This is a genomic window from Phaeodactylibacter sp., assembly GCF_022763345.1.
Taxonomy (GTDB): Bacteria; Bacteroidota; Bacteroidia; order Chitinophagales; family Saprospiraceae; genus Phaeodactylibacter.
The window spans coordinates 1-230686 of the sequence record NZ_JALEGS010000049.1; the positions used below are offsets into that span (position 1 = coordinate 1).

Here is a 230686-nt window from a genome sequence, read left to right on the forward strand (position 1 = left end):
AAAATGCGCGTTTGGCGGGTCAAATAAGTATTTTTCCATGACGTCACTGTTCACAAGGCTTTGGTTATCAGCCGAAGTGCACCTCCAAACATACACTGAGGCATTCGGTATCTTTTTTTTGGGTCAAATAGTACGTAGTGTTGCCTTTCTTCGTGATCCGTGATTTTAGGTAATACGTTTTCCCTTTTGTGGTTTTGAATGTGAATGGCATGTTATTTTTATTCATTACGGCAATAGCTGAAGTTAAAGAATTGTGGAGCAATATAGTGGGAAAAAAGCTATTCTGACTTTGTATAATGCCTAATCTGCCGGGCTCAAACTTGCTTTTGCACTGCTTGAGTAAATTTTTGGGGTGTTGTTTGCAAATATGTACCTTGCCCAAATGAACAGCCACAAACCCACAAAAACCTACCAGGTAAGAATAGTCCCTACTCCACCCAATCACTTCCCCAACTGGCAACCCGCCACCATCCTCCGCGACTTTTCTTCTCCCTGGCTGGAAGTTGAAGAGACGGGTGTCAATTTCCGCGCTCTCCACGATGGCGTGCATCTCTATTTCCGGTTTGATGTACAGGAATCCAATATTCTGATCTACGAAAAAGACCACACTAAGTTCGACGTCCTCAATTCCGAGCGGGTGGAGATTTTCTTTCGGCAGGATCCGGAATTAAAGCGGTACTACGGACTGGAGATGGACCCGCTCGGCAGGGTCTACGATTACCAGTCGAGCTACTACCGCCAATCGGATAAAACCTGGGGCTGGCCGGAAGGGCATCTGCAACTGGAAACGGGGCGTACGCCCTCTGGTTACTGGCTGCAGGGGCGGATCAGCTTTGAGTCTCTGCGCAACTTGCACCTGATTCAGGATGGCGGTTACCTGCAAGCGGGTTTATACCGGGGGCGCTGCCTCGACATCACTGGAGATAAAGCCACTTTTAACTGGATCACCTGGGTGGACCCTCAAACCGGGCAGCCGGATTTTCATGTCCCTTCATCATTTGGATGTCTGCAATTGGCATAAGCCAGGCAATGGAAGGTGCCGCCCGGTGCCCAGCCCAAAGGCAAACTTTATATGTTAGAGGTGAATTGGGAAGAAGCGGCACAAGCCTATACCTTCAGTGAACAATAATCAGGAATTTGACAGGCGGGTGATAGCATCCCGAATACGGGAAGCCGATTGGTAATCTTCCCGTTTCACCGCCTGCTGCAATAAGGCTTCTAACTCAGGCAATGTATAGTCCTCAAGCTTACCTTTGATCCAAGCGGTATTGGGCGTTAGGCGATTGGATAGCATACCATGGTCGTCCATGATATTGCCAGCTACTTTTACCGGACAAGAAAGCCGAAGCGCCAGGGCGATGGCATCAGAAGGGCGGGCATCCTGCTCGAAAGTATTGCCATCGGGCTTTCTGAAAGTGAGCAGTGCGCAAAAAGCCTCGCCTTCCATACGGTTAATCTTTGCTTCCCGCAATTGGAGCCCTGCCGATTGGAGTACTCCGGCAAAGAGGTCATGAGTGGCCGGGCGCGATAGTTCCCGGCTTTGTACCGCCAGGGCAATGGCCTGTGCTTCGGCATGCCCCAGCTTGATGGGTAACCGCCGAAAGCCATCCACTTCTTCCAGTACCAGCACAAAAGCCTTTGATTGATCGGGCGCATCCGTAAGCGCCGCCACTTCAACCGGGATGTAATCCATAGGTTAGCAGATTAGGGCGGTTTGAAAAAGGCCTACCGGGCAAGCTGATTGATGACGATGCGGTGATTGCCAGTATCGGCTGCAACCATAGTCTGCCCTTCGATACTCACCTGAAAAGGCCAGTAGAGGCTCTCCTCGGTCGTCCAGATGGTATCTTTATTTTCGCTTCCTGTGGTAAAGTTTTTCTGCCCGATCAGGTTGTCGGCCGGGGTATTATGTTCGGAAGGCAGCTGCTCAAACCACAGGATGCGGCTGTTGCCGGTATCGGCCACCCATAGACCATCTTTATAAAAGCAGGAGTCATAGCACCAGTTCAGGGTATTGGCCTGTGGGAACCAGCCGTACTGGTTTTGGCCGTTTCCGTCAAAGGAAGCCTGCCCAATGATGACATCTGCTTTGCTGCTAAATGCCTGCTTCCAGTCCTGCCAGAGTAGTACCCGGTAATACTGCGTATCGGTAATGGCCAGGGCACCATCAGGGCTGACTTTCACCGAGTAAGGCCAGATGGGGTCATTGTGGTCGTAGTCGCGCTCCTCGAAGGAAGGCTTGCCCAGCACTTTGTCCGCAGCGGCATAGTTGGAAGCGGGAATGGCCTCGAAAAACAATACCCGCCGGTTGCCTGTATCGGCAATCCACAGGTGCTGCCCATCTGAAAATACGCCGTAGGGCCAGTGCAGGGACTGAGCGGTAGGGTGGTGGCTAATCCCGGCTACATTAGCCTCATTACTTTCAAAATCGGGCTGTCCGATGACCACGTCTGCGGGTTGGCCGTCCTTTTCCGGCAATTGGTGCCAGACCAGAACGCGGTGGTTCCAGGCATCGGCTACGATCAGCCGTTGGCCATCCGACCAGATGCCGGAAGGGTAGAACAGGGTGGATGCTGAAGTGCCACCACCTGCGTTCCGGCCAGTTTCGGCTTTGGCGGGCTGTCCCAGTACCACATCCGGATCCTGAAATTCCTGCCCGGGCAGTTGGTGCCAGATGAACAGGCGGTTCTGGGCGGTATCAGCAACAAAAAGCCGGTTTTGACTCAGGAATACGCCTCTTGGAGCAAGCAGAGGGCTGCCTTCTGCGCCTTTAAAAACCCGGGTGTCCTGAAGAAGCTCGGGGCGTAATTGTTCCTGTGTGGAAGTCGGTGTCATCGTTCTTTAGTTGTTGAGCTCCTTGCGGCGGCGCTCCAGGTTATCAATTTTAACCCGGATAACGGCAGCGATCGACCGGGCTTTTTGTTTGGCTTCTTCGGCTTTGGGGCCTTCGAAGTGGGTGTTGACCGTAGCCTGGAAATGCTCCAGCCAGCGTTCGAAGTGGCGGGCTTTAAGGGGCTTTTCCATGTGCAGCGCTAAGTGCTTCTGCAAGGTGCCACCCTGATAGATACCGGTTTGGAAGAGGACCGTTTCCCAAAAATCACAAATCAGTGGCAAATGCTCGGCCAGGTGTACGTTGGCGGCTTCCAGAAAAAAAGGGCGCAGCAGGCGGTCCTCCAACATTCGTTTGTAGAAGTCGTCCACTAGCATCTCAATATCATTGCGGTTGTTAATATCTTTCTTCATCAGCAAATCCGTGGTAGTTGCTCTCCGGTGAGCATGTTCACTACGCGCTTGCCACCAATGCTGCTGGTAAGCACGGTCTTGCGGGGATGGTCCGTTGTGACTTCCCCGATGATGGCGGCATTCTCGCAATATGGCTGCTCCCGCATCATAGCCAGGGCTTCATCCGCGTTTTCAGCAGCCACTACGGCAATAAAGAGCCCTTCGTTAGCTACGTAGAGCGGGTCGAGCCCAAGCATTTCGCAGGCACCAGCCACCTGCGGGTCAATGGGCAGTTGGCGCTGTTGCAAATTCACGCCCAGCCCGGTGTCCCGGGCAATCTCCGTAAGTACAGTAGCCACACCGCCCCGGGTAGGGTCGCGCAGGAGATGGATGTCGGGGCCAAAGGTGTCGAGCAGCGCCCTGACGGCGTGGTTCAGGTTGCAGGAGTCGCTTTCGATCGTGGTTTCGAACTTCAGCCCTTCCCGTACGGACATGATGGCCATGCCGTGGGTGGCCAACTGCCCGCTCACGATGATTTGGTCGCCGGGCTGTACCCGGTTGACGTCGATTTGTGCTCTGGGGTGCAAACGGCCAACGCCGGTGGTATTGATGAAGACCTTGTCGCCCTTGCCTTTTTCCACCACTTTGGTATCGCCGGTGACGACTTGCACGCCCGCTAGTTCACAGGCGACCTTTACCCCGACCAGCACTTCCCAAAACTGCTTAACCGGCAGCCCTTCCTCCAGGATGAAGCTCAGGGACAGGTACTCGGGCAGCGCCCCGCACATGGCGAGGTCATTCACGGTACCATTCACCGCCAGCTCACCGATATTCCCACCCGGAAAAAAGATAGGGGAAATGACGAAGCTGTCGGTGGTGAAGGCCGTAGGGCCGCTGAGGTTCAGGGTCGCTCCATCATGGCGCTTGTCCAGAATGTCATTCTTCAGTACTTCAAATACACCGCTGTCCAGGAGCCGGTTGGTTAGCAATCCACCACTGCCGTGCCCGAGTGTAATTACCTCAAAGTCGAGTTTGGGCATTGGGCATTGCAGCTGCATGCGGCGTTTTTGGTCAGTTATTGCCATAGTTTAGTGGGGGTTAGGGTTGTACGGTTTCGAGTTCTTCCAGCATGCCAGAAAAGTGATAATAGGCGGCGCAGGCGCCTTCTGAGCTGACCATAGGGGCACCCAGTGGGGTCTCCGGTTTACAGGCTTTGCCAAAATTGGGGCATTCGAATGGTTTTTTGATGCCCTTCATGACTTCGCCGGCGATGCAGCTGTCACTTTCCGGTGCTTCCGGGATGTTGACATCAAACTTCAGGCGGGCATCATACGCTGCGTATTTGGCCTTGAGCTCGTACCCGCTGCCAGGGATTACTCCAATGCCCCGCCACATCCGGTCTGTAATATCGAAGACCTCTTCCAGTGTTTTGATGGCGTGGGGGTTGCCTTCCGGGCGGACCATACGGGCGTACTGATTTTCCAGTTTGTGCTCACCGGTTTCGAGCTGTTTTACGGTCATTAGGATGCCTTGCAGCAAATCCACCGGTTCGAAACCCGTTACCACAATGGGGACTTTGTATTTGTCCACCAGCGGATAGTATTCATTGATGCCCATGATGGTGCAAACGTGGCCGGCAGCGAGAAAGCCCTCAATTTGGGTGGCTTCATCATCCATCACGGCTTCGATGGCGGGCGGGACAAGTACGTGCGAAGTGAGAATAGAGTAGTTTTTCAGCCCGTAACGGTCGGCATGTATGACAGATAGTGCATTGGCCGGCGCGGTAGTTTCAAAGCCCACGGCAAAGAAGACCACTTCCCGGTCCGGGTTATCTTTGGCGATATTTACCGCTTCTAGGGGGGAGTACAGGATGCGGATGTCTGCACCATTGGCTTTGGCTTCCAGCAGGCTCTTTTCAGAACCTGGGACCCGCAGCATATCACCGAAAGAGCAAAGGATGACGTTTTTTTCTTCAGCCAGGTAGACCGCCTTGTCGATCAGGTTAAGCGGGGTGACGCAGACCGGGCAGCCGGGGCCATGCACCATACGCACCTCATCGGGCAGCATATCTAGGATGCCATTTTTGACCAGGCTGTGGGTTTGTCCGCCACAGACTTCCATGATGGTCCACGGGCGGGTGACGGTTTTCCTGATTTCGTCGAGGTATTGGCGGGCCACTTCGGGGTCCCGGTATTCACTGAGAAACTTCATAGCGGGTTATTTTTTAGGAATCAGAAAATGGGGGCATCAGTGGCTGTCAACTATACTCTTTCTGGTCGGGCAGGAAGCCGTGAATGTTCAGTTCTTCTGCCACTTCTCCCATTTGTTCCAGGTATTTAAAGGTTTGCCTGGCCTCGGCTTCGTCGACCACGCTAATGGCTACGCCCACATGCACCAGCACATAGTCGTCTACCTTGGCATGAGGCACCATTTCCAGGCTCGCTTCTTTAATGATGCCACCAAAGGACACCTTGGCGACCTGGACGAGCCCGTCGTATTTGGATTCTATTGTTGTTATTTTTCCGGGGATTGCTAAGCACATGGTTGAGTGTTTTTAAGGAGTGAAGTATGTGGTGCAGCTTTACGCTGACCAATCAGGTAGCAGATCAGCTGCCCGAAGGCGATATTTTCGTCGTTTGGGGAAAGGCGTTCGTGAAAGTAAGCGGTATAGCCCTGTGGTAGTGCATCGGTCAGCAAATCGATCAGCAGCCCGTTTTGGAAGACACCGCCTGAGCAGGCAATATGCTGTACGCTAAGGGTAGTAGCTGCAGTAACGGCGATTTGTGCCAGCGTATGGTGGAAGCGGGCCGCAATCAGGCCTTTAGGTGTACCTTGTTTCTGCTCTGCCAGGATTTGAGCCATTACAGGCTTCACCGGAAGGGGAGTGCCCGCTTGCCAGTGAAAATCGTAGGGTTCGGGAAGCCTTTCATGAGCAATATGTTGCCGGGCGAGTTGTTCCAGTAAGGTAGCTGCTTCTCCCTCGTAGGTTTGGTGGCTGGCGAGCCCAAGTAGGGCAGCTACCGCATCGAAGAGCCGCCCCACACTTGACGTTTGCAGCCCGGCATGGCGGTCCAGCATACGGTTGTAGAGGCTCCATTCTGTATCCGAAAATAAGGGTTGGAGGCAGGCTGCTGCACCCGGTAGCCCAAAGGTGGCGGACAGGGCGGAAACCCGGGGCTCTTTTGGCATTTTGTCGCCCAGTATGGCACTGAAGTAATCGAAATGGGTGACCCGTTCAAACTGATAGTCCTGGTAGAGAAAACATTCCCCGCCCCAGATTTGCTGGTCATCGCCCAGTCCGGTACCGTCCCAGATCAGCCCGAGTACAGGTTCTTCCTGATCCCACAGGTGATGCTCGCCCAGAATGGCGCCAAAGTGGGCCTTGTGGTGTTGCACCAATTGTAGCGGAATATCCTCGGACGCACTGAGCTCTTGTGCAAAATGGGTGGAAGGGTATTCAGGATGAGCGTCGGCGAGAATGATTTCAGGGCAGGCTGCCAGGGTTTGGGTCAGGTGGGCATAAGTCGCCTGATAATGTTGTTGGGTTTCGTATTGCTCCAGGTCGCCCAGGTACTGACTTAGAAAGGTCTTTTGCCGATGCAGCAGCCCAAAGGTGCTTTTGAGCATAGCACCTGTAGCCAGGATGGTCTGACTAGGCCAGGGGATGTCCGTTTCCAGGTAGGAAGGGGCGAGCCCGCGGGAGCGCCGCATCCAAATTGGGCGATTTTGGTGTGGGGTGAAGGCCAGTACGCTATCGTCCTGTGGCGTGGCGATCGGCCGGTTGTTCAGCAGGATTTGATCGGCAATTTCGGAAAGGGAATGCAGTGCGGTTTCATCCTGATAGACAATTGGGGTATTACTGATATTGCCACTTGTAGCGACTACCGGTTGGCCATATTCGGCCAGCAGCAGCTCATAGAGTGGGGTGTAAGGTAGCATGACGCCGATCTGCCCCAATCCGGGTGCGATATCGTCTATGGCCAGCTGGGCTTTGGCGGTTTCTTTAAAAGGCAGCAGTACAATTGGGGAGACTGCCCCTGTGAGGGCCTGAGCAGCTGCCGGGCTTACCTGTGCCATCTGTTCCAACTGGCTGAGATTGGGGAAAAGCAGGGCGAAAGGCTTGGTGGGCCGCTGTTTTCGGGCGCGGAGTTGTTGTACCGCTTTAGCGTTTCCGGCATCACAGGTAAGCAGGTAGCCTCCAATACCTTTGATGGCGACCGTCTGCCCATCTGCCCAGGCCTGGGTGACTGCGTTTATGATTTCCGTTTGGGACAAGTCTCGTGGTGCTCCGTTAGCCCAGAGGGTTAAAGCTACGCCACATTCGGCGCAGGAATTGGTTTGAGAATAGTAGCGCCGGTCGGCAGGATCATCGTACTCCTGCTGGCAAGTGGGGCACATCTGAAAGGTAGCCATTCCGGTATTAGCCCGGTCGTAGGGCACCGATTTTATGATGGAATAGCGGGGGCCGCAGTTAATGCAGGTCGTGAAAGCATAGCCTGAGCGCCGGTTCCTGTCATCATGAATATCGGTCCGGCAATCTGCACAAAGCGCGACATCGGGCGTAAGCAGCAGGTCGGGCTCACCTTCGCTTTGGCTGTGCATAATCTGAAAGCTGGCGAAGGGCTCCGGGGCAATCACATGGTATTGTAAACTAAGGATGCGGGCCAGGGGCGGTGCCTGATGCTTCACCTGCCTGCAAAAATCACGAATGCCTGTTTCATCCGTATTCAACCGGATGTGTACGCCGTCCAGGGTATTATTCACCCACCCATTTAGCCCGAACTGATGTGCCAAACGGTAAATAAAGGGGCGAAAGCCAACGCCCTGTACCTGCCCCTGAATATGGATGTGCCAGGTCTGCATTAGGAAGCGGCTAAGGAAGCGGCTTCTTTTTTCTCGGCTACCTTGTTCAGCAGCCAGTTGCACCAGGCATCTACACCAGTACCATTGATGGTGGACAGCTCCATCACATCAATGTCCGGGTTGATATCCCGCGCATCCGCTACAACATTATCTACGGAGAAAGGCAGGTACTCCAGCAGGTCTACTTTGGAGACGAGCATCAGCTCACTTGTAAGGAACATCCGCGGGTACTTCTTGGGTTTATCATCGCCCTCAGTGGTAGCGATGAGCGTCACGCGGTAATCTTCGCCAAGGTCAAAGGAGGCGGGGCAGACGAGGTTCCCAACGTTTTCTATGATCAGTAGGTCTACGCCATCGAGATTGAGGCTCTCCATAGCCTGCCAGACCATCTGTGCTTCCAGATGGCAGATGCCTCCCGTGACGATCTGCAGGGCATCCCCGCCTACGGCACGCAGCCGGTCAGCGTCACGTTCGGTTTCCAAATCGCCCACCAGGATTTTGATATTGATCTGATCGCCAAGGCGCTTGATGGTTTCCTGCAGGAGTGTGGTTTTTCCGCTGCCGGCTGAAGAGGTGATATTGAGCAGGAGGATATTTTGCGCCGCCATTTGCTTTCGAATACTATCGGCAACAAAATCATTGGCCTTCAGGAGGTGCATGGTCGTGTTATCACAAGTTACTGTGCCCCTTGCGGCTTTGGAGGACCGTTGGATTTTTTGCATGTCTTTTGTTTGCTTTTGCTTGTATCCTTACAAGGTACGCATTGAGGGAGAATAAAAAAAGTAGAACTCCGGTAAATCTCTGTGTTCCTATGCCCTGGGCTTTGCAAAGCCAATTAAAATTTTGAAAACAGGAAAGAGGGTATGGCGTTTAAAGGCTTAAACCCATGGGAATTAATGGGTTTAAGCGGTTGGGCGCGATTGCTCAGTGTCGTTTGTTGAATTTTGGCCACTTTTTCTAAGCAGAGCGCACCGAGGCCGGTTCTGCAAAGTGGATGCGGTGAATAAGCAGCTCTGTACCGCTCACCACATCGCTGCTTGGGCGGCCGCAGGAGCAGGCAAATTTGTAGTCTTTCACCGGTGAGTTTTTGTCACAGACCGGGCAGTATACTTCAATAGGGACGGTTTCGATATTCAGCGTGGCCGTTTCGTACTTGCCTTCAGATTGGGTTACGGCAGCAAAAGCATTTTGCAGCAGTATAGGCTCTACGTTGGAGAGTAGCCCCACCTTGAGGTCCACTGCCTGAAGGCGGCTAAGCTCCTCCGGGCTGAACTCAGCTTCGAGGGTATTGAAAACAGTGCGTATGAGTGATATTTCGTGCATGGTCGTCCAGACATTTAAGCGTAAGCGGAACGCAGTTGCTCCAATTCTTTGAGATGGGCGGCGGCTTCCTCGCGAAGGGCATCATCGGTAGCAAGCCGGGCGGCTTCCTCTGCCTTGTCCACCATATCCTGATAGCGGGTTTCGTCGAGTTTATCTTCCTCCATCCCCAGGTGCCACTGTGCGTTGATGTAGTTGAGCAGGATCAGGCAGCGCTCTGTAGGGAATTCAGCAGCGGTGCGGATGCTCAGAGCTTCCTGATAGTAGAAAAGGGCCTTCTCAAAGTTATCTGACAGCTTCGCCTGCGGATATTTGGTCAGGGCGTTGCCGTAGTGGTTGCATACGGTAGCGTAGGCATGGGGATGGGTATCCTTTTGGTAAATGTCCAGTGCTTCGCGGAAAGCAGAAGAGGAGACCCCTGCCCAGATGCTTTTCTTTTTTACTTCGTCGGGGATATCCGCGTAGATGATGCCGAGGTGGTGCTGAATGTCGGCATAGACTTGCGGGGCTTCTTCCCGTGTGAATATCTGTACGGCTTTTTGGAAACTTTCGGCAGCCGGGCGGTAAAACTGAGGGTTGTTGGCTTGGGCCCAGGCCAGCAGGAGTATGCCTTTTCGGTAGTTGGCTTCAGCAGCCAGCAGTGGCAAATTTTCCTGCTCAAAAGCAGTCAGGGCTTTGTTGTAGCAGCCGTGGCTTTCAGACCAGTTTTCACTGAATTGTGCCACCTGTCCGGCTTCCAACAGTAGCAGCGCTTGTTCTACATTCCGGCCCTGGCTTTCATAGTGGGCCAGTACGTCGCGCATCATTTGCTGCAAGGCCGCCAGCTGATCCTGAGGGTAGGGTGGGGTCAGGTGTTGAGTCCATATTTGGCAACGGGTGCGCTGCAGCTCCATCCGTGCATCTGCTGAAATATCGGAGTGGAGGGCAATATTTACCACCCGGTCTGCATCTTCGTGAGCCCCGCTGTCGAGCAGCAAAAGGGCAAAATGCTGGGCGGTGAAGGCCCTGTACTCTTCATTAGGGGCGCACTGAAGGGCTTCCAGGTAAAAGTACTTGGCTTTATTGAGGTTTGGCGTGTCGAGTGCCGAGCTGTAGTGCAGCACAATGGCCTGATTGTGCATGAGCCGGTACTCTTCAAAGGGAGAGTAGGAGGAGGGGATCTCCTCCGGGGCTACTTCAATGCCCTGCTGCAGGCGGTTGAGGATATCAAGCTCCAGGTACAGGCTGTGGTTGCCTGCGCTGAGCAATCCCTGACAGCGCTCGAAGTTGTTGAGGCGGGCGTAAAGCAATCCCAAAAAGTTGGGCCCGTCCAGGTCTATGGCTTCTGGCAATAAATAGGGCGGATAAATATTATGCCAATCGATACCGGTATAGATTTCACCCTTACGGATCATCAGGCTATGCGCATTGGCTGCCGGGCGTTCTTCAAGGAGGTCTGCCAGGCGGACGAGCTCTTCCAGGCGGTCTTCTTGTTGGAGAAAGCTCCGGAGCTGCTCGTGGATATCAGTTGGTGCATATACGGAAAGCATCCCATTCAGATTTTAGTGTGCCGCGGGCGTCTTTTCGGATGCCACGCTGCAGGATTTTTGCGTAAGTCAGTGCTTTTTGTTCGGAGTAGTACACATCAATTTTGCGGGTAATGAACCGCATGGCGTTGTGTACATCCACGAAAACCATCGAAAGGTGCCAGGCACTGTTTCTGGCTTGCAGGCAATAACGGACTTCGGTGTCCATTAGCCATGCTTCTTCGGACAGCAGGTCGAGGGGCGTATCCGGAGCGGGGCGCTCAGCCTCCTCTGCAATTGTAAGACTCGGTGTAATGAACATCAGAGGCTCACATTGAGTACCCCGAGGGCATCTTCCGCTTCGTAGGCCAGCGTCCGGTCCTCTGCTGGAATACCATTGTCAATGAGCAATTCGTGCAGCGCTATAGTCCGGTTGCCCTGAGCGTCACCGGCTTTTAGTAAATGCTGTTTCGATTTGTGCAGCTGCCGGAAGAGCTCGTTCTCCGCACCTGCAATAAGGAGGGAGCGTTTCTGCGGGTAATACACGAGGTGTACATTAAAGGTACTGCCAAATATGCGGTCTGCAATTGCTGTGGGAATGACTAAATGCGATGTGCGAAGGCTCACCGCTGCCTGTTCCTGCTGCTGCGCTGCCCGCATTTGCTGCTGTAGTGCTCTGGGCGGAATAAACATAGCTTTTATTCGTTTTGCAGTCGCTCTTTTAATAAGGCGACGACCTGGTCGGCACCTGCTTTGGCCTCATCAGACATACCTACGTTGAAGCGGGTGTCTTCTACGCTGATGAGGTAGACTTCTACTTCTTCCGGGTAATCGTCCCCAAGTATTTTGCGGGCATAGGACAAGGCCTGATTCCACTTCAACCCATGCAGAAATACCAGAGGGTCTTCTTCAATCTGCGCTTCTACTTCTGATGCTGGCAGCCGGTAAATGGTCCCGGTCGCTTCGCCGGTATTGACTACAGCGTCTATCAGGATAATGCGCTGATGGGCTTTGAGCTGAAACAGGACTTCAAAGGCGGAGGTGCCCATGTCAAAGACCTGGCACTTTTCCACGCCTTCGAGGGCTTCCTGAAGCCGCTGCGCTACGTAAACACCCACGCCATCATCTGCCCGGACAGGGTTGCCAAAGCCAAGGATCGCGGTGCTTACGGGTAAGGTTTGTACCATAGTGGAGGTTCGTTTTTCTTACAGATGGGGGGAGCCCGGACTACAATGATACAGCCCGGGCTTGCCCTGAAAGTACGTCGCTATCGGTTTTAGTTAAAATGACTTGTTGCGGGACGTCAGATGGCTTCAACCGGTGAATGATCCGGGTTGAGTTCATTTGTGTCCCATCAGGGCAAGTCTAAAGTTTGAATTTAGCGAGTTGCTTGCCAGACTTATTGTCGTGTGCATGCACGGTACAGACCAGGCAGGAGTCAAATGAACGGGCCACCAAGCCAACTTCCACCGGATCGTGGGGGTCTTCGATTTCCGTGCCTTCCAGGGCTGCTTCAATCGGGCCGGGATTGCCTTCCGAGTCATTCGGGCCGACATTCCAGGTGGTAGGAGCAATGATTTGGTAGTTCTCAATCACACCGTCCTTGATCTTGATCCAGTGTGCAAGTGCACCACGGGCGGCTTCCGTAGCCCCCCAGCCGATGCCATCTTTCTCTTCCGGTTTGATATAGAACTCATCGTCCAGGTTGACCTGGCTGAGCCAGTCGTTGATCATGGTATACAGTCGTGGTGCTTCGTGTACCCGTGCCAGGCTCCGGGTAAAGACCGAAGGCCCCATCTTTTCCATGATGTCTGCAAAGAGCGGGTCTTTGATCTGATGATCTGCATTGGCAGGGTTAGCCGCCATGATCACCCTTGCGAGTGGGCCAGCCTCGGCAGCGTGCTGCATAAAGCGGGGCGCTTTGGACCAGCTGTACTTACCGTCAAAGTCGGTATGCTCCAGAGTCGTGGAGTTGATAGAGGCATCCGGTGCAGGTTCATCGAATGGGTGGAGGGCATTGGCCTGGTTTTCATACCAGGCATGCTTCACGTGCTCTTCCACCATCTTTTGATCGGCATCGTAGTATTGCTTGCCGTCCCAGAAGCCAGCCGGGCTGATGAGGGCTGGGTTACGGCCCTCGATGGTCGGTTTGTTGTAAAGATCTTTATGGAGGTAGGTGCCCCATGCCAGGAACTTGCCTACACCCTGACCGAATTTGTCGAGCCCGAATTCAATACCGGCACGCAGGAAGAGACCGAGATCGCTGTTGCGGTGGCTTTCATTCTCTTCCAGCCACTCCATCATATCGTCCCAGCTCTGGATTTGCAGGTAGCGCTCAATTGAGCAGCCCAACCATACCGGCTCGAGCCAGTCGTTGCGGAACTGATTCATGATGGCATGTGCCCGGGTGATATCCTTTAAGGTAGGGGCGCACATCACGCCGCCCGGAACCATGTAGCTCGAGTGTGGCCATTGGCCGCCAAACAGGGCATACACTTCCACCGGGCGCCCGCTCGCAGTCACACCTTTCTGGAAGGAGGTGCCCACATAGGCAGCAAAGCGCTTGACGACTTCATCGTACAAAGGCTTATTGGCAAATTTCTTATTCGCCAGGTCGGTTGCAAAGATGGCATAAAACCAGCGCGGAATACTTTGGATGGTCTCTGTAGCCTGGCCGATGGCCCGCAGCAAAAGTGCGTTGGGCGGCAGCGTTGTTCCCCAGGCTGTATCAAGAGCAGAGGAAGCAGAGTACAAGTGGGACCCCCCGCAAATGCCACAGGCACGAGGTGTCACGATCAGGCCCGACTGCGGGTCCTTGCCTACGAGGATTTTTTCGAAACCCCGGAACATGGCTGCCTGTGTATGTGCGCGGGTGACCCGGCCGTTTTCCATATAGACTTTAACGTCCAGGTCGCCTTCTACCCGGCCGACCGGAGATATGTTGAGTTCTTTAACTTGAGTCATTTTTAGCTTACAATTTTGACAATAACTAGATTGAGGTTAGGGATGGGCGCCGCCGCTACAGCATGCCCGTCATCCGGCGTAGACATCTACTTGGAAGTCTCGAAGTGCTCCTTATTCACGCCCATCACGTTCTCGAGGGTGCCCATGACTTTCTCGAAGCCAGCCCGGCTGTAGTAAGCCAGTTTGTTGGTGCCGGCAGGGGTATCCTGTGGCAGGAAGCCGAGGTACTTCAGCGTTTTGAAGACACTACCTTTCTTGAGATCGTGGTGCGGGAAGCCCGGTTCGGTACAGCCCAGGCAAGGGTGGTTGGCCCGGGTCTTGCTCGACTGCCGGTTCCAGAGGATACGGTTGCAGCTCGCCCGGGTCATCGGCCCGCGGCAGCCTACTTCGTAAAACAGGCATCCACCGCGCTTGCCAAAGTGCCCGTCTACTTTCTGTGCGAAGCTGATGGCATTGGGGCAACCATTTTGTACGAAATCAGTGAAGAAAGTCTTAGGGCGGTGAAAGTCATCCAGGAGAACATCACCAATACGGCCGGTAGCGATAGCTACGAGAATTTGCGTGACCCAGTCCGGGTGTGCCGGACAGCCCGGGATGTTGATGACCGGTAAGCCACCTTTAGACTTGAAGTCAGGGCCCAGGTAGCCCCCTTTTGCTTCTTTATGGAACTGCATGCCCGTAGATTCGCTCGGGTTCGGTGGTACGGCAGGGATACCGCCCCAGGTGGCGCAGTCGCCAATAGCGACAACGAACTGGGCAGCGTCCGAGAGCTCCTGCACCCAGTCTTTCATGGGGCGGTCCGCAAAGTAGTTCATCTTTCCTGTTCCATCAGGGCCTTCGACTACGGAGCCTTCAAAAACGAAAATGTCGAGTTGTGTTTTGCCGGAAATACAATCATTCATCAAGTCGGTAACCTGATGACCGATTTCCAGACCTACGGTAGGGTGCCACAAAATGTTGATGCCAAAATCGACGATAAGCTCTACAACGGTGGGTTCTTCGGCGTTCAGGAAGGACATGGTGTTACCACTACATGCTCCGCCCTGCAGCCACAGGATGTTTGCCATGCTTGCTAATATTTTTGTTTGTTGTATAGTACTTCGCAGTGAATAAGGGACATCAACTGAGGCTTTGCAAACTTAGCATTGGACCAGATCGCCGGGGAAGTGGCAGGAGGTTGGTGATAAATCAGCAAGAAATTGAAGTTTGTCTCTCCACTTTTGAAGGCGAGCAATCAAAAGAACCTATGTCTATCAGTTTACTCGACAATAAAAGTATGGAAAAAATGGAATTAGAAAAAATTTTCTAATCCAATAAGGCGTAATTGACGTTATTTGTATTTTCTCTAAATAACCATAGGGCAGTCAAAAATAAAGATCGTAAGGGGACTGCAACATTTGTTCGTACTCCCGATGACCAAGTTTGGTGAACAGCGGGATGAGCAGGTTCCAGACGGCAGTTTTATAAGCTTCCAGGCCGGGCAAAACCGTTGACCGTACCATCTCTTGTGCCATGTAGTGGGTACTTGTAGCCCAAAGCTGCAGGGCGAGTCTGGTATGAAAGCCCGGGCGGGGCTCAGGGCTCATCACCCCTCTTGCGGTATTGAACTCCAGGATTTGGAGCCATTGCTGCACCTCGGTTTCGATATGTTTTTGGTATTCGGCTTGTACATCAGGGAAGGCTCGGGTCACCTCCAGGGTGTCGAGGTAAAAGAAGCGGTAGGTTTGCTGATGTTGGAATACGGCCTCCAGCAGACGGTCGATGTTGTCGAAAAGAGGGACGATACGGAATTCCCGAAGGAGTTCGATCTGTTCGGTTTCCAGCTTTTTGTAGAGTCCGAGAACGATCGCCTGCTTGTTGGGGAAATGATACGCCAGGTTGCCCACGCTTTTGCCCGCTTCGTCGGCGATGTGCTGCAGGCGGACATTGACCATACCATCGGCGTTGAAACGTTTTAGAGCCGCGGCGAGTATTTTTTCTTTGGTGGACATAGGCTAAGCACATGCATAGTTGTGGGGCAAAAATAGGCTTCCTTCGGCTAATCTTTAGTATGGGCCCTGCTTTTCATTTGGAGTAGGCCTCTCAGATAGGTTTAGCATGTTATAATAGTTTTGATTGATGTCAATAGGAATTTAATCAAAAGAGTTATGCAGTGGCAATAGAACTCTTCTTATGGATAGTGAGTATACAGCTTTCAAACTTGAGAAAAAGCATTACGGCAAAAGGTTTGAAGACCTTTACAAAGCGTGCTATGGTGTGCTGAGCAAATATGGCGAAAACCTTCGGTGGGGTGCTCTGCTAAATCGCGCTATGGCCTGCGCCAAATGCCAGGGGCCCTAAACGTGCCGTTCAAAACGCCGGTATTGTAAATCATCCCGAATCGAGGTATCCACCTGATTCGGGATGATCGTTTCACGGGGGGCTTTAATTCAACTCCATCGGCACTTCCATCAGCAGTACCCGTGCATCGCTATCGGCTGTAAGCGTCAGCTCATCCACTTCCCATACACCCAGGCCGTCTCTTTGGTGCAGGGCCTGCCCGTTGAGGGTCACATCGCCTTTGATAACGAAAGCGTAGACGCCGTTGGCTGTATCTTTAAGCTTGTAGGTGGTTTCAAAACCGGCCTCCAGCGTGCCCATATGGAACCAGGCGTTTTGGTGCACCCATACGCCATCGTCTTCCGGGTTGGGCGAGAGTACCTGTGAAAGTTGATTGTGCAGTTTGTCCGGGTCGAGCGTGATTTGATCGTAGCGTGGCGTTACATCTTTTTTATTTGGGAAGACCCAAATCTGCAGGAACTTCACAGGCTGATCAGCATTTTTGTTGTACTCGCTGTGGTAGATGCCGGTGCCTGCGCTCATCACCTGCACGTCGCCCTGCCGGATGACGGTCGTGTTGCCCATGCTGTCTTTGTGCTCCAGGTCCCCTTCCAGCGGGATAGAAATGATCTCCATATTATCGTGCGGGTGGGTACCAAAGCCACGGCCCTCGCTGACCACGTCATCGTTCAGCACGCGCAGTACCCCGAAGTTCATTCGGTCCGGGTTGTAGTAGCCGGCGAAGCTAAAAGTATGATGGGAGTTGAGCCAGCCATGATTGGCGTGGCCACGAGTATTCGCTCTGTGAATTACGGTTTTCATGATCTTCGAATGTTTGATGTACTGCAAAAATCAGGGTTATTTACACCTTATGCGATGTAGAAACCGAAGGCATACCTATAAAAAGTTCGGATTCCGATGGTTAAACACCGGATGCAGGCCAGTGTTGTCAGTATCCCTGCCTTATCATTCAGCAATGTTTGAGCGAACAGCTGCTTATGCTTCTTCGGATGCCAAAGGCTCCAGATAAAGCAGGTGGTTTCGCAGGAGTGCTTCCAGTGAATCCTCTTGCTCTATTTCTAAGGCAGATCTGAGGCGGTAGCGGGCCATTTCTACCGCTTTGACGCTCACCGACAGGATTTCCGCGATTTCCTTATTGCTCAGGCCGAGGGCAATAAGCATAGCGTACCGCAGCTGTTTGTCTGTAAGGTTCGGGATATCCCGGATCAGAGAGCGGGAAAAGTCAGGATAAAATAGCTGAAATTCTTTTTCGAACTGGGGAAGAATATCTTCTTCCATGAATATCTGATGAATTTTGCGCTCCAGGTAGTCCGGGCGTTTGTGATATCTGGTAATGGCTTCACTGACTTTAGGCTTGAGCCGGGCAGCCCAGAGGCTTTTATCCAGCACCGCTGTTTTCTGATATTCCAGCTGCTGCCGGGTTTGTTGCTGTTCCTGTGCGAGGCGTTTGTTGCGTTCCCGTATGGCTTCCTGCTTTGATTTGGACCGTTGCCTGTACTGCCAGTAGTTGAAGCCTAATAACAATATGGTTAAGATACTAAAGGCTACAGCCCAGGTGAAGTAAAGGGCTTTGCGCTCTGCCAGGTCTGCCCGCACCAAGGACAGGTTTTCCCGGGCAATAGCTTCTTCGGCACGGGTCCGGTACTCTTTTACTTCGTAAGCCACGGCTATATCCTCTGCGGCACGGTTTTGGTCATGCTCCTGTTGTTCGAGCAAAGCATTAACATGCTGCGTTTGATATTGGTAGGCGTTTTCCCATTGGCCGGTACTTTGGTAGAGTGCTGCCAGGGCTTCGTAAAACCGCGCCCGGTTGGCAGGAAAGGAGTCCTCTGGAATATAGCTAAGCCCTTCTCTGTAAAGGGCTTCTGCCTGGTCATCCTGTTTGGAAAGTTCATGATAGCGCCCCGACCAATAGAAGTGCTCAAATAAAGGCGGTATACCAAGCTCCTGATAGTGTGCGGAGACCGCATCGAGAATTGGCTTCATTTCGTGGGCCGCATTTTGCTGCGCGTACAATTCCAGTAAGTAATAATAGAGCTCTTCCTGATTAATGTCAAAGTTCATCTCATCACCCAGCAAAGTCTTCAGGTGCTGTTCAGCCAACTCCAGTTCCCCAGTCTCAAGATAAGCATAGCCAATACTACTATGCAGCAGCCTTTCCAAATAGGGATAGTCTATGTGCTCCATGGAGTCCACCAATGGCTCAAGGACCTCAAGGGCCCGTTGGTGCTGCCCCCGGATATTATGCACCACACCTATATTGTGACGGATCATTAGCCGTCTGCCGGTGGAGTGAAGAGTGGTGTCACGGATACTGTATTCGAGGGCCGTTGAAAAATGGGCAAGCGCATTACCCGGCATCTCTAGCTCAACATAACAGACGCCCATAGTTGCGAAAGTATTGGCAATAACGAAAGGACGGCCGTTCCAGTCCACTGCATCGAGGGCTTTTTGGTAATACTCCAGCGCTTCATGGTAATTGCGTTGAAATAATTCAGTATTGCCTAGCGTGGCCAAGTCTGCGGGAAGTGCTTCGGCGTTGTCCGTTAACAGACTGTCCTGCCCGATGGCAAGAAGGATGTAAGCCCGGGCGGAGTCAAACTTCCCAGTATTATTATAGTACTGCCCCATGAAATTGTAAAAGAGCTGTTTGTACTCTGGAGTCGTCAGGTGGTTGTTCCGGTAGTAATCGATCAGGCAAAGAAAATGCTCATCCTCTTCGCGCATGAGATCATAGAGCTGTATGATGAGTTTTTTGGGGGGCTGTTTGGAAATATTTTCGCCTTTCAGCCAGTTCGTACAGTCCTCAACGGCCCAAAGATTAATAGAAAGCAGCAACGCCAACAGCGTCAGATGTAGTGGGGAACTTAACGGTTTCATGTGTGCCGGGGTTTGGTAGATAGTGGGTTAAGTTTTTGTTTTACAGGGTTTTGTGCTATAGTGTAGAAGCGCTGTATCGTTAGATTAGAAAGGAAATTGTTGATATTCCAAACATACCTCCTTACCATGCGTAAAAGCTTTTCGATAGCTGTCGTACAGACAAAATATGCTATCTTTTTTGAATGAGCAAACATAAGATTTATAAGCCTGCTCAATACAGTGAAGATTTCACTCGCTGCATACCTTAAACCGAAAAAGAATTTTTGTGCATTTATCAGTACGGATGCCTGCTGTTTAAGGCAGGTATCTTTTCTAACACTATGAACTCATGTCCACAGGGCTTGTCCCTGATTTTTTTCTTCCAATCCTTTGCTTGCTTTAATCAGGCAAATAAACACATTAGCGATTGGGAGCAGATGTCTGAGTTTTAATAATAGGTTCCCCTTTGACCTAAAAACGGCGGCCCACTTCTTTTAACAGAGGTGGGTCGTTTATTTTTCCTTGCCTTGTTATAATTTTATTGTTACCTTTGCCGGGCAATTTTGCAGACCTGCCACAGAGGACTGTGATTTCGCCGATTGATTTGATTATTTTTTCACCAAACGGGCAGGATGTTTTCGCCCTCAATTTTATAGTTCGTACATGATCATCATCAACGTAAAAGAAGGAGAGTCTATTGACCGGGCGCTGAAGCGCTACAAGCGTAAGCACCGTAATGTTGGCGTAATTAAGGAATTGCGTAAGCGCAAGCAATTCACAAAGCCTTCCGTTGAGCGCCGGCACGAAGTGCTTAAGGCTCGCTACAAGCTGGAAAAGCAGAGAGACTTGGGATAATCGCAGCAGATAACTAGCTGTCTCTTTCATATCGTTTCTTCTGTTCTTCTCCGGTTTGGAAAAAGAACCGAATCCTACATATACCCTAGCATAAGAAAAGGTTTCAGGTGAAGTTGTCGCCTGAAACCCTTTCGTATTTAATAATGCTCGGACCGTTTTGAACCTACCTTACAACCTGTATGTCGCCTTCAAAAAGGACAACGATACCATCAATGAATTCCACCTTTGCATAGTAGGCATACACGCCAATCTGGGCGGGCTCTCCCCGGAAGGTGCCGTCCCATCCGAACTCTGGTGCATTAGGCGGGAAGTTTTGCCCATCGTACACCATGCCGCCCCAGCGGTTGAATATCTTTAGCTCCTGCACCCGGCGGGCTCCCGGCCCTGCATACACGGTAAAGGCATCGTTCCTGCCATCCGCATTCGGTGAAAAGGCGTTGGGGATAAACACCGGGCGGTTCTTAATCACACGCACACTAACAGAGTCAACCGCCAGGCAGCCGTTCTCATCGGTCACTGTGAGCGTGTATAAAGTGGTATTGACCGGATTGGACTCCGGGTCTTCGCAATCCGTGCAGGAGAGCGAATCGGGCGGCATCCAGCTGTAGGAAACATCGGGGTTGGACACGCTCGCATCTATTTGCCCACTATAGCCCAGCTCAATCCGGATGTCTTCTCCTGCATCCACGATGAGCTCCGGGGGCTGGGATACGCTGCCCTGAATGCTGGCCAGGCACCCATTGGCGTCCATGACTGCAAAGGTGTAATTGCCGGCAGCGAGGCTGTCAAAGGCTGGCGCTACCTGAAAGATCTGCTCGTCTGAACTGAATTCATAAGGCGGCACTCCTCCCGTACCTTCCAGTACAACGATGCCTGTCGTATCCCCAAAACAGAGAACGTCCTGAATGTCTAATATCGAAAGCTCAAGCAGTGGGGGCTGTGTGATCGTCGTATCAGCCGAAGCCACGCAGCCATTGGCATCCGTAACGGTATAACTGTAGGTGCCTTCTCCCAGCCCTCTGATGGTCGCTTCCGCCGAACCGGTACTCCACTGTATACTGTACCCTCCGGTGCCGCCTTCCGGAGTTGCTGTGATCAGGGCATCTGCTTCTCCAAAACAGCTGATACCCTGCACGTCCAAGCCAGCTACCAACAGGGGCGGATCTTCCAGTACGATGTTGAATGTGCCTTCGCACAGGTTAGCGTCAAGGGCATTGACGGTATAGGTCCCTGCACTTAAACCGTTTATAGCGTTGGTGGTCACGAAGCCATTTCCATCGTTGAAGTTGTATTGATACGGCGGTTGCCCATTGGCTATATTGATGGTGATGGCGCCATCAGAGAAGCCCGTACAGGACGGGTTGACAATTCCGGGCTGTGCGGGGTCAAGCAGGAGCTCTAGTTCTCTCACCGGAATAGTGAGTTCTGTGATGCAGTCGTTGGCATCGCGGATGACTACCTCGTAGTCGCCTACAGGCAAATCGGTTAGCGTATTGTCATTGCCGAAAGGCTGCCCTTCCCAACTGTATTCATAGGGAGGCGTGCCACCGGTCAGTTGCAGCTCAATGCCGCCATCGGTGCCTCCATTACAGGTGGGCATGGTGATGAGGGTGTCTACATCCAGCGGAGGTGGACTGTCTACAGTGTAGGTGAGTACAGAATCACAGGTAAAACTATCAGTAATTGTAACCGTATAGTCTCCCGGAGGAAGACCCGTAATCGCCACGGAGTCACTACTACCATTGCTCCAGTTGAAATCATAGGGTGGGTTACCATTGGCAACCGTAAGAAAAATAGCACCGGTACTATCATCAGGGCAGAGCACATCAGCTATCGCATCATCGATGGTAAAACTGCTCTCGCAGCACTTGACGTAGATCGTTTCCACATGCGATACAATACACCCATCACTGGTGAGCACCCGGAGCAGGACACTCTTCAGCCCCGGGCTGCTATAGGTAACCTCGTGCGGTCCCTGCCCGGTAGCTGATGCCGGGCTGGCATCTTCTCCGAAAGTCCACTCCCAGCCTGAAAGGCCGCCGATGAAGCTGGACTCGTCTACAAAAGTGATGCTGTTTTCCAGGCAGAGGGTGTCGAGCTCAGGCTCGGTCCTGAATTCTGCCTCCGGGCCCAGGAAGGTGCCTGTGCCACCAAACTCCACAGTGAAACCATTGCCGGACTGGCTAAAATTATTAACGACAAGCGCGTAGCTGACTCCTGCCTCCATTTCAATTGGGGCGACAAAATTGTCATCTCCAGGGTCGCAGCCACAGTTTTCGCTCGTATCCTCCTCTCCATCTGCCAGACCGGTCGCACCGGTACAGGGTTCCCATATATCAAAATCGGCTCCCACCACCTCACCGGAGGCCATGCACCGCAGGTCGAACTTTTCATCACAGTTGTTAATGCCATTAGGCAGTTGGTAAAGTATGAAATCAAGATCGTCTGCGGGATTAAGTGGATTGAGGGAAAAGGTAAGCGAACCAGCTTCGTCGCAAGTCCATTTGTACCACGCGGAGCCACTTTCGCTCAGCGGGCAGGAAAAAGTAGAGCAGGCCACATCGCCAATTTCGTTGGGGTTGCTGCCAACTCCGGTGACTTGTTCAACGGTGAAAGGGGATTTATCGCAGAGGATCACCCCGGTATTGCAATCGCTGGAAGGGTCGGGGATGTCATTGTAGTTATTCACACAAAGCTGGAAGGTGCCCTGATTGCCGCCCCGGGCACCGACCTGAATGTAGTAAGTCTGCCCGATTTCAAGAGGCCCGGCAAAGAGCTGCCCGCTGCCCACGCCAATGGCATCCGAGAAGCAGCCAATCTCCGTGAGCGTGCCACATTCCCCGCTGTAAACAGCAAATTGCGGATTCTGTAGCGTACCGCCATTGCTTTGGCCAGTGGCACCCGCCACACTCACATTAACAGTAGTGGCTTCGGCCACAAAGGAAAACCAGACATCATAGTTGTCTTGGTTATTCGGAAAACAGCCGGTGGTAAAACCGGAGTCATCGAAACCTGCATTGGTGTAGGCACCGCCTTCCGAGCACCAGCTGCTCACGTTGGGCAGGTTAGTGGCAGAATTGCAATCCTCGCCCTGCGCGAGCATAGACAAAGGCAGCAGCATTAAAGTAAAGCAGAACAAGCTATGTTTTCTCATTGCTCAGGTTTGTGTCATCGGGTAAGGAGGACATCCGATTGGAACTGCCTCACTGTACCATCAATAAATTGCCCTTCCATAATACAGGTATATACACCAACAGGCATGGGCTGGTTCTTCGCACGACCATCCCATTCTAAAACGGCATTTTGGCCATTTGGATTTTGCGCTTCAAAAATCAGCCCGCCCCAGCGGTCGTAAACTTGCAGGTAGAGCCACCGCTCCAGCGCAGGGCCACCCTGAGGCGCCCAGGTATCATTAATACCGTCGTTGTTGGGTGAAAAAGCGTTGGGCAGATAGGCCGGATACCTTAACAAAACAGTCAAATTTACGGAATCTCTAATACTACAGCCTTTGTCATCGGTGATTTCTATCTGGTAGGCCATGGATTGTGTGGGCTGAAGGGCTTCAGGGGTTGCACAATCGGTGGAGGACAAGAAGTCGGGCGGCGACCAAAGAATGAAGGGCTCTATTGCGTTGGTGATAGCCCGAAGCCGGGCATTATCTCCCAAAATGATGGGGCTGTCGGAGGTGAGCGTTAGGGTAAGGCGTTCGGGAGCGGGAACAGTTGCATCAGTTGTAGTAAGGCAATCGCGGCTATCGGTCACCGTGATGCCGTAGGAGCCCGCAGCAAGATTAGGGAAAGCAGGATCGCTCTGTGCAGTTGAACTGCCGATTTGATAAAAGTAGGGCGGTTGCCCCCCGATGGCCACCACGGATAGGTAACCATTTTGGTCGCCAAAACACAAAGGCCCGGCTATAGAGTCGATGGATGCGCTCAGCGGCTCAGGGTCTGTCATTTCATAGGTGGCGAGGGCAGTACACCCATTGAGATCGGTAAGGGTCAGGGTGTAATTGCCTGGCGGCAAAGCGTCCCGTTGTGGAGCATCGCTGCCATTTTCCCATGTATAGCTGTAGGGCGGTGTGCCTCCGGATGGCGCAGCCAAAAGCAGGCCATCGGCAGCCCCTGTGCAGGAAATGGTGGTGGGTTGCAGCCCGGCCTCAAGCGGGGGCGGGTCTGCCAGCTCAATGATGAATTGCCCCTCGCAGAGATTTGCGTCCAGCACATTGATGGTGTAGGTGCCGGAGGAGAGCTGGCTCAGCGCATTGGATGGCACGTAGCCGTTGCCGTCATTGAAATCAAACTGATAGGGTGGGAGCCCATTGGCGATAACCAGCGTGATTTGGCCGTCGCTCCGCCCAAAGCAGCTGGGCGGTGTAATATCGGTCACTTGCGGGTCCAGCATCAGCTGTAACTCCTGGAGGTTGATCTCGAGCGTGTCCATGCAGCCCAGGCTGTCCTGAATGGCTACGGTATAAAGCCCTGCGCTTAAATTGCTGAGCGTGTTGTTATTGCTGAAGGGCATACCTTCCCAGGCGTAGGAAAAGGGCGGGGCGCTACCGGAGACTTCGAGCGTGATGCTGCCATCCACCCCGGCATCACAACTGGGCAAACTCAGCAGTGTATCTATTTCAAAAGGCTGAGCAGGAGGGACTTCAAAGGTGCGGATAGCCTGGCATTCCGAAGTGTCAGAAAGGGTTACGCTGTACAAGCCTGTGGCAAGCCCTGTCCTGGAGTTGCTGCTGGAGCCATCTTCCCACGTGATGAAAAAGGGCGGCCCATTGGGGCTTTCAATTTCCAGCGCAATGCTTCCGTCGCTATCGCCCGGGCAGGAGGGGGGCACAGTGCTGGCGTTGACCAGGAAGTTATCAGTACAGCAAAGTACTTCTATGGGCAGGATTTCAGTGGAAGTACACCCTTGCGCCGTTGTGGCGCGCAACAGCACCAGCTGTGTGCCGGAATTGCTAAATGCCACATCGTGTGGCCCCGGGCCCGAAGCAAAGGCAGGGGTTGCACCATTGCCAAACTCCCATTGCCAGTCCACCACATTGGAGCTGCCCGGCGGGTTCAGCCCCACGAAAGTCAACAGGCTGTCCTGACAGACTTCATCGGCTTCTGCTGCGAGGCGTTCTTCCCCACCCACAAAGCTGGCCGTGCCCCCAAACTCCACTTCGAAACCGATGGTCGTCTGCGAAAAATTGTTGACCATCAGCCCATAGGTGACACCTTCCTCCATCTGGACCGCAGCCAGAAAGTTATCATCCCCCGGGCTGCAACCCGGAGCTTCAGAAACGTCAAGCGCGGTATCGTTCAGCCCGGTAGGGCCAATACAAGAGGATGCCATGCAGCGCAGCACGGTCTTTCCGGAGCAGTCGCCCGGCCCATTCGGAAATTCGTAGAGGACAAAATCGAGGTCGTCAGTCTCATTGATTGGCGTAAGCGCGAAAGTCAGGCTCCCCGACTCAGCAGCGGTCCAGACAAACCAGGTGGAGAAGGTCTCTACTGGCAGCCCGGCAATATTCAGGCATTCGGCGTCATCAGCTTCACTCGGGTCGTTGCCGCCATCGGTGACCTGCGGTATGACAAAAGGAGCCTGATTGCAGAGCACGGCGGCCTGTGGGCAATCTGAGGTAGCGGTGATTGCTCCGGAGTAGTTGTTGAGGCACAGGGAGAAATTGCCGATAGCCACCCCCTGTACTTGCAGGTAGTAGGTCTGCCCAAGTTGCAAGCCTGTTTCGATGATTTGCAGGGACAAGCCGCTGCCGGTCTGGCAAGTGACTTCCGTCAAATCTGTACAGCTGCCGGCATACAGTGCGACCTGCGGCTGGGAAAGCTGGTTGCTGAAAAAGCCACCGAGCACAGAAATACTTACGGAAGGGGCTACCGCAGTGAAGGAAAACCAAACATCACCTTCTGCTGTAAAACAGGAAGGGGATTGATCCGGGTTAGCGGAAGCTTCAACGGTAGTGAACTGCCCATCTGAAGAGCACCAGTTGACCGGCTCCTCAATGAAAAAAGCATTGGCGCACTCATCATTGGCAGGTTGTGCCAAGGCCCCTAGTAAAGGCAGAATGCACAGCCCTGTTACCAGTATAGATTTTGTCGTTTTCATAGCGTCGGATGTGATTCCCCCGAAAGTTAAGCAATAAAATCAAACCCTGCCCGATAGCCTTGGTCGGCAGCTTTCCTCAACCTTTGGTTTTTTGTACCTTCGCACTCATGGTAAAAAAGCAAATTCCAAACGCGATTACCCTGCTCAACCTGGTCTTCGGCGGGTGTGCGCTGGTCAGTGTGCTGCATGGGCAGTACGTAGCCGGGTTTGGATTTATAGTGGCTGCGGTTGCGGCCGATTATGCGGATGGGTTGGTGGCCCGTTTGCTGGGCGTGCATTCGGAGCTGGGCAAAGAGCTGGACTCCATTGCCGATACGGTTTCCTTCGGGGTAGTGCCCGGAGCCATCTACTATCAGTTGCTGCTGGTGGCCCTGGGGCAGGAAGGAGCAGATGCGCTGGTGTATGCAGCAGTGCCTGGTTTTATCCTTTCGGCTTTCTCCGGTTTGCGGCTTGCCAAGTTCAACCTCGATACCCGGCAGACGGATGGCTTTATCGGCCTTCCGACGCCATCGAGTACGATGTTTGTGACCGGGCTGATGCTGATTTATGCCCTGGACAGTTACGGCATGGGAGCGTGGGTGGTCAGTAGCCCTGCACTGCTTTACTTCCTGATCGCCTTGCAGTCCTACCTGCTGGTGAGTGAAATCCCCATGTTTGCCCTCAAATTCAAATCGCTGGCGTGGGCAGGCAATGAGATTAAGTTTATCTTTGCCGGCATTGCTTTGCTATTGCTTATCCTGACCCGGGAAGTGGCTTTCTCAGCAGTGGTAGTGCTTTATGTTCTTTTTTCTGCTTTCCAGTATTTCACTAAGTCGGAGCACTGACTTAACAGAATCGACAACTGCATGCTTCATCTCATACCCACGCCCATTGGCAACCTGGAAGACATTACCCTTCGGGCGCTCCGCCTGCTGAAAGAAGTAGACCTCATCCTGGCGGAAGATACCCGCACCTCAAAAAAACTGTTGGACCACTACGAAATCACTACGCCGCTCCGTGCCTACCACGCCCATAACGAGCATAACATTACCGAAAATCTGGTCGAACAACTCAAAGGCGGTGCCCGGATGGCGCTGATTTCTGATGCGGGCATGCCGGGTATTTCTGACCCTGGCTTCCTATTGACCCGGTCCTGTGTGCAGGAAGGCGTGAAGGTGGAATGCCTGCCCGGCGCTACCGCTTTCGTACCTGCGCTTGTGGCTTCTGGTATCCCCTGCGATAAATTTCACTTCGAAGGTTTTCTGCCTCATAAAAAAGGCCGTCAAACCCGCTTGAGTTATCTGGCAGAACTGCCGGTCACATTCGTGCTTTATGAGTCGCCTTACCGCCTGGTCAAATGCCTGGAGCAGTTGGCAGCGCACTGTGGAGCAGACCGCCTCGCTTGCGTAGCCCGCGAATTGACCAAAATGCACGAAGAAGTCAGAACGGCATCACTTGAAGAGCTGATCGCTTACTATGGTCAACAGGCTAAAGTGAAAGGTGAAATTGTGGTGGTGGTTAGCGGGCAACCTGCGTAGGGCCAACCTTTCGCTTAAGCTTCCTGCGGCGGCTCCTGTTCATCTCCCTGTGCGGATGCCGAACCCGGTGCGTCAGAAGTTGGGAGCCCATCCTGGCGGGATGGAGAAAAGGGTATGGTGGGGCGACTATCAGCAGAAGCCGGTGCATTATCTAATGGTTCATCGGACTGATAGGGCAGGCGGTCTGCCTGTTCCTGCGCTTTTCTGATGTTAGCCATGGTATTGGCTGCGACAAGCCGCATCAGGCTGGCTACCCCAATGTCCGTGTCTGTCGCATCGGGCTCCTGCTCCCCGCGAAACCAGGCTATTACAGCTTTTAAATCGCTCCACATCATACGTTCAGTATCCTTTTACTTTGAGGAAACAGCCTGGGCCGGCTATAGTTGATGTGACCTTCCGGGAAAATAGCGTCTACAAAAAGCATTCCCGGGAAGCACGCATGTTTTGCTGCCCGAAAAACAATCCGTAATTTAACACCATAATCAACAACCATAAAAAACAATATGGAAGCTAACTTAATGAACCTCCTGCAAGGCTCCCTTTCTGAGGGCATGATTGACCAACTGAGCCAGCAAATCGGAGGTGCCGATAAGCAAAAAACCGCCGCTGCGGCTTCCGGCATCGTGAATACCCTGATGGGCGCACTAGCCAAAAATGCCGAATCCACAGAAGGTGCTCAGTCACTGAACAATGCACTGGAGCGGGACCACGACGGCAGTATACTGAACGATGTCATCGGTATGCTTAGCGGACAGCAGGTGCAGGCGCAGAATCCAAGTATGCTCAATGGCTCAGGTATCCTGAAGCATGTTCTGGGCAACAAGCAGGGAGGCGCAGTACAAATGATCAGTCAGCTTAGCGGGCTGGACTCTGACAAAACCGGCAGCCTGATGACGATGCTGGCACCGGTTGTAATGGGCGCGCTGGGCAAGACCAAGCGGGAGCAGGGGCTGGATATGGCAGGTATTGCTTCGCTGCTTTCGGGTACGGTATCCGCCGAGCGGGCGAATACAAACAATCCGGCAATCGATATGGCCATGAAGTTTCTGGACAGCGATGGGGACGGAAGCGTAGTGGATGACGTAGCCAGCATCGGCATGAAAATGTTAGGCGGGCTGTTTGGCAGGAAATAAACTGTCCTTCCGTAATCTGAGCACGAAAAAAGCCATCCGGGAAACATCTCGGATGGCTTTTCTGTTGGTGCGCAAAAACTGCGGAATTTATGCGTTGCTGTTTTCTTTCTTTTTCGCTTCCTCGCGCTCAGCCGCATCCATGCCCTCTTTCAGTTCGCTTTCGAGGGAAGAGCGGGCAGTGTTGAACTCGCGGATGCCCTTTCCAATGCCACGCATCAGCTCAGGAATTTTCTTACCGCCGAAAAGCAACAGAATTGCGAAGAGTACAACCAGCATTTCCGGGCCGAAGAAGTTGAACAACAGTATAGTTTCCATAATGATACTTTTTAATTATTGCAAAATTACAGCATTATGCTGTCCTTATCAACCTGCTTTCAGTCATCTGACCGTAATAAGAGGTTTAAGTTTAGTGAAGGTAATGTATTTTTTGGCCATCCTTATTTTTTCAGGCCGATTTCGCGCAGGCGTTCGTCGAGATATTCGCCGGCTGTGATGGGCTCGTAGTGCAACGGGTTTTCGGCGGTAATACACTTCGGCAGTGCGCTCAAATCCATTTCCGACTTCGGGTGAAGGAAGAAAGGGATAGAAAGCCGGGGCAGATGCCACTCTTCGCGCGGAGGATTGACCACCCGGTGGGTAGTTGACTTCAGGTAGTTGTTGGTCAGCCGCTGTAGCATATCCCCTACGTTGATGACAATCTCGTTTTCCTCCGGCATGATAGGCAGCCACTCCTCGTCTTTGTTGAGCAGTTGAAGCCCGCCGGCAGAAGCGCCCACAAGCAGGGTGATAAGGTTGATGTCTTCGTGCTGCTCTGCCCGTATTGCGGATTCCGGCTCTTTCGTGATCGGAGGATAGTGAATAGCCCGCAGGATGCTATTGCCTTTCTCAATATGCGCTTCAAAGTAATCTTCCGGCAGTTCCAGGTGGATGGCAATGGCTTTGAGGAGCTCGCCGCCGACCTTCTCAAAAGCCCGGTAAAGCTGCAGGCCGAGTTTGGTAAAGTCCGGAATTTCGGCAACATGCACATTATCCGGGTACCGAGCTTTGCGCGGATCATCGGCAGGTACTTCCTGTCCGATTTGGAAAAATTCCTTCAGGTCGGCTACTTCCGATTGCTTGGCGTGCTCTTTGCCAAAGGAGGTGTACCCCCGCTGTCCAGCCATGCCTGCAATCTCGTACTGCTCTTTAATAGGCGTGGATAACGCAAAAAATGCATTGGAAGCCTTGTAGAAGTCGTTGATCAGTTTTTCGGGTATGCCATGGCCGGTAACGCCAACAAAGCCAATTTCGTGAAAGGCCTTGCCCAGTTCTGCTACGAAAGCTTCGCGGGCGGTGGCATCGCCCTTGGTAAACTGAGACAAGTCTACAACAGGAATTACTCTTTTGGTCATTGGTACTTATGCTTGTTTGAAAATTGCGCCGCAAAGTACCGTAATTTACTGCTTTTCAGCAAGAAATTCTTCCTAAAGCATCGTTAAACCTCTTGGTCAAGCACGTTGCCCGCCACTTGTGAGGGCCTGGGCTGGGTGTTGATGATCCCGAAGGTGCCGCAGAAAAGGGCAATGCCTGCAAAAACAAAACCATACAGGTATTCATGCTCAAGGGGGCCTTCTACCTGATGCTTGATGATATCTTCCACATAAACCATAAACCAGGCCGGCAACATGCTGATGATAAAAATACCGAAGGAAAGGGCGACTACCCTGACTTGCTTTTGAGAGAAAATCGCCGCTAACCAGCTCATCAGCAGGGCCATTAGGCTGTAGAATTGGAAATCCTGGGCAAAGATCAGCCCGCTAAGTTGTTGGGTGTCCCCGGTAATGTCAGTGCCGAAGATGATCAGGTCGCGTGGAGTTTCTCCGGAAGTATGGACTTCGATAAGTGGAGAAAACAACAAACCTAAGGTGGCAAGAAAACCGAAAATGGGCAGGATTTGGCGGTGGAGTTTCATGGGATACCGTCTTTTATTTGCGATAAAACCGGATCCGCTGTAAAATGTTGAGCTTCAATAGTTTTTTCCCTTGGCCACCAGACTTTGCCATTTAGGTGCAGTCCCCTATCTTTGCGCCCACCATCAACCATACGACCTTTGAAAAAGACGCTCGTAAATATTCTTAAGTTCCTGTTGTTTTTAGGCCTGGGCCTGGGCATCCTGTACCTGGTGTACCGTGGCCAAAATGCCGCCTACCAGGAAGAATGTGCCCTAAAAGGCATTTCGGCTGAGGATTGCAGTTTATTCCAAAAAGTAGTTACCGACTTTCAGGAGGCCAACTACTTTTGGGTGCTGATGGTCCTTATTGCCTTTATGATGAGCAACGTAAGCCGTGCGATCCGCTGGAGTATGCTCATCCGGCCAATGGGCTACACGCCGCGGTTTATTAATGCCTTTCTGACCACCGTGCTGGGGTATTTTGCCAATCTGGGCCTGCCACGTATGGGCGAGGTCGTGCGGGGGGCTTCCCTGGCTCAATATGAAAAAATCCCGCTGGAAAAAGTCATGGGGACCATAGTCGTAGACCGGATTATTGACGTCATCAGCATTCTGTTGGTCACCGGGCTGGCTTTTCTGTTGGAGTATGATACCATCTGGCAGTTCGTCAATGAGAAAGCCGATCTCGGCAAGCTGGCAAATTTGGGCAACCTGATGGCTATGGCTGCTGGTGTAGGGGCAATGGGCATGGTGGTGTTGTACCTCTTTCGCAAGCCGCTGTCCCGAACGGCGATTTACAAGAAAGTCCGTGACCTGGCGCTTGGCTTTTGGGAAGGGCTGCAGACAGTGCGTCAGCTCGACCGCCCTTGGTGGTTCCTGTTTCACAGCATCAACATCTGGTTTATGTATTACCTGATGACTTACCTTTGTTTCTTCGCCTTTGCGCCCACCGCGGGCCTGCCAGCGGTGGCAGCGCTCACCGTATTCGTCTTTGGTGGATGGGGCGTGGTCATCCCTTCGCCCGGAGGTATGGGCACCTATCACTTCCTGGCGCAAACGGCACTGGCCATGTATGGCATCAGCGGAGACGACGGGTTTTCCTGGGCGAATATTGCCTTTTTTTCCATTCAGTTGGGCTGTAATGTCCTGGTGGGTATTCTTGCTCTCGTCTTTCTGCCTATTCTCAACCGCGACTATCAGCCGGGCAGTGACCGGGAGCAGATCGTGACCGCCAATGCATAATCTATGATTGAGAATATCAAAGCGAAAATCAAAGACTGGGCAGGTGCCGCACAGCAGCGGGCCGCCTGGCAACAGCAGGGCCAAAAGGTGGTCTTTACCAATGGCTGCTTCGATCTCCTGCACTACGGGCACATCCACTACCTGGCACAGGCACGGGAATTGGGTGACGCACTGATCATCGGGCTCAATGCAGCGGATTCGGTACGGCGGCTGAAGGGCCCCAACCGGCCGATAAACGATGAAACTACCCGACTTTGGCAAATGGCCGCCCTGCAATTTGTTGACCTGGTCGTGCCTTTTGAAGAAGACACCCCGGCGGCGCTTATTGAGCTGCTGAAGCCGGATGTGCTGGTCAAGGGAGGCGATTACGCAATCAATAGCATCGTTGGTGCAGATACAGTGCTCCAAAATGGTGGCGAAGTGCGCGTTTTGCCTTATATTGAAGGTTACTCGACGACCTCCTTAGAAGAAAAAATCAGAAACCGATCCTAATGCAGATACGCGATGTCATTCAGTACCTGGAACAAATAGCTCCATCATCCTATCAGGCTGGCTACGATAATGCCGGGCTGATCACCGGCGACCAAGGCGCAGAAGTGAAAGGCGTGCTTTGTTGCCTGGACTCTACGGAAGCGATTGTGGAAGAGGCGATCGAAAAAGGCTGTAACCTGATCGTTGCTCATCACCCTATAGTATTTAAGGGATTGAAAAGCCTGACTGGCCGCAACTATGTGGAAAGGGTGGTGATACAGGCCATTAAGCACGACATTGCGATCTACGCTATTCACACCAATCTTGACAGCGTATACTATCAGGGAGTTAATACCCGGATTGCGGAAAAACTACAGCTGGAAAATACCCGCATTCTGGCTCCGGCAGCGGTGATGAAGAAGCTCAGCATTTATGTGCCTCCGGCGTATAGCGATGTGGTTCGTAAAGCCCTCTTTGCAGCCGGTGCAGGCACGCTAAACCATGAAACAGGGCTAAGTTATGCCTCGCTTGGGGTGGGCACACAAGGTGATCAAACTGGCGCTGAGGTCAAACTTGAAGTCTTCTTTGCTTCCGGTCAGCAACCGGCCGTGCTGAAGGCGCTCCGGGATAGCGTCCCGGAAGTGCAATTGCCCTATGAGCTGGGCAGCATTGATAATAAAAGTGCGCTGGTCGGCTCCGGCATGGTCGGCCAACTGGCAAAGCCAATGAAGGAAGAAGCATTCCTCAAGCACCTGAAAAAAGCAATGGACGTTAATGTCATCCGGCATACCGCATTATTGGACAAGCCCGTTAAGACGTTAGCGGTTTGTGGGGGTGCAGGCGGCTTCCTGCTGGGGGCGGCTAAGGGGCAGGGCGCGGATATTTTTATCACAGCCGACTACAAATACCACGAATTCTTCGATGCGGACGGGCAAATCATCATCGCAGATATCGGGCACTTTGAAAGTGAGCAATTTACAATACAGCTGTTGCAGGAGATTATTTCTCAGAAATTTAGTAATTTTGCCGCTTATTGCACGGAAGTCACAACGAATCCCGTTCATTACTTGTAGTATAATGCAGTACTACTTCATCTGATCACTACTAAATCGATATAAAATAATGGCAGGAGAACCCACTGTTGCGGAGAAGCTGAAAAATTTATTCGAACTCCAAACCATTGATTCCAAGATTGATGAGATTGAAATCCTGAAGGGGGAGCTGCCGATAGAGGTGAGCGACCTGGAGGATGAAATTGCAGGCTTGGAGACCCGTATCAACCGCCTGACGGACAACATCGCTGAGTTTGACTCAGAAATCTCAAAGCACCGCGCCAACATCAAGGAGGCGGAAGCATTGATTGAGCGGTACAATACGCAGCTCGATAATGTAAAGAACAACCGCGAATACGACGCCCTGATGAAGGAGCTGGAAATGCAGAACCTGGAAATCCAGCTTTCTGAAAAGAAAATCCGTGGGGTTGAAAAAGACAAGGAGCGCAAGGCAGAAACCCTTGCTGCCAATCAGGAGCGGCTCGACCGTAAAGCTAAAGATCTGGCTACCAAAAAGGTAGAGCTGGAGGAGATCATTAAGAAAACAGAAAAGGAAGAGCAGAAGCTGCGCAAGGAAGCCGAAAAGTGGCGCAAGAAAATTGAAGACCGCCTCCTGCGCGCTTATGACCGCACCCGCACCAACTACCGCAATGGCCTGGCCGTGGTGACCGTTGAGCGGAATGCCTGTGGTGGCTGCTTTAACATGATCCCGCCGCAGCTACAGCTGGAGATTGCGATGCAGAAAAAAATTATCGCCTGCGAGCACTGCAGCCGTGTTTTGGTGGATGATGTCATTGCTGCTGAAGTAACCGGGGAGACAGAGACCGCATAACCCCGGGTGTTACTAAAAGTTAAAGAAGCCCTGATAAGCCTGCATTGCGCTATCGGGGCTTCTTTCGTTTATCTTCTGCACGGCTTAAGTTTCTAATGTCTGTTATCTTTGCTCCAAACCCAATAATATGCACGCCCTCCGGTTCTCCATATTCCTATTGCTTTTCCTGTCCGCCTCCCTGAGCTGCGCAGCGGGCAAGTATTTCCATTTCACTGCGGATGCTAAAACCGCCTATGAAAAAGCTACTGACCTCCGGTTTGGAGAGGCTTATGCCTTGCTGGCCAAAGTACGCCTGCAGGAACCGGATAATCTCATTGTACACCACATTGAGAATTACATCGACTTCTTCAAGTTGTACATCAATGAAAACGAAGAGGAGTACAAGCAGCTAAAAGTGAAACGCGACCGCCGGCTCGCTACGATCGTGGAGAAGGGCAACCCCAACTCGCCTTACTACCGTTTTGTACAGGCAGACATCCGGCTGCAGTGGGCGCTGGTGCGCTTGCGCTTTGAAGACTACCTAGGCGCATTTACGGAAGTGAGTAAAGCCTATAAACTGCTTCGCGAAAATGAAGCCCTGTACCCCGACTTTATGCCCAATAAAAAAGACCTGGGTATCCTCCATGCCATGGTGGGCACCATTCCGGATAGTTACAAATGGGGCGTGAAACTGCTGGGCGGGCTGGAAGGCACGATCGAGGAAGGCCGGCGCGAAGTGGAAGCGGTGCTGAAGTACGCCGAGACCCATGACTTCGTTTTTGAAAAGGAAACAAAGGTACTCTACGCGCTGCTGTTACTGCACCTCGAAAATAAGGGCGATACCGCCTGGCAGGCTGTCAACAAAGCAGGTCTTTCGCCCCGGCAGAGCCCTTTGGAATGCTTTGTGATGGCGCATGTGGCTATGCGGACCGGGCGCAATGATCAGGCTATAGAGCTGTTGCAGCTGTATCCGAAGAGCGGCGCTTACTTCAGTTTCCCCTACCTGGACTACATGTTGGGATTGGCTAAGCTGCGCCGGCTGGATCGCGATGCTGCCCCATACTTCCAATCCTACCTGAGCGCTTACAATGGGCGGAACTTCATCAAGGAAACCTACCAGAAACTCGGCTGGCAATCGCTGATCAATGGCAACGAAGCAGGCTATAAAAGGCATATGCTCAATTGCATTGCCCACGGCTATGCGGTAGCCGGGGGCGACAAAAACGCCCAGCAGGAGGCGGAATCCGGCATCGTACCGAACCTTGACTTGCTGCGCGCCCGCCTCCTCTTTGACGGAGGGTATTTCCAAAAAGGCTATCAGTTGCTGGCCAGTCAGGCAACGGATGGCTTCAAGGGCGCTCATGAATTGGAGTATTTCTACCGCCTGGGCCGGCTGCTGCATGGCATGGACCGGTACGAGGAAGCTCTGCGGCATTATCAGCTGACCTTGGATAAGGGAGCTGACTCTCCCTGGTTTTACGCTTGCAATGCTGCCCTGCAAATGGGCATTATCTACGAAGGGCAGGGGAATCGCACCCAGGCAAGGGCGGCCTACGAGCGTTGCCTGAGCCTCAAGCCCGAAGAATACCGCGTGGGCCTTCATCAAAAGGCCAAGGCTGGCCTTTCCCGTCTGGAGCAATAGTCGCTTTTTACTGGTCGTTGAGGCTCCAGTCGTACTCGAGGTAGGAAACTTCTGCGTCTGCATTGACTTTTACCGGCGCGTACTGATTGATATACTCGATGATGGATCTGCCATTGGTTTTGAAGTCACCGCCGTACCAGGTGAAAATTTTGGATAGTTGCGCAGAATTTGGGCTTACCTTGTTTTTACCTTCATCTGCAAGAAAGGCTTCGGCTGCCTGTGTCAGTTGGGCATCGAGTTTTTCAGGCGTGTAAGCCCGGTTGTACAGTTTTGGGCAGGACCGCGCAGCACAATTGACCGCAAAATGGATACGGGGCTCCTCAAATTTTGGGCGGATGATGCCATGCTCAATGTTATTCAAGTCGTAAGTCTGCCCCTCAATTTCAATAAACTTGATATCCCAAACGGTATTCACGAACGGTATGCCGTTTTTGATGTCCTTAATACTTTCTACGGGGTAGTGGTCGGCCACCAACTTTACCGTAAAGGCATTATAGGCATTGATCCAGTATGCCAGGCGCTCGTCCCGGGACCAGTGCTCATCGTTGGGGTGGTGCTGCCGCAGTTGGTCTAAGTAGTTGTTCAGGCGTACGCTGTCTGCAATGAAGCCCTGATAATCGACCAGACCTTCAGCGGTAACGTGCTTTTGGAGGAGGCTGTCCCAGATGCGGTGGTCAATGGGCTTGGAATCAGAAGCATAGTCGCTGACTTTACAACCGCTAAGCAAGGCGGCAAATACAAATAGTAGGCAATAACGCATGGACGGGTTTTATTGTCATAACGCGTCCTTTGGCATAAAGTTAGCACCACTGCATATCGGCTCCTCTTAAATGTCCGGTCCGGGACTACTCTTCCTTCAAATCATACTCTGAAAGGATCGCTTGCCATCGGCTGCTTTCCAGTATGCTGAGCATAACGGGGTTAATCCGGTCCGGCAAAGTACTGCCTTTGGGCAGGCCGTAGCTGTAATACTGTGTATTGAAGCGGTAGGGGAGGACTTGTAGCTCAGTGCGGTTGCCGCTAAGGATTTCGTACTTCAGGATGGGCTCGTCGTACACAAACGCTTCAATGTCCCCGGCTTGCAGCGCGTCCAGGCCTGCCTGAACATTATTGTAGGGCCGGGCGGGCACGTAGTTGTCTTCCAGAAACTGAAGGCTGGCAGAAGCCTCCACAGAACCTACATCATGCTGCCGCAATTCCTTCAAGCTTTCAATGTCGCCACTCAGCTGATTCACCGTTAGGGAAGAGGCGATACTTGCGGTAAGGCCGGAAATTATAATAATGGCTGTGAACATCCATACCAGCGCGACGATCCTGCCGCCAAGTGAGCGTGGAGATTTGTCGCCATAGCCCACTGTTGTCATCGTGACGGCTGACCACCAAATCCCTTCCCACATACCCTGCCAGCCATCGGGGAATTCCTCCGGATTGGCTTTGCGCTCGAACAGCCAGGCAATAAAGCCAAAGATGAAAATGACAATAAATAACACAAAAATGGCCTTTAAGAAATTAGTAGAGAAGAATTTTTTAACGAAAGCTAAGGCGCTCTCCAGGCCGCTGCTGCTGCGTGTAGCCACGGCGGAAGAAGAAACAAAAAACGGCTGGGTGAACTCGATCCGTTCAATACGGTCACTCGTTACAGTTAAAGGATTGATAGCAATATCAAGCGTTCCGGCTTCCAGCTGGTCCAGCATTTCGCTTAGGGTAAGCTCCCGTATCTCATAGGGCTGATCGAGTTCAGCCGCTACCTGCTCCCACAGCCATGCACTAATCCCTTCAATTTGATCTGTATTTTTTTTGAACAAAAAAGGTGGCGATTCTTTTACGCCCACATATAAAGTTGACAAGCTATCTGAGTTAAGGAGGTTTTCTTGCCCATTTGTACCTGAATTAAAGATTAATGTGAATATTAAGTACGAAATAATGTGCCTAAGTGTCATTTATTTTCGATTTTTGTGCCCAAAATAAGCAATACGAGTTTCTAAGTTAATAAAAAGTAGTGTGTTTAGCGCACTGCTCGGTCTATGTTTATTCTTAATTAAACACTAGTTTTATGAATCGTACTTTACAAATGACTCGCCACTTTCTTGGGCTGGTCCTGCTGTTTGCATGCAGTAGCACCATGCTGGCACAAGCCGGTGGGAGAACCATTACTGGTACTGTAACTGATAATGAAGGCGAGCCTCTTATTGGTGCCAACGTTTACGTGAAAAAGACGGTAAAAGGTACCGTAACGGATTTCAATGGTGCCTATGAGCTGCCTATTGCCGAAGATGCAGAAATCCTGGTCTTCTCTTATGTTGGCTTTAGTACAATGGAAGTGCCGCTTGAGGCAGGCAAGGATACCTACGATGTTGTCCTGAGCTCAGAAATTGAGCTGGACGAAGTGGTCGTCACAGCTCTTGGCATTGAGCGCGAGGAGAAAGCCCTGGGCTACTCCGTGCAAAAGCTCGGCGCTGATCAGATTGCGAAGGTAAAGCCGACCAATGTCACCAACGCTCTGGCGGGTAAAGCCTCCGGTGTATATGTGACAGGTAGCTCCGCTGGCCCAACCGCTTCTTCCAACATCAATATTCGTGGTGCAGCCTCGCTGCTGGGTAATAACCAACCACTCTTTGTGGTTAACGGTATCCCTATTACCAATGACCTGTACAGTTTTGATGATGGCCTGAACGGATCGACTACCATCGACTTTGGTAATGCTGCGCAGATCGTCAACCCGGATGATATTGCCTCCATCAACGTCCTGAAAGGGCCTGCAGCTTCTGCACTTTACGGCTCACGTGCCGCCAACGGGGTAATCCTGATCGAAACCAAGACGGGGAAAGATGCTCAGGGCTGGGGTGTGGAAATCAACTCCACAACCATGGCACAGACCATCCTCAAGCTGCCCAACTACCAGAATGAATTTGGTTTTGGTGGCGGTGGCAAGTACAGCTACATCGATGGTACCAACTATATCGGCGATAAGGAATACTACGAAGCATACGGTGAAAACTGGGGCCCGCGCATGAACGGGCAGTTGATCAAGCAGTTCAACTCTGATGGGCAGCCGGCTCCGTTTACGCCCGCTGAAGACAATATCCGCAACTTCTTCCGCACGGGAGTATCGAGTATCAACAACATCGCGATCAACAACAACTCAGAGGCTGGTGATTTCCGCCTTTCGTACACAAACACCTCTAACCGTGGGATCGTGCCTAACACGAACTTGCAGCGTAATACGTTTCAGACCAGCATCGGCCGTCAGCTCTTTGACGACCGCCTCGATGTGCGCCTGAATGCCATGTACGTACGTTCTGGCTCTGATAATGTGCCGAACTCCGGTTACGATGAGTCTTCTTCCGTGATGTACGGCTGGCTCTGGTACCCGCGGCAGGTAGCTATTGACGACCTGCGCGACTACTGGGAGCCTGGCCTGGAAGGGGTCCAACAGCGTTATGTGGAGGACCTTTGGGTGAATAACCCCTGGTTCATCGCTAATGAAAATACAAACAGTTTCAGCAGCAACCGCGTAATCGGTAACCTGCAGCTGTCTTACGAGCTGAATGATAACTTTGATATCCGCCTGCGCTACGGTGCAGACGTAGTAGACGATGAGCGGGCCTACCGCCGGGCGCCTTCCACCAAGGCCACACCAGGTGAGAATGGCAGCTATCGCGAGGATGAAATCTCCTTCACAGAGACGAATGCTGAGGCGCTGATCGGTTATCATACCGACCGGGGCAATAACTCCCTCTTTGACCTGGACGTAAAAATTGGTGGTAACATCATGCGGCAGGACGCCAACTTCCTGGTGGCTAACAACCCGGAACTGAAGTTTGCAGGTACAAGCGAAAGTATTTACACCCTCGCTAACGCACGCTCTGGCGTGTTGGTAGAGTCTCAGAAGACCACTACGGGTATCAATAGCTTATTTGGTCTTGCGACGATTTCCTACGATGACTTTATCTACCTGGATGCATCGCTTCGGCAGGATTGGAACAGTACATTGGTCAATCCGGAGGTGGGTATCGACGGATCAGACTATGATTTCTTATATCCTTCCGTCTCGGTAAGTGCCGTACTGAGCGAAAAGCTCAATCTGGGTGCTAACTCTTCCCTTTCCTTCCTGAAGCTGAAAGGGGCCTATGCAGAAGTAGGTAACGGTGCGCCCCCATATTCTTTCGGCAACACCTTTACGCCACAAGCAGCCTTCGGTGCCACATCGGTATTCACAACCAACCGCACTGTAGCTGACCCGAACCTGACCAACGAACGCACACAGGCGATCGAAGTAGGTGTTGATGTACGCTTCCTGAACGATCGTTTGCGTTTGGATGCGACCTATTATAATATGCTGAGCTTCGACCAGGTGATTACCCTGCCCGTTGCAGCAACGAGTGGTTACGACTTCAGCCTCACCAACGGCGGTGAAATCCGCAACGAAGGTATTGAGCTGATGCTGAGCGCCACACCGGTGAAGCGCCGCAACTTCAGCTGGGACGTGATGCTGAACGTAGGCCACAACCGCGCTATCGTGGAAAGCCTGCCTGACATTATCACCAGCGGGCGTTACAGCATTATTGCGGATGTATTCCCCGGTGATGAGGGTGGTGCAGACCTGGAGTACGTTGCTGAAGAAGGCGAACTGCTCGGTCAGCTCTACGGCCTCGGTTTCCAGCGGGTGGAAGGCGGTCAGTATGATGGCCAGATTATCCACGAGAATGGGCTGCCTCTGCTGACAGAAGAAAAAGTGTCTGCCGGGTCTTTCCAGCCAGATGCCCGTATTGGTATCTACAATACCCTGAATTTCGGCAACATCAGCTTTGGTTTCCTCTTTGACGGCCAGGTTGGGGGTAACATCTACTCTCGTACACACGCACTGATGAACACAGGCGGTACAATTACCAACGAAGATGATCCGAACCTTGACCTGTTGACAACGGAAGGCCGTACGGTATACAGCGTAGACTATGATGCCAATGGCGATCCCATCTACACGCTTGAGCAGGAGGGTGGTATCATTGGGCCAGGTGTGAAAAACATCGGCACAGCCGAAAATCCGGAATACGTCCCTAACGACGTGGCTGTAGAGCCAGGTGGAGCCGGCTATACCGGTTACTTCTACAACTACTACGGCAACGGGTTCAACCGTGACAATATAGAAGCAGCAACTTACGATGCCACCTATGTGAAGCTCCGTGAGGTGAGCCTGTCCTACCGCATCCCATCCGGCGTGCTGGAATCTGCAGGTCTTGCCAACGCAAGCATCTCACTGGTAGGCCGCAACCTTTTGCTCTTCACCAATGTGCCATCTATCGATCCGGAGACCTACTCGATCCGGAACGGCTTGTTTGTGAACGGCTTTGAGAGTACGCAACTGCCTTCTGTAAGAAGCTTTGGTATTTCTCTTAACCTGGGCTTCTAACTCAAAAGCTTGAAACGCATTCGAGGGAGGAAGTGCTATCCTCCCTCCCTATTTTTCAAGACAAAAAAGACATTTATGAAATTTTTCAAATCTATATCACTCCTCTTAGTGCTGGCCGGTCTGTTCCTGGTTTCCTGCGAGCAATTTGACGAGTTTAACGAAAACCCGAACGAGCCCACAACGGTATCTCCTGACGTGCTCATGGCTTCGGCTATTCGGAACAGTGTAAATACAACCACTGAAGAGTCTTTCCTCCTGGGCAACAACATCGCCCAGCTAAGTGCCAAGACCCTCCGTAACGAGGTAGACGCTTACAACTGGAATGCCTTTCCTACCGTTTGGGAAGGGCTCTACGGCAGCCTGACTGATGTGTATGCTGTGGAAGAAATTGCGATTGAATCAGAGAATGCTCACCTCGAAGGTGCGGCAATCGTCCTGCGTAGCTGGATTTTCTCCGTACTGACGAACGCTTATGGCGATGTGCCTTATTTTGACGCCATCAGCGGCCTGCAGGATAACTTTACACCGGTATACGACCCACAGCCTGAAATCTACGCAGACCTGCTCAGTGAGCTGGAGCGTGCAAGCAATCTGTTGTCCTCTTCCAACGGCGGCTCTATTGCCGGCGACCTGATTTTTAATGGCGACGCTTCCAAGTGGCAGAAATTTGCGAACTCCCTGCGTTTGCAGCTGCTGATGCTGGCCAGTAATCAACTGGATAACGCGGCAGCTGATTTTGCTGCCATCGTCGACGGTAGCAATATTATGGAAAGCAATGACGACAACGCCACCCTGACGTACCTCAACGCTTTCCCGAATCAGTTCCCACTGATCCCCTTGAAAACAGGTGACTTTGATGCAGTGGCGATCAGCTCAACCCTCGTGGCCCACCTGACAGATTACGATGACCCTCGTCTGTTCCGCTACGCACGGCCGGACAACGATATGTACTCCACCGAAGGCACCTTCAATGGAGCGGATAATGGCAACAATACAGAAAACTGCAGCAAAACGGGCTCCCGCCTTGGCGCTGCCTACTATGTAGATGCTTCTCAGACAACCGCTTCAGAGCTGGGCATCGACCTGGCAAAGGGTATCCTGATGACTTACGCTGAGGTTGAATTCCTATTGGCGGAAGCAGCAGCCAAGGGTTGGATATCCGGTGATGTGGAAAGCCACTACCGCAACGGTATTGCCGCATCCATGGAGTACCATCAGGTCGATTTGTCCGCTACGCAATGGTCTTCCTTTGAAGACTTCTATGACAACTCTGGTGTCGCTTACGAAAAAGTAACAGACATCTGGGAGCAGAAGTGGGTCGCTTTGTTCTTCCACGGTTTACAGCCCTACTTTGAGCTGCGCCGGTGGTACCAAGAGAGCGGGATGAGCTGGGACGGTATCCCATTTCTCAATCCGCCCTGCGCCAACGTCAATGACGACGAACTGCCCCTTCGTTTCCTCTACCCTGGTCAGGAGATCAGCCTGAACGAAACGAACTACAACGCCGCAGTAGACCGCCTTGGCGGCTCTAACTCACAAAACGCTGCAATGTGGCTGGTGCAGTAAGCATACTCATTGCAAAGCATTGAATAAAGATGCGCGTGTGCCACCTCTGGTTAGGAGAGGTGGCACACTTGTGTTTTGGGCAAGTTTTTAATCATCCCAACCAACAGGTTTATGTCTAAGAAGTATTTTGACATCCACGCCCCGGTTTTTTATCCTTCGGCTGTTATCATCCTGATCTTCATTGGGCTGACGCTGGGGATAGGGGAGCCGATGGAAGAGATTTTTTCAAAAACCACCGCCGGGATTACCACTAATGCCGGATGGCTGCTGGTAATGGCGGTGAATATTTTCCTGGCGTTTTCCCTCTACTTCGCCTTTAGTAAAATGGGTCAGATCCGCCTCGGAGGGCCCAAGGCAAAGCCCGACTTCAGCACTTTTGCCTGGTTTGCGATGCTCTTTTCGGCGGGTATGGGCATCGGGCTGCTGTTCTTTAGTGTGGCAGAGCCGATTCTTCACTATTCCAATCCTCCGCGTGGTGCCGCCAATCCTGCTGCTGCCGCACAGGATGCTATGAAGTTTACCTTTTTGCACTATGGGCTGCATGCGTGGGCTATCTATGCAATCGTGGGTATGTCCCTCGCCTTTTTTACCTTCAATAAGAAACTGCCCCTGACGCTACGCTCGGTATTTTACCCACTGTTAGGGGACCGTATTCACGGGCCGATAGGGAACATCATTGATGTGGTGGCTGTGGTGGCTACGTTGTTTGGGCTTGCTACTTCTCTAGGGTTTGGTGTACAGCAGGTTTCAGCTGGACTTGCCCACCTTTTTGATACACCGGATACGGTTAACATGCAGGTCTTTTTGATCGCTGCAATTACCGGTGCCGCTACGATTTCTGTTGTGTTGGGGCTCGACAAGGGGGTGCGGGTGCTCAGCGAACTCAATATGCGCATGGGGTTGATTTTCCTAATCGCTATGCTTATTCTTGGGCCTACCGTCTTTCTGATGGATTCCTTTATTCAAAATACCGGCGCTTATCTGCAAGAGCTGATTTCCATTGGTGCCTGGACGGAGTCTTATGCCGGTACCACCTGGCAGCACGACTGGTCTGTTTTCTATTGGGCCTGGTGGATTTCCTGGTCGCCATTTGTAGGTATGTTTATTGCCCGGGTGTCGAAGGGGCGTACGGTACGAGAGTTTTTTCTGGGCGTACTGTTGGTGCCATCTTTGCTGACGTTCCTGTGGATGTCTGTTTTCGGAGGTTCCGCGCTCTTCCTTGAGTTGAATGGGATAGGGGATATCGCCACGGCTGTAAATGAGAATATTGCCACAGCCTTATTTGTACTGCTGGAGGAGTATCCATTGAGTTTTGTGACCTCTATTATTGGTATCTTGCTGGTGACCAGCTTTTTTGTGACTTCTTCAGACAGTGGATCACTGGTAATAGACAGTATTACTTCCGGTGGAAAACTGGACGCGCCAGTGGGGCAGCGTATTTTCTGGGCCCTTTCGGAGGGGGCGGTTGCTGCTACCCTGCTTTTGGGAGGTGGTTTAAAAGCCCTTCAGACTGCTGCGATCTCCACCGGCCTGCCCTTTACCCTATTGCTGTTTGTAATGTGTTATAGTTTATACAAAGGGCTGGTTAAGGAATTCGAAGAGATGCAGCAGCAAAAACAGCTGAAAGAGCGGGAGTCCTACCGGCAGGTCTTATCAGAACTCATTGCCAAGCGGCAGAAAAAAAATAAAGTCGAATAACCTATGGTTGCCTACAAATCAATACTGTTCGGTCTGGACCTGACCGATATGGACCAGGTCATGTTGCGCTACGCTCGTTTCCTCTGCGAAGCCCTTCCGGGAGTGGAGGAGGTCTATTTTCAGCACAACATCCGTTTTGACTATCCCGAAGAAGCGGAATCCCTTCTGGAAGAATTGGAGCGGCCGCTTTCAGAGCTCATTGGTGAGGAAATTGAAGAAAATATTGATGCCCATTTCCTTCAGCAAAATGGCGGCACGATGCCAGACGTGGATTGGGAAGTCATCGTCACAGAGGGCAGCTCCACGGCTCAGGAGATCGTGAAAACGGCCAGTGCTCAGGGGGTGGAGCTGATCGTAGTGGGCAAAAAACTATCCTATCAAGGCTCAGGGCAGGTGGCCGAAAAAGTCTTGCGGCAAGCCTCTTTGAAGTCAGACCTGCTAGCCGTACCGGAGACGGCACCACACCACATGGAGCGCATCGTTGTGCCAATTGATTTCTCTCCGTCGTCCAGGCGTGCGTTGCTTGCAGGCAAACGGATTGAAAATGCGGTTGGTGGCGTGCTCACGAGCCAGCATGTGTATACCATTCCAATGCACTATTTCCCCTTTATCCCGGTACAGGGGTTCCGGAAGTCTATGAAGGAGGAGGCAGAAGACCAGTACAAGCGGTTTCGCCGGGGGCTGCCAGAGCCGTTGCAGGGCATATCCTGCATATTTACGTATAGTGAAGACCGCACTACAGCTCAGGCGGTGTACGACTTCGCCATTCAAAAAAGCAAAGACCTCGTGGTCATTGGGTCAAAGGGGCGCAGTAATATCCCCGCCATACTGCTGGGCAGCACGGCCATACAATTACTGAACTTCGAGTTTCATATCCCGGTATTGATTGTCCGGTAAATTCAGGGGTTCAGTTTCTCGCCGCAGTATTTGCAATGGATGGCATCAAGGTCGTGCCCCTCTTGTCCACAGTAACGACAGGCTTGGGTATTGGTCCTGCCACTCTTATATTCCTTAACAAATTCGGCAGAGACGATACCGGTCGGCACGGCAATAATGGCATAACCCAGTATCATGACCACGGCGGAGATGAGCTGCCCAAGTTCTGTCCGCGGAGTGATATCGCCATAACCTACGGTGGTAAGGGTGACGACGGACCAGTAGACACCCCGGGGGATGCTGGAGAATCCTTCATTACTGCCTCCTTCGATGAGGTACATCAGTGCGCCAATGATAATCACCAGCAGGGAGACAAAAGTGAGGAAAACCGTGATCTTAGCTCGGCTTGCCCGCAGCGCCTGAATGATAATATCCCCTTCATTAATGAAGTGCGCCATTTTGAATATCCGAAAAATGCGAATCAGCCTGAAGGCACGGATGATCAGGAAATACTGGGCTGTTGGCAGAAACAGCGCCAGGTAGGACGGCAAAATTGCCAATAAGTCAATAATTCCGAAAAAGCTGGTTGCGTACTTCCTGGGGCGCAGCACGCAGTAGAGGCGAAGTAGGTACTCTATGGTGAAAAAGACGGTAAATACCCATTCAATTACGGTGAATAAGGCCGCATACTGGCGTTGGAGGGGCTCTACACTCTCCAGCATCACCGTCAGTACACTGGCGGCAATGAGGATCAGGAGGATGATATCGAACGCTTTCCCTTCGGGCGTATCTGCTTCGAAAATGACCTCATGGAGTTTGTCCCGGAATGCGGAGGATTCAGATTGCGGCATGTAGTGGTGGCATTAATGCTTGCCGTTAAATTAGGGCTAATTAAATGATTTTGAAAATGGAGCAGGCGTCATCCGGTGATAAATAAGTAGCGAAAGTTCCTTTTTTGATAAAGATCAGTCCGGATCAACTCGGTAGATTTAACAAGCAGGATGCACACGTCGCATTTGGCTGGATTGAAAAAAGGGAGAAGTGGCACTGCAACGCCCTAAAAGCGAGTAGGGAATAATTGGTGGATATAGTTTATATTTCTAAATTTATAATCTATATTTGCAGCCGTTATTTATTGTGTGAGCCCCCCTTTTTTTGAGGTTGATTCGCCACAATTTTAATTTGGTGTAACAATTAATCGAAAATAGTCGTATATTTGATAGTGCATTTGGGGCTGTTAGTACTTTAACTACTAAAACAAAATAGCCTTGTTCAAAGCCATAATTATTGAAGATGAAGCCAAAGGGCTTAACAACCTGAAGAATTTGCTGAAAGAGCATTGTCCTCAGGTGAACATCATTGGAGACGCGGGTTCGATTAGTGAAGGTGCTGCACTCCTGGAAGAAGAATCTCCGGATGTGGCATTTCTGGATATTAGTCTGCCAGACGGGCTGGTCTTCCAGCTTTTGAACCAAATCCGACCCATTGATTTTGAGGTGATATTTGTGACGGCTTATGAAGAATACGCTGTCAAGGCTTGTGAATACAGCTCCATAGGTTACATACTTAAACCTATTGACCCGGATGCACTTAAAGAGGCAGTCGCCCGCATCAATTTGCGGCAAAACTCAGAAGTAGAAAAAAGGCTGGATTTATTCAACAGCTACTACAATAATCCAAACGCTTTCACTAAGATGAGCATCTCTGCTTTGGATGGTATCTATTTTGTGAACATCGCAGATATCGTCCGTTTCGAAGCAGAAGACAACTACACTCATATTTATCTTAAAAGCGGAGAGCGCATAACAGCTTCCAAGACCATTAAGGCCTACGAAGACTTGTTGGCACCCTTCAATTTCTATCGAGTCCACAAACGCCACGTGATCAACCTGAATTTTATGCGAAAGTTCGTCAAAGGAGACGGTGGTTACCTCGTTATGGATGATGATATTCAGATAGAAGTTTCCCGCCGTCGCCGGCCAGCTTTCATGGAAAGAATGAAAAGGTTGCAAGAAGGGCTTTAAGCCTTCCCTGCCATCGCTGCTCAATAATGAGCAACAGAACAGACACCACCCAATTCAACCATTACGATTTGTACTGGTTAAGGTCCTTGTACTGTTGTATAGAATTCCCATAACATATCTACACAAAACACTTAACGATTTACAAACGCATTAGCACCTGATTTTGTCTGGTGTGAAGAGCAATCACATAGGAAAGCCGTCTATGCGAGATATAAATATATTAAGCTTGCGGCCACAATGCTTCGGTGCATTGGATTGTTTTTTTACTTTTACAGGCGCACAGGTAAGTGATAATGCTTATGTTATTAAAAGCCCGTGCAGAAAATCTAATTTACTATGGGAAGATCAAAGAAGAACCTCGATGACATTAAGAAGGAGCTAAAGTCGATCAAAAAAGAGGATATGAAAAAGATCGTCGGTGGTAAAAAGGGTAAAAAGAAAAATTGGAATAAAGGCTGTGGCGGCATAGTCCCACAGTAACTTTCAAGATATTTACCCCCCTTCTGGAAATGGCTATACCTATTCATTTAGGCATAGCCATTTTTTATATTTGTCTTCTGTTGAAATTGTTCCGAAACATTCCGAACTTACGAAAATAAACCTTTAGGCGGGCGTGCCTGCTTTTATAGGTAGCCCTTTGACAATTTACCCCTTTCGATAGCCGCTACGATTAGGTTATCGCAACCTACATTCCTTTACCATGTTTATCGAAGCCTCCGAACAACGTGTCGTTAATGTGCAGCAGCTGGAAAACAAGCTCTATCTGCAACCGGACCCCAGGCAGCGGCTGATTCTGCTGGACAAGCTGATCGCTCATTACGTGTTTTCCAATATTGAGCGTGCTGAAGAACTCCTCGAAGAGCTCTACAAAATACTCCGGGATATCGAAACGCCAGACCTGCTGCTGAATTATCATCTCTATGAGGCTACGATCAAGAACCAGATGTACGACTATGACGAGGCAGAGTTCCACTACCAGACTGCAATGGGGATGCTACAGGAAAGAGGGGCGGTTAATCAACAGACCGAAGTCTACATCGACTACGCCGGCTTGTGCATCAATAAGGCAGACATGGAGCGGGCGCACGACTACCTGACTAAAGCCGGGAAAATTCTGAAAACCTTTCCCAGTGAACGCCTGCGGGCCCGCCTGATATGCCGGGAAGGCTTTCTGCAGCTCCACTATGGCAACTACTCTAAAGCCATCGAGATGCTGCTGCAGGCTGATAAGATGATTACAATGCTTCAGTCACCACTGGATTTGAAGGATTATTATTTTCTCACGCTGATTCATTCCGGGCTGGGACAAATCTATGAAGGCAATGACGAGCCTGAAAAAAGCATCCGGGCACGCCGAAAAGTCGTGGAAATGTGCGAACAGATGGGCATTCGTACCCGCTTGTCCTGGCATTACCTTAGTGTAGGTAAAAGCTACATGGCACAGGGGGAACAGGAAAATGCTGAAGGCTTCTTCCGACTTGCTTTGGAAAATGCAGATGACGCCAGCGAAGACGCCCGTGCCAACGCGTTTGCTAACCTAGGCTTTTGCTACATGGAGCGTGATCAGTACAAAGAAGCACTGGAACTCTTCGACCTTGCTCATGAGGTCTACTCACAAAAACCGGAAAAAAACAACAAAAACTTCTCCAACGTCGCCCTATGGCGGGGAGAAATCTTCCAAAAACTGAACGACACAGAACAGTCGCTGAAGCAGCTGGAAATGGCGCTCCATTTTGCCGAAAAAACAGAAGATTACCAGCAAATTGCCAATATCTGCAAGGAACTGGCCGCCTTTCACGCCAGACATTTAGATTATAAGCTGGCCTACGAATATCAGTGTAAGCACGATGAGTACATGGAGCGCTATCATAGAGATGTGGACCAGCGTAAGCAACGCGAAGTGGAAGCCAAGTACGAGGCGGAGAAAAAACGACAGGAGACAGAGTTGCTGGAGCTGAAAGCTACCCGCCTTCAGCTCAAGGCACTCCGCGCTCAGATGAACCCTCACTTCATGTATAATGCGCTGAACTCCATTCAGAATTACATTACTTCCCACGATGTCGATTCGGCCACAAAATACCTGGCCAAGTTTGCCCAACTGATGAGGCGAAGCCTGGAGTACTCCGACCTTGAAGTGATCTCCCTGGAGGACGAAATTGAATTCCTGGAACAATACCTTGTAATTAATGAAAAACTCCGCTTCGAGCATAAACTGAGTTACGAAATCATTATTGATGAGGAAATAGAGGAGGACATCCTTTGTGTGCCCACCATGATCATTCAGCCTTACGTTGAAAATGCCATCGAACACGGGCTGCGTACACGGGAGAACGGGCTGATCAAGGTGTTCTTTTTCCTGTTTGATGAGCAAACTATATTGTGCCGGGTAGAAGACAACGGTATTGGCAGGGACAGAGCACTGCAGCTTCAGATGAATGACCCCCGCTATCAAAATCACCGCTCCCGTGGGACAAGCATTACCGAAAACCGGCTTCGAATTCTGCACACCGGCAATGTCCAAAAAGAGGAAGTCTTTGTACATACGCACGACCTCAAGGACCCTGAGACAGGAGAGGCGCTGGGTACCCGGGTAGAGATCAAGATTCCTATTCTGGAAATCAAGGTCAGCCCATCTGCTCAATCCACCACTACTTTATAAACCCCTCTACCCGTTAGATAATTTAACCCTGCCATTACCGGGCCCAAACTGACCGTACCCGGAAAGGTGCCTCCAAAGAGGTATGCAAAACCTTATCTTGCTACCAGTTTTCTCATAGTATGTTTGTTTGAACCTCCTGCACCTAACACCGGTGCAGGTTTTTTTATGCCATTTTCTATCCCAGCGGCACCTTAATCTCCTCCAGCCTTCCCGCTTTCTAATTGCCCCTCCGTTCACCTATTAGCTTTTCTTAAATTTGACCGTGTAGTTTTCTCATAGTATGTTAGTGCTCCTACATTCAGTCTCCCCTGATGTAGGAGTTTTTTTGTGGAGTGATCTGCCGGGCGCCTATCAGGTTGGTGAAAGCCTGCTCAGGTGCTATCTTGCCCGGCAGATGAACTTCGGGAAATGCATGTATTATGGCTTCTGCACCTCTGCGTACCCGATTGGCCCCAACGCCCAGCGGACTGTTGCATCCTGGCAACGGGCTGTCTTTTATTATGACCTGGGCTATTGCCCGTGCAGGAAACGGGCATATCGTACTTCGTATTGATGATCTTGATAAAGCCCGCACCCGTAAGCCCTATGTCGAAGATGTTTTCCGGACACTGGAATGGTTAGGTTTGGATTATGATGAAGGGCCCGTCGGCGTGGACCACTTTTTTTCTCATTGGTCACAACACACCAGACTGGATCATTACGAAGCCTTCCTGCAGCAGCTAAGGGACAGGGAGCAATTATTCGCCTGTATCTGTAGCCGAAAGCAGATCCGTTCGCTTAGTGTGGATGGCAGCTATCCTGGTACCTGTCTCGCAAGGAAACTGGATTTTGGCACCCCCAAAACCGCCTGGCGTATCCGGCCCCCGGCCTCCGGGCAATCGGTTGAGGTGCATCAGTGGCGCGAAGGGCAGCAAGCGGTCTCTTTGCAAGAGATAGACGCCTTTGTGGTACGCCAAAAGAATGGATTCCCGGCCTATCAGCTCGCCTCCCTTGTCGATGATGAGCACTTCCGGATCAACTTTGTCGTGCGTGGAGCCGATTTATGGGCATCGACGCTTTCCCAGTTGTACCTGGCAGGGCTGCTGGGGGCAGGCCGTTTTCAAAACGCGACCTTCTGGCACCATGAGTTGGTGAAAGGGACAGATGGGGAAAAACTCTCCAAGAGTAAAGGAGCAGGGTCTCTGCAGGCATGGCGGGAAGCCGGGGAGTCGCCAGCGGTATTGTTTCGCAAAGCTTCCACAATGCTGGGGCTGACTGAACGTGCTGAAAACCCCGAAGAATTAGTAGCGTTGCTCACAAAAGGTGCCCGCTTGCCCTAAAAGGCCTATCTTAACGGGGAACCTAAATCTCTTTATCTTATGCAAAAGTGGATACCTGTTTTATTGTGTCTGATGTTGCCAGTCAGCCTGCTACAGGCTCAGGAAACCGTCACCGGAAGTTTTGAATTTGATGGTCAGGAACGCGACTTCCGGTTGCGGATTCCGCCCTCTTCCTTTGATGGGGCGCGCCCTTTAGTTTTCAATCTTCACGGCTTTGGCTCCAATGCTTTTCAGCAGGAAGCCTATGCTCAGATGAACCCGGTGGCAGATACTGCTGGCTTTTACGTATGTTATCCCAATGGCATCAGCAATGCCTGGAATGTGGGTTGGACATTTGGGAGCACCGCTGATGACGTAGGCTTTATCAGCGCCCTGATTGATACCCTCGCGGCTCAGTACTCAATCGACCCGGAGCGGATATATGCATGCGGTATGTCCAACGGTGGCTTCATGAGCTACCGCCTTGCCTGCGAACTTAATGACCGTATAGCAGCTATTGCCTCGGTGACTGGAAGCATGGTGCCTGCCTATATCAGCGAGTGTGCGCCCGACCGCCCTGTGCCGGTTTTGGAAATCCACGGTACAGAGGATGCCACCGTCCCCTACGAAGGGCAGCCTCTCCTGGCTATTTCTATTGAGGAGCTCTTGGCTTTTTGGAATGCAAACAATGGCTGCGATGGAGATGCCGTTACAGTTGAGCTGCCCAATACGAATACCACAGACGCCTCTACTGTATCGTTTATCGAATCCGCAGGTTGCGCAGAGCGGGGCGATGTGTGGCATTTCCGCATTAATGGTGGTGGCCATACCTGGCCTGGCTCGCCTATTGCCATTGGTGTGACCAATCAGGATATCAACGGGAGTGCCGAGATCTGGCATTTCTTCTCCCGGTTTACCCTAAGTGGGCTTTCCTCTTCAGCGGACCATCCTGAACCGGTCCGTTTAGCGCTGTTCCCTAATCCAACCCGAGGGCAGGCACAGGTCGTCCTTCCCGAATCAGGCGGTGAGCTTATGGTTTTCAATGCTGCCGGACAGCCTGTCATCCGTCAGCTCATAGAAGGCCGCATCGCCACGCTCGATTTGTTTGCTTTACCCCCTGGTGCTTACTGGGTAATAGCCCGGCAGGGCGGGGCGGTCCGCATAGGTCAGTTGCTTCGGCAATAAAAAAACGAAGTGGCGGGAAAAAAAGGGGGCTTAGCGTTGTCTAACCCACGAAAGCAACCGAAAAAAGCTGCATGCTCCAAACCAATGATGGTATAGAACGCGCCAAAAGAGGCGATACCCGGGCCTTCCGGGTGCTGGTTGAGCAGCATCAGGGGCAGGTACGGGCAACTGTACGCAGTATGTTGGGCGCGGTACCGGAAGCCGATGACGTGGCACAGGAGGTATTTATCCGCCTGCATCAGGCGTTGCCGGACTTCCGGGGAGATGCAAAGCTGAGTACATATCTCAGCCGTATTGCGATCAATCTTTCCCTGAATGAGCTGAAAAAGCGTAAGCGCAAAGGGCGTTGGCTAACATTTGCCCGGTCAGATGGCCCGGAATTGCAGGTTGAAGATTCTTCAGCCCGGCCCGAGCGTCAGGATTTGCAAGATGCACTGCAGCGGGCGATGCAACAGCTCGACCCTGAGTTTCGGGCGGTAGTCACCTTGCGTCTGGTGGAGGGGTACTCCGTAAAGGAGACGGCTGATATTCTGGGGTTGCCACAGGGCACTATCGCCTCACGTTTAGCAAGAGCGCAGCAAAAACTAAGATCAATTTTAGAACCATGGCTATGAAAGACGAAGCATATTATCAGGGCTTACTTGCCCGGTCTTTCGATGAAGAACTGGTAGGTGAAGACCGGGCGGACCTGGAACAAGCCCTGCGTACTTCCTTTGAGCTGCGGCAGCAGGCAGATCAGTACCGGAAGCTGCGCGAGGCTTTCCGTTCTGTGCCAGCACCGGAAAGTAGCGCCTTCACAGATGCAGTTATGCAAAGCGTGAAGCAAGCCGCTGCTGACCGTCTGCCAGTCCGATGGTTGTACTGGGCTGCTGCCGCAAGCGTAGCAGTCATACTTCTGGCGGGGGGGAGCGTCTACTGGTCGGCGGGGAGTTTCTCCCCCGATGCCCTCGTGGGGGTGAGCGAACTGGCACCCGAAGATGCCGTCACTTTACTTCAAGCCTATTAATGGATAATCATGAGCCGATTACAGCTATTACTGATTGGGTTTTTACTACTTGCTGCCGGATTTGCAGGAGGCTGGGTCACGCACCGGAGTATGGTGGTAGATCGTATGCATGATGTGGCCCGGATGCGCAAAGCGGGTGGTTTCGAAGATTTCCTGTACCGGCGCATACAGGCTACTCCAGAGCAGCAAAAAACCCTTGACCCCATTGTGCAGCGATACGGTGTGCGGATTGACAGCATGCACCATCGTTTCGGGTCCGACCGCCGTGCGGTGATTGAGCAAATGCACGAAGAAATAAAACCCCTGCTTACTGAAGAGCAGGTAGAAAAATTAAACCGGTTCTCCCGACGTTTTGAGATGCGGGACGGCCATCCTAAAAAAAGGCGGCAGTGGGATTAAACCCCAGGGCGCCTGTATCATCAAATATCAAAATTTATTGCTATGAAAAAAGTAATGTTGAATGCCAGCTTGTTATTGCTAGCTCTGTTTTTATCCGCAGGTGCAGTATGGGCACAATCCCATGGCCATCACCGTGGTGGCAATGGCAATCCCTTCAAAGCGATTGAAGAGCTGGAAGCAGAACTACAGCTAACGCCTGAACAGGAAAAGGCGATCGAGGAATTAAAGCAAGAGACGCGTACGGCTTATAAAGAAGCCCGAAAGGCAGAGCACACCCGTAAGCAATCGATGCACCAATCACTAAAAAGTGAACTGGATGCCATCTTGACGGCAGAGCAAACAGCGCTGCTGGAAGCCCGCCATGAAGCTAAAAAAGCAGAGGCTAAAGCCATGCGGGAGGAGATGCGCGATTATCACAAACAAAATGTAGCGCCCGTCTTGCTGGAGCAGCGCAAAAAGCTGGAGGCCAAAATCAGTGATGAGGATAAAGCGGCGCTTGTCAAGATCCGTGCCGAGCGGAAAGCGTCCCGCCCGCAAAAGGATGGCGGCCAAAAAGCAGATTCCCGTCCCCATAAGGATGAACTCTCAGCGCTGGTACAAAAGTACGATGAGGAGATCAATACACTGATGGAAGAGATCAAACCTAAACGAGAGCAGTGGGAAAAGGATATGAAAACCATTGCCGAGGCAAACGCCCCGGAGCGTACAGGCAAAAAAGGCATGAGAAAGGGGAAGCAACGTTCGAATCCTGGCTTCCAGAAAGCGCGGTTCCTGCTAATGGATCCAGTAAAAGGACCGGAAATTGAGGATAATGACCGGTACTAACCCAAAAAAACCTTAATTTAGGGTGTTCCAATGCTCCCGGTCCTGATAAGTTCCGGGAGCATCTCTCTGTATAACCACAAAAGGAAAGAACGCCCATGTTAATCAAGACCTATGCCGGCGCTGTGCAAGGTGTCGATGCGCAAACCATCACCGTAGAAGTGAATGTCGGTGGTAAGGTAGCAACAGAAAAAAACTTTTACCACCTGGTAGGCCTTCCGGATAATGCAGTCCGCGAAGGTTTCTCCCGTATGGAGGCTGCTATGCAGAATATCGGGTTCAAAATGAAGCGGATCAAAACCGTTGTCAATCTGGCACCTGCTGATATCCGTAAAGAGGGCTCTGCTTACGACCTCCCCATAGCGATGGGGGTCCTGGCAGCTTCTGAACAAATCGATGGCAGTACCCTGGACCAATACATCATGATGGGGGAACTGTCGCTCGATGGCAGCCTCCGGCCTATTCGTGGGGCGCTGCCGATTGCGATTCAGGCCCGGAAGGCGGGCTTCAAAGGGTTTATCCTGCCTAAAGAGAATGCCCGTGAGGCAGCAATCGTAAATGAACTGGATGTGTATGGGGTAAGCAGCTTAAAAGAAGCCGCCGATTTTATTAATGGCGACCTCAGGATCAACCCTAAAATGGTGTTGACCCGGGATGAGTTTTTCGATCAGCAGAATATCTTCGATATTGATTTTTCTGACGTAAAGGGTCAACAAAACATTAAGCGGGCTCTGGAAATTGCTGCTGCTGGTGGGCATAATGTGATCCTGATAGGACCTCCGGGAGCGGGTAAGACCATGCTGGCGCGCCGTATGCCTACTATACTGCCGCCTCTAAACTTGCACGAGGCACTGGAAACTACAAAAATCCATTCTGTAGCTGGTGTACTGCCTCCCGATTCCGCTCTGATTGCGAACCGCCCGTTCAGGTCCCCTCATCATACCATTAGCGATGTAGCACTGGTTGGGGGCGGAAGCAACCCCATGCCCGGAGAGATTTCTCTGGCACATCACGGCGTACTGTTTCTGGATGAGTTGCCTGAGTTTAAGCGGACGGTGCTGGAAGTGCTGCGACAGCCGATGGAAGAACGCCGGGTGACCATATCCCGGGCACGTATGACGGTTGACTACCCGGCCAATTTCATGTTGGTCGCTTCTATGAACCCTTGCCCGTGCGGCTATTACAATCACCCGGATAAGGAGTGTGTCTGCGGGCCAGCTCAAATCAACCGCTATCTCAATAAAATCTCCGGCCCGCTGTTGGACCGGATCGATTTGCACGTGGAAGTGACACCGGTGTCTTACGATGAGTTGGCCAGTAAGGAAATGCCGGCCGAGTCGAGCAGCGAAATTATGGCGCGGGTCATCAAAGCAAGAGAGATTCAGGCGGAACGCTATAAAGATGCTCCCGGCGTCAATGCCAATGCACAAATGTCGGGCAGGCAGGTTCGGGAGTTCTGTGAAATTGGGCAGGCTGGCCGGATGCTGGTAAAAAAGGCTATGGAAAAACTACAACTCTCCGCCCGGGCCTATGACCGTATACTAAAGGTGGCCCGGACTGCGGCTGACTTGCATGAAAGCGAAAATATTGAAATAGAGCACCTGGCTGAGGCTATACATTTCAGAAGCCTCGACCGGGAAGGTTGGGCAGGGTAAGATGCCAACCTAAAACAATCCCCGCACTGTATGAGGATCTACACCGCCGATGTATTAAATTTTTTGCGCAAATTAACCTTGCGAAGAGCCTGGAATGCGGTGAAGGTCTGGTCTTCCTATTGGGTGACACGGTTCCTACGGCGCCCTGTACAATGGGGCTTGCCCATCACCATCTCTGTAGAGCCGACTACTGCCTGTAATTTGCGGTGCCCGGAATGCCCAAGCGGGCTCAGGTCTTTTACCCGGCCTACCGGGAACCTAAAGAAAGATTTCTTCCGGCAGATTATCACTGAGCTGGGCGATAAACTCGTCTATCTGATTTTCTATTTCCAGGGAGAACCGTATATCAATCCTGAATTTCTCAATATGGTGGAACATGCCTCAAAGCGGGGCATTTATACCATTACTTCCACCAATGGGCATTTTTTGAATAAAGCCAATGCTCAGAAAACGGTCGCCTCCGGGTTAGACCGGCTCATCATTTCTGTAGACGGCACTACACAGGAGGTATACGAAAACTACCGAAAAGCAGGCCGCCTTGAGACGGTGCTTCAGGGTGCAAGAAATGTTGTGGCAGCAAAGCGGGAAATGAAAGCCTCAAAGCCTCATATCATTTTTCAGTTTCTAGTAGTACGGCCCAATGAGCATCAGATACCGGAAATTTACCGCCTTGCGGAGGAAATAGGTATTGATGAGGTCCGTCTGAAGACCGCACAGGTTTACGACTACGAGCAAGGCAACCCACTTATCCCGCTCAACGAGCGCTACTCTCGCTACGCCCGGCAGGAAGATGGCACCTACCGGGTCAAGAATCAGTTGCTCAACCACTGCTGGAAACTCTGGCACGCCTGCGTCATCACCTGGGACGGGCTGGTCGTGCCTTGCTGCTTTGACAAAGACGCACAGCATCAGCTGGGTGACCTTAAGCGCAGTTCGTTTGCCGAGCTATGGCAGGGCAAGGCATACCAGCAATTCCGGACGCAGCTGCTACAGGGGCGTGATCAAATTGACATTTGCACCAACTGTACGGAAGGCTGCAAAGTATGGGAGAAAGCCTGATGATATTCCAGATCAAATAATGACCAATTCTTTTCCCAATCCTCCCCAATCATCTCATCAAGCCAGGGCTCTTCTGCTTTGGAGGTTGGCTTGAGCAGCGCATTGCCGATGGCGCATTCCAGGCATCGCTTGGGATTGCAATATTGTTGTTTCAGTTGCAGTAATGCCTGAGTATGATACGCAGAACTAGTCTTTACACCAAGGCGCTTCCATTCCCTGATCACTTTGTTTTGCTCTGGAGGGAGTTTTTCGAGTATATCCAACCCCTTGTCCCTGATGCGGTCATCTCCCTTCCGGGTGCCGTATAGGAAAAGCATGGGGGCAACCGTATTGATGATGACCGAACGGACAGTCTGTTCACCCAAGGCTTTGGCTTTTCGATGAGAGGCTTTATCAAAGGTGTAGTGGTCCCACCAGTAGTTAGAAAGCTTGATGGTGAAAAAGTTGTTGAGTTCCTTAAGGTCATGGGCTGCCATGGCTTTGCTGAACCACCCTGCCTGCTGATAAATCATCGTAGCCAGCTGTGCGATACGGATGGTGGGGAAATTGGCAGGGCGGAGCCGCAGGTACTTCCAGATTTGGGTAGGTATAGCCGTCAGCCCGTGCTTTTGTTTTAAAAAGCGGTACTCCTGTTGCAGCCGCCTGGGGTACTCGTCTTGGAAGGTACCTTCCAGTAGCCCCGATTGTCCAAACAGGAGGGCTTCGACCTGAAACAGGCTGTGGCGGTATTTATAGAGCAGGAGCAAAGGTGTACGTTCTGCCAGCATTTGCATGGGTTCAGCGTTGACCTTTCCGCCCATGCTGCGAGCCATAAACTGATAGAAGGTTTCCTCCCAACCCTCCTTGTTGCGTTCCAGTTGTTCCAGAATCTTGCTGGCCCGGCTCTCCAGCCGCTCGGCAGCCATGCGGTCCAGCCATAGGTTGAGGGTGAGTTCGCTCACTTGTCCGAGCGTACTAGCACAGGGTACCCATTGCTCACTTTGGATCAAACGTTGGTAATGGGCAGCCAGCCTTCTTGAAATACGCTGCTTCATTTCCAGGCAGGGGATGGGAGTGCCGTTGCCGCGTTGAATGGGTGCGTCGTCTTCATAGACAACATGCAGGATTACGTTGTCGTACGCATTGTCCGTCTGATGCCCGTGCTGTAGCCAGTCTGAGCTGCGCAGGTGCATTTCTACATTCCCTGCCCAAACGGTGTGACCGATCCGCAGCTTTGCGTTCAGGAAATCAGGTCCGGCGTGGGTGTTGAGCTGTCCAGGGTGCAGGACTTCGACGGCTTCTCCATCGGTCGTTTGAAGCGCAGTAGCATTAAAGCGGCGCATACGCCAGGCATAATGCAGGAGTTCTTCTTTCATGATTTTGGTTTTTTGGTCGTTCTTTATGCGCAATATCCGGCAAGGCAGCTGCCACTGAGGAGAACTCGTGGCGGAGATACGACCGCCATCCGGGCACCTCTGCAAAGCCCGGCGGAGGCTGTGGCCCTAAGCCTGCCCTGCTGCTTTGACAGCAGTAAAGCTAAAGCACCCTATCTTCCATACAGGCTAACACCGTCTGATTAACCAACCATTCCCTGGTGGAAGCTACTTGCCGCAAATCGGTAAAATGAATCATGAAAATCTGCCTGAAATGGCAGGAACTGCGAAATACTCGTGGAGCAATAATTACAGAAATAAGCGCATATCAAATACAAGTCCGATACAAATATAACTAATCTTGTTGTTTATTGCAATATTTGAAAACAAAAAATTTATATATCCCAAAAGGACCTTGGCCTGCGAAGGACCACGATCGTGTCCCGAAGCGTGATGAAGAAGTAAAGAAGCACCACGAATCCCGGCACGACCAGGCTCCAGTAGCCAGCCAGCCAAAACTTGAGCGGAAGAAGGAGAAGGATGCTGCCCAGCAACAACAAATACGGTTTGCGGGCGCGGTAGGCATAAGCCGCTATCAGATGAAAAGCGCTGCCGGTTTGCCAAAGCGCGAGGCCTGCCACAATTACAAGTGCCCAGAGCCACCATTTGCCTAAGACCACGATCATGGCAAGGGCAATCAAAACGGACTGTCCCACAAGGTCAAGCTTCATTCTATATTGGCTGATCATAATATCTCGTTTGTTCCTGTTTGAAACCGATGAGGTTGGAATCAAGTTTGCCTCAAGGTAAGTCTTTTTTATGAAACTTTCAATAATTAATGAAAGATGGAGTGGTTCTCACAGTCTTGTGTTGACCAAACAAAGCGCCGGCTTCAGAGATGGCAGATCTGTTTAGGTTTCAAACGTCAGAGGATTAAGTTGCTCAATTAGGAGCGAGCATATACCTCGCAGCTGGATATTGCAAAGATTTGAAGTGCTTAATATACGTATTAGTTCGTCAATGCCCACCCAAAACTGATTTTGCCGGATAGGAAAACCATAGTCTACTTCAATAAGCTGGAACTCGAATTCGTGGTTGATGAATCGCCCCCCTTCATCAGATTGAGCAAACCTGGCCAAAGGAGGAGGAAGGCTGTCGATTTCCGGGGCGTGAGTGTCCTCCGGATAAAAAAGAAAAGAAGTTGATATCGAAAAAGAAGAGGCTGTACCTTTCTCCTCTTCTACAGTAAGCAGAAATACGCGTTGCCCGGATAAGTCGCTGCAAAGCAGTATGGCTTTTCCTTTTCCCTCAGCGCTCCAAAGTGGCTGCGTCCATCTTTGTACTTCCCGGTGGTTGGTCTCAATTTGGTAGAGCCCGACTTCCTGATCGTTTTTGTTAATGCGTATCGCCTGGTCTTCCATGGAGAAGGCACTTGATTGATCAATCGGAATGAACTTGTTCCTGCAATAAACGGGTTGGCTCTTTCTTAAGTAGTACTCCAGTATTGCTGACGACTGATTTTGTTTAGGCTGCGCGCTTTGACCAGATAGAGAATCCCAATTAAAAATAGCAATAAGGGAGCGTAAATCGGTATTGAGGATGAAATCCATTTTTACTGCTTCAGCCAGGACAGACAGCGGGAGCCAAATATAGGTATCCGCTGTTTCCAGCAGGGAGCTGACAAGCGCAAAATTGTGCCACTTTGTTTTTTGGTAATAGCGTTTTCCAAGGTCAAGCTGATTGGTGGAATGAAAGCCCGTTACATAATGGTGACCGGAATAGAGATAATCCAGATAAGGGTTTTTCTTTCCGTTGTGAAGGCGGAGAAAATTTGCAGGCGTGGACTGAATGGTGGGGCCCAGTTGTATGACCCCGGTGTTTCCCGGTTCAATTCGGGCCTGGGTAAGCACATAAGGGTCCCTGCTGTTTTTCGAGGGACAGATAATAAGCCCCGTAAGAGCGCTTTGAGGCTGGAAAAGATAAAGCGTATCAGAATCGGCCTTCGCATCATTCACACCAATTACATGAAAAAAGCCTCCTGTTCTGTGCGAAAGCATTCCGTCTTTAATCAGCCACTCCTCCTGAGCGTCAAAGGAAGCCCGTTGTATACGAAAGGAGGATGTATTTAGCGTTTCTGATAAAAAAAATTGTAATTCCTCAATTGTTTTGGCAGTTCTAGGCATAGGTCTTAATCAGTTTATCGAATTGAAACTCAAGAAAACTAGGGAAATTAGTCTCTGTGAGGCGTTCAACCAGGAATAATTTTAAGATGCAGCAATAGTTATAGATATGGAAAGAGCCCTTGCCCATAGGATTGACCATGAGGACCAGGCTTCCCGGCTTTAACCAAAGCATATTGGCAAGGTCCGCCCCCCGTATGGCAACGATCCCATCAGCTTTATGGAAGGTATGAATCTGCTCAACTAGCGAATATTTTCCAGGCTCGTAGATGGTGGCGGAGATTTCCTGTTCCCGTAATAATTTCATACCCTCTTCCAGGTGCAGCATTGATCTGCGGGAATTGCCGTATCCTTTTTTTCGGGCCTGACCGTTTTCACTATAATAAGCAGGCATCTCTGAACGCTTGAGCAGTAGCATCCCCGCTGATGGCACCGTTTCCAAGTCATTAATTCTGGACAGTATCGCATCTCTGACACTAAGCAGGTCTTTTTTGAGTTGAAGGCTCTGCCGAGAGATTGCAATGCTTCGGCGCACTCTTTTCGGGAATTTTCTGGTATTGCGTATGGACAAATCCGTTACGAACCGCCGTCTCCAGACTAGGAAAAAAAAGCTTCGCCTGAGCAGAATGTCCCACCTGGGTACAATAATGACATCTTCAGCATTGGTTGCTCTGTTGTTTTCTATTCGGTATTGAATTGAAAATAAATCAGCGATCTCTTCAATCAGGTCATTCATCACCGGGCCGCAGTCCTCAAAAACGAACCTGGAGGAATATTCTGGACGGGATTTAGTAACCTTAAGGATATGATTCAGTGATGGAAGGAGATAACCCAGCATGAAATGCCAATAATGCTCCTTTGATCCGCCCTTTTCACCTTTCTGAAGGTAGGATAATTTTATTTCGTGCATAACATTAGAACCTTACATGTTACAATTGCTTAAACGGTTAAACAAGCCAAAATCGCTTACCAAATAAGTGTAAGGAGCACCAAGGCAAAAGGCGCACAGCTTTATCTTGGTGCCTTTTGTTTTCAGGAAAGGAGCCTGGATTATTTTAAGTCAAGAGACAAATATTTCAAAGGTGAAAATAAATTAAATGGTATACACCAGCAAGTCTTTGCAATAGCTTAACCGACTTTTGACTTGTGAAAGCTAAAATTTGAATATTGCGGGTTGAGGCTATGCTTGGTAGGTATTCAACGATAAATAGCAACCTCCTCGAGGTACTGATATACAGCATCAGGCACCAGGTACTGCACGGACTGCCCGGCTTTCAGGCAATTGCGGATGTAGCTGGCGGAAATCTGCATCAGTGGTGCTTCCACAATTTTAATACTTGGGTGCTGCTGCAAGTCGCCCAAGTCATGGCTGGGGCGCTGGTAAACAAAGATTTCGTGGTCACGGAGCAGCAGCTCGTAGTTTTTCCATTTGTGCAAAGTCGCCAGATTGTCACCGCCCATAATGAGCACAAATTGCCGGTTGGGGTATTTTTCTTTCAGGTAGGAGAGGGTGTCTACAGTATAGGAAGGTTGGGGTAGTCCAAACTCAACATCAGAAGCTTTTAGCTTTGGATTGTCGCCAATAGCCAGCCGAACGAGGTGCAGCCGGTCGTGGTCTCGGGCGAGCGTCTTTTTGGGCTTTAGTGGGTTGTGGGGAGAAACGACCATCCACACCTCCTCCAGGTCGGTTTGTGTGGCCATATAGTTGGCGATGATCATGTGTCCAACGTGGACCGGGTTGAAAGAGCCAAAGAAGAGCCCCACTTTTGGTATGCTCATGGTTGTAGGTTTATTCTTGCATCATTTCCCGGACCAGGCTATCGGGGAGTTGCTCCAGAATATCATTGTCGATTTGTATCTCATCCTGAGGCGCATCAACCAGCCATTGGCCATTGAGCTTTACCAGATGGTAGTCGGAAGTATAGCGCTCGTATTGATCTTCGAGTACGCACTGACATCGCAAGGTATCTCCTTCGCCCATACAGTTGACAGACAGAAATCGGGTATGGAAAAGCGTACTGTCGGGTTCTTCTTCCACAATAGCCTTCAGTTCATCCAGCCAGGCTTGTCCCGCAGGCGTGCTAAGCGCTTTCGCTTTTTCAAGCAGGTTTTTGTCTACCAAACCCTGGTATTGTTTCAAGACGGCTTCTGGATCATTGGGAGGAGGAGGGGCCTCACTGCCACAGCTCCACAGAAGTGCCGTAATGATCATCCCGAACCATAAGTTGCTGTATTTCATGTTGTGTTTGGTTGTGGGTTAGGATCGCTTCAGGCCAGGCAAATATCTGAGGCCCTGCAAAAACAAAGGCGAGCCATTGCTGAACAATAGCTCGCCTTGAGAGCATCAGGAATTTAGTTGCTCAGCATCACCGGCATGACCAGCATCAGGATTTCTTCGCCCTCGGTTTCTTCCGCAGGCACCATAATGCCAGCGCGGGTGGAAGTGGAGAGTTCAATTTTCACTTCATCACTTTCCAGTACGCCGAGCATTTCCACCAGGAATTTGGCATTAAAGCCGATTGTCAGCGGCTCACCTTCGTAGGTGCAGGCAAGTTGTTCCGTAGCTTCATTGGAAAAGTCGAGGTCCTGAGCAGAGATCGTCAGGCTGCCGTCATTGATATTCAGGATAACCTGGTTGGTTGTTTTATTGGCGTAGATGGCAATCCGCTTGAGAGAGTTTTGGAAATCCGATCGTGACAGGCTCAGTGTATTTGGATTATCTACGGGGATTACCGCGTTGTAGTCCGGGTACCGCGCATCGATAAGGCGGCAGACCAGCTGTGTGTCTCCAAACGAGAAAAAGGCATTGGCATTATTAAAGGCAATGTCAATGTCTTCATTTTCCGGAAGGCTGCCTTTGAGCAGGTTCAGGGCTTTTTTGGGAACGATGAAAGAAGTGGAAACCTCGCCACCAATTTCATTGAAAGTATACTTCACCAGTTTGTGGGCGTCTGTAGCGACCAGGATTAGTTTGTTGAAGTCGACCTGAAAGTACACGCCGGTCATAGCCGGGCGCAGCTCATCGTTGCTCGCTGCAAAAATAGTCTTGGTAATGCCGTGCGTCAGGGAGCCGCCTGGCATAGAAATTTTATCAACTGAATCCGGTTGCGGTATGCTTGGGAAATCCTGTCCGTCCTCACCCGCAAGCTTATACTTGCCATAGGCAGAGGTGATTTCAATGCCGAAGTTCTCATCGTTTACTGTGAAGGTGATCGGCTGTTGTGGAAGCGCCTTTAGGGTTTCCAGCAGGATTTTAGCAGGTACGGCCACCTTGCCATCTGCATCGGCCATCACTTCGATTTCAGTGGTGATGGACGTTTCCAGGTCGGTTGCCGCAATTTGGAGCTTGTTGTTGTCGATGGTGAAGAGAAAGTCTTCCAGGATTGGCAACACCGGGTTAGAGCCAATAGCACCACCTGCGATTTGCAGGCGCTTGAGCAATTCTGATGAGGAAACGCTAAACTTCATAGGTATATCCGCTAGGGTTTGATGATTGTTGAATCTGGAGGCTTGCCTTTTTATGTTGTACCGGAATGCTTTATTTACAGTCGGCTTGCAAGCGCTATAGCAAACAAAAGTAATTTTTTTTGCTCATTTTCGTACTATCGAATAACCAACAGACTGTTAATAAGTTGAATTGTTGCTTTTTGACTCCTTGAATAAAAAATCTATGCCTGACCGATCACAGCCGCCTGTTATCAAAGATATCCAAACCCTGCATTTGCCTAAACCTGAAATTTTCCACCTGGACAACGGCATACCTGTTTACGTCACCAATATGGGAACACAGGAAGTCATCCGCATGGAGCTGGTTTTTTTTGCAGGGCGAACCTACGAAGACAAACAATTGGTCGCCCGTGCCACATCGAGCTTACTGCGCGAGGGGACGCGGCACTACACCGCTGCCCAGATTGCGGAAGCCATGGACTTCTATGGCGCAACGCTCAGCCTGCCATTCAACCTGGATACCTCAAGTATGGTGCTGTACAGCCTCAACAAGCATTTTGCCGATACCCTGCCCATAGTGCAGGACATGCTTAGCAGCCCGGCTTTTAAAGAGCAGGACCTGGAGGCTTACGTCAAGCGCAATCAGCGCCGGCTGTCTGTTGATCTGGCGAAGAATGACACCCTGGCGTATCGACTTATTACGGAGCAGATTTTTGGCAGTACTCATCCTTATGGTTACAACAGCACTGATGAGGCCTACCAAGCCCTAAATCCAGCAGACCTGAGGCAGCATCATCAAAGGCTTTACAATGCTTCCAACTGTCTGGTGTTTATCAGTGGGCGGGTAACAAAGGAGGTAACACAGTTGCTGAACAAAGCCCTGAGCGCCGCCCTGAGCCCCGGAGAAAAGCCGGAGCCCCGTATCCCAGCCCCGGATGGAAAGCCTAAGTCTACCTTTGAGCGCCGTCCTGATACGCTACAATCAGCTGTTCGCTTGGGAAGGAGAGCGGGCAGCAGGCACCACAAGGATTTTTACGGGCTATATGTGCTCAATACTTTACTGGGCGGCTATTTCGGCTCCCGCCTGATGACCAACATACGGGAAGAAAAAGGCTACACCTACAACATTTATAGTATGTTGGAAACCATGCGGTACGATGGTTCCCTGCTCATCGGCACGGAGGTCAGTCCGGAGTATGTGGAACCCACCCTTCGGGAAATTGAACGGGAAATGAAAATACTGCAGGAGACTATGGTCGATGAAGAAGAACTGAAGATGGTCCGGAATTTTTTGCTGGGCAACTTTTTGACCATGCTGGATGGTCCGTTCAACGTTTCGGAAGTCATCCGGACATTGGTGCTGGACGGGCTCCCTCTGGGCACCTTCGACGAGTTGGTGGCAACGGTACAAAACATTGACGCTGCAGCCCTTCAGGGCCTGGCTCAAAAGTACCTCAACAAAGCAGACCTGTGGCAGGTCATCGTTGGCCCTTAGCCCATTTAATTTGCCCTTAAATTCTTCTTATTGACCAAAAAAATGCGTTGTTTTGCGAGTCGGTAAAGCTTACAGCAGCAGGAATCCGGCCGGGCAGGCTGCAATCAGCCCTTTTTTGATAAAAAAGAAAGCCCGGCAGGCAATTTATTTTTTGAAAACCATACCCCAGATATAGGAAAAATTGCTAATTTCCGTTCCTGTAGAGCCTTGAATGTAGCCGGGAAAACCTATGCTGCCAGATAAGGCGTACCGACACCATGTTCGAAACACGATACTATTAACCAGGACAAAGGTTTTAATGAAACTCTTCAGCTTTTTTACCCAAGAACTTGCTATTGACCTTGGTACTGCCAATACACTTATCATTCAGGACGGTAAAATCGTCGTGGATGAGCCCTCTATTGTTGCAAAGAACCGCCGTACCGGTGAGCCTATTGCTGTTGGCAATAAGGCGATGCAGATGCACGAAAAAACACACGAAGATATAAAGACGATCCGCCCCCTTAAAGATGGCGTTATTGCCGACTTCCAGGCTGCGGAGGATATGATCGAAGGCATGATCAATATGATCGGCCGCCGCCGCCGCTTCTTTACCCACATGAAGATGGTGATTTGCATTCCATCGGGTATCACAGAAGTGGAAAAGCGTGCGGTATTTGATTCAGCAGACCACGTCGACTCCAAAGAAACCTACCTGATTCACGAGCCCATGGCGGCTGCGTTGGGTATCGGTTTGGATGTGGAGGAGCCTGTCGGAAATATGATCATCGACATAGGCGGCGGTACCACCGAAATCGCGGTGATTGCTCTCTCCGGTATCGTCTGTGACCAGTCCATCCGTATTGCCGGAGATGAATTCACCAGTGATATCATGAGCTACATGAAGCGGCAGCATAATATCCTCATCGGGGAGCGTACAGCAGAACAAATCAAGATAAACGTTGGTTCTGCACTGCATGAACTGGAGAACCCACCCGAAGACTACGCAGTAAACGGGCGGGACCTGATGACAGGCATTCCCAAACAGATCATGATTTCTTACAGCGAGATCGCTCACTCCCTCGACAAGTCCATCTCAAAAATTGAGGATGCCATTCTGAAAGCACTGGAAACAACGCCACCTGAACTTGCATCCGATATTTACCGTACCGGAATCTATCTGACGGGCGGTGGTGCGCTGATCCGCGGGCTGGACAAACGTATTGCTCAGAAAACGAAGCTCAAGGTGCACGTTGCTGATGACCCGCTCCGTGCAGTAGTGCACGGTACAGGCATAGCGCTGAAGAATACCGACCGTTTTTCTTTCCTGATTGACCGGAAGAGCGTGTAGGAAGACCACAATCACTGAATTTTTAAAATCAACCGCCAGCCATGAGAGGCCTATTGCAGCTTTTTGCAGCCTATGGGAACTTCCTGCTTTTTGGTTTCCTGGAGCTGCTTGCCCTTATTCTGGTGGTCAGCTTCAATCAACGGCAGGGCGCGATCTGGGATAACTCCTTGGGCATCGCTACTGCCGGACTGGATCAGTCTGCGGATTGGCTGGGAGAGCAGTGGGCGTTACGCGATGAAATGATCAAACTGCAAGGCGAAAACATACGCCTCATGGAGCAACTGGACAACGCCAAGTATTCCAATACCGTGCGGCAGGATACCTTTAGGAGAGATTCCACAGAGCAGCTCTTTACCTATATCCCCGCCAACGTCATCAGCAACTCTACCATAGGTACGGCCAATTACCTGCGCCTCGATAAAGGCTCTAATCATGGAGTCCGGCCTAATATGGGCGTCATTTCTTCAGATGGTATCGTTGGAGTGGTCAGAGTCGTAACCCCCCATTTTAGCCAGGTGATGTCGCTGCTGCACCGGGAGACCCGCATCAAAGCGGCCCTTTCCCGCTCGGGCTACTTTGGGACACTTACCTGGAATGGCAAAAACGCCCGCCTGATGCAGCTGGAAGCCATCCCTAAGCATGCAGTGGTGGCAGAAGGCGATACGGTCGTCACCAGCGGATATTCCCAGCTGTTCCCACAGGGGCTGCCGGTTGGTACCGTTAAGTCTTTTGATTTTTCGGGAGGAGGGAATTTTTACAACATACAGGTTATGCTGCGCAATGACCTGAATAAGTTACGCTATGTCTACGTCATTGAGAATGAGATGTGGAAAGAGCATAAGGAATTAGACGAAGCGGTCAATGAATAATACGGTCATTTGGAATATTATACGGTTTTTTGTCCTGCTGGCGCTTCAGGGGCTTTTCTTAAAGCGAATCTCTGATGGATGGGTGACCGGCAGCCTGTATATCAATATCTTCCTTTATCCATTGTTCATTTTGCTGCTGCCATTGCAGACTCCACGTACCGGTGTTTTGCTGCTTTCTTTTCTGATGGGGATCGGCGTGGACCTGTTTTACGATTCTTTGGGCGTCCATGCTGCGGCTTTAACGGCTACGGGGTACGCCCGGGCACTTTTCCTAAGCCTTTATGAGCCCCGGGAGGGGTACAAACTCAATGCAAAGCCTACTCCGGGGGACCTCGGCATGAACTGGTTTCTAAAATACTCAGCGTCCCTGATGGGGATCCACCTACTGGTTTATTTTAGTGTTGATGCCTTTTCTCCCATTTATATCCTCGGCATACTTTTGCGTACCTTTTTCACCTTTGTCTCCTCTATGGCGGCAGTCTTAATCTTTGTTTTTATCTTCATGCCTAAACGTTAACCCGGTTTCTTAGCGTTTATAGTTCACTGAAATTATTTTTGAAGTGGCAGATACATTTAGCAGACGGCAATACATTATACGGAGCCTCTTTGTTTTGGCGGCATTCGGGCTAATCTATCGTGCCTTCCAGCTACAGATACTAGACTCTACTTACAAGGAAAACCCGGATGCCACAGCTATCGACGAACAGGTTATCTATCCGGCACGGGGCACCATTTATGACCGCGATGGTGAGATCCTGGTCTACAACGTACCCATGTATGACCTCATGGTTACGTACAATCAGCTGAATGAGGATATGGACACGGCTGCCTTCTGCGAATTGCTTGGCATAGAGCGCCCTTACTTTGAGGAGGCCCTCGACAAAGACTGGCGGGACCCAAGGTATTCCAAATCCGTCCCTTTCCCGTTTCTCACGCAGTTGTCCGCAACCCAGTTCGCCGCTTTGGAAGAACGCCTCTACCAGTTCCCAGGCTTTTCGCCACGCCTGCGCCACGCCCGGGGCTATCCGCACGACAACGCCTGTCATGTGCTCGGCTACATCCGGGAAGCAGATCAAAACGACATAAAACTCTCTAACGGCAAATACGAGCCCCGGGACTACCTGGGCAAAAGTGGCCTGGAGCTTTCCTACGAAGATACCCTGCGGGGTGAGAAGGGCATTTCCCTGATCTTAAAGGACAATCTTGGGCGTGAAGTAGGGCCTTATAAAGACGGCAAACTTGATGTAGACGCCGTTTTTGGCAAGGACCTGATTACAACCATTGATCTTGATTTGCAAGCGTACGGCGAGCTGTTGATGGAAAATAAAATAGGTGCGGTAGTCGCCCTTGAGCCTGCCACCGGGGAGGTACTGGCTATGATCAGTTCACCAAATTACAATCCCAACCTGCTCGCTATCGGGCACGGCAAGGGCAACCCCTATGGCCGCCTTTCAATAGATAAGACGCAGCCCCTGTTCGACCGTAGCATCATGGGGCAGTATCCGCCGGGGTCTCTGTTTAAGACCATCGTGGCTTTGGTTGGTATGCAGGAGGGCTATCTGGACCCTAACCGTACCATCTCCTGCTCCGGCGCTTACTACTTTAATGGGATGCGGCTGACGGGCTGCCACGGACACCCTACCTGCCTCAATGTGGAAATGGGGATTCAGCATTCCTGCAATGCCTATTTTGTTACCGCTTTCCGTGAGATTGTGGATGGGCCTGGAGGGTTTCGTAATCCGGAAAAGGGGCTTGATCTTTTCAACAGTTACCTCGATAAGTTTGGCCTGGGCAAGCCACTGGGGGTCGACCTGCCAAGAGAGCAAAGCGGGTTCTATCCTACCACACAGTTCTACACCGATTACTTCAACAAACAACAGCAAGGCCAGCGCTGGAACTCCGTTTGGATCCGCTCCCTGGGTATTGGTCAGGGTGAGCTGCAAATGACCAACCTGCAAATGGCTAATGTAGCGGCTACCATTGCTAACCGGGGTTTCTACGTAACCCCTCACCTGGTCAGAGGGTACCGGGGCGCAGGCGTTGATGTGCCTATTCCTGACCGTTTCACCAAGCGCAATTACGTTGGAATTGACAGCGCTTACTTTGAGATCATTGCCAACGGCATGGAAAAAGTAACAATCTCCGGTACGGCACGCATGGCCTATATCCCGGATATCCCGGTCTGTGGCAAAACCGGCACGGCCGAGAACCCCCACGGTGAAGACCACTCGGTATTCTTTGCTTTCGCACCCAAAAAAGATCCGAAGATTGCTATCGTTGTTTATGTGGAGAACTCTGGCTTCGGCGGTACCTACGCAGCACCTATTGCCAGCCTGATGATCGAAAAGTACATGACAGACTCCATCAGCGACAATCGCAAATGGCTGGAAAAGCGCATGCTGGATGCCAATCTCCTGCCGGAACTACCTTAAATGAAACCGTGGTATGACTTTATCTGCTATTGTAGCCATTGATAAAAACAGCGTTATTGGAAAAGACGATGACATTCCCTGGCACCTGCCGGCGGACCTGAAGTACTTCAAGCGCCGTACGCTCAATCACCATATTATTATGGGGCGCAAGACCTTTGAGTCTATCGGCCGTCCTTTGCCAAAGCGCACGAATATTATCGTAACCCGTAACCCTTTCTTTGTTGCATCCAATTGCCTGGTGGCGGGGAGTCTTCAGGAAGCCATTGACCTTGCGCGCAACAACGGAGAGGACGAAGCTTTTATCATCGGAGGCGGTACGATTTACGAGCAAGCTATGCCTATCATCGACCGGCTTTACCTGACGGAAGTGGATACTACAGTAGAAGGTGGGGAGGTCTTCTTCCCCGAGGTGAACGCTGCCATTTGGTCCGAAGTGTACAGTGAGGCCCATCAGCCGGATGAGAAAAATCCCCATGCTTACACCTTCAAAGTGCTAGAGCGTAAAGTTTAACCTTCGGCTTTTTCGATCCCAAAAGGTGTACGCACTACTTTCGACTTCCGGGTATGCGCGCGAATGGCCAAGTTTTTGTCCAGGCTTTCCTTCGTTTTGTACCCTCTCGCATGATCAAGGTGGACGACAACTGCCCGGTGGCGAACCTGTTTCCCTTTAATGCCCATATTTTCCAGCCTTTCCCCGATTTCCCGGTCAGGCCCACCGTAGCGCATGCGTTCGTCGTAGCCGTTCACAGCCAGCAGGTCCGCTTTCCAGGCAGAAGTATTACAGTTGTTAAAGGTAGCTCCGGTTGGTGTAACAGCATCGAGGAATTTCCCCCAGCCTGGCGAAGCGGAGAGTTTGCGGAGCTGAGACCCTCCGTTCAGCCCCCTGCTTTTCAGCCATTCAGGATCAAAGCAATCCTGTGATTTGATATCGGCCTGCTCAATCGCCTCACTGGTCGGCATGGGCAGCTTGCAATACCCGCCGGAAAGGAAACGCCCAGGCTCCGCATGTGCCGCGTGGAAAGCGACAAAATCCGCCCGTGGGATGCAATCCCCATCTGTAAAAAGAATGTAAGGCCCTTGCGCCGCCACAATGGCTTTGTTGAGAATGGTCTGGCGGCGGTAGCCTTCGTCTTCGTGCCAGAGGTGGGTCAGTTGCAGTTGGCCCCGTTCCTGGCATCGGTCTATGACCGCCTGAGTTTCCGGCCCGGAGCCATCATCGGCTACAATGACGTCAAAGTTGGTATACGTCTGCTGTTCGTACCCGCAGAGGACTTTCTCCAGCCAGTCCGGCATATTGTAAGTGGCCATAATGACCGTGATGTGCAGTTGGTCGTTAGCGTTCTTCATGTCGGTTGAGTTCCCAAAGCTTGAGGTATTTCATAAAATTGACGTACGAGGCGAGGGCACTGAATATGAAGCCATAGTAGCCGTCCAGAAAGCCACGCTTGAGCACAAAGAGCTTGATGAACTTAAACCAGGGCCCCAGTACTACATCAACCAGAAAGTTCACCCGCCGGCCCTTCGCAAATTTCGATTGAGCCGCAATGACCGCGAACTTCCGGTTTTGTTCAAAATGCTCATCGACGGTAGCGTAGGGGTAGTGCAAGAGGTCGCCTTTTAGCGTAACAACGCTCCCCTTGACTTCCACCCTGTCGTGGGGATTAGTGCCGCCCCACTGCCCCTGCCGCCGGTCCCAAAGCCGGGTTTTGCGGTCAGGGTACCAGGCGTAGCGCAGCCAATGTCCGCAGTAGTTGTTCAAGCGGTTGAAGGCGTAGCCATCGGTAGCCCAGTTCTGTTTCACGTTCAGGATAGCCTCAGTCATTGCATCTGAAACCCGCTCATCGGCATCTAGCGAAAGAACGTAGTCGTACTTCGCCTGCCGCATGGCGTAGTTTTTTTGCTCAATATGCCCTTCGAACGGGTGCTGCAAAAACCGCACGCCGAGTTCCTGGCAAATGGCCGGGGTCTCATCCGTACTGAAAGAGTCGACCACCACGACCTCGTCCACCACCGGCAGCATCGATTCGATGCAACCGCGGATATGCCTCGCTTCGTTTAGCGTAATAATAACACCAGAAATCCTGACAGGGTTGCTCACGGTACAGTCCTATGGTTGAGCGGCAAAAGTACGTTTTTTTCAGTACCGGGCAGTGGAAACAAAAGGGCCGCTTTAGGTGTCTATTCAAAAAACGAAAAGGACCACATGAGTTTTACGCCTGAACAAACCACTGAGCTGATCCGCCGCCGCCGGGCGATTTTTCCTAAAACCTATATTGATAAGCCTATTCCAAAGGCTATCATTGAGGAGGTACTGGAAAATGCCAACTGGGCGCCTACCCACCGCTTTACGGAGCCCTGGCGCTTCCGCGTATTCACCGGCGACTCCCGTGCGCGGCTGGGTGAGCGGCTGGCTGAATTGTACAAAATGAAAGCGCAGGGAGCGTTGTTCTCTGAGCGGAAGTACGAAAAGAACCTGCAAAAGCCACTGCGCTCCGGTTGTGTGATTGCCATCTGCATGCAACGTGACCCGGAGGAAAGTGTGCCGGAGTGGGAAGAAATCGCTGCGGTAGCCTGCGCAGTTCAGAATATGTGGCTGACCTGTACGGCACATGGCATCGGTAGCTACTGGAGCTCTGCCAAAGCCCTGCAGCAAGATCGCGAATTCCTCAACCTGAAGGAAGGAGAACGTTGCCTGGGGCTGTTCTACATGGGTTATCACAATCTGCCGGAACTGCCTGGCAAACGGGGGGCGATTGAAGAGAAGGTAACTTGGATGTAATTCAGCTCTTCAGCACCCACTGCTCCAACTCCTGCAGTGAAATCTTATTTTCATAGATGGCTTTGCCAATAATGGCACCAAAACAGCCAATGTCCCGGAGCTCGTCCAGCTCGTCCAGGCTGCTGATGCCGCCGCTGGCAATGAGCTGCAAACCGGTGAATTCTGAGCGGATATCCTTGTACAAAGGCAGGGCGGTGCCTTCGAGCAAGCCATCCTTGGAGACATCGGTGCAGATGGTGTACCTGATGCCTTTCGCGATGTAGCTTTCCAGGAAAGGGAATAGTTCCTGTTCGCTTTGCTCCTGCCAGCCACTGACGGCAATTTTCCCGTCCTTTACATCGGAGCCCAGTATGATGCGCTCTGCCCCAAAGCGCTGCAGCCAGGCTTCGAATACCGCCGGCTGTTTCACGGCTATGGTACCACCGGTAACTTGCTTAGCACCGCTATCAAAGGCTACCCTCAGGTCTTCATCTGACTTCAGCCCGCCGCCGAAGTCGATATGCAGGTGGGTCTTCGTCGCCAGTGTTTCCAGTACCTTGTAGTTGACGATCTGCTTGGCTTTAGCGCCGTCGAGGTCGACCAGGTGCAGACGCTGCAGGCCATGTGCTTCGTAAGCTTTCGCTACTTCCAGCGGATCTTCGTTATAAACTTTCTTGCGGTCGTAGTCGCCCTGTGTCAGGCGCACGCATTTGCCTTCAATAATGTCGATGGCGGGGATGGGGTGCATACTAAAGTTGGATAAAGTGCTTGAGAATGGCTTCGCCTACCTTACCCGATTTTTCCGGGTGGAACTGAGTGGCGTAGAAGTTGTCTTTTTGCAATGCGGAGCTGAAGGGCAGTACGTGCTCGGTAGTCGCAGTGGTGTAAGGCCCCCGCTCTACGTAGTAGCTGTGCACAAAGTAGACGTACTCGCCTTCCAGCCCGGGGCTAAACAGGCCGTTGCCCAGATTGCGGATGCTGTTCCAGCCCATGTGGGGGATTTTCTCCCCCTGCTTTGGGCGGAAGCGCACCACTTCCTGTGGGATAATGCCCAGGCAATCGGTATCGTTTTCTTCAGAATGCCGGCACAACAACTGCATGCCCAGGCATATACCCAGTACCGGCTGCTTCAGGTTGCGGATGACCTCGTCCAGCCCGCGCTCCCGGAGATAGGCCATCGTGGTATTCGCTTCGCCTACGCCGGGGAAGATCACCTTGTCGGCGGCTTGTATTTCGGCAGCGTCTCCAGTAAGGTGCGCTTCAATACCCAGGCGCTGCATGGCAAACTGTACCGACCGGACGTTGCCGGCGTTATAATCGATGATGGCTACTTTCATAGTTTGGCTGGTTTATAATACGCCTTTCGTGCTTGGCAACTGCAAATGCTCCGTATCCCGTCGTTTCGCCATTCGGATGGCCCGCGCCCAGGCTTTGAAGATTGCTTCAATTTTGTGGTGCTCATTGGTGCCTTCCACTTTGATGTTTAGATTGGCTTTGGCCGCATCGGAAAAGGACTTGAAGAAGTGGAAAAACATTTCAGTAGGCATGTCGCCAATTTTCTCCCGCTTGAATTCCGCCTCCCAAACGATCCATGGGCGGCCTCCGAAGTCAATAGCCACCTGCGCCAGGCAGTCGTCCATAGGCAGGGCGTATCCGTAGCGCTCCAGGCCGAGTTTGTCACCCAGTGCTTTGGCGAAAGCCTCGCCCAGTGCCAATGCGGTGTCCTCTATGGTATGGTGCTCGTCCACTTCGAGGTCGCCACTGACTTTGATGGCCAGGTCGAGCCCACCGTGGCGGGCCAGTTGGTCGAGCATATGATCGAAAAAGCCCAGCCCGGTATCCATCTCACTCTTACCCGTGCCGTCCAGGTCGAGCTGTATGAGAATGTCGGTTTCCTTGGTGGTCCGTTGCACTTTAGCGGTCCGTTCGCTCAGGCGCAGGAAGCGGTAGATGTCACCCCAGTCGGTAGTGGAGAGGGCAATAGCCTCATGTACGGCCCGGTTGTCTCCTTCCACCTCATCGGCCCCGAGGTCAGGCTGATTGTTGAGCCAGATGCCCTTTGCGCCCAGATTTTTGGCCAACTCCATATCCGTCAGGCGGTCGCCGACGACAAAAGAATTCGCCAGGTCATAATCGCCGTTCATATAGGGGGCCATCAGCCCGGTACGTGGCTTACGGGTAGGGGCGTTGTCTTCCGGAAAACTTCGGTCAATCAGCACATCAATGAAAGAGATCCCCTCGGCCTCAAAAGCGCTCATCATCTTCCGGTGCGCCGGCCAGAAAGTCTCCTCCGGGAAAACCTCCGTACCCAGCCCATCCTGATTGGTGATCATGACGAGCTCGAAGTCCAGTTCTTTCACAATACGGGATAGGTGCTGAAAAACACCGGGATAGAAATCCAGTTTTTCCAGACTGTCGATCTGATAGCCTTCCGGCTCCAGGATAAGCGTACCATCGCGGTCCAGGATCAATAATTTCTTCATGCTGCAAAGGTAGCAAATTCAGGGTTTAGGGCAGTAGCCAGCGCAGAAACCTGACACAGGAAAGACGAGCTAATGAATACTTTATTGAAATTTTCATATCTTTTGGGGTAACAAATTTGCCTTATGAAAACCCTGACCCATAGCGCATTACTCTTCTTCCTGAGTGGGCTTTTAGCCTCCGCGCCGCCCTATGCACCTGCTATTCCCGAAGCGGGCCTTGTGGCTTATTACTCTTTTAACGATTGTGATGCCCGCGATGATTCGGGCAATGGCTCTCACGGCCAGATGTACGGCAGCACGAGCTGTTGGTGTGGGATTGAGGGCAGCGGCCTGCTGTTCGATGGTGTGGACGACTTTGTGGAGTTTGAAGGATCGGTAAACCGTTATTTCAATACTTCAGACTTTACGGTCAGCTTTTATTTTAAGCCTGAACAGTACCTGGTTTTTCAGCAAAGCCTGTTGTCCAAGCGGGAGGAGTGCGAAGATTACAATATGCTGGACATCTTGCTCGACCTCAATGCTCAGGAAATTGCTACCCTGGTGCACGAGAACCCGCATAAGTTTTATCCAGGCCTCAGCCCCGGTCTCGACACCACCCGTTGGATGCACTTCGCCATCACCCGGGAGGGCACCCGTGCTTTTACCTACGTCAACGGCCGACTGGCTCAGAAAGCTTTCCGCTGCAGCGGTGTGGACATTTCCAACTCAGTCCCCCTTTCCTTTGGCAACAGCCCCTGCGTCCAACAGGGCAGCGCCCGCCGGTTCAGAGGTGTCCTCGACGAGCTGCGGGTGTACAGCCGCGCCCTTAGCCCGGCGGAAATCTGGTCCCTTTACCAGCAAAATCCGGCCGAAGAAGCCCCTTCCGATTGCCTCACCTGACCTCCCGAAACGGATCGCTGTGGCAAGCTCTTGAGGTGGTGTAGTTCCAGGAGCGCCAGCCAGGCTTGTGCTGCCTGCTCAGTCGCCTGCTAACCGATTTTAGTTTGCGCTCCAGCTGTTCATCTGTCCAACCGGCAGCGACTTGCAGGCGGTGCCGCTCTTCCCAAAGGGTAGGCAAGTTGACCGGAGATACTTCGCGGGTCAGGAAATCAGTGTCCAGTTGGCCGGGGGCAGCCTGCCGGATGTTGTAGCGCGTGATCATCCGGTCCCAGTTGACAGTGCTGTACAGTAGCAAGAGCACCAATGCCAGTTGTGCGGATTTTTGAAGCACAAAGGAGATGGTGCGTTGCTCCCGCGTTTTGAGGTAAACCAACCACAGCCCACCCAGTGTGGCAATGAGGAAGCCAAATACGCCCAGGCGCTTGTACGCCAGCCCAAAGTTGGCCACATACTGCCAGTTGCGTAGCCCTACCGATAAGACCAGCATCGCATTTTGTGCCAGCCACAGATGAGCCAGCCACCGCAGTCTTTCATTATCCGGCAAAAAATTGAGATTGCCCCGAAAGAACCAAAGCAACACCCCCATCGCCATGAGGATAGATAAAATCAACAGATAAGTGCCCTCGTGGACGTACTGACTCAGCTCCTGCGGTGTGGCCTGCCCGTAGCTGATCCAGACGAAACGCAAATCCGCCAGATTAGCTACAAAGAGAAGCCCGTTCAGCACAGCCAGGCTGAAAACACCAGTTTGGTACTCCCGTTTGAGCCCCAGCGTGCCCACTTCCGGCTTTGGTGTGCCCCGTTTGCGCTTCATTACCGATCGGAAAGGGGCTTCCCAGTCTTTGAGGAAATCGCCCCACAGCGAAGGCCAGACCAGGCCACCAACTACAAAGCAGCCTATCATAAACAGGAGTATTTGGCCCACATTCCAGTTGAATTGCAGCCAGCTGCCCGGCCAGAACCGTTGCCAAAACGCTGCGAATTGTGGGTTGGCGTGGTAGTAAATCGTTCCGAAAGCCAGCCCGAGCCCTAACGGCAGGACGGCAAAGGGCGCCCAGCGGAATGCCGGTTTCCAGGCCAGGGGCTGCCAGGAGCGGATGAGTTGATACAACGCGGCTATCGGGCTGCCCAAAAGCTTGGTGATGCCCAGCATACCGGCAAACCAGAGGAAGCGCAGCGGTCGCCGGTGCAAATGCCCGGTGAAAACCAGAAAAGAGAGGAAGAAGGCCATGATGGAAAGGTCCGAATTCCGCCAGGCCACCAGCACCGCACTGCCGAGCATTGCCCCTGCCAGCCAGCGGGATGCACTTTGGTGCCGAAGGTCAGGGTAGCTCAGCGCCGCAATGCCGATAGCAATGAGCGCAAAGGCCAGCACATTAAGCCCGAGGTAGGCATCATAAAAGAGTTGCACGTAAAGAAGAGCACCGGTTATCCACAATACCAATTTCGCGAGTGGGTGCTTAAGGTTAGCTGCATTCCATTTCATAAAGAAGATGTTTTAAAGGATGAATCAGAGTTGAAGGAGGTCAGATGATAGAGCAAGGCGTAGCCCAATCCCTGTAGCAGAGAAAAGAACCCAATAAAAACCATCAGCGTAGTTGTAGGGCTTGCAAGTAGGCTGAAGCTGTACTGCAAAAGAGCCGAGGGGTGGGTAACTGCTTCCCAGCTATTCCAGCGGCCCACCCGCCCCAGGAAGAGCCCGAAGCTGCTCATCAGCATAAAGCCACCAATCCACCAATGCGATTGCCGGGTGGTGTACCATTGCTCCAGGTAGCGCTGAATATGCAGCAGGGAGACTAACCCAAGCAGCAGCCCTGTCCAGGCAAAAAAGAAGAACACCATTCCGTCTGCCCAAAAAGGGACAGGAAGCCTGGGTTTGAGATGAATCAAGTCTGTAATCAAGTAAGGGGCGTTGGGCAGGAAAAGTAGCCAGGCGATTAAGACCAATACTCCGGCTAAGCGGTGCCTTATCAGTGGAAGGAGTAGAGAAAGCGCGTAAGGGACGGAAGCCAGGAATAAGTTCCAGCCCAAAAAGAGCAAGACCTGACTGCCTGAAGCTGGGAAGCTGGTCAGTGTGGCGTAGCCGCTGAGCGACTTGAAAGCAATAAGGTAGCGCCCAATGAGCAGGGTCATCGCTGCAAAGACCTGGGTTAAAATAATACGGTTAACGATTTTCATAAAGTACTTTGAAATTCAAAGTTTAGAAATAAAAAAATAAGGATACTACGTTGATGGCCCGCTGTTGCCAGCCCGCAGCAATACCTCCAATGCATCGAGGTGGGCCTGAAAAGCCTTTCGCCCCTCATCCGTAGCCCGGTAGGAGGTATTTGGCTTCCGTGCAATAAAGCGTTTCCGGACTTCCAGGTAAGTTTCTTTTTCCAGGGCTTTGATGTGGGAAGCCAGGCGGCCGTCGGTCAGGTTCAGGGTTTCCTTCAGGCTGCTGAAGTCTACCCATTCCTCCAGCATAAGCACGGACATAATGCCCAGCCGTACCCGGTGGTCAAAAGCAGGATTTAATTTGGTGATGATGTGTTTCATGCCTCCCGCTCGTATTTGAAGTACATAGCGGTACCGTAAAGGATATGCAGGAGCCCGAAACCTATGGCCCAAAACTCAAGACCGTATCCGGTAAAAAAGGCGGAGATAAGCCCCAGCCCAACTTCCATCAGGCCCAGGTAGCGGATGTCGTTGAGGGTGTACTTACTGGCATTGAGGAGTGCCAGCCCGTAGAAAATCAGGGTAGCTGAAGCGATGAGGTCGGCTTCTCCATGCTTAATGAGCGCCAGGCAAAAGATACCCCCGGCTGCCAGTGGAATGAACAGGTTAATCAGGAGGCGGCGGGTGAGCCGGTCCCAAACGGGTAACCCTTTCCGTCGTGCCTTCCGGGTAGTGAAATAAATGCCTGTGGTCAGCGCCAAAATCAGAACCAGAGCAGCATCAAGAAAGAAGAAGCTGATAGGGTCGAGTCCGGTGGGGTGTTCGGCAATGTGGGCAAAAGGTGTGGTGCCTTCGAAAGGCGTTGCGCCCAGATACCAAAAGGCGGCAACTGCACCGAGCAGCGCCCAGATGCCGGCAGCTACTCCGGAGAGGCCGCTAAGGGAAATGAAACGGGAGGAGCGCTCCATAATACTGCGGATTTCTGTCAGCGCTTCCAGGTGTTCCTGATGATGAGTTGTCATTTTATAGTACTTTGAGATTCAAAGTTAGTGGTTTTGAATATAGAATGCAACTACGGCATGCTTATTTTTGGAAAGATTTTAGCTTGGTCTACCGTTGCAGGACCACCGGCTGTTTGCGGACTTCCCCGATTGCTGAGCGCCCCAGCAGGTAGTAGGTGCCATTAGGCAGAGCGGAAACCTGGCATTGCACAGTACCTTGCACATCCGTCCACACTTGCATGCTCTGCCCGGCACTGTTGAAGAGCTGTAGCTCCCAGGTGCCTTTCGGTAAAGTGGCAGTAAACTGTTCTCTCACCGGATTGGGGGCAATAGCAAGGCTAGCGATAGGCGCTGCTGTGGAGCTGCTGGCCACAACCGGGCTGAGTTCAAAGTCCCAAATGCCCCGGCCATAGGTGCCAAAGCGGGCGGTGTGGATCTCAGGCAGGTATTCTACCGACCAGTAAGTCTGCGCGGGCGAGCAGTCGCCCCCCAGGTAGTACCAGCGCTCTTCAGCGGTAATATAAACGTAAGGGCCCGCTTCCGTGGCCGCAAACAGGAAGGCTTCGTCTGGCGTGCCGGTGATTTCAAAGACCAGCGTTGAGGGCAGGCCTTCCGACATATCGGTAAAGTTTTGTCCTCCATCCGTACTGACGTAGACCGGTGGATTGGAATAACCACTCCCGCCCAGGTAAACCTTGTCAATATCCTGAGTGGAAGCGTAGATTGTCTGACCGTAGAGGTAATGCCCTTCCGGGATGAAATTTACCGTCTGTTCCCAGGTGTAGCCAGCCTCATCCGAGGTAAAAAACCGGCCATTGGTCGTCGCGGCGTACCAGCGGTTGTAGTCCAGAGGTGAGGCTTCCATGGCAGAGAGTTCCCCATCGCCGGAGGCGGCGGCAAAGTCGAAGTCAATCTGCGTGGCGGCTATGCCGTTCGGTGACGGGTCAAGCCGAATGAGGTAAGAGCCCGGTCCGCCATCCATATTCCCACCCGCCATAAACGCGCCTACATCGCCGGGGAAGGGGCTGGCCATAAGCGGGGGTAGCCATACCGACTCATCCTCAGACTCAAGGTCATAATCGCCGGTAATGCCTCCGTTTTGCGGGTTTTGATAGTAGGACACCCAGCCCCCGGGGTAAACCGTCCAGAGATACTGCCCGTCATTGGAAAAAACGATGTGCCCGTAGTCTCCGGAAATAACCTGATCGAACCGCTGAATACCAGGGTCATCGAAATGACGGGAGCGCTGAAAGCCCTGATCCTGCGAACCGGCATATACGAACTGATTGTCGGTAGGGTCGGTACGTACGCTGTAGTACTGGCTGACATTGAGGTCCTCCATGCCAATATTGTCCACGGTCTCCAGTTGATCATAAGATACCGACAAGCCGCCGTGGTTGCTAATGAGGGTAAAAGGTAGGCCATCAGCTGTTTTGTAGGCGTCAAAATGCATGATATCGGCATGCAGGGTGTTGGCAATATCGGAGTAGTAAGCCCACCAGTCATTGATTTTTTCCCAGGATTGCCCTCCGTCGAGGCTGCGGAAGCATTCCACTTCGCCCATGTACAGCACATCCGGGTTGTCCGGGCTGACGAAAACGCCGACATCCCAGGGGCGTGCGGGCAGGTCGCCCCGTTTTGACCAGGTAATGCCTTTGTCCACAGAACGCCAAATTTCCCAGCTTCCCTGCTCCGGGCTGGTGTAAGCATAGAGCACCAGGCTATCAGCCATTGCGGTACCGGCCAGGTTGGCCCGGGCCCCGCCAAAGTCCAGGTTGGTCGAAGGGTTGATCCAGTCGAGTTGCCCGTTGTCGGGATTGGCGTGGTAAATTTTACCGGTGTTATTGGCGGCTTTCTCTACCAGCATCATACGTTGATAGTGGTGAGGGGCAGAAAGGCGCAAGCGGTTGAAGTCATTGGTGTTGAAGGTGCTAACGGGCGAGTAGCTTTCTCCCTGACTGGTTGAACGGTACAATTGGATGTCTGCCCAGTAAGACGGTTTGGCGAGCACGTAAACTCTGGAAATGCTGTCTTGTACCAGAATCGGGGAGTGGATATTTCCCCAGCGGTCATCGTGGGTAATACCCGCTGCCTGTTGCCAGGTGTAGCCATCATCATCAGAGTAGTGTGGAATCCGTCCGGTAAAGGCAATCATGCGCCGCCCGTTTTGATGGGGAATAAATTCCAGCATTCCGGGCGTAAACCGCAGGTCTTGATTCACGATTTCCCAGTGGCTGCCATCGAGCAGCCCCCGCCAAAGAGAGCCACCTGCGGAGATCAGCCACAGCTCGTCGGTAGCCGGGTCGTACTCGGTATCAAAAACACTGCCGGCCTGATTGATGCTGCCCCGTTCCCGCCAGGAACCGGAAAGGAGGCCGCCGGCGAAAAGCCCGCCCTCGCAACCCGACCTGAGGCCGATTCCCAGGTTGACCTTGGCGCGGTGCCGGCGCAGCCGGGTTTGGTGTTCAATCGCTCTCCAGTCCGTGCCTGGAGCTGCCTGATGCAGGAGCTCAAGCCATTGGCGTTTGGCATCGTTTTTCGACTCCTCCTCACCAAAGTGTACGATGGTTTCCCCGTTTGTAGGCGCGGGGAGCGGAAACGCTTTTCGGGTGGGTGAAAAATCAACGAATGTCAGGTTGAGTACAGCTAAGCATAAGAGCGCAAGTGGCCATTGGTATTTCATGAACATGGGATTTAAGGATCTTGGGTACAAGATAATGGATTACAGCTACTCCGAAAGTAGCCCGGACGTCAAAAGGAGGGAAAAGGGAGGTCAGAATTAATCCCCAAGATAAGCATCTACGAAGTACATGTCAATATCCTGGCCTTTGGTTTCGGTGTATTTTCCGTTTTGCGAAAAGCTGAAGAAGTCCTGAATGAAGGCATGGGTAGCCTCGGAAACATTGACTTTGCCAGCTTCTCCGCTGGTTTCCATCCGGGAAGCCAGGTTGACGGTGTCCCCCCAGATATCGTAGGCAAATTTTTTGATGCCCACAATGCCTGCAACCACCGGTCCGGTATGTATGCCGATACGAGCTTCAAAGCAAGTGCGCCCCTCGGCTTCCCGCTGTATTTTCAGGCCCGCCATGAACTCCTGAATCTCCATGGCGGCAAGGGTGACGCGCACGGCTTCATCTTCATCCGTATCCCGCATACCACCTACGGCGAGGTAGGCATCGCCTACGGTTTTGATCTTCTCCAGGCCGTATTTTTCCATGATTTCATCAAAGGCGCGGAAGCAGTGGTCAATTTCGGCCACCAGGTCCTCCGGTTCCATGCCCTCTGAGATATGGCTGAAGCCTTTAAAATCAGAGAACATGACCGTAACCAATTCATGCCGTTTGGCTTTGGCAAAACCATATTCTTTGAGCTCCCGGGCAGTTTCTTCGGGCAGAATGTTGAGCAGGAGTTCTTCGGACTTTTGCTTTTCCTTTTCCAGCTCTTTGGTGCGTTCCTGCACCAGTGCTTCCAGTTCCTGCTCCCGGCGCCGGGCGAGGATGATCCGCCAGCGCATGACGCCAAAAACGGCACTGCTCAGCAAGAGGGTACACAGCACCCAAAACCACCAGGTATTGTAAAAGGCTTCGTGGATGACCACAGGTATAGCGAGTTCCCGCTGATTCCAGTTGGGGCTGTTTGCACCGGCTTTTGCCCGGACCCGGAAGATGTAGCTGCCGGCAGGAATGTTATTGTAGCGCACCAATGTGGTGGTGGCAGATGGGCTCCATTCCTCTTCGTACCCCTCCAGTTTATAGCTATAGGTGTTTTCAAGAGGCTGCCGGTAGTCAGCCAATGCAAACCCAAAAGAGAAAATGCGGTCCCAGGGAGAGAGGTCTACCCGCTCACCGGGATCTAATCCGTAATTGCGCTGAATGAGGGTGTCCTCTGCGACATCGTATTTGCTAAAGTGGGTCAGTAGCAAATGTGCTTCTTGTTCTTCGAGCTGTTGTTCCTGAAACTGCGGGCCGGGGAAGAAGGCATTGATGCCATTCAATCCGCCAAAATAAAGCCGTCCGGCACGGGAACGGTAGAAGGAAATCCGGTTGAACTCATTCGCCGTCAGCCCGTCTTCCACATAGTAGTTGGTGCAGGCGCCATCGGGCACGATTAGCCGGCTTAGCCCGTTGTCTGTACTTACCCAAAGACAGGAGTCGCCTTCCGGCAAAATACCATTGATGAAGTCATTCGAGAGCCCATCAGCTGTAGTGTAAACCCTCAGGCTGTCTTGACTGGGAAGGATGCAGTGGAGCCCTTCACCCGACCCGACCCATAGCTTACCCGTTTTATCTTCGTAGATGGCATTCACCTGATTGCTCCGGAAGGGCAATGGGCTGTCTTTTCCAGTATGATAGTGTGCCACCCGGCCTTGTCCTGGCACGATTTCATGCAGCCCATTGTCCAGCGTGCCCACCCAGAGGCGGTCGCCAGCTGCATTGAAGTGGAGATAGCTGATGTTGCCGTCCAAACTATCCCATGGCCCCGCCTCATCTTCAAAAGGAATAAGGCGGTCTGTGGCCGGCTCATACTGATAAAGCCACTGCAGATAGCCCATCCAAAGGGTGCTGTCGGGGCCCACAATTACATGGCCAAGGTCTTTGTCCGGTTTTTTGAGAATATCACGCACCTGAAGTGTTTCCAGGTCTATCCGCTTGCCATTTCCGGTATAAAGCGCCCCATCAAAGTAGGTCAGGCCAAAGGGATAATTGAAATAATCATTGAAGGGGAAAAGCGGGCGGAGCCCATCGGTTTCCGGGTCGAGTACATGGATGGAGCTGTAGTAGGAAAAGTAAACATTCCCTTCGTCATCTTCGGTAATGCCGCGTGTGCTGCAGTAGATGTTGCTGCAATACTCACTGCCGCCTTCCAGGTAGTGGGCGAAGAGTTGCTCAGACTGCACCAGGCGTATAGCGCCAAAATCCGAAGCTACCCAAACCACACCCGACTGATCGCGGAAAACCTGCCGGTAGGTAGCGGTATTCTTGGTGATGGACCGGATCCGGGGGGCAAAGTTTTCGACACTACCCAATTGGGCGTTGTAATACAGCAACATGCCCCGGCCGCCCATCCAAAGGCTGCCATCCTGCTCCACCAAGAGTGCGGAAGCAACAGCGCCCTGAATACTGGCAGGATGCTCGCTGAAGATTTCCTGAGCCGGGTCAAAGGTGAAAAGCTGGCCATCGGCACACAGGATATAGATTTGGGTGGCTGTGCCAGCGATTTGCACGATTCGGTTGCTTTCCGATACTGGCACAATATGCCGCTGCAGTACTCGCCCTTTGGCACTGAGTTCCCATAGTTCATTCCCGACGGCCCCAAGAAATAACTTTTGCTGTACCTGAGCCATAGGGCGCCCGATGTGCCTGCCGGCAAGCCGCATCAACTCCTGATATCGGCCATCCGGTTGCATGAGCATGAGCTGGGTGGTCGCGGTCTCTTCATGGTAAGCCGCCGACCAGATTTGCCCGCCGAGGCCAAGGGTCAGGTCATGGGGCACTACGGCTTCCCTTATGCGAACATCGCCCTCTTTGATTTTGTAGTCTTCGAATTGGTTATTGCCCGGGTCAAAGCGGGTGATGTAGTTGGGGCTGCCCAGCCACAACCGTTGCTCAGCATCGATAACCATATCGGAAAAGGATTCATGCGGCAGGTAAGTGGAGGGGTCCTGTGGTGTGTAGGTGACGAATTCATACCCGTCAAACCGGTTCAGCCCGTTGATGGTAGCCATCCAGATAAAGCCGGCGCTGTCTTGTAATATTTTGGAGACGATGCGGTGGCTCAGCCCATCCTCAAAATCGTACACCTTAATTTGCACATCACTCTGCGCCCGAAGCAGGGAACCGAACAGGACCGACAAGATGAGTACGCTTAGGCGATGCATGAGGTTTAGATTGAGGCGATTCCAGGTTTGCTTCCAAAGTACGCAAATTGTGGGGAAAGGTTGGTCACCCCGGGCTATACTCTTTTTCCTTTTTGGATAAAATCCTCACTTGTTGCAGCAGAGAAAGGCAGTTAGCCCTGAATTATAAAAATAAATATTTGTTTTGCATTTCAATTAATTAAAACAATTGTTTATTTTTACATTAGATTGACAATCTATTTAGTTCACCCGTCACTAAAACCTATTACATATTATGCAAATTCTCAAGATTGGTTTATTCATTTTGGCCGGGCTTATCGGCCTGATCGCTATTGGAGGGCTTATCGCGCCCCGGGAAGTAGCGCTCAGTCGTTCCACAGTTATTGAAGCCCCGCAGGAAATGGTCTTCAATGCCGTAAACGATCTGAAAACCTGGGAATCCTGGTCACCCTGGAAGGAAATGGACCCAGCCATGAAAGTCACAATGGGCAACCCTTCAGTAGGCGCAGGCGCATTTTATTCCTGGAAAGGAGAAGTTTCTGGTGAGGGCCGTATGGAAATTACCTCTTCTTCTGCACCGGAAAAGCTGACGACGCACGTAGATTTCAAAGGGCAGGGCGGGGCAGATGCAGCCTGGACGTTCAAGCCGGTAGATGGTGGTACGGAAACCACCTGGGCGTTTCATACAGAGTTCCCTTACCCTTTCAATGCGATGCTGCTGTTTCAGGACTTTGAAGGTGCAATTGAGAAAGACTATGACAGAGGGTTGGAATTGCTAAAGGAGCAGGTGGAGGCGAAGGCTGCTGCTACGCCTCAGTTTAGGGTGCAAGCCGTTGAGTTGCCGTTGCGCCATTTTGTGGCCTTACGGCAAACGGTGGATATGTCGGAAATGACCGCCGTTTTTGGTGCCAATACCCCGAAAGTCTATCAGGCTGTAGAACAGGCAGGGCTGAAGATGGTGGGTATGCCATGCGGGCTGTATTATACCTGGGACGAAGCCACCGGCACCACCGATTGCGCTCAGGCTATTCCGCTGGCAGAAGCCCATCAGCTGGAAGGTTTTCAAACCATTGGGATTGCCGAAAACGAGGCCCTTCTCATTGAATATTATGGTGGGTATGAAGGACTGGGAGCAGCCCACATGGCTATAGAAGGCTACTGCAAGCAGCATGGCCTTGAGGCCGGAGTGCCTGCTATCGAAGAATACGTCACGGACCCGGCATCAGAGCCGGATACTTCAAAATGGCTGACTCGTATTTACTACCCTTTGGTGTCAAAGGGGTAATCCGACTGTAATTGGTGCTGATGGAGGTGGGTGGCAATGCCCATCTCCTGCAGCGCTACCATGAGGTCTGTGCGGATGTTGTGCTGCACGGACCAGGCATTGGCCGGAGACGTTGCCCAGGCAGCGATCCAGCATTTAATGGCTTTCTCGCCCATTTCCATTACCCAAAACCGGGGTTTCTCCTTGACCTGGCTGGCGTTGTACTGCTCAGCGATGCGCATAGCCGTATAGCGGACGCTGGAGAGGTCGGCTTCCGGAGAAATAAAAAACTCCACATGCGCCCAGATGTAGGTGTCATGGACAGAAAAATTGATAACCTCCCGCTTTAGCATATCTGAATTCGCAACGATGTACCGTTTCCAGTCCCAGGTTTTGACGGTCGTGTGCAGCATGGAGATATCCTCAACCGTACCGTAGTATCCATCTATAACCACCGTATCGCCCAACCGGATGGCGGAGGAGAAGCTAAGAAGGATGCCGGAAATGAAGTTCTCAATGACTGGTCTGGCCGCAATACCCAAAACGATACCAAAGGCCGAAATCAGCAGAGAGATAGAAGTAATGGGGAGCTTAGTGGAGAAGGGCAGCACCCCTATCAGGATGATGATGAGGATAGAGAAGGTGATTGTTCCTTTTCTGATGATGCTGAACCGCCCGGAGATGTTGTCGGCGGCCCGTTCCAGGGAAGCTTCCGGTGAATCTCCGGGAGGGGAAACGGTTTTGACCGGATTTAAGGTTTCTATTTCCTCTAATCGCTGAAGCTTGCGTTTTTTGTAGCCCCCTATCATTTTGAGCAGGCCATACAGCAACAGGGCACCCCCCAGGGCCACCAGTGATACATATATCCAAATGGTTTGTGTCATTTGTAGTGAGCTTTTATTATTTTAGCTTATGTCAACCAAACGAAACAAGACAAAGCTGAAGAACTATGATAACTCTACACCCCATTCTTATGAAGTTTTCCTTCCTTTTGTTGTGTGCCGGTTTTCTGGCTTCGTGCGCCACCAACCCGGTGACGGGCAAAAAGGAATTCATGTTGCTCAGCAAAGAGCAGGAGGTGCAAATGGGTATTAGTTACGACCCTCAGGTCGTTGCCTCCTATGGATTGTACGAAGATGATAAAATCCAACAGTTTATTACGACTCAGGGCCGGTTAATGGCCCGGATTTCTCACCGGCCGGACCTGCCCTATGAGTTCAAGGTGCTGGACTCGCCCGTGGTAAACGCCTTTGCGGTACCCGGAGGGTTCGTCTACTTCACCCGGGGGATTATGGCTCACTTCAACAACGAGGCTGAGTTTGCAGGGGTGCTTGGGCACGAAATCGGCCACGTGACCGCCCGGCATTCGGCCCGGCAGTACAGCCGTCAGATGCTTGGGCAGGTAGGGCTGATTGCCGGCATCATCGTCTCTCCTAAGTTTGCGGAGTTTGCAGATGTGGCGAGCCAGGGTTTGGGGCTGCTGTTTCTGAAATATGGCCGGGATGCGGAGACCGAGTCCGACCGGCTGGGGGTGGAATACTCCACTAAAATTGGTTATGATGCCAGAGAAATGGCCGACTTTTTCCAAACGCTGAAGCGCCTGACCGATCAGAGCGGAGGGCGGCTGCCAACGTTCATGTCTACGCACCCTGATCCGGCTAACCGGTACGAAAATACCAAAGCACTGGCTCAAAAGTGGCAGCAGCGCTCCAATGGCCGGAATTTAAAGGTAGGCCGCGATTCTTACCTGAATATGATTGATGGATTGCTTTACGGCGAAGACCCCCGGCAGGGCTATGTGGAACGCAATACCTTTTATCACCCTGACCTCAAGTTCCAGTATCCAATCCCCAATGGCTGGCGGACGGTCAATACGCCCAGTCAGGTACAAATGGCGCCTGAAGATGGTAATGCTCTGATGGTCCTTTCACTGTCTCCTAAGAATAACCTGACTCAGGCAGAACAGGCCTACATGGAAACCCATCAGTTTGAGGTGACGAGCCGGAATAACCGGCAGGTCAATGGCCTGAATGCACGTGTGGTACAGGGGCGTCAGGTGGATGAGCAGAATCAGCAGGTCATCAATATTCTGCTTTACTTTATGGAGTACGAAGGGCGGGTATACCAGCTACTGGGCATGGCGTATCAGCAGCAGTATGGCAACTACGAAAGCAGTTTCCTGCGCACGATGAATGGCTTCGACCGCTTGACGGATGCCTCCAAGATCAATGTACAGCCAGAACGCATCAAAATTGTAAAAGCGCCGCGCACCACCAACCTGCGTAGCCTGCTGACCAGCAACGGGATCCCGAATGATCGTCTGGAAGAGTTTGCTATCTTGAATGGGATGGAGCTCAATACGCAGGTAGAGAGCGGAACCCTTTTCAAGGTAGTGGATAAGGCAAGGAATTAATATCTTGCGGCAAAAATGAAATCTATGAAAAGTCCAATCCGACTAACTTTAATGCTGGCAAGTGCCTTTCTGTTGTTTACGGCACAGAAGTGCGGCAGCGGTAAATATGAGTACGAGCCCACCACCTCTATCGAAATTGCGAAAACAGGCTGCTTTGGCCAGTGCCCTACCTATGTTTTCTCGCTTAAAGGCGATGGTTCGGCTACTTTCAATGGGCGCCGCTTCGTAGAGCCGGAAGGGGAGCACCACCGGACTTATTCGGCAGATACCACCAACATGGTTTTTTCCCGCCTGATTGAGGCCGATCTGTATCAGTACGAGCGGGAGTATACCGATAACGTGACGGATTTGCCGACCACATACCTCACCTTTGAGCATGAGGGCAAACAGAAGAAAATCAAACTCTACTATGGTTACCCGGAAGAGCTGGGCACCATCGTGGAGCAGCTACAGGAAGTTGCCCTCACGAAAGGCTGGATGGAGGGAAAAGCTCCGGAAGCGGAGCAATAAGCAAAGTTATGTAACAATGATAACAGCCCTCAGTGCTCCGGTGCGCTGAGGGCTGTTGCTGTGTTAGCTAGTTGCCAGCACCGGGCGTCCCTGCATCCATTTTCTGAAAATGCGGTCAACTTCGGGATTGTCTTTCCAGTTTTGCTCAATGCCATCCAGCACCAGTATTTCCTCAAAAAGGGCGTCCTGCGCATGCCCTTCCTCCAGTGCTTCGCTATAGGGGATATGGCTAAAGGTCACCTGTGAGTAAAGCGGCAGGAACTCCGGGTAAATCTTGTTAAAATGAGCAGCGATTTCCTTACGCAACAGGAATTTGGGGTCTGCCACTTTATCCCGCATTTCTATAAAATTGCGCAGGGCAAGGTCGGCAATAGCGTTGGCATCTTTGATACGCGAATGATTGAAGGCTTCGATGATCTCCGTCCAGTTGCCATCGTGAGCGTCAATGAGCTCATCGAGTAAGGTACAGTCTTCAAAACCAGAATTCATGCCCTGGCCGTAGAAAGGAACGATAGCGTGGGAAGCATCGCCCATGATCAGGACTTTATCCTCGTAGCGCCAGGGGCTGCAGCGAATGGTGACCAGGGAAGCCGTTGGATTCTCGCGAAATTCTTCCAGCAGGTTGGGGATAAGCGGGATGGCATCTGCAAAGTAAGTTTGGAAGAAGGCCATGATCTCCTCATCCGTATTCAACTGATCGAAAGCCGGGGTTTGCCCCTCATAGGCCAGGAACAGCGTGCCGGTGAAGCTGCCATCAACATTAGGCAAAGCGATCATCATGAACTGGCCACGGGGCCAAATATGGAGTGCATTGGGGTCAAGTGCGTGCCTGCCATCCGTTGTAGGAGGTATGTGCAGTTCCTTATAGCCATAGTCCAGGAAGGACTGACTGTAATTGAAACGGGGGAGGGCTTTCATAAGGCTTCGCCGCACTGCTGAGAATGCACCGTCAGTGCCGAATATCCGGTCCGCATTTACCGTCAGGTGCTCGCCGGTATCCCGGTGCTCAAAGTGCGCTTTGGCTTCCTCAGCCACTACGCCAAGGCACTTATATCCAAAGTGAAATTTCAGGTTGTCGTACTGATCGGCGATATCGATCAGCTCAATATTGAGCCCGCCCCGGGAGACGGAATAAATAGCCTGGTCTTGTTCGCCATAGGGCTGAAAGGTAAGCTGCCCGGCGGTATCATGCATCTTTCTGCCCCGCATCGGGATGGCCTGTTGCCGGATCGCATCTTTAATGCCGGCCCGTTCCATAGCTTTCCACCCCCTGTCGCTCATAGCCAGGTTGATGGACCGCCCACCTTTGAAGCCAGCCTTCCGGGGGTCATCGCGGAGTTCAAATACATCTACCTGGTATCCGCGTTTGGCAAGCAGTACGGCCCAAAGCGAGCCCACGAGCCCGGCGCCAACAATGAGGATGCGATCTTTCATAAAGGGTTGGTTTTGAGTCCTAAAACATAAAGCGCAGCGCGATAAATTGCGATACGAATCCGACGAGGTAACCACCGTAGAGGTCCGTTGGTTCATGGGCCTGCAGAATGAGGCGGCAGGTGCCAACGAGCCCGGCCAGGAGCACTGTAAGCATCAGCACCCAGTACATGCTGACTTCATAGACGCCGATTGCGCCAAGATTGATGAGGAAGGTGTCGTGGCTAAAGAGCAGCAGCGTAATCACCACCATGCCCAACAGGCCGCCCATGCCCACAGCGTGCGCACTGATTTTGGAAAAGATATTGATGAAAAAAGCAATAAACAGGCCAATCGCTGCCCCCAGCAGAAAAGCGGAAAAAGCATTAGGCACCTGTGCATTGCCCAGGAAGTTGCGGAACATCCAAATGTAAAACATGCCCGTGATGACGTAGGGGCCGATGCGCTCCTGCTTCGTCTTCATCTCCAGGGAACTCACCAGCCCGGTAAAGCGCAGCATGGCTACAGCAAACCCGGGAATGAAAAAGGTAGACAGGAACACCTGCAGAATGAGCAGCTTGCTGAATTTGTCGCCAATGCTGTATACCCCAAAGAGGTAGGGATTAATCAGCAAAAGGAGAACCAGCATGTAGGTCACAATCAATAGGGGGTGAAAAAGTACGGAGATGACCTGAGCCAGTGGTTTCAGCATGTAATGACGATTTGGTTGCGCCTAAAGATACAAATTCTGATAGAGTAAAGTTGACCGCTATTGGCAGTAAAGAATGCGCAAATATTTAGTCATCCATTCCGTTTTCAACAACGGTCTGCTTAACTTTCCGTCAAGATCAGGGCTATGCAGGAGATATTTGATCAAATAATACTGGAGTACAACGGATGGGCACTGCGCCTGGGGCAGTTGGTGCTGGGCACGAGTATTCTGGTTATGCTTGTTTTTCTGTACTGGCTGGTCGCCCGTCGGCTTTTTCCTAAAATTGCAGCCCACCTTGAACTGCCACAGGAGGAGCGCCGTAAAGCCCGCCGGATTTTAGGCACCTTACTGGTCCTGATGGCAGCCGTCGCGTTAATTGCGGTACTGCAACTTGACCGGCAGCTGGTGGAGACTACCAATGAGAATGCACCCAACCTGTTCATCTCCACTTTCGTTCAGGCCATGCTGATCTGGCAGTTTGCCCGCCTGCTGGACTTCGTCATTTCGCGCCTGCTTGTTACCAATTATTATCGCAACCGGAGGGAAGACCCTGTGGAGTTGGACCGCTATCAAACGGATTCCAAAAACAAGACGAATCGTACGGTACAATATGCCGTATACATCCTGGCGCTGCTCTTTATTGTACAGGCTTTTGAAATAGACTGGGTGTTTTACACCTATAAGCCTGCTGGTGCCGAGGACGGGCAGACGCGGAGTTTCTCGGTCTCCAACCTGCTGAATGCGGCTTTCATTATTGTGCTGGCCCGGTTGTTCAGTTGGATGATCATTCAGCTTATCCTCAGTCAGTACTACCGGAGCAAGCAGATTAATGTGGGCTCGCAGTATGCCTTCAATCAGCTATTGCAATACTTCGTTTATATCATTGCCGGGCTGATGGCGCTGGAGGCCCTTGGCTTTACGCTTACCCTGATTTGGGGTGGGGCAGCGGCGCTACTGGTGGGCGTTGGGCTTGGCCTTCAGGAAACGTTCAAGGATTTGTTCTCTGGTGTGATCCTGTTGTTCGAGCGCCGGGCAGAGGTCGGTGATGTGGTGGAAGTAGACGGCCTTATTGGTACGGTAAAACGGATTGGCGTGCGGACTTCGCTGGTGGAGACCCGCGATAATATCGTTGTGATTGTCCCTAACTCCCGCCTGATCGTTCAGCATTTTGTCAACTGGAGCCACAATGACAACAAGGCCCGCTTTTACATCAAGGTGGGTGTGGCCTACGGGTCAGACACGGAGCTGGTTAAGCAGTTGCTGCTGGATATCGCGCGGAGCAATGCGGAAGTCATTCGCCATCCGGCACCTTTTGTGCGTTTTGTGGATTTTGGAGACTCTTCTCTTGACTTTGAGCTCCACTTCTGGTCACACGAGTTCATCCGAATTGAGGATGTCAAGAGTGATATGCGGTTCAAGATTGACCAGGCTTTCCGGGAAAATGGCGTCACCATTCCGTTCCCGCAACGCGATGTCTGGATGAAGGGAGGGGGTTAGGTAATTTGTTCCGGCGTCAGGTATTCTTCTCCGATCAGCTCTTCGTAAAGGTCGATCATTTTTTCGGAAAGGGGCTCGCCCAGGAATTGCTGGGCATGTTCGAAGCCGTCATGAATGAGCCGGGCCTGGTACTCGGCATCGGTCAGCGTTTTCCGTATCCCTTCGGCAATGGCTTCTGGCTGTGTGGGGTCGACAAGGTGCGCACCGGGGCCGCCCGCTTCGGGCAGAGAGGAGGTACTGGAGGTCAAAACTGGTACTTTGCTGAACAGCGCTTCCAAAATGGGTATACCAAACCCTTCATAGAGCGATGGGTAAACAAACAGGGAGGCATTCTGATAGATAGCCGGGAGATCATTAAAGCGGACGTCCACAAAATGGATGCGGTCGCTGAGCTGAAGCTGTCTCGCCAATCGTAAAATTTGCTGCTTATGCTTGTGTCCTCTGCCCACAACCACCAAGGGCAGTTGCTCAGATTTGGGGAGGATGGATAAGGCTTTTACTACCCCGGACAGGTTCTTTCGGGGTATGATGGCACCCACCGATAAAATATATTCTTTAGGTAACTGGTATCGCTGCCTTACGGCTTCCAGGGTTTTGTTTGACCGTTCCTGCATGTAGCGCTCGTGGCAGGACTGGTAAATAACCGATACCTTCTCCGGTGGCACCTCATAAAAGTGCAGCAGGTCCTGCCGGGTATTTTCGCTAATGGCTACGATGTGGTCTGCCTCCCGGCAAGCGTACTTAAGTCTGAAGTCAAGCGCCAGCCGCCGGGAGAAAGAAAACTGCTTAGGGAATCGTTTGAAAATCAGGTCATGCACCGTGACCACACTTTTAATTCCCGTTTTGGATAAGCCAAAGGGCAGAGATTGATTAAGACCGTGAAAGAGCTGTATGCGTTGCCGGTTCAGGTCACGTTTGATGCCAAAATTTTGCCATAGCAGCGGGAAGCCTTTTCGGCGGGGCATGTGGGTATTGTACAAGGCGCTGTTGAGGAAGAACTGGGTCTCTTCGTTCCGGGTCAGGCGCGGCGTATACAGGAAATAGGCATTGTCCGGATAGTACTCCGCGAGATTGGAGAGGAGCGTACGGCTGTAGTTGCCGGGCCCGGTAAAATTATTGTACAACTGCCTTGCGTCATATCCGATGCGTAGCATAGGCGGTCAGGCTTTTGTAATCAGAGACCTGAGCAGTAGGTTAAACCAATGCATGGAGCAACAAGAGGGAGGGTGGTCAGATTGCATGGAAAAAAGATTGGTTGAAAAAGGCATTCAGACATCTCCTGAACAGTGAAACTTCAACGACTTTTTGTTGTTGAAGTTTCTGATGAGTATGGGGATGCTATACAGCAAAGCTTTCTCCGCAGGCGCAGGTGCGGGAGGCATTCGGGTTGTTGAATACAAAGCCCTCCCCATTGAGCCCGCCGGAAAACTCCAGCGTGGTGTTACAAAGGTAAATGAAGCTGCGCAGGTCGGTGACGACTTTCTCGCCGTTGTCTTCAAAGACCTGATCATCGGCTTTAGCCTCATTGGAAAACTCCAGTTGATAGGTCAGCCCGGAACAGCCCCCGCTCGTGACCCATACCCGGACAAAGTAATCGGCTCCGTAATTCTTGGCTTTACGAATCTCTGCAATCTGGCTTTTTGCGCTTTCTGCAACTTTTATCATGGCGGACCAATATTTATCATTTAGACACACCGGCTATTCCACCGGAAGATCAAAGTTAGTAACATTAGCAGAGCCAGTCAAGTTCACACCTTTGCAGCAGCGCACTTTTCCATAAGATGGGGCAGAAAAATCAGGCCCATGCTCCGGATTATTTTTTAATCCCTTCCCGGTGCCGTAACTTTAGGCGTTCAACCCTGAGCCTATGTTTTTAGAACCGCATTTTAAGGGACAGCGCAGCGGATGGATAGAAATCATCTGCGGGTCCATGTTTTCCGGTAAGACCGAGGAGTTGATCCGCCGCCTGAAGCGCGCCAAAATTGCCAATCAGCGGGTGGAAATCTTCAAGCCCAAGGTAGATACGCGCTACGATGAGGCCAAAGTGGTGTCCCACGATGCCAACTACATCCTCTCCACGCCCATCGAGCACTCCCGCCGCCTGCTGGAGCTGACCGAGGGCGTCAATGTCATCGGGGTAGACGAGGCGCAGTTCTTTGATGAAGACCTGCCGGAGGTCTGTCAGATGCTGGCCTTGCGCGGGCTGCGGGTCATTGTGGCGGGGTTGGATATGGACTTCCGGGGCAAGCCCTTCGGCCCCATGCCCAATCTGCTGGCCGTGGCGGAGTACATCACCAAAGTGCACGCCATTTGTCAGCACTGCGGGAACCTGGCCACCCATTCTTACCGCCTTTCGGCAGATGACCACACCGTCGTGCTGGGCGAAAAGGACACCTATGAGGCCCGCTGCCGCACCTGCTACCACATGGGCAATATCCTGGATCTGAAGACGGAGAAGCCAGCCAACGAAGCGCAGCAGCAGGGAAAGGTGCGGCGGATGTAGGGTTTTGAAAAAAAATAAAAGCTTCGATGATGCCTGGCACTTAGCACGGGAGGCACCCAGCTCACAACGACAAAGGCAAAAAGAGTTGCAAATCGAAATAATCCACAAATAAGGAATCTGCTTTGCCATTGGAATAAACGAATCCGGAGTACTGAAAATTTAATTCGCAAACCTTTTCTCCGTAAACCCTGCAATCAATGTTCTCAGGGATGCGAAGGATTGATTCCGAATCAGAATCGGCATCAGTGTTTGTAGTACGCTCTGTATAGAAAAAGCTATTGGAGTAACTTACATCCTCATCCCTTATCGAAAATTGCAAATGATATTTCCGCGAGGAGTTGCCTTGAATGATATCAGTGACAGCATTGTAAAGCGAAAGGTCTGTCTCTTCAAATCGATTCCAGTACACGTAGAACGCATAGCTGAGCACTTTCGGTTGGTTAACGATATTAAGCGGGCTTAATAGCACCTCGTAAACTACTGTGGAGTCACCGTAAAGCTTGTAAGTTGAAATACTCCTTGTGCTGACATCGGTACAAAAGTCATATCCTATATCTTCATCGCTGTAGGTTGATAAAGCCCCTTCCAGACTTAAAGAATAATTGGAGCTCAGCCATGTTGTATCAGGAAGCGCTTCACCTTCAGCATCGTCAATGCCTTGATCTTTTATGCAACTTGCTAATAGAAGAAGCATCAGGCATAAGCCAGAAAATGTAAACTTCTCCTTATTGTATAGCAAGCAAAGAGTCATAACTTATGAATGATTCAATCGACTTCCGTTTAAAGTACTAATAAATCGGGAATACTATGCATGAGACGATCCATATTGGCTCTAAAATAGTGAATAGTTAGCATTTTGCTTCGCAACCTGCTTTATTTATAGTTTTCACCAGTGTTAATTAAAATTCCGCAAGTGCTACGGGGCTAAAAAGACTGCGTCTAACAAGTATACCATAGTATTTATCTTATCCCATTCATCCAAAAATCCCAATCCCTAACCGAATTTCTTGCGTCCCCCGCAGAAATGGGCTTATCTTCCCTGCCACAACCTATTGAACCGTGAGCAGACCTATACTTGATATTCAGAATATTGTGAAGGCTTACGAAAAGCACGTCGCTGTCAAGGACGTGAGTTTCGAGGTGCCTGCCGGGAGTATTTTTGGGCTCCTGGGGCCGAATGGGGCGGGGAAGACTTCCCTTATCCGCATCATCACCACCATAACCCGGGCCGATGAGGGCGTGGTGTACCTGGATGGAGAAAAGCTCAACAGCCGCCACCCCGAAGAAATTGGCTATATGCCCGAGGAGCGGGGGCTTTACCGCAAAATGAAGGTGGGAGAGCACCTGACCTACCTGGCCCGCCTCAAAGGCTTATCCGCTAAAGATGCCAAAACCAAGATCAGCGCCTGGATGGAAAAATTTGGCATTGAGGACTGGTGGGACAAAAAGGTGGAAGAGCTGTCCAAAGGCATGCAGCAGAAGATTCAGTTTATTGCGACCGTCGTCCACGAGCCTAAGCTGCTGATCCTGGATGAGCCCTTTTCCGGGCTGGACCCCGTCAATACCAATTTGATCAAGGACGAAATCCACAGCCTGCGCGGGAAGGGCATGAGCATCATATTCTCCACCCACCGCATGGAGCAGGTCGAGGAAATTTGCGAGCACATCGTACTGATCAACAAAGGCGAGAATGTGCTGGAGGGCAAAGTCAGCGCCGTTAAAGACCGCTTCAAGCAAAACCTGTTTGAACTGGAGTACGAGGGCGAGCTGCCGGAGGGTCTGCTGGAGCGGGCTAAAGTTATTGATCAACAGCCCGGGCGGCTCACTGTACAAGTGGCAGAAACGGCTGAGTCCAATACCCTCCTCCGTGCGATGCTCGACCGGGGTGTTTTTGTGAAACGCTTTCAGGAAATCCTGCCTACACTGAACGAAATTTTCATTCGTCAGGTCAACTAATTAACCCTAAACAACGATCATGGATAAGCTTTGGCTCATCATAAAGCGGGAATACCTCACACGGGTGACCCGCCGCTCCTTCATCCTGGCTACCTTGCTGACCCCGCTGGCCTTTGGCTTGTTTTTCGTAGTGGCGGGGCTCATCTTTCAGTATGAGAGCGACGACTCCCGGCGCATCGCCATCATTGATGAAGGCAATATCTTCGACCGGTCCATCAAAGATGAGGAAAATTTGTACTTCAAATTTGTGGACACGGACCTGGAAACCCTCCGCCAAAATTTTGACGACTTCGACTACGATGGCATTCTTGTCGTGCCCAGGGTCAAAGATGTGATGGCTACCCGCCACACTATTTACTACTATGCCGACAAGCAGCCTTCCCTGGATATTGATGCGCTCATCCGGGACCGGGTGCGGGGACAGATGCGCGATTACAAAATTGAAGCCCTTCAGCTCGACCCTCAGCAACTGGAAGCGATTGATACCCGCATCGAGCTGGAGCCGGAGCCCATTGATGACGAAAGCACAGATGCGAGTAAGCTCACCGGAGCTATTGCTGCCGGCATTGGAGGCATCATGGGCATCATCATGTATATCGTGGTCTTTATCTATGGTATGATGGTCATGCGCTCGGTGATGGAAGAAAAGACCAGCCGTATCGTGGAGGTGATGATTTCCAGCGTCCGTCCCTTTCAGTTGATGTTGGGCAAAATTGTAGGCGTTGGCGCGGTAGGGCTGACGCAGGTCGCCATATGGGCTATCCTGATCCCGATTATCATATTGGTAAGCAGCCTGCTCTTTGGCATTGATTCGAGTGCGCAAATGGAGATGGCACAACAGCAGCCCGGCGCTGCCAATTTCAACCCGGAAGATACGGAAGCTATGGTCGCCCTTGCCATTGAGGAGTTTAAAAGCCTCAACTGGTGGCTCATCCTGCCGATGTTTATTTTCTTCTTCCTGGGCGGGTACTTTTTGTACTCTTCCATGTTCGCTGCCGTGGGCTCAGCCATGGGCGACGATTTGGGCGAAGGGCAATCCCTGACCATCCCGATTACCATTCCGGTGATCCTGGCATTTTACATTATGATTGTGGCTATACAGGCCCCCAATTCGAGCTTGGCGGTATGGTCGTCCATTTTCCCGCTGTTCTCACCAATCGTGATGCCGGCCCGGCTGGCGTTTTCGCCTCCGGTCTGGGAAGTGGCGCTATCGGTCGTGCTGTTGGCCGCTACAGCGATCTTCTTTGTTTGGTTGTCCGGGCGGATCTACCGGGTAGGTATTCTTATGTACGGTAAGAAAGTGACGCTTAAGGAACTAGGCAAGTGGCTCTTTTACAAGGACTGATATGAATTCGTTTTACACCTGGCCCAAGGCCGTGCAGTGGATTCTGGCGTTACTGCTTTTTGCTGCCGGCGCTTACCTTACCGGTCAAGTCATCATGTATGGCACAGAGCACTGGCTCTTTTACATTCCATTGCTACTGCTCATTGTCCCGGCGATACAATTTGCCTTCACGCCTTTCTTTAGGCTCATCGGGCTTTACCGCTATCTGTCGCCCATGCTATTGGTGTATGCGCCCAATGAAAAGGTTTGGGGACTGCACAACGGTACTTCTTTCGACTACCTTTTTGTGCTGCGGGGCACACCCGCCGGTGCACAACTGCGCCGCCGTATCCTGACTTATTACCTGGAAGGGCTGCTTCATTTGACAGACTTGGTGGAAAAAGGAGAGGTCGCAGAGGAAACCCTGATCAAAGGAAGCTCCTACTTTTTCAGCGAGCGGACCGCGAAACGGCTGGGGTTTGAATTGGTAGAGATCCCTTCCTACGAGAAGTACAACCTCTACTTCAACTTTCTGGATTTACTGTGGAAGTACTCAGCCGCTTACAAAACCCTGCGCTTTCCCAACCTGAAAGAGGCAAAGACGGCTCAAGTTACTGCGGGCGCTCTGCTCCGCAACCGCCCTCAACTGGAACGCCTTCACAACTACCTGAAAAATGGATAAACAAGCTCTGAGGGAACGTCAACTGGACTTGGCGCAACAAGTGCGCATTCCGCAATCTTCGCGGCAGGACTTGGCGCTAAATCCCGGTGATTGGGTTTTTACAACAGACGTGCAGTATCAAGGGGATATTGGTGCAGTAGCCGTGGATGTCTTGCGCTGGCCCAACGAGCCTGTTGGTACGGTAATCAAAACTTACGAGGTGACGGTTCCTTACGCACCGGGCTTTTTTGCCTTTCGGGAGGGACCGTTGCTGGTCAATGCCCTGGAGGATATCGCCCGGGAATTCAACCGCTACCCTAAAGTGATCATAACCGACGGGCATGGGACCAACCATCCCCGGCAGTTTGGGCTGGCTTGCTGGCTGGGCGTAACTACCGGCTACCCGGTAATTGGACTGGCTAAGGATACGCTGCTTCCCTACAAAGGCGAACTTCCACCGGAACAGGGCGCTGCGTTGCCTGTTCTTCTCGATGAAAAAGTAGTGGGGCATGCTTTGCGCACCCGCAAAAATGTCAAGCCGGTATTCGTCAGTGCCGGGCATAAAGTCAGTCAGGGTACTGCGCTGGAAACTGTAAAGCAGTTGATGGGGCAATACCGAAACATTGAGCCTATGCGCCGCGCCGATCAGGCGGCCCGGCAGGCATTTAGAGATTAGTCTACAGCTTTTCCGGAAAAGACCTCCATCTCCAGCTGCTGTCGTTTTGGAAGATCCTCCAGGCCATTGAGCTTCCAGTAGGGCGACAAAATAGTATTCGTCCGCCGGGCCAGCGTAGTACGGGGCTGCCGGTCAAATGCAGAAGGGTAGATGTCTTTCCAGCCCTCGATGATATAGGGAGATTCGGCCTGATAAACGATGGACAACGTTCGCTTCAGTTGCGGGTATTCCAGCGTATATACCTTTAGATTGCTGCCTTCAAAATCGGTACCGCTGTAATCGCCGTGAGTGGCGTTGGCGGTATAGGCTTTAAAAGGTAAATGGCGCAGGCGGATCACGGTTGTTGCCGGGATGACATCAATCTGCCCGGTCGGCAATCCTTCCGGATGAATCCGGATGCGGTTGAACAACTCATCTTCCAGCATAGCGTAGCCCACTTTCTCATCCTGGTCCGCTTCGTTTTCAAAGTAGGAATGCAGTTGCATGCGGTACTGCCCAGGTTCGTAATTGAGCTGCATGTAAGCGTGCCCGCACCAATCCTGTGCCGTGGTGGAAACCTTCAGCGTCTGAGGATGCTCTTTTACCTTCGTTGGTGTGAAAACGGAGGTCATAATGCTGTAGTCATAAATGCCGGTCGGGAATTTGCGCAGCAGGTTTGTCTTCAGTACCGGCGTGCTGTTAGGGTTGTTGTAATTGTCATTTTTGACCTGCTTGTCGGTCAGGAAATCCTCCGTTACAAAAATAGCGACAGCTTCTCCCGGGTGTACATCCTGATAGCGGTTTTGCTCCAAATCATACCGGCTAATTTCAGCTTTGCCCTGATACCAGTAGTCGCTCAAACCCGGGTCTTGATCATTAAATACAAATGCAGCCGTTTGGACAGGCGTGGCGTTAGTTGTCTTTGTGTCTGGTGCTTCCCGGCCCATGTCACATCCAAAAAGCACGAAGCTCAAACTGCAAATAATGGTAAGGAATCTCATCAGTGAAGGGTTTTTTTGTTGTGCAAGTGTTTATTCTAAAAGCAGAACATTGTTATAACAACAAAAGAGCTTCTATGTTCTGGTCCCTTCGATAGGAAACCATTAAAACTGTTGCCGAATGCCAAGAATGACAAACAGGTTATCCAGGCCAAGATTTGGGTATTTGAAGCCGGCATTGGAGATGTGCCGAAAACGGGTGCGCAGATTGATGCCCCAGTCTCTGGCAGGGGGGAGATAAGAAAAGCCCAGTTCAAAATTATCAGAAAAGATAAAGCCCGGCGCCTGGCTCTCGGTATTGAGGGTAATGTAGTGGGGACCAGCTCCAATCGCCGCCCCAAAAAGCCACCGCTCCGAAAGCTGCGCCTGATACCGGAAGCCCATATTCAGGCCGGTTTCGTAAACGGCGCCCGGTTCTATGGGAGTATCAGCATAGACAAACTGACCCTCTGCATAGACCGATACCGGTCCTATGAGCCAGAGCGAGGTTTCTGCCAATAATGTGATGGGTTGATAGGCATATCCTTCCCGAAGGTCTTCCTGAATGACACTGACGCCAAGGTTGAGCCCGGTGTAGTGCTGTCGGTTGGCTTGCTGGGCGATGCCCAGTGCAGGGAGTAACGAAAGTAAAGTCCAGAGTTGAAGTCGGGCCATAGTTCCGGTTTTGTAAGGCTGCAAAGGTAAGGGAGAATTCCTTATCGAGATCTACCGCATCATTCTAATCCATCTAACCCGTTTTGAATCCACCTTTTGAAGGCTTCCTTGTACGTCCTTCCAATAGGAATCTCCTGACCGCCGATTTCCACGTCCATAGCAGTAAAGGCATCAATCTTGTCCCGGGGTACAATAAAAGAGCGGTGTAAACGGAAGAATTGATCTTCGGGCAATCGATCTTCCATGGTGCCGATCAGCTCTTTTGTGAGAATAGTCCGATCGGGGAGTATAATCTTTACATAGTCTTTGAGCCCTTCAATGTAGCGAATATCTCTGAGCCGGATGCGTAAGGATTTTCGTTCGGCGCGCACCAGCAGATAAGCGTCTTTGCTTGTACCTGGTGTAGCAGTTTTGCCCAACTGCCTTTCCATAAACTTGTCAATGGCTTTTAGGAAACGCTGGAACTCGATGGGCTTGAGCAGGTAGTCCACTACATCCAGCTCGAAGCCATCCACGGCATACTCCCTGTGGGCTGTAGTCAGTATAGCTGCCGGTTTGCTGGAAAGGGCTTTCAGCAGCTCCAGCCCGGAAAGGCCCGGCATCTGTATATCCAGAAAAATAAGATCGGCTGGTTGCTGCTTCAGCGCAGTAAAGGCTTCCAGCGGTTCTTCGAAAGAATCAATCACGACAAACTCATCCAGTTTGCTCAGGTAATGCCGGATGATGTCGATGGCAATTGGCTCATCATCAATAATGTAACAGGTGTACATAGGATTTTTTTTGCTGGGATACCTGAAAGGCAGAAACAAATTACCGGTAGCTCTTTAGGTCTTCACACCAGTTCCAATTCCAGCCGTACGCTAAAGATACTTTCCGAATCATCGATAGTCAAATGATGCCGGTCTGGGTAAAGCAGCGCCAATCGTTCCTTGATATTCCTCAGACCGGTGCCTTTGGGACTTTGTTTCGGTCGCTCTTTTTTGCTGTTTTCGATATTAAAAGCCATTCTAGTTCCTATCAGTTGCATTTGCATCTTGATCCACCATTGAGCATCATTATCGCGGGCACTGTGTTTGAAGGCATTTTCGACAAAAGGAAGAAGGAGAAGTGGCGCTGCCAGGAGGTCTTCAGGTACTGCAGGCAATGCTGCATTTATGTTGAGCTTCTGGCCATAACGCAGTTTTTCAAGGCTTAAATAATACTGCAACAGCTCCACTTCCTTAGCCAGAGGTATCCACCTTTGCTGGCTGTAATAAACCAGGTAGTCCAATATTCTAGATAATTGGAGGATGCTTTCCGGTACTTTCTCCGGTTGTTGTAAACTGAGGCCATAGATATTGTTGAGGGTGTTGAACAGAAAGTGCGGGTGTAGCTGGGCCCTGAGCAGCTTTAGCTCTGCTTCGGCTTTGCCCTGTTTCAGCTGCCGATTGACTTTTCCCCGCAATCTCCAATCGTTAATGATTTTCAGGCAAACTGCGAGGGCGATCAAAGAGTAATCACGAATGGTGTTTTTGACCACTTTTGAAGGCGGGATGTAAAAGTCGCCCCACCCCTCTAGGTAGTTCCTGAAGTAGGCCATGCCCCACTGTCCGGCAAAGACCAGGAGTGCCAGGACGGCGATACCTAATAAAAAGGGTAGTGTACGGTGTCTTTCCAGGTAGCGGGGAACCAGAAAATAGGCTGTCAGGTAGGCAGCTGCTATGATGGTGGGCAACCCCTCCAGTACGTGCATCAGTTGGCGGAACCGGTCTTCGGGGGAGTAGTGGAAGTAGTTGGCCAGGTACTCACTCGCAAGGTAGAGCACCCAAAAGGCAAGGTGAAAAAGTATGTTCTTATATTTTTCTTTCATACAGGTTCTGACAAATTGGAGGCTTCAAAAGGGGCATTTGACTGCAAAGTTCGGAATAAATTAGCGGTCTCGCTGAATAGTAGGCCAACGGGGATTTAACGCAAATGAACGCAGCATACCCCCCCCTGAATGGGCGGCTACAGCTCTTGCTCTGCCAGCATCAGGTGTTGCTCTACTTATCGTTCACTGCCTTTTTACAGCCTTTACTTTTGATAAAAAAGAAAGGTATGTTACGTTCCCGTTTGGTCATTCCTCTGCTGATGCCGCTGTTTACAGCACTGTCTTTTTTCAGTTTTATCCAGCTCAATGCACAGGCACAGGAAGCCAGCCAGCCCATACGTTTATTTGTCGACTGTTCTTTTTGCAGCCTGAACTTCTTCCGACAGATCATGGAGTATGTCGATTATGGCCGGGAGCTCTATTCCTCTAATGGGGTGGTGAAAAGTATAAGCGATCATTGGTCGTACGAACGAGAATAGGCTTTTCCTATACCTTCTGCAGTATTTACAACAACGTGGTTAACCCTCGCTTTGGGTTCTAGTCCAGAAATTTCTCAAGATCTCAATTTCCAATACTTTAAAAACGCTTTGACCATGAAGATCACTCGTGTAGTATGCTTTAATTTGTTGTTTTTTACGCTATTCTGCAAGGTTCAGTCTCACCCCTCCTGGGGCATTGCCAAAAACGCTGCAGGCGAGGTATACCTGGCCGATGTGATGCACGGTGGGCAGGGCTGTGTCTGGAAAATTGATTCATCCGGAGCAGCGGCAATGGTCCTGGAGGGCTTTCACTGTCATGCACTGGTTCTTCAGCCCGATGGCCACATTTATGCTGCCGGTTCCAGAGTAGAAAAGGGGCAGGAATGGCACACCCTGGTACAAATAAAAACAGGAGGGATTATCCATGAGCTTTTTCGGACGAAAAGCTGGAACGAATTTTATGCAGGGGCATTCAGTATGGATCGAGCCGGAAATGCCTACTTTCTTAACAGGAAACAGCTCTGGCAGCGGTCTCCGGATGGTGAGGTTAAATCTTTCAGCCCGCATCGTTTCAAATGGGCCAACAACATGGTCAGTACTGTGGAGGGAGAGGTTTATGTCCTGGAAAAAAGGGAAAGGGGAGGCACTCTGTATTGCATAAATGCAGAAGGGAAGCCGGACTGGATTGCTGAGGGGCTCATTGCTTATCCCGCTGATACGATCAATTGTCCGGAAGAGCACGATAGGCGGATTCTGGGGATGTGCCTGGATGCGGAAAGCCATGTCTACCTGACCTCTAATTGTGCCCGTCAGATTCTGAAAGTAAGCCCAATGGGGGAGACTTCCATTTTTTACCGCTCTGAAAGTGATTGGTACCCCGTCGGTCTTTGTTTTGACGGTGATGAGGCCTTTATTATTGAGGTTAACCAATCGGGAGGAATTTTTGGGCCAAGAATAATCCGATGGAAAAAAGGGGTATCCAGATCGGTGTGGGTGGATTTATCCTAGGGCAAAGATTTAATACGTAGTACCAATTGGCCAACGACTATAAATGTCGGGTCGTTGATCCAGACATTCATCGTCCGGGATCTTAAATTTGTGACATCGGGGCAAACTGCTTAGTCGTCAGTATAGCAGAAAGCTGAGAACTTTTGTAGCTATTTAGTGTCAATTTATATTTCTTGGTGCAGAATAGGGTGACCCTAAAGTCCAAAGTTGGAGCCGGCTCATAGTCCTGCTTTTGTTGGTGCTGCAAAGGTAAGGGAGAATTCCTTATATTGGCCATGCACGTCAGTTTTTAGGCCTTTCTGGTGCAGCGATGGCTCACCCGGGGTTCACGCAGAGGGCGCGAACCCAAGGCAACGCAGAGGGGCGCGAAGGGCGATTGCCCGGTATTTGAAATAGCCAAGCAACCGGGCTCCACGATTTTTGCGCTATCCTTGCGGCTTTGTGTGCAACCATTGAAATTATTTCCACTATCATTTTTTCTGGATACTCAAGAGTTTTACTGTCTATGCTGCATCGTTTATTACTGCTTTCACTGTTTGCAATACCCCTCCTTTTCCACAGCTGCTCCAAAGAAGACCAGCAGGACGACATCATGCCCGCCAACCAACTGCCAGTCATTGAGGCACCATCCTCGGTTTCGGCTATTGCCGATTCCCTGTTCACGCTGCAACTGGAAATTACCGACCCCGATGGCCCTGTTCCGGTGGTAAGCTTCGAGGGCTTGCCAGACTGGCTGTCCTATGATGCCGCCACGCAGGTGCTTTCCGGTACGCCTGCCCGCTCCGATCAGGGCAATGTGACCATAGACATCATTGCTGCCGATGATATAGGGCAACGCAAGCGGACGCTAAAGATTGCCGTGCTGGTCTACCTGTCCATCACCGAAAAGCTCAACAACGAAGTCACCAGTAAATTCCAGTTCACCACCAGCGGTATGCTTGGCGTGTCCGTAGCGCTGATGACCCCCGAGGATGAGCTCATCACGACCACCCGCGGGGAGCACAGCCCCGGAGGTAACAATCCACTCGACTCCAACTACCGGTACCGGGTGGCCAGCGTGACCAAGTCTTTCACAGCGACCCTCATCCTCCGCCTGGCAGAAGAGGGCTACTTTGAATTGGATGATAAGCTGTTTGAATACCTGGAAATCCCCGGGCTGGATAACGGGATCGCCATCACTATAGAACACCTGCTGACGCACACTTCCGGCATGGGCGACCATCTGAATGACGGGGGCTTTTATACCGGCAGCGACTGGCAGACCCGCGTATGGGAGCACCAGGACATCTACGACTACACAGTCGATCAGGGTTCCTTCTTCTGGCCTGGCAGCAGCTACCGCTACTCCAATACGGGCTTTTATGTGCTGGGCGCTTTGGCGGAAGCCGTCACCGGACAGTCCCTGAGTGACCTGTACAAGTCCTACATCTTCAACCCGCTCGGGCTGGATCAAACCCTGTACGACGACTTCAGCTCCTACGCAGAAAAAATCGACAGCCTGGCGGAAAACAGCCGCTCCTACGAGTACCACCTGACCTCAGTGGGCGCTGCCGGCGCCATCGTTTCCACCCCTTCCGATCTGGCGAAGTACGGCAATGCCGTGTACGGAGGCGACTTCCTCACCGCTGCTTCCCAAGAGCTGATGATCACCGATTATGGTTTTGCTGTAGGCGGCAGCAACTACGGACTGGGCACCCGCCTGTGGGACGACTTTGGCATCGTCCACTACGGACACACCGGTTCGCTGATGGACTACCGGAGCATCATCATGTACGTTCCGGAAGCCGATGTCAGCATCGCCCTGTCCACCAACGATCCGCACCCCAATTGGTTTGATCTGGTGAATGGCGTGTTGGTGGTGGTGACGAATCATTACCGGTGATTTAGGCATGGGGTTTCGTCAGCCCCGTTGCAGTATTCATTATAGCGAAACATTGTAGTGGATACAGAGAAGCGTTAAATTACTTGTAAAACCCCAATACGATGCAAAAGTTAGCGCTATCTTTAGTCCTGTCCGTATTTAGTACGACCCTGTCTGCCCAGTGGGAAAAAGCCTTTCCTGACCTGATGTCCGGAGAGGTCACGCAAATCCTAGAGCGGAACAGCGGTAATTATGCCATGCTGGTGCCCAACCGCAATCGGCTGCTGGAATTTACTCCTGCTGGAGAATTGATCACCAATGAGGCTCTTCCATATGACCTCAATGCCTGGCAACAGTTTTCTTTAGAGGAAACTCCGGATAGTGCGCTTGCTTTTCCTGTCAATGTAGGGTTTTGTTCCGGTTGGGCAAATATACTGCTCGTCGATTCGGAGGGGGGCAGGCAAGAAGTGCCCTTTGAGCAGGGGACTACGTTTAATGTTCTTCCTTTAACGGGGGAGTCTTTTCTGGTGCACAATTACTACGACGATATGCTTCAGGAAATAAAGGTATCCGGGCAGGTGGTCCGGGAAATCCCTTTTCCTGGTGGGCAGGAGTTTCTGGAATTTGAACGACTAAGTGATACAACTATTGCCATCGGGACACTTCAGCATATTATCATTACGGATACGGCTTTGTCAGTCCTGGACACTTTGCCAGGCTACCGTGGGCAGCAGGTGGAATCGAATGGCTCAGGCGGGCTGATCAGCTATGATCAGGACTCGGTATGGCTGCACGATGAGGCGATGCAGCTTCAGGCTGTTGTAGCATCGGCATCAGGTGCTGCTATAGAGTCTGTTGCAATTGGCTATGGACAGGTCGCACTCTTGCATGACAATGGATTGATCAATATTTATGACAGTACTTTACAGCCACTAAGCGGCTTCAATATAGATCAGGGTATACAGCCCAACGACTTTGCAATTACCCCTACCGGTTACCTACTGGTCGGGCGCGCAGGAGTTGCCCCCTTCCTAAAACATTATGAGTTTAATGGATTCAGTGAATCGGAGGGATATGATATTGTACTTTCGGAAATCGAGGTGCAGGGGCCTGCTGTTGTTAGTAGCCGGGAGCTCAGCGTGCCGGTTGGTGAAGTGCTGGTTTACGACTTGCCGGTCGCCCGGTTTACACTTGAGAATCACGGTCCTGATACCGTGCATACCCTTTTTCTAGCCATTCGTTTCCCCTGGGTCAGTTATGATATCTGGAACGGTTGTTATTCTCTTGAACAGTTCAATAAAGAAAACTGGGATAACTTGAATTTTGCCCCGGGCAGTACCATTGAGCTGGAATGGGACATCCCGGAGTTTGAATTCAATAGTTTCGGCATTATTGGAGACCCCTACCAGCTTTGCGTTACAGCGGAATTGCCCAACTACAGCTTCGATTACAACCCCTCGGATAACCGCAGTTGTGCCACTACGCTCTACGTCAACACCCCGGAGCCCGCCCTTAATGCCGTTCATCTGAAAGCCCTGCCCAATCCAGCCACCGGCCAGGTACAGGTAGAATGGTCTTTACCGGTACAAGAGCCAGTGGTGGTACGCTTGCACAATGCCATTGGGCAGTTGGTGTACGAAGCTCCGGGAGCGCCTAAATCTCCGGTGTTTTTACCCCCTCAGGCTGCCGGATGGTATGTGGCCAGCCTTTGGCGGCAGGGGCAGCGGCTGGCGCAGCAGAAAGTGGTTTGGCATTAATGCACCACCACCTTTTCCACCCGAATCCCCCTTTCCGTCCGCACCCGTAGGGTATAAAGCCCCGCCGGCAGCCCGCTCAAATCCAGCGTATGCTGCTCCATGAAGGGGCCCTGTGTGCGGCGTACCGGTTGTCCGGTGCTGTTCCAGACCTCCAGTTGTTCCACCTGCTGCCCGGGGAATTGTACGTGGAGCTGCCCGGTGGTGGGGTTGGGGAAAACCTGAAGCTCCTCTTGCTCTGGCACATCTTCCGTGTCCACAAAAACACCCTCAAAGGTAACCGGCACGGTCATGCCGCCAATGGGGATCAGGCTGCCATCGGCCCGCACCGCGACGATGTCCCGGAAACGCAGGTAGGTGGTATCCGATGGGACGGGAATATCGAATAACTCCCGGGCCCGCAGCGTCAACATTTCGTAAGAGGTAGCACTTTCAATGAGCGCATCGGGCGCCATTTTAAACCGGGCAAAGCCAATAAGCCCTTCTGTATTCAGGGGCATCCGGGCGTACAGTTCTGAAGAAGTGCCCGAAATACCGGTCCCGGCATTTGTGACGCCATCAAAGTAACGGGTGTCAAATTCGAGGGAGAAGGATAAACCTTTGAGGTCTGGTACCTCTGCCAGAGAGATGCGGGTGAAGATGCTCTGCCCTTCTGTTACATCGATAAACCCATTGGGAAAAGCAGAAGTGACCTGCAATTCCGGGCCTTCCACGTAAGTCGGGCTCTCCACATAGTCGGGCCGCCGCAGATTGTAGTTGAGGTGGGTGACTTCCACATCAGCGGTGTCAATGGCGCCATTTCCATCGGTATCGGCATGTTTGACCAAATCGGTGGCCCAATCATCGGCTGCTTTGGGGCCCCAGAACAACCCACCGTCGCGGGTAGGGCCGGTGGCCGTCGCGTTCAGCCCGATAGCGAGCAGGTCTTCCTGATTGGCAATACCATCGGCATTGGCATCCCCGGGCCATACGCAGTCAGCTGTGCAAAGCGATTGTTGAGAACAGGCGTTTTCAAAGCCGTTGTCGTAAGCCTCATGCAGGGCATCAAGCTCGCCGTACATGGCGGAGACGTTTTCGAGAAAGTCATTGCCGGGCACACGGGTGTAGAGCCGGGCGGTGGCGATTTTTATGGACTCATTAGGTTCTAGCTCTCCCAGCTGAACACTCCCGATACCCCGCAAGTCACCAGAAGCCAACTCTTCGGTTAGCATAGACCAACCTTCAGGGTCATTCGGATCATCATGAAAAGCAAAAGCCGTTTCTTCCTCAGAGCTCATATAGCCCGTGCCACCAATGGTCATCGGAGTACCATCCCCCCAAATGCCGTTCATAAAATGGTAGAAATCCAATATGCCCGAAGGATCACTAGTTCCTGGAAGAGCACTGGAATTATTATAGTAAATGTAGGAGTTAAGCGGATGGCTAAGGATAACAGTCGATTGCACAGGTGGATTTTCCCCGAAACTGCCCACACCAAACGGGCAGGGAGTTTGATCAGTATTGGTCTGATTGTATACAAAGAAGGCATTTTGCTCCGGAGCGGAACCTAAATAGTCATCCGTATAGCACCCCAGGTCAAAGTCGGTCCAAATGGCCATATACAGCGAATCTAGTATCTCTGGTGCCCGGTTGATGATTTTGTAATTGATGAAAACGCTTCTATCGAGGAAGTTGTCATTGCATTCAACGGACCATGCTGTTCGTTGTACTTCTACGTCAAGGTGATTGCCCTGCGACTGTGTATGGGCGACTCCGGAATCATTAAAAACGCTCCAAACGATTTGACTTGGTATAATTGAAACACCTTCCAGCGCCGGGTAATCTCCGGCCATTGGATTGTAGATGCCGTCCCCATCCGTGTCCGCAAAGGGGGCCAACCCATGTTCATCATTGGGTAAGGGAAAGCCCAAAACAGGTTCGAAAAAAGGATTCCCTTTCCCGGGCCATTCCAGGATAGCGGCAATCGGGAATTCAATATTCCCATTGTCTTCGAAATCAGCTCGATGGGCTTCAATTTCATACCGGCGTACACTCCAGGTACGATCCCAGTTAGCGCAAGTCGTAGCATCCACGGGATCGATAAAGGGGCGCGGTCCTGGTGCATAATCCGTCTCCCCACTGGCTCTGCCGTAAGTTTGAGCGGCGAGTTTCAAGTTCCCCGCAGCGTCAACTCCCCCCAGCCACAGCCCTTCCGCAAAAATAGTACTGGGCATGCCCGGAGCGCTTGTGATGCGAAACTGCCCGTCACTGCCATCCCAAAACAGATCCCCACCGGTCGTAATCCGGGCCTGGATTTCGTTGCCAAATAAGTCGCTCATGTTTTCAGGGGGCTCGCACTGTGCATTCAGGAGGTGCTGCAAGCCTAAGGCGGTAATCAGTAGAAGTATCCGAGTCTGCATACGCTATTATTTTGATGTAAACACCAATATTGTGGTTTTCTTTAAAACATTCCATCCGGAATGAGTGAATATCCTTTCTTACTTGCTGAATGCGCTTTATCAGGGTGTCAGTATGACTTTCCGGTTGGACCATTGCCCCTGATTTTCCACCTGCAGCCAGTACAAGCCCGCAGAGAAATCTGACAAGTCCAGGTCTTGCGTTTCTGAAAAATAGCCTTGCTGTTGGAGCAAAACTTGTCCGGTAGGGCTGATGAGCCGGATGCCCTCCCATTCCCGTCCGGGTGCCCGCAGGTGCAATTGCCCGTTGGTGGGGTTGGGATAGATGGATAGTTCAGGCAGGGCATCGTCTTTGGTACTGACCATAGGCAGACCGTCAAATATAACCATGGCATCCGTTCCCCCTAGGTCAAACAATTCACCATCGGGCTTGATGGCTACAATATTCCTAAACCGAAGATAGGTAGTATCTGAGGGCAGAGGTTCCGTATAGTTGTCGTAAGTATGCAAATTAAAGGCTTTGAAAATAAGATCGCCGCTTATCCAACTGTTCTCATCCCCCAGCTGAAAGTCCGCATACTGCAGGACCGGGGCGTTAGAGGCATGCTGTGCAATAGATAGGCGGGAGTCTGTGATGGGGGGCGTATTGCCCGACAAAGTCAGTTCCAGGTAACGGGGATCGTACTCCAGCTCAAACGCCAGCCCTTTGAGCTTTGGCGGGGCGTTGAGTTGTATGCGGCCGAAGTACGACTCTGACGGGAAGAAGGTCCCGAAAACGCCACCAATTACATTGGCCGCTTGCAGCTCCGGCCCTTCAGGATAGGTGTGGACAGGAGCGTAGCCTTCGCGGGTATTCCCGTAATGCAGAAGAGTGATCAGAATATCCTCAGAAGCAATGCTGCCATTGCCATCTGCATCAGCAAACTGCTGCCCGGGAACCGTCCATTCACCGCTGTTTTGTGGTCCCCAGGCGGGTGGTAAAGCCCGGGCAGGGCCGGTTTCCCCAAGGTTGAGCCCCATATCGATAAGGTCTGCATGATTGGCAATGCCATCGTTATTCATGTCACCGGGCCAGACACAGTTGGTGTCACAGAGTGCCGGAATGGCGCAGCCCGCTTCAAACTGTTGGTCGTAGAGCGTTTGCAATTGGGCCAGGTCTTCGTACATCTGATCGAAGCCTTCTGCAAAACTCAGGCCAGTAGTGGCCGTATACACCCGGGCGGTAGTAACCTCAAAGCTTTCGCCGGGCAGCAATGTTCCGATTTCAATACCTCCGACCGGCCGAAAATCACCTGGCTCTACCTCTGTATTGGGTAAGGCCCAGGATTCAGGGTCGGCTGGATGCCCGGGGAAGGCAAAGGAGGTAACAGACCCGCCACTTTCGTAACCTGAGCCTCCTTCGGTCAGAGGCGTCCCATCGGTAAATAAGCCATCCGCCAAACGGTAGATCTCCAGGGAGTCATTTGGGTAGGTCACGGGCTCCATGGAATGGTCGAAGCTGGTGGCATACTGGACCGAAGCAAAGGATTTATCCAGGACAATAGCTGAATTTATTGGGGGCGAACCCTGGAAAGCCGTTACACCGGCGCTGCAGAATTGTTGATCCATCGGCGCTGCATTATACCCAAAGCAGGCATTCAGCTCCGGCGCAGAACCCATATAGTCATCATAGTGGCACCCAATATCGAAATCAATAAACAGGCCCATGTGCATATCTTCGATGGGGGCAGCGCTGCGGTTAATGATGTGGTACCGGACAAAAACCGACTGATTAAGCAGAGGGTTGTCCTCACAGCCGAAGGCCCAAACGGTCCGTTGCACCTCCACACCGAGCGGGAGGGCATTGGATTCCTCGTGTGGCCCGTTCAGGTCATTGAAGACATTCCAAACCAGCTGTGCAGGTAGCAACTCAGTATCTTCCAAGGCTGGGTAATCACCCATCAGGGGATCGTAGATGCCGTTTTGGTTGACATCCCGGTAGGGAGCCAGCCCATGCTCGTCATTGGGAAGGGCTAGTCCGGTACGTTCTTCAAAGTGTGGGTTGCCTTTGGCTGGCCATTCCAAAATGGCAGAGAGGGGTTCATCAATGGCTTCATTATCTGCAAAATCAGACAAGTGTTGCTCAACTTCAAAGCGCCTCACGCTGAAAATCCGGTTCCAGCCGGAACAATCGTATTGCGGCAAATTGCCATTTGAGGGAAGCGGGCCAGGGTAATAGTCATCTGCATTTATTGAAATGCCGTAGAGGGAAGCCGCCACGCGCAGGGTGCCATCTGTTGATCGGCCGCCCAGCCACAAGCCTTCGTTCAATAGGGTAGCGGGCTCCCCTTCATCATAATACCGTCCCAGGCTTCGGTCTCTGCCATCCCAAAACAGGCTGCCTCCGGTGGTGACCGGTGCAACGATGTCATTGCCAAACAAATTCATCGAGGAAATGGTCCGGTCGCATTGGGCATGACTGAAAAGGCCAATCAGTAAAAAGGGTAAGTGCGTTTTTCATACCAGTGGATTTTGAAACATATAAGATACTGGTTTTTCCGGACAAACGGACAATGTGAACTTGTGAAATCGTATTTTGACTTCGTGCGTACAATCCCTCAATGTGTGAGCAACGCAATTTTCCTACCTTCGCGAAAAGTAACGTTTTCAAATGCTAGCCAAACGCATCATACCCTGCCTGGATATCAAGGACGGGCGCACCGTAAAGGGTGTCAATTTTGTCAACCTGCGCGATGCGGGTGACCCCGTGGAGCTGGGCGCCCTCTACAGCGAGCAGGGGGCCGACGAACTGGTCTTCCTGGATATCACCGCCACGCACGAAAAACGCAAAACTCTGGCGGCGCTGGCCCACGATATCGCGGAGCACCTGAGTATCCCCTTCACCATCGGCGGGGGCATTAAATCTGTTGAGGATGTGGATGTCCTCCTGGCCTCCGGGGCAGACAAGATTTCCATCAACTCGGCAGCGGTGCGCAACCCGCAGTTGATCGAAGACCTCGCGAAGCGCTTCGGGAGTCAGTTTGTGGTCGTAGCTGTGGATGCGAAGTCCATTGACGGCGACTGGTTTGTCCACCTCAATGGCGGTCGGCTGGCTACCGAGGTGCGGCTGCTCGATTGGGTAAAAGAAGCTGAAGACCGGGGGGCTGGGGAAATCCTCTTTACCTCCATGAACCACGATGGCACCAAGAATGGCTTTGCCAACGATATCACCGCCCGGGTATCCGAAACGGTTTCCATTCCGGTCATTGCTTCAGGCGGTGCCGGGAACATGGAGCACTTCTATGATGTTTTCACGGAAGGTAAGGCCGATGCCGGGCTGGCGGCCAGTATTTTCCACTTTCGTGAAATCGGCATCACCGACCTGAAGTCCTATCTTAGGGATAAGGGCGTAACCGTGCGGCTTTAAAACATTCACCTCAAAGACAATCAACGATGGCTGTAGATCCAACCACTATAGATTTTCAGAAAGGCGATGGCCTTGTGCCCGCTATTGTACAGGATGCCACCACCGGACGGGTGCTCATGCAGGGGTATATGAATGAGCAGGCGCTGCAGAAAACCCTGGATACGAAGCAGGTTACCTTTTTCAGCCGCAGCAAAAACCGCTTGTGGACCAAAGGCGAGACTTCCGGCAATACGCTTTTGCTGGTAGATATCAAGGCCGATTGTGATCAGGACTCCCTGTTGGTCTATGCCCATCCGGCGGGCCCGGTCTGCCACAAAGGCACTGACACCTGCTGGGCGGAAGACAACTACCCGGCGGGCTTCCTTGGGCACCTGGAGTCGGTCATCCAAAGCCGGAAAAATGCCGATCCGGATACTTCCTACACCGCCCGCCTCTTTGCCCGCGGCATGAATAAGGTGGCCCAAAAGGTAGGGGAGGAGGCCGTGGAGCTGGTCATCGAGGCCAAAGACGATAACGAAGCGCTCTTCCTCAATGAAGCGGCGGACCTGATGTACCACTATCTGGTCTTACTGGCCGCCAAGGGCTACGAGCTGAAGGATGTGCTGAAAGTTTTGGAGGAGCGGCACCGGTAAAATATGATTCATAAAAAGTGCCTCAACTGCGGTAGCTTGATAGATACGCCCTACTGTCCCCAATGTGGGCAATCTATTCGCACCCGCCGGTTTCGCTTCAACCGGGAAGGGCTTCAGGAAGCTTTAATGAAAGTCCTCAATCTGGAGAAAGGGCTGGGCTATACAGTCTGGAGCTTGTTCCGGCAGCCCGGCACCATGGTTCGCAGTTACCTGATGGGCGAACGGAAGCGGTATATGCACTACCTGAGCCTATTGCTCACCATGGTTGTTTTGGATTACCTGATACAGTGGGCAACGGGCTATGATCTTACAAAAGTAATTGGCGATAAGGAAGCCATTCGGGTGTACAGCCGTTTCCTCCGGGAAAATACCAAGCTCTACCTGCTTATTGTTTTACCCATTAATGCGCTATTTACCTACTGGTTTTTCAGGAAAGTCCGATTCAACCTGGCCGAGCACCTGGTCATCAATACCTACCTCTATTCCGGGCAGGCGATCATTGGGTTGTTTATCCCGATTGCCATGGCTCTGTCCTCTGGCACAAATCTGGAAAGCACACTAATGACAAGTGTACAACTAGTGCAATTACTGTATTCGGTGGTGCTTTACTATCAGTTGTTCCGGCCTTTTTACCGGCGAAAGGTGCCTTTGGTGCTTCGGTCTTTGCTTTGTGTCCTTTTCGTCATTTTTTTGTCGCAGGCGCTTATCATGATAGGGCTGGCGGTCTACGAAGGGATCAAACAATCTTCGGGAGGCTAAATTCCGGAAACATACGCATAATGCTTTCTTCCGTAGCTTCACAAATACCCCGCTCAGTAATCAGCCCCGAGACCAGCCGCGCCGGCGTTACATCAAAGGCGTAGTTGGCTGCTGGGCTGTCGACCGGTGTGAGCAGGACTTTGAAGACTTTCCCGTTGCGCATCCCCTGAATGTAGCGCACTTCATCTGCAGAGCGTTCCTCAATTGGGATTTCCTGTACGCCATCGACTACTTCAAAGTCGAAGGTGGAAGAGGGCAATGCTACGTAAAAGGGGACGCCATTGTCGTTGGCTGCCAAAGCTTTGAGGTAGGTGCCGATTTTATTCGCCACATCGCCCCGCCGGGTGGTGCGGTCGCTGCCTACGATGGCGAGGTCGACCTGCCCATGCTGCATGAGGTGACCGCCGGTGTTGTCGGCAATTACCGTATGCGGCACACCGTGCTGCAGCAGTTCAAAGGCAGTGATGCGTGCGCCCTGATTGCGGGGGCGGGTTTCGTCCACCCAGACGTGCACCGGGATGCCGGCATCGTGGGCGGCATAGATGGGCGCAGTAGCCGTGCCGTGGTCAATACAGGCAATCCAGCCGGCATTGCAGTGGGTGAGAATGTTGACAGGCGCCCCATTTTTCCGCTTGCTGATGGCTTCAATAAGCGGTAGGCCGTGTCGCCCGATGAGGCGGCAGTGCTCCACGCTTTCTTCGGTGATGTCCCGGGCGGCCTTCAGGGCGGCGGCTGTCTTGCTTTCCAAATCAGCCTGCGTATCTATTTTTTGCAGGCTGTAGCGAATAGCGTAGGCGAGGTTGACCGCAGTAGGGCGGGTCTGCAGCAGGGTATCAGCTGCCTTTCGGATGTATTTGGGCAGGCGGCGCTTATCTGCCGGGGCTTCAAGCATAGCGCTGTAGAGCCCGTAGGCAGCCGTGGCACCAATGAGGGGCGCTCCCCGCACATGCATGTCTTTGATGGCTTTCGCAAAATCGCTGAGCCGTCGCAGGTCTTCAATAATCAGCTGATGCGGCAGGTGGCGCTGATCGATAATCTGAATAATGCCGGGCTCATCTGCTTTTTCCCAGATCGTACGGAAGTGTTGGCCATCAATTTTCATATCGGAGGAGGTTTTGCGAGCCCTGAAAATAGGGTGTATGGGGGAGAATATTCACCCCCGTCGATAAAATTGACGTAAAGTTAATGCGAGCAGCCCCCTTTCTTCTGGAGGCTGCTCCTGAATAAATAGGAATTAACGCATAACCCAGGAAAGGCTTAAGCCGCTGGAACGCAATTGAGTACCTTTTATTTCCGATCCCTTTATTGCTCGGTAGCCCCAGCCATGCCTGTAGTTAAAGCCGAGCTCCAGGCGTTGAGCAATTAGGAAGGAAAACCCGGCAATTCCGTAGATACGCTGGCTGAACCCGCTGCCGTAGTTCAGGCAACTGCTGAAGTTGTCCAGGTTGCCAATAGGAGCTTCGTTGGTTACATCGTCCCTAAACCCTACGCTATTGTCTCCCATCACTTCCAGGTTTTGGGCAACTACACAAAGGCTGTTCCCACTTGTGTATCCCAGGTTGGTGCCTGCTCCCAGGTAAAGGTTAAACCTTTTACCGATTGGAAAACGCTTCATTAGCTCTGCTTCGAGCCCAATTTCATTGCTAGAAAGGGAAAAATTTGCAGCCTGATAGCCCGGGTCGCCGGGATTCAGGCCGGGAGAAGCCAGCTGTACGGCATCAATCCGGTTAAAGACGCCAAGGAGCGAAAGGCGCAGCTCTGTATTGCGGAGTTTTGGAGGGAGGAGGGTAAGGCTAAGCCTTAAGTGTGGATTCTCACAATTCATACTCTGCACATACTGTGGCTCCAGGGGCATTTCTGAAAAGTTATACGCAAGTTTGTCCCTAACGCCCTGCATAAAGTATTCGGTGGTCATGCCTTGCAGCATATCCCGGTCCTGTCCAAAACTCAGGCCGATTTTTTTAACGGTCCAGCGATTTGCGGTGATGTGGCCTTGTCCAAACAGCATCGTGCTGCAAAGTAAGGCCATTGCCAAAGTCAGGTGATTTTTCATCGGGTATTGATTTCGTTATGAAATTAAAACAGTCGAGAAAATGACTTTAGCAAATGTTGTTTGGTTGCATAGGGGTGTAAAGTATGGCTGTAGCATACGATGGAATAGATATTGAATGATGGGCTCGGTTGCTCTACATCTTGTCCGCCTTAATGAGATTGCTAATCCCCTTGATGAGTAGATACCCTGGAGGAATAATGAAGATTAAAATTGGCAAGATAAACGAGCTCCCGGAGCCCATCAATGCTAACCAAATACCGGCATACAGGCTGGCAAAGCCAACCGGAATAATGCCTAGTAGTTGGAGGAGCCCTATCCTGGCAAGCCTTTCGGGACCCTGAAATTCTATTCGTCTTTGCCGGGCCTCTCGACGAATCTGCCGGCGGTTCTTGACAAGCCCAGTAGCATATCGGATTTCCTGTATTTGACCAGGCGCAATTTTACTCCCACGGGTATCCCGGCAATATTGAACGATGAACGTGTCTGCGGCGAAGCCCACGATTCGGACTTGCAGCTCAATACCATTTTTCATGACAAAGGTGTCGCACTTGAGTGTGTCTTCAGGCCAGCGAATAACAGCTGCGCTTAGGTGGAGGGTGAAAATGGTCAGCAGTATTGTCAGGGCAAAGTTTTTCATAGGGGCTTTTGCCGTCTAAAATAGGGCGTTTTGGGTTAGTCAGGCAAATTTTTACAGGCTGCATTTTGCAACGTGCGCTTAGTTCGACTTCCAAAAATAAGGCGTAAACAGCACCAAAATCGTAAACAGCTCCAGGCGGCCAAGCAGCATCAGAATAGAAAGCACAAACTTAATGGGCGGGCTCAGCCAGGCAAAGTTGTCGACCGGGCCAACGCCGCCAATGCCAGGGCCAACGTTGCCCAGGGCCGTGGCGGTAGCGCCTACCGCGGTGGTGAATTCCAGGCCCAGAGCGGCTACAACGATAGACCCTATGACGAATAAGATCATGTACAGTAGCAGGAAGATAATGATGTGGGTTAGAATCCTCCCGGTCACGACCTGACCGTTCAGCTTCAGCGGGATAACCGCCCGGGGGTGCAGGATGCGCTTGAACTCCAGGAAGGAGTTTTTGAAAAACACCAGATGCCGGATCAGCTTAATCCCACCACTCGTGGAGCCGGCACAGGCGCCCAGGAACAAGAGGACAAAAAACAGCATCGTCAGGGCATTGCCCCAGGAAGTGTAGTCAGCCGAGACAAAGCCCGTTGTGGTGATAATAGAAACGATCTGAAAGAGGCTGTCCCGGAACGCTTTCTCCCAGGACAGGTCAGTGTTGTTGTGCACGGCCAGGGTGACGATGACGGCCAGTAAGCCCACGATGGTCAGATAGGCCCGGAACTCGTCGCTTTGCCATACATTTTTGAATTTCCCCTTCAGCCCGTAATATATCACGGTGTAGTTGGTGCCCGCCAAAAACATGAAGAAAATGATGGGATATTGCACCTGCGGCAGGTCGTAATGCGCCATGCTGGCATTCTTGGTGGAGAAACCGCCGGTCGCCATCGTCGTGAGGGCGTGATTGATGGCTTCGTAGAAATCGAGCCCTGCCAGCAGGAGGACGATGCACAGCAACCCGGTAAGGCCCACATAAATCTGCCACAGCCGCTTGGCTGTTTCCCGAATCCGGGGATGAAGTTTATCGGAGGTCGGACCCGGGGCTTCCGCTACAAAGAGCTCAATGCCACCAATGCCAAGGAGCGGAAAGATGGCTACCGTCAGTACAATAATGCCCATGCCGCCAATCCATTGCGTTAAGCTGCGCCAGAAAAGAATGCCCTTGGGGACGGACTCAATGTCAGTCAGCACAGACGCTCCGGTAGTGGTCATGCCTGAGACCGTTTCAAAAAAGGCTCCGATCACATCAGGGATGACTCCGCTAAGCAGGTAGGGCAGCATCCCAAAGGTGACCATCGCCAGCCAGCCCAGGGCGACAATCAGATAGCCCTCTCTTTTTTTGATGTTGCCAGTACCAGGTATGGGAATGAGCCAAAGCGCGCCCCCTACGACAATACAAATCAGCCCGCTGTTGAGCAGTGCCCAAAAGTCCCCGCTTTCGTAGTAGAGCGAAAATGGAATACCAAACAGCATCATGCCTCCGATAAGCATGAGCAGGACGGCAATAACGCGGGCAATAGGTCTGAAATTGATCATTGGCAGTGGCGATTGAAGCTGAGCTTAGTGGAATAATTGTTCGAGCTTATCAATAGCCTCGGGCAATGCAAAGACAATCACCTTGTCGTTGAGCTGGAGCTGAAACTCCCCATCCGGAATCAGCGCCTCGTCGCCACGGATGACCCCACCTATGAGTGCGGTATCCGGAAAATGGAGGTCTTTTAAAGGCTTGCGGGTCGTTTTATTGGATTTGTGGATAAGGTATTCGATAACCTCCGCATCCACCCCATGCAGGCTGGTAATGGCTTCCACTTTCCCTTTCCGGATAAACCGGAAAATATTGTTTGCGGCAATCAGCTTTTTGTTGATCAGCGTATCCACCCCAATATTTTGGGAGATGTGGATATACTCTTTGTTCTCTACCTGCGCAATGGTCTTGTAAACGCCATGGTTCTTTGCGGTAAGGCTGGCAATGATGTTGGTCTCAGAGTTGCTGCTGAGCGCTACAAAGGCGTCCATGTTATTCAGCCCTTCTTCCACAAGGAGGTCAATATTGCTGGCATCACCGTTGATGATGAGGCTGTTGTTGAGCTGTTCCGCCAAGACTTTACAACGTTCCTTGTCGCTTTCGATGACCGTAATGTTGTATTCGTTTTCCAGTTGTTTGGCGGTAGCCAGTCCCAGCGGGGTGCCGCCTAGTATCATCACGTTTTTGACCTTGTACTTCTGCTTGCCGATCAGGTTGTTGAGCTTTTCCATGTTTTTCTTCTTCGTGATGAAGTAGACATGGTCGCCTCTTCTGAGAATGGTTTTGCCCCTTGGGATGATGGTCCGGTGGCCCCGCAGGATGGCGATTGGGCGCAGGTTGAGATCGGTGTCCTGTTCGTCATCGATGTTGAACAGCTGTTGGTTGACCAGCGGGCTGTACTCGTCCAGCGTTACTCCAATCAGGTTGATTTTGCCGTCTTCAAAAGCGAAGTGATCGGTAAAGGAACACTCCCGGATCAGCCGCCGGATTTCCTCACCGGCCAGCAGTACCGGAGAGATCAGGGAGTCCACACCCAATTCCCGGAAGGTCTCCCTTTGAGAATCCTCCAGGTATTCGTGGTTGCTTACCCGGGCTATGGTCTGACGTGCGCCCATCTTTTTGGCCAGGATAGCCGTGACGAGGTTGGTCTTTTCAGAAGTCGTGACTGCCAGCACGAGGCGGGCACGATTCACGTCGGCCTGCCGGAGGATGTCAATGGAGGAGGCGTCGCCGCGCAGGGTCATGACATCCAGGTGGGTGGCGGCATAGTCGAGTACCTCCTGATTGGTGTCAATGAGGACGATATCCTGCTTTTCAAAGGACAGCAGCTCAGCAAGGTGGAAACCTATGTCGCCGGCTCCTGCGATTACAATCTTCATGATTAGAACTTTTCAAAATCGAGGGCAGTTGTTTGTACAACGAGCCTTTCCAAGCTGCAAATATAGGCAGGGTAGTGGAAAGTAAGATTACTTTGGGTTTTAAATGCGGGTCGCTATGAAAATCTTAATGGTTTGTTTGGGAAATATTTGCCGCTCTCCCCTGGCACAGGGGATATTGGAACGTAAAGTTGCGGCGCAGGGTTTGGATTGGGAAATTGACTCTGCCGGGACTGGCTCCTGGCACATCGGTGAAAAGCCGGACCCCCGTTCGGTTTACACTGCAGCCCACCACGGGCTTGATATTTCTTCCCAGCGCGCCCGGCAGTTCCGCCGTCAGGACCTCAAAGACTTTGACCTCGTCCTGGCTATGGACCAGTCCAATTACCGGGATATTCTTCGCTTAGCCCAATCACCAGCCGAAGAGGGAAAAGTTAAAAAAATACTGGACTACGCTTCTGATGGAGATGGGGGGGATGTACCCGACCCCTATTGGGATGACGATGGTTTTGAGAAAGTGTACCAAATGCTGGATCAGGCTTGTGACGCACTCATGGAGGCGCACCGATGAAGGCGCTTGCCAATTGCTCCCGCTGTATACTAATCAGAAACGGCTGGTATGGGCTTTTACGCTTATACCAGCCGTTGTTTTACAGGGTAGGAAGGCGGATTACCCGGCCTTCGCTGTCAGGTCGATGATCAGTGCCACCTCGTCTTTGATGATGTTGTCCTTGACCACACCAAGGGCAGATGCGCCGTACATGACTTCCCACTGCGTACGGTCGATGACAAACTGAGGCGTGGTGGCCTTGAGCATGCCATTCTCCATACTAATATTAGCAGGAATGGTTACGCTTTTAGTAATCCCTTTCATGGTCAGGTTGCCGGTAATAGTGTGGGTGGCATCCGGCTTGTCGGTCGCCGGTTCTACTTTGGCGATTTCAAAAGTAGCAGTAGGGTGAGCGCCAACGTTGAAGAAATCATCGCTCTTTAGGTGCCCTTCCAGGTCCTGGCGCTTCTCCGGGTTATCTATGTCGGTATCTGTGATGGTATTCATATCGATCACGAACTTGCCTCCTGAAAGATTACCGCCCTCAACGTTGAGCTGCCCTTCTTTCAGCTTGATGTAGCCCGTGTGTGAATTGCCGACTAGTTTGCCACCGGTCCAGTTGATTTTGCTGGCGTCAGTATCTACGCTGTATGCTGCGCCTGAAGTGGTTTCAGCGGTGGGGGTTTCTACTTTTTCCTGTGCTTCTACTTTTTCGCCTTCGGGCGTTTGTCCACAGGATACGAAGACTGCGCTCAGCAATAGTGCTGCGCCGTAAAGGAGCATTGCCTTTTTCATAATGGATGTTTAAAGTATTGAATGATTTGATATAAAAAGAAAGGTCAGTTGCCTGAAATTGGTTTTAGTAGCTGGCGTTTATTTTTTTTCCACTCACCTGCAGTGATTCCAGGAAAGACATCGTTTGGTCCAGGCTCTTTAGTATTTCCATATTCTCAGAGCGTTCTACTTTCTGAGCAACCACCTGATAGCCGGAAAGGAGGATGCGGCAATCCGCGAAGTTTTCAGACAGCCGGTCTACGTACTGCTGTAAAGGTTCTCTGGAGAAGGTCTCCGTAATCATCGTGAAAATGAAATCCGGCTGATAAATAGTGCAGGCATCCTTGAGGTCGGTAAGGGTAATATCCTGACCAATGTAGGCAACATGGTTGCCCCTCGATTTAAGGAGGTAGTGCATGAACAGCATGCTGAGCTCCTGCTTTTCACCTTCCGGCAGATAGATTAGAAACCGGTTCACATCTTTGCCACTAACCAAAGGCTCATTGTCTATCGCCACTACGATTTTCTGCCGGATCAGATAACTCATGAAATTTTCTTGTACCGGATTGATGGACCCGGTAAGCCATAGAACACTGAGCTTGTCAAGAAACGGATAGATGATTTCAAGCATAGTCCGCTCGAAACCAAGTTGCTGAATGTTGGTACTGATGATCCGGTCAAACTTGTACTCATCCATTTCGATCATTGAAATAGTGAGCGCATCGAGCTGAGTGCCGTACTCGAAATTGATTTCAGAGATGGCGGCCACTTTCTCTGCAATCTCTTCACGGCTCATCTCCGCTATTTTGGAGATTTTGATGCCGTTTTTGTTAAGGAGCGCAATATTTAGGATGAATTTCAAATCATCATCCAAATAATAACGGATATTTGTTTTGGTCCGTTTGGGATTGATGATGTCATAGCGTTGCTCCCACACCCGCAGGGTGTGCGCCTTGATGCCCGAAAGCTTTTCCAGATCTTTTATAGAATAAACGGCCACGCTATAATTGCTTTTAAATCAATATCTTAAGTTGTTCCTGAAGTGCTCTTTTTTTAATCCTTCTATGGAACAAAAAACCTAACATCAAACAAGATAAAAGGTTTAAATAAAATCATTTTCGATAAATTCCTACTGCTTTGGCAGCCAGGTGACGTGAAGGGGGGGCAAGGGTATTGGATTTTTTGCTTAATTTTAGCACTCCCATAACAGGGCATGAATATATTGGTTGAAAGCGCTGCGAAAGCTTACCCAACCAAATTAGATAGCTGCTACAAGACTTATCAAAAGTTAAAAAGAAAACTATATGAAGCGGAGTTTTACCCTGCGCCCCTTTTGGTTCATCCTGCTGCCGGTTTTGTTGGGCAGTAGTACACTGAACGCCCAAACATCCTGTGAATACACGCTCAATCTATTCGATAGCTTCGGTGATGGCTGGAATGGTGGCTTCCTTGATGTAACGATTGGGAATACGACTACCACCTACACCCTTGATAATGTCAATGATGACGGTAGTTTCAATTCCTTTGCGCTTACTGTGACGGAGGGGGACACGATTGTATTGGATTTCACTGTTGGAGGGTTCGGGCCTGAAGTTTCCTATAACCTTGTCGACGCCGAATTTACGGTCATCTTTGAAGATGGCTTGGTTGGCGCCCCTCAGTCCGGTGTTGCCTTTTCTTCAAGTGCGGTATGCCCTTCCTGTCCGCCACCGCCTACTGGTGGTATCGACATTGAGAATATTCGCGCCTTTCGCGCAGATGTCTCTCTGATCCCTTCTGACCCGGAAGGTGAGACGATCATTGAGCTTGGCGAAGCTGGCTTTATGCCGGGCATGGGCACTTTCAAGGTCATATCCGGGGCCTCTACCACCCTCTTTAACCTTTCGGAAAACACCAATTACGAAATATACCTTGCCGCCGCCTGTGCCAACGGCGATACGAGCATTACGATTGGCCCCTATGCTTTTGCCACTCCTTTTGCAAATGATGTGGGCGTTGTGGAGTTGCTCGACCCGGTTACCGCTTGCAACTTGGGAATAGCGGACAGCATAACTTTGGCCATTTCCAATTTTGGGGGCGCGCCTCAGACGCTTATCCCTTACAACTTTGCAGTCAATGGCATTCCCGGTGGCGTAAATATGCCTACGGACGGCCTCTTTACGGGAGTGATTGGTACCGACAGTACAGACATTGCTCAGTTTGATGCACCTTACGATCTTTCCGAACCGGGCGAGTACTTATTTGAAATCTGGACGGACCTGGAAGGCGATAGCGTACGTACAAATGATACGACCCGTGTCCTTATTGTCAATATTCCGGAAGTAACCACTTATCCTTACTACCAAACTTTCGAAGAGTGGGGCGGTGGCTGGACCGTCGAACAGGATGGTAATGGTGAAGCAACCTGGGAATATGGTGTACCTGCCGGCACCCTTATCAATAGTGCTGTTAGCGGAGAAAATGCTTGGGTGACCAATCTCGATGGAGCATACAATAATAGCGAACGCTCTTATCTGATTTCTCCCTGCCTCGATTTCAGCTCGCTGGATGAAGACCCCCGTATAGCTTTCTTTATGAACTTCGACTCAGAGTCTTGCTGCGATGAGCTTTGGCTGGAAGTCTCCATAGATGATGGCGAGACCTGGTCTAAAGTAGGTGAAGCAGGTACCGGAGTAAACTGGTACAACGATACCTTCAACGATTGGTGGGATGGTACTGCTGGATTTGAGGGCTGGGCGTATGTGCAAAATGTCCTGGCTAATACTGCCGGCGAAGCAGATGTCAAAGTTCAGTTTGTTTTTTCCTCCGATGGATCGGTAACCCGTGAAGGGATTGGGCTCGACAATATCCTGATCGGGCCAACAATTGCAGATGATATGGCCGCTTCCAGTATCACAACGCTGGACGATGTAGCCTGCGGCAGCCCTGATGATCAGGTGACGTTCACCATCCGGAATGTGGGTGATGAACCTCAGCAAAACATTCCGGTAGCCTACTCCGTGAATGGCGGCCCTGCGGTGATGGAAACCACCGGTTTGCCTATCGTTTTCCCGGGTGATCAGTTTGTTTATACTTTCGAACAAACCTTTGACTCTTCCGTGCCGGGCGTCTATGAAGTCCGCGCCTGGGCCATGCTAGATGGCGACGGCTTCCTGGCTAATGACACGACCGTATACCGTTTCCAAACGGCTTCTCAACTGCCTTACAAGCAGGACTTTGAAGCAGGAGGTGTGCCGGATGACTGGGAGGTTAGCCCAAGTGTAACGGTTTCTAACGGACACAATAACGCCACTTTTGCAATCCATGCCAATATCTGGTCCTTCAATGATTCCATTGCCATGGAAATGCCAGTTCTGGGCCCCGTAGAAGCTGAGGACACCCTCCGCTTTGATTACCGCTACGTTGAATACTTTGCGGGCACGGAGCCAACGGTGCTCACAGATATGGACAGCCTGAAAGTAGGCGTCTCTACAGACTGTGGAGAAACCTATACAACTGTTTTTACGGTTTCTGACTCTCTGCATGTTCCATCCGTAGATATGACCACGGTGACCCTTCCATTGGAAGAATATGCCGGGGAGTATATCCGCGTTCGCTTCCAGGGTATCTGGGGTGAAGGCGACTACTGGCTGGATATCGACAACATCAATATCCGCCGTTGTAATGGTATTACTATTGATTCCACCATCACCGGTGCCAGTGCAGCGGATATGACAGATGGCAGCATCGCCGTCCTGCCAACTAGCTCCGAAGGCCCTTACACCTATGAGTGGAGCACAGACGACTCCACCCGGGTGGTTTCCAACCTGGGCGTTGGTGAGTATACGGTGACTATTACAGATGGCTTTGGCTGTCAGGACGTCAAAACCTTCGTAGTGGAGGTAATGGTCGGTACGATCGAACTGGATAACATCGGCAGCGTCAACCTGGCGCCTAACCCGACCTCCGGGCAGAGTACCCTGACCGTAGCCTTCAAGCAGCCGGTAGATGCCCGCATTCAGGTGCTGAATACCATGGGGCAACTGCTTTACGAAACTGTAGACCAACAGGTGACAGAGGGGACCTACCCCATTGACCTGAGCCGCTACAACAGTGGTATGTACTGGGTGCGTATTTTCGCGGACGGGCAGGTCAAAACAGCTAAACTGATCAAAGCCGGGCTGTAGCCTTAGTCCTCCCTGATGAAATGTAACGGGGCGTTTCTGCTGAATGAGGCAGGAGCGCCCCGTTGTTGTTAAAAAAATAAACTATTTAAGCCCCCAAACGTATCAATCCTTAGCAAACCAAAACTTCAACCTGCTGCTAATTGCAGCGGGGCATGTCACCGCTTATGAAAATAGGGATTGTCTGTTACCCCACCTACGGAGGAAGTGGCGTTGTCGCTACAGAGCTTGGCCTTGGGCTTGCCCGCAAAGGGCACGAAGTCCACTTCATTACCTACAAGCGCCCTGCCCGCCTTTCAGCTTTCCATGAAAACGTAGTTTTCCATGAGGTGGCTACTGAAGACTATCCGCTGTTTGAGTACACGCCCTACGATACCTCGCTGGCCAGTAAGCTGGTGGATGTGGTAAAGTTTGCCCATCTGGATTTGCTGCACGTCCACTACGCCATTCCGCATGCAGCAGTCGCCTATATGGCTAAGAAAATTCTGCTCACCGAAGGCAAGTACATCCCAGTGATCACTACCCTGCATGGTACTGATATCACCTTGGTGGGCAACAACAACGCTTTCGCACCGGTGGTGGCTTTCTCCATCAATAAATCAGATGGTGTCACTGCGGTGTCTGAAAGCCTCAAGCAACAAACCTATGAGTACTTCGATATCCATAACGATATCAGAGTGATCAATAACTTCATTGACTTTGAGCGCTTCCGCAAGGTCAACAAAGACCACTTTAAAAAGGCTATTGCGCCAAACGGAGAACGGATACTGGTGCATGTGTCCAACTTCCGAAAGGTAAAACGGGTGGAAGATGTACTCAAGGTATTCGCTAAAGTCTACAAGGAGATACCTTCGAAGCTACTGCTAATTGGTGACGGCCCTGAACGGCACAACCTGGAAGAACTCTGCCGCAAGATGGAGCTGTGCCATGAAACCCGCTTCCTGGGCAAGCAGGATGCTGTTGAAGAACTACTGGCAATTGCGGACCTGTTCATTATGCCTTCGGGTAGTGAAAGCTTCGGCCTGGCTGCACTAGAGGCTATGGCTTGCGAAGTCCCCGTCATCTCTTCTGATGTGGGCGGCTTGCCGGAAGTGAATATTCATGGCAAAACAGGCTACCTTAGCCCGGTTGGCGATGTGGAGGACATGGCCCGCAACGCGCTGAGCATCCTCAAAGACGACAAGAAACTCCAGACTTTTCGCCGCCACGCCCTGGCACAGGCAAAGCGTTTCGATATCGACAATATCCTACCAGAGTACGAAGCTTACTATGAAGAGATTGTAAAGACTACGGTTTATTAACCAGGCCAGCAGAGTGATTCCAAGAGCTTTCAAGATTAGTCTGTTCTTGTTCCCTTTACCCCGCTAATTGATGACCATAATCTTAGCCACCGCTGCATCTGGCTGGGCATTCAGGCTGGTATTGCGGCCATTGCTGCTGCTAAATACCAGATAGACACCAGTTTGCACCCGCCGTCCGTTGTAGTCCGTGCCATTCCAGACCGCCTGCCCGCCCAGGGCATTGGTCTCAAAAACCAGCTTGCCCGTCACGTCTGTAATTTTCACTACCGCATCCCGAGCCAGGCCATTGATGGCGATTGGGCCTTCGTAGTCCTCTCGTACAGGATTGGGGTACACCAGAATATCTGAGCTATGTACCCTGCCGCCTTCAACCGCATCGCTCTGGTAGGAGATGATGCCCTTTGCCGTACCGATAAAGACCTCTCCGGTTTGCTGATCTACGGCAATGTCTACAATATTGTTGTCAAAAAGTGGGCTGTTGGCTTCCGTAAACCGGTCGACTTGTTCCTCACCGGAGGGAGAAAGCAGGAAAACACCATTCTGTGTACCTATCCACTTCCGGTTAGCACCGTCAACGGCTATATCGATCACATTTTCGGTCTCCAGAAGGCGGGCGCCAAAGCCATCCTGCTCAACGATACGCCTCGTACCAATGCAAGACTCATCGAAGGCACTGCTTCCGCATTCAAAAATCACCACCCCTTCTGTTGTGCCCACCCAGATATCCCCGTCGAGGTCGGCGGTTACGCAGTTGACGTCATTATTTGGGAGCTCGCTGTTGTTGGCCGTGAAGACGCGGCACCGATCGTCATTGGGGTCTTCCATTTCCCCTTCGTCAAACAAGAGCAGGCCTCCACTACTGCTGCCCAGGCGTATCCATTTGTACCCGCTGCCGTCCACAGCAATATCGAGCAGGGTGCTTTGACCGCAGGAGGGCAGAAAGCTGCGCCACTCACCACCGGGCATTAATACGGATAAAGGAGCAGGGGCCGAGTTGTTGCCCACCCAGAGGTTGTTTTCTTCATCAAATGCAAGTCCACCCACCCGGACCCTGATATCTTGTTGTGCCACCTGAAGGGTAGAGTTATCAGTGTTGTAGGTGGTAATTTGGTCGGTGGCAGGATCGACTTCCACGAGCCCTTCGATGTAGCTGCCCATATAGACCTTGCCATTTTCCGGGTGGATAGCAGAGGTGACAAAAACCTGTATATCGTCATCTGGGCTATTGAGGTCATCCCCTTTGAGTTCGTCCCGTAGGTCCCGGTTGTAGATGGTCCACTGGCCGTTGATAAAGGAAGCGAATCCGTCCCGGATAAAGATTGGGCCAAGGGTTTGGTCGAGCCCCCCGGAAGCCATCCAAAGCTGTCCGTTGGCAATGGACATATTCCAGATGGCTTCGGAGAAAGGCGAATTAAAGTTCAGAGATTCGCAGAAGCCTTGTTCAAAGTTCTCGGCGTAGCGAAAATCAGAACCAACGGCTTCATTACCGTACCAAAGCCGACCCCGCTCATCCTCTATTGCATAATTGGGGGTGAAAATACAGTTGAATGGCAAAGGGCCGGTCCGCCCATCCGGATGCAAATAAACCACCCGCCCGGGCCGGAAGCCTACCAGCAGCAGTGTCCCCTCGTGCGACATAAACTGCAGGGTGCTGCCTGTCTCGGCATAGAAATATTCCAGCTGCTGATTCTCATACCGGAAAGCCGTGTCATTAACACCCACATACAGCGCTCCCTCAAACGTCTCGAAACCCCTCGCGCTGTAGTCCATTGGGAAGCCCTCGGAAGGGCCAAGCAAGTCCCAGTTGCCAAAGTCATCCGGGTTGACGTTATTGGTGGAAATGCGGTAGATGCCTTCCGCAGTAGCAGCGTAGAGGTCTTCCTCAAAAACATGCACGCTGTTGACTTCTACCCCTGTGAGTGTGGTGGACCGAAACTCCGCATTCAGAATATCCAGCTCGGATACCCCATAGGTGGCGGCCATATAGACGATGCTGTCATTGAGAATGTGTATATCATTGATCCGCTTCTCTCCGGAAAAATTCTGGAAGTTACGGATTTGATTGAGCGTCACCACTTCCCCGTCTTCGTAAAGGAGGTCGATTACTGCATTTTGATAAACTATGATCAAAATTTTGCTAAATGAATTGTAACGGATGAACTCTACGCCTGCGTTGCTCAGCCCGTCTACAGTGGAAAGAAAGTCCACAGCAAAGTCCGTCTTATCTACTGAGAGAACAGACATTTCGGTAGAGAAGTAGACTTTTTCGGCACTTTGGGTGACGTATTGCCCGGCCTGATAGGGCAGGTGGCTCCTCCACTGACCAATAGGCAGCGGGTTCTGGCCCTGCGCAAATGTGCAAATCAAACAAAGACCAAACGTCCACAGTAGAAATTGGCGCATCATATTGGTGTTTATTGGTTCTCCGGCCTGTTTCGCCGTAAAAGGAGCGAAAAAAGCTTCTTTTTACTGAAAAAATCAACAAAGACTACAACAACTGACGTTGCATAAGACCTTATATTGTACCTCGCCGCTAATTTAAGTAAACAATACAAAGGAGCTGTTCAAACTATCACGGGCTTCCATGCCTTTAATAAAGGGGCAACCGGAAACAAATACGCACAATTGTTAAACCCCCGGAGTATCCCTGATTTGAAAACTAAACCAATCCTGAATTATGAAGATTATCATTCCGATGGCAGGCCGCGGATCCCGCCTGCGCCCACACACCCTCACTATCCCCAAGCCCCTGCTGCCAGTAAGCGGCAAGCCTATTGTCCAACGTATCGTGGAAGACCTTGCCGAAGCACTGGACGAACCAGTGGAGGAAGTCGCATTTGTCATAGGTGACTTCGGAGCAGAAGCAGAAGCGCAGTTGCAGGAAATTGCTGCTAAGGTAGGCGCCAAATGCTCTATTTATACGCAGGATATCCCTCACGGGCCGGGCCATGCGATACTGTGTGCCAAGCCAAGCCTGAGTGGTAACTGTATTGTAGCTTTCGCAGATACACTGTTTAAGGCTAACTTTTCTTTTGACCCCAAAGAAGACGGTATTATTTGGTGCCAGAAAGTTGAAGACCCCTCTTCATTTGGAGTAGTGAAGACCGACGAAAATAATGTCATTACAGAGTTTGTGGAAAAGTCGCCAACCTTCGTTTCCGATCTGGCAATTGTTGGGCTATATTATGTGCGGGACGGTGAGCGCCTCCGGGAAACCCTTCAGCATATGGTGGACAACGACATTCGGGACAAAGGCGAATTTCAGATTACCACGGCTCTGGAGCTGCTCAAAAACAACGGTGTGAAGTTTCGCTCGGCTCAGATTGAGGAATGGCTGGACTGCGGCAACAAGGATAACGTTGTGGCAACCAACCGTCGTATGCTGCAGCTCAAGCAAGATAAGGAAAAACTGGTTGCCGACAGCGTTACGCTGGAAAATGCTATTCTTATCCCGCCTTGCTTTATTGGAGAAAATGTTGTGATTCGTAACAGTGTCGTAGGGCCTCATGTATCTTTGGGCCACAATTCAACGGTGGAACAATCCGTTATCAGTGATGCAGTCATACAAAATGACACCGTAGTCCGCCATGCCAACCTCAGCCATTCCATGCTGGGCAACAAAGTCGATTACGAAGGGAATAAGTCGGAAATTAGTATAGGCGACTATTCCGAATACAAGTAACAGAACGCTATGAGGAAAAAAATCCTAAAGGAAGGGATCGTAAACGAATCAGGATTGGCTGGCCTTTTCGGGCTGGTCGTCCTGATGCTGCTGAGTGCCGCTCCGGGCCTTATGGCTCAGGTAGACCGGGTAGACGAAGAAGCCGTCAAAATACAGGAGCTGTTTATCGATGCGAGCCGGGAGAAGCTCCTGGGCAACTATGATGAGGCAATCGGCATGCTTGAAAATATTTTGCGCAAAGACCGTGAAAATGCGACTGCTGCTTTTGAAATAGCCCGAATTTATGAAGCCCAAAGCGACCGCGACAAGAGCCTGAAATACGCCAAAGATGCCACCGAATGGGATGCAGATAATATTTGGTACCACAAATTTCTGGCCGATTTGCAACAGCAGGCCGGACTATTTGAAGAGGCTGCTGCAACCTACGAGCGCGTGGTGGAGCTGGAGCCCAACGATGAGCAAAGCTACTATCGCCTTGCCTTCCTTTTGGTCAAAGCCAACGAAATTAAGGACGCCCTGAAGGTCTATGACGACCTGGAAACCCGCCTGGGGCTTAACGAGGAAGTCATCCGCCGCAAGCATACCTTATACCTGAGCCAACGACAAGACAAAAAGGCAGCCGAAGAGCTGCTGCGGCTCATCGATGCCTTCCCGGACAACGTGCAGTACCGGCATTTGCTGGCGGGGTTTTACGAGCAAATTGGAGAAGACCAAAAAGCACGCTCGGTCTACACCGATATCCTCAAAATTGACCCGGAAAACGCTAAAGCTAAATTGGCACTCGCTGGACAGTCCGGTCAGGAAACCGACGAAATCCGCTACCTCAATCAATTAAAGGAGCCGTTCTATAACCCAGATACGGATATCGATGTGAAAATCACGAACATCATACCCTTAATTCAGAAAGTAGCGGACACCGGAGATCAAAGCCTGGCCGATGCCTTGCTGGAGCTTACTGATATCCTGGAGGAAGTCCACCCGGGCAGTGCAAAAGCGTCTTCAGCAGCGGGCGATCTGCTCTATCATTCGGGCCGTAAGAAGGAAGCCCTGCCTAAATATCTGGGAGCGATAGAAGAAGACAACGCCAACTTCATGGTTTGGGAGCAAATCATGCAATTGTACGAGGAGACGTTTCAGTTTGAAGCGCTAAAGGGTTTTAGTGAGCGCGCTATGGACTACTATCCGAATCAGCCTGTAGTGTACTACATGAATGCGCTGGCGGATTATCACCTGGGCAATCACGATGCCGCCCTTTCCACCCTGCAGCAGGCGGGTTTTATGGCTGGTGGTAATGTCCGGGCGCTGGTGCTGATCCACTCTTTAGAGGGGTTGTTGTATCAGGCCGCCGGAGATACTGGTGCTGCCGACGAAGCTTTTGGCAAAGCACTGGCTACCGATGATACCGCCCCACCAGCACTATCCCGTTATGCCTATGCCCTGGCGCAGCGGGAGGAAAAGCTAAAGGATGCCGAGCAAATGGCCCGAAAAGCCAATGAGCTGCTGCCCGGTCAGGCCGCCTACCAAATGCAACTGGGCTGGGTGCTCTACAAGAAAGGCGATTATCAGGAAGCCCGCGCATGGTTGCAGCGTGCCGTAGAAAACGGGGGCAGTGCCAGCCCAGTCATTCTGGAGCACCTGGGCGATACGCTCTACCAACTCGGTAAAGTGGAGGAGGCTGTAGCGAACTGGAAGAAAGCACGGGCTGCTGGCGCTGGTTCTTCCGCGCTGGAGCAGAAAATTGAGCAGCGAAAGCTGGTGGAGTAACCAAAACCACCTTCGCCCCGTCAGTATTCATAAAGCCGCAAGCCGGCTTTTTTCATCAACAAACGCTAATATGAAGTATACTTCTTATGCCATTCTGCTACTGGCTGTCCTCTCGCTAAACAGTTGCGCTTCCATCCGCAAATCCAAAGGCGTTGCCGATAAAGATATGACCGCTTCCAGTTTGCTGAAGCGTATGGAAAAACAACGCTTGTCGCCGGATTGGTTCGAGAGCCGCCTGCGTATAGACTATGCGGATGAAGATATGTCGGTCTCTGCCAGTGCCACAATTCGCATGAAAAAGGACAGTCTGCTGTGGCTGAGTGTGAAGAAGCTCGGCTTTGAGATTGCCCGGGTGCAGGTGACCTCTGACTCCGTTTATGTAGTGGACCGGTTCAACAAGGAATACACCATAGAGGGGCTGGCTTACCTGGCATCGTCCTATGGCCTACCGGCAGGTAGCCTGTCTGAGCTCCAGGATTTTATACTTGGCAACCCCATCTTTTTTGGCGGCGATGAACTGGGTATCGAGCCACTGGGGCCCACTTACCGCCTCAAGGGAGGGAGCGACGAGATGGCAGCTGAATACCTTATCGGCACAGCTGATTTTTTGCTGAAAAAAATGGCATTTAAAGATTTACGCAACGATCAGGAAATGAGTGCCTTACTGGAAGGGTATGAAGACCTGGAAGAGGAACAGAAATTTTCCTATATTCGTAATCTTATGTTGGAAAGCAAGTATTCGGGTCAGGCGAATGTGACCCTACAGTTCAGCAACATAGAACTAAATGTCCCAAAACCAATAAAATTTGATATCCCATCCAGATATACACGGGCCAAATAAATTCATGCACAGGCTGCCTTTCAGGTGTGGCATATTACTCGCCCTGGTACTGTTTTGTGTTCCGGTACTGCTTAACGGGCAAAACCGGGAAGAGCTGGAGCGCAAGCGGGAGCGCCTGCTGCAGGAAATAAAAGCCACTGAAACAGCCCTTAACAATACTAAAAAGGACAAAGAAGCGACCCTCGAGCAATACATTGCGATAAGGACTCAAATTCGCAACCGGCAGGAGTTGGTCCGTACCCTGGAACAGGAGCTGCAGCAGGTAGATGCCAGCATACGCCGGTCTGAGGTAGTGCTTTTGGCGCTACAGGGCGATATTGAACGCCTCAAGAAAGAATACGCCCACACCATGCGGGTCGCCTACCGGCACAAACTTAGTCAGAGTATGCTGGTCTTTCTGTTCTCCGCAGAGAGTTTCAACGATGCCTTCAGCCGCTGGCAGTACATCCGGCAGTATGACCGCTTCCGCAAAAAACAGGCGGTCAACATTATCGAAACCCAAGAGATGCTCACTGAGCGTACGGCACAACTCGAAGCCCGGCGGGTAGAGCAACAGCAGCTTCTGGCGGCACAACAACGGCAGACTGTTTTGCTGCAGGAAGAATTCCAGGAAAAAAACCGCCTTCTGAAGAAACTTAAAACCAGTGAACAGCAGTTAATGGCTAAGCTGGACGAACAACAGGCCGCTCACGAAGGGCTCAATCAGGCTATTGAGGAAATCATCGTCGCCGAGATGTCCCGAAAACGCCGGGAAGCCAGGGAGCGTGTTCCGGCTGGTGCAACGGCTACAGCGCCGAAAGCCCCGGCTGCCACAGTGGAAGCAGCAGCAACGCTTTCCCGCAATTTTAGCAATCAGCGCGGGCGGTTGCCGTGGCCCGTCCGGTCCGGTCAGGTTAGCAAATCCTTCGGCAATGCAATTGTCATGGAAGATACCGGGCTGAAGCTGCCCAATAATGGCATTGAAATTCAGGCACAAAATGGTGCAGACATTTTCCCGGTCTTTGAAGGGGAAGTTACGCACATCACCTTCGTACCCGTATATCAAAACGCTATATTGGTGAACCACGGTGATTTCTTTACACTATACTACCGCATTGAAGAAGTGCTGGTGGAGAAAGGGCAGCCCGTTGGGCCCAATCAGCCTATAGGCCGCCTCGCCGGGGATAACAATACGGTGCATTTCGAAATTTGGAAAGGCACTCAGAAACTGAACCCTGAAACCTGGTTGCAGAACCGGTAGACTGAGCGTACAGGCAGAACCCTGTACCAATTATTCACTACAAAGAATTTATGGCACACGACTGGACAATAGGTACAAAAGACAAGAAAGGTTTAAAGCAAAAGAAAGAGTACGCCATTCTGGTAGGCGTAGTCCGTCAACTGCAAACCGAAGAAGAGGTAGAGGAGTACCTGGACGAACTGGAATTTCTGGCCCTTACTGCTGGCGCAAAAACCCGTAAGCGCTATATTCAAAAGCTCAGCCAACCGGATAAGCGGACTTTTGTCGGTAAGGGCAAGCTGGAGGAAATTAAAGAATACATCGATGCCCATGAGGAGGTTAGTATGGTTATTTTTGACGATGACCTTTCCGGCAAGCAGGTGAACATACTCGAAGAGTTCCTCAAACTGAAAATTGTAGACCGCAGTACCCTCATTCTGGATATTTTCGCCAGCCGCGCACAAACGGCTCAGGCCAAAACACAGGTAGAGCTGGCCCAGCTGCAGTATCTCCTGCCTCGGTTGCGGGGGCTTTGGACTCACCTTGAGCGGCAGCGTGGTGGTATCGGTATGCGAGGCCCGGGTGAGAAGGAGATCGAGACGGACCGCCGTATTGTGCGGGATAAAATCTCTCTGCTTAAGAAGAAGCTGGAGAAAATTGACCAGCAAAATCAGACTCAACGCAAACAGCGCGGGGAAATGATCCGCGTAGCCCTGGTCGGTTACACCAACGTAGGCAAGTCGACGCTCATGAATCTGATGAGCAAGTCGGAAGTATTTGCCGAAAACAAGCTCTTCGCTACGTTGGATACTACGGTCCGGAAAGTGGTCATTGACCGCATGCCTTTTCTGCTTTCTGATACCGTTGGGTTTATCCGGAAGCTTCCGCACCATTTGGTGGAAAGCTTTAAGTCTACCCTGGATGAGGTGCGGGAGAGCGATATCCTCCTTCATGTTGTAGATGTAGCGCACCCCTTGCACGAAGATCATATCCGTACCGTTAACAGCACCCTGAAAGACCTGGAAGCCGTTGATAAACCCACGCTGCTGGTCTTCAATAAGATCGACTTGTACCGGGAACGCAACTACGATGATTTGCTGACGGAAGAGGGCAAGCGGGAGATTGAAGAAGGCTTGCTTGGTAATCTGAGCTATATGTTTGACCAGGAATGTATGTTTGTCTCTGCGGCCACTGGCGAGAATATTGGTGAACTCCGTGCAAAGCTTCAGCAGATGGTGCACGAACAGTATATGATACGGTACCCCTATAGGGCCAAGCAGTGGTAGATGCCGCTGTTTTGGCGCCAAACTGCAACATTCTAACTCAGGCAGTCGTAAAAAACGAAGTATAGCTGGTCTTATTTTCAGCTCGGCAATATGCACACAACCTGGGTAAACAGGAAGAAACTAAGGGGCTTGGAACCCATAGCAAAACTTGTTTGTCCCCCCATAATCCCAGTCAGACTATGAGAAGAAAAATGCAAAAACTTACCGCATTGGCCATTGGGCTGATGCTCGTTTGCTGTTCCGCTGCGGGGCAGGGGCGCTATGTCCGGCTGCAGGGGCAGATTCTGAGCAGTCAGCCTGGAGCTGAGCCAACACCCTTTCACCTCGATGCCTATAAAATTACTGCAAAAGGACAGCGGCAGCTTGTCCGGTTGAGCCGGTTTGCCGGTCCGGACTATCATTTATACCTCGAAGCTGGTTTCGATCACGAAGTTTTGATTCAAATGCTGGATCATCCTCCACATTCGGTGCACATTGGGGCTATTCACCCTGCTCCGGCGGCAACTGACCGGCTTGTGATGGAAAAGAACTTCATCGTGCCATTAGCTGAGGAGGACACCAGGCCGCCCATCGCGAGCAGAGCCCCTTCTCCTCCCAGTCTGCCGGAAGTCACCATCCGTCCAATGCTTATAAATGCAGAGCCCCCGGGCTTGTTCCTGGTTTGGGGCGATACTAATGCAGTAACAGTCCCGGTACCCGACCACCCTAACGAGCAGGTCCGCCCTTTTGAGGTCACCTTTGAGGAGGAGGGATTAGATACGGGCTTGGGATACCCGGTTGAAGCAGGCCCTTCCAAGCATCAAGCATCTACCTCGGTTCTCTCCCCCGCTTTGTCTAAGGAACCGGTCCCATCGATTTTTATCGAAGAGGAAAGGCTGTCCTCAACGGATTACGGTCCTCCGGTAGCGTATTCGTCTGTGGAATCGGCGGATACCAGTCAGGATTTTCAGGTGGTTGCAACTATTAAAATGGCGACCGATAGAGAGGCGCCCGAACATCCAGGTATGCTGCAGCATATAGCTGATGCAGGTCTGCCACCTGCACCACGGCGAGCCCGTCTTCGTAACCCTGCCAACATGGTAGCGGGGCTTGCAGGCGATCAACAGAGGCAGTCTATTGCCCGCTTATCGGAAGGGCAGGAAATACAGGTGATAGAGTATACCACACCGGATTGGTGGATGGTCGCCCACGGCTCCATGATCGGATGGGTGAAATCGCAATACCTGGAGTAGGGGAGGCGCGTTTTTTGAAATTAAAGATTTGAAGTGATCAGAAGGTCCAGGTCTGTGGACTTGATTGAGAACCGCTCTCCCAGGTAGCTGTTGGTCAGGCAGCCTTTGTAGGTGTAGACCCCGTGGCGCAACCCATGGTTGTTGAAAAGCAAATGCTCTATACTGCCTGTACTGCCCGCTTTTAGCAGGATAGGCGTAAGGATATTGCTTACAGCCACCGATGCTGTACGGGCTACCCGTGAGGCAATGTTGGGTACGCAGTAATGGATAACTTCGTGCTTGTTAAAGGTGGGGTGATCAAAGGTAGTCACTTCAGAAGTAGCAAAGCATCCGCCCTGATCAATGCTCACATCGATAATGACTGCTCCAGGCTTCATGTTCATTACCATTTCTTCACTCACAACGATGGGCGTACGGCCCGATTTGGAATGCATGGCGCCAATAGCCACATCGGCATAAATGAGTTCTGCTTCCAGGTAGTGCGGGTTGATAGCAGAGGTATACAATGGGCGGCCCACCTGATTTTGCAGGCGCTTCAGTTTGTAGATGTTATTGTCAAAAATTCGGACTTCCGCACCCAGCCCCAGAGCCGTTCGCGTAGCGTACTCCGCCACGATACCTGCACCCAGTATGACCACTTTGGCGCTGGGCACACCGGAAATACCGCCCAGCAATACGCCTTTGCCACCACTCGTTGTCGCCATCAGCTCTGCTGCTGTCAGCATAGCGCTGATGCCGGCCATCTCGCTCATGATGCGTACAATTGGGAAAGTATCAGACTCATCCTTGATGTACTCCATTGCCAGCGCAATAACCCGTTTTTGCCGCAGCTTATTGATATAGTCCGCATTGATGATAGGGAGCTGCAGGGGGGAAATCAGGATTTGATTGGGGTGCATCAACTCAATCTCTGCCTGTGTGGGGGGCGCCACTTTAATAATGACGTCCGCTTTGTAAACCTGCTCCGCACTATAGGCAATATCAGCACCGGTTTCGGAATAGTCATGGTCAGAATAGCTGGACTCCTTCCCTGCCCCGGCTTCCACAATTACCCGGTGCCCGTGCCCGATAAGCGTTGCAACCGAAGAAGGGACGAGGGCTACCCGGTTTTCCTGCATGGTGATTTCCTTCGGAATACCAATGTAGAGTTTGTTAGGCTTGTTGCTGACCTGCAGCATCTCGGCTTGTGGTACAAACTGCTGTTCGGTAAATTCCTTGGGGATGGGTATCTTCTTCTTATCGCTCATAAAAGGATTGGCTTTCCTGAGAGACGGAAACAAAACAAGTGGATCAATTTTGGGTTTTGTGTCCCGGTTTGACCGGGATCATAAGCAACTGACAACCGTAGAGTTGCGTTGAAATATCACAAAAGCTTTAAGAAAAACATGGATCGGCTTGTTTCCATCAAACTACTTATAGCTTACAAAAATATAATTTTCCGGCTGGAATCGGACCCTATCTCAAGCTTTATTCGGAAAGTATCCTCCGGGAGCAGGTACTCAATCAGGCCCGGCCACTCGATCAGACAGCGCCGCCCGCTGTCAAGGTATTCTTCGATCCCGATATCCAGGGCTTCTTCCGTGTCATTTAAGCGGTAGAGGTCCACATGGTAGAAAGTTTCCCCTTCCTGGTCTTTGTATTCATTGACAAGGGAAAAGGTAGGGCTGCTTATGGTTTCCTCCGAACCCAGTTTTCGGCATATGGCCTTGATCAGTGTCGTTTTTCCTGCACCAATCTCACCGGTAAAAGTCCAGATGGTTTGTTCCGGAGTAGCTGTTTTCAGTAGCCTTTCGGCAATTTGGCCAACCTCCTCCAATGCGTACACGATCGTATTTGACATAAAGCAGTTCAACCGTTTATTGGTGAATTGAGCAGGCAGAGGCGGCAGAATGCCCCCGCAGCTATGTGAAAACAGCAGCAGCCGGACGCAGGTTTAATCTTTTAATGCCAAAAGGGCTTGCAATTTTAACAGGTATTGTTTTTCCCGTTTATCGTCAGGCAAAAGGCTTGGGTGCCTTGTATTCATTGCTTTTTTCGTAAAACTTGCCCAATCAAATTTTACCCTTTTTGAAAAAATATGCCTATTATTATGGTCATATAGCGGGCAAAACCTTAGATTTGAATCCCGACTCCTGGTTCAAATCCGAAGTCTTTGATAATTAAGCCGCCTCAATTTGGTCGCCTGCAAAATCCAGCGGGCATAAGAAGAAGGCTTGGTTTTTTAAGGGCATAGAACCTGAGCGCTAGAGAGATTATAATTAGCTGACTATCTATATGAGCCGAAAAATCCGGATGGGAATGGTAGGTGGTGGCCGCGGTGCCTTTATCGGTGCCGTGCATAGGATGGCTGCTACCCTGGATGGTGAGATTGAGCTGGTATGCGGAGCTTTCAGCAGCGATCCGGAAAAGTCCAAAGCTTCCGGCGCTGACCTTTATCTCCCACCTGAACGGGTATATGGCAGCTTTGAGGAAATGATCCTGAAGGAAAAAGCCCTGCCCGAAGGCGAACGTATGGATTTTGTGTCCATCGTGACGCCCAACCATGTGCATTTCCCACCGGCAAAAATGGCGCTGGAACATGGCTTCTCTGTGGTATGCGACAAACCTCTTTCCTTTAATACTGATGAAGCGCTGGAGCTGCAACAACTCGTTGAATCGACTGGGTTGCTATTTTCATTAACCCACAATTATACCGGGTACCCTATGGTCAAACAGGCGCGGGCAATGGTCCGCAACGGTGAGTTTGGGGCTATCCGAAAAGTCATTGTCGCCTATCCACAAGGGTGGCTTTCCACCCGTCTGGAAGCGACGAACCAAAAACAAGCCTCCTGGCGTACCGATCCTAAACGTTCCGGTGCAGCAGGAGCAATGGGCGATATAGGGACGCACGCAGAAAACCTGGCAGAGTATATCACAGGGCTTCGGATCACCAAACTGTGCGCAGACCTCCACACTTTCGTGGAAGGGCGGCAGCTGGATGATGACGGTAGCGTGTTGCTTCGCTTCGACAACGGCGCCCGGGGTATTCTCTACGCGACTCAGGTTGCAGCTGGAGAAGAAAATGCCCTGCATATCCGGGTATACGGAGAAAAAGGCGGCCTGGAATGGCATCAAATGTACCCCAACGACCTAAAGGTGCGCTGGCTGGACAAGCCCGAACAACTGCTCCGAACTGGCGTGGGGGATCTTTACCCTGACGCTCAGTCTGCTGCCCGTATCCCCGCCGGGCACCCGGAAGGCTACCTGGAAGCTTTTGCAAACATTTACCGGAATTTTGCTAATTGCCTGCGTGCTAAACTATCCGGACAAAAAGCAGACCCGGTGTATGAAGATTTTCCAACCGTTGCGGATGGAGTCCGGGGGATGAAATTTATCGACCGGGTTATTGAATCTTCCGAGAGCGATCAAAAATGGCTGCCGGTGTAATACACCGAGAGCTACCTTAACAACCGATTATTTTACAAGGTGGAAAACACCTGAAGCATAAAAAAGCACAAACATTAGTATGAAAAAACGCTACACTTTCTTCTTCTTGCTGGGATTGATGAGTTTAACCCTTAACGCGCAGGTTACTTGTGAGGAGCCAGGAGTTTTGTTAATGGATGATCTGTCGGCCTACGCTACCGGCGATATTACTTTTCAATCAGAGGACTGGGATACCTGGCCGGGTGCAACAACCGGGGCAGAAGTATCAACCGAACAAGCAAATACAGGCAGCAATTCAATCAAAATTGATGGCAACATCGACGGGCAGGATGCCTTGTTGCTGCTTGGCGGTCAGGAAAGCGGGCACTATGTCCTGTCCTGGTCAATGTTCGTATACGACTCCACAAGTGCTTATTTCAACCTTCAGCACGAAGCCCCAACCGATACAGAGGGATTCTGGGCGTTTGATGTATCCTTCGAAGGCGGGACAGGCACACTTGAAAAGTACGATGGCAGCGATGATGCCTCCTTTACTTACCCCTCCGGCACTTGGTTCCCGGTGTACCTTTTTATAGACATAGACAGCGACTACGCCCGCCTCGTCGTTAATGAAAGAACAGTAGACACCTGGCCATTTAGTAGTGGTAGTACAGAGTCCAGTCAGATGCACAGTATCAATTTTTACCCGCAGAATACCGGACATTCTTACTTCATCGATGATATCAGTCTGCTGGAAATTCCGGCAGCGGAAGCAGGACAATACTGTTACACGGCCGAAGTTCTGGAAGAACCGGGCTTTTATGCCGTTCCCGATCTTGCCTGCTACGGAGGCAGTTATGACCAGGGTGGTAGCGGCAGTGGCTTCAAAGCACATTGGTATCAATATACGCCTTCCACAGATGGTATCATGTCTGTTTCCAGTTGCGGAGGTGGAGTAGATAGCCGGGTTTGGATTTTTAAAGGTTCTGATTGTGAAAATCTAGGCATCGTTGGTGTAAATGACGACCGCTGCGATACAGGTGATGGCGATGATTACGCCTCCTACAGAGAGGCCGTGGTCACGGCAGGTGATACCTATTATATAATGTTCGATAACGCTTGGTCAGACTCTGGCTTTGGCTTTGAATTGGCTCTCGTAGAAGAAGCTCCAGCTGAAGGTCAATTCTGCGAATCTGCTGAAGATATTGAGCCGGGTGAACACGAAGTGGGTGCTATTGATGGAGAGTCAGCGGTGGCTGGCCCCAATATCAACAACACCTCAGGTTCAACGACCAACTACGCACAATCTAAGTGGTATCAGTTTACGCCTGGCTCAGACGGCTATATGAGCATTTCTGCCTGTGACTTTGCAGCAAGTGATACGCACTTTTTCGTGTACACAGGTGACTGCTCCACTTTTGAAGGGCTCAACCTGGTGGCTCAGAATGATAATGGATGCGGCGAGGGCTTGCTGACCTCCAGCCTGGACAGCATTGAGGTCACAGGTGGTGAAACCTACTACATCGAGTGGATCGACCGCTGGATGGATGGGCCCAGCGACGAGCTCTACATCTGGGAGCTTGGCTTCGATGCTTTTGTGGGCGTGGAGCAGGATGAAGTGCTCAAGCAAAGCTTTACTGTTTTCCCAAATCCGGCATCAGATGTGCTGAACATCCGGCTGGAACAAGCGCAGTTCACAGAGCGCACGCAAGTTACCCTGATGAACTTGCTGGGGCAGCCACTTGCTGAAAGGCAATTGGACGGCGGAGAAGCTCAGCTTCAACTGCCCGTTCATAACCTTCCTGCGGGCACCTACCAGCTACGCGTACTCATGGGAGACCGGCAGGCGACGCAAACGGTGCTTATTAAATGATAACCCAGGGGCCTTGAGTGGTATGATCTGGGCTCCCTTAAAGATAAACAGTGGAAAATTGCAGGCTTCTAACCTGCTTTTCTACTGTTCAACCGATTGTTAACTTTTATTCCATTCACTCAATTCAATACGTTTCGTATGAAAAAAACTTACATGAACAAGCTGCTTGCACTGGTAGCAGTCATGGCTTTTGCGATGACCTCTGTGCAGGCACAATCGTTTACTGTAGATGCTCCGGCAAGCGTTGCTGGTAGCTACAATCATGGTATTTCGGTGTTTACGAACCCCACTGCCACACCAAGCTTTTCCGGACCTGTTGTTGTTGTAGCCGATACATCTGGCGCATCGACTGCCTGCTTTCTAATCGAAGAGGACTTATCGGGCTCTGTAGCACTGCTTGACCGGGGTGCTTGCGGTTTTGATACCAAGGTCGCCAATGCGCAGGATGCGGGTGCAGTTGGTGTCATTCTTTGTAACAACGACACTGCTAACCCTGATGCTATTCTGAACGTCGCCAGCGCCGCTGGCTGCCGCCCGGATATCACCATTCCTACAGTTGTACTGAGCTACAACGACTGCCAGGCTATCCGCATGGAGGCCGGGCTAACGGTGACTTACGATGTGCCGGCAGGCAGCACCTATGAGTCAGCGATCGAGATTGGCGAAGGCACCTTTACCGTTGATGAAATCCCTATGGACTCCAGCAACACTTTTACTGGGGCTACCGGCGAAGTATGGTACAAGTATACACCTTCTGCAACTGGTGTGGTAACCGTTAGCTCCTGTGGAAGCGCAGCTGCCACGCGCTTGCTGTTCAACAGTGTTACAGATTGCCGTGCGAATTTGACCAACCTTATATTTGATCAGGGCAGCTGCCCGGACGATGCTGGCTCTACCCTGAATTGGCTGGTATTTGAAGGCGAGGACTACTACATCCTCTGGGATGATGCGAACTCTTCTGATGGCTTTGACTTCACCGTCAGCCTGGGCGATCCTGAGCCTGTTGATGTTACGCTGAATGTAGACATGCAGAACGAAACGGTAGCAGCAGAAGGTGTTAGCGTGGTTGTTGGCGGTCCTGGTGTATCTGACCTCAACGATGTGATCATTCAGACGATGTCTGACGATGATGGCGATGGTATCTACTCAACAACTATTCAGGTAACGACACTGGATACGATTGGTTACGCTTTTGTGAACGGCGGGGTGGATCCTGCCAATTTGGAGGTTGTACCAGATTCCTGCGGCGTACCAAGTGGCTTCGACTTCAACGTGCGTCCGTTCATCAACACTTCAATTTTCCCAGTAGAGGTTGATGCGGTATGTTTTGGCGCTTGTGAAGCTTGCCCGCTGGATATGGCTACCTGCGACCAGCCTACCGTAATCTGGACTGAAGACTTTGAGGCTCAGACAGTAGGTGCACCACCGGTAAACAACTTCATCATCCCATGGCCTGCTGCCGGTATTATCCTCGGTGATGTAAGCTCTGATCAGGCGGCAAGTGGTTCCAACTCTCACCTCATCACGGGTGACGGTACGGACGTAGACCCGGTTTACCTGTTGTCTAACCAGACATTGACTACCGGTCACTATGTCGTTAGCTGGAACATGTACATACCTGCCGATTCCACAGCCTACTTTAACTTCCAGAAGGATGCAACACCAGCCGTAGAATGGGCAGTTGAAGTGTTCTTCAATGGCGATGGCACTGGCGACCTCAATGCAGGTGCCGCTGACCCTCGTGCTAACTTTACCTACCCGGAAGGGGAATGGTTCTCGATTGTAACGGTGATTGATATCGATAATGACCTCATCCGTATGCATATTGACGGACAGTGGGTGTCCAGCTGGCCACTGAACTTTGATGCCAGCAGTACCGGAAACTTGCAGTCAATAGGCGCAGTGAACTACTACCCAAGACCAGACGAACCCGACTTTTGGTATGTAGACGACTTCACGGTAGCGCTGATTCCTGAGCCAGGTGACGGGCTATACTGCCAGACAGCAGAAGCAGTTGAGCCAGGCGTAGTTACAGCAGGAGAGCTGGACTGCTTTGGTGGCGGTCTGTTCTATGATCCATCTGATGGAGCTGGCCTGCAGGCTCGTTGGTTCAGCTATACGGCTACTGCTGATGGCTACATTAGCGTAAGCGCTTGCGGTGGCGGTGTGGATACCCGCGCATGGATCCTCGCGGGTGACTGTGGTGACCTTACACCAGTAGGTGTAAATGATGACCGCTGCGAAATTTCCGCTGGCGGCAGTGCATGGGCTACTTACCGTGAGGTGCCAGTGACTTCCGGCGAGACTTACTATATCGTGTGGGATGATACCTGGTCAGCTGACGGTTTTGACTGGGAACTGACGCTCAACGAAGGCGATCTGCCTGTAGGTGACTTCTGTGAGTCTGCTGAAGCCGTTGATCCGGGCATCCACACTGTTGAGGAATTTGGAGAAGCTTCTGTTGGTGGCTATCGCCCAGGTTACTTCACGACTTCTACTACTCCATACTCTGGTGGCGCATGGTACTCCTTTACGCCAGAAAATGATGGTTTCATGAGCATCAATTCCTGTGGAACTGACGCCGATACCTGGTTGTTCGTTTACACTGGCGATTGCGGTCTCCAGTCTCTGGAGCTGATCGCTGAAAGTGATAACGACTGTATCGTCGCTTCAAGCGTGGAAGATATTGAGGTAACTGGAGGTACCACTTACTATATCGAGTGGATCGACCGCAATGATGCCACTGGTTTCGACTGGGAGCTGAACTACAGCCCACCAACTGTAAACGTACAGATGGCTGTTGACGTGTCGCTGCTCGTAGAAGCTGGCGAACTCAGCCCAGACGGTGTATTCCTGGCGGGTAGCTTCAGCGATTTCAATAACGTTGAGATGTCTGACCTTGATGGCGACAACATCTACACCGTTACTGTACAGATTCCAGAGAACTCTACAGCAACTTACAAGTTCAAGAACGGTCCTGACGGATGGGAGAACATCGATACCAGCATTGGTGACGACTGTACGACCGGTGAATTCAATGACCGCTTCGTGGAAACAGGTACCATGAACATTCCGCTTGATCCGGTATGCTTTGGCTACTGCGTTTCTTGCCAGACGGTTGATGTGAGCGATGTAGCGCTGGAGCAGGGCGTATCTGTATTCCCTAATCCTGCGAAGGATGTGCTGAATGTACAGATCGATCTGCCAGAAGTGGCGAACCGCCTGAACATCCGCATGGTGAATGCATTGGGCCAGGTGGTACTGAGCCGTGATCTCGGTACACTTCAGAGCGATAACATCGAGCTGGATGTACGCAACCTGGCTGCCGGCACTTACATGCTGCAGGTGGTTGACGGACAGGCGCAGTTCACGCAGTCTGTTGTGATCAAGTAATAGCCTTTGGGCATGCTGAATAATCAAGTTCAGCTACTCATTGACTACATAAAAGCCCCGCCCGGCCGCTTTTAGAGCGTGCCGGGCGGGGCTCTTTTATGCCCTCATGAAAAGATCTTAACCTTTAAACCTCTGGTCTCGCGGTAGCCCGAACCCTCACCCTGAGCAGCAAAAGCAGCCCAACCAAAAAGAACCCGCTCAGCACCAGCATGCTCAGCCGCATGCTACCAGTGACCTGCTCCATTAATCCAAAGGTGAACGTGCCGACAATAATGGCTACCTTCTCCAGCACATCGTAAAAGCTGAAGTAGGAGGTGGTATCGTCTGAGTTTTCCGGAATGAGCTTTGAATAGGTAGACCGGGACAGAGACTGTATCCCTCCCATAACCAGCCCAACGGCCGCCGCGATGGCGTAAAATTGTGCTTTCTCCTGCACAAGATACCCTATTACGCAAATCGCTATCCAAATCAGCAACATGGCAATCAGGGATACTTTGTTGCCTTTCCACTCTGACAGGCGGGCAAAGCTGTAGGCGCCTAAAATAGCGACAATCTGAAGCAGGAGAATGATGACGATGAGTTCGGAAGTTTCAAAGTTGAGTTCTTTACTGGCAAAGGTGCTGGCCAGGAACAGCACCGTTTGTACGCCGGCACTGTAAAAGAAGAAGGAAAACAGGAACGCACGAATGTTCTGTTCCCCCTTTACGGCTCCCCATACTTTTTTCAGCTCCTGAAACCCTTTGCGAAGGATTTCGGGAGAGGTCTTCTGCTTTTCATCCGAAGGCAGCCGTCGGAAGGGGATTAGCGCAAATCCAATCCACCAAAACCCCACGGAAAGAAAAGCATAGCGTGTAGCCGTACCCTGATCCGGAAAACCAAAACGCTCCCAAAACTGCACCATCACCAGGTTGATAATGAGCAAAATAACACTCCCGATATAGCCAAAGGAGAACCCCCGGGCACTCACCCGGTCGTAGAGGTCCTCGGTGACGATCACGGGCAAAAAGGCATTGTAAAACACCAACCCGCCGGCAAACCCGATCATAGACAGCATAAAGCCAACCGTCCCTAGTTCGAGCTGCTCCATGCCTTTGAAGAAAAACAGGGAAAGGCAGGATAAGGAACCCAAAATGGTGAAAAACTTGAGGAAAAACTTCCGCCGGCCCCCGTAATCTGCTATGCCAGATAAGAGGGGGGAGAAGAGGGCAATAATGAAGTACGAAGCCGATATGGCAAAAGTATATAAAGAGCTATTGGACATTTCCATCCCAAAGACAGAAAGGTCTTCATCCGTAACTGCTACAAAGTAAGCCGGGAAGATCGCAGCAGTTATCACCAGCGCAAAAGCGGAGTTCGCCCAGTCAAAAATGGCCCAGCCATTAATGATGCGTTTGTCATTGATTGGGAAATCGGCAGAAGTTGAAGCCATGAGGTGTGGTAAGCGTGAAGAAAATTAATTTACCTTTGATTCGTGCGTAAATTACGAATAACCATTCGGAATTATGAAAATCGCGATTCTTTCACGGGGCCCGCAGCTGTATTCCACTCAGAGTCTTATCAGGGCAGGGATCAAAAGAGGGCACGAAATGCATGTGGTGGACCACACCCGCTGTTCGCTGGTACTGGAACGCGACCGCCCACGTATACTCTATCAGGGGTACCGGCTGGAACGGTTTGATGCGGTCATCCCCCGTATTGGAGCTTCCGTAACCTCTATTGGCGCTTCGGTCATCAGCCAGTTCGAAAATATGAACGTCTTTGTGGCTGCCAATGCCGCCGCTCTGATTGAAGCCCGGGACAAGCTGCGTTGCCTGCACCGCCTGGCACAGCATGGCATACAAATTCCTAAAACCCTCTTCGTTGCTTCCGGGCAAAACATGCAGGCAGCAGTTAGTCAGCTGGGGGGATTACCAGTGGTTGTCAAGCTTTTGGAGGGCACCCATGGCATAGGGGTCATTCTGGCGGAGACTTTCCGTACGGTAGAATCTACCGTGGAAGCTTTTCAGCGGTTGAACAATCGCGTGATGCTGCAGGAGTTTATCCGGGAGGCCAGAGGCAGGGATGTCCGGGTACTCGTAGTCAACAACCAGGTAGTGGCCGCCATGGAACGGCAGGCCCGGCCCGGTGAGTTTCGCTCCAACCTGCACCGGGGCGGCTCTGCCCGTCAGGTGAAGCTTACTCCCGAAGAGCGGGAGCTGGCGGTTAAAGTTGTACAAATTATGGGGCTCCATGTCGGTGGCGTGGACTTTCTGCGCTCAGAGCGTGGCCCGCTGATTATGGAAGTAAACGCCTCGCCCGGTCTGGAAGGTATAGAAACGGTCACCGGTATAAACGTCGCCGGAAGAATCATCCAATTTATCGAAGAAACCTTAGCCCAATCATCCTGACTATGAGTGAAGCCCTGTCATTAGAAATCCACAAGTCGAATATCGCTCCGGGGGAGGATGAAGTGGTGAAGATTCCAGTTGGCCAGTTACCCTCTGGTAACCCTATCCGTATTGAGGCGCATGTCTTTCGTGCGGAGGCTCCCGGCCCGGCGTTGCTGGTTATGGCGGGCATCCACGGGGATGAGATTAATGGGGTGGAAATCGTGCGCCGGGCATTGCAAAATGGGCGCTTTGCGGATTTGCAAAAGGGCAGTGTGGTGGCGATTCCCCTGGTGAATGTGTATGGTTTTGTGAACCGGTCGCGCGAGGTGCCGGATGGCAAAGACATCAACCGGTCTTTTCCGGGCAGCAGCCGGGGCTCTCTGGCCTCCCGCCTGGCGAATGCCCTGGCTAAGAAAGTACTGCCAGGAGTCGACATCATATTGGATTATCACACAGGCGGTGGCAACCTGTACAATTTTCCCCAGGTACGCTACAGCAAAGGCGATGAGCGCAGCCAGGAACTTGCTAAAGTATTCGGTGCGCCATTCAGTGTGGCCAAAGCGCCCATTCAGAAATCTTTTCGGAAAATTGCGTTGGAACATGGCAAGCCGGCCCTAATCTTCGAGGGCGGAGAGAGTCAGCGTTATGACGCCGCCTCCATTAAGTACGGCCTGGCGGGGCTCGACCGCTTGCTGAGCTACCTGGATATGGTTCCTGGAGAAGCCACCGGGCAGCCCTATCTGCGGCAACACTTCAGCCACCAAAGCTGGGTACGTTCGCCTAAAGCCGGGCTCTTCCTTTGGGAAAAGTCATCAGGCGATCAGGTAGAGAAAGGAGAAGAGATCGGATGGATCAATGACCCCTACGGAAGTAAGGACAGCAAAGCAGTGAAAGCTTCCCATACCGGCTATATCATAGGGCACAGTAATGCTGCTGTGGTCAATCAGGGCGATGCGCTATTCCACATTGCGTTCGAATAACTTCCGTCCTTACTCAATGACCCGCTTTTCAATATAGTCGGAATTGAGCAAGCTCAGTGCGCCCATGTATTTGAGCTGGAAGGATATCTCATCGCCTACCTTGTAGTTGGGGCTTTTGTCGCCCAGGTCTACCACCAGCATATCTGAGCTGGCATTAACGATGTTGATGTCTTCATCGTCCGGGATGAGGTACTCCACGGAAATGTCGAGTGTGCCAATATCCAGGATCGCCCGGTAGGATTCCTTGCCGTAGTCCTCTTCATTCACCTCAAAGACATCACCGGAGGGATTGGCGGCCAGCTGCCCGATGGGCACTTTAGGCTTTTTGGTGATCTCGATGATCTGTGTGAACAACCGCAGCACGTCGGGCTTCATCGCTTTGATCGGCTTTTCCTCAAACAAGTCCACCCCAAAGTAAAGCGTTTCGCCAATACGGAAGTGGTTGATGCCCGAGGGTATCTGCTGACGGAACAACAGCGGCAGCACTACAGAAGTCCCACCGGTAATCCATTGAATTTTCTTATTGAACTTGGCTTCCACGAGCTGTTTGTAAAGGCTAAGCTGTATCAGCTTGTCTTCTGAGGGCATAACACCGTGCAGGCAGTTCAGGTTAGAACCGATAGCGACGATTTCGATATTCGGCAGTTCGAAGATTTTCTCGTAAAACTCGATCAGGTTTTCTCCCATGATGCCCTCACGCAGGTCGCCGAGCTCGATCATGATGGTTACGCGGTGCACTTTGCCCTGCCGTTGTGCCTCTTCAGACAGTAGCTTGATTGTCGCGCTTTCTGAGTTGAAGCTTACATCTGCGTAGCGGATCACATCCTCCACTTCGCCCATAGCCGGCGGTTTGATGTACACCGTTTGCATATCCGGAGCAACCTTCTTGATCTTGGCAAGATTGAAAATCCGGCTGTCACAGACCTCTTTGATGCCCAGGTTGATAACTTCTTTCAGGAAGTCCTCATTACCACACAAGAGCTTGGTAACGATGGCCCAGTCGATGTCGTGCTTTTTAAAAATATTGTCCAGGTACTCATAATTATGCCGCAGGTGGCTTTTTTTAAGCGTAAGGTAAGCCATGGTGATTTGGTGAAGTTATAAAGTGAGTGGCTTTACCGGCAGGCGCAGGGGCCATGGGTTAAAGCAGAATTTCCGGAAAAAGCAAAGGAATGATACTTCCGCTGAGCGGAAAATGGAATGGACAGCGTTTTGTGAGAAGCTTCGATTACTGTAAGGCTTAATTTAAAGATTGCTTTCTATCTTCAAATTGGTAAACAAACGTATGTTATCTAGGTTTAATCGTGTTGAGCTAATCTACAATTTCCCGGGGGATATCCATAGGCAGACGGGTCAGCAACTCGTAATTGACTTGCTGGGAAAACTCCCCAAATGCAGAGACACCGAGCTCTAATTCCCCCTGATTGCCAATAATCACCACTTCATCGCCTCTTCCCACATGATCCACCTGGGAAATATCCACTGTGATGGCATTCATATTGACCATACCAATGACGCCCACCCGCTTACCCCGGATGAGTACCCGCCCGGCATTGCTTAGGGAGCGGGTAAAGCCGTGGCCGTAGCCGATAGGAATTGTAGCTACTTTCATCTCTTTAGTGGCCATATAAGAGGTGCCATAGCCCACATATTCTCCGGTTTTCACCGTTTTGGTGTCCATCACCTGGCTTTTCCAGGAGATCAGGCGTTCCAGTGGGTTATCCTGCCGGTTGACTTTACTGTTGTGCTCAATAAGGGTTTCCCGGCTGGGCCAAAAGCCATACTGAAGAATACCGATCCGGACCATATCCAGTCGGGTGGGCGGATAGCGTATTGCTGCGGCTGAGCAGGCCACATGCTTGATATCCGGCTGTAGCCCCTGATTGGCAAACCAGTTGAGGATGCGCTTGTAGACCTTGCGCTGTTGAGTGACCCGAACGTAATTGGCAATGCTCTCTGCCCCGGCAAAGTGAGTGCAAAGCCCCTGGAACTGCAGCAAGTCGGGGTACTTAAGCAGTAGTTCCGCCACATGGGGCAGCTCATGCGCTTCGTAGCCGATACGGTTCATGCCTGTTTCAACCTCAACGTGAACTTTTGCTTTCTTGCCAACTTTACGGGCAGCCCGGACAGCTGCCTCCAGCCGATCCGGCTCAAAAACATAAAACTCGATGTCGTTCTCGATTGCCCATTCCAGATGCTGGTCTTCCACCATCCCCATGATCATGATTTGCACTTCCTTGTCCTGAAGGCTTTTCTTGACCCGGTAGGCCTCACTGGCATCAAATACGCTGAAATGCTCGGCACCGCAAGCCACAGCAAGCGGGGCAAACATCTCGATACCGTGGCCGTAGGCATTCCCTTTGACCACCCAGGAGATTTTGGCGTCATTGCCAATCTGATTGCGTATAAAACGATAATTGCTTTCCAATGCCTTGCGGCTGATGGTAATTTTCGATGTCGCTAACATGGGCAGAGTTCTTGAGCGTAAATTAAGGAACTTGGCGGAGTTTTACTGCGGCGGGAGCCCCTCATTTTGTGTTTATTTCTGACGTTCAATCCTGCCTTTGTGTTCGAAAAAGACTTGTTTGTTTCCCCAATGCCATGAGACCGTTTAAATTCTGATCAGCCTGTTCGCTCCAGCAGGTGTTCCAGAATCCGCCGGTACATATCAATACCCACCGGAGTGATAGCGTCAGGGAAGTCGTAATCGGGGTTGTGCAGCGCCGGGTGGTCCTCGCCCGCCCCAATGCCAAACATCGCTCCTTTGAACTGTTGGGTAAAAGCTCCAAAGTCTTCGCCCCACTTGAATGCCCAGTCTTTGGCATGGTAATCGAATCCGTTATCCGCGGCAGCCTGCTGAATGATACGGGCCACTTCGGGATCATTCCGGGTGGTCCGGAATACATTCGTCCACTCTGTATCGAGCTCCAGTCCGTACTTTTTAGAAACCCGCTCGGTGTAACTCAGCAGCCGGTCGCTCAAAGCCTGCATTTCCTGTTCTGTGCGTGTTCGGATGGTCAGGTGGATTTCGCCATAGCCGGCAGATACACCGTAGGCGACTTCGCCCATGTGTATGTGCACCGGAGTCAGGATAGCAAAACCCTCTTCCTCAATATTAGGCTGGCAGGCGATGTCCGCTTCTTTGATAATCTCAGAGATGGCCAGGGCTGGATTGATGCCATTTTCCGGTTCTCCGGCATGGGATGTCTTGCCATTAAGGCGGATAATGAGGCTTTGGACTGATGAGCTGAACGGCCCTTCTTTACAAACGATCGTACCTAGTGGGAAACCCGGCAAATTATGGAAAGCCACTGCGTAGTCAATGGGCAATACCTGATCAAAGGTTTCGTCTTTCAGCATCCATTCTGCACCAGCGCCTATCTCTTCGGCAGGCTGGAAAAGGAGTAAGGCCCGCCCTTTTTGGGGTGGATGATGGTACAAGGCTCTTGCAAATCCCATCATGACTGCCATATGCCCATCATGGCCGCACTTGTGGGAGACATTTTCCTTTGTAGACTGATAGTCGAAGTCATTGACCTCCTGAATGGGCAGGGCATCAAGCTCGGTGCGGAACAGCACGGAAGGGCCAGGCTGCCCACTGTCGAAAACAGCAACAATGCCACAGCCACCTATGCCTTCAATAAGTTGCGCAGGTTCCAGTTTTTGAAGTGATCTGACCAGAAAGGCAGCCGTGTCATGCTCTTCCCCACTCAACTCCGGGTACTGATGCAGGTAGCGCCGCAGCTGATCGATATCACTCATCCAGGAAGGCTTGGTTTGGGTCATAGCGTACGGGTTGTATCAGATAGTTTTACTGCAGCCGGCACCTCCGGCGGCGTGGTTACGTAGCTCAATATTATAAAGGACAGGGCAGAAATGGAAATCCCCGCAATATTTGCATCGAGATCGTAGGGCAGCTGCCACTGGGTCAGAATAAGCAGCAGGGTCGTGCCCCCGCCCAGTAGCATGGCCCAAAACGCTGCAGTAGGCGTGGCGCGGTTCCAGTACATACCGCCTATGACCGGTACAAAGAGCCCGGACACCATGAAAGCGTACGAGAGCAGCATGAGCTCCAGTACGTTTTGCATACTCATGGCAATAAGCAGAGCGACTGCACCAATGACAAAAGTGGCAACCTGAGAATAACGCAGGATTTTCTTTTCGTCCCCTTTTAGCGGTAGAAAGCGCTCCAGGATATCTGTGACCACATTACCGGAGGCTGCCATCAGGCAACTGTCAGCCGTAGACATGATCGCCGAGAAATAGGCAGAAAGCATAAGTCCGGTCAGCCCGGCAGGCAGCACTGTCCTCAGCAAGAGCGGTAGCCCCATCTCAGCATCCATTGCCGCCGGATCGCCGTACCCCAGGTCCACAAACATACCCTGATCGGCACCTACCCGGGCAAACAGCCCCAGCAGGACGCCCATAAAAGCCATAATCGGGTACTCAAATAGCCCGGCTGTATACCAGGCCCTCCTTGCGGTCTGCTCGTCCCGGCAGGCATAGATCCGCTGATAGAGGGTCATGCCAACAAACCAAATGGGAATGATGGTCACTCCCCAGTTGACCAGTTGCGACCAAGACACATTTGTGAGCTGCAAAAACTCTGGCCGGACCACCTCCCGGATGCCCTCCATCCCGCCTACTGCGAAGTAACCCAGCGGGATGCCGATGAAAACCAGGCCTGCCATTAGGATAATCCATTGTACGGTATCGGTATAAATGACAGCTTTGAGCCCACCGGCCACGGTGTACACCACTGCAATAACACCCATGATGATCAGCGCTTGTTTTAGGCTCAGTGCTGTGAAAGTGGCCGAAGCTAATTTGGCACCAGCCAGCAACTGCGAACTCGTGAAGCCCAGGTAGCCAATAGCAGAGATGATCCCTGCCAATAACGCCACCCTCGGGCTAAAGAGGAATTCGAAGAGCTGTGGGAAAGTCAGCAGGTTTACTTTCTTGGACAGCCGATTGACCTTCGGAATCAGAAAAACAGCACTCAGCCAGGCACCGATGAGCCCTGTGAACAGCATCCAGGAGCCGGAAATGCCCATCAGAAAGCCCAGGCCCCCCAGTCCAATGGAAAAACCGCCCCCAACGTCGGTAGCGACTACGGACAGCCCGATGTGCAGGCTGCCCATATCCCGACCGCCTACATAGTAATCGTCGGAGTTTTGATTTTGCCTAAAAAAGAAAAAACCTATCCCCAGCATCGCCAGGAAGTAGACGATGAAAATAACAATATCAATCCAGTGCATAAACAGGGTTTATTGGTTCTTAAGGCGCATTTCCAGGTACTTATTGGTGAAGCCCAGCTTCTCGTAAAGGTGGCGGGCCGGATTGTCCGGCTCCACGTGAAGCGCAATATCACCTTGCGCCAGGCTAATGGCTTTTTGCATGAGGGTTTTGCCAATGCCCTTGCCGCGCTGACTGCCGTCAACCGCAATATAGACCAGGATGTTTTCTGGTATGTACCCTTCCATCCCTGTCCGATTGATCACAACAGCCCCCACTATTTTACCCTCAAGCGCTCCGGCGATGACAAAGCCACCATGGGAAGCCGTCTCTTTTAAAGCATATTGGATGGCTTTGTGGATGTCTTCCCGGGCATCGCCGTATTGATCGAGGTGATGGAACAGAAAATCGACGATACGTTCCTTTTCAGAAATAGTAGCAGGTTCAAAAGGGGTATATACCTTAATATCCATAAGTGGTTGTAAATGATTTAATTCAATGATAGAACGTTGCCTGCGCCCTCAGGTTGAGCAGCACCAGGCATATGGCGGAATATAAGGAATATCAGCTGAGGATAAAAGTTGGAAGGGGAAGGGTGTGCCCTCGGAGGCTCGAAACTTAAATCAAATCCCGAAGTACGAATGAGGTCTTGATGCGCTCCTTATCCCGTCTGACCACAATGCGCAAACGTTTACCGGAAGGTTTCTGCAGCCGGTTGATGATACTGCTCAGCGTAAGGAATGAGGCGGGGACCCAGTTGATGCGCCGGATCTCATCACCAGGCTTCAATCCGGCTTCATGAGCCGGGCTGCCTTCAATAACGCTGTAGATTAAGAAGTCTCGAAGCCCGGGCCCCGTGGCGATGACGAGCATACCACTGCGGTCTACCTTAAATTCATCATCATAGTTTTTATTGGGCTCAAGGTAGACTTCCTCCCGAACGTAATCCAAAATAACGGTAAACCGCCTTAATATTTCATTGCCCAGAATGCCATTGCGCTGGTCCAGGCTGCTGCTGTCTATTGCAGCGCCCAGCATGATTTCCTGGTAGCTGGTAACCACGCTTGAGAATTGATAAGGAGGGATTTCCAGGCTGGAAACTTTGCCCTGATAGCCCCTCAGGAAGCCACCCAGCCCTGCGCCAAGGTTGCTGGGAATGACCCGCTCGGGAAGTACCAGCCCGGGGTCACTGTCGGTGTTGATAAGCAGCGGAAGCGCAGCGCCGGTATCGAGAAGCAATTTTAGCGTACTGGTGTCGCCCTGCCGCAGCGCAACCTTAGGAAAAACGTAGGGTTTGCTTTTCCTGAAGGTAGCCCTGACCGATGTGAAGCCCCTTTGCGGCTTATCAAATTCACGAGGGTCATAAAGGGTGATGATCTGCCGGCGATAGTCAATTTCCACAACAAACCTCCGGAAAAAATCAGCCCCCAAAATGCCATGGATTTCCACACCTGTGTAGTCTTCAAACCTAAGGTAGTCTTCTTCCAGTACCAGAATAGACCGGTTTTTGGCCAGTACCGAGCCAGCCTGCAAGTTGATACCTGAAACCAGATAGGCATAAAACTCACGGCTGAGGTCGGAACCAATGAGGGTAAAACGCCGCCGGTATTCGAGCTGAAGCAGATCGGTGATTTCCCGCTGGCTCAGAATGGTATGCTCGGCTCCGGTGTCAAAGATGAAGTTTAGCGGGAACCAGTTTTCGAGCACAACGGGCACAACGATAAACCCATTGGTATACCGGAAAGGCAAGTCGATTTTTGTTTTCCCGCCGGTGATTTCCAAATCCTGGTATTGTGCATGTGAAACGGACATGCCTGCCAGACAGAGCGCCGTGAGTACCATACGAAGGCAACGGCAGAACAGTGTCGCAAACAAATCGTTGGGTTTTGGCATGTGGCAGGTATTCTTTGCTAAGATTCAAAACAGCATATTCCCGCAGGAGTTTCGGCATGCCCGGTATTTACCCGGCATCTGCGGAGATCTTTTTTGAACAGGCAGCGGAAAATAAAATTGAGGCGTTTTCCTTGCAGGAACAAGCAGTTAACGTTATTTTAACATCATAATTTAATTTGGTTTGAAGCTTATTTGTAAAAAACTGTTTGTTGATCTTTGTTTTTTCCTGCTAAATTGAGACTTTTACGAACTAGTTAGTGTAAAACGGACACAATTTGTCTGTGCCCCCTGAATTCCATCTGAATGATCTCCATGAACAAATGAAGCCCAGGCTTCAGTAAAAAATTGCAAGCGTTGCCCTCAGGGTTTGATGGTTTCGTTTGCGGTAACAGGATTTATTAATCAGACATAGTTTTTACTAACTAAACCAAAGTAGTGTATGAAACTTAACATCAACTCCATGACAAGGGGCGGTCTCCTTGTCTTGGCGCTCCTGCTGTGTAATTTCACTTTTGCACAGCGTACCTTAACGGGTACGGTCACGGATGCTGAGACGGGTGAGCCTCTGATCGGGGCAAACATACTCGTTGTTGGCTCCAGCACAGGTACCATTACGGACTTCGATGGTGCGTATTCCCTTAACGTTTCAGAAAATGCCAAAGAGCTGGAATTCTCTTACACAGGATACAGCTCTCAACGCGTTGAAATTGGCAACCAAACCACAATTGACATCAGCCTTTCTGCGGGACAGCAGCTGGACGAGGTCGTTGTTGTAGGTTATGGTTCTCAGAAAGAGAAGGAAATTACTTCTGCCGTAACTTCAGTAAGCGCTGAAGACTTCAACCAGGGGCCTATCACCGACCCTTCCCAGTTATTACAGGGTAAGGTGGCTGGCCTTCAGGTGTACAACCGTGGTGGAGACCCCAATGGACAGAGCGTTATCCGCCTACGCGGTATCTCTACTGTAGGGGCAAACACTGAGCCATTGGTTGTAGTAGATGGTATCATTGGTGCCTCTTTGGACAACGTGGACCCGAACGATATCGAGAACGTGACCGTACTGAAAGACGGTTCGGCTGCTGCGATCTACGGTTCACGGGGTTCTTCAGGGGTTATCCTGGTGACCACCCGCTCCGGTAGCCAAGGCAAAGGCGTCGAGTTCTCTTACAATGGCCAGACTGCTGCTTCTACCGCATTCAACAGTGTGCCGGTTATGAGCGCAGATGAGTTTGTCGCGGCTGGCGGTACAGACCTTGGCAGTGAAACCAACTGGATCGATGAGGTGACGCGCGTTGGCATCAGCAACGTACACAGCTTGTCTGCTTCCGGCGGTTCAGGCAACACCACTTACCGCGTTTCCGGCAACTATCGTAATGTAGACGGTATCCTTGAGAATTCCGGCTTTGAGCAGTTCAACGGACGTGTGAACCTCTCTACAAAGGCTTTTAACGACAAGGTAAGCATCGACTTCAACTCTTCCTTTACCAACCGGAACTCTGACTTCGGTTTCAATGAGGCCCTCCGCTACGGTGTATTGTACAACCCAACTGCTCCGGTCCGTGGTGCGGATGCGCCATTCCCTTTTGCAAGCGAGCAGTACGGTGGCTTCTTCGAAACACTGGGTCTGTTTGATAGCTTCAACCCGGTTTCTATCATTGAGCAAAACCGCAATCAGGGCCAGCGTACGGAGGTGACTTACGGTGCACGGGTAGGCTACGACATTACGCCTAACCTGGAACTTGCTGCCCGCGTGGCAAACCAAAAGATAACTATTGCTAACGAAGAGTACTACCCAACTACGTCTCTGTTCAGAGGTAACGCAACCAGCCCAACCCGTAAGGGCCTCGCTGAGTTTTACGATGAGATTACCTCTTTCCAGCTGTTTGAAGGTTACCTGACTTACGTTGCAGACGTAGGCAGCCGTTCTAACCTGCGCGTGACAGGTGGTTACTCTTATCAGCAGAACAACTTCGAGTCCAAGTTCCTTAGCCTGGGTGACTTCCCGGACAATTCACTGGACTTTGGCAACCTGATCCAAGCTTCTCAGGACTTACAGAATGCTGGCTTTATTCAGGCCAACAGCGCTGTTTCTCCGGATGAGAAGATTATTGCCTTCTTTGCACGTGCAAATATGACGATTGACGATGCGATCTTCCTGAACGCTTCTGTTCGTCGTGAAGGTTCCACTAAGCTTGGTGCGGACAACCGCTGGGGTATTTTCCCTGCCGTTGGTGTCGGTGTAGACGTGAACCGTTACCTGGATATCAACAACGTAGACCTCCTGAAAGTACGGGTAGGTTATGGTGTTACAGGTGCCCTGCCTGGACCAAACGGACTATCTCAGCCCATCCGCCAAGTTGTAAACGGAGACGATGGAAGTGTCTCTACAGAATTGATCCGTGCTGCTAACCCTGACCTCAAGTGGGAGGAAAAAGGAGAGTTGAACCTCGGTGTGGAATTCACTATGGGGCGCTTCAACGCTACCTTAGACTTGTATGACCGAAACATTCAGGACTTTATCCTGGAGCGTACAATTGATGTAACGACAGAAGGTGTAGACCGCCGATTTGAAAACGCAGGCTTGCTGAGTACACAAGGTGCAGAACTCACATTGGGGTACGATGTAGTGCGCAAGGATAGAATGGTTTGGAATACTGGTTTGATCCTCAGTACCTATCGTACCACACTTGATGAGTATGTTGTACCGGTAGAGCAGCGCGCTAACCTTGGTGCACCTGGTCAGAACGGTACCAACATGGTTATCATCCGTGAAGGGGAGGAAATCGGTCAAATCTGGGGCCCTGTTTTTGAAGGTGTAGGTGAAGATGGATCTCCAATTCTTCAAGACCTCAATGGCGACGGTCAGGTGATTGGTGATCAGGGTAACGCCCTGAATCCTGAAGCAGACTTTACCACATTGGGCAATGGTATCCCCGATTTGGAATTTGGCTGGACTAACCAACTTTCCTTTGGTGACTGGTCGGTTAATGCATTTTTCCGTGGGGCATTGGGCCATAGTCTTGTAAATACTTTCCGTGCGTTCTATGAGCCTCGCATTTCTTCACAGACTTCTTATAACTTTGTTAATACAGAGTTGGCAGAACCTGGACTGACTTCTGCACAGTTTAGCTCACTCTATGTTGAAGAGGCTGACTTCTTCAAGCTGGACAACCTGACGATCTCAAGAAGATTCAGCTTTGAGAAAGGAAGTGCCATTCGTGGCCTCACAGTGTCGCTGACCGGACAAAACCTGTTCGTTCTGACCAACTACACGGGTACTGACCCTGAACCATCATTAGTAGACTATGGTTCATCAGACAATGGCGGAGAAGTAGACTTCTCGAATCCTGATGTACTTAGCCCGGGCATCGACCGCCGCTACAGCTACTTTGCTTCGCGGACATTCACACTGGGCGTAAATCTTAATTTCTAACTTGAAAACTAAAAAGTAATGAAAAGACTTTTTAAATATTCGTTAATCGCATGCCTTGGTCTTTCGATGGCGGCTTGTACCGACCTTGAGGAAGATTTGGTGGGCGATATCACTGAAGATATCGTCGTTGAAGGCATTAATATAGGTGGTCCTGGTGGGGGCGAAGGAGCGCTTACCGCTTTGTACGCCGAGCTTCGCAACTCCGGTACCGCTAACCACGGTGGCTATTACTCCATTCAGGAGATTACTACTGATGAAATGTTCATCGGCGCTAAGGGTGGTGACTGGTTTGACGGCGGTGACCTGATCCGTTTGCACCAGCACACTTATACCCCCAACCACCCGTTCGTTAACGGTGCATGGGTAGCGACCTACAACGCTATTGCTACTGCTAATGATAACCTGGGTAGTGGCAACCTTTCCGAAACAGAAACGGCACAAGCCCGTGCGGTACGTGCCTATTTCTACTGGCGCTTGCTGGACTCCTACGGCCGTGTGAAATTGGTAACGGAGACCAATGAGGACCCACCACAGGCTTCCCGTCAGGAAGTGTTCGAATTTGTAGAAAGCGAGTTGCTTGCTGCTTTGGGTATTGCTGAGGTGAGCGAGTCTATGGACCTTACCAACAGCCCATTGGCAGATGGTGGTTCTGCTTATGTCATGAACCGTTATGGTGCATTGGGTATTCTTGCAAAACTGTACCTCAACGCTGAAGTATACACTGGTACGCCGATGTATGACAAAGCTGAAATTGCTGCCTCTTACATCATTGACAGTGGTCAGTATGTCCTGTGCGGCGACGGTTGTTCTGTTCCCAACCTGGGCAAGCGCCCACGCGTGGATGCGGATCCTGAGACGCTGGAAGGTTATGCGGCAGTTTTCGCAGCTAACAATGAAGGCAACCCTGAGCATATCTTCTCTGTACGCTACGATGAAGCTACAGGTGCCGGTATGAACTTCAGCCAGATGAACCTGCACTACTCCAGCCAGTTTACCTGGAACTTCCAGGAACAGCCTTGGAACGGATATGCTACCCTCGAGGAGTTTTATAATTCCTATGAAGACGGCGATGCCCGTAAAGAGAATAACTTCATCGTTGGTCCACAGCTGGACTTCAGCGGCTCTGCCTTGCTGGATTACGCTGCTGACGATGATGATATTCAGCTGAACTATACGCCGGAAATCAACGAGCTGGCACCAAACTCACAGCGTGAGGCAGGTGCTCGTCCGGCTAAATTTAGCTACAAGCAGTTTGGCCGTGCAGAGATGGATAACGACTTCCCCATCGTTCGTTTGGGTGAAGTATACCTGGTCCGCGCAGAAGCGGCAGCTCGTCAGGCTGGAAACTGGTCCGCTGCTGAGGCAGACGTAAATGTCCTGCGTGCCCGTGCCGGCGTTGCGGAGTATAACGGCAACCTGACTGAAGAGGAATTCCTCGCAGAGCGTGGCCGTGAGATGTTCCAGGAAACGGCTCGCCGTACGGACCTGATCCGCTTTGGCAAGTACAATGGCGAATGGTGGGAGAAGCCTTCCTCTGAGCCATTTGTAAACATCTTCCCGATCCCACAGGAGCAGATCAATGCTGGTGGTGGATTGACACAGAACCCAGGGTACTAATCCCTGAAGTTTGATAAACCTTGCTATCCCGGGCCCCTCCTTTATGAAGGGCCCGGGATACTTTTTGATACCCTAACCATCATGGTATATGCACTGCTTGATTCTTAAAATAGCTTTGAGAAAAATGTATAGTGTAAAAGGGATCACTATTCTGCTCGCTGCTGTATCCCTGTTCACTGCCTGCTCTGATCAGCCTGCAACGGTCTTTTCTGCTCTCGGTCCTGAGTCTACAGGCATTCAATTCTCCAATGACCTCCACTACACGGAGGACTATAACCCCTACACCTACCGAAACTTCTACAACGGCGGCGGCGTCGCCATAGGCGATATCAATAATGATGGCTTACAGGACCTCTACTTTGCAGGCAACCTGGTGCCCAATAAATTATACCTCAACAAAGGCGGGCTGCAATTTGAAGACATTACTGAACAGGCAGGTATCTCCTGTGCGGACGTTTGGACATCCGGCGTCAACCTCGTTGATATCAATGCGGACGGCTGGCTCGATATTTATGTTTGCAAAGCCGGGAAACCCGGTGGCCCTAACCGCCACAATGAACTGTTCATCAATCAGGGCGACCTCACCTTTACCGAGGAGTCCAAAAAATATGGGTTGGACTTTACCGGTCTGTCCATTCAGTCCGCTTTCTTTGATTATGACCGTGACGGCGACCTTGATTGTTACCTGCTCAACAACTCCCTGCGCTCCGTAGGCGGCTTCGATATGCAGGAAGGGCTGCGTGATGTTTATGACCCGGAAGGCAACAAATTGCTGGAAAACCGGGACGGCACCTTTGTCGATGTGACCCGGGAAGCCGGGATTTATGCCAGCCGCATCGGTTACGGGCTGGGCATCACCCTGGCCGATTTTAATCAGGATGGCTGGCCGGATATTTTTCTGTCTAATGACTTCTTCGAGAAAGACTACCTCTACTTCAATAATCAGGACGGCACCTTTACCGAAGCTTCGGACTCCAGCTTTATGTCCCTTTCCATGGGGTCTATGGGGGCGGATGCCTGCGACTTGGATAACGACCTGCTTTCCGAAATCTTCGTCACCGAAATGCTCCCCCGCGATGACGACCGCAAGAAGACAAAGACCGTCTACGAAGAGTGGGACAAATACCAGCTCAGCGTAAAGAAAGGCTACCATCATCAGTTTGCCCGCAACGTCCTGCATAAAAACCTGAACGGGCAGGAGTTCATCGAAGTGGGCCGGGCTGCGGGTGTGGAAAGCACCGACTGGAGCTGGTCTGCCCTAATGCAGGATTATGATGCTGATGGGCTGCGGGACATCTTCGTCAGCAATGGCATCCGTTCTGACCTGCTCGATAAAGACTACCTCAACTACATGGCCAATGAAACCCACGTGCGCGCCATGATCAACGAAGACGAAGAGGTGCTGAAAAAGCTGATTGACATTATGCCTTCCTCGCCGGTCCGCAACGCCCTCTTCCGCAATGAAGGCAACCTGCAGTTTTCCTACCAAAGCATAGACTGGGGCTTTGAAACCCCAACCTTTAGCAACGGCAGCGCCTACGGCGACCTGGATAACGACGGCGACCTGGACCTGGTCGTCAATAATGTCGATCAGCCGGCAACGATCTACCGCAACAATACCCCACGTAGTCAGGCCCACAGCATCGCTTTCCGGCTGGAGTTCACCGGAGGTAACCGGCAGGCCATTGGCGCCAAAGTGCTGATCGTAGCAGATAGCCTGCGCAGCCTGTTTGAGTATTTTCCAACGAAAGGCTTTCAGAGTAGCTCCGCTTGCCCCGTTTTCTTTGGGCTGGGGGCGCGTACACGAGTGGATAGCCTTTATGTGATCTGGCCTAACGGGCAGGTGAATATCCGCACGGGCTTGCAGGCCGATCAGATTCATGACATTCGTTTTGATGCGGCAAATGCGACTGTTCAGCAGCCCTTTCTATGGGCCTCGCCCAAGCCGGTTTGGAAAGCAGTGGAGCCTCCTGTCTCTTTTAAACACGATGAGGTAAATATTAATTTCTTTGGCCGGGAGCGTATGCTGCTCACCATGCCCGGTGGCAAAGGGCCTGTCCTGGCAAGGGCCGATGTGAACGGTGATGGCCGGCAGGATTTTTTTGCCGGGGGCGGTAAGAATCAGGAGTCGGTCTTGTATCTGGCGACAGCGGACGGCTTTGTGGAGCAAGCCTCCTTTGGCGATACCCGCCGGTCTGAGGCGACAGATGCCGTCTTTTTCGACAGTGATTTGGATGGCGATCTTGACCTGTACGTAGGGCATGGTGGGAAGGCCTTTTCGGAGTATTCCCCGGAGTTGCACGACGCCCTTTACCTGAATGATGGTACTGGACGCTTCGAGCAGGCAGAAGGTGCAATTGACTTTCCCTACCCGCTCTCCACCGGTGCGGTAGGCGTAGCCGATTTTGACCAGGACGGGCTGCCCGATATCGTAGTGGCAGAAGCCATGAAGACCAATGTGCACGGTCTGCCGGGCAGTTGCCTGGTCTGGCGCAATACTGGTGAAAACCACTTTGAATTACTGGACGTAAAAGCCGGTCAGGATGTAGGCATGATCAAAGCCTTGTCTGCTTCAGATATTGACGGTAATGGCTGGCCGGATATTTTACTGGCCGGAGAATACATGCCTCTTACTATTTTGTACAACGAGAATGGTAATTTTCAAAAAAAAGTGCTGCCCGGTACGGACGGCTGGTGGCAGGCTATAGAAATGGCAGACCTGGACGAAGACGGCGACCCTGACTTTATTTTGGGCAATATGGGCACCAACAACTTCTTCCGAAGCGGGCATAAGATATTCATCGCAGATTTTGATCAAAATGGAACGCCTGAGCAGATTGCCTGCACCAAAAGAGAGGACGGGCATTATCCCATTCAGGCCATTGACGAGCTGTACATGCAAATGCCGGTCCTCAAGAAAAAATACCGCCGCTACGAAGCCTTCTCAAAAGCCCCGCTGGAAGCCCTGATTCCGGAGGAAAAGCTCGCTGAAGCGCGGCAACTCCACCTTAGGGAACGGCGCAGCGTCGTATTGTGGAACGACAACGGTGAGCTACGCCTTCAGCCTTTACCAGCCGGAGCGCAGTATAGTAGTGTGCATGCCATATTGGTCAGAGATGTGGATGAGGATGGTACCCCGGATTTGCTGCTTGGTGGGAACGACTACCGGGTCAAGCCACAGTTTGGCCGTCAGGATGCCTCCAAAGGCTGTCTCTGCAAAGGGCGAAGAGCAGGACAAGCCGTTGTATTTGAACAGTGCCGGATGCTGAGCCTCCATGGGCAGGTAAGAAGTTTTTTAGACATCAACGAAAATCAAATTATTATTGGCTTAAATGATGAGAAAATTCAGTGGTATGAGTTCTACTAAGGGCTTCTCGAAAGAGAAAATGCACAACCGGTTTTGTTCCACTGCCAAACGCCTTTTACTTTTGGGAGTGCTGTTAGTGGCTTTTCAGAGCTGCAAGTCAGAGTACCAGCAGTATGTGGACCGGGAATTAGGTACGGGGGAAATCCGGGACAGCCTCATTTTTGGTATGCGGATGGGGCAGACCAAAAAAGAATTTTATGCCATTTGCTGGGAGCTTAATAAGCAAAAGGTCATCACGGCAGGCACCGGCAATCAGTATGCTAAATACGTGGTGGATGCGGATACCATAACCGGTGATTTGTCAAGAGCTAAGGACATGCTGTTTTATGGTATTTTTGATGAGGATGATGTGATGCGTGGCATGGATATGAAGTATGCCTACCAAACCTGGGCACCCTGGAACCGCAACCGGCACGCAGACAGCCTGATGAATCAACTGCGCCAGCAGTACCTGCAGGGGTATCCGGGCAATGATTTTATGGAGCTGAAGGTCGAAGGGCTCAAGACACCCGCAATGGTCAAAATTGATGGCAACCGTCAAATCCTGATGTACCCCATTAATAATAAGGATGTAAAAGTACGTATTGAAGACTTACGTTATAAGCTTGACAAATAATGAAAGCACCTACTGCATTTTGGATCGTTCCTCTTTTATTCCTCCTGAGCTGTGAGCCGGACGGTTCCGATCCTCAGTCTTCCTCCACTCCGCTGTTTACGCTGAGGGATAACGCTGAGGTGGGGATCAATTTCAGCAACGACCTTACCTATACCAAAGACTTCAACGTCTACAAGTACCGCAACTTCTACAACGGTGGTGGTGTCGCGATCGGGGATATCAACAACGATGGGCTGGCTGACGTCTACCTGACGGCGAATCAAACCGGCAATAAACTGTTCCTGAACAAAGGCAACTGGCAGTTTGAAGACATCTCGGAAAAGGCGGGCGTAAGCGGGCAGCGGGCCTGGTCCACCGGTGTCACCATGGTGGATGTGAATGGCGATGGCCTGCTCGACATCTACGTTTGCAACTCCGGCGATGTGGAAGGGGATAATAAGGAAAACGAACTGTTCATCAATCAGGGCAATCTGCGTTTTGAGGAACAGGCAGAGCAGTACAACCTCAACGACAAAGGCTATTCCACTCACGCCAGCTTCTTCGACTATGATAAAGACGGTGACCTGGATGTGTACCTGCTTAACAACTCCTTCCAGGCCATTGGCAGCTTCAACCTGCGCAAAAACGAACGCCCCAACCGCGATGCCCTCGGTGGTGATAAGCTGATGCGCAACGATGGGGGGCAATTTGTGGATGTGAGCCAAGAGGCTGGCATTTACGGCAGTGTGATTGGCTTCGGGCTGGGCGTAACCGTTGGCGATGTCAATAATGACAACTGGGAAGACCTCTTCATCTCCAATGACTTTTTCGAACGCGACTACCTCTACATCAATCAGCAGGATGGCACGTTCAAAGAAGACCTGGTCAATCAGATCAACTCCATTAGCGGGGCCTCTATGGGGGCAGATATGGCAGATATCGATAATGACGGCTATCAGGATATTTTCGTGACGGAAATGTTGCCTTCTGATTACAGCCGCCTGAAATCCGTCACCACCTTTGAAGGTTGGGATAAGTACCAGTACAATGTGACCAACGGCTACCACCATCAGTTCACCCGCAACGTGCTGCACCTCAACCGGGGCAACAGCACCTTCAGCGAAATCTCCCGCCTGGCGGGCGTAGAAGCCTCCGACTGGAGCTGGGGCGCCCTGTTCTTCGATATGGACAACGATGGGTACGAAGACCTCTTTATCGCCAATGGCATTTACAAAGACCTCACCGATCAGGACTACCTACAGTACATCGCCAATGAATCCGTCATACAGTCCATTATATCGGATAAAGGAGTCAATTACAAAGAGCTGATCGACATCATCCCATCCAACAAGGTGCCTAACCACGCCTTCAAAAACCTGGGCGGGCTTTCCTTCGAGGTATACGAAGCGAGCGGGTTGCAAACCCCCAGCTTTTCCAATGGCTCCGCTTACGGGGATCTGGACAACGATGGCGATCTCGACCTTGTGGTCAATAATGTAAGCATGCCCTGTTTTGTCTACGAAAACCAAGGCGCGGGCGGCAACTACCTGAAGTTTTACCTCCGGGGCGAGGGGCAGAATACCTTCGCTATTGGCAGCAAAGTGGAAATTCGGGCAGGCGATCAGACCTGGCGGGTGGAAAACCAACCGACACGGGGCTTTCAGTCCAGCGTGGACCCGGCAGTAGTCGTCGGCATAGGCAAGGTAGCGCAGGCTGAGGTAACCATCACCTGGCCCGATGGAAAAGTTACTCAACTCGGCACTGTTGAAGCGAATCAGACATTGACGGTTTCTTCGTCCACCGGTCAGGCTGTTGCTTCCATGGCATCCGAAAATACCGCCTTTGGCAAAGCCTTCGAGCCTGTAACCTCTCCCATTGACTATACGCACGAAGAGAACAACTACGTCGATTTTAACCGGGAGCGCCTGCTCTACCACGGGCACAGTACCGAGGGGCCCCGGGTAGGGCAGGGCGACCTGAACGGCGATGGCTATACGGATCTCGTCATACCCGGCCCAAAGGATGCGCCCTGTGTGGCCTATTTCGGGCAGGCAGATGGCCGCTTTTCCAAAACGGTGCTGGAGCAGATTGATGCCGGGGCAGAACATCTCGCGGCCCACCTCTTTGATGCGGATGGAGACGGCGACCTCGACCTCTACCTGGTAAGCGGAGGTGTAGAAATCACGGAATTCTCCAACCTTCTGCACGATGAGATTTGGTTTAATGATGGGAGCGGGCGGTTTACGGAACACCGGCAGGTCTTCCCCAATGATCAAAAAATGAGTACCCTCGCAGTGGACTCCCGGGACATCGACGGCGATGGTGATGAAGACCTCTTTGTTGGAGAGCGGATCAAAGTTGGGAAGTACGGTGCCAAATGCTCGGGCTTCATTCTGGAAAACGATGGAGCAGGCAACTTCCGCGATGTAACCCAACAGTATTATCCCGAACTGTCCAATATAGGTATGATCACTAGCGCCCGTTGGTGCGACCTAAATAAGGACGAGCGCCCCGACCTGGTGGTAACCGGCGAATTTATGGAAGTGCATGTTTTGATAAACGAGGGCTCAAGCCTGCGCAGGCAACCGCTGTCGTTTCCCAATGCCGGGCTTTGGACGGCACTGGAGGTCGCAGACTTAGATGGCGATGGCAACGAGGACTTAGTGCTCGGCAACCTGGGCACGAACAGCCGTATACGAGGCACCAAAGATCATCCACTGCGCCTGTACTACAACGATTTTGACAACAACAACTTTCCGGAAAGCATTCTGACCTTCAACGCAGACAACGGGAAGGACTATCCCTACGCCCTGCGGCACAACCTCACCAAGCAGATGCCGTACCTCAAAAAGCAATATCCGGATTTCCAATCCTTTAAGGAGGCAGATATCACCCAGATTTTTAATGAGCAGCAATTGGAAAATACAACGGTGCTGGAGGCCAATGAGCTGCGGTCTGTGGTATTGCGTAACCTGGGCGCCGGGCAATTCGAGAAGCAGGTTCTGCCGGTAACGGTGCAGTTCAGCCCGGTCTACGCCATTGAAGCAGCAGATGTGAATAGGGACGGTCAGCCCGATTTGCTGCTTGGTGGCAACCTGTATAAAGTACAGCCTGAGATTGGTATTTATGACGCCTCTTACGGGAATTGCCTGATTAACGATGGGAAGGGGCAGTTTGCTGACCGGTCTGTCGAACTTGGATTTGGCGTTAAGGGCGAAATTCGTGACATTCAGCTCATCAATGAGTTGGTTTATATTTTTCGGAATGATGATGAGATCAAGACATATCAGATTAACTATGAATAAAGTTGGGGTTTTTCAGGGGCTTGCTGTATTGCTGTTATGGTCGTTGAGCGCCTGCGGGGGAGACCCTTCGTCAGCGGGCGGGAATGCACCGGGCACTATGCGCACGCTCGGGCCTGAGGAAACAAGCATTAGCTTTGTCAATCAGTTGTCCGATAACCTGGACCGCAATATCATCGAGTACCTGTATTACTACAATGGGGGCGGCGTTGCGGTAGGCGACATCAACAACGATGGACTGGAAGACCTCTTCTTCACCGCCAATGAGCAACCCGACAAGCTCTACCTGAACAAAGGCAACCTTCAGTTTGAAGACATCACGGCGCAGGCAGGCATTTTGGCTGATGATGCCTGGTCGACCGGGGTGGCGATGGTAGACGTCAACAACGATGGTTACCTGGATATCCACGTTTGCAAAGTAGGCGTGGGAGTTATGCCGGCTGCACACAACCTTTTGTACCTGAATCAGCAGGATGGCACCTTTAAGGAAAGCTCCAAAGACCTGGGGCTGAACATTCAAGCCTTCTCCACTCAGGCCTGCTTCCTGGACTACGATCTGGACGGCGACCTTGATCTATACCTGCTCAACCATAATGTCCACTCGGTACGCAGTTATGGCTCAACCAAAAAACGTAAAGAAACAGATCCACTCGCTGGTGACCGGTTCTTCGAAAACCGCGTCAATGAGGCAGAAGGACAGTTTGTGGATGTGACGGCATCAACCGGTATCTACAGTAGCCCTCTCGGTTACGGGCTAGCCATTGCGGCGGCTGACCTCAATGGCGATGGCTACACCGATATCTACATCGGCAACGACTTTCACGAGAACGACTACATTTACCTCAACAACGGCGATAAAACCTTCCGGGAGGCAATCAATGACTGGACCGACCACACCACGCAGTTCAGCATGGGTGTCGATATCGCAGACCTCAACAACGATCAGTTGCCGGATATCTTCAGCACGGATATGCTGCCCTTTGACGAGGAAATCTACCTCAAATCCGGGGGGGAGGACACCGATCAGCTCAAACGGATAAAGGCAGACCTCGGTTTCGAGGAGCAGTTTGCCCGCAACCACCTGCAGCTCAATTCCGGTAAGGCCTACTTCACCGACCTGGCTTTACAAACCCGCACCTTCGCCACCGACTGGAGCTGGGGCGTGCTGCTGCAGGACTTCGACAATAACGGCTGGAAGGATATTTTCATCACTAACGGCATCGTAAAGCGCCCGAACGACCTGGATTACATCAACTACCTCAACAGTGAAGCCATCGCGCAGCTGGATGAGGACGACCCGGAGCGCACCCGTAAACTGATTGAAAAACTGCCTTCCGAAAAATTGCACAATATCCTCTTCTTGCAGCAATCCGAGCTGGAATTCACGAATCTGGAAAGCTCCAAGGTGGGTACGCCGACCTTCTCCAATGGCGTAGCTTATGCCGATTTGGATAAAGATGGTTATTTAGAAGTCATCGTAAACAACATCAATGAGCCCGCTCAAATACTGGCCTGGGAAGACCGTGCAGAGGGCGGCAATTACCTCAGTCTACGCTTAAAAAACAGTGCCGGAAAAACCGCGCTGGGCGCCAAAGCCTATGTTTACGCCGGTGGGCGCACCCTCTATCAGGAACTGCAAGTAGTCAAAGGCTATCAGTCTTCGGTTTCCCACCGTTTGCACTTTGGATTGGGCGATGTTAGTCAGATTGACTCTGTGCGGATCATTTGGCCGGGGCAGGGAGCACAGGTCCTGTCTGACCTGTCTGTTAATCAGCATTTGGAAGTGGAAAGACCGGCGGCTGACGCGCTAATAGCCGCAGCGGGCAATCCAGTCAAAGCTCAGGCTTTTGAAGTATTTCCGCTGCAGCACGAAGAAAACCCTTATGAGGACTACGAAAAAGAAAAACTCATGCCCGAGCGGCTTTCACAGGAAGGCCCGGCGGTTTTGTACGAAGACCTGAATGCAGATGGCATTAAGGACCTGCTCATTGGTGGGGCACATGGCTATCCCATGCGTTTGTTGCAGGGGCAGGCGGACGGGTCGTTTCAGAACCTGGAGGTCGAGGCCTTTACCCGAGATGCCGGTTACGAAGATGCCAGTTTTGCAGTCATTGATTTCGATGCGGATGGTGACCTGGACCTGTATGCCGTAAGTGGGGGAGGAGCGGCCAAAGAGCTGGAAAAGGCGCTGGAAGACCGGTTGTACCTGAACAATGGTAATATGGACTTCCGCCGCGTGCAGCTTTCCCTGCCCCATACCAACGGTAGCGTGGTGGCGGTTGCGGACTTCAACAAGGATGGTTACGAGGACATCTTCGTAGGCGCCCGCTCGATCCCGGGGTCCTATGGGCTATCTCCCTACAGCTTTATCCTGACCAATAAGCAGGGGATGGGCGTAGATATCGCCTACAAGCAACGGTTCGGCATGGTCACCGATGCCAAATGGGCCGACTTTGATCAGGACGATGACCTGGACCTCATCATCTGTGGCGATTGGATGCCGGTGACGATACTGGAGAACGATGGTGAAGGCGCGCTGGAGTACCTGCCGGAAGAAGCCAACGGCCCTGCACTGACCGGATTCTGGACGAAGCTTGCCGTGGCAGATGTCAATCAGGATGGGCAACTTGATATTTTTGCGGGCAATCTAGGCACCAACAGCCTGATGCAAGCGAGCCCGGAGGCCCCCATCAAACTCTACCTTGGCGATTTTGATGAGAATGGCTTTGTGGATCCTCTGGTCTTTTTTAAGTATTACGACCGCTACGTCCCGCTCGGTTCCAAAGATAAATTACTATCGCAGCTACCCGGGCTGAAAAAGGATTTCGTATCCTATTCCAAGTATGCTGAGGTGGCCAGTTTTGAAGCCCTTTTGCCGGAAGGGCAGGACTTTCTGGTAGAAGAAAAACAGGCGGAAACCCTGCAGTCCATGCTATTCCTCTCTACAGCTGATGGAGGCTACGAGGCCCAACCTTTGCCTGCAAAGGCACAGTGGGGCACGGTACAGGACCTTTGGTGGGAAGAAGAGGCCCGGCAGCTGTACTTCATCAGCAGCAATGCCGAGCTGATGGCCGTACACGGCAACAGCCAATCCGCCCGGGGCGGAGTGCTCGGAGACTACGATGCGGCAGCTTCCGCTTTTCAAACGGTCCAATCACTGGACCTGCCGAGAGGGGTTCAGGCGCGGGCGCTCCTGCCGGTAAGCGGGCGGCAGTTGTTGCTGATTACGAATAATGATTACCCCTATCTGCTAAGTAGCCGTTGAGGCGCTGCAACAAAAACGGGTTTTCAAGGTTGCCTCTATGTACCGCCCGGTGCGTGAAAGCTTGTACCTGCCCGTACAGTAAGGTCGAGGCTTTACTGCATTCAGGCGTTGAACCTTCAGACACTGCCTTGCTATGACGTCCTCACTAAAGTTGATTCCATTGTTGTGCCTTTTTCTCTTTGTGCTGCCGCAGGATGCTGACGCGCAGCGCCGGGGCAAACGAATCAAGCAGCGTTTTCGAGCTTCCCTCCTGGCAGGTTTTAACCTTTCCCAAATGGACGGGGATAATTATAATGGTTTCGACAAGTTCAATCCGCAGTTTGGTATAGGGGGCACTGCGGTCATCAACCGGCAGTCAGAGATAGGCATAGAGCTGCTCTACCACAGTAAAGGTGCTCGCACAGAATCAGATCCCAGGCGTGTGATCAACACTAAAGATCGTTCGGTAGACCTTTCTTACGTAGAAGTGCCCATCTACTTTCGGCACAATCGGAGGGAAACTTTCCCCACCGTTTATTTTGAAGGCGGTGGTGCCTTTGCGCGGCTCATTGATGTAAAGATTGATGAGCCAGTGGTTGTACAAGATGGCCTTATCCTCAGCGGATTGGAAAGCGATCTACAGGAAAATGAATTGAGTTTGCTGTTGGGCATTGGTTATCAGTTCACCGAGCACATTGGAGCTCGCTTTCGTTACAGTTTTGCCCTGACACGGGTGTACAGTACGGCAGACCTGAGTGAGGAAGCGGCCTTACAAATTGAGCAGGAACGGGGAGTCATGCAGCTGCGAAACTATTATATCAGCATTGCCGCCTTCTATCGGTTTTAAACGCAATTGCTGGCGGCGCGTATAAGTTGTTGATTTACAGTCTGTTTTCCGACCTATCTTGATTGTAGCCAAATAATATTCGCTGGTATAGAAAAAGGGCTGTATTGATCGAATATTCCCGCCCGTTTATAGAAGGTACCCATTTTCAAAGATCATTTCGTGCAACTTCCTCGTTATATAACCGTCTTTGATAACGAAGACATCAATAAACGATTTAGTTGATAAGCACCCGCTGACCCGGGCCATTTGCCCAGCGGTCAGGTTATGCCTTATTGCCTGATTGTTAGTTTTTTATCCCGATTGTTATACCTAAAATCAGTTTTGTTATGAAAACCTTTCGCATTGTTTTTTCCGCCCTTTTGCTTACTGCATTCGTTACGGCTTCCTTTGCTTCTGCGCCCGATAGCGCTACTGCTGCCAAGGACCTGCGCCGCGAGATTTCCAAAATGATCGAAGCGCCAAACCTGGATCAGCTGGGCATGAAGGAAACCTTTGTATTCATTAATTTCAAGGTGAACGAAAATAACGAGATCATTGTCCTCAATGTACTCGGCGTGACCGACGAAATCTGTGAACAGGTAAAGGAGAGTATCAACCACCGCAAAGTAGAAGGCCTTGGCCTGGACAAAGCGCAGGAATACAACCTGCGGGTCAACTTTGTAGCTGAGGGTGCACTCGCCAAACGGTAAACGTTAGTTTTCTTGGTGAAGGTAATGCCGGGTTGGGCCACGCGCTCCGCCCGGCATTATTTGTTGGGCAGTAAGCGCACAGGAAAGCTTTGGCCCGCTGGTGCAGAGCTTAAGCTTTGGTCTTTCCAGGCGCTCTGCCCCAGCTTCGCCCGGCGCACGCTCCGTCCGACGTAGTCGGGTCTTTCGCCGGGCGTACCCTTCCTTGCAGATCAATAGCGCACCGGGTGAATGCCTTGGCTCCGGCATGGGCTTAGTGCACCCGGTGAGCCCTTCAAGGACCGACGAAGCAATTAGAGACGCGAAGTCGTGAAAAGCATAATGCCACAAAACCTTCAGCCCCTTTGCCAACTCTTTCCGCCTACGCTCTTGCAGGTCAAGTTGAGGCCGGCAATGCGCAAAGGCTAAGCCGAGGTTGAAGTCCAGCCAATGGGCCTGATTAAAGAAAGGAATAGCCCGCTATTCCCGCCCTGAAGCCATCGCCAAGCCCTCAACCTTGACCGGAGTCTAAACCCTGGTCATCGCCCGGCAACCATAAAACCCACAGCCCGCCAAAGCCACAGGCAACGGCGGGAAAACACCACAAAACCCTCTTTCCGCTGCGCACAAGGCGGTTACTGAACCACCACCCGTTCCACCCAAGCCTGCCCTTCCGCTTCCACGCGCAGGGCATAAACGCCCGGCGGCAACTCCGGCAACTGCAGTGGTACCTCTGGTTCACAGAGCTGCGCTTCTGACCACACCGGCTGCCCCTGCATATTGTAGAGCGTGAAGTAGCCCGTGCCCGTGGGCGCTGCCCCCGCCCAGGCGACCGTGAGGTGACGGGAGGCGGGGTTGGGGAAGACGGATAGCTCAGGCTGCGCCGGAGATGGCAAAAGCTGACCGGCATGCACCAGGTACTCACAGGAATCCTGCCCGATGCAGCCTTCTGAGTTGGTGCGGACGAGCCAGCAGCTGCGATCACCATCGCCTGTTGCATAACCGCCTGTGACTAAATCACCATTGGGTAATTCCGCAAAGCGCCCGAAGCTACCTGAGGTATAAAAGTTGAAATCTTCAAACGGGGGCAAGTACGAACGGGACCATAGCGTATCGCCCTCCGGAGTAAATTTGAATAGCCAGCCGGCAGTGACGTCCTCTCCCTGTATCTTGGTGTAATGGTCTCCTGACCCAACAATATTGCCATCGGAAACCACTTTGAGTTCCCGGAAATTATTACCGAGGAGCTGACGGAAGGGCCTAAAGATGGTCCTTAACCAGATCGTTTGATAATTACTGTCTAACCGGGCAATGGTTGGCTGTACAATACTGTTCCCATATTGATCTTCACCCTGGTATTGATCGCCATGAACAATGATGTCTCCGTTCTCAAGGACAATCAGCTCCCGTATCCAGCCCATTTCTGGATTAAAACCAGAGGCTCCGCTTTCGATGACTTCCCCATCTGATAAGCGTACTCGCAAAAAAAGATTTTCAAGCCCATCGTCGGGGTTTTGTGACCTTCGTCCAATGCCCATGACAAGAATAGAATCTCCCTGCATGGTACCGTCTATCAGTGTTTCTGACTGGTTAGGTTCGCCATAGTACTTTAACCACATCGTTTCTCCTGTAAAGCTGATTTTCCGCAGGTAGGCGTCCCGGTAGCCATCCAACCGAAGAGCCGTGCCGTACAATAAATATCCATCCTCCACCTCGACGGGTACCTGACAATAAAAATTACTCAAGTTGGTACTGTCCTCGTACTCATAGCGGAATTCCTCCTGCAGCTCGCTATCCAGCTTGACCGCGACTTTATTGCTACGTGAGGATACTACGGTAAACAGATATCCCTCGTCTGAAGTCGGCAGTATTTGTCCATACCACCAAGTGATCCCGAAATTGCTAGTTATAGTATCCACAGTAATGGTATCTGTAAAGAGCTCATGGTTTAGCAATGTACCATCTAAGGTGTACTTTGCTGCTATAGTTCCAAAATGCTTTCGGTTCGTGCCTTCTATTAGCTCTTGGCCTCTTCCAAACCCAATAATGTATGGGCTGTCTACGGCTACATCCCAGAATGAATTTGAATGATAGCCCAAATCCTGCGCCTGATTAAAGGGCTGGGCACCAAGGAAGCCTGGCAAAAATACGCTAAATACTATCATCAGGCGCGATATGATAAGGTTTTTCATTTCTATGGTTTGTGATTGACTAAAGGACCTTTGAAGTGTTCCAGAAGACGGTAAAGGACCGCTTCGCTTTTCAAAAGCAGGCTTGTATTCAACAACAAAGGGTTACTGAATAACCAATAATTGCCGGTGCAGAAGATTGCTATCGGAGGTATAAATCATCACGATATAGACCCCTTGTACCCCTGGCAAGCGAACTTCAGAACGCTGACTAACAAGTGTCCTTTGAAGGATTTGTCGCCCCTGCATATCGTAGAGCTCCAGCTGCCCGGTTGTCAAGTGATCCGGCAGTATTACTGTAAGTAGTTCTCTGGCAGGATTGGGGGAAATGCGTAGTTCAGCTGCCTGTTTCCCCCTTTTAGCCTGTTCTATGGGCGGTTTTATAGTTTGCATATAGGTTTGGAGGTTCCACACTGATAACATCAGATAAATTGGAAACCGCTTGACACCAGGGGTGTAAACATGAGGTCCATTTTTAGCGGTTAGTGAATGACTGGTAAGATACGGAATTAGGAGGATGTATGCAATGTTGAAAAAAGCAAATATATTCACTTTGTTTAACCGGTCAGCCTGTCATCAGCGGTGAGCGTCCTGACGTTCTCAAACAGCCACGCGCTCCGCCCGGCATTATTTGTTGGGCAGCAAGCGCATAGGAAAGCGTTGGCTCGCTGGTGCAGAGCTTAAGCTTTGGTCTTTCCAGGCGCGCTGCCCCAGCTTTCCCATTATTTATGAAGACGAAAAGTTCGCCGGGAAGGACGCCGCAGCGCCTGCCAGATGCTATAGACATGCATGGCCGCACAAAATGGAAAAATGAAGCTCATCAATGGCACAAAGAGGGGATGGGTCAGAAAAGCGCCGTCTGGCATGGTGGCAAATAGCTGGTACGGGCTTTGCGGAAGCGAAACAAGGGCGATAGCCACCAAGTAAAGCAGCGAAAAGAGCCCAAAGGTATTCCAAAGTAGGGTCTCCGGTCTCCGGAACTGCCCCCGGGCGAAGAACACATAGCTGCCCATCAGCGCGCTGATGCCCACCACAATATCGTAATTGAACCACAAGAAGGTCAGCTGAGGCGGCACATACCGCCCTGCGTAGCCCATCCACAGCAGCAAACTGAGGACTATACGAATCCCTTGCACCTTGACGATCCACTGCGGGGGCGTGATGAGAAGGACCTGCCGGAAAAACCGGAAGCCCATCAACAGCAGAAAGAAAACGGAAGGCAGCAGGAAAAGGCTTAGCATGGTGAGTACCGGCTCGGCTGTCCCGTACCGGGCGCTACTGGCCAGCCCGATACTGATCAGTATCCAAATGCTGAGCGACAAAATAACCAGCCGGCCCGCTTTTTTGCGCTGAGCAGGCGGCTGCTTCAAACGGCTCATACCAATGCGCAGCGCAGTATACAAGCTGCCCAGCAATCCGGCGGTCAGCAGCAGCGTTATCAATTGGCCGATAAGAAATAAGGACTGGCTCATATCAGAATATGGTTCCGGAAGATAGGCTTTTGACAGCCGATCAAAAAAGAAACCGGGCAAGGATTTTCAAGACCAGCGTAAATCAAGTATTATTGTAAACTTAGCAGGTATCTCAATTTAGCCTGCTTCATTCACAACCTGAGACTCCTCCTGCATGGACAACAACAAGACAACGTCAGTACTGGAAGCCGCCCGGGCCTATACTCAGGAGCGTTTCCAGTCTGGTCTGACTGCCGACCACCAATACCACAATCAGGGGCATACCGAACGGGTATGCAAAGCGGTGCTGGACCTGGGGCAGTCAGCAGGGCTTGCAGGGTACCAGTTGGAAATCCTGGAACTCGCTGCCCTTTTCCACGACCTGGGCTTTACGGAAACCTACGAAGGGCACGAAGCGGTGAGCCGGCAACTGGCCGATCAGTTCTTGTCCGGTCAGGCGTATGAAGAGGAGCGCAAAGCGGAGGTGCTCAACCTGATCGATGTAACGTTCCCGCCAAAGGTGCCACAAACGCAGCTCGAAAAAATCATGTGCGATGCTGACCTGAGCAACCTCGGCAGCCCGCATTACTTCGAGTACCTACAGGCTCTTCGCCACGAGTGGAAGACTTTTCTCAACCAGGAGTACACCGATGAAGCCTGGTACAGACTCAACTATAAATTCGTCAAAAACCACCGCTTTTACACCGCTGCGGCTGTAGAAGCCTACGACAAACAATGGAATACCAACCGAAAGCAGTTGAAACAGCTCAGAGATGAGCACCGCAGCCCGGCCCTGGGCAATGATAAACCGGCCAAGCCGGAGCAAGCCAAGCTGGCTGGGGCTATCAGTGATAGCAAAAGTGCGCAGACCATGTTTAAAACCAGCCTGCGCAACCATCTCGACCTTAGCGCGCTTGCGGACAACAAGGCCAACATCATGTTGAGTGTGAATGCGCTGATCGTTACCATCGTTATGCCGCTTGCCAGCTCCTACGTCAGTGAGCATCCTCAATTGGTGATCCCAATGCTGGTGCTTTTAGTGACTTGCCTGACCTCTATGGTATTTGCAACCTTAGCTACCCGGCCCATCAAAATGAGTGGAGAGACCAGCCGGGAAGCCATTTCAAGCGGTACATCGAACCTCTTCTTTTTCGGCAACTTTTTCAAAATGGACTATCCGCAATACGAGTCTGGCATGCTTGAAATTATTTCCGATAATAAAAAACTAGACAGCTCAATTATGCGGGATTTGTACTTTCTCGGGCGCTCGCTTGGGCGAAAGTACCGACTGCTACGGGTATGCTACACCATTTTTATGATTGGTATTATTACCACTGTTCTAGCTTACGGCCTGCTGATCTGGATCAGCTCTGCTACTTGATCATATCCCGTGGCGGAGACAGGAATAAACCTACACGGAAGTAGGGTTGGGGTGAAGTACGGGCGCGGAAATTATAAGTGGCATCAAGGGTGTTGTCAAAGCGGGCCCGCCTTGGGATGAGATAACCTGTTTCAGCGGTAAACCAAATCCAGGAATAAAGCTTTCTGTCATAAGTTGCTTTTAGCGCAATCTCGGCGTGCCGGAAGTAGTAGGGAGTCATACCCTGGGTTTCCGGCTGCAACAAATCAAGGGCGTAAGAACGGCTCTGGTATTCCACACCAAAGAGCAGTAGGTTGGTAGGTGAAAAATTGTAGCGCATCATGATTTGAACCGGTAGTACCGTCTCAATGCCCCATTTTTCGTTAAAAGTTTGATTAAATACGCCAAAGGGAAGAATAGCCGTATTGAAAAAATTGCGCCCGAACATCAGCCCAATGCCCCACTCCAGGTCTTCCCGTTCCTTGAAGCCCACTGCTGCCAGACCACTGTAGGTGGCGTAACGTGGATCGAAATTCATCATCTGCTCGTAATCCCCCCGGTAAGAAGTACGCAAGCGCAGACCACCGTAGACCCGCTCGTTAAATGACTTGGTGATGTAGACAGAATATTTATTGGTACGCAGCGCTTTGCCATTAAGCGATTCGAAAAGCTCCTGATTGAAGTAGCCAATGCGGTCAAAATGGACTGATTCCTGTTGGTATTCATAGCCTGCCAATACTTTCAGGCTGGGCGCATTGACGATAGGAATTTTGATTTTAGCACGAAACTGCTCGATATAGTCGATTTCGCTGGCATTGGCACCCTCTATACCGCCAGCGCGGGGCGCAAGGTTTTGATCTCCTACCATAGTCCGCTCAATGAGCAGCCCGCGGCCGCGAGACTTATTGACCACCCCGGGGCGGCAAAAACCTGTACAATCTTTCGTTAGATCAATGTCTTCCTTCTCAGTAAAGGACAAGGACTGCCCATAAATGCTTTGCCATGGAGCGGCAAAGATCAACATGAGTAACCCTATCAAAGAACGAATTTTGATCATACTAAACCTGTCTGATTTTTCTTTTTGACGGCGGCTCCGGGAATAGTCACTGCAAAATTAGCAAACGAATCAACTTGCAAACTTATTATTTTGTGTTTTGCTTCTTCCCGGCAAAAGCGGTATCTCCTGCTTTATTATCAAAAAAGAATCAGGGGTTAAATGTTCCTTTCGGGGTGTTAAAGTCTGTTACCGCTATTAGTATTTTACGGTAAACCGAAGGGCTCGCAGCCCCTGTACACCCTGTAGTTTACCGATTTTGAGGTCCTCAATTTCTTCGGTAATGTACCCTTCGGAAATGAGGTAGTCCGCATATTCAAGGTACTCTTGCTTATCTTTCTCCTGCAAATAAACAATAGCAACTTTCCCCCCCTGTGTCAGCCGCTCATCTGTACCTTCGATCAGCGCTTTGTCAATGCGCTTCTTCAGTATCTCGTATCGGACATTGTAGGCACCGTCTACGTCAAATTGTTTTTCGTCCATCCGGAAACGGATAGACAGAGGATTGGAGTAAGTAAAGATCAGTTGCGCGGTGGTGAGGGGTACGGGCAGGTCGGCTTGTAAATCTTCCACGAGGCGGGTCACTTCGCACATGTCAATAAACTGCCAGAGCCGGAGATTGCGCAGGTGCATAGGCTTGAACGTGCCGGATTTGAGCAGGGACTGCCCGGCGTAGATGTCGTACTCCACACCATCCGTTTTGTAGCGCTCAAAGTAGTGGGGGACAATCTTTTGGGCTGCCTCCTGCTGATCTTCCAGATAGCGGGCTATAGTGGAATTGATCATGGATACGCTATCCTCGTATTTTCTGCGTTCCTGGTACACAATGCCCAGGTCGGCATCAATGTAGTTGAAATAGTGGCGGACCTTGGCTTGCATGGAAGGGTACCGGCTTCTGATGTCCTCAAGCACCGGGTGTATTTCGTCCTTCAGCCAGGAAACGATCCTGGACTCGTCGTTGGAGTTGAAGTCTTCCAGTACGCCTTTAAGGTTGCGTTCAGCCGCAGTCCGGTATTGGTTGAGCAAAGGGTAGCGGCCCATGCCAATTGCTACATCCAGGAGGTCCAGCAGCAGGTGCAGGTTTTCCGAAAGGTCGGCTTGTATGGCATGGTTCCGCCGGTCAGAGGAGCTTACAATATCCGCCTGTGCATAGAGCGGGTGCACATCCCGGAAGGCAATGGGCGGTGCGGTGGCATTTTTGCCCTCCGCCTCTCGCTTTTCCAGCAAGTTGTAGGAGGTTTCAATAAATTTCCACTCCACGCTCGGGTGGATAGCAGTATATTGCTCCCGGATGATGGCCTCAATCTGATTGTCGATCTCATCCCGGCTGCGTTCCACCGCCATACTAAATAAACTGACCAGCTCCCGGAATTTAAGCTCTACAAAGCTGTGCAGTTCGTAGGGCTTAGGCGAGCCGATTTCGAGCAGGCCGATAATGCGCTCTTTTTTGTTCAGCAAGGGCGCAACGATGATGCTGCGGATGCCCTTTTTGAGCAGGCCCTCTTCGATCGGGGTCTTATCTTTTATCCTTTCCAGGTCTTCTATCAGCACGATTTCCCGGTACTTACAGGCTTTCTCATAGATGGAGCCTGCGTTGTCCTCCGCCAGTAAGTCTGCCTGCTCCTCGGCAAGAAAGTCATATCGGATTTTATACTGATGGGCGACCTGATACTCTTTGGGGTAGTCAATCGCCGTAACGCCCATCTGCAAGCCAGGGATGTCAAAGAAGGTTCGGACAAGGCCTTCCAGCCGGCTGACCTTTTCTTCCTGCACCACAGCATTTCTTTCCAGCAGGGAAAACTTAAGCCTGGACAAGGCCTCTTCCTCCGTGATATCGATCAGCGTACCGATGGTGAAGCCCTGGAACTCGAAGTTTTCCGGGGGCAGGTACTTCATCCAAAGCTCTACATCGTACACATTGCCTAGCAGCTCGTTGATCTGTTCCTGGCTGAGGGGTTTTAGCGGCTTTAGCTTTACTATCCTCATGTAGTCTGTGTCGAGGCGGGTTTTGTAATGCCGCTCCATGCCCGTCTCCGGGTTGGAAATAGAGATCGACAGGGGCGATCCGATTTTTAGATCGGTACCGTAGTAGGTATTCAGGATGAAGCTGCAGGCGCTGATCACCATAGAGCAGAAGGTGAAGCCTGGCTTGTGGTTGATGACATACTTGAAATTTTTAGCCCGGATGTGCTCCTCCAGGGCTGGCGTCATGTATATCGGTGCCATTTCGAAGGGCGCCGACACCTTGATCAGCTGATTTCGGCGCAGGGCAGGAGGGATGACCATCAGCATGAGCAAGTCGATAATATCCTTATGTTTTCCCAGCTGTCTGCGGTCTTCAATGGGCTGCCATAACTCCGGCGCATCCTTCAGGCGGTCCATCACGAACTGCCCTACCCCTGACTCTACCGGGTTGTCGCTTTCTGCCTTCTCTTTGATCATCTCCAGCAAAGGAGCCAGGCTGAGCTTGAACCGGAAAGGCATTTCCCCGATATCGAGTTGCTCCAGCACATTCCATTCTTCATCTACAACGGCCTGCCGGGCGTGTGGCTGTGTCTTCGGGGGCTTCACAGGTAAGTCGATTTCTTCCATAGTATGCAATGCTTATTCTCCTAGTAAACGTACCACAGGAGGCTTTGGATGTGGAAAGTAGAGAAACGGGGTGTTTTTCCCGATTGAGGTCGCTTGTGGGACTACAAGGAAGCGTCCTGGTTTAACGATGGGTTTACAATCTTAATATTGGAGTGCGGATAAATTAAGGTTTAATTAAAGTCTCTGATTGTCAGCGGGTTGCAGGTGGTTGGTAACTTGCGTTTTTTCGGAAATCAATTCTAAACAAATGAAGAACATTACACTTACACTCACGACTCTTATGGTGCTTGCATTGCAGTCTGTCAATGCACAAAGCTTGGAGTTTTCCCGCTATATCATGGCGACTGACACCATCACAGATGAAGGCGTAACCTTCGCTGCTTCTTCTGATGATGCAGAACAGGAGAACGATGCCATTGATGCGCTGTTTGATGACGATATTGATGCGGGTTGGGAAGGCGCACCTGAAGACTTTAATATTCTATCCTGCGGTCTCCGTTTCCGCGATATTTGCATCCCGAAAGGAGCTCGTATTGACTCTGCCTTTATCGTGGTTTATTCACACGAAGCGAAGACTGCCGAAGACGTGGCGGAACTCACTATCTACGGCAATGATGTTGATGATGCCGAAACCTTCACCGAGGATGCCCTCATCACCGACCGTACTTACACTCAGGAACGCGTAGAATGGACCGTAGCTGAGGAATGGGGCCTGTGGACTGAAGAGCGTACGCCGGACCTTTCCAATATCGTTCAGGAAATCATTGACCGGGACGGCTGGAACTTTGGCAATTCCCTCGCCTTTATCATCGAGGGGGAAAATCAGGGCCCAAGCGAAGTGGAGAATGCCCGCGAATTTGAATCTTTTGAGAATATTGCTGACCCTGAAGATGGAGGCGATGGCCAAAACAAGCCGGAGCGTATACCGCAACTGTTCATTTATTACACTGTAGAATCCGCAGAACTGCAAATCCCCATCGTAGCTACAGACACGATCACCGATGAAGGCGTAACCTTTGCCGCCTCCTCCGATGATGCCGAGCAGGAAAACGATGCCATTGATGCCTTGTTTGACGATGACATTGATGCCGGCTGGGAAGGAGCGCCCGAAGACTTCAACGTCCTCTCTTGTGGCCTGCGTTTCCAAAACCTGTGCATCCCCAAAGGTGCCCGTATCGATTCTGCTTTCATTGAAGTCCACTCTCATGAGGCAAAGACTGCTGAAGATGTGGCGGAGCTGACCATCTATGGCAATGACGTGGACCATGCTGAAACCTTCACTGAAGACGCCCTCATCACAGACCGTACCTACACCAATGCCGTGGTCGAATGGACCGTGGCAGAAGAGTGGGGGCTGTGGACTAAGCACCGCACGCCGGATTTATCCAGCATTGTGCAGGAACTTGTAGACCGGGATGGTTGGGATGCTGGAAATGCGATTGCATTCATTATCGAGGGCCGAAACCAGGGCGCAAGCGAGGTAGAAAATGCCCGTGAATTTGAATCCTACGAAAACATCGCCGATCCAGAAGACGGGGGCGACGGTCAAAATAAGCCGGAGCGCGTTCCACGCCTATATGTATACTACTCTTCTCCTAATGTAACATCAGTCCGGGAAGTGTTTACACCTACTGTTGAGCCACTCAAAGTCTTCCCCAACCCTGCAACCGAGATGGTTACCGTAGAATTGGACACAGACGAACCATCGGTTATCCTGTTGTTCAACAGCAACGGGCAGCTGATGCGTCAGCACCAAAGTGATTGGGGGCAGCAGCAGCAAATTGACATCGCTGGTTTTGCCAAAGGCATGTATTACCTGCAGGCTCGTCAGAATGGCAAGCTGTATGCGCAAAAGTTAATCATCGAGTAAGCATTTTCCGGGAGTAGCCTTTGGGTTATCCTGCTTTCCCGCCTGTAGAACCGGCTTTTAGCCGGCTCTACAGGCATTGCTGTTTAAATCTATATCCTCATGCGGACACTCATATTTAAAGCATTGCCGGTCGCGCTCTGCCTGCTCTTTAGCGCAGCCCAACTACAGGCACAACTGAGCATATCAGGCCGGGTTATTGATGCCAGCAACGGCGAACCCCTCGTCGGTGCAAGTGTAGCGGTAGAAAATACCTCCCTGGGCGAAAACACGGATTCCAACGGCCGTTTTTCCATCAAAAATATCGAAAACGCGGATGCCAGGATTGTTGTCACCTACATAGGTTATGAGCCTCAAACCTTATCCCCCAATTTTGTCTCAGGCAAACCCGTCAACATTCGCCTTAAGCCTTCCTCGGTAGAACTGGATGAAGTAGTCGTTACCGGCATCGTGGAAGGGCAAATCCGCGCAATGGTTGAAATGAAGCAGGCGGAAAATATCAAAAACATCGTTACGGCCGAGCAGATCGTGACGTTTCCAGACCTCAATGCTGCCGAAGTCATGCAACGCATTCCAGGCATCACCCTGCAGCGGGATCAGGGCGAAGGGCGCTTTGTTCAACTCCGCGGCACGCCGCCTGAATTGACCAACTTCAATATCAACGGAGAGCAGGTCCCCTCTCCCGAAGGCAGCTACCGCTATGTAGGCATGGACATCATTCCTTCCGATCAGATCGAAGCGGTGGAAGTTACCAAAGTGATGACGCCCGATATGGACGCTGATGGGATAGGCGGTTCGGTCAATATCAAAACCAAAGGCCCACAGGGTGGTAAGCCTCAAATCCGTGCCACCCTGGCCAGCGGCTACAACAACCTGCGGGAAACGCCCAACTACAATATGCAGTTTTCCTATGGGCAGCGTTACGAAAAACTGGGCTTTCAGGTTACCGGCAGCTTTTTTGAGAATAACCAGGGCTCCGACAATATCGAGTATAAGTTTGCCAAAGGGCCATTCTTCAATGACGATGATCAGCAGGAAGGACAGGACAACTTCTTTGTGCACTACCGAGAGGCACAGCTGCGCCATTATGACATCAAGCGGACCCGGATTAGTGTGGCGCCTACCCTCGATTACAAGTTTAGCGAGGACTCGAAGTTGTACCTGCAAGCCATGTACAACAGCTTCACAGATAATGAGACCCGCCGCAGGCTGATTTATGACCTGGAAGACCCCCTAAATGCCAATTATTTTCTGTTTGGGGGCATTGACCATGATGTTCGGGACCGCATCAAGCAGCAACAGCTGAGTACCATCGCCCTGGGCGGTGAGCATAAAATTGGCCGGGTGACCATAGACTACCAGATGTTTTACGCCCGGGCCAGTGAGCGGGAGCCCAATCGCCTGGAAGCCCGCTTTGAGAGCCCCGGGCAGGCCATCACGATTGATTTCGATGTATCCGATCCGGACTACCCGCGTGCGACTTATCCCAACGAGACGAATGCCGCCAATGCAACCGACTACGAAAACTTCGAGCTGGATGAAATGCTGCTGGAAAATACAAATACCCGGGAAGACCTGTATACCCCAAGGGTGAATGTCACCATTCCTTATGAATTCAACAACGGGCAAGAGGGCTATTTTAAGTTCGGAGGCAAGATACGTTCCCGGGTAAAAACACAGGATATTCGCAGTCAAACCTTTGGAGCTTACCGGGAAGAATCGATTCTTTACCCCGGCACAGGTGATCCATTGAATTTGGTGACAATAGCCGATGACTTCTATGAGGACAATCTGCTCGATCAGGGCTATGTACTGCAAAATATGCCCTCGGCGGACAAGCTTCGGGACTTTTATGAGTTTTTCCCGCAATACTTCATCTTCAGCCGCAATGAGACCCGGAAAAATTCCTACAATCAGGATTACGAATACGCTGAGGATATCTACGCGGCCTACGGTATGCTCCGCCATGATATTGGGCGGCTGATGATCCTGGGCGGCCTGCGTTTTGAGCGTACAGATGTGACCCGCAACCGTGGTTTTGGGGTCATTCTGGACGGTAATCGGTTTATCGGGGTGGATACCATTGACAACCGTCGGGTCCAGGAGTTTTGGCTGCCTCAAATTCAGTTGAAGTACGGGCTTACGCCAAATGTCAACCTTCGCGCGGCTCTCACTTATACCTACTCAAGGCCTAACTACGTAGACGTTATTCCTTCCCGCGAGGAAGACCGCAACGAGGTCAGCATTGGTAACCCTGACCTCAACTTCCCACGCTCTACCAACGTCGACCTGATGATTGAGCGTTATTACCGCTCCAGTATATTCTCCGGTGGGTTATTCTACAAGCGCATTGATGATTTCGTCTTTTCCTACAAACGGTTTGGCCGTGAAGGTGCGCCCGGCTCTGGTAACTTCCCGGTTTTTGAATTTACCAAGCCCCTCAATGGGCAGGATGCGGATGTGCTGGGAGCAGAGTTCCAGGCACAGTTCAAATTTGATTTCTTCAGTGGCTTTTTCAGCAATTTTGGACTGTTTACCAATTATACTTACACCTATTCCCGTGCTTACCTGCCCCGCCGGGTGCCTGCCAATTATGCAGAAGCCATTATTATTGATCCGCTGGAGGATGACCTGAGCGATTTCTTTACGGAGGAAGACCGGGAAGAGATCGAACTGCCCGGGCAAGCGGCGCACACGGCCAATGTTGCGCTGTTCTATGATTCCCCAAAATTCTTTGCTCGCCTGACGGCCAACTATCAGGATGATTTTCTCGTGGAAATCGGGCCGGACCCCGACCTCGACGAATATTACGACGAAGCCTTGCGCCTCGATTTAACCATGAACTACCAGATGAATGATAAGCTGACTTTCTTCGCAGATTGGATCAACATCACCAATGAGCCCCTTCGCTTCTACCTGGGCACCCCTGATGTCATCAAGCAGCAGGAGTTTTATTCCTGGTGGATGCGCGCGGGTCTTCGGATTAGTTTATAAATAATCATTTGTGCTCTGGAAAGGGTCAAATGATGGGGACAGCCTCCCCGCTAAATAAGATGAACATGAAAAACCTACGCTACCTATTCTTGCTTTTTTGGGTGACTGCTTGCCAAGCTCCGACAGAGGAGGCACAATACAAAACCCATGAAAAAATCGTGCCCACTCTGAAGACTGAGCCGGTACAATTTGACACAGACGACCCCGCCATCTGGTACAATTCCGACGACCCTGCCCAAAGCCTGGTGCTGGGTACAGACAAGGAAATCGGCGGTGGTTTGTATGTTTTTGATCTCAAAGGGCGTATTATCGACAGCCTGACCGTTCGAGGGCTGTCCTATCCAAATAATGTTGACGTAGAATACGATGTTGCTCTTAGCGATTCTATGACCACAGATATCGCAGTGACCGTTGAACGGCCTCTTGGACTGGTCCGGATTTTTAGCGTTCCGGAGCTGCAACCGTTGGATGGGGGCGGGATACCTGTCTTTGAAATGGAATCCGACTCTCTAATGCGCCTGCCAATGGGCGTGGCGTTGTACAAAAAGCCGGATACTGGCGAGGTTCACCTGATTGTCAGCCGTAAGCAAGGGCCTACGGATGGGAATTATCTGGCCCAGTATGCGATCCTGCCAGGCGATTCCAATCAGCTGAAGCTAGAGCTGCTGCGCCAGTTTGGGCAGTTCTCCGGTGGCGAAAGCGAAATTGAGGCCATCATGGTGGACGATGCCCTGGGATATGTCTACTACTCTGACGAGATGAAGGGGGTCCGAAAGTATTATGCCGACCCGGCTATGGGAGAGGAAGAACTGGCTTTATTCGGTACCGAAGACTTTAAGGAAGACCGGGAGGGTATCGCTCTTTGGCCCACCTCAGATTCCACAGGGTATATCGTGGTTTCCAATCAGCAGGACCTAAGCTTTAACGTTTACCCCCGAAACCCGGAAAATCATGCCCATCAGCTGCTGACGAATTGGAAACTATCGACTGTAGAAACGGATGGATGTGAATTGCTGGCTAAGCCCCTGGGGCCGGATTTCCCGAACGGGGTCTTCGTTGCGATGTCTGAAGACACGACTTTTCATTATTACGATTTGAGAAAACTGGTTGTGGAATAATTTGCGCGCTTACCCAACCCTTTTGCCAATCCCCTACATCTGTACCCCCGGAAGCCTGCCACAGCAGGTCGTTCCCCTGAAATCACCTGACTTAATTTTAAAAACCTTTTGACTATGAAAGTATCCAAATCACTGCTTCAAGCCATCGCGCTGGGGGTTGCCCTGGGCGGCAGCGCCACATCCTGCACGCTACTTGATAACTCCGATGAGGTCAAGCCCGACACCGAAAAGGCAGCCGAAGATGACCGCTGCCCAACGGATGACAGCGATAAGCCCTGGTACAATTGCCCGGCTTGCGGAATGGGCTAAGCATGGAGCATTCCGGTTTACAGCGCCCACGCGCTACCCTCGCTTGTAATTTAGACACCAACCTGCTGCGGGCCGCTCACCCTTTGCTCGCAGCAGGGCAGGTGGAGGCATTGGAGTGGTCCTTCGATGCCCTTTTCCAGTTTCCGGAAATCCCGGACTGGTTTACCGCTCTCATCCAAGCCTACAGTGAGGAGGGACGGCTCGTAGGCCATGGGGTCTTTTTCTCGCTCTTTTCCGGACGGTGGAGTGCGGAGCAGCAGCAATGGCTCGACCGGCTCAAGGCACTTTCAGAAGTGTATCGTTTTGACCATGTGACGGAGCACTTTGGCTTTATGACCGGTGCTGATTTTCACAAGGGGGCACCCCTGGGTATACCTTTCACACCCCAAACGCTGCAGCTTGGCCGGGACCGTCTTAAGCGCATTAGTGCAGCAGCTGGCTGTCCGGTGGGGTTGGAAAACCTTGCTTTTGCCTATACGCTCGATGAAGTGAAGCGCCACGGTGACTTTCTGGAGCAATTGCTGGAACCAATCAATGGTTTTATCATTTTGGATCTCCATAATCTGTACTGCCAGCTCCACAATTTCCGTCAATCGGCAGAGGAACTGCTCCGGCTGATGCCCCTGCACCGGGTACGGGAAATACACCTCTCCGGTGGCAGCTGGGAACCGGCAGCAACGGCGGGCAATCGCCAAATCCGGCGGGATACCCACGATGAATCGGTGCCTCAGGCGGTATTTGATTTGTTGGAAAAAGCCCTGCCGAAGTGCCCGAATTTGAAGTATGTCGTTCTGGAGCAACTAGGAGGGGCACTGGAAACACCGGAACAGCAGCAGGCTTTTCAAGCAGACTTTCGCACCATGCACCGCATACTGAAAGGCCATAACCATATGACGGGAAAGCCTGCCCCGCTTAACGATTTCCAGGCACCAGCTTTCACCCTGTCGGCTACGCCCCGGTCTGACGAAACCCTGCACCAACAGCAGCAGGCCTTATCTGAAATATTGGAAAATGCAGAAAACCTGAGGGATGCCCGCACTCAATTGTCTGCTTCCCCCCTGGCGGATACCGCCTGGAAGGTCGAACATTGGGAAGACGATATGCTGGAAACCGCTAGGCGGATTGCTCAGAAATGGAAGGGCGGTTGGGGTTAAGGCGAACGGCTTTTTCCCCCTCGGCCTGCCGGTAAGCTTCGGCTGTCTCCCGGATAGTCTGAGCGATGGGCGTGTACGCAAAATCGAAGGGCTGCAGCGATTTCTGGTTGTCGTAGTAGAACACCCAGCTCGAATTGCGGGCGGTCTCCCGGGTGAGGAAAGGGCGCTTGCCGGTCAGTTTAGCTTGCAGCCAGGCCAGCCGCCAGGATAAACCGCGCAGTATTTTTCCGACCTTATACTTAGGCGGCTTGACGCCTAGCGCTTCTGCCACTTCCGTAAGCAACTGCTTATAAGGGTAGTGCTCCGCATTGAGGATGAAGCGCTCGTTTTTGATGTTGCTTTCCATCAGCCGGACCATATACCAGGCGACATCGCGTACGTCCACCAGGCCAGTCATGCCAACAGGATAAAAAGGGAAGCCTTTGTCGATCATAGAGAAGAAATGCGCCGGGCCACTATGCCAAAAACCACTGCCCAGTACAATGGAAGGATTGACCACCGCAATATCCAGCCCTTCGGCAAAGCCGCGCCACACCTCCATCTCACCCTGATATTTGCTAACGGCGTATCGGGTGTTGAAGGGGCTGCGCTCCCACTTGGCGGTTTCGGTGATGGTAATGCCCTGCTTGGTCCGGCCCAGGGCTGCGACAGAACTTACGTACAGCAATTTTTTAATTCCCAACTTAAGCGCAGTATTCACTACGTTAGCCGTGCCGGTAATGTTGACCGTGCGCAGGTGCCGGGCGTCAGCAGGATCAAAGGAGACGACGGCCGCACAGTGAAAAACATAGTCACAGCCCTCCATTGCTTGTTCCAGCGCGAAAATATCCAGGATATCGCCGTCAACCCACTCTACCTTCGCAGCCAGATCAGCCACCAGGTCCATCGGGCTGCCTGGCCGGCGGAAGGCCCGGATACGGTCAAAGCCATCCATCAGGAGCTGTTGCAGCAGATGAGAACCGATAAACCCGGTTGCACCGGTGATGAGTATGGAGTTGTTTTTATCCATTTAGCGGTTATGCGTTTTGGGCGGTGTATGCAGCCCGCCACCGCAGCTTGGTGCAGTGCTGCCAGTAGCTGTAGGCAGGGTGTTGGGCAGCTCCTCAAGGCGTAGGGCACCCATGAGGGCCATCAAAATGGCTTCTTTGTATTCGATAATTAGGGGTGAAGGCACTTCTACAGCTAAGGAACGGTTTTTTTCGCACTTCGCGCGGATGCACTCCACCAGAAACGTGTTGAACGCCCCCCCGCCGGTAAGCAGCATGGCATGAGGCTCGGGTTGCAGTTTGGCCTTTTGCGCTATAGCGCTGATGCTATCGTCAACACTTTGGGCAATTTGCCAGCAGGCCGTGTGCAGCCGGTCTGCCACAGAAGCCGGGTAATCCATGTAGAGGGGGAGCAGTTGTTCCTGTACCCAGTCATTGCCCAGCGATTTTGGAAAGTCAGCCTGATGATAAGGCAAAGCCATCGCTTGTTCCAGCAGTTCGGGCAGCAGTTTCCCCGTTCGGGCTATGGCTCCTCCTTTATCGTAGGGCTGCCCGGCTTCCTGTGCCAGGGCATTGAGCACCTGGTTCGCACCGCTGCAATCAAAGGCAACATAACCTTGCTCCGTTCGGGCGCTGATATTGGCAATGCCGCCCAGGTTCAGCATAAAGGTCTGCTCCGGAAACAGGTAGTGGTCCGCAACAGGGGCTATGGGTGCACCCTGTCCACCAAGCGCAACGTCCTGCATGCGGAAGTTGTCGATAGCCGGCCGACCGGTAATCGCTGCAATCGCCGCGCCGTCCCCGATTTGTGTGGAAACGCCTGATTCCGGGAAGTGAAAAATTGTGTGCCCGTGGGAAGCGATGGCATCAGCATCTACCGTCTGTACCTCCAGAAAAGCCTTCGATTGCTCTCCCAGAAACTGCCCGAACTGGGCGTGGGCTACCGCCAACTCCCGGGCACTGCCGGAGGGAAGCGCACGGAGCCGTCGAACCCAGTCTTCCGGAAAAGGGCGGGCTTCACATGCGAGAGTTTCCCAATGCTGAAGTGACTGACCATTGAACTCAAAAGTGCAAAGCGCCATATCCAGCCCATCCAAAGCGCTACCGGACATTATGCCGAGTATGGTGTGCTTATTGCCCAAGTTTCATGGTGTATTTAGCGACTGCTTTGATTTCTTTCTCATCCAGCAGCGCTTCAAAGGCGGTCATGGCTTTGCGGCCGTTGGTGATGACGTTGATGCGCTCTTCCAGCGTTAGCTCTGATTCCTGAAGATTATAGGCACCGCTTGCACCCATATCGCCGTATAGGCCATGGCAGGTGACGCAGTATTGCTTGTAGATTTTCTCACCATCTGGTTTGGCTGCAGCCGCTACAGCTTTAGCACCGGCGCTGGAGTTGCTTTCAGCAGGAGCACTACTGCCACCACAGGCGTAAACGAATGCGGCAATAGCTATAAATACCAATCCTTTTCTCATTGATCTTATTTTTTGGCAAATTAACAAAATAGAGTGGGGTAGGTTGGTAAGGCGAAGGGGTTTGTGGAAAAATGAGCACCTGGAAGGGCGGTAAGGAAGCTACAGCACATACCTTTGATACAGCCTTTCAAGCACCGCTTCGGGATCATGGCATAATCCGGGATGGGTTGGGGAGCTCTGAATGATGGTGCTCCTGGCGGCCACCAGCCACCGGAAACGGGAGGGCATGTCGAGTTCGCCAATCTTACCGCCCTGCCGCCCTCCGCCGCATACCGCTTCCCAGGCTTTCAGGTAGCGGCGGACCATATCTACATCAGTTTCCTTTGAAAAGGCTTTGACCTTTGCCTCATCTATCTGGTACCTGATGCCCAGAAACCGCTTCCGTTTGGAAAACAAAATGACACCAATGTTCAGGAACTCCTCCCGCTCTACTTTGGGTACCAGCCTGACCACCGCGTATTCGTAGGTTACTCTATTTTGCATCTAAAGCTTCTTTGGCCAGTACATCAATTTTATCCAGTTTAGCGTTCAGGAATTCTTGGTAAGCGCTTCTTTTCTCTCCAGGTGTCAGTTCCATATCCTCTTCCATCAGCCATTCTTCAGGGATGGTGGAAATGATTTCGGCGATTTTGGCTTCGTCGATGGCTGCGCGGATATCCCCGGACGCCTCAGGCAGGTGGTTGGCTTTTGCCAAAAGGACGTGGTCTTTCACTTTTGGGAAAGTCCGGGGTAGGTAATCGCGCCAGTTTTTCCAGTTGTGGTGGAAGTAAAGGCTGGCACCATGATCAATCAGCCACAGTTCCCTGTTCCAATTGAGCAGGTTGGTATTTTTTGCGGTCCGGTCGATATTGTTGATCAGGCTGTCCAGCAAAACCACCTTGGAAGCGGAATAAGAATCGGCCTCGGACACCAGGGGGTCGTAGGTGATGGCTCCGGAAAGGAAGTGGAGCCCGAGGTTAAGTCCAACGCTAAACTTCAGCAAATCCTGGATTTCCTCGTCCGGCTCCGTTTTGCTGAACGAGTCGTCGAGGTTCATGAAGACCACCTCCGGCACATTCAGCCCAATTGTTTTGGCCAGCAGCCCGCCGATGAGTTCGGCGATCAGGGCTTTCTTACCCTGTCCGGCACCCCGGAATTTCAGGACGTACAAAAACTCGTCATCAGCTTCCACAATAGCGGGCAAAGAGCCGCCTTCTCTCAGGGGCTTCAGGTATTGCACCACATCAACGGTTCTCACTTCTATATTACTCATGTCCTGTTTACGGTTTGTGCTGGCTGTGCGCCCGCTTGTCCTGCTTTTCCGGGTGGTCATTCGCTCAGCCACAGGTTTTCAGGGCTTCAAAGATACAGGGAAAAGGAAATAAAAATAAATCCGGTGGCGGAAGGGCGCTGGCTTAGTCTGTGCTGCCAGCCCCCTGACAAATGTCACCCCGAACATTGATCTTTTTCACACGGGCCTGCGCAACAATTGCCTAACTTAAGGTAGTGCTTTATCAAGTGTGTGGAGGGAATTAAGCTACCACAAATTACCCGGTTTTTCACACTTTGCAAAGCCCCGGGATCTAACCCATCCTGATTCCTTAACCGAAGCCGCTGCCCGTGCAGCTGCGCGACCAAATTGCAAGTCATGAGAACCATACTCAGCCCTACCGATTTTTCCCTTTGTGCCCGGTACGCGACAGATGCCGCTGCACAACTTGCACGCCGGCTTAATGCCCAGCTTCACTTACTGCATTGTATGAACCTGCCTGATGGCTGGGATGACTGGAGTGAGCAACAGCGCGCTATGCGCCCCGATATACAACAGAAGGTGGCTAATGCTCAGCTGCAATTGCAGGATTTGAGCAATGCTTACCCCAATTTGGAATTAAAGGCTACCGTTTGCAGTGGCGCATTGCCTAAGTCTGTGGCTGAATATGTTGAACACGCAGCTGCAGACCTCGTGGTCATGGGCTCCCACGGCGCAAGTGGCAAGAATGAATACTTCATCGGTTCCAATACTCAGAAAGTGGTTCGGGAAGTACACTGCCCGGTATTGGTGGTCAAGGAGCCGCTTGAACAGATTAATTTCGATAAAGTGGTCTTTGCCTCTTCTTTTCACCAAAAAGAGCGGGAAGCTTTCCTGAAGTTCAAGGAGTTTGTCAAGCCTTTTGTACCGGAGATTCATTTGGTGGAAATCCACACCTCTTCTTTCTTCGACCCTCCTTACATCCTGAGCCGTCAAGCCATGGAAGAATTCAGGGGGCTGTGCGCGCCGTTCCGCTGTGAGACGCATGTGTTCCGCAACTTCAGTGTAGACCGGGGCGTACGGGCTTTCGCCGAAAAGATCGGGGCGGGCCTGATTGGCATTTCCAACCACCATCGTCATCCGCTGCGGCGCATGCTTAGTGGCAGCAACGTAGAAGCTTTGGTGAACCACTCTGAAATCCCTGTGCTGAGTATTGACTATCTGGATGAAATAGATAGCCCGGCACCCATAACAGAACGGAAACGGCAACAATTATCCTTTTGATTTTATAAAGCCAGGTGGGGAAAGCCTCCTGCCTGGCGCTTTTGAAAAACTTGTAGCCGATGCGCCACAACATCCTTTTTCCCACTGATTTTTCTCCGGCCGCCCACCATGCCTTTAAGTATGCACTGCAACTGGCTGAGAAGCTGGATACTGCTCTTGACCTCTTGAGTGTTTACCACCTGCCCATAAGCGATAGCAGCCGCGTGTCCCCTCATCAGATAGACCCTCTGCTTCGGGAAAAACGGGCCGTGGTAATGCAACAGCTTGGAGAATTGGCGGAAGAAGCCCCTTCAAACCGCATCGGGCAGTTGCGGGCAGATTATGGTTTGTTTGTGTATCAGGAAATTATTGATGCGGCGCGCAGGGGCGGGCATCAGCTCATTGTGATGGGTACCAAAGGCGAGCGCAACCCCATGCAGCAAATGATGGGCAGCGTCACCACTCATACCCTCATGAATGCGCCCTGCCCAGTGATCGCTGTGCCGCAGAGTGCGCCGGTACGCCCCATCAGCCATATCGCCTATGCTACTGACTTCGAGCCTAAGGATGAAAAAGCGGTGGCGAATCTGACGGAGTTGGCAAACAGGCTCAAAGCAAAAGTCCATTTCGTACATGTGGATAGGGAGGCGGATATTTCTAAAACGGAAGCCTACAAAGTGGTGGATCAGTATCCGCTTCCTTTCACCGATTTTACGCTGATGTCCAATCTCAACCCGGCTGAAGGGATCAATGCCTTTATCGCTGAGCGGGATATGGATGTACTGGCGTTGTTCGTTCCCAACCGGCGCCTGCTGGAACGCCTCTTCCATCGTAGTTTTACGAAGCAGATGGCCTTTCATGTCAAGGTGCCTCTATTGGTTTTTAGGGGATAGCAAATCTGATTTTTCTGTTTTTGGCACGGTTGTTGTAATAGGTAGAGTGGTTAATTAAGGTCAAAAATTAGGATTACGATTTGTTTGAAAATGCCCGCCTTTGTGCGGGCTTTTTTTATGGTTGTACTGAGGGTTTCACGCAGCGTTCGCGAAGGAGGGCGCAAAGTACGCAGCGCTTCCTGATTAGGGCCGTTAACGTGGCGCTCTTTACGAAGCCCTTTGTCCCCTTGGCGTGAAAGCCCGAATGAGCCTTATCAAAACGCCTGTAGTTCCACCAGTTTCTGGTACTCTCCGTCCTTCTGCAGCAGGCTTTCGTGCGTGCCCCGCTCCATGATTTGCCCGTCCCGCATCACAATGATCTCATCTGCGTGCTGTATGGTGGACAGGCGGTGAGCTATGACGATGGAAGTCCGGTTTTTCATCAGCTCAAGCAGGGCTTTCTGGACTAATTTCTCAGATTCGGAATCCAGGGCGGAGGTTGCTTCGTCCAGAATGAGTATTGGTGGGTTTTTCAGAATGGCGCGGGCGATTGTCAGCCGTTGCCGTTGCCCTCCACTCAATTTGCTGCCCCGGTCTCCGATATTGGTATGGTAGCCCTGCTCGGAAGCCAGGATGAAGTCGTGCGCATTGGCTGCCCGGGCGGCAGCCTCTACCTGATCTTGTGTGACGCCCTCCATGCCAAAGACGATGTTGTTGTAGATGCTGTCGTTGAAGAGGATCGCTTCCTGAGATACAATGCCCATGAGGTTGCGCAAGTCGCGAAGGCGGTAACGGCGAATGTTCTGTCCATCCAGGAGAATCTCCCCTTCCTCCACGTCATAAAATCGGGGGAGTAGATCGGCCAGCGTAGACTTCCCCGCCCCGGAAGCGCCCACCAGCGCCACCACTTTGCCTTTAGGCAGGCTCAGGTTAATATTTTGGAGCACCGGGCCTTCGTCTTTGCGGTAAGCGAAGGTAACGTTGCGGTAGGCTATACCCTGTTGAAAGCCCGAAAGGGGCAGGGCATCGGGTGTGTCCTTGATGTTGACAGGTGCGTCAAGCAGGGCTTCCATACGGCGCATGGCCCCCACGCCTTTTTGAACGTTGTAAACGGCTTTGGATAGTTTCTTCGCCGGGTCAATGACGTTATAGAAGGCAAAGATGAATGTAAGGAAAGTCTCTGCATCCAGCTGCCCGCTGAACACCTGACGGGATCCATACCACAGTAGTACTGCCACCGTGCCAATGCCCAGGAATTCTGAGAGGGGAGAGGCTAGGTCGCGCCGCCAGAGCAGGCGGGTGAGGGAGCGCCGGTAGCCGTCATTCTCTACCCGGAATTTCTCTTTCTGATAATGCTCGGCATTAAACCCTTTGATGATCCGCAGCCCGCCCAGGCCTTCTTCCAGTATGGCGACGAGGTTGCCAAGGCGGTCCTGCACATCTGCTGATTTTTTTTTGAGCCGCCTGCCAATACCACCGATCACCACGCCTGTGAAGATCATCAGCAGAAAGACAAAGCCCGTGAGTGTGGGGCTTACATACACCATAAACCCCAGCGCCCCTATGATGATGAGGGGCTCCCGGAATACAGCTTCCAGTACATTGAGAATACTCCATTCTACTTCCTGTACATCGCTTGTCATACGGGACATTAGGTCACCTTTGCGCTCCTCGCTGAAGTAAGCGAGGGGTAGGGCCATTACCTTGTCGTACATCTGAGCCCGAAGGTCACGGATGATGCCATTGCGTACCGGTGCCATGAAGAAGAGGGACAGGTACCGGAAGAGATTTTTGAGCAGAAAAACTGATAAAATAGCTGTGCAGACGAAGATCAGCGCGGCTTCCTTGCCCTGCTCCACAATCAGCTGACTGATGTAGTAGTTGAAGGAAGCTGTGGCGCTTTCGATATCCCAGCCGAAAACAGGCTTGTCCATCACTAGCTCCCGCCGGTCAAAGAGGATTTCCAGGAAGGGGACCAGCAAGGGGATGCTAAGAGCTGTGAACAGCGCCGTCATAATATTACTGAAAATATTGAGCCCTACATACGCTTTGTAGTTGCGCATATAACCGAGCAATCGCCAGAAGCTGCTGCGTTCTTTTTTCATAGTTAGTTTGATCTGCCTATTCTACGGGTTCCAGGCGATAGCTGGTTTCTCCCTTTTTCAGGGTGTAGGTTATCGTTTGAGGATTGCCGCTACGCTGTTCGTTTTGGGGCGTGGAGAACTTCCGGAGCAAAGCCGTTTCCATAAGTTCGAACGTTTCCACCCCGTCGCGGTCGCGTTGGTTGGCAGCGTTTTCAGCCTCAGCCATATAAATCTGCCCGTAGGAGCGGTTGCGGTAAGAAGCAAAGGCGTGTACTTTTTCCGTACCATTATCCGAACGGGTAAAGATGTAAACCTCCGGGTAGCTGTCCTGGTTGAGGTCGGCCAGTTGAGCACGCACCACTGCACCGTTTACTTCCATTTTGGTCTCCTCATTGCGCACGCTCATCCCTTCTGTGTTGAGGGTGAAATAATTGGAGCTGGCATTAGGGGATTCCACGATGAAGGTGACGGAGCCTGCTGTAAGTCTTTCTTCAAAGGGGCCAGCTGCCGCAGGTGCTGACTTCCGGGCCATTTCGGCGGGCTCAGGTGCGGCCGTTTCCGCAGCCACAGAGGCTTCATCGGAGGCACTCTCGGTTTCAGTGATCGTATCGGTTGAGTTGGCGGCTTCGCCTGAAGCTTCGGAACTGCCCCCACAGCTGCATACGATAAAGGACAGTACCAGTAAAAGCAAAAAAATGGATCTCATAGTGCGGTATTTTGGTCTGTAAATAACAACAGGCTTGCCGGGCTCATTATTTTCCCATGCAAACCTGTTATTTTGTAGTATGGTGCAGGCGGTTGCCTACTTCTTTTTCTTAGGCTCCTCGGGCTTCAGTTCAAAGTCGTTGAGAAAGCCGGTATGGAAGTCCCCGTTGCGGAAACGCTCGTCCTTCATCAGTTGTTGATGGAAAGGGACAGTGGTCTTCACGCCTTCAATGATGAATTCATCGAGTGCACGCTCCATTTTCTTGATACACTCTTCGCGGGTTGGAGCCCGGCAGATGAGCTTGGCAATCATGGAATCGTAGTAAGGTGGAATGGTGTAGCCAGCGTATACGCTTGTGTCCACCCGAACGCCATGCCCTTTAGAGCTGTGGAAAGACGCGATTTTGCCCGGGCTTGGACGGAAGCCGTTGAAGGGGTCTTCCGCATTGATCCGGCACTCCATAGCATGCGCATTGGGATAATAGTTGCCCCCTTTGATGAGCTCACCCGCTGCGATTTTGATCTGCTCCTTGATCAAGTCATGGTCGATTACCTCTTCTGTGACCGGGTGCTCAACCTGAATCCGGGTGTTCATCTCCATGAAGTAGAAGTTCCGGTATTTGTCCACGAGGAACTCCACGGTACCCACACCTTCGTACTTGATGGCTTCTCCTGCTTTTACAGCCGCATCGCCCATTTTCTCCCGGAGCTCGTCGGTCATGAAAGGAGAGGGGCATTCTTCCACCAGTTTTTGGTGGCGGCGCTGAATAGAGCAGTCCCGTTCGGAAAGGTGGACGACTTTGCCTTTTTGGTCACCAGCAATCTGGAATTCGATATGACGAGGCTCTTCGATGAATTTTTCGATGTAAATGCCATCGTTGCCAAATGCCGCCTTTGCTTCCTGACGGGCGCGGTCCCAGTTCGGCTCAAACTCCTTTTCTTCCCAAACGATCCGCATCCCTTTACCGCCACCGCCGGCAGTAGCCTTCAGGATGACCGGATAGCCGATATCCTTAGCGATTTTGAGGCCGGATTTGGTATCCTTGACCAGCCCATCGGAGCCGGGGATGACCGGGACGCCTGCTTTGATCATGGTCTCTTTGGCCGTAATTTTGTCTCCCATCTTGCGGATCTGCGCAGGGGTGGGCCCTATAAACTTAATACCATATTCGGCGCAAACTTCGGCAAAATCAGCATTCTCTGCCAGGAATCCATAGCCCGGGTGGACCGCATCGGCGTTGGTAATTTCTACCGCAGCCATGATTCTTGGTACGCTCAGGTAAGACTCGGCAGAGGAAGGCGGGCCAATGCAGACCGCTTCATCAGCGAAGCGCACGTGCAGGCTTTCCTTATCGGCAGTTGAATAGACCGCCACCGTTTTGATGCCCATTTCCCGACAGGTGCGAATGATACGCAGGGCAATCTCTCCACGGTTGGCTATGAGTACTTTTTCAAACATAAAACCATTCAATTGGATGAGCAGCAAAGGGCTACTGCCCTTGCAGCGATAGGTGTTTCAATCAGCTTTTAGCCCTTAGGGTCAACCAGGAACAGTACCTGATCATACTCTACCGGCTGTGCATCTTCAACCATTACCTTAACAATTTTGCCGGCAATTTCGGACTCGATCTCGTTGAAGAGTTTCATAGCCTCCACGATGCAAACGACCTGCCCGACCTCAATCGCGTCACCTACTTTTACATAAGGTGGCTTTTCCGGGCTGGAAGACCGGTAGAAAGTACCGACAATCGGAGAACGGACTTCCAGGTAGTTGGAATCCTCCGCTTTGGCCTCGCTGGCTGGTGCTTCTGATTGAGCAGGCTCTGCCTGTGGCTTTGGTGCCGGGGGAGCAGGAGCAGGCTGCGGGGCCTGCGGATAAGGCTGCTGCACAGGCGGAGACATCTGAATGATCGGTGCGGTGGGCTGAGGTGCAGAAGGAGCCGGTACCGTGCCGGAGGCCTGGTCCTTTGGCTTAGCCTTCTGATGTTTGTTGGTCCGGATGGAAAGCTCAAACTCTCCGTCCTTCATTTTAAATTCGGTCAGGTTGGATTTGTTGATGAGCTTCACCAACTCTTGGATGTCCTTAAAAGTCATAGGTGTTATTGTTTTACGCGTTCCATGTAAGCGCCGGTTTCAACCTCAATCTTCACTTTGTCGCCCTGATTGATAAACAGAGGGACCCGAACTTCCGCACCGGTTTCTACGGTAGCTGGCTTCAGTGTGTTGGTGGCTGTATCGCCCTTAACACCAGGCTCTGTGTAGGTGACTTCCAGAATGATGTACTGAGGCATCTCCATGGTCAGCGGCACCTCGCGGTCTGCGTGGTAGATCACGTCTACTTCCATACCTTCTTTAAGGAAATGGGCATGCTCTACGATATTGTCGCTAAGCGCAACCTGCTCATAGGTTTCATTATTCATGAAGTGGTAACCCATGTCGTCGCTGTAGAGATACTGGAATTTGCGGCGCTCCACACGCACTTCGTCCACTTTGTGACCGGCAGAGAAAGTATTATCCAAAACCTTTCCGGAAGTCAGGCTTTTGATTTTTGTACGTACGAATGCCGCACCTTTTCCTGGCTTAACGTGTTGAAACTCAATAATGGTGAAGATATCATTATTGAAGTCAATGCACATGCCTTTTCGGATGTCAGAAGTTGTAGCCATTTGCTATAGCTTGCGTTTTTATTTGGTATTCAAATTGCGATGCAAAGATAGAAAAATCCAAGGACTTGAAACGGGGCCTTAAGCGGGAGGTCTCCTGCCGGGCAGAAGGCTCGGTGCCATTCGGCTTAGTAAGCCCACTTGATATAGATAGCTCCCCAGGTGAAGCCACCCCCAAATGCGGTCAGGATGATGTTGTCCCCTTTCTGAAGCTGATCTTCCCAGTCCCACAGGCAGAGCGGCAGGGTCGCAGCAGTCGTATTGCCGTATTTCTGTATATTGACCATCACCCGCTCCATCGGGAAGTCCGCCATGCGGGCTACCGTCTCGATGATACGCTTGTTGGCCTGATGGGGTACCAGCCAGGCAATATCGTCATTAGTTAGATTATTGCGGGCCATCACCTGAGTGACTACGTCCGACATGCCGGATACCGCAGCTTTGAATACCGGGCGGCCATTCTGAAACACAAAGTGCTCCCGGTTGGCTACGGTTTCGGCGGTCGCCGGATAACGGGAGCCACCTGCTTTCTGATGCAGGTAAACCCGCCCGGAGCCGTCGCTCTTGAGCAGGGAGTCCATCACGCCAACCGGTTCCTCAGTAGCTTCCAGCATCACGGCACCGGCACCATCTCCAAAGATGACGCAGGTTGTCCGGTCCGTATAGTCCACAATGGAAGACATTTTATCTGCCCCAATGACGACTACCTTTTTGTGTGCGCCAGCTTCGATAAAGCGGGCGGCTGTAGTCAGGGCGTAGAGGAAGCCCGAGCAGGCGGCATGAATATCGTAGCAAAAAGCATTTTTCATGCCGGTTTCGTCGGCGATGATATTCGCCGTGTCCGGGAAAACCATATCCGGGGTAACGGTGGCACAAATGACAAGCTCTACCTCGCCGGGATCGGTATTGGTCTTTTCCAAAAGCCCTTTAACGGCTTCAATGCCCATCACCGAAGTGCCTTGCCCTTCTCCCTTAAGGATATGCCGCTGCTCAATGCCAGTGCGGGTGCGTATCCACTCGTCGTTGGTATCGACTATGGTTTCCAGTTCGGCGTTGGTCAGGATGTAGTCCGGCAAATATCCCTGAACGCCGGTAATGGCAGCTTGTGTTTTTGCCATAGTTCCTTAGTAGATTGTAATCTTCGATAAATGCCTGGGTTTTGAAAAGCTGGCAACCGTTTAAAAGAGCCGTATTTCATGCGCTTTTGCCTTCCGCTTCGTCAATGGGCCATGGGATTTATCAAAGACTGGTAATTGTTGCTAATCCGTTTTGTGGTATTGCCCCTCATGAAGGACCATTCCTAAAATGGGCAGCAAGGTAGGAAAATCTTAGGGATCAGGCAATTTATTGAATCAGAGTAAAACGGCTAAGGCTTTTTCTTCCCCTATACCTCCTCCGAAATCGCCCAAAGCCCGCCAAAGGTGAGCAAGCCGTTCAGGGCGATGATAAGAAAGCCAAACTGAAAGCCCATGAAGAGTACTTCGGAATTGGCGTTCAGCACATAAGATAAAATGGGTGCTGCAACACATACGGGGATGACCAGTCGCGGATTGACCCGGCGGTTGGTGAGCAGCCCGAAGGTGAACAACCCAAGGATCGGGCCGTAGGTATACCCGGCTGCCTTAAACAGCTGACTGATGACATCCTTATTGTTCAGGGCATTGAAGACGACGATAATGATAAGCAGCAGTACGGAGAAACCAATATGTACATAAAGGCGGGTGCGTTGCTTGTCTTGTTCTGATGCATCGCTCTTTTCAAAATTCAGAAAATCCACGCAAAAGGAGGTCGTCAGCGCAGTGAGTGCGGAGTCTGCACTCGAGTAAGCTGCAGCAATCAGGCCCAGCACAAAAAAGATGCCTACCGCTGCCGGCAGGTGGTTGAGCGCAATCATCGGAAAGAGCTCATCGGTCCGCTGCGGGATGTCGATTCCGATGCTTGCAGCATAGATGTAGAGCAGTGCCCCCAGGGAAAGAAAAAGAAACTTTGCCACCACCAGCACGCTGCTGAAGACGTACATGTTTTTCTGCGCATCGCCAATATTGCGGCAGCTCAGGTTCTTCTGCATCATATCCTGATCAAGGCCGGTCATCACGATGGTAATGAGCGCTCCGCTGATAAACTGCTTGAAGAAGTTGTTAGGGTCATTCCAGCCCCCTTCGAAGAAAAACATCTGAGAATAATCGCTGGAGCGCACCATGGCGACCATACCACCGATATCGGTTTCCATGGCTTTGCCGATGAAGACGATGGTGAGGACAACGGCTGAAATCATGGCAACGGTTTGCAGGGTGTCCGTCCATACGATGGTATTGATACCGCCTTTAAAGGTGTAAACCCAGATTAGCACAATCGTGACGGCAACCGTTGCGAAAAAAGGCACACCGAATGGGCCCAGGACAAAAGCCTGCAGCACAATCGCTACCAGATAAAGCCGGAAGGCAGCGCCAATGGTACGCGAAAGGAGGAAGTAAGCGGCACCTGTTTTGTAAGCTTCCAGCCCCAGCCGCTCTTCCAGATAACCATATATAGAGGTGAGGTTCTTTTTGTAGTACAGCGGCAGGAGCACCTGGGCAATGACCACATAACCAAGGATATAGCCAAAAACCATCTGCATGTAGGAGAACGCCTGGTTTTCTCCTCCGGCACCTACCACGCCTGGTATGGAAATAAAAGTAACGCCCGATAGGGTTGCCCCGATCATCCCGATGGCCACAAGCGGCCAGGGAGAATTGCGGCCCGCCAGGAAAAACTCAGCATTCCCTGCTTTGCGGCCGGTGAAATACGAAACGGAAATCAGCACTAAAAAATAGAGGGCGATGATCCCGAGTATGATGGTTGGCGTCAGTTGACTTAGCATAGGTTTTATCTTGGTGGCTTCCACTTGTTTGCAGCAGGCCGGATTATTGATTTACCGGATTTACAGTCGTTGCCGTTTTGAGAATGAGCCCTTGGCTTTCCTTGGTACAAGCCATTTAGCCGGGGCAGTCTTTCATCTAACAAGTGGGTCTAGCACGGCAAATATAGTAGATTCTAGGACAAATGGAAGACCGGAGCAATGAGGAAACGATCATTGGGGTTGTGGGAGCATAAAGTGGGAATTGAAACGCAGGGGCACATCTGGTTCCTGAATAGAAAGTGTATATTTGACGAAAAGCCTGAAATGATGCAACGTCTGTCCTTTCTCTTTCTCCTGGCGCTTGCCCTGGTCAATTGTTCAGGAGGGGGCCGTAGCGAAAATACGGAGCAGGCACAGGAACTGCCTCCCCCTGATGCGCCTGTGGTGAATGAAGACGAAGCCATTATGCAGTTATCGGCTTACCTGATCGGGGAGCCCGCTACGCTGGCAGAGCAACAGCAAAATGCTATTGTGAATTACGCGATTGATGAGATTGTCCCGTTGCAGCGGACCCCTTCCGGCTTGTTTTACAGAATACTGGACCCGGGCAACGGGCAGCCGCTGGAATGGGGCGATTACGTAAGTGCCCATTACAAAGGTTATCTGCTGGATGGCAAGGTTTTTGATTCTTCCTACCGCAAAGGCCGGCCGATGAAGTTTTATATTGGCAACATGATCGACGGCTGGAACGAGGGACTGCAACTGGTCAAAGAGGGGGGGCGTATTCAGCTGTTTGTGCCTTCTGAGCTGGGCTACAAGGAGCGGGGTGTACCGGATGGCAAGGATGGCTATCTCATTCCGCCCGACACGCCCCTGGTTTTCGAAGTGGAGGTACTGAGCCTGGAAGAAAAGCCGGACTGACCTTTTTGCAGGAAAGCTCTAAATGGGTGCTGGACAAACAATTGCCAGCTTCACCCGATTCTTTATATAGAATGCTTGTCTGAACACATCACAAATGCCTGATACGAGCAGGCGCGTTGGATCAGCCAGCGTTTTTTAGTCAAGTTTAGGAAACTACTTAACCGGAACGCAATCTATGGACCTTAAACAAGCGAAAATTACACTGGAAAAAATCAATGATCTTTTCCACAGCCTCGAAAGAGATGCCTCTAATGTTTCGTCAATTGAACGAGACCTGATGCGGGGCTATATTCAGCAATTTTACGAGCACTTCATAAGTGGCGCTACCGCTGCGAATAACACGGCAGGAGCTTCCGTTCGGGAAAAGGCACCGGTGCGCCGGAACTACACGCCACCCCGTATCATCGAAATTCCGGATGCGCCACGTGACAATTACAGTGCGCCTAAGCCTGACCCCACCCGCCGGCCCAACCCGCAGCCACAGCCCCGCCCCGAGCCCCGCCCTCAGCCTAAGCCGGAGCCGGAGCCCAAGCCTGATCCCCGCCCAACCCCGCCACCGCCGCCAAAGCCTGAGCCAGACCCGGAGCCGCAGAAGCCCGAACCCGTTAAGGTTGCTGAAACGGTAGCCCCCGCTGCCCCCCGGCAGGATATCCCCGCCAACCTGAAGCATCTTTTTGCTTTTAAAGAGGCAACCGAGTTGTCTGAAAAGCTTAGCGAGCGCCCCGTTCACGATCTGACCAAGGCCCTCGCCATCAACGACCGCCTGCTTTACATGAACGAGCTTTTTGGCCGCGACCTCAATGCCCTGAACGACACCCTGGGCCGCCTCAACCAAATGAACAGCATGGACGAAGCACGGGGCCTGATTGTCCAAATGGCACAGCGCTACGACTGGGGCGCAGACGAAAAAGAGGACACCGCCCGCGATTTTATCCGCCTGGTCCGCCGGAAGTATCAATAAAGGCAACATTTGACGAAAGTCATTACTTGGTGTTTGCCTTACACTTACTTTCGCACCAAACTTGAAACACAATCAGACCATGAAAAAAATAGCTGTTTTTACTTCCGGAGGCGATGCGCCTGGTATGAATGCCTGTGTCCGGGCAGTTGTACGAACCACGATTCGGCGTGGACACGAGGCTGTGGGCATCCGCAGGGGGTATCAGGGCATGATAGAAGGTGACTTTTGGGAAATGGAAGCCCATTCGGTGAGCAACATCATTCAGCTGGGGGGGACTATCCTCCGTTCGGCCCGCAGCCAGGATTTCCGTACGGAGGAAGGCCGGGCTAAAGCTTACGCCAATCTGCGTGCCAACGACATCGACGGGATTGTGGCGATTGGTGGCGATGGCAGTTTCACCGGTGCCCGCATTTTCATGGAAGAATACCCCGATATCCACATGGTTGGCTGTCCGGGCACGATCGACAACGACTTGTACGGGACTGACTATACCATTGGCTACGATACTGCCATCAATACGGCAATGAACGCCATTGACAACATTAAGGATACCGCCAATGCTCATGACCGCCTGTTTTTTGTAGAGGTAATGGGGCGGGATGCTGGTTTTATAGCCATGAATGTCGGACTGGCCACAGGCGCAGAAGCCGTGCTGGTACCAGAGAGCAAAACTGATGTCAATAACCTGATCGATACCCTCAACAGCAACTACAGCAACAAGAAAAATTCCAGCATCGTAGTGGTGGCCGAAGGCGATGAAAGCGGAGGTGCTTTTAAGCTTGCTGAAGAGGTGAAGAAGCACTGCCCCTACGAAACCAAAGTCACGATCCTGGGCCACCTGCAACGGGGCGGCCGCCCAACCTGTATGGACCGGGTGCGGTCGAGCCGGATGGGCGTTGCTGCAGTCAATGCCCTTCTGGAAGGAAAGTCAGGGGTAATGATTGGCGAAATCAATGGAGAAATTGTACATACCCCTTTCGAGCAGGCCATCAAGTACCACAACGAGATCAACCCAATGCTCCTTGAAATGGTTGATATACTATCCTGATCAAAAATTCAAGCCATGAGTACTGCCCTGGATCGTGCCTCCCGCAATTTCAATAGCGCCCTTAAAATCGCGCTGTGGACGGTGGGCATCATCTGGGGCATCCATTTGCTGCAGGTCCTGACCGGCGCTGATTTTGGTACGATGGGGATCTACCCCCGCCGCCAGTTCGGGCTCAAGGGGATTCTTTTTGCGCCCCTGTTGCATTCGGGCTGGAAGCACCTGCTTGCGAATACACCGCCCCTTTTTGTCCTCACCGGTATTCTTTTCTTTTTCTACCGCCGGGTGGCTGTCGCCAGCTTTACCACGATTTACATTTTGACCGGGCTCGCCGTCTGGAGCTTTGCGCGGCCCGATGCCTTTCATATTGGTGCCAGCGGCGTGGTGTACGGGCTAGTGGCTTTTGTCTTCTGGACGGGTATTTTCCGGCGCAATATCCGTTCCATCGTGTTGTCTCTAATCGTGGTGGTCTACTACGGAGGCATGTTTGCCGGTATTGTGCCAACGGATGAGCGGGTGTCTTGGGAGAGCCATCTCTTTGGTGCCCTGGTCGGCATCTTTGTCGCCTTTTGGTTCAAAAACCGCATTGAGCCGGAGGAAAAACGCCCCACCTGGTCCTGGGAACGGGAAGGAGAAGCCGAAAAGCGTTTCTTTTTGGAGCGCGATGCCTTCGACAAGACTAAAGCCGAGCGGGAGCGCGAACGGGACGAAGGCAATGATAGCTGGTTCTCCACCCGAAGCTGGTAAGTATGAACCGTTCAAACGCCAAACAACCGGACACCTTATATACCAGGCTTTTCGCTAAGCTGTACAACCCCGTCATGGAAAAGCTGGAAGCCCGCCTGTTGATGGATATGCGTCTGGCTTTACTGGCACAGGCACGGGGCAGTGTGCTGGAGGTTGGGGCTGGTACAGGTGTGAATTTCCCACTCTACGATACTTCGGCACGGGTACTGGCTATCGAACCCGCTCAGGCAATGGCCAGGCAAGCATTAGCTGTCCTTCAGGAACTGGATGCTCCGCACATTCGGCTGCTGGAAGCAGGTGTTGGCGATGCCGAAGTGAGCGCTCAGTTGGGCGAAGACACCCTTGATACCATTGTCAGTACGCTTGTGCTATGTACTATCCCTGATCTTGAGCAAGCCCTGAAGCACTTCCGTAAATGGCTGCGCCCCGGTGGTCAGCTTCTGGTCCTGGAGCACATTCACGACGACCGTCAACCTCAACGCTGGATTCAATCTGCCGTAACGCCGGTTTGGAAGCACCTGGCAGAAGGCTGTTACCTCAACCGCCGGACCGATGAACTGCTTAAAGATTATGGCTTTGCAGTGGAAACAGAGGATTATCACTACACGCGATGGGTGCCTTTTTACAGCGCGGTGCTGCGCATGGAAGAGAAAGAGAAAAATGGGTAAACGCTCAAAAAATGCCATCCGGGCATCAACTCCGGACCGCTGTTGACAAAATTTTAATTGAGGGTGCTAACCACTGAAAAAGCAGTAACAAATGCCGGATTTTATTGCGCTCAGAATTTTTGTCCTGATTTTTTTTCGTTTTTAAAATATTGAGCCTGTTCTTTGCGATGCTTTAGTTAAAACCGTGTGGTTCAAGCGGTTTCGTTAATATTTATTTTGTAATTCCGGTTAAATTTGTGTTAAAGGAAGCAAAAAAATCAGGGCCGCACTCGCATTTGTCCTGAGATGCCCTTATATTTGAATCGTTATTATCCGTGTCACGGACAATTTTTCAACAAAATCACAGGTCTATAGAAAGTAACTTCTACACTAAAAGAATTGCGACATAATATCCCATAACGCTAATTTGATTTTAGTTATGCAAGTTACACCACTGAACGACCAACAGTTGATCAACAATTATTTGTCCGGCGACGAAAGAGCTTTCGAAGAATTGCTCTCCCGCCACAAACAACGGATTTACACTTCCATTTATCTTTTCGTCAAAGACCAAAGCCTGGCTGAGGATATCTTTCAGGAAGTCTTCATAAAAATTATCGACACCCTGCGCAAGGGCAAATACAACCACGAAGGAAAATTCCTGCAGTGGGCACTTCGTATTTCCTACAACATGTGCGTGGACTACTTCCGCCGCAACAAGCGCCGTCCAAAGGTGTCCCCAACCGAAACCTTCGACATTTTTGATGTGCTGCAGTCTTCTGAGCGCAACGCTGAGCAAGGCATCATCCGCAGTCAGACCCACGATAAAGTGCGGGCACTGGTGGATATGCTGCCGCCTGAGCAGCGCGAGGTGGTCATCCTGCGCCACTACGCCGACATGAGCTTCAAGGAAATTGCCAAGCTGACCCGGGTGAGCATCAACACCGCTTTGGGCCGCATGCGCTACGCGCTGATCAATATTCGCAAATTAGTAGAAGAGCGCGAAATCGTGCTGCAGTAAGAGACGGGAACAAAATAAGTTGATCCATTTTTGGTTTTGTGTCCCGGTTTGACCGGGATCATAAGCAACTGACAGTCGGAAAGTTGCGTTGAAACATCACAAAAGCTCTAAGAAAAAATGGAGCAGCTTATTTCCGTCAAACTATCAAATGCATAACAAAAAAACTACCACTGTCCCGGCGCATCGCCGGGGCACCCATTCTCCTCACGCCTGAAAATCCATAAACCAAAAATTGGGAGCCGGTAGCTTTGCTGCTGGCTTTTTTTTGTTGAAAGCATCATGGCTGGCATTAGGTATTTTCTCCACTCACACAACCCTAACCCCCCTCCACTGTTCTACTGATGTAGAAAAACTTCAACCTGCATCTATGTCCAAAAAAGCGACTACGCCAACGCTTGACAAGCCTAGTGAACAGAACCTCAAAGAGGCGATCCGGATCAAGGGCGCCCGGGCGAACAATCTCAAAAATGTCAGCCTCGATATCCCTAAGAATCAACTGGTGGTCGTGACCGGCGTGTCCGGTTCCGGTAAGTCTTCCATCACCATGGATACCCTCTACGCGGAGGGGCAGCGCCGCTACGTGGAAAGCCTGTCGAGCTACGCCCGGCAGTTCCTGATGCGGATGAAAAAGCCCGATGTGGACTACATCAAAGGCATTTGCCCGGCCATCGCGATTGAGCAGAAGGTCAGCACGAGCAATGCCCGCTCCACGGTAGGCACGCTTACCGAGATTTACGATTACCTGCGCATCCTTTACGCACGGGTGGGGCGCACTTATTCCCCCGTCTCCGGTGCTTTAGTCCGCAAGCACGAAGTCAGCGATGTGGTGGACTACATCAATAGCTTTGAGGAGGGCACCAAGGTGCAGTTGTTTATCCCGCTGCCTTATAAATACAAAGACCGTCTGGTGAAGCAGGAGGTGGAATTGCTGCTGCAAAAGGGCTATACCCGCCTGCAGGTGGAAGGCGATTTGCAGTACGCGGAAGACCTGCTGGAATCCGGCGCGGCCTACCTGGACAAAAAGCTGGGCGATATCAAAGACAAAGGCATCCGCATTCTGATTGACCGCTTTGTGGTTAAGCAAGAGGATGAAGAAAACAACAAGCGCATCGCGGACTCTGTCCAAACGGCCTTCTACGAATCAGAAGGGGAGTGCATCGTCGATATCATGGGCAGGGAAGAGCAGGACTTTAACAACCGCTTCGAGCTCGATGGGGTGTCCTTCCTGGAGCCTACGCCACAGCTATTCAATTTCAATAACCCCTACGGGGCCTGCCCTACCTGCGAGGGCTTCAGCAAAGTCATGGGCATAGATGAAGGGAAGGTGGTGCCCGATCAGACCAAATCCGTCTACGAGCAAGCCATCGCCTGCTGGCGGGGCGAGAAATACGGGCGCTGGCTGGACCAGTTACTGGAAACCGCCCACCACTTTGACTTTCCGGTGCATACGCCATATCAGGACCTCACCAAAGCCGAGCGCCGCCTCCTTTGGAAAGGCAATCAGTACTTCGATGGCATCAACGACTTCTTTGCCGAGCTTGAGCAAAAGATGTACAAGATTCAGAACCGCGTCATGATGGCCCGCTACCGGGGCAGAGCAACCTGCCCCACCTGTGAGGGCGGCCGACTGCGGGAGGAAGCGACTTACGTGAAAATCCAGGATCGTCCCATTACTGATCTGGTAGAGATGCCGGTGGATGAACTTCTGGACCACCTGCGTAGTCTGGAACTCAGTGAGCACGACCGTAAAATTGCCAAGCGGTTGCTGCTGGAAATCAATAACCGCCTGCAGTTTATGAGCGATGTGGGGCTAAGCTATCTGACTTTGGGGCGGCTTTCTGCTACCTTGAGCGGAGGTGAGACTCAGCGTATTAACCTCACCCGTACCCTGGGTAGTAATCTCACGAGCTCCATGTACATTCTGGACGAGCCCAGTGTAGGGCTGCACCCCCGGGATAGCGGCCGTCTTGTGCGGGTGCTGCGCTCTTTGCGCGATCTTGGCAATACAGTCATCGTAGTGGAGCACGAAGAAGACATCATCGAAAGCGCCGACTACCTCATTGATATTGGCCCGGCAGCAGGTATCCACGGTGGGGAAGTGGTCTTTGCCGGCCCCTACGAAGGCATTTACTCCGAAGCGACGGAAAGCCTGACGACCAAGTACATGAGCGGCCGCATGAGTATACCGGTGCCTGCACATCGCCGCAAGTCTGCTAATTACATCGAGGTACAGGGCGCCCGGCAGCACAACCTGAAGAACATCACAGCCCGATTTCCACTCAATACCCTAACGGTGGTTACAGGCGTTTCCGGCTCCGGCAAGACCACGCTGGTGAAGCAGATTCTGTACCCTGCACTGAAGAAGCACTTGGGCGAAAGTTACTCCCAAGCCCCCGGGCAGTTCGATCAGCTGGCGGGCAGTGTGGATACCATCACGCAGGTGGAAATGGTGAGCCAAAGCCCGATTGGGAAATCCTCCCGCTCCAATCCGGTCACCTACGTGAAGGCCTACGATGGGATCAGAAAACTGATGGCAGATCAGCAATTGTCTAAAATCCGTGGCTTCAAGCCCAAGCATTTTTCCTTCAATGTGGATGCCGGGCGCTGCGATACCTGCAAAGGGGAGGGCGAACAGGTGGTGGAAATGCAGTTCCTGGCCGATGTACGCCTGGAGTGCGAAGCCTGTGGCGGCAAGCGGTTCAAGCAGGAAGTGTTGGATGTGCAGTACAAAGGCAAAAGCATTTACGACATTTTGGAGCTGAGCGTGGAGGAAGCGTTGGAATTTTTCGAAGAGGAAAAAGACGTGGTCAGCAAACTGCAGCCGCTCTATGATGTGGGGCTGGGGTATGTCCACCTGGGGCAGTCCTCAAGCACCCTTTCCGGGGGAGAAGCGCAGCGGGTCAAGCTGGCGTCCTTCCTGACGCGGGAGCGGGCTAACGAGCACATCCTGTTCATTTTTGACGAGCCTACCACCGGCCTGCACTTTCATGATATCCGCAAGCTGTTGGATGCCATGAACGCGCTCGTGGAGAACGGGCATACCGTCATGGTCGTAGAGCATAATATGGAGGTGATCAAAAATGCCGACTGGGTTGTGGACCTGGGCCCCGGAGGCGGCAAAGAGGGGGGCGGTCTGGTCTTCCAGGGCACGCCTGAGGAGTTGGCAAAAGTGGAGGCATCGTATACGGGGCAATTCCTGAAGCCTAAGTTAGAAATGTAAAATTTGCTACCTTCACCATCTGAAAAAAACCAACAAACATGGGACTATTAGATGGAAAAGTAGCGCTGGTGACCGGGGGCTCCCGCGGCATTGGTGCTGCTATTGTTCGCCGGTTTGCGGAGCAGGGCGCTAATGTGGCATTTACCTACCGTTCCTCTGCGGAACAAGCCAACGCACTGGCTGCCGAGCTGGAACAACTGGGCGTAACGGCCAAAGCTTACCAATCAGACGCATCCGATTATGAGGCCGCCGAAAACCTGGCTAAGGAAGTGCTGGAAGCGTTCGGGCAAGTGGATATCCTGGTCAACAACGCCGGCATTACCAAAGACACCCTGATGCTCCGCATGACGGAAGCCCACTGGGACGACGTGATCCAAACCAATCTGAAGTCGATCTTCAACCTCACCAAGCACCTCATCCGCCCAATGATGAAAAAACGCGGTGGCTCCATCATCAATTTGAGCTCTATCGTAGGCATGACGGGCAACGCCGGGCAAGCCAACTACGCCGCCTCTAAGGCTGGTATTATTGGCTTCACGAAGTCTATCGCCAAGGAGATGGGCTCGCGCAACATCCGCTGTAACGCGATCGCGCCTGGCTTTATCGAAACGGACATGACAGAGAGCCTCGACGACAAGGTCAAAGAGAGCTATCTTCAGAACATCCCCATGAACCGCCTCGGTAAAGCGGAGGAAGTCGCAGACGTTTGCGTATTCCTGGGTTCTGATTTGTCCACCTACCTGTCCGGGCAAGTCATCAGTGTCTGTGGCGCACTGAATACATAGCAGTACAGGGCTTCCCTGTGCGCAGAAAAGCGAAAAGTAGCCGGGGGCTTTACCCCCGGCTTTTTTCAAGCAAATCGTGACAAACTTTCGTGAATCTTATGGTGAGTCTCAGACTATGTTGGGAATTCGCTTTGAGAGCCAATGCAGCCCAAAGGGCGAAATCCCTGTATAGTCTCAATCTGTGCATTTAAGCTCCGACCCCATCATTCTTTATACAAGGCGGCAAGCGCCTGTACAGATTTACGGGTTTGGAATAGCTGTCCGGCATTGATTGTGTAGTGACAGCCAAGGATGTCGTCGTGGCGGCGGACTGCTCTGGATAAGCAAAGCTTCTCCAGTTGCGTTTCCAGTATTTCAGTGTTATACTGGGTGTGCAGGGCAATGTCCATCAGCTTGCTTTTCCCGTTTTTCCGGAGGTACTCCAGAATTAGGGAAGAGACAGGACGCTCAAGGGTTTCCAAGACTTCAATAGCTCGGTCAAGTTTGTTTGTGCTTACGGCTTTGATAGTGTTCCATGTGTGCATGGGTGAAAACTTTAGACAGTTCCACAATAAGGTTTCAAATAAGTAGTGTGCATAGCTCCTGTAATCTGAAGGCTCATACTGGCTTAAATGAGCATATTTACAGACCCGCCTTTCCAAAAGGTTGCCCTATGAAAAGAATGGAGTAAATTCAGATTAACGCTACAACGCATGGCTGTAGCCTGGTACAGTGTGTAAATGAAGTTGGTGTTGTGGTTGGTGTGTAGTAGCCGTTTGCTTAGTGTGGGATGGGGGGATAAGACTGTTCAGTAGGTTTGTTTTAACAAATCTAAAAGTAAGATTTTAAATATCCTAAGTTTTTGAATTAAAAATTTTCTACATACGAGTATTTGTCTCTGGATATTCAACTGCTTTAAGGGGGTATTTCACCGCTTTTGCGCATACAAAGGCATCCACAAATGCTGTGTTTTTAAAATGTCAGGGAATGTGTTAGCGTGCTTATTTGTTGAAGGGTAGAGGGTGGACAGCGTGGGAGGAAGCAGTCTGTCCGTTTGTGTTGACAATTGATACGGTAAGGAACAGGGCTTTGTTACACCTCATTGGTAAAAAGTGACCAGTTTTTTTTCTGACGTCTGTATTTTTGAGCAGTGAAAAGTTATTTAACCACTCAAAACACAACGACTGATGCCTATTCGAATGGAAAAAGATGACCCGCAGCCATCGCGGGGCAATAACGGTAATGGAGGTGGAAAAGGAAACTTCCTGATTCGGTTGCTTCCACTCATCATCATGTTTTTGGTGCGCCGCCCCAAGCTGATCATTCCCGCCCTGCTAGTGGGTGCAGTATGGTACTTTTTCTTCGGTGGCAGCGAAATGCTCAGCGGAGGGTACGCGGCACCGGACTCCGATCAGGCCGCTGCCTTTTCTATCGGGGCAACGCTCGATCCCAATGAGTATGATAAAGCTCAGGTATTCGAGCCCGTTAGCTATGGCTTCGGTGCGCAGTCCGGGCTGCCTTCCAAAGCATCATTGGAGCAATATGCCCCTACCCGCCGGCATCAGGGCAAACAGGGGTCCTGTGTGGGATGGGCAAGTGCCTACGCGGCACGTAGTATTCTGGAGGCTCAAACCACCGGACAACCCGCAGACCGGGTGGCATTTAGCCCGGCTTATCTGTACAATCAAATTGCCCTATCCGGCTGTCAGGGGGCCTACATGAATGCTGCCATGAAAGCTATGATGCAGTACGGTGGGCTGCCTTTCAGTGAATTCAATTACGATGAACGGACTTGCACCAAAGAACCGTCCAGCCAGCAAAAGCAAGCCGGACAGCGCTATCGAATCCGTGGCTACGACCGCCTGTCGGTGGGCGCTTCCAACTATAAAACGGACCTCAACGGCATCAAGCAACACATTGCCCAGGGCTATCCGGTAGTTATCGGTATGATGGTCGGCGGCACCTTCATGCAGAATATGATGGGGCAGCCGCTTTGGAAACCTTCCCAGCGCGACTATGGCATGCGGGGCTACGGCGGGCATGCGATGTGCGTTATCGGCTACGATGACAACTACGAGGGGGGCGCTTTCCAGATTATGAATTCCTGGGGCTCGCAGTGGGGCGATGATGGTATAGCCTGGGTGCGTTACCGCGACTTTGACCATTTTAACAAGGAAGCCTACGCCATCTACCCTCAACCCTCCGCTGCGGATTCAAAGCGCATGGCAGTGGAGTTTGGCCTTTACGATACAGAAGCAAAGCAAACCCTGAAGCTGGAGCGCAGGGATGACATGACTTTCCGTGCCCAGCCCATTCAGAAAGGGGACAAGTTTAAAGTGCTGATTGCCAATTCGGTGGAATGTTACACCTACGTCTTTGGGCAGGAAACGGACGGCTCCAGCTATGTGCTCTTCCCATACACGCCTAAGCACTCGGCTTACTGTGGCGTGACGGGAACGCGCCTTTTCCCACGGGATTATTCCATGGTGGCAGATAAGATTGGCAGTCAGGACCAAATCGCCATCGTTGTAAGTAAAAAAGAACTCAACTTTGAGGATTTCAATCAGCGCATCAACCGCAGTAGTGGCACGACCTATGCCGCTAAGCTCCGGGATGCACTGGGCAATGAGCGCTCCCGTCAGGTGGAATTCAAATCAAGTGCAAATGTCGCTTTCGAGGCCAATACCGAAAGTGCCAGCGCGGTGGGCATGGTCATCGAAATTCCGAAACAATAAAAAAGCACCGTGCCTGGGAATAGGCAACGGTGCAGGTGTCAAACATTTGGGAAATTTGGGGGTGGGTAGCTTGGACAGCTACCCACGCTCAGTTGTTCATAGCATAGCTTAAAACTTAATGCCCACACTTAAACTCAGGACATTATTGCCTCCTTCTGCATTAGCGAAGAAGTCATCAAGGCCTATTTCGTAGTTCAGGTCAGCCGTGAGGAATAGGAAATTGACGCCTACGCCCACGTTAGCGCCCCAGGTGAAGCTGTTGAGGTCTTCCTTGTTGAAATCGATGCCGTTTTTCTCATCCACACCTAGTATATAGGTTGGGGTGACACCGCCTCGTGCCTGAATGCCAATCAGCCCGTTGTCGCCGGTCAGGCGCAGCCCTATGTTCAGCGGAGCTTTCAGTGCCTGAATGGTGGTCTCATCGGAAAAAGCGATATCATCGGGATGCTCTACGCCTTCCACAAGGCGGGCAGTGAAGTTGTAGTAGTGCAGTCCCGGTTGCAGGTAGAGGGCTTTGTCGCCCATGCGCAGGTCAACGCCCGCGTTCCAGCCCACACGCGCCTCAGCAGTGATGTCCTGCAGCTTGGCTTCCACGCCGGAGAAGTTGACGCCGACTTTTGGGTTGATTTGGGTCTGGGCCGTAGCGGCAACGCTGGTGATCAGTGCAGCAACCGCGATGAATAGGATTTTGGCAGATGATTTCATGGCTTATCTCTTGTTGTTGTGAGGGAATAACGCCCCCTGTTTTGCGATTCGTACCTGCTATGCGTTAAAGTGGCGTTAACCAGCGCTTGTTTTTCCTAAGGAAATTCACTTTTACGCCAAAAACATCAGTCAGCGTAGAACCTACCCATGCTCAAATTGATTATTTTGGTGACTTCACTGCGGGAAATTACAAGCATTGCATGACCACAACAGACTTCAAGGCCATTTCTGATACCATCCCCCGGCAGCCCGGGGTGTACCGGTTTATCGATGAGGAGGATACCATATTGTATGTGGGCAAGGCTAAGAACCTGCGCAACCGGGTCTCTTCTTACTTCGGGCAGCGCAAGGACCGCGCCCACCGCACCCGCGTGATGGTGAAAAATGCCCGCCGCATTGAATTCACCGTAGTGGAAACCGAAGCGGATGCCCTTCTGCTGGAGAACACCCTCATCAAAAAGCATCAGCCCCGGTACAATGTGATGCTGCGGGACGACAAGAGCTACTCTTACATCTGCATTAAAAAAGAGCGGTTCCCCCGGGTGTTCATTACCCGGAGAGTGGTCCGGGATGGTTCCACCTACTTCGGCCCTTACACCAGCAAGGGGCGGCTGAAGATCATCCTCGAACTCATCAAGCGGCTGTTTCCCCTGCGGACCTGTAGTTACAATTTATCCGCTGAGAATATCGAAGCGGGCAAGTTCAAGGTTTGCCTGGAGTACCACATCAAAAACTGCATGGGCCCCTGCGAAGCCCTGGAGAGCGAGGAAGCCTACAATGAAAAGATCGATCAGGTCCGGAATATCCTGAAGGGCAACTTCGGGGCGGTAAAGCAACACTTCAAAGGTGTGATGGAGCAGCATGCCGAAAACCTGGAGTTCGAGAAAGCCCAGCGTATCAAGGAAAAACTGACAGCTTTCGAAGACTATCAGGCGAAGTCTACAGTGGTAAGCACCACCATCCGGGATGTGGATGTCTTCTCCGTGGCTTCCGAAGAGAAAGAGGCCTTTGTCAATTACATCAAGGTGGTGAATGGCGCCATCATCCACACGCACACCCAGGAACTGGTCAAAAACCTGGACGACGACGATGAGGCGGGCCTGTTGCAATATGCCATCCCGGTCATCCGGGAGCGGTTCAATAGTATTGCCACGGAGATTATCCTGCCACAGGATATCCCGCTGGAGGATGAAACCCTGCAGGTCACCGTGCCCAAGATTGGTGATAAGCGGCGGCTGCTCGACCTGTCCGAGAAGAACCTGAAGTACTACATGCTGCAGCGGCAAAAACAAAAGGCTTCAGCCAAACGCAAGCAAACATCCGCGGAGCGAATCCTGCGCACGATGCAGTCCGATTTGGGTATGGACGCCCTGCCCCTGCACATTGAATGTTTCGACAACTCTAATATGCAGGGCAGCTATCCGGTTTCTTCCTGCGTGGTATTCAAAAATGCCAAGCCCAGCAAAAAAGACTACCGGCACTATAACATCAAGACGGTGGTTGGCCCGGATGACTTTGCGTCTATGCGTGAAGTCGTGCACCGCCGCTACCGCCGGCTGCTGGAAGAGGGGGAGTCGTTACCGCAGCTCATCATCATTGACGGAGGCAAGGGGCAACTCTCTGCTGCCGTGGAAAGCCTGAAGACACTTGGTATTCTCGAAAAAGTAACCATCGTCGGTATTGCCAAGCGGCTGGAGGAAATCTACTTTCCGGGAGATTCCGTACCCCTGTACATCAACAAAAAGTCAGAGTCTTTAAAAATCATACAGCAGGCACGGGACGAAGCCCACCGGTTTGCCATTACGTTCCACCGCAATAAGCGTTCTCAAAACTTCACGGGTTCTGAGCTCACTAAAATCCCCGGTATTGGAGAGAAAACGGCGCAGAAGTTGCTGGCGCATTTCGGCTCCGTAAAGCGGGTGAAGGAAGCCCGTGCTTCCCAGCTCGCCGAGGTGGCCGGGCTGAATGTAGCCAAGAAAGTTAAGACCTACTTTGCCGATGCAGGCGCAGAATGATAACTTAGTGATGGAGAAAATTGCATCATTTATCCTGCCTGCCCGTGAGGCCACGGCCGAACAGGCAGGTCCATTAAACCACTTAGTACCTCCAAACCCAAAAGAATACCATGTCTGAGACCATCATTATCGGAGCCGGACTGGCGGGCCTTACCGCCGCCAACTATCTTCACCAAAAAGGCAAGCCTTTTCTATTGCTCGAAGCCTCCGATCGGGTGGGTGGACGGGTGAAAACCACCGAAAAGCAAGGCTTTTTGCTGGATCACGGCTTTCAGGTATTGGCCACCGCCTATCCGGAAGCCCGCGCCCTGCTCGATTACAAAAAGCTGGATTTGAAACCGTTTCTGCCGGGCGCTATGCTCCTCCAACCGGACGGCAGCCGCGACCGCATTGGCGATCCGCTGCGGGACTGGAGCAGCCTGCTGCCTACCCTGTTTGCCAAAGCAGGCGGGCTGGGGAGCAAGTTGGGCATTCTCCAACTCCGCAACCGCCTGAAGGAGATGCCTCTGGAGGCTATCTTCCGGCAACCGGAAATGACCACCGCTCAGGCATTGGAAGAGGAATACGGTTTTGACAGTCGTATGGTAAGCCGGTTTTTCAAGCCCTTTTACAGCGGGATTTTTCTGGAAAAAGAGCTTGCTACAAGCCGCCGGATGTTTGACTTTGTATTCAAAATGTTTGCCGAAGGGGCAGTCGCAGTGCCGGACAAGGGCATGCAGCAGATTCCACTTCAGCTTGCCGCCAATTTGCCGGAAGACAGCATCCGTCTGAATTGTAAAGTAGAAAAAGTGGAAGGCCATCAGGTCTCCCTGGAAAACGGAGAAGTGCTGAGCGCTAAAAACATCGTGCTGGCCACTGAAGCCACCGGCCTGGTTCGGGAGTACCTGCCGCTGGTGAATACCGCATACCAAACAACCACCCACCTGCATTTTATCACAAGCCATACGCCGGTTCAACAGCCGTTGATTGCATTGAATACGAGGAGCGGCGACCTGGTCAATAGCATTACGCCGATCAGTCAGGTAGCGCCGGGATACGCGCCCTCCGGCAAAACCTTGTTGTCCGTGTCAATTGTAGGCAAGACGGATTTGGATGATGTAAGCCTGGCGGGCAAAGTACGGGGCGAGTTGCAGCATTGGTTCGGGCCGTCGGTCAACGAATGGGATTTGCTGGATATCCGAGAAGTCACCTACGCCCTCCCTGCGCAGCGGCATGTGCAGCACGAGGCTGATTTGTCGGTTGGTGAAGGGCTTTACGCTATTGGGGACCACCTCCTGAATGGCTCCATCAATGCGGCTATGCGAACCGGGCGGTTGGTGGCGGAGGAAATTTCAGCGAACTGAGGGTGATACTTGTCAATTCGGCTGCACTATCAGCGCAAAATAAAACAGCTCTGGCAGTCCTTTACCTGCCAGAGCTGTCTGGCTTTTTATGCTAAATAAAGCCTGCTAGGGCATGACAACCGCATCAATTGCGTGGATGATACCATTAGATGCATTAACGTCAGTAGCAATTACCGTAGCGGTATTGCCCTGTGCATCAGTAAGGACCACTTTCCCATCCTGAATGGAAGCAGTGAGTTCTGCACCATTGACAGTGGTAATGGTGTAAGTGCCTTCCTCCGCATTTTGAATAGCGTTGGTAAGGGTAGCTGCATCCACCTTGCCGGCTACAACGTGGTAAGTCAGTATTCCCGAGAGCTGATCCTTATTCTCAGCTTCCAACAGGGACTCCACGGTGCCTTCGGGCAGCGCAGCGAAAGCATCATCGACCGGTGCAAAAACCGTAAAAGGGCCCTCGCCTTGTAAAGTTTCAACCAAGCCCGCGGCTTTTACGGCAGCAACCAACGTAGCGAATTGCTCATTATCCATAGCTACGCCAACGATATCGGCAGGCCCCAGAAGGGCAGCAGGGTCTACGTCACCCGGTAGCAGTACCGCATCAATGGTGTGAATGACGCCATTCGAAGCCATAAGGTCAGTTCCGGTTACATTTGCTGTGTTTCCCTGTACATCGGCAAGCTTGACGGCATCCCCTTCAAGAGTGGCCATAAGGGCAGCGCCATTGAGTGTTTCTACGGTATAGCCTTCTGAAGCCATGCTTAGTGCTTCCTTGATCTCGGTTGCTGTTAGCTTAGAGGCGGCGACATGATAGCGGAGAATGGCAGTTAAAGCGTCCTTGTTTTCGGGCTTCAGCAGGGCTTCAAGAACCCCTTCAGGAAGGGCCTCAAAGGCTGCATTGGTTGGCGCAAAGACCGTGAATGGGCCCTCGCCTTCTAATGCAGAAGCCAACTCAGCAGCCCCCAGGGCTTCGACTAAAGTGCTTACATTTTCGTTACCGGAAGCGACTTCCACGATGTTTTCAGTTGGAGCGGGCTCGCCGCAGGCAAAGGTGAATACTGCCAGAACGCTCGCCAAAAACAAGGCATTAAGGCTGAAATGGGTTTTCATAATGTACTTGGATTGTGTGATTGGAATAGTTTACTAAAGACAAAGCTGATTTGCTTTGCCTGCGGAACAGCAAGAAGCAGGTTTTGTTGCAGAATTAGGTCAGGAAGGAGCTGAAAATCAGCAGGAAAGCATTAGGGCTTATACTGTGGTATATCGATATGATGCTCGCAAAAGTCAAAATCGACCTCCACATTGGAGGCAATGACGAGGGTGCGGCCGGCGGTGTACTGCTCAATGAGCTGCCGGTACCACTGTACCCCTTCGGTGTCGAGGTTGGTGGTGGGCTCGTCAAGTAGCAGGTAAGGGGTGTCGGAAAGAATCGCCAGGGCAAGTTTCAGCCGCTGCTTCATGCCCGATGAGAAGTTGCGAATGGGCTTGCGGCGGGCTTTCTTGAAACCGAGAATACGATAGATGTCATCGGATTGCAGTTGCTCCTGAAAGGGTTTGAAGCGTTGGTGAAAGTCGAGCGCTTCGATCAGCGTGAGCTCTTCGATCAGTTCGATATAGGGAGCGGCATAGGCCAGGTGTTGGTAGACCTCGCTGACAGGAACCGGCTTATCGTTGAGCGTGAATTGGATTTTTCCTTTGGAAGGTGTCAGATGGCCGGAAAGCATCTTCATCAGGGTGGACTTACCCGAGCCGTTCGGGCCCGTGATGGCATAGCGCTGTGCCGGGTGGATGGTCAGCGCCACGCCTCTCATGATCCATTCCATTTTGTAGCGCTTACCTACGCCCGCTAATTCAATCTTCATCCGGGTTTTTTCCGTTCAGTTGCTGAAAGCCCCGCATAATACCCGGGTCGGCGCTCTTGATGAAGTCCAGGATGGCATCGCGCTCGTCGGTGGGCTCCAGGGAGTCTTCGATAATCTCCAGCGCATGAGAGGTACTGTATCCCTTAACAAAGAGGATGCGGTAAATCTCCTGAATCTCGTTGATTTTCTCTGTCTTAAACTGCCGCCGCCTTAGGCCGATGCTGTTCACACCTGCGTAGGAAAGAGGCTCCCGGGCCGCTTTTACGAAAGGCGGCACATGCTTGCGCACCAATGATCCGCCCGCAATAAAGCTATGCTTGCCGATATGGATAAATTGTTGCACGGCAACCAGCCCTTCCAAAATGGCGTAATCTCCCACTTGTACATGGCCGGCCAGGTTGACATTATTGGCCAGAATGACGTTGTCGCCCAGTATGCAATCGTGCGCCACATGAGCATAGGCCATCAGCAGGCAGTTTTTGCCCACTTTGGTGGTATTAGCGTAAGAAGTGCCCCGGTTGACGGTCACATACTCCCTTACGGTGGTATTGTCGCCAATTTCAGCAGTGGTTTTTTCGCCTTTGAATTTTAGGTCCTGCGGGATGCCGGCAATGACAGCCCCCGGGAAAATCCTGCAGTTTTTGCCAATCCGTGCGCCTTCAAAGATGGTAACTGAAGGGCCAATCCAAGTGCCATCGCCAATTTCAACGTCTTTGTCAATATAAGCGAAGGGGCCGATGGTGACCTCTTTCCCAATCTTGGCTTCCGGATGAATGTAGGGTACGGCGTTGCTATTGTTCGTATTCATCTTATGAGCGCTTAACGATTTGAGCAGTCAGTTCGGCCTCAGACACAATTTTATTGCCGACATACGCAGTGGCTTGCATCTGGCAGATTCCCCGGCGGATAGGAGCCATAAGTTCCATCTTGAACAGGACCGTATCGCCCGGGACGACTTTATTTTTAAATTTAGCGTTCTCGATCTTAAGGAAGTAGGTGTCCCAGTTGCCGGGCTCATCTACGGTTGACAAAGCCAGGATGCCGCCGGTTTGGGCCATAGCTTCGATTTGCAGTACGCCGGGCATTACTGGGTTGTTGGGGAAGTGCCCCTGGAAGAACCCTTCGTTGAAGGTGATGTTCTTGACACCGACCACGTGGGTGTCTGACAACTCGATGATCTTGTCAACGAGCAGGAATGGAAAGCGGTGGGGGAGCCATGCGGCGATCTTCACGGAGTCAAACAGCGGTTCTGCATCGGGATCGTAATTAGGCTTGCCTTTGAGCTTTCGCTTTTCGACCAATACCTTTTTAAGCACTTTCGTAAATTCGATATTGGGCGTATGCCCCGGCTTGGTCGCCAGAATTTTCCCCTTGATCGGCATGCCGAGCAGGGAAATATCGCCTACCACGTCGAGCAACTTATGCCGGGCAGGCTCATTTTTGAACTGCAGCTTAAGCGTATTCAGGATACCGTCGTCGTAGTCGACCGTGACGCTGGGTTTGCCCAGCTTTTCTGCCAGCCGGTCCAGTTCGTCCTGCTCCACTTTCCGGTCTACGATAACAATGGCGTTATCGAGGTCACCGCCCTTGATGAGGTTCTGTTCAAAGAGGAACTCCAGCTCGTGTAAAAAGACGAAGGTCCGGCAGGGCGCGATTTCCCTGGCGTAGTCTGTAGTACCGTTTAGGTGGGCATATTGCTGACCGAGTACATTGGAGTTGAAGTCAATCATAGCAACGACTTCAAAGTCATCGTGGGGCAAAGCCACCAGTTCGGAACCTGTTGCTTCATCTTTATAAAAGATGGGCTCTTCGACTACGAAGTATTCCCGGGCTTTATCCTGGGCTTCTATGCCTGTTTCCTGCAGTGCTTTGACAAAAGGGCCCGCACTGCCGTCCAGAATAGGGACCTCAGGGCCATCCAGCTGAATGAGCACATTGTCAATGCCAAGCCCGGAAAGGGCAGACAGGACGTGTTCTACGGTATGTACTTCTGCCTGGCCAACCTTAATGGTGGTCCCGCGCTGAGTAGAAACGACCCGGTTGATGTCTGCGCTCAGCACCGGTTCGTTTTCTAAATCTATGCGCTGGAACTTGTAGCCATGGTCAACCGGAGCCGGGTGGAAAGTCAGCTTCACAGTTTTGCCGGTATGAAGGCCTACGCCTTCCACACTGACCGGGTTTTTTATCGTATGTTGTTGCTCCATAAGAGGTATAGTCAGCTGAATTTTTCTGCAAAGATAGGATTTTCGAGGATAGTACTGTTAAAGACGGCTTTATTGGTCTGCCTCAGGCGTCTTCAACGTTTGTAGCTCCCGTTCCAATCGGCTAATGGTTTTGTAGAGTTCCGGCAGCTTCTTGAAAACAGAATGGGAGCGGATGAAATCACGATAGGGGATGATCGGGGAGCCAAACCAGGCCTGATTCGGTTCTTTAATGTGTCCGGCGATACCGCTCTGTGCCTGTATCTGCGAGCCGTCCGCAATTTCTACATGACCGGCGAACCCAACCTGCCCGCCAATACGGCAGTACTTACCAATTTTGGTACTGCCGGCGACACCGCTTTGTGCTGCAATAACGGTATGGGCACCGATTTCCACATTGTGTCCAACCTGTATCAAATTATCGAGCTTGACGCCCTCCCGGATGATGGTGCTGCCCATTGTGGCCCGGTCGATGGTCGTATTAGCGCCAATTTCGACTTCATCTTCAATAACGACATTCCCAACATGGATGATTTTATCGTAGCTCCGGTCTTCTTTTGGAGCAAAGCCAAAGCCATCGCTTCCGATCACCGCGTTGGCATGGACAATGCAATTCCGGCCCACCTCACAGCGGTCCAGGATTCGGGCACCGGGATAGATCAGTGTATTCGGACCGATTTTGGCGCCTTTGCCGATATAGGCCTGCCCCATAATGATCGCACCCTCTCCAACCTGAGCTCCAGCCTCAACGATCGCGGCAGCGCCAATGCTCACCTGATTGCCGAGTATAGCTTCATCGCTGATTACAGCCATATCAGAAATACCGGGCGCCGGCTTTGCCTGTTGCCCAAACTGTTGCAGCAAGCGGGCAATAGAGGCGTACACGTCGTCCACCCGTATCAGGGTAGCGGATACGGGTGACTTAGGTTCAAAGTCCTTGCTCACCAAAAGGACGGAGGCGGTTGTCGTATAGGCATACGATTCGTACTTCGGATTACCGAGAAATGAGATGGTACCCTCTCCTCCTTCCTCAATTTTGCTGGGCTGACTGACGGTTATATCGGGATTCCCCTCGAGGGTGCCTCCCAGAAAATGTGCGAGTTCTCTTGCTGTAATTTGCATCCCGCAAAGGTAATAAAAAGGCAGAAATGGCAGGCTAAAGCTATGGCTCCTCTTTCTGAAAAAACTGCTCCACCTTATCCTCAAACCCTTGCAAGCGACCCTTCTTGTCCTTTTTTCGCAGCCAGTTCATCACCCGCTCCAGAAACGGGATTTTGTGGTGTAAAAGATAAGAGCCGACAAATACGCCTACGTAGCCCATCGGGATGATTGGGAACAGCATCGTCACTGCGCCTATGGCCAGGATGATACTTCCATAGACCACGCGGGCGTACTTGAAGGTGAAAAGGCTTTTAAATTTCATAGCACCTTTTCAAAGCAAAGGGCGGTGGGGATGTTCATTGTCCGCTTCACTCCACCCGCTCAAACACATCCCGCCCAAACGAAAAGTCGACCACTTTGCCGTCTTTCATACCAAAACAGATGACCATGCCGGAGCCCGGCGCCATTTCCACCCGGGCACAGTTATCGTGCGGATAAGGCGTAGCCACGGTGCGGATTCGCCCCATGCGGGCGACGAGTTCCCCATCTTCCATTACAACAGTGACTTCGCCAAGGTGGGGATTGCGGAATGTGCCTGTGTAAGCCGTTTTGGGCAAGGTAAGCTGCCAGGTGCGTTTGGCCATCTTGGATAGGTGCTTGCTTTCCCATTTGCGGTAGCGCCGGAGCTGTTTTTTGAGTTGCCGGGCCGCCTGACGCTCGTGCTTTTTGACCGCGCCTTCATTGCCCAGGTACAGGTCGTAGGCATACTGCGTGATACGGATAGCCAATGCTCCACTGATGTTGTTATTGGCAAGCACGGCTACCCCCAGCCCTGCTTCAGGCATAAAGGACAAACTGGAAAAGAACCCCGGATAACCGCCAAAGTGGTAAGCCAGGGCTTGTTCGGCGTAGGCACCGGTACGCCAGCCCAGCGCATAGCCATTGGCGTTAAACGCTTCCGTGAATTCGTGGGTGGCGCTGACCTGCTTTTCATAGGATTGCCGAACGATAGCAGTGGGGAAGGGGCCTTGCTCCGGAGCAAGATAGCACGCCAAGAACCGGGCGGCATCTTCACCCGTCGTCATCAGGCCGCCGGCAGCGTGCATGGTGGCATCGACTTTTCTCAGGTAAACGGGCAGCAATTTGTCCGGGTACAAGCCATCGTAGGGTACGGCCTCATTCGGTGTGCTGACTTTCGATGCATAGGCGGTCGTATACTGCATATCCAAAGGGCTAAATACCTTTTCCTGCAACAAATCGCGCCAGCTTTTCCCCAACTCGGCCTGTAGCAGCACATCCAGCAGATAGTAGCCAAAATTGGTGTACGCAAAAGCCTTGCCCGTTTCATTGGCTTGCGTTTCTTCTTCAATCAGGCGGAGGACCTGAGCATCCGTATACGCGCCAGAGTAGGCAAGAAGGGTAGAGAGGTAGGGGTTTTCTAGGCCGCTTTGGTGGGTGAGGAGGTCCATCACGGTGATGCCCGCAAAGAGGTCCTGCTGTTCAAAGCTGCTGAAAGGCTGGTAAGACAAAATTGGGCGGCTCAGATCTAGTTGTCCTTCAGCGGCGAGGATAGAGGCGAGTAAGCCGTTGTAAGCTTTGGTGCAGGAAGCAATATAGAATGAAGTCTTCGGCGTGACCATTTCCTGCTGTGCACGGTCGCCGTAGCCAAAGCCTTTAGCATACAGCGTGCCTTCCGGATTGGTAATGGCAACGCTCAACCCGGTCAGGTGGTCCGTGGCGGCCAGGGTTTGCTTGATGAATTGGGTGAGCCGCTCTGCTTTATTGGTTTGGGCCGTGAGCGAAACGGTGCAAAGGCAAAAAAGAATCAGTGGGGTGAATTTCATGTTGATGGTTTGATTTTTTTCTTATGATGTGTGAGGAAGTAACGACCCCCTAAGGAGTCAGCTCAAAGGTTTTCCCCTCCGGATATTCCAGCGTCAGGGTGTCATTTTCTAAAAGCTCCCGGATGCCCAGGACGTAATCACAATAGTTTTCGTATAGGTCGCAGGGGCGATAGCCATCGATTCGGGCGATGGTGTCTCCAAACTTTACGGGGCTGTTCACAGGGCATCTTCGGACTTGCCAAAGGCTATCGGAAAGGATACCAGGGACGAAATCCGGACCAGTACGAATGGCCGTGGCCATGGCGGGGACAAAGGCGATGGTATTATTGTCGTAATTGAGGGATACAATGAATTTTTCCAGCACCTCGTTGCCCAGGTAACCACCGTGGCGGGTGAATTCCACCGGAGCTTGAAGGGTGTGTTCCCCAAACCTCAAAGGAAGCAGCATACGGAAAACGGTGTCGGGCGCTGCCGCATGCCCGTAAATACCGGTGCCGGATTGATCGATGAGTGTATCTACCGGGTACCCTTCAAATTCCGGGAGGAGCGCCATGGGCAGCGTCAGGCTGCCGTTATAGCCCGTGTCCATAATCAGGTTTTTTACCGTATTGCCCCCAACATTTATGGCAATGGAAGGCTTGCCGGAAAGCGTGGGGTGGGAAAATGGCAATACAGCGGCTTCAGCACCTGCTTCAAACGGCTGATCGCTTATCCACAGTTGTTGTTGCTGATAGTCGATTTTCCAATGCGCATGTTGAATGAGGTTGGCCCCGATCAGCCCGCCGGGCGCCAGGCACCGGCTTGCTGAAAGGGAGTCGTACTGCAACAGCCCGGCAGAAATTTTGCCGAAAGGCACTCCCCCCAGAGATATGGTATCCATTTGTGTGATGGTGATTTGCCGGGACACGCCCTGAGCCGCATGATTGAGCTTTGTGGCTTTTTGGGACAGGCCCATGGACAAGCCCCAGCTTTTCTCCACCTTGGATTCAAATGCGCCGGTATCGAAAATGAAGCGCCGGGGCGCTGTCTCCGATCCGATCGTGGCTTCGACCAGGATCAAGCCTTTCCCGTAGTGGAAAGGTATGGCGGTTCGGAAGTCATCCCGCAGGAGTTCCCCCCGTGACAGCAATAGCACATTTTTGCTGTAGTTGCAGGCACCCATACCGAATACTATGCTAAGCATCAGCAGGATGAAGTTATTTTTTAGCATGCCGCTTCGTTTTGCCTACGTGGTACATCCGCTGCGGATAAAATACCAGCTGTATGAAGTTGAATTCCAGTTGGTCCACCCGGGCTTTTCCGCCAGCGACACTATTGATCTCCAGCTTAGGATAGTAGCGCAGATTCGTGCGCAATACCCAGGTCTCCAGGGGGGAAGGCAGGATATCCCACCCAAAAATCAGCCCCGGCTGTAGGCCTTCCGTTCGGGCCACTTCACCTACTTGTATATTGCCTTCAAAGTCGCCCATTGCCCAGCGGTCATAGGACAGCGACAAGCCGAGGAAGGGCACAAAACCGTTGTAGTTGAGCAAAAACTTGTATCCTTCCAAAGCGACCGACCGCCGCCGCAGGATTTGCTGATAACCGAAGCTGCCCACCCGGCTGTCGTAGTCGCGGTAGGCAATCCCGACATGCACCCCGGGGCGGTGGAACAGGTAGCCCAGCCCAAGGTCAAGGTGCAGCGCGGTTTTGTGTTCAGGCAGCGACTGCCGTACGAAGTCATCAAAGGCGGGCCGGCGGAGAAAAATACCACTGCTGGCGCCAATGCCCACCGAGAGGCTGTTGAGCTTGCCCGCGGATTGGAGTTGTTCCTCCAGGGCGTAGGTGCTGCCATCTTTTATCCCGGGTTCCTCCCGCAGGGTGGTATCGAAATAGCGGGAGAGCCCCAGGCTGAGTTGCCAGGGGGGCAGTTCCAGGCTGACCGGTGTTCTGGAATCGACGTAGAAGTCCTTTTCCGGTGAGAGGAAGTAGGTGGCTTTCAGTGTCGCCTGCCAGTTGCGGCTGCCGAAGGATAGGCCTGCTTCCGGGTAAAAAGTAAGCCAGCCATCAGTTCTGTCCCGCCCATTCTGCTCATAAGCGAGGTTGTGCCCGACGTAGGTACCTCCGATGAAGGGGCGTAGCTTGCCAAACTCCATGCGCCAGGGGTAAAAATGGGCGCCCAGATCTGCAAATTGCTGCCTTTTGATTTTGGTGTTGGGAGCGATATCCTGCGCTCCGCTTACAGGCAGGTCGAAGTGCATCACAAAGTTGAGGTGCCCCCAAAAGTGCAGCCCGCCTATGCTGATTTGTGGGGTGCCAAAAGCAGG

General features: G+C 51.7%; 191 protein-coding genes and 1 pseudogene (1 of these 192 cut by a window edge). 90 read left to right on the forward strand and 102 right to left on the reverse strand.

The features are described 5' to 3' along the window. Window positions 1–382: 382 nt before the first annotated feature. A complete protein-coding gene (locus tag MRY86_RS12655; RefSeq protein WP_293571539.1) occupies window positions 383–1021 on the forward strand; it encodes a sugar-binding protein in 639 nt (212 codons plus the stop codon). Window positions 1022–1129: 108 nt separating this feature from the next. Here the strand turns inward: MRY86_RS12655 and MRY86_RS12660 are convergent, their stop codons facing one another. The 18 genes from MRY86_RS12660 to MRY86_RS12745 form a co-directional block, all read right to left on the reverse strand. Further along, the gene (locus MRY86_RS12660) at window positions 1130–1693 is read right to left on the reverse strand and encodes a bifunctional nuclease family protein (RefSeq protein ID WP_293571540.1); all 564 of its coding nucleotides are present in this window, start codon (window positions 1691–1693) and stop codon (window positions 1130–1132) included. Between the two features lie 32 nt (window positions 1694–1725). Continuing rightward, window positions 1726–2835 (reverse strand): hypothetical protein, encoded by a 1110-nt coding sequence (locus MRY86_RS12665; protein ID WP_293571541.1) that lies wholly within the window; start codon window positions 2833–2835, stop codon window positions 1726–1728. Window positions 2836–2841: 6 nt separating this feature from the next. Continuing rightward, window positions 2842–3243 carry a group III truncated hemoglobin gene (locus MRY86_RS12670; protein WP_293566268.1) on the reverse strand — a complete coding sequence of 134 codons (402 nt, stop codon included), beginning with the start codon at window positions 3241–3243 and terminating at the stop codon, window positions 2842–2844. Then, window positions 3243–4307, reverse strand: a complete 1065-nt coding sequence (gene hypE, locus MRY86_RS12675) for a hydrogenase expression/formation protein HypE (RefSeq protein WP_293566269.1) — start codon at window positions 4305–4307, stop codon at window positions 3243–3245. Before hypE ends, MRY86_RS12670 begins: the two co-directional genes overlap by 1 nt. A 13-nt stretch (window positions 4308–4320) precedes the next feature. Further along, a complete protein-coding gene (gene hypD, locus MRY86_RS12680; RefSeq protein WP_293566271.1) occupies window positions 4321–5433 on the reverse strand; it encodes a hydrogenase formation protein HypD in 1113 nt (370 codons plus the stop codon). Window positions 5434–5479: 46 nt separating this feature from the next. After that, window positions 5480–5764 (reverse strand): HypC/HybG/HupF family hydrogenase formation chaperone, encoded by a 285-nt coding sequence (locus MRY86_RS12685; RefSeq protein WP_044216940.1) that lies wholly within the window; start codon window positions 5762–5764, stop codon window positions 5480–5482. Continuing rightward, window positions 5755–8085 (reverse strand): carbamoyltransferase HypF, encoded by a 2331-nt coding sequence (gene hypF, locus MRY86_RS12690; RefSeq protein WP_293566272.1) that lies wholly within the window; start codon window positions 8083–8085, stop codon window positions 5755–5757. The genes MRY86_RS12685 and hypF overlap by 10 nt, the downstream gene beginning before the upstream one ends. Then, window positions 8085–8807 (reverse strand): hydrogenase nickel incorporation protein HypB, encoded by a 723-nt coding sequence (gene hypB / locus MRY86_RS12695; RefSeq protein WP_293566274.1) that lies wholly within the window; start codon window positions 8805–8807, stop codon window positions 8085–8087. The genes hypF and hypB overlap by 1 nt, the downstream gene beginning before the upstream one ends. Before the next feature lie 235 nt (window positions 8808–9042). Then, window positions 9043–9408: a hydrogenase maturation nickel metallochaperone HypA gene (locus MRY86_RS12700; RefSeq protein WP_293566276.1), complete on the reverse strand. Its 366-nt coding sequence runs from the start codon at window positions 9406–9408 to the stop codon at window positions 9043–9045. 14 nt (window positions 9409–9422) lie between these two features. Then, on the reverse strand, window positions 9423–10934 hold the full coding sequence (locus MRY86_RS12705) for a hypothetical protein (RefSeq protein ID WP_293566278.1): 1512 nt from the start codon (window positions 10932–10934) through the stop codon (window positions 9423–9425). Then, the gene (locus tag MRY86_RS12710) at window positions 10909–11232 is read right to left on the reverse strand and encodes a hypothetical protein (protein WP_293566280.1); all 324 of its coding nucleotides are present in this window, start codon (window positions 11230–11232) and stop codon (window positions 10909–10911) included. Before MRY86_RS12710 ends, MRY86_RS12705 begins: the two co-directional genes overlap by 26 nt. Continuing rightward, window positions 11232–11603 (reverse strand): hypothetical protein, encoded by a 372-nt coding sequence (locus tag MRY86_RS12715; RefSeq protein ID WP_293566281.1) that lies wholly within the window; start codon window positions 11601–11603, stop codon window positions 11232–11234. The genes MRY86_RS12710 and MRY86_RS12715 overlap by 1 nt, the downstream gene beginning before the upstream one ends. Window positions 11604–11608: 5 nt before the next feature. Further along, window positions 11609–12097 (reverse strand): hydrogenase maturation protease, encoded by a 489-nt coding sequence (locus tag MRY86_RS12720; RefSeq protein ID WP_293566283.1) that lies wholly within the window; start codon window positions 12095–12097, stop codon window positions 11609–11611. 178 nt (window positions 12098–12275) lie between these two features. Next, window positions 12276–13874: a nickel-dependent hydrogenase large subunit gene (locus MRY86_RS12725; protein WP_293566285.1), complete on the reverse strand. Its 1599-nt coding sequence runs from the start codon at window positions 13872–13874 to the stop codon at window positions 12276–12278. 86 nt (window positions 13875–13960) lie between these two features. Continuing rightward, window positions 13961–14941 (reverse strand): hydrogenase, encoded by a 981-nt coding sequence (locus MRY86_RS12730; RefSeq protein ID WP_044216925.1) that lies wholly within the window; start codon window positions 14939–14941, stop codon window positions 13961–13963. 297 nt (window positions 14942–15238) lie between these two features. Beyond that, complete coding sequence (locus MRY86_RS12735; RefSeq protein ID WP_293566288.1) at window positions 15239–15865, reverse strand: TetR/AcrR family transcriptional regulator; 627 nt, start codon at window positions 15863–15865, stop codon at window positions 15239–15241. Window positions 15866–16298: 433 nt separating this feature from the next. Beyond that, window positions 16299–17015: a pirin family protein gene (locus MRY86_RS12740; RefSeq protein ID WP_293566290.1), complete on the reverse strand. Its 717-nt coding sequence runs from the start codon at window positions 17013–17015 to the stop codon at window positions 16299–16301. 174 nt (window positions 17016–17189) lie between these two features. Continuing rightward, entirely contained in the window at window positions 17190–19094 is a 1905-nt protein-coding gene (locus tag MRY86_RS12745) for a LuxR C-terminal-related transcriptional regulator (protein ID WP_293566291.1), read from the reverse strand. A 642-nt stretch (window positions 19095–19736) separates the two neighbouring features. On the opposite strand from MRY86_RS12745, the gene rpsU reads away from it, so the two are divergent. After that, window positions 19737–19928, forward strand: coding sequence for a 30S ribosomal protein S21 (rpsU, locus tag MRY86_RS12750; RefSeq protein ID WP_044216921.1), 192 nt, complete (start codon window positions 19737–19739; stop codon window positions 19926–19928). A 163-nt stretch (window positions 19929–20091) separates the two neighbouring features. On the opposite strand, the gene MRY86_RS12755 is transcribed toward rpsU, so the two are convergent. Beyond that, window positions 20092–23082 carry a gliding motility-associated C-terminal domain-containing protein gene (locus MRY86_RS12755; RefSeq protein ID WP_293566294.1) on the reverse strand — a complete coding sequence of 997 codons (2991 nt, stop codon included), beginning with the start codon at window positions 23080–23082 and terminating at the stop codon, window positions 20092–20094. 14 nt (window positions 23083–23096) lie between these two features. Continuing rightward, complete coding sequence (locus MRY86_RS12760; RefSeq protein ID WP_293566296.1) at window positions 23097–26036, reverse strand: gliding motility-associated C-terminal domain-containing protein; 2940 nt, start codon at window positions 26034–26036, stop codon at window positions 23097–23099. Window positions 26037–26143: 107 nt separating this feature from the next. Between MRY86_RS12760 and MRY86_RS12765 the strand changes: the two genes are divergently transcribed. Together MRY86_RS12765 and rsmI are read left to right on the forward strand one after the other, a co-directional pair. Continuing rightward, window positions 26144–26860 (forward strand): CDP-alcohol phosphatidyltransferase family protein, encoded by a 717-nt coding sequence (locus MRY86_RS12765; protein ID WP_293566298.1) that lies wholly within the window; start codon window positions 26144–26146, stop codon window positions 26858–26860. Between the two features lie 21 nt (window positions 26861–26881). Next, window positions 26882–27553 carry a 16S rRNA (cytidine(1402)-2'-O)-methyltransferase gene (gene rsmI / locus MRY86_RS12770; RefSeq protein WP_293566326.1) on the forward strand — a complete coding sequence of 224 codons (672 nt, stop codon included), beginning with the start codon at window positions 26882–26884 and terminating at the stop codon, window positions 27551–27553. Window positions 27554–27567: 14 nt separating this feature from the next. Here the strand turns inward: rsmI and MRY86_RS12775 are convergent, their stop codons facing one another. Further along, entirely contained in the window at window positions 27568–27888 is a 321-nt protein-coding gene (locus MRY86_RS12775) for a hypothetical protein (protein WP_293566328.1), read from the reverse strand. Between the two features lie 168 nt (window positions 27889–28056). Here MRY86_RS12775 and MRY86_RS12780 point away from each other — a divergent pair, with 168 nt between their 5' ends. Then, window positions 28057–28686 (forward strand): DUF937 domain-containing protein, encoded by a 630-nt coding sequence (locus tag MRY86_RS12780; RefSeq protein ID WP_293566329.1) that lies wholly within the window; start codon window positions 28057–28059, stop codon window positions 28684–28686. An 87-nt stretch (window positions 28687–28773) separates the two neighbouring features. On the opposite strand, the gene MRY86_RS12785 is transcribed toward MRY86_RS12780, so the two are convergent. The 3 genes from MRY86_RS12785 to MRY86_RS12795 form a co-directional block, all read right to left on the reverse strand. Continuing rightward, the gene (locus tag MRY86_RS12785; protein WP_044216909.1) at window positions 28774–29001 is read right to left on the reverse strand and encodes a twin-arginine translocase TatA/TatE family subunit; all 228 of its coding nucleotides are present in this window, start codon (window positions 28999–29001) and stop codon (window positions 28774–28776) included. A gap of 122 nt (window positions 29002–29123) precedes the next feature. Then, window positions 29124–30077, reverse strand: coding sequence for a 2-oxoglutarate and iron-dependent oxygenase domain-containing protein (locus MRY86_RS12790; protein WP_293571542.1), 954 nt, complete (start codon window positions 30075–30077; stop codon window positions 29124–29126). An 83-nt stretch (window positions 30078–30160) separates the two neighbouring features. Continuing rightward, entirely contained in the window at window positions 30161–30637 is a 477-nt protein-coding gene (locus MRY86_RS12795) for a hypothetical protein (RefSeq protein ID WP_293566416.1), read from the reverse strand. 138 nt (window positions 30638–30775) lie between these two features. Between MRY86_RS12795 and MRY86_RS12800 the strand changes: the two genes are divergently transcribed. From MRY86_RS12800 to MRY86_RS12820, 5 genes are all read left to right on the forward strand, one after another. After that, entirely contained in the window at window positions 30776–31858 is a 1083-nt protein-coding gene (locus MRY86_RS12800; protein ID WP_293566417.1) for a lysylphosphatidylglycerol synthase transmembrane domain-containing protein, read from the forward strand. A gap of 3 nt (window positions 31859–31861) precedes the next feature. Continuing rightward, window positions 31862–32350, forward strand: coding sequence for a D-glycero-beta-D-manno-heptose 1-phosphate adenylyltransferase (gene rfaE2, locus MRY86_RS12805; RefSeq protein WP_293566418.1), 489 nt, complete (start codon window positions 31862–31864; stop codon window positions 32348–32350). Beyond that, on the forward strand, window positions 32350–33402 hold the full coding sequence (locus tag MRY86_RS12810; protein WP_293566419.1) for a Nif3-like dinuclear metal center hexameric protein: 1053 nt from the start codon (window positions 32350–32352) through the stop codon (window positions 33400–33402). Before rfaE2 ends, MRY86_RS12810 begins: the two co-directional genes overlap by 1 nt. Before the next feature lie 49 nt (window positions 33403–33451). Beyond that, on the forward strand, window positions 33452–34213 hold the full coding sequence (locus tag MRY86_RS12815; RefSeq protein WP_293566420.1) for a C4-type zinc ribbon domain-containing protein: 762 nt from the start codon (window positions 33452–33454) through the stop codon (window positions 34211–34213). A 127-nt stretch (window positions 34214–34340) separates the two neighbouring features. Further along, a complete protein-coding gene (locus MRY86_RS12820; protein WP_293566421.1) occupies window positions 34341–35834 on the forward strand; it encodes a tetratricopeptide repeat protein in 1494 nt (497 codons plus the stop codon). Between the two features lie 7 nt (window positions 35835–35841). On the opposite strand, the gene MRY86_RS12825 is transcribed toward MRY86_RS12820, so the two are convergent. Both MRY86_RS12825 and MRY86_RS12830 read right to left on the reverse strand, forming a co-directional pair. Next, window positions 35842–36594 (reverse strand): DUF547 domain-containing protein, encoded by a 753-nt coding sequence (locus MRY86_RS12825; protein WP_293566422.1) that lies wholly within the window; start codon window positions 36592–36594, stop codon window positions 35842–35844. A gap of 85 nt (window positions 36595–36679) precedes the next feature. Continuing rightward, window positions 36680–37681, reverse strand: coding sequence for a transporter substrate-binding domain-containing protein (locus MRY86_RS12830; protein WP_293566423.1), 1002 nt, complete (start codon window positions 37679–37681; stop codon window positions 36680–36682). Between the two features lie 206 nt (window positions 37682–37887). Here MRY86_RS12830 and MRY86_RS12835 point away from each other — a divergent pair, with 206 nt between their 5' ends. The 4 genes from MRY86_RS12835 (at window position 37888) to MRY86_RS12850 (ending at window position 45405) form a co-directional block, all read left to right on the forward strand. Then, complete coding sequence (locus MRY86_RS12835; protein WP_293566424.1) at window positions 37888–41244, forward strand: SusC/RagA family TonB-linked outer membrane protein; 3357 nt, start codon at window positions 37888–37890, stop codon at window positions 41242–41244. Window positions 41245–41319: 75 nt separating this feature from the next. Next, complete coding sequence (locus MRY86_RS12840) at window positions 41320–42810, forward strand: SusD/RagB family nutrient-binding outer membrane lipoprotein (protein WP_293566425.1); 1491 nt, start codon at window positions 41320–41322, stop codon at window positions 42808–42810. A gap of 111 nt (window positions 42811–42921) precedes the next feature. Further along, window positions 42922–44508: a BCCT family transporter gene (locus MRY86_RS12845; RefSeq protein WP_293566426.1), complete on the forward strand. Its 1587-nt coding sequence runs from the start codon at window positions 42922–42924 to the stop codon at window positions 44506–44508. A gap of 3 nt (window positions 44509–44511) precedes the next feature. Further along, on the forward strand, window positions 44512–45405 hold the full coding sequence (locus MRY86_RS12850; RefSeq protein ID WP_293566427.1) for a universal stress protein: 894 nt from the start codon (window positions 44512–44514) through the stop codon (window positions 45403–45405). Between the two features lie 2 nt (window positions 45406–45407). Here the strand turns inward: MRY86_RS12850 and MRY86_RS12855 are convergent, their stop codons facing one another. Beyond that, on the reverse strand, window positions 45408–46235 hold the full coding sequence (locus tag MRY86_RS12855; RefSeq protein ID WP_293566428.1) for an ion transporter: 828 nt from the start codon (window positions 46233–46235) through the stop codon (window positions 45408–45410). Between the two features lie 417 nt (window positions 46236–46652). On the opposite strand from MRY86_RS12855, the gene MRY86_RS12860 reads away from it, so the two are divergent. From MRY86_RS12860 to MRY86_RS12910, 11 genes are all read left to right on the forward strand, one after another. After that, window positions 46653–47408, forward strand: coding sequence for a LytTR family DNA-binding domain-containing protein (locus MRY86_RS12860; RefSeq protein WP_293566429.1), 756 nt, complete (start codon window positions 46653–46655; stop codon window positions 47406–47408). 336 nt (window positions 47409–47744) lie between these two features. Next, entirely contained in the window at window positions 47745–47888 is a 144-nt protein-coding gene (locus MRY86_RS12865; RefSeq protein ID WP_160213662.1) for a hypothetical protein, read from the forward strand. A gap of 220 nt (window positions 47889–48108) precedes the next feature. Further along, entirely contained in the window at window positions 48109–50067 is a 1959-nt protein-coding gene (locus tag MRY86_RS12870) for a histidine kinase (RefSeq protein ID WP_293566430.1), read from the forward strand. A gap of 419 nt (window positions 50068–50486) precedes the next feature. After that, window positions 50487–51386 carry a glutamate--tRNA ligase family protein gene (locus MRY86_RS12875; RefSeq protein WP_293566431.1) on the forward strand — a complete coding sequence of 300 codons (900 nt, stop codon included), beginning with the start codon at window positions 50487–50489 and terminating at the stop codon, window positions 51384–51386. Window positions 51387–51425: 39 nt separating this feature from the next. Beyond that, on the forward strand, window positions 51426–52550 hold the full coding sequence (locus tag MRY86_RS12880; RefSeq protein ID WP_293566432.1) for a PHB depolymerase family esterase: 1125 nt from the start codon (window positions 51426–51428) through the stop codon (window positions 52548–52550). 71 nt (window positions 52551–52621) lie between these two features. Continuing rightward, a complete protein-coding gene (locus MRY86_RS12885) occupies window positions 52622–53164 on the forward strand; it encodes an RNA polymerase sigma factor (RefSeq protein ID WP_293566433.1) in 543 nt (180 codons plus the stop codon). Beyond that, complete coding sequence (locus MRY86_RS12890; RefSeq protein ID WP_293566434.1) at window positions 53161–53556, forward strand: hypothetical protein; 396 nt, start codon at window positions 53161–53163, stop codon at window positions 53554–53556. Before MRY86_RS12885 ends, MRY86_RS12890 begins: the two co-directional genes overlap by 4 nt. Window positions 53557–53565: 9 nt before the next feature. After that, window positions 53566–53955 (forward strand): hypothetical protein, encoded by a 390-nt coding sequence (locus MRY86_RS12895; protein ID WP_293566435.1) that lies wholly within the window; start codon window positions 53566–53568, stop codon window positions 53953–53955. A 42-nt stretch (window positions 53956–53997) separates the two neighbouring features. Beyond that, complete coding sequence (locus MRY86_RS12900) at window positions 53998–54780, forward strand: hypothetical protein (RefSeq protein ID WP_293566436.1); 783 nt, start codon at window positions 53998–54000, stop codon at window positions 54778–54780. Between the two features lie 95 nt (window positions 54781–54875). After that, window positions 54876–56432 carry a YifB family Mg chelatase-like AAA ATPase gene (locus MRY86_RS12905; RefSeq protein ID WP_293566437.1) on the forward strand — a complete coding sequence of 519 codons (1557 nt, stop codon included), beginning with the start codon at window positions 54876–54878 and terminating at the stop codon, window positions 56430–56432. Between the two features lie 30 nt (window positions 56433–56462). Further along, window positions 56463–57491, forward strand: coding sequence for an SPASM domain-containing protein (locus MRY86_RS12910; protein ID WP_293566438.1), 1029 nt, complete (start codon window positions 56463–56465; stop codon window positions 57489–57491). Here MRY86_RS12910 and MRY86_RS12915 read toward each other — a convergent pair. The 7 genes from MRY86_RS12915 to dnaN form a co-directional block, all read right to left on the reverse strand. After that, the gene (locus MRY86_RS12915; RefSeq protein ID WP_293566439.1) at window positions 57434–58846 is read right to left on the reverse strand and encodes a DUF2851 family protein; all 1413 of its coding nucleotides are present in this window, start codon (window positions 58844–58846) and stop codon (window positions 57434–57436) included. The genes MRY86_RS12910 and MRY86_RS12915 overlap by 58 nt on opposite strands. Before the next feature lie 392 nt (window positions 58847–59238). Then, complete coding sequence (locus tag MRY86_RS12920) at window positions 59239–59592, reverse strand: hypothetical protein (RefSeq protein ID WP_293566440.1); 354 nt, start codon at window positions 59590–59592, stop codon at window positions 59239–59241. A 162-nt stretch (window positions 59593–59754) separates the two neighbouring features. Beyond that, window positions 59755–61026, reverse strand: coding sequence for an NDP-hexose 2,3-dehydratase family protein (locus MRY86_RS12925; RefSeq protein ID WP_293565139.1), 1272 nt, complete (start codon window positions 61024–61026; stop codon window positions 59755–59757). Then, window positions 61019–61933, reverse strand: coding sequence for a glycosyltransferase family 61 protein (locus MRY86_RS12930; protein ID WP_293565137.1), 915 nt, complete (start codon window positions 61931–61933; stop codon window positions 61019–61021). Before MRY86_RS12930 ends, MRY86_RS12925 begins: the two co-directional genes overlap by 8 nt. 287 nt (window positions 61934–62220) lie before the next feature. Next, window positions 62221–62802, reverse strand: a complete 582-nt coding sequence (nadD, locus tag MRY86_RS12935) for a nicotinate (nicotinamide) nucleotide adenylyltransferase (protein ID WP_293565135.1) — start codon at window positions 62800–62802, stop codon at window positions 62221–62223. Between the two features lie 10 nt (window positions 62803–62812). Beyond that, the gene (locus tag MRY86_RS12940; protein ID WP_293565133.1) at window positions 62813–63262 is read right to left on the reverse strand and encodes a hypothetical protein; all 450 of its coding nucleotides are present in this window, start codon (window positions 63260–63262) and stop codon (window positions 62813–62815) included. A 113-nt stretch (window positions 63263–63375) separates the two neighbouring features. After that, entirely contained in the window at window positions 63376–64491 is a 1116-nt protein-coding gene (dnaN, locus tag MRY86_RS12945) for a DNA polymerase III subunit beta (RefSeq protein ID WP_293565131.1), read from the reverse strand. 202 nt (window positions 64492–64693) lie between these two features. On the opposite strand from dnaN, the gene MRY86_RS12950 reads away from it, so the two are divergent. The 6 genes from MRY86_RS12950 to MRY86_RS12975 all read left to right on the forward strand — a co-directional run bounded on the left by MRY86_RS12950 (window position 64694) and on the right by MRY86_RS12975 (window position 71107). Further along, window positions 64694–65965: a pitrilysin family protein gene (locus tag MRY86_RS12950; RefSeq protein ID WP_293565130.1), complete on the forward strand. Its 1272-nt coding sequence runs from the start codon at window positions 64694–64696 to the stop codon at window positions 65963–65965. Window positions 65966–66263: 298 nt separating this feature from the next. After that, window positions 66264–67295, forward strand: a complete 1032-nt coding sequence (locus MRY86_RS12955) for a rod shape-determining protein (RefSeq protein ID WP_293565129.1) — start codon at window positions 66264–66266, stop codon at window positions 67293–67295. Window positions 67296–67336: 41 nt separating this feature from the next. Further along, window positions 67337–68164 (forward strand): rod shape-determining protein MreC, encoded by an 828-nt coding sequence (gene mreC, locus MRY86_RS12960; RefSeq protein WP_293565127.1) that lies wholly within the window; start codon window positions 67337–67339, stop codon window positions 68162–68164. Beyond that, window positions 68157–68681: a hypothetical protein gene (locus MRY86_RS12965; RefSeq protein WP_293565125.1), complete on the forward strand. Its 525-nt coding sequence runs from the start codon at window positions 68157–68159 to the stop codon at window positions 68679–68681. The genes mreC and MRY86_RS12965 overlap by 8 nt, the downstream gene beginning before the upstream one ends. A 43-nt stretch (window positions 68682–68724) precedes the next feature. Then, on the forward strand, window positions 68725–70596 hold the full coding sequence (gene mrdA, locus MRY86_RS12970; RefSeq protein ID WP_293565123.1) for a penicillin-binding protein 2: 1872 nt from the start codon (window positions 68725–68727) through the stop codon (window positions 70594–70596). A gap of 13 nt (window positions 70597–70609) precedes the next feature. Then, window positions 70610–71107, forward strand: coding sequence for a dihydrofolate reductase (locus tag MRY86_RS12975; RefSeq protein ID WP_293565121.1), 498 nt, complete (start codon window positions 70610–70612; stop codon window positions 71105–71107). On the opposite strand, the gene MRY86_RS12980 is transcribed toward MRY86_RS12975, so the two are convergent. Both MRY86_RS12980 and MRY86_RS12985 read right to left on the reverse strand, forming a co-directional pair. Beyond that, a complete protein-coding gene (locus MRY86_RS12980) occupies window positions 71104–71943 on the reverse strand; it encodes a glycosyltransferase family 2 protein (protein ID WP_293565120.1) in 840 nt (279 codons plus the stop codon). The two genes, MRY86_RS12975 and MRY86_RS12980, sit on opposite strands and share 4 nt — an antisense overlap. After that, window positions 71930–72694 carry a glycosyltransferase family 2 protein gene (locus MRY86_RS12985; RefSeq protein ID WP_293565118.1) on the reverse strand — a complete coding sequence of 255 codons (765 nt, stop codon included), beginning with the start codon at window positions 72692–72694 and terminating at the stop codon, window positions 71930–71932. Before MRY86_RS12985 ends, MRY86_RS12980 begins: the two co-directional genes overlap by 14 nt. A gap of 105 nt (window positions 72695–72799) precedes the next feature. Here MRY86_RS12985 and MRY86_RS12990 point away from each other — a divergent pair, with 105 nt between their 5' ends. Then, a complete protein-coding gene (locus tag MRY86_RS12990; RefSeq protein ID WP_293565116.1) occupies window positions 72800–73375 on the forward strand; it encodes a nitroreductase in 576 nt (191 codons plus the stop codon). Between the two features lies 1 nt (window position 73376). Here the strand turns inward: MRY86_RS12990 and hisA are convergent, their stop codons facing one another. From hisA to hisB, 3 genes are read right to left on the reverse strand one after another with little or no spacing between them, the layout of a single operon-like run. Continuing rightward, window positions 73377–74102: a 1-(5-phosphoribosyl)-5-[(5-phosphoribosylamino)methylideneamino]imidazole-4-carboxamide isomerase gene (gene hisA / locus MRY86_RS12995; RefSeq protein WP_293565114.1), complete on the reverse strand. Its 726-nt coding sequence runs from the start codon at window positions 74100–74102 to the stop codon at window positions 73377–73379. A gap of 1 nt (window position 74103) precedes the next feature. Further along, complete coding sequence (hisH, locus tag MRY86_RS13000) at window positions 74104–74691, reverse strand: imidazole glycerol phosphate synthase subunit HisH (protein WP_293565112.1); 588 nt, start codon at window positions 74689–74691, stop codon at window positions 74104–74106. A 12-nt stretch (window positions 74692–74703) separates the two neighbouring features. Further along, complete coding sequence (hisB, locus tag MRY86_RS13005) at window positions 74704–75837, reverse strand: bifunctional histidinol-phosphatase/imidazoleglycerol-phosphate dehydratase HisB (RefSeq protein ID WP_293565110.1); 1134 nt, start codon at window positions 75835–75837, stop codon at window positions 74704–74706. A gap of 123 nt (window positions 75838–75960) precedes the next feature. Here hisB and MRY86_RS13010 point away from each other — a divergent pair, with 123 nt between their 5' ends. Next, the gene (locus tag MRY86_RS13010; RefSeq protein ID WP_293565108.1) at window positions 75961–76716 is read left to right on the forward strand and encodes a LamG domain-containing protein; all 756 of its coding nucleotides are present in this window, start codon (window positions 75961–75963) and stop codon (window positions 76714–76716) included. On the opposite strand, the gene MRY86_RS13015 is transcribed toward MRY86_RS13010, so the two are convergent. The 6 genes from MRY86_RS13015 to MRY86_RS13040 form a co-directional block, all read right to left on the reverse strand. After that, the gene (locus MRY86_RS13015) at window positions 76709–78202 is read right to left on the reverse strand and encodes a DUF4173 domain-containing protein (protein WP_293565106.1); all 1494 of its coding nucleotides are present in this window, start codon (window positions 78200–78202) and stop codon (window positions 76709–76711) included. The two genes, MRY86_RS13010 and MRY86_RS13015, sit on opposite strands and share 8 nt — an antisense overlap. Then, complete coding sequence (locus tag MRY86_RS13020; protein ID WP_293565104.1) at window positions 78199–78894, reverse strand: DUF1361 domain-containing protein; 696 nt, start codon at window positions 78892–78894, stop codon at window positions 78199–78201. The genes MRY86_RS13015 and MRY86_RS13020 overlap by 4 nt, the downstream gene beginning before the upstream one ends. Before the next feature lie 45 nt (window positions 78895–78939). Next, window positions 78940–79254 carry a transcriptional regulator gene (locus MRY86_RS13025; RefSeq protein WP_293565102.1) on the reverse strand — a complete coding sequence of 105 codons (315 nt, stop codon included), beginning with the start codon at window positions 79252–79254 and terminating at the stop codon, window positions 78940–78942. Next, window positions 79251–79895 (reverse strand): hypothetical protein, encoded by a 645-nt coding sequence (locus MRY86_RS13030; RefSeq protein WP_293565100.1) that lies wholly within the window; start codon window positions 79893–79895, stop codon window positions 79251–79253. The genes MRY86_RS13025 and MRY86_RS13030 overlap by 4 nt, the downstream gene beginning before the upstream one ends. An 88-nt stretch (window positions 79896–79983) precedes the next feature. Next, a complete protein-coding gene (locus MRY86_RS13035; protein ID WP_293565098.1) occupies window positions 79984–82557 on the reverse strand; it encodes a hypothetical protein in 2574 nt (857 codons plus the stop codon). Between the two features lie 96 nt (window positions 82558–82653). Beyond that, entirely contained in the window at window positions 82654–85752 is a 3099-nt protein-coding gene (locus tag MRY86_RS13040) for an adenylate/guanylate cyclase domain-containing protein (protein ID WP_293565096.1), read from the reverse strand. 253 nt (window positions 85753–86005) lie between these two features. On the opposite strand from MRY86_RS13040, the gene MRY86_RS13045 reads away from it, so the two are divergent. Then, complete coding sequence (locus MRY86_RS13045; protein ID WP_293565094.1) at window positions 86006–87016, forward strand: SRPBCC family protein; 1011 nt, start codon at window positions 86006–86008, stop codon at window positions 87014–87016. On the opposite strand, the gene MRY86_RS13050 is transcribed toward MRY86_RS13045, so the two are convergent. Next, on the reverse strand, window positions 86992–87879 hold the full coding sequence (locus MRY86_RS13050; protein WP_293565092.1) for a mechanosensitive ion channel family protein: 888 nt from the start codon (window positions 87877–87879) through the stop codon (window positions 86992–86994). The two genes, MRY86_RS13045 and MRY86_RS13050, sit on opposite strands and share 25 nt — an antisense overlap. Window positions 87880–87944: 65 nt before the next feature. On the opposite strand from MRY86_RS13050, the gene MRY86_RS13055 reads away from it, so the two are divergent. Then, window positions 87945–89408 (forward strand): M48 family metalloprotease, encoded by a 1464-nt coding sequence (locus tag MRY86_RS13055; RefSeq protein WP_293565090.1) that lies wholly within the window; start codon window positions 87945–87947, stop codon window positions 89406–89408. Window positions 89409–89432: 24 nt separating this feature from the next. Continuing rightward, window positions 89433–89918 carry a DUF6438 domain-containing protein gene (locus MRY86_RS13060; RefSeq protein WP_293565088.1) on the forward strand — a complete coding sequence of 162 codons (486 nt, stop codon included), beginning with the start codon at window positions 89433–89435 and terminating at the stop codon, window positions 89916–89918. Between the two features lie 63 nt (window positions 89919–89981). On the opposite strand, the gene MRY86_RS13065 is transcribed toward MRY86_RS13060, so the two are convergent. Beyond that, window positions 89982–91352, reverse strand: a complete 1371-nt coding sequence (locus MRY86_RS13065; protein ID WP_293565086.1) for an NAD(P)/FAD-dependent oxidoreductase — start codon at window positions 91350–91352, stop codon at window positions 89982–89984. Between the two features lie 19 nt (window positions 91353–91371). Next, window positions 91372–92040, reverse strand: coding sequence for a hypothetical protein (locus MRY86_RS13070; protein ID WP_081968608.1), 669 nt, complete (start codon window positions 92038–92040; stop codon window positions 91372–91374). Window positions 92041–92184: 144 nt separating this feature from the next. On the opposite strand from MRY86_RS13070, the gene MRY86_RS13075 reads away from it, so the two are divergent. After that, window positions 92185–93537, forward strand: a complete 1353-nt coding sequence (locus tag MRY86_RS13075) for a mechanosensitive ion channel domain-containing protein (RefSeq protein WP_293565082.1) — start codon at window positions 92185–92187, stop codon at window positions 93535–93537. On the opposite strand, the gene MRY86_RS13080 is transcribed toward MRY86_RS13075, so the two are convergent. Continuing rightward, entirely contained in the window at window positions 93534–94691 is a 1158-nt protein-coding gene (locus MRY86_RS13080; protein ID WP_293565080.1) for a glycosyltransferase family 1 protein, read from the reverse strand. The two genes, MRY86_RS13075 and MRY86_RS13080, sit on opposite strands and share 4 nt — an antisense overlap. Window positions 94692–94875: 184 nt before the next feature. Then, entirely contained in the window at window positions 94876–95202 is a 327-nt protein-coding gene (locus MRY86_RS13085) for an iron-sulfur cluster assembly accessory protein (RefSeq protein ID WP_044216832.1), read from the reverse strand. A 202-nt stretch (window positions 95203–95404) separates the two neighbouring features. Here MRY86_RS13085 and MRY86_RS13090 point away from each other — a divergent pair, with 202 nt between their 5' ends. After that, window positions 95405–96040: a thymidine kinase gene (locus MRY86_RS13090; protein ID WP_293565078.1), complete on the forward strand. Its 636-nt coding sequence runs from the start codon at window positions 95405–95407 to the stop codon at window positions 96038–96040. A gap of 61 nt (window positions 96041–96101) precedes the next feature. Here the strand turns inward: MRY86_RS13090 and MRY86_RS13095 are convergent, their stop codons facing one another. After that, window positions 96102–96791 carry a hypothetical protein gene (locus MRY86_RS13095; protein ID WP_293571543.1) on the reverse strand — a complete coding sequence of 230 codons (690 nt, stop codon included), beginning with the start codon at window positions 96789–96791 and terminating at the stop codon, window positions 96102–96104. 308 nt (window positions 96792–97099) lie between these two features. On the opposite strand from MRY86_RS13095, the gene MRY86_RS13100 reads away from it, so the two are divergent. The 4 genes from MRY86_RS13100 to MRY86_RS13115 are packed head-to-tail and all read left to right on the forward strand — an operon-like array spanning window position 97100 to window position 100657. After that, complete coding sequence (locus tag MRY86_RS13100) at window positions 97100–97996, forward strand: ATP-binding cassette domain-containing protein (protein ID WP_293565074.1); 897 nt, start codon at window positions 97100–97102, stop codon at window positions 97994–97996. Between the two features lie 19 nt (window positions 97997–98015). Then, window positions 98016–99341, forward strand: coding sequence for an ABC transporter permease (locus MRY86_RS13105; protein WP_293565072.1), 1326 nt, complete (start codon window positions 98016–98018; stop codon window positions 99339–99341). A gap of 1 nt (window position 99342) precedes the next feature. After that, entirely contained in the window at window positions 99343–100002 is a 660-nt protein-coding gene (locus MRY86_RS13110; RefSeq protein WP_293565070.1) for a hypothetical protein, read from the forward strand. Next, a complete protein-coding gene (locus MRY86_RS13115) occupies window positions 99995–100657 on the forward strand; it encodes an endonuclease V (protein ID WP_293565068.1) in 663 nt (220 codons plus the stop codon). Before MRY86_RS13110 ends, MRY86_RS13115 begins: the two co-directional genes overlap by 8 nt. Here the strand turns inward: MRY86_RS13115 and MRY86_RS13120 are convergent. The 4 genes from MRY86_RS13120 to MRY86_RS13135 form a co-directional block, all read right to left on the reverse strand. Next, complete coding sequence (locus MRY86_RS13120; RefSeq protein ID WP_293565066.1) at window positions 100654–101637, reverse strand: hypothetical protein; 984 nt, start codon at window positions 101635–101637, stop codon at window positions 100654–100656. The two genes, MRY86_RS13115 and MRY86_RS13120, sit on opposite strands and share 4 nt — an antisense overlap. Before the next feature lie 102 nt (window positions 101638–101739). After that, window positions 101740–102288 (reverse strand): acyloxyacyl hydrolase, encoded by a 549-nt coding sequence (locus MRY86_RS13125; protein ID WP_293565065.1) that lies wholly within the window; start codon window positions 102286–102288, stop codon window positions 101740–101742. 59 nt (window positions 102289–102347) lie between these two features. Beyond that, window positions 102348–103058: a LytTR family DNA-binding domain-containing protein gene (locus MRY86_RS13130; RefSeq protein ID WP_293565064.1), complete on the reverse strand. Its 711-nt coding sequence runs from the start codon at window positions 103056–103058 to the stop codon at window positions 102348–102350. A gap of 62 nt (window positions 103059–103120) precedes the next feature. After that, window positions 103121–104137, reverse strand: a complete 1017-nt coding sequence (locus MRY86_RS13135; protein WP_293565062.1) for a histidine kinase — start codon at window positions 104135–104137, stop codon at window positions 103121–103123. Between the two features lie 227 nt (window positions 104138–104364). Here MRY86_RS13135 and MRY86_RS13140 point away from each other — a divergent pair, with 227 nt between their 5' ends. The 4 genes from MRY86_RS13140 to MRY86_RS13155 all read left to right on the forward strand — a co-directional run bounded on the left by MRY86_RS13140 (window position 104365) and on the right by MRY86_RS13155 (window position 109242). Continuing rightward, window positions 104365–104616 carry a hypothetical protein gene (locus MRY86_RS13140; protein WP_293565060.1) on the forward strand — a complete coding sequence of 84 codons (252 nt, stop codon included), beginning with the start codon at window positions 104365–104367 and terminating at the stop codon, window positions 104614–104616. A gap of 114 nt (window positions 104617–104730) precedes the next feature. Then, on the forward strand, window positions 104731–105624 hold the full coding sequence (locus MRY86_RS13145; protein WP_293565058.1) for a hypothetical protein: 894 nt from the start codon (window positions 104731–104733) through the stop codon (window positions 105622–105624). Between the two features lie 505 nt (window positions 105625–106129). Continuing rightward, the gene (locus MRY86_RS13150; RefSeq protein ID WP_293565056.1) at window positions 106130–107506 is read left to right on the forward strand and encodes a serine hydrolase; all 1377 of its coding nucleotides are present in this window, start codon (window positions 106130–106132) and stop codon (window positions 107504–107506) included. Between the two features lie 101 nt (window positions 107507–107607). Then, window positions 107608–109242, forward strand: coding sequence for a hypothetical protein (locus tag MRY86_RS13155; protein WP_293565054.1), 1635 nt, complete (start codon window positions 107608–107610; stop codon window positions 109240–109242). Here the strand turns inward: MRY86_RS13155 and MRY86_RS13160 are convergent. Next, on the reverse strand, window positions 109239–111638 hold the full coding sequence (locus tag MRY86_RS13160) for a T9SS type A sorting domain-containing protein (protein WP_293565052.1): 2400 nt from the start codon (window positions 111636–111638) through the stop codon (window positions 109239–109241). The genes MRY86_RS13155 and MRY86_RS13160 overlap by 4 nt on opposite strands. A 99-nt stretch (window positions 111639–111737) precedes the next feature. After that, a complete protein-coding gene (locus MRY86_RS13165; RefSeq protein WP_293565050.1) occupies window positions 111738–114062 on the reverse strand; it encodes a T9SS type A sorting domain-containing protein in 2325 nt (774 codons plus the stop codon). Between the two features lie 223 nt (window positions 114063–114285). On the opposite strand from MRY86_RS13165, the gene hisF reads away from it, so the two are divergent. From hisF to MRY86_RS13180, 3 genes are read left to right on the forward strand one after another with little or no spacing between them, the layout of a single operon-like run. After that, the gene (hisF, locus tag MRY86_RS13170; protein WP_293565048.1) at window positions 114286–115041 is read left to right on the forward strand and encodes an imidazole glycerol phosphate synthase subunit HisF; all 756 of its coding nucleotides are present in this window, start codon (window positions 114286–114288) and stop codon (window positions 115039–115041) included. 26 nt (window positions 115042–115067) lie between these two features. After that, a complete protein-coding gene (gene hisIE, locus MRY86_RS13175) occupies window positions 115068–115673 on the forward strand; it encodes a bifunctional phosphoribosyl-AMP cyclohydrolase/phosphoribosyl-ATP diphosphatase HisIE (RefSeq protein WP_293565047.1) in 606 nt (201 codons plus the stop codon). 3 nt (window positions 115674–115676) lie between these two features. Continuing rightward, window positions 115677–116432 (forward strand): DUF3667 domain-containing protein, encoded by a 756-nt coding sequence (locus MRY86_RS13180; protein WP_293565045.1) that lies wholly within the window; start codon window positions 115677–115679, stop codon window positions 116430–116432. Here the strand turns inward: MRY86_RS13180 and mtnA are convergent. From mtnA to trkA, 5 genes are all read right to left on the reverse strand, one after another. Beyond that, window positions 116410–117534: an S-methyl-5-thioribose-1-phosphate isomerase gene (gene mtnA / locus MRY86_RS13185; protein ID WP_293565043.1), complete on the reverse strand. Its 1125-nt coding sequence runs from the start codon at window positions 117532–117534 to the stop codon at window positions 116410–116412. The two genes, MRY86_RS13180 and mtnA, sit on opposite strands and share 23 nt — an antisense overlap. Window positions 117535–117666: 132 nt before the next feature. Beyond that, window positions 117667–118485, reverse strand: a complete 819-nt coding sequence (locus tag MRY86_RS13190) for a hypothetical protein (RefSeq protein ID WP_293565041.1) — start codon at window positions 118483–118485, stop codon at window positions 117667–117669. Between the two features lie 133 nt (window positions 118486–118618). Then, entirely contained in the window at window positions 118619–119122 is a 504-nt protein-coding gene (locus MRY86_RS13195; protein ID WP_293565039.1) for a hypothetical protein, read from the reverse strand. A gap of 78 nt (window positions 119123–119200) precedes the next feature. Then, complete coding sequence (locus MRY86_RS13200) at window positions 119201–120652, reverse strand: potassium transporter TrkG (RefSeq protein WP_293565038.1); 1452 nt, start codon at window positions 120650–120652, stop codon at window positions 119201–119203. Window positions 120653–120676: 24 nt separating this feature from the next. Then, window positions 120677–122020 carry a Trk system potassium transporter TrkA gene (gene trkA / locus MRY86_RS13205; protein ID WP_293565036.1) on the reverse strand — a complete coding sequence of 448 codons (1344 nt, stop codon included), beginning with the start codon at window positions 122018–122020 and terminating at the stop codon, window positions 120677–120679. 115 nt (window positions 122021–122135) lie between these two features. Between trkA and MRY86_RS13210 the strand changes: the two genes are divergently transcribed. Continuing rightward, window positions 122136–122588: a low molecular weight protein-tyrosine-phosphatase gene (locus tag MRY86_RS13210; RefSeq protein ID WP_293565035.1), complete on the forward strand. Its 453-nt coding sequence runs from the start codon at window positions 122136–122138 to the stop codon at window positions 122586–122588. Window positions 122589–122687: 99 nt separating this feature from the next. Here MRY86_RS13210 and MRY86_RS13215 read toward each other — a convergent pair whose 3' ends face one another. Both MRY86_RS13215 and MRY86_RS13220 read right to left on the reverse strand, forming a co-directional pair. Then, a complete protein-coding gene (locus MRY86_RS13215; RefSeq protein WP_293565033.1) occupies window positions 122688–123362 on the reverse strand; it encodes a YceI family protein in 675 nt (224 codons plus the stop codon). Between the two features lie 64 nt (window positions 123363–123426). Further along, on the reverse strand, window positions 123427–124341 hold the full coding sequence (locus MRY86_RS13220; protein WP_293565031.1) for a MerR family transcriptional regulator: 915 nt from the start codon (window positions 124339–124341) through the stop codon (window positions 123427–123429). A 304-nt stretch (window positions 124342–124645) separates the two neighbouring features. On the opposite strand from MRY86_RS13220, the gene MRY86_RS13225 reads away from it, so the two are divergent. Together MRY86_RS13225 and bshA are read left to right on the forward strand one after the other, a co-directional pair. Next, entirely contained in the window at window positions 124646–127507 is a 2862-nt protein-coding gene (locus MRY86_RS13225) for a T9SS type A sorting domain-containing protein (RefSeq protein WP_293565029.1), read from the forward strand. 164 nt (window positions 127508–127671) lie between these two features. Next, entirely contained in the window at window positions 127672–128805 is a 1134-nt protein-coding gene (gene bshA / locus MRY86_RS13230) for an N-acetyl-alpha-D-glucosaminyl L-malate synthase BshA (RefSeq protein ID WP_293565027.1), read from the forward strand. A gap of 63 nt (window positions 128806–128868) precedes the next feature. On the opposite strand, the gene MRY86_RS13235 is transcribed toward bshA, so the two are convergent. Then, on the reverse strand, window positions 128869–131211 hold the full coding sequence (locus tag MRY86_RS13235) for a hypothetical protein (RefSeq protein WP_293565026.1): 2343 nt from the start codon (window positions 131209–131211) through the stop codon (window positions 128869–128871). A gap of 271 nt (window positions 131212–131482) precedes the next feature. On the opposite strand from MRY86_RS13235, the gene MRY86_RS13240 reads away from it, so the two are divergent. From MRY86_RS13240 to MRY86_RS13265, 6 genes are all read left to right on the forward strand, one after another. After that, window positions 131483–132487 carry a sugar phosphate nucleotidyltransferase gene (locus MRY86_RS13240; protein ID WP_293565024.1) on the forward strand — a complete coding sequence of 335 codons (1005 nt, stop codon included), beginning with the start codon at window positions 131483–131485 and terminating at the stop codon, window positions 132485–132487. A 9-nt stretch (window positions 132488–132496) separates the two neighbouring features. Continuing rightward, on the forward strand, window positions 132497–134251 hold the full coding sequence (locus MRY86_RS13245) for a tetratricopeptide repeat protein (protein WP_293565022.1): 1755 nt from the start codon (window positions 132497–132499) through the stop codon (window positions 134249–134251). Between the two features lie 70 nt (window positions 134252–134321). Continuing rightward, on the forward strand, window positions 134322–135092 hold the full coding sequence (locus MRY86_RS13250) for a DUF4292 domain-containing protein (protein ID WP_293565020.1): 771 nt from the start codon (window positions 134322–134324) through the stop codon (window positions 135090–135092). Between the two features lie 4 nt (window positions 135093–135096). Then, window positions 135097–136332, forward strand: a complete 1236-nt coding sequence (locus MRY86_RS13255) for a peptidoglycan DD-metalloendopeptidase family protein (protein WP_293565018.1) — start codon at window positions 135097–135099, stop codon at window positions 136330–136332. A gap of 50 nt (window positions 136333–136382) precedes the next feature. Beyond that, a complete protein-coding gene (hflX, locus tag MRY86_RS13260) occupies window positions 136383–137597 on the forward strand; it encodes a GTPase HflX (protein ID WP_293565016.1) in 1215 nt (404 codons plus the stop codon). 179 nt (window positions 137598–137776) lie between these two features. After that, window positions 137777–138829: a hypothetical protein gene (locus MRY86_RS13265; RefSeq protein ID WP_293565014.1), complete on the forward strand. Its 1053-nt coding sequence runs from the start codon at window positions 137777–137779 to the stop codon at window positions 138827–138829. Window positions 138830–138849: 20 nt separating this feature from the next. Here the strand turns inward: MRY86_RS13265 and MRY86_RS13270 are convergent, their stop codons facing one another. Together MRY86_RS13270 and tsaE are read right to left on the reverse strand one after the other, a co-directional pair. Next, on the reverse strand, window positions 138850–140076 hold the full coding sequence (locus tag MRY86_RS13270; protein WP_293565012.1) for an alanine dehydrogenase: 1227 nt from the start codon (window positions 140074–140076) through the stop codon (window positions 138850–138852). 173 nt (window positions 140077–140249) lie between these two features. Further along, window positions 140250–140669 carry a tRNA (adenosine(37)-N6)-threonylcarbamoyltransferase complex ATPase subunit type 1 TsaE gene (gene tsaE, locus MRY86_RS13275; protein WP_293565010.1) on the reverse strand — a complete coding sequence of 140 codons (420 nt, stop codon included), beginning with the start codon at window positions 140667–140669 and terminating at the stop codon, window positions 140250–140252. A gap of 434 nt (window positions 140670–141103) precedes the next feature. On the opposite strand from tsaE, the gene MRY86_RS13280 reads away from it, so the two are divergent. The 3 genes and pseudogenes from MRY86_RS13280 to MRY86_RS13290 all read left to right on the forward strand — a co-directional run. Then, window positions 141104–142255, forward strand: a complete 1152-nt coding sequence (locus MRY86_RS13280) for a Gfo/Idh/MocA family oxidoreductase (protein WP_293565008.1) — start codon at window positions 141104–141106, stop codon at window positions 142253–142255. 79 nt (window positions 142256–142334) lie between these two features. Next, entirely contained in the window at window positions 142335–144107 is a 1773-nt protein-coding gene (locus tag MRY86_RS13285) for a T9SS type A sorting domain-containing protein (RefSeq protein WP_293565006.1), read from the forward strand. Window positions 144108–144425: 318 nt separating this feature from the next. After that, a pseudogene (locus MRY86_RS13290) lies at window positions 144426–147500 on the forward strand (PA domain-containing protein); the annotation flags it as partial. A 124-nt stretch (window positions 147501–147624) separates the two neighbouring features. Here the strand turns inward: MRY86_RS13290 and MRY86_RS13295 are convergent. Next, window positions 147625–148929, reverse strand: coding sequence for an MFS transporter (locus tag MRY86_RS13295; protein ID WP_293565002.1), 1305 nt, complete (start codon window positions 148927–148929; stop codon window positions 147625–147627). Between the two features lie 73 nt (window positions 148930–149002). On the opposite strand from MRY86_RS13295, the gene rimK reads away from it, so the two are divergent. Both rimK and MRY86_RS13305 read left to right on the forward strand, forming a co-directional pair. Next, the gene (rimK, locus tag MRY86_RS13300; RefSeq protein ID WP_293565001.1) at window positions 149003–149887 is read left to right on the forward strand and encodes a 30S ribosomal protein S6--L-glutamate ligase; all 885 of its coding nucleotides are present in this window, start codon (window positions 149003–149005) and stop codon (window positions 149885–149887) included. 2 nt (window positions 149888–149889) lie between these two features. After that, window positions 149890–150849, forward strand: coding sequence for a succinylglutamate desuccinylase/aspartoacylase family protein (locus MRY86_RS13305; RefSeq protein WP_293564999.1), 960 nt, complete (start codon window positions 149890–149892; stop codon window positions 150847–150849). Window positions 150850–150858: 9 nt separating this feature from the next. On the opposite strand, the gene MRY86_RS13310 is transcribed toward MRY86_RS13305, so the two are convergent. From MRY86_RS13310 to MRY86_RS13335, 6 genes are all read right to left on the reverse strand, one after another. Further along, a complete protein-coding gene (locus tag MRY86_RS13310) occupies window positions 150859–151932 on the reverse strand; it encodes an alanine/ornithine racemase family PLP-dependent enzyme (protein WP_293564997.1) in 1074 nt (357 codons plus the stop codon). Window positions 151933–152161: 229 nt separating this feature from the next. After that, entirely contained in the window at window positions 152162–153316 is a 1155-nt protein-coding gene (gene alr / locus MRY86_RS13315) for an alanine racemase (RefSeq protein ID WP_293564995.1), read from the reverse strand. A gap of 155 nt (window positions 153317–153471) precedes the next feature. After that, window positions 153472–154635, reverse strand: a complete 1164-nt coding sequence (locus MRY86_RS13320) for an amidohydrolase (RefSeq protein ID WP_293564994.1) — start codon at window positions 154633–154635, stop codon at window positions 153472–153474. Then, entirely contained in the window at window positions 154632–156107 is a 1476-nt protein-coding gene (locus MRY86_RS13325; protein WP_293564992.1) for a sodium:solute symporter family protein, read from the reverse strand. The genes MRY86_RS13320 and MRY86_RS13325 overlap by 4 nt, the downstream gene beginning before the upstream one ends. Window positions 156108–156116: 9 nt before the next feature. Then, entirely contained in the window at window positions 156117–156557 is a 441-nt protein-coding gene (locus MRY86_RS13330) for a GNAT family N-acetyltransferase (RefSeq protein ID WP_293564990.1), read from the reverse strand. A 145-nt stretch (window positions 156558–156702) separates the two neighbouring features. Then, on the reverse strand, window positions 156703–157959 hold the full coding sequence (locus MRY86_RS13335) for a PDZ domain-containing protein (protein WP_293564988.1): 1257 nt from the start codon (window positions 157957–157959) through the stop codon (window positions 156703–156705). A 457-nt stretch (window positions 157960–158416) separates the two neighbouring features. Here MRY86_RS13335 and MRY86_RS13340 point away from each other — a divergent pair, with 457 nt between their 5' ends. From MRY86_RS13340 to MRY86_RS13375, 8 genes are all read left to right on the forward strand, one after another. Then, window positions 158417–161410 carry a TonB-dependent receptor gene (locus tag MRY86_RS13340; protein ID WP_293564986.1) on the forward strand — a complete coding sequence of 998 codons (2994 nt, stop codon included), beginning with the start codon at window positions 158417–158419 and terminating at the stop codon, window positions 161408–161410. Between the two features lie 18 nt (window positions 161411–161428). Continuing rightward, window positions 161429–163027, forward strand: a complete 1599-nt coding sequence (locus tag MRY86_RS13345) for a RagB/SusD family nutrient uptake outer membrane protein (RefSeq protein WP_293564984.1) — start codon at window positions 161429–161431, stop codon at window positions 163025–163027. A 124-nt stretch (window positions 163028–163151) separates the two neighbouring features. Further along, window positions 163152–166394, forward strand: a complete 3243-nt coding sequence (locus tag MRY86_RS13350) for a VCBS repeat-containing protein (RefSeq protein WP_293564982.1) — start codon at window positions 163152–163154, stop codon at window positions 166392–166394. Further along, window positions 166381–167010, forward strand: coding sequence for a hypothetical protein (locus MRY86_RS13355; protein ID WP_293564980.1), 630 nt, complete (start codon window positions 166381–166383; stop codon window positions 167008–167010). Before MRY86_RS13350 ends, MRY86_RS13355 begins: the two co-directional genes overlap by 14 nt. After that, the gene (locus MRY86_RS13360; RefSeq protein ID WP_293564978.1) at window positions 167010–170294 is read left to right on the forward strand and encodes a VCBS repeat-containing protein; all 3285 of its coding nucleotides are present in this window, start codon (window positions 167010–167012) and stop codon (window positions 170292–170294) included. Before MRY86_RS13355 ends, MRY86_RS13360 begins: the two co-directional genes overlap by 1 nt. Continuing rightward, entirely contained in the window at window positions 170287–173556 is a 3270-nt protein-coding gene (locus MRY86_RS13365; protein WP_293564976.1) for a VCBS repeat-containing protein, read from the forward strand. Before MRY86_RS13360 ends, MRY86_RS13365 begins: the two co-directional genes overlap by 8 nt. A gap of 133 nt (window positions 173557–173689) precedes the next feature. After that, window positions 173690–174382 (forward strand): porin family protein, encoded by a 693-nt coding sequence (locus MRY86_RS13370; RefSeq protein WP_293564974.1) that lies wholly within the window; start codon window positions 173690–173692, stop codon window positions 174380–174382. A gap of 326 nt (window positions 174383–174708) precedes the next feature. Beyond that, window positions 174709–175071: a hypothetical protein gene (locus MRY86_RS13375; RefSeq protein WP_293564973.1), complete on the forward strand. Its 363-nt coding sequence runs from the start codon at window positions 174709–174711 to the stop codon at window positions 175069–175071. Window positions 175072–175682: 611 nt separating this feature from the next. Here the strand turns inward: MRY86_RS13375 and MRY86_RS13380 are convergent. From MRY86_RS13380 to MRY86_RS13390, 3 genes are all read right to left on the reverse strand, one after another. Continuing rightward, window positions 175683–177239 carry a T9SS type A sorting domain-containing protein gene (locus MRY86_RS13380; protein ID WP_293564971.1) on the reverse strand — a complete coding sequence of 519 codons (1557 nt, stop codon included), beginning with the start codon at window positions 177237–177239 and terminating at the stop codon, window positions 175683–175685. A 102-nt stretch (window positions 177240–177341) separates the two neighbouring features. Further along, a complete protein-coding gene (locus MRY86_RS13385) occupies window positions 177342–177629 on the reverse strand; it encodes a T9SS type A sorting domain-containing protein (protein ID WP_293564969.1) in 288 nt (95 codons plus the stop codon). A gap of 329 nt (window positions 177630–177958) precedes the next feature. Continuing rightward, window positions 177959–178708, reverse strand: coding sequence for a hypothetical protein (locus MRY86_RS13390; protein WP_293564967.1), 750 nt, complete (start codon window positions 178706–178708; stop codon window positions 177959–177961). Window positions 178709–178862: 154 nt separating this feature from the next. On the opposite strand from MRY86_RS13390, the gene MRY86_RS13395 reads away from it, so the two are divergent. Continuing rightward, window positions 178863–180068: a Pycsar system effector family protein gene (locus MRY86_RS13395; protein ID WP_293564965.1), complete on the forward strand. Its 1206-nt coding sequence runs from the start codon at window positions 178863–178865 to the stop codon at window positions 180066–180068. Here the strand turns inward: MRY86_RS13395 and MRY86_RS13400 are convergent. After that, the gene (locus tag MRY86_RS13400; RefSeq protein WP_293571548.1) at window positions 180061–181104 is read right to left on the reverse strand and encodes a DUF6268 family outer membrane beta-barrel protein; all 1044 of its coding nucleotides are present in this window, start codon (window positions 181102–181104) and stop codon (window positions 180061–180063) included. The genes MRY86_RS13395 and MRY86_RS13400 overlap by 8 nt on opposite strands. 195 nt (window positions 181105–181299) lie before the next feature. Then, on the reverse strand, window positions 181300–183693 hold the full coding sequence (locus MRY86_RS13405; protein WP_293564961.1) for a hypothetical protein: 2394 nt from the start codon (window positions 183691–183693) through the stop codon (window positions 181300–181302). Between the two features lie 247 nt (window positions 183694–183940). Between MRY86_RS13405 and MRY86_RS13410 the strand changes: the two genes are divergently transcribed. The 5 genes from MRY86_RS13410 to MRY86_RS13430 all read left to right on the forward strand — a co-directional run bounded on the left by MRY86_RS13410 (window position 183941) and on the right by MRY86_RS13430 (window position 191135). Continuing rightward, a complete protein-coding gene (locus tag MRY86_RS13410) occupies window positions 183941–185563 on the forward strand; it encodes a T9SS type A sorting domain-containing protein (RefSeq protein ID WP_293564959.1) in 1623 nt (540 codons plus the stop codon). A 99-nt stretch (window positions 185564–185662) separates the two neighbouring features. Continuing rightward, window positions 185663–188554, forward strand: coding sequence for a TonB-dependent receptor (locus tag MRY86_RS13415; RefSeq protein ID WP_293564957.1), 2892 nt, complete (start codon window positions 185663–185665; stop codon window positions 188552–188554). A 65-nt stretch (window positions 188555–188619) separates the two neighbouring features. Then, a complete protein-coding gene (locus tag MRY86_RS13420) occupies window positions 188620–189672 on the forward strand; it encodes a phytase (RefSeq protein ID WP_293564955.1) in 1053 nt (350 codons plus the stop codon). Window positions 189673–189786: 114 nt separating this feature from the next. After that, a complete protein-coding gene (locus MRY86_RS13425; protein ID WP_293564953.1) occupies window positions 189787–189981 on the forward strand; it encodes a hypothetical protein in 195 nt (64 codons plus the stop codon). 2 nt (window positions 189982–189983) lie between these two features. After that, on the forward strand, window positions 189984–191135 hold the full coding sequence (locus MRY86_RS13430) for a DUF692 family multinuclear iron-containing protein (protein WP_293564951.1): 1152 nt from the start codon (window positions 189984–189986) through the stop codon (window positions 191133–191135). Here the strand turns inward: MRY86_RS13430 and MRY86_RS13435 are convergent. From MRY86_RS13435 to MRY86_RS13455, 5 genes are all read right to left on the reverse strand, one after another. Then, on the reverse strand, window positions 191095–192144 hold the full coding sequence (locus MRY86_RS13435) for an NAD-dependent epimerase/dehydratase family protein (protein WP_293564949.1): 1050 nt from the start codon (window positions 192142–192144) through the stop codon (window positions 191095–191097). The two genes, MRY86_RS13430 and MRY86_RS13435, sit on opposite strands and share 41 nt — an antisense overlap. Further along, a complete protein-coding gene (locus MRY86_RS13440; RefSeq protein ID WP_293564947.1) occupies window positions 192145–193233 on the reverse strand; it encodes an anhydro-N-acetylmuramic acid kinase in 1089 nt (362 codons plus the stop codon). Between the two features lie 19 nt (window positions 193234–193252). Further along, window positions 193253–193597, reverse strand: a complete 345-nt coding sequence (locus MRY86_RS13445) for a cytochrome c (protein ID WP_293564945.1) — start codon at window positions 193595–193597, stop codon at window positions 193253–193255. Between the two features lie 99 nt (window positions 193598–193696). Continuing rightward, the gene (locus MRY86_RS13450) at window positions 193697–194080 is read right to left on the reverse strand and encodes a DUF3037 domain-containing protein (RefSeq protein WP_293564943.1); all 384 of its coding nucleotides are present in this window, start codon (window positions 194078–194080) and stop codon (window positions 193697–193699) included. Next, window positions 194070–194849, reverse strand: a complete 780-nt coding sequence (locus MRY86_RS13455) for a HipA family kinase (RefSeq protein ID WP_293564941.1) — start codon at window positions 194847–194849, stop codon at window positions 194070–194072. Before MRY86_RS13455 ends, MRY86_RS13450 begins: the two co-directional genes overlap by 11 nt. A gap of 375 nt (window positions 194850–195224) precedes the next feature. Here MRY86_RS13455 and MRY86_RS13460 point away from each other — a divergent pair, with 375 nt between their 5' ends. Next, the gene (locus MRY86_RS13460) at window positions 195225–196109 is read left to right on the forward strand and encodes a universal stress protein (protein ID WP_293564939.1); all 885 of its coding nucleotides are present in this window, start codon (window positions 195225–195227) and stop codon (window positions 196107–196109) included. Window positions 196110–196168: 59 nt separating this feature from the next. Further along, window positions 196169–196981 carry a universal stress protein gene (locus tag MRY86_RS13465; protein ID WP_293564937.1) on the forward strand — a complete coding sequence of 271 codons (813 nt, stop codon included), beginning with the start codon at window positions 196169–196171 and terminating at the stop codon, window positions 196979–196981. Window positions 196982–197235: 254 nt separating this feature from the next. On the opposite strand, the gene MRY86_RS13470 is transcribed toward MRY86_RS13465, so the two are convergent. From MRY86_RS13470 to MRY86_RS13500, 7 genes are all read right to left on the reverse strand, one after another. Then, window positions 197236–199065, reverse strand: a complete 1830-nt coding sequence (locus MRY86_RS13470; protein ID WP_293564935.1) for an ABC transporter ATP-binding protein — start codon at window positions 199063–199065, stop codon at window positions 197236–197238. 16 nt (window positions 199066–199081) lie between these two features. After that, window positions 199082–199750 (reverse strand): hypothetical protein, encoded by a 669-nt coding sequence (locus tag MRY86_RS13475; protein ID WP_293564933.1) that lies wholly within the window; start codon window positions 199748–199750, stop codon window positions 199082–199084. A 96-nt stretch (window positions 199751–199846) separates the two neighbouring features. Further along, window positions 199847–201208: an acetyl-CoA carboxylase biotin carboxylase subunit gene (accC, locus tag MRY86_RS13480; RefSeq protein ID WP_293564932.1), complete on the reverse strand. Its 1362-nt coding sequence runs from the start codon at window positions 201206–201208 to the stop codon at window positions 199847–199849. A 68-nt stretch (window positions 201209–201276) separates the two neighbouring features. Continuing rightward, window positions 201277–201843 carry an acetyl-CoA carboxylase biotin carboxyl carrier protein gene (gene accB, locus MRY86_RS13485; protein WP_293564930.1) on the reverse strand — a complete coding sequence of 189 codons (567 nt, stop codon included), beginning with the start codon at window positions 201841–201843 and terminating at the stop codon, window positions 201277–201279. A 5-nt stretch (window positions 201844–201848) separates the two neighbouring features. After that, on the reverse strand, window positions 201849–202415 hold the full coding sequence (efp, locus tag MRY86_RS13490; protein WP_044220531.1) for an elongation factor P: 567 nt from the start codon (window positions 202413–202415) through the stop codon (window positions 201849–201851). A gap of 125 nt (window positions 202416–202540) precedes the next feature. Next, the gene (locus MRY86_RS13495) at window positions 202541–203530 is read right to left on the reverse strand and encodes a beta-ketoacyl-ACP synthase III (protein WP_282779978.1); all 990 of its coding nucleotides are present in this window, start codon (window positions 203528–203530) and stop codon (window positions 202541–202543) included. Between the two features lie 266 nt (window positions 203531–203796). Further along, window positions 203797–205272, reverse strand: a complete 1476-nt coding sequence (locus tag MRY86_RS13500; RefSeq protein WP_293564925.1) for a sodium:solute symporter — start codon at window positions 205270–205272, stop codon at window positions 203797–203799. Window positions 205273–205575: 303 nt separating this feature from the next. Here MRY86_RS13500 and MRY86_RS13505 point away from each other — a divergent pair, with 303 nt between their 5' ends. The 8 genes from MRY86_RS13505 to fabG all read left to right on the forward strand — a co-directional run bounded on the left by MRY86_RS13505 (window position 205576) and on the right by fabG (window position 214598). After that, on the forward strand, window positions 205576–206172 hold the full coding sequence (locus tag MRY86_RS13505) for an FKBP-type peptidyl-prolyl cis-trans isomerase (RefSeq protein ID WP_293564923.1): 597 nt from the start codon (window positions 205576–205578) through the stop codon (window positions 206170–206172). A gap of 175 nt (window positions 206173–206347) precedes the next feature. Further along, window positions 206348–207133 (forward strand): hypothetical protein, encoded by a 786-nt coding sequence (locus MRY86_RS13510; RefSeq protein WP_293564921.1) that lies wholly within the window; start codon window positions 206348–206350, stop codon window positions 207131–207133. A gap of 79 nt (window positions 207134–207212) precedes the next feature. Further along, the gene (pfkA, locus tag MRY86_RS13515; RefSeq protein WP_293564919.1) at window positions 207213–208181 is read left to right on the forward strand and encodes a 6-phosphofructokinase; all 969 of its coding nucleotides are present in this window, start codon (window positions 207213–207215) and stop codon (window positions 208179–208181) included. Window positions 208182–208196: 15 nt separating this feature from the next. Then, window positions 208197–208925, forward strand: coding sequence for a rhomboid family intramembrane serine protease (locus MRY86_RS13520; protein ID WP_293564917.1), 729 nt, complete (start codon window positions 208197–208199; stop codon window positions 208923–208925). Between the two features lie 2 nt (window positions 208926–208927). Continuing rightward, window positions 208928–209593 (forward strand): class I SAM-dependent methyltransferase, encoded by a 666-nt coding sequence (locus MRY86_RS13525; RefSeq protein ID WP_293564915.1) that lies wholly within the window; start codon window positions 208928–208930, stop codon window positions 209591–209593. A 418-nt stretch (window positions 209594–210011) separates the two neighbouring features. Further along, complete coding sequence (locus tag MRY86_RS13530; RefSeq protein WP_039723903.1) at window positions 210012–210593, forward strand: sigma-70 family RNA polymerase sigma factor; 582 nt, start codon at window positions 210012–210014, stop codon at window positions 210591–210593. 367 nt (window positions 210594–210960) lie between these two features. Then, entirely contained in the window at window positions 210961–213813 is a 2853-nt protein-coding gene (gene uvrA, locus MRY86_RS13535) for an excinuclease ABC subunit UvrA (RefSeq protein ID WP_293564910.1), read from the forward strand. Window positions 213814–213851: 38 nt separating this feature from the next. Further along, a complete protein-coding gene (fabG, locus tag MRY86_RS13540) occupies window positions 213852–214598 on the forward strand; it encodes a 3-oxoacyl-[acyl-carrier-protein] reductase (RefSeq protein WP_293564908.1) in 747 nt (248 codons plus the stop codon). A 203-nt stretch (window positions 214599–214801) separates the two neighbouring features. On the opposite strand, the gene MRY86_RS13545 is transcribed toward fabG, so the two are convergent. Beyond that, window positions 214802–215122 (reverse strand): hypothetical protein, encoded by a 321-nt coding sequence (locus MRY86_RS13545; RefSeq protein WP_293564906.1) that lies wholly within the window; start codon window positions 215120–215122, stop codon window positions 214802–214804. A gap of 642 nt (window positions 215123–215764) precedes the next feature. Here MRY86_RS13545 and MRY86_RS13550 point away from each other — a divergent pair. Then, window positions 215765–217312 (forward strand): C1 family peptidase, encoded by a 1548-nt coding sequence (locus tag MRY86_RS13550; protein ID WP_293569306.1) that lies wholly within the window; start codon window positions 215765–215767, stop codon window positions 217310–217312. Window positions 217313–217420: 108 nt separating this feature from the next. On the opposite strand, the gene MRY86_RS13555 is transcribed toward MRY86_RS13550, so the two are convergent. After that, complete coding sequence (locus MRY86_RS13555; protein WP_282778519.1) at window positions 217421–218017, reverse strand: outer membrane beta-barrel protein; 597 nt, start codon at window positions 218015–218017, stop codon at window positions 217421–217423. Window positions 218018–218217: 200 nt separating this feature from the next. Between MRY86_RS13555 and uvrC the strand changes: the two genes are divergently transcribed. Together uvrC and MRY86_RS13565 are read left to right on the forward strand one after the other, a co-directional pair. Beyond that, window positions 218218–220032: an excinuclease ABC subunit UvrC gene (gene uvrC, locus MRY86_RS13560; RefSeq protein WP_293569309.1), complete on the forward strand. Its 1815-nt coding sequence runs from the start codon at window positions 218218–218220 to the stop codon at window positions 220030–220032. Window positions 220033–220142: 110 nt separating this feature from the next. Next, the gene (locus MRY86_RS13565; protein WP_293569311.1) at window positions 220143–221375 is read left to right on the forward strand and encodes an NAD(P)/FAD-dependent oxidoreductase; all 1233 of its coding nucleotides are present in this window, start codon (window positions 220143–220145) and stop codon (window positions 221373–221375) included. Window positions 221376–221480: 105 nt separating this feature from the next. Here MRY86_RS13565 and MRY86_RS13570 read toward each other — a convergent pair whose 3' ends face one another. From MRY86_RS13570 to MRY86_RS13610, 9 genes are all read right to left on the reverse strand, one after another. Next, window positions 221481–222482 (reverse strand): fasciclin domain-containing protein, encoded by a 1002-nt coding sequence (locus MRY86_RS13570; RefSeq protein ID WP_293569313.1) that lies wholly within the window; start codon window positions 222480–222482, stop codon window positions 221481–221483. Window positions 222483–222613: 131 nt separating this feature from the next. Continuing rightward, a complete protein-coding gene (locus MRY86_RS13575; RefSeq protein ID WP_293569315.1) occupies window positions 222614–223234 on the reverse strand; it encodes an ABC transporter ATP-binding protein in 621 nt (206 codons plus the stop codon). Further along, on the reverse strand, window positions 223224–224042 hold the full coding sequence (lpxA, locus tag MRY86_RS13580) for an acyl-ACP--UDP-N-acetylglucosamine O-acyltransferase (RefSeq protein WP_293569317.1): 819 nt from the start codon (window positions 224040–224042) through the stop codon (window positions 223224–223226). Before lpxA ends, MRY86_RS13575 begins: the two co-directional genes overlap by 11 nt. 1 nt (window position 224043) lies before the next feature. Continuing rightward, entirely contained in the window at window positions 224044–225438 is a 1395-nt protein-coding gene (locus MRY86_RS13585) for a bifunctional UDP-3-O-[3-hydroxymyristoyl] N-acetylglucosamine deacetylase/3-hydroxyacyl-ACP dehydratase (protein ID WP_293569319.1), read from the reverse strand. Window positions 225439–225507: 69 nt separating this feature from the next. Further along, window positions 225508–226557 carry a UDP-3-O-(3-hydroxymyristoyl)glucosamine N-acyltransferase gene (lpxD, locus tag MRY86_RS13590; protein ID WP_293569321.1) on the reverse strand — a complete coding sequence of 350 codons (1050 nt, stop codon included), beginning with the start codon at window positions 226555–226557 and terminating at the stop codon, window positions 225508–225510. A gap of 40 nt (window positions 226558–226597) precedes the next feature. Then, entirely contained in the window at window positions 226598–226858 is a 261-nt protein-coding gene (locus MRY86_RS13595; protein ID WP_293569323.1) for a hypothetical protein, read from the reverse strand. A 46-nt stretch (window positions 226859–226904) separates the two neighbouring features. Further along, complete coding sequence (locus MRY86_RS13600) at window positions 226905–228380, reverse strand: serine hydrolase domain-containing protein (RefSeq protein ID WP_293571550.1); 1476 nt, start codon at window positions 228378–228380, stop codon at window positions 226905–226907. 49 nt (window positions 228381–228429) lie between these two features. After that, window positions 228430–229590 carry an aspartyl protease family protein gene (locus tag MRY86_RS13605; RefSeq protein WP_293570434.1) on the reverse strand — a complete coding sequence of 387 codons (1161 nt, stop codon included), beginning with the start codon at window positions 229588–229590 and terminating at the stop codon, window positions 228430–228432. Then, window positions 229577–230686 carry the 3' portion of a hypothetical protein gene (locus tag MRY86_RS13610; RefSeq protein ID WP_293570433.1) on the reverse strand. Its footprint extends 186 nt past the window's final position, so the window shows 1110 of its 1296 coding nt (coding positions 187–1296); the start codon falls outside the window, past its right edge; the stop codon is at window positions 229577–229579. Before MRY86_RS13610 ends, MRY86_RS13605 begins: the two co-directional genes overlap by 14 nt.

Excerpts from the sequence above, each read along its gene's own strand:
- MRY86_RS12655 (WP_293571539.1), top strand. The coding sequence starts at position 383 with ATGAACAGCCACAAACCCACAAAAACCTACCAGGTAAGAATAGTCCCT.
- MRY86_RS12660 (WP_293571540.1), bottom strand. The coding sequence starts at position 1,693 with ATGGATTACATCCCGGTTGAAGTGGCGGCGCTTACGGATGCGCCCGAT.
- MRY86_RS12665 (WP_293571541.1), bottom strand. The coding sequence starts at position 2,835 with ATGACACCGACTTCCACACAGGAACAATTACGCCCCGAGCTTCTTCAG.
- MRY86_RS12670 (WP_293566268.1), bottom strand. The coding sequence starts at position 3,243 with ATGAAGAAAGATATTAACAACCGCAATGATATTGAGATGCTAGTGGAC.
- hypE (WP_293566269.1), bottom strand. The coding sequence starts at position 4,307 with ATGGCAATAACTGACCAAAAACGCCGCATGCAGCTGCAATGCCCAATG.
- hypD (WP_293566271.1), bottom strand. The coding sequence starts at position 5,433 with ATGAAGTTTCTCAGTGAATACCGGGACCCCGAAGTGGCCCGCCAATAC.
- MRY86_RS12685 (WP_044216940.1), bottom strand. The coding sequence starts at position 5,764 with ATGTGCTTAGCAATCCCCGGAAAAATAACAACAATAGAATCCAAATAC.
- hypF (WP_293566272.1), bottom strand. The coding sequence starts at position 8,085 with ATGCAGACCTGGCACATCCATATTCAGGGGCAGGTACAGGGCGTTGGC.
- hypB (WP_293566274.1), bottom strand. The coding sequence starts at position 8,807 with ATGCAAAAAATCCAACGGTCCTCCAAAGCCGCAAGGGGCACAGTAACT.
- MRY86_RS12700 (WP_293566276.1), bottom strand. The coding sequence starts at position 9,408 with ATGCACGAAATATCACTCATACGCACTGTTTTCAATACCCTCGAAGCT.
- MRY86_RS12705 (WP_293566278.1), bottom strand. The coding sequence starts at position 10,934 with ATGCTTTCCGTATATGCACCAACTGATATCCACGAGCAGCTCCGGAGC.
- MRY86_RS12710 (WP_293566280.1), bottom strand. The coding sequence starts at position 11,232 with ATGTTCATTACACCGAGTCTTACAATTGCAGAGGAGGCTGAGCGCCCC.
- MRY86_RS12715 (WP_293566281.1), bottom strand. The coding sequence starts at position 11,603 with ATGTTTATTCCGCCCAGAGCACTACAGCAGCAAATGCGGGCAGCGCAG.
- MRY86_RS12720 (WP_293566283.1), bottom strand. The coding sequence starts at position 12,097 with ATGGTACAAACCTTACCCGTAAGCACCGCGATCCTTGGCTTTGGCAAC.
- MRY86_RS12725 (WP_293566285.1), bottom strand. The coding sequence starts at position 13,874 with ATGACTCAAGTTAAAGAACTCAACATATCTCCGGTCGGCCGGGTAGAA.
- MRY86_RS12730 (WP_044216925.1), bottom strand. The coding sequence starts at position 14,941 with ATGGCAAACATCCTGTGGCTGCAGGGCGGAGCATGTAGTGGTAACACC.
- MRY86_RS12735 (WP_293566288.1), bottom strand. The coding sequence starts at position 15,865 with ATGTCCACCAAAGAAAAAATACTCGCCGCGGCTCTAAAACGTTTCAAC.
- MRY86_RS12740 (WP_293566290.1), bottom strand. The coding sequence starts at position 17,015 with ATGAAAACCGTAATTCACAGAGCGAATACTCGTGGCCACGCCAATCAT.
- MRY86_RS12745 (WP_293566291.1), bottom strand. The coding sequence starts at position 19,094 with ATGAAACCGTTAAGTTCCCCACTACATCTGACGCTGTTGGCGTTGCTG.
- rpsU (WP_044216921.1), top strand. The coding sequence starts at position 19,737 with ATGATCATCATCAACGTAAAAGAAGGAGAGTCTATTGACCGGGCGCTG.
- MRY86_RS12755 (WP_293566294.1), bottom strand. The coding sequence starts at position 23,082 with ATGAGAAAACATAGCTTGTTCTGCTTTACTTTAATGCTGCTGCCTTTG.
- MRY86_RS12760 (WP_293566296.1), bottom strand. The coding sequence starts at position 26,036 with ATGAAAACGACAAAATCTATACTGGTAACAGGGCTGTGCATTCTGCCT.
- MRY86_RS12765 (WP_293566298.1), top strand. The coding sequence starts at position 26,144 with ATGGTAAAAAAGCAAATTCCAAACGCGATTACCCTGCTCAACCTGGTC.
- rsmI (WP_293566326.1), top strand. The coding sequence starts at position 26,882 with ATGCTTCATCTCATACCCACGCCCATTGGCAACCTGGAAGACATTACC.
- MRY86_RS12775 (WP_293566328.1), bottom strand. The coding sequence starts at position 27,888 with ATGATGTGGAGCGATTTAAAAGCTGTAATAGCCTGGTTTCGCGGGGAG.
- MRY86_RS12780 (WP_293566329.1), top strand. The coding sequence starts at position 28,057 with ATGGAAGCTAACTTAATGAACCTCCTGCAAGGCTCCCTTTCTGAGGGC.
- MRY86_RS12785 (WP_044216909.1), bottom strand. The coding sequence starts at position 29,001 with ATGGAAACTATACTGTTGTTCAACTTCTTCGGCCCGGAAATGCTGGTT.
- MRY86_RS12790 (WP_293571542.1), bottom strand. The coding sequence starts at position 30,077 with ATGACCAAAAGAGTAATTCCTGTTGTAGACTTGTCTCAGTTTACCAAG.
- MRY86_RS12795 (WP_293566416.1), bottom strand. The coding sequence starts at position 30,637 with ATGAAACTCCACCGCCAAATCCTGCCCATTTTCGGTTTTCTTGCCACC.
- rfaE2 (WP_293566418.1), top strand. The coding sequence starts at position 31,862 with ATGATTGAGAATATCAAAGCGAAAATCAAAGACTGGGCAGGTGCCGCA.
- MRY86_RS12810 (WP_293566419.1), top strand. The coding sequence starts at position 32,350 with ATGCAGATACGCGATGTCATTCAGTACCTGGAACAAATAGCTCCATCA.
- MRY86_RS12815 (WP_293566420.1), top strand. The coding sequence starts at position 33,452 with ATGGCAGGAGAACCCACTGTTGCGGAGAAGCTGAAAAATTTATTCGAA.
- MRY86_RS12820 (WP_293566421.1), top strand. The coding sequence starts at position 34,341 with ATGCACGCCCTCCGGTTCTCCATATTCCTATTGCTTTTCCTGTCCGCC.
- MRY86_RS12825 (WP_293566422.1), bottom strand. The coding sequence starts at position 36,594 with ATGCGTTATTGCCTACTATTTGTATTTGCCGCCTTGCTTAGCGGTTGT.
- MRY86_RS12835 (WP_293566424.1), top strand. The coding sequence starts at position 37,888 with ATGAATCGTACTTTACAAATGACTCGCCACTTTCTTGGGCTGGTCCTG.
- MRY86_RS12840 (WP_293566425.1), top strand. The coding sequence starts at position 41,320 with ATGAAATTTTTCAAATCTATATCACTCCTCTTAGTGCTGGCCGGTCTG.
- MRY86_RS12845 (WP_293566426.1), top strand. The coding sequence starts at position 42,922 with ATGTCTAAGAAGTATTTTGACATCCACGCCCCGGTTTTTTATCCTTCG.
- MRY86_RS12850 (WP_293566427.1), top strand. The coding sequence starts at position 44,512 with ATGGTTGCCTACAAATCAATACTGTTCGGTCTGGACCTGACCGATATG.
- MRY86_RS12855 (WP_293566428.1), bottom strand. The coding sequence starts at position 46,235 with ATGCCGCAATCTGAATCCTCCGCATTCCGGGACAAACTCCATGAGGTC.
- MRY86_RS12865 (WP_160213662.1), top strand. The coding sequence starts at position 47,745 with ATGGGAAGATCAAAGAAGAACCTCGATGACATTAAGAAGGAGCTAAAG.
- MRY86_RS12870 (WP_293566430.1), top strand. The coding sequence starts at position 48,109 with ATGTTTATCGAAGCCTCCGAACAACGTGTCGTTAATGTGCAGCAGCTG.
- MRY86_RS12875 (WP_293566431.1), top strand. The coding sequence starts at position 50,487 with ATGGCTTCTGCACCTCTGCGTACCCGATTGGCCCCAACGCCCAGCGGA.
- MRY86_RS12880 (WP_293566432.1), top strand. The coding sequence starts at position 51,426 with ATGCAAAAGTGGATACCTGTTTTATTGTGTCTGATGTTGCCAGTCAGC.
- MRY86_RS12885 (WP_293566433.1), top strand. The coding sequence starts at position 52,622 with ATGCTCCAAACCAATGATGGTATAGAACGCGCCAAAAGAGGCGATACC.
- MRY86_RS12890 (WP_293566434.1), top strand. The coding sequence starts at position 53,161 with ATGAAAGACGAAGCATATTATCAGGGCTTACTTGCCCGGTCTTTCGAT.
- MRY86_RS12895 (WP_293566435.1), top strand. The coding sequence starts at position 53,566 with ATGAGCCGATTACAGCTATTACTGATTGGGTTTTTACTACTTGCTGCC.
- MRY86_RS12900 (WP_293566436.1), top strand. The coding sequence starts at position 53,998 with ATGAAAAAAGTAATGTTGAATGCCAGCTTGTTATTGCTAGCTCTGTTT.
- MRY86_RS12905 (WP_293566437.1), top strand. The coding sequence starts at position 54,876 with ATGTTAATCAAGACCTATGCCGGCGCTGTGCAAGGTGTCGATGCGCAA.
- MRY86_RS12910 (WP_293566438.1), top strand. The coding sequence starts at position 56,463 with ATGAGGATCTACACCGCCGATGTATTAAATTTTTTGCGCAAATTAACC.
- MRY86_RS12915 (WP_293566439.1), bottom strand. The coding sequence starts at position 58,846 with ATGAAAGAAGAACTCCTGCATTATGCCTGGCGTATGCGCCGCTTTAAT.
- MRY86_RS12920 (WP_293566440.1), bottom strand. The coding sequence starts at position 59,592 with ATGATCAGCCAATATAGAATGAAGCTTGACCTTGTGGGACAGTCCGTT.
- MRY86_RS12925 (WP_293565139.1), bottom strand. The coding sequence starts at position 61,026 with ATGCCTAGAACTGCCAAAACAATTGAGGAATTACAATTTTTTTTATCA.
- MRY86_RS12930 (WP_293565137.1), bottom strand. The coding sequence starts at position 61,933 with ATGCACGAAATAAAATTATCCTACCTTCAGAAAGGTGAAAAGGGCGGA.
- nadD (WP_293565135.1), bottom strand. The coding sequence starts at position 62,802 with ATGAGCATACCAAAAGTGGGGCTCTTCTTTGGCTCTTTCAACCCGGTC.
- MRY86_RS12940 (WP_293565133.1), bottom strand. The coding sequence starts at position 63,262 with ATGAAATACAGCAACTTATGGTTCGGGATGATCATTACGGCACTTCTG.
- dnaN (WP_293565131.1), bottom strand. The coding sequence starts at position 64,491 with ATGAAGTTTAGCGTTTCCTCATCAGAATTGCTCAAGCGCCTGCAAATC.
- MRY86_RS12950 (WP_293565130.1), top strand. The coding sequence starts at position 64,694 with ATGCCTGACCGATCACAGCCGCCTGTTATCAAAGATATCCAAACCCTG.
- MRY86_RS12955 (WP_293565129.1), top strand. The coding sequence starts at position 66,264 with ATGAAACTCTTCAGCTTTTTTACCCAAGAACTTGCTATTGACCTTGGT.
- mreC (WP_293565127.1), top strand. The coding sequence starts at position 67,337 with ATGAGAGGCCTATTGCAGCTTTTTGCAGCCTATGGGAACTTCCTGCTT.
- MRY86_RS12965 (WP_293565125.1), top strand. The coding sequence starts at position 68,157 with ATGAATAATACGGTCATTTGGAATATTATACGGTTTTTTGTCCTGCTG.
- MRY86_RS12975 (WP_293565121.1), top strand. The coding sequence starts at position 70,610 with ATGACTTTATCTGCTATTGTAGCCATTGATAAAAACAGCGTTATTGGA.
- MRY86_RS12980 (WP_293565120.1), bottom strand. The coding sequence starts at position 71,943 with ATGAAGAACGCTAACGACCAACTGCACATCACGGTCATTATGGCCACT.
- MRY86_RS12990 (WP_293565116.1), top strand. The coding sequence starts at position 72,800 with ATGAGTTTTACGCCTGAACAAACCACTGAGCTGATCCGCCGCCGCCGG.
- hisA (WP_293565114.1), bottom strand. The coding sequence starts at position 74,102 with ATGCACCCCATCCCCGCCATCGACATTATTGAAGGCAAATGCGTGCGC.
- hisH (WP_293565112.1), bottom strand. The coding sequence starts at position 74,691 with ATGAAAGTAGCCATCATCGATTATAACGCCGGCAACGTCCGGTCGGTA.
- hisB (WP_293565110.1), bottom strand. The coding sequence starts at position 75,837 with ATGAAGAAATTATTGATCCTGGACCGCGATGGTACGCTTATCCTGGAG.
- MRY86_RS13010 (WP_293565108.1), top strand. The coding sequence starts at position 75,961 with ATGAAAACCCTGACCCATAGCGCATTACTCTTCTTCCTGAGTGGGCTT.
- MRY86_RS13015 (WP_293565106.1), bottom strand. The coding sequence starts at position 78,202 with ATGAAATGGAATGCAGCTAACCTTAAGCACCCACTCGCGAAATTGGTA.
- MRY86_RS13020 (WP_293565104.1), bottom strand. The coding sequence starts at position 78,894 with ATGAAAATCGTTAACCGTATTATTTTAACCCAGGTCTTTGCAGCGATG.
- MRY86_RS13025 (WP_293565102.1), bottom strand. The coding sequence starts at position 79,254 with ATGAAACACATCATCACCAAATTAAATCCTGCTTTTGACCACCGGGTA.
- MRY86_RS13030 (WP_293565100.1), bottom strand. The coding sequence starts at position 79,895 with ATGACAACTCATCATCAGGAACACCTGGAAGCGCTGACAGAAATCCGC.
- MRY86_RS13035 (WP_293565098.1), bottom strand. The coding sequence starts at position 82,557 with ATGAAATACCAATGGCCACTTGCGCTCTTATGCTTAGCTGTACTCAAC.
- MRY86_RS13040 (WP_293565096.1), bottom strand. The coding sequence starts at position 85,752 with ATGCATCGCCTAAGCGTACTCATCTTGTCGGTCCTGTTCGGTTCCCTG.
- MRY86_RS13045 (WP_293565094.1), top strand. The coding sequence starts at position 86,006 with ATGCAAATTCTCAAGATTGGTTTATTCATTTTGGCCGGGCTTATCGGC.
- MRY86_RS13050 (WP_293565092.1), bottom strand. The coding sequence starts at position 87,879 with ATGACACAAACCATTTGGATATATGTATCACTGGTGGCCCTGGGGGGT.
- MRY86_RS13055 (WP_293565090.1), top strand. The coding sequence starts at position 87,945 with ATGATAACTCTACACCCCATTCTTATGAAGTTTTCCTTCCTTTTGTTG.
- MRY86_RS13060 (WP_293565088.1), top strand. The coding sequence starts at position 89,433 with ATGAAAAGTCCAATCCGACTAACTTTAATGCTGGCAAGTGCCTTTCTG.
- MRY86_RS13065 (WP_293565086.1), bottom strand. The coding sequence starts at position 91,352 with ATGAAAGATCGCATCCTCATTGTTGGCGCCGGGCTCGTGGGCTCGCTT.
- MRY86_RS13070 (WP_081968608.1), bottom strand. The coding sequence starts at position 92,040 with ATGCTGAAACCACTGGCTCAGGTCATCTCCGTACTTTTTCACCCCCTA.
- MRY86_RS13075 (WP_293565082.1), top strand. The coding sequence starts at position 92,185 with ATGCAGGAGATATTTGATCAAATAATACTGGAGTACAACGGATGGGCA.
- MRY86_RS13080 (WP_293565080.1), bottom strand. The coding sequence starts at position 94,691 with ATGCTACGCATCGGATATGACGCAAGGCAGTTGTACAATAATTTTACC.
- MRY86_RS13085 (WP_044216832.1), bottom strand. The coding sequence starts at position 95,202 with ATGATAAAAGTTGCAGAAAGCGCAAAAAGCCAGATTGCAGAGATTCGT.
- MRY86_RS13090 (WP_293565078.1), top strand. The coding sequence starts at position 95,405 with ATGTTTTTAGAACCGCATTTTAAGGGACAGCGCAGCGGATGGATAGAA.
- MRY86_RS13095 (WP_293571543.1), bottom strand. The coding sequence starts at position 96,791 with ATGACTCTTTGCTTGCTATACAATAAGGAGAAGTTTACATTTTCTGGC.
- MRY86_RS13105 (WP_293565072.1), top strand. The coding sequence starts at position 98,016 with ATGGATAAGCTTTGGCTCATCATAAAGCGGGAATACCTCACACGGGTG.
- MRY86_RS13110 (WP_293565070.1), top strand. The coding sequence starts at position 99,343 with ATGAATTCGTTTTACACCTGGCCCAAGGCCGTGCAGTGGATTCTGGCG.
- MRY86_RS13115 (WP_293565068.1), top strand. The coding sequence starts at position 99,995 with ATGGATAAACAAGCTCTGAGGGAACGTCAACTGGACTTGGCGCAACAA.
- MRY86_RS13120 (WP_293565066.1), bottom strand. The coding sequence starts at position 101,637 with ATGAGATTCCTTACCATTATTTGCAGTTTGAGCTTCGTGCTTTTTGGA.
- MRY86_RS13125 (WP_293565065.1), bottom strand. The coding sequence starts at position 102,288 with ATGGCCCGACTTCAACTCTGGACTTTACTTTCGTTACTCCCTGCACTG.
- MRY86_RS13130 (WP_293565064.1), bottom strand. The coding sequence starts at position 103,058 with ATGTACACCTGTTACATTATTGATGATGAGCCAATTGCCATCGACATC.
- MRY86_RS13135 (WP_293565062.1), bottom strand. The coding sequence starts at position 104,137 with ATGAAAGAAAAATATAAGAACATACTTTTTCACCTTGCCTTTTGGGTG.
- MRY86_RS13140 (WP_293565060.1), top strand. The coding sequence starts at position 104,365 with ATGTTACGTTCCCGTTTGGTCATTCCTCTGCTGATGCCGCTGTTTACA.
- MRY86_RS13145 (WP_293565058.1), top strand. The coding sequence starts at position 104,731 with ATGAAGATCACTCGTGTAGTATGCTTTAATTTGTTGTTTTTTACGCTA.
- MRY86_RS13150 (WP_293565056.1), top strand. The coding sequence starts at position 106,130 with ATGCTGCATCGTTTATTACTGCTTTCACTGTTTGCAATACCCCTCCTT.
- MRY86_RS13155 (WP_293565054.1), top strand. The coding sequence starts at position 107,608 with ATGCAAAAGTTAGCGCTATCTTTAGTCCTGTCCGTATTTAGTACGACC.
- MRY86_RS13160 (WP_293565052.1), bottom strand. The coding sequence starts at position 111,638 with ATGCAGACTCGGATACTTCTACTGATTACCGCCTTAGGCTTGCAGCAC.
- MRY86_RS13165 (WP_293565050.1), bottom strand. The coding sequence starts at position 114,062 with ATGAATTTGTTTGGCAATGACATCGTTGCACCGGTCACCACCGGAGGC.
- hisF (WP_293565048.1), top strand. The coding sequence starts at position 114,286 with ATGCTAGCCAAACGCATCATACCCTGCCTGGATATCAAGGACGGGCGC.
- hisIE (WP_293565047.1), top strand. The coding sequence starts at position 115,068 with ATGGCTGTAGATCCAACCACTATAGATTTTCAGAAAGGCGATGGCCTT.
- MRY86_RS13180 (WP_293565045.1), top strand. The coding sequence starts at position 115,677 with ATGATTCATAAAAAGTGCCTCAACTGCGGTAGCTTGATAGATACGCCC.
- mtnA (WP_293565043.1), bottom strand. The coding sequence starts at position 117,534 with ATGAAAATTGATGGCCAACACTTCCGTACGATCTGGGAAAAAGCAGAT.
- MRY86_RS13190 (WP_293565041.1), bottom strand. The coding sequence starts at position 118,485 with ATGAAAAATCACCTGACTTTGGCAATGGCCTTACTTTGCAGCACGATG.
- MRY86_RS13195 (WP_293565039.1), bottom strand. The coding sequence starts at position 119,122 with ATGAAAAACTTTGCCCTGACAATACTGCTGACCATTTTCACCCTCCAC.
- MRY86_RS13200 (WP_293565038.1), bottom strand. The coding sequence starts at position 120,652 with ATGATCAATTTCAGACCTATTGCCCGCGTTATTGCCGTCCTGCTCATG.
- trkA (WP_293565036.1), bottom strand. The coding sequence starts at position 122,020 with ATGAAGATTGTAATCGCAGGAGCCGGCGACATAGGTTTCCACCTTGCT.
- MRY86_RS13210 (WP_293565035.1), top strand. The coding sequence starts at position 122,136 with ATGAAAATCTTAATGGTTTGTTTGGGAAATATTTGCCGCTCTCCCCTG.
- MRY86_RS13215 (WP_293565033.1), bottom strand. The coding sequence starts at position 123,362 with ATGAAAAAGGCAATGCTCCTTTACGGCGCAGCACTATTGCTGAGCGCA.
- MRY86_RS13225 (WP_293565029.1), top strand. The coding sequence starts at position 124,646 with ATGAAGCGGAGTTTTACCCTGCGCCCCTTTTGGTTCATCCTGCTGCCG.
- bshA (WP_293565027.1), top strand. The coding sequence starts at position 127,672 with ATGAAAATAGGGATTGTCTGTTACCCCACCTACGGAGGAAGTGGCGTT.
- MRY86_RS13235 (WP_293565026.1), bottom strand. The coding sequence starts at position 131,211 with ATGATGCGCCAATTTCTACTGTGGACGTTTGGTCTTTGTTTGATTTGC.
- MRY86_RS13240 (WP_293565024.1), top strand. The coding sequence starts at position 131,483 with ATGAAGATTATCATTCCGATGGCAGGCCGCGGATCCCGCCTGCGCCCA.
- MRY86_RS13245 (WP_293565022.1), top strand. The coding sequence starts at position 132,497 with ATGAGGAAAAAAATCCTAAAGGAAGGGATCGTAAACGAATCAGGATTG.
- MRY86_RS13250 (WP_293565020.1), top strand. The coding sequence starts at position 134,322 with ATGAAGTATACTTCTTATGCCATTCTGCTACTGGCTGTCCTCTCGCTA.
- MRY86_RS13255 (WP_293565018.1), top strand. The coding sequence starts at position 135,097 with ATGCACAGGCTGCCTTTCAGGTGTGGCATATTACTCGCCCTGGTACTG.
- hflX (WP_293565016.1), top strand. The coding sequence starts at position 136,383 with ATGGCACACGACTGGACAATAGGTACAAAAGACAAGAAAGGTTTAAAG.
- MRY86_RS13265 (WP_293565014.1), top strand. The coding sequence starts at position 137,777 with ATGAGAAGAAAAATGCAAAAACTTACCGCATTGGCCATTGGGCTGATG.
- MRY86_RS13270 (WP_293565012.1), bottom strand. The coding sequence starts at position 140,076 with ATGAGCGATAAGAAGAAGATACCCATCCCCAAGGAATTTACCGAACAG.
- tsaE (WP_293565010.1), bottom strand. The coding sequence starts at position 140,669 with ATGTCAAATACGATCGTGTACGCATTGGAGGAGGTTGGCCAAATTGCC.
- MRY86_RS13280 (WP_293565008.1), top strand. The coding sequence starts at position 141,104 with ATGAGCCGAAAAATCCGGATGGGAATGGTAGGTGGTGGCCGCGGTGCC.
- MRY86_RS13285 (WP_293565006.1), top strand. The coding sequence starts at position 142,335 with ATGAAAAAACGCTACACTTTCTTCTTCTTGCTGGGATTGATGAGTTTA.
- MRY86_RS13295 (WP_293565002.1), bottom strand. The coding sequence starts at position 148,929 with ATGGCTTCAACTTCTGCCGATTTCCCAATCAATGACAAACGCATCATT.
- rimK (WP_293565001.1), top strand. The coding sequence starts at position 149,003 with ATGAAAATCGCGATTCTTTCACGGGGCCCGCAGCTGTATTCCACTCAG.
- MRY86_RS13305 (WP_293564999.1), top strand. The coding sequence starts at position 149,890 with ATGAGTGAAGCCCTGTCATTAGAAATCCACAAGTCGAATATCGCTCCG.
- MRY86_RS13310 (WP_293564997.1), bottom strand. The coding sequence starts at position 151,932 with ATGGCTTACCTTACGCTTAAAAAAAGCCACCTGCGGCATAATTATGAG.
- alr (WP_293564995.1), bottom strand. The coding sequence starts at position 153,316 with ATGTTAGCGACATCGAAAATTACCATCAGCCGCAAGGCATTGGAAAGC.
- MRY86_RS13320 (WP_293564994.1), bottom strand. The coding sequence starts at position 154,635 with ATGACCCAAACCAAGCCTTCCTGGATGAGTGATATCGATCAGCTGCGG.
- MRY86_RS13325 (WP_293564992.1), bottom strand. The coding sequence starts at position 156,107 with ATGCACTGGATTGATATTGTTATTTTCATCGTCTACTTCCTGGCGATG.
- MRY86_RS13330 (WP_293564990.1), bottom strand. The coding sequence starts at position 156,557 with ATGGATATTAAGGTATATACCCCTTTTGAACCTGCTACTATTTCTGAA.
- MRY86_RS13340 (WP_293564986.1), top strand. The coding sequence starts at position 158,417 with ATGAAACTTAACATCAACTCCATGACAAGGGGCGGTCTCCTTGTCTTG.
- MRY86_RS13345 (WP_293564984.1), top strand. The coding sequence starts at position 161,429 with ATGAAAAGACTTTTTAAATATTCGTTAATCGCATGCCTTGGTCTTTCG.
- MRY86_RS13350 (WP_293564982.1), top strand. The coding sequence starts at position 163,152 with ATGTATAGTGTAAAAGGGATCACTATTCTGCTCGCTGCTGTATCCCTG.
- MRY86_RS13355 (WP_293564980.1), top strand. The coding sequence starts at position 166,381 with ATGAGTTCTACTAAGGGCTTCTCGAAAGAGAAAATGCACAACCGGTTT.
- MRY86_RS13360 (WP_293564978.1), top strand. The coding sequence starts at position 167,010 with ATGAAAGCACCTACTGCATTTTGGATCGTTCCTCTTTTATTCCTCCTG.
- MRY86_RS13365 (WP_293564976.1), top strand. The coding sequence starts at position 170,287 with ATGAATAAAGTTGGGGTTTTTCAGGGGCTTGCTGTATTGCTGTTATGG.
- MRY86_RS13370 (WP_293564974.1), top strand. The coding sequence starts at position 173,690 with ATGACGTCCTCACTAAAGTTGATTCCATTGTTGTGCCTTTTTCTCTTT.
- MRY86_RS13375 (WP_293564973.1), top strand. The coding sequence starts at position 174,709 with ATGAAAACCTTTCGCATTGTTTTTTCCGCCCTTTTGCTTACTGCATTC.
- MRY86_RS13380 (WP_293564971.1), bottom strand. The coding sequence starts at position 177,239 with ATGAAAAACCTTATCATATCGCGCCTGATGATAGTATTTAGCGTATTT.
- MRY86_RS13385 (WP_293564969.1), bottom strand. The coding sequence starts at position 177,629 with ATGCAAACTATAAAACCGCCCATAGAACAGGCTAAAAGGGGGAAACAG.
- MRY86_RS13390 (WP_293564967.1), bottom strand. The coding sequence starts at position 178,708 with ATGAGCCAGTCCTTATTTCTTATCGGCCAATTGATAACGCTGCTGCTG.
- MRY86_RS13395 (WP_293564965.1), top strand. The coding sequence starts at position 178,863 with ATGGACAACAACAAGACAACGTCAGTACTGGAAGCCGCCCGGGCCTAT.
- MRY86_RS13400 (WP_293571548.1), bottom strand. The coding sequence starts at position 181,104 with ATGATCAAAATTCGTTCTTTGATAGGGTTACTCATGTTGATCTTTGCC.
- MRY86_RS13405 (WP_293564961.1), bottom strand. The coding sequence starts at position 183,693 with ATGGAAGAAATCGACTTACCTGTGAAGCCCCCGAAGACACAGCCACAC.
- MRY86_RS13410 (WP_293564959.1), top strand. The coding sequence starts at position 183,941 with ATGAAGAACATTACACTTACACTCACGACTCTTATGGTGCTTGCATTG.
- MRY86_RS13415 (WP_293564957.1), top strand. The coding sequence starts at position 185,663 with ATGCGGACACTCATATTTAAAGCATTGCCGGTCGCGCTCTGCCTGCTC.
- MRY86_RS13420 (WP_293564955.1), top strand. The coding sequence starts at position 188,620 with ATGAAAAACCTACGCTACCTATTCTTGCTTTTTTGGGTGACTGCTTGC.
- MRY86_RS13425 (WP_293564953.1), top strand. The coding sequence starts at position 189,787 with ATGAAAGTATCCAAATCACTGCTTCAAGCCATCGCGCTGGGGGTTGCC.
- MRY86_RS13430 (WP_293564951.1), top strand. The coding sequence starts at position 189,984 with ATGGAGCATTCCGGTTTACAGCGCCCACGCGCTACCCTCGCTTGTAAT.
- MRY86_RS13435 (WP_293564949.1), bottom strand. The coding sequence starts at position 192,144 with ATGGATAAAAACAACTCCATACTCATCACCGGTGCAACCGGGTTTATC.
- MRY86_RS13440 (WP_293564947.1), bottom strand. The coding sequence starts at position 193,233 with ATGTCCGGTAGCGCTTTGGATGGGCTGGATATGGCGCTTTGCACTTTT.
- MRY86_RS13445 (WP_293564945.1), bottom strand. The coding sequence starts at position 193,597 with ATGAGAAAAGGATTGGTATTTATAGCTATTGCCGCATTCGTTTACGCC.
- MRY86_RS13450 (WP_293564943.1), bottom strand. The coding sequence starts at position 194,080 with ATGCAAAATAGAGTAACCTACGAATACGCGGTGGTCAGGCTGGTACCC.
- MRY86_RS13455 (WP_293564941.1), bottom strand. The coding sequence starts at position 194,849 with ATGAGTAATATAGAAGTGAGAACCGTTGATGTGGTGCAATACCTGAAG.
- MRY86_RS13460 (WP_293564939.1), top strand. The coding sequence starts at position 195,225 with ATGAGAACCATACTCAGCCCTACCGATTTTTCCCTTTGTGCCCGGTAC.
- MRY86_RS13465 (WP_293564937.1), top strand. The coding sequence starts at position 196,169 with ATGCGCCACAACATCCTTTTTCCCACTGATTTTTCTCCGGCCGCCCAC.
- MRY86_RS13470 (WP_293564935.1), bottom strand. The coding sequence starts at position 199,065 with ATGAAAAAAGAACGCAGCAGCTTCTGGCGATTGCTCGGTTATATGCGC.
- MRY86_RS13475 (WP_293564933.1), bottom strand. The coding sequence starts at position 199,750 with ATGAGATCCATTTTTTTGCTTTTACTGGTACTGTCCTTTATCGTATGC.
- accC (WP_293564932.1), bottom strand. The coding sequence starts at position 201,208 with ATGTTTGAAAAAGTACTCATAGCCAACCGTGGAGAGATTGCCCTGCGT.
- accB (WP_293564930.1), bottom strand. The coding sequence starts at position 201,843 with ATGACTTTTAAGGACATCCAAGAGTTGGTGAAGCTCATCAACAAATCC.
- efp (WP_044220531.1), bottom strand. The coding sequence starts at position 202,415 with ATGGCTACAACTTCTGACATCCGAAAAGGCATGTGCATTGACTTCAAT.
- MRY86_RS13495 (WP_282779978.1), bottom strand. The coding sequence starts at position 203,530 with ATGGCAAAAACACAAGCTGCCATTACCGGCGTTCAGGGATATTTGCCG.
- MRY86_RS13500 (WP_293564925.1), bottom strand. The coding sequence starts at position 205,272 with ATGCTAAGTCAACTGACGCCAACCATCATACTCGGGATCATCGCCCTC.
- MRY86_RS13505 (WP_293564923.1), top strand. The coding sequence starts at position 205,576 with ATGATGCAACGTCTGTCCTTTCTCTTTCTCCTGGCGCTTGCCCTGGTC.
- MRY86_RS13510 (WP_293564921.1), top strand. The coding sequence starts at position 206,348 with ATGGACCTTAAACAAGCGAAAATTACACTGGAAAAAATCAATGATCTT.
- pfkA (WP_293564919.1), top strand. The coding sequence starts at position 207,213 with ATGAAAAAAATAGCTGTTTTTACTTCCGGAGGCGATGCGCCTGGTATG.
- MRY86_RS13520 (WP_293564917.1), top strand. The coding sequence starts at position 208,197 with ATGAGTACTGCCCTGGATCGTGCCTCCCGCAATTTCAATAGCGCCCTT.
- MRY86_RS13525 (WP_293564915.1), top strand. The coding sequence starts at position 208,928 with ATGAACCGTTCAAACGCCAAACAACCGGACACCTTATATACCAGGCTT.
- MRY86_RS13530 (WP_039723903.1), top strand. The coding sequence starts at position 210,012 with ATGCAAGTTACACCACTGAACGACCAACAGTTGATCAACAATTATTTG.
- uvrA (WP_293564910.1), top strand. The coding sequence starts at position 210,961 with ATGTCCAAAAAAGCGACTACGCCAACGCTTGACAAGCCTAGTGAACAG.
- fabG (WP_293564908.1), top strand. The coding sequence starts at position 213,852 with ATGGGACTATTAGATGGAAAAGTAGCGCTGGTGACCGGGGGCTCCCGC.
- MRY86_RS13545 (WP_293564906.1), bottom strand. The coding sequence starts at position 215,122 with ATGCACACATGGAACACTATCAAAGCCGTAAGCACAAACAAACTTGAC.
- MRY86_RS13550 (WP_293569306.1), top strand. The coding sequence starts at position 215,765 with ATGCCTATTCGAATGGAAAAAGATGACCCGCAGCCATCGCGGGGCAAT.
- MRY86_RS13555 (WP_282778519.1), bottom strand. The coding sequence starts at position 218,017 with ATGAAATCATCTGCCAAAATCCTATTCATCGCGGTTGCTGCACTGATC.
- uvrC (WP_293569309.1), top strand. The coding sequence starts at position 218,218 with ATGACCACAACAGACTTCAAGGCCATTTCTGATACCATCCCCCGGCAG.
- MRY86_RS13565 (WP_293569311.1), top strand. The coding sequence starts at position 220,143 with ATGTCTGAGACCATCATTATCGGAGCCGGACTGGCGGGCCTTACCGCC.
- MRY86_RS13570 (WP_293569313.1), bottom strand. The coding sequence starts at position 222,482 with ATGAAAACCCATTTCAGCCTTAATGCCTTGTTTTTGGCGAGCGTTCTG.
- MRY86_RS13575 (WP_293569315.1), bottom strand. The coding sequence starts at position 223,234 with ATGAAGATTGAATTAGCGGGCGTAGGTAAGCGCTACAAAATGGAATGG.
- lpxA (WP_293569317.1), bottom strand. The coding sequence starts at position 224,042 with ATGAATACGAACAATAGCAACGCCGTACCCTACATTCATCCGGAAGCC.
- MRY86_RS13585 (WP_293569319.1), bottom strand. The coding sequence starts at position 225,438 with ATGGAGCAACAACATACGATAAAAAACCCGGTCAGTGTGGAAGGCGTA.
- lpxD (WP_293569321.1), bottom strand. The coding sequence starts at position 226,557 with ATGCAAATTACAGCAAGAGAACTCGCACATTTTCTGGGAGGCACCCTC.
- MRY86_RS13595 (WP_293569323.1), bottom strand. The coding sequence starts at position 226,858 with ATGAAATTTAAAAGCCTTTTCACCTTCAAGTACGCCCGCGTGGTCTAT.
- MRY86_RS13600 (WP_293571550.1), bottom strand. The coding sequence starts at position 228,380 with ATGAAATTCACCCCACTGATTCTTTTTTGCCTTTGCACCGTTTCGCTC.
- MRY86_RS13605 (WP_293570434.1), bottom strand. The coding sequence starts at position 229,590 with ATGCTAAAAAATAACTTCATCCTGCTGATGCTTAGCATAGTATTCGGT.